The following is a 222,880-nucleotide window of genomic DNA, read 5'->3' as shown; positions in this document are numbered from 1 at the left end:
TCGGGTTCGTCCAGCACCTCGGCGATGAGGCGCTCGCTGCGGCCGTCGCCGTAGACGTCGGCGGTGTCGAGGAAGTCGATCCCGGCGTCGAGGGCGGCCCGGACCGCCTCGCGACCCTCCTCGTCGGAGACGTCGCCCCAGTCGGCGCCGATGTTCCACGTACCGAGGCCGACTTCCGTCACGTCCCATCCTGTCGTGCCGAGTGCTCGTCGGTCCATGGACACGGGTACGGGCGATCCCCACTTGAAGACCGCCCCATTCGAGTTCGGCCGCGGAGCGCTCCGCCGTGTCCCCTACTGCCCCGACACCTTCCCGGCGTCGGCCCGGAGGCGCTGGACCACCGAGGGATGGCCGCGGACGACCAGTTCGACCGTCTCGGGACCGTACTCGACGAACTCGACGGTCGTCCGGTCGTACGCCCGCGAGACGACGCCCATCGCGTCGTCGCAGTTGGGCAGCGTCAGTTCGGCGCGCTCGGTGGGCAACCGGTCGGCGACCGCTGCGAGGACCCGGTCGAGGTTCGTCCCCTCGCGGACGCTGACGGGGATCGGTTCGGGCGCGAGGTCCGCGACCGCTTCCCGGCGCTCGGCCAGCGCCGCGTCGTCGAGCAGGTCGACCTTGTTCAGCGCGGTGACGACTCTCCCCTCGTCGACGCCCTGCGCGTCGAACACGTCGAGGGCGACCCGCACCTTCTCGCGCAGTTCGGCCGGGGGGTCGCTGGCGTCGGCGACCAGCACCACCGCGTCGGCCGCCGCGGCGTCCGAGAGCGTCTCGCTGAACGACTCGACCAGCCAGTGGGGCAGGTCAGCGACGAACCCGACGGTGTCGGTGCACAGCACCGGCCGGCCGTCGATAGTCGCCCGCCGTGTCGTCGTCTCCAGCGTCTCGAACAGCCGGTCCGCGACGGTCGCCGTCTCCGTCGCGGCGTCTGGGTGCGGTCCGTCGCGCTCGCGCCGGTCTTCGGTTTTGTCGGCGCTCTCGTGCGCAGCGCCGAATTCCAGGTCGTCGGCGAGCCGGTGCAACAGCGTCGACTTCCCGGCGTTGGTGTACCCGGCGAACGTCACGAGGTCGAACCCCTGCTCGCGGCGCTCGGCGCGGTGCTGTTCGGCGGGGCTGGGCAGGTCCGCCAGCTTCCGTTCGAGGTCCGCGATCCGGTTCATCACCCCGTCGATCGGCGTGCCCTTCTCGACCCGCTTGTTCAGGCCCCCGACGTCAGAGCGCTCTCGCAGCCGCGGCAGGTCGTACTGCAGCCGGGCGAGTTCGACCTGGAGTTGCGCCCGCCGCGTCGTCGCCTGGTCGGCGAAGATGGCGAGCACGAGCCGGTAGCGGTCGAACACCTCGGTACCCTCCGGGAGCGCCTCCCGGAGGTCGGTCGTCTGTCTGGGCGTCAACTCGCCGTCGACGGCGACGAGCGAGGCCCCCGTCGCGGCGACCCGGTCCGCGAGTTCGTCGACTTTGCCCGCGCCGAAGTACGTCCCCGGGTCCTCGGCGCGGACCTGCGTCACCTCGTCGCGCACGTCGTAGCCGGCGGCGTCGGCGAGCGCCCGGATCTCCCGGGTCTCGACCGGGGGTTCGTCGGCTCGGCCGGCGACGACGGCACCGCCTGCCCCCGTCCGCGCGTTCGTAGTCGTCCGTTCCGTCGCTGATTCTGGGTCGTGCTGTCGTGACATGTGTCTCTGGGTGGGAGTGCGATCGGCGAACGGTACGACAGCGTCCGAGAGCGCGCAAGCGCGGCAGAGTCCGGTTCGAACGATAGCCGCGGGGATCTCGGACGAGCGAACGCGCCGGTCCGGTCACTGGCGGAGCGTCAGATCACGCTTGCGGGGCGACGGACCGGTTCAGAAGGGGTAGCTGAGCTCCATCGCCGTATCCAGTCGATCGGCCGCATTCGTCAAGAGCGTTGCCGTGGGTTGGGAACTGTTCGCACACCCTGCTCAGAAGTCGCCGAGGGTCGCCTGGTTCGCCTTCAGGGACTGGGCGGGGTAGCCGAGTTCGGTCGCGGCGTAGTTCGCGAACTCGTCGGCGAAGCCGTGCTGGGTGTACACCTGCTCGGGGTCGACCGCCTCGACGACCGAGGCGAGTTCGTCGAAGTCGCAGTGGTCGGAGAGGACGAACCCCTCGTCGTAGCCGCGCCGGTAGACGAACGAGTCGTCGACGGCCCACCCGGAGAATCCCGCCGTGACGGCGTCGCGGGCCTCGACCAGCGACTCGACCCAGGGACTCCGTGGCGATCCCGAGCAGACGAGCGCGTCGCCCGCGCCCAACTCCGTGTCGGACCCGTAGCGCTGTCCGGGGAACGTCACGTCGCGGTAGGCTTCGATCACCTCGCTACAGTCGGCGATGGCGTCGGTGACGAACACCCGCTCGCGCGGCGAGTCGGCGAGGATGCGCTGGAGTTTCTGCGCGCGGCCGAGCGCGTAGCCGAACAGCAGGACGGGTCGGTCCATCGTCTCCGCCAGCCACGACTGGACCGCGGCCACCGACTCCTCCGTGGGCGGCAACCGGTACTCGGGCGTGCCGTAGGTCGTCTCCAGGACCAGGACGTCGGCGTCGACGGGGTCGAAGCCGTCGAGGTGAAACCGGTCGCGCGTCGAGCAGTCGCCGGTGTAGAGGTAGCGACGGCCGGTGTCGGGGTCGGTGAGCCGCATCGCGCGCGACCCGGCGACGTGACCGGCCGGGAACAGTTCGACCGCAGGGTGGTCGACGGCCGTCGGGTCCGCGCCGCTCCGTCGGGTCGCGATCAGTGCTGCCGTCAGGTCGGAGGCGACGATCTCCGAGGCTCTGGCGTGGTGGTCGCCGTGGGCGTGGCTGACGAGCGTGGTGTCGCCCGCGCCGCTCCCGTCGAGGACGAACCGCTCGCCGTCGGCGAACGTGATCTCGATCCCGTCGCCCAGCCGAACCCTCCGCGTCACGGCCGCTCGTTGGGTCCACGTCCGAATATACGTGTCGTCGAGCCGGCGCCGAGCCCCCTACCCGCCGCTCGCCACCCCTTCGAGGGACGTTTAGATTCACCGCCGATCAGCCGCCGATCCCACCGTCGTCCGGCGATCGGTTTCACTTTCACTTCCGGTCCGGGGTAGGCTGGCGTTTTACCCCTTCGCACCCCTCTGTCTCTGGCGATGACAGAACCTGTCGACGTTCCGATCCTCGATCCGGGTCTGACGCTGTTGCGCTGCCCCGGGCCGCGCTCGACGGCGATCCATCGTCTCGCACTGGCGACACTCACCGACACCGCGGGCGTGGCCTACTGGGTCGACGCCCGCAACGTCGCCTCGACGTATACGCTGTACGACCTCGCAGACAGTCCGCGTCGGCTCCGGCGGCTCCGGATCGCGCGGGCGTTCACCGCCTACCAGCACCACGCGCTCGGCCGCCGCGTCGTCGAGCGCGTCGACGGGCGGACGAGCCTGCTCGTCGCGCCGAACGTCGCCTCGCTGTACCGCGACGACGACGTGCCCCGCTACCAGCGCGAGCGCCTGCTCGACAGCACCGTCCGGACGTTCGCTGCGCTGGCCGACGCCCGCGAGATCCCGACGCTCCTCAGCGTCCCCGCCGAACGCGAGCCCGGTCCCGCGGCCGAGCACGCCGACCGGGTGATCCGGTGCGAAGAGACGAAGATGGGCCATCGCTTCGAGGGGCCGGGCGTCGAGACGACCGTCTACTGGGACGAGGGGTACTGGCAGACGACCATCCCCTACTGGGTCGACCTGCTCGGCGTCGCGGCCGAGCCGTCCGGACCGGCAGTCGATCCGACCGGGCCCGGTTCGCCGGACCCGGTCGAACAGGCGACGCTCGCCGCGGCGGCGGTCGGAGCCGCCGGAGCCCCCGGAGGTGCGGACTGATGGGCCGGACCAACCCCACGTATCGCGACTTCCTCCGCCGACTGGAAGACGACTGGCGCCCCTTCCGCCGGGGACTGCGCCGGCGGTACCAGGACGACTTCGACCGGCTGTTCGAGCGAGCGCGCGGCCACGCCGACGCCGCGGGCTACGCCAACGGGACCGACCCCGAGTTCGCCTTCCTGCTGTCGGTCCTGCTCGCCCAGGAGCGCGAACTCCGGGAACTGCGCGCGGAGATCGGCGGGAACGAGACCGAGGCCGGGGACCTGAACGAGAGCGGCGGCGGGAACGGCGGATCCGCACCGGCACGGTCCGGACGCGACTGATGCCCCTGCTCACCCCCGAGTTCCGGTCGGACGGGTCGGTCCGCGAGTGGCACGCGACCGCTGGCGGGGTCGAGACGCGGACGAACGACGACTACGCGCCGTCGCTGTACGTCGAGGCGCCCGATCCCGTCCGGACCGATCTCGCGGGAATCCTCGCGGACGACCCCAAAGTCGTCGCGACGGGGACCGAGCGCCGCAAGGTCGCGCTCGACGCCGACGACCGGAAGCCGGTCCTGCGGGTCGACCTCGCCCGCGTCGACGAGGTGCGGACGCTCGCCCACGAGATCCTGTCCCAGCACGCGATCGACTACGCGCCCGGGACGGTCGGGCTCTACGACGTGGACCTGGCGCCGGGGTTCCGCTACTGCGTGGACACCGACACGTCGCCCGTCCCCGACCGGGAGCTGCGCCGCCTCGACCTCTCGATCCCCGAACGGGCGCTCGCCGAGGACGACCTGACCGCGCTCCACGTCGACGGCGAGCGGATCGTTGATGCGCGGACTGCTGGTGCAGTGGCCAGCGGTGCGGACGCTCCCCGGCAGGCGATCGACCGGGCCGTCCTCGACACCCTGCAGGAACGACTCGACGCCGTCGATCCGGACGTGCTGGTCTGTTCGACCGCGGGGCTGATCCCCCGGTGTCACGACCGGGCCGCGGAGGTCGGCCTCGACGACTTCCGAATGGGACGCGCCGACGGGTACGAGCGCCTCGCCGGCGCGAGCACGTACGAGAGCTACGGCCAGGTGGGCCACTCGCCGGCCCGCTACGCGGTCCCCGGCCGGGCCGTCGTCGACCGCTCGGACACCTTCCTGTTCGGGAAGTGCGGCCTGCCGGGGCTGCTCGACCTCGTCGGGCGCTCGTGGCGACCGCTCCAGGAGACGGCGAGGGGGTCTATCGGCACGATCCTCACGTCCATCGAGATCCGCGAGGCGCGCGAGCGGGACGTGCTCGCGCCGTGGAACAAGTGGGAGCCGGAGGCGTTCAAACCGGTCCGGACGCTCCACGACGCCGACCGCGGCGGGTTCACGTTCGCGCCCGAGCCGGGCCGCTACGAGGACGTGGTCGAGGTCGACTTCGCCTCGCTGTACCCGAACATCATGGTCGAATACAACGTCAGCCCGGAGACCGTGAACTGCGACTGCTGCGAGGGCGCCGACGTGCCCGGGCTCGGCTACACCGTCTGCGAGGAGCGGGGCTTCCTCGCCGACGTGCTCGGCGACCTCGTGGACGACCGCGCCCGGTTCAAGGCGGAGCTGGCCGAGCTACGGGACCGAACGGACGACGACGCGCTGGCGGCCGCGAGCGGCGACTACCAGGCGACCCACGCCGAACCCGACGGCGACTCGCCTATCGCCGAGCGCGTCGCCGCCCTGGAGGGGCGGATAGACGCGCTGAAGTGGGTACTCGTCTCCTGCTTCGGCTACCAGGGCTACCGGAACGCCAAGTTCGGTCGCATCGAGTGTCACGAGGCCATCAACGCCTACGCCCGCGAGATCCTACTGGACGCCAAGGAGCGCCTGGAGGCGGGCGGCTGGCGCATCGTCCACGGGATCGTCGACAGCCTGTGGGTGCAGCGGGAGGCCGACCGAAGGGAGGCCTCGGACGGAGCGAGCGGCGAAGCCGCGAGCCGCGAGGACCCCGAACCCATCGAGGCGGTCGCGGCCGACGTCTCCGAGACCGCCGACATCTCTCTCGAAGTGGAGGCGCGCTTCGACTGGGTGGCGTTCGTGCCGATGCGCGACTCGCAGGCGGGAGCGTTGACCAAATACTTCGGCAGGATCGCCGGCGCCGATCCGGCGAGCGACGACGCGTTCAAGTTCCGGGGGATCGAGACCCGCCAGCGCTCGACGGCGCCGTTCGTCGCCGACGTACAGCGCGATCTGGTCGGAGCCCTCGATCGCACGCGGGACCCCGAGGCGGTCTGCGACCGCCTCGCTCGCGCGCTCGGCCGACTGGAGCGCGGGGCGGTCGACCCCGACGACCTGCTGATCACCCAGCGGGTCTCGAAGTCGGTCGAGTCGTACAGCCAGCGCACGCGCGCCGTCGCGGCGCTGGAGCGCGCGGCCGAACTCGGCCTGGAGCGCCCGCCGGGGACGAGCGTCCAGTACGTCGTCGTCGCGGACGATAGCGAGGTGCGACCGAAGGGAGCACCTCGGACCAGTGAGCGGCGACTGACGGGAGCCGCGAGCCGCGACGGCCCGGGACGCGTGCGGCTCGCCTGCGAGGGCCCGAGCGACTACGACGTCGACTTCTACCGCGAACGGCTCGTCCGCGCGGCCGAGAGCGTCCTCTCGCCGCTCGGCTGGGACCGCGGGCGGATCCGGCAGTACCTCCGGGACGGGCGCGACCTCACGCTGTCGGCCTTCGACTGAAGACCGGGGACGACCCGGTCGGGTCACGACTCTCCGATCGCTCCCAGCAGTCGTGCTACATCTGCGGTCCGTCCCTCGCGGGATCGTGTCGGTGAGCCGGAATCGTTCGACGTATAACGACCTCCAGCCAACAGAAAACTGAGCATCTCTATAATGGATTCGACGCGCCGCCGGTTTCTCGCGCTTGCGTCGACGGCTGCGGTCGGGAGCGCCGGGTGTGTTTCACTCCCGAATTCGGGTGAGGGGGCACCGACGGAGACGGCCATTGGACCGGATCACGTCCGATGGACAGTCGAGACCGACGGCCGGATAATGTCGTCAGCGACACTCAGTGACGGGACACTCTTTTTCGGCAGCAACGACAATTACCTTCGCTCTGTCGACGCCGCAAGTGGCTCGGTGAATTGGAAGTTCGAGACCGGCCACGAGATAGGTTCCGGCACCTTCGTCTCAAACGACACCGTCTACGTTGGCAGTCGGGACAACTCGCTGTACGCGGTGGGCGTCGACGGGACTGAGCGGTGGACGTTTCCGACGCAGGGATCAATCTATTCAACTCCGAACGTAGTCAATGGTAGCGTGTTTTTCGGCAGCTGGGATGGGTCTGTCCATTCGCTCGGTGCGACATCGGGAACCCAACAGTGGGCGTTCCAGGCCGAAGAGCGCGCGAATGGCGGGCCATCGGTGTTCGACGGCACTGTCTACATCGGTAGTGGAGACGCTTCGCTCTACGCGTTGGACGCTGAGAGCGGAGCGAAACGCTGGGCGTTCGAGACCGGAGACACAGTCAACGTCGGGCCCGCCCTCGCGGATGGCCGCCTCTACGTCGCTTCGAAAGACGATTTCCTCTACGCGGTCGACCCGACTGACGGGACCGAACTGTGGTCGTTCGATACCGGCCAACCGATCAATTCCCGGCCAGCGGTCGTCGATGGGACCGTCTATCTGGGCAACTGGTACGAACGAGTGTACGCCATCGATGGGGAGACGGGCGAGCAGATCTGGCGAAACGAGGACCCGACCGGGACCATCAACTGTGACCCAATCGTCGTCGACGGAAGGGTCTACATCGGCGACCGATGGGGCTATCTGTTCTGTCTCGACGCCGAAACCGGCGAGCAGATCTGGCGCTTCAAAAGCGGCAATGCGGTGCAATCGAACCCGATCATCACCGACGACACGATCTACTTCGGGAGTAACGACGGAACGTACTACGCGCTCGAACGCCCGGAGTGAGAGTCGACACCGGTTTCGTGTACTCGAGAGACCGCCGATCCAGAGCTTCCCGGACAGACGCCCGGGGTCGGAGTAGCGTTCGACGCCGACTACTTTCACGGCCGATCGACCACTTCCGATCGCAGGACCCGACGGGGATATCGGCCGTGAGACCACTTTCACTTCCGCCGCGGGGACGCGGCTAACGGCTTTTGTACCGGGGTTGCTGGTCGGAGGTGTGACGGTGAGCGAATATGCGATCGACGGTTCGGAACCCGACCGCGGAGGATCGGGACCGGAGGAATCGGACGGGGACGAGTCGCCGCGGAGGCGGCGCTGGACGACCATCGTCCTCGAGGAGCATCCGGGAGGCTGGCGCGCGACACAGACCGGGGTCGCCGCGGAGGGCCACGGCGAGACAGCGGCCGACGCCGCCGCGGCGTACTGCCGGCGGATCGCCGAGACGGGCGATCGGGACGCGGGCGGTCGCGGCCGCGATGGCACCGCGGTCGCCGGAGGTGGTCGAGGTGACTGACGCGCGTCGACCCGGGACGCGAGTCGTGTACCGGTGCCACGGTTGCGGGTTCGAGTTCGGCGTCGGGAGCGCGGGCGCGACGCCGTGCCCGCGCTGTGGCTGCATCGGCGATCACGAACCGACGGGCACACTCGCGGGGGCGACGGATGGTGGCCCCTGAGGAACTGCGGGACCTGCTCTCGGACCCGTACCGCGTGGCGTGCCCGGAGGGCCACACGGCGCTGAATCCCGCCGAACGGGCGCCCAGCGCCTACTGCCGGACCTGTCGCCAGTCCTATCCCGCGGACGAACTGGTCGACAGACGGCGGGACCCCGACCCCTGCAAACCTCACCGCAGGGCGAAGGACTAAGTATGCGTGTGACTAACATGCAGGTGGAGCCATACGGGGCTCCCGACGTGAACCAGCGTCGTGAACTCCCGGAACATTGGCACCGTGCACGAATCAGCGGGCGACTGCGACGGGCCCTGGCCACCCCGTCGCGCCTCGAGGTTTTATGGGACGACGTTTCGAGCGACGGCGTTTCGCCTCTCGCAGGCGGGGTCTCGACGGGTGACCGCAGGAGTCGGTCGCGGTCACGAGTCGGTTGATGGCCGTCGCGGACCGAGGCGTTCCGGCGAGGATGTCGATACTCACCGCCGAATCAGCTTCGGGTACCACTCCGTCAGAACGGACTTTCACTCGCGCTCGTCGGGCAGTAACTCTATTGTGGAGGACCGGAAAGACGACCCGTGAACAGACGCTGGGGCGGTCGCGGGATCTCGGAGCAGACGCTCCTGATCCTCATGGCCGCGGCCGCGGTGTTGCTGGCGATGTCGGTCGTCACGTCCCTGTCGGGCGGGGCCGCGAGCGCGGACGCCGACCGACCGCGGGCGAGTTTCGTCTTCGAGACGAACGGGACGGACGTGCTCGTCACCCACTACGGCGGCGACCGGCTCAACGGCTCGCACGTCTCCCTCGAGTCCGAACGACGGGGCACGCTCGGCACCTTCGCGGGGACGGACGGCGAGGCGTGCGCGACGCCGGTCTCGAACGTGACCCGCGGCGCGTCGTGTCTCGTCCCCGACGCGGCCTACGAGCAACTCTACGTGGTCTGGAACGGGACCGACGGGGACCGACTCATCCTCGACCGCTACCCCGCGGCACCGACCCCGAGTCCGACGCCCACGGCGACGCCGACGACGACGGCAACGCCGACCGCGACGCCGGCCACGACGGCGGCGCCGACGGCCACAGTGGGGCCGAACGGCACCGCATTCCCGACAGGAACGCCGGACGACGGGACGGGGACACCCGCCCCGAACGGCACCGCTGCTCCGACCGGCACTCCGACAGGTGGGACCGAAACGGGCGGGACCACGACTGCAACTCCCGCGGGCACGCCGACGGAGACGCCGGCTCCCGTGGACACGCCGACGGAAACGCCGACGAGCGCGGACACCCCCACGGCGACGCCGACGGGCGAATGATCACACGAGCGGAGGCGAGCAGCTACCGGCGTCGCGCCGAGGGGTTCTTGACGGCCCGAGCTAGAGGGGTGAACGAGCAGATGGACGCGACCGAGCGCGCGCGCCGGCCGCGGCGGCGAGATCCGGCGACGGGGGGCCGTCCGTGAGCGGCGACCTCGGGAGCCTCGGGAGCGCGCCGACGCCCGATCAGGTGGTCTGTCACGTCGACATGGATTGCTTCTACGCCGCCTGCGAGCGGCTGCGCGAGCCGGCGCTCCGCGGGCAGCCGCTCGTCGTCGGCATGGGCTACGAGTCCGAGGAACCCCACGGGGCCGTCGCCACCGCGAGCTACGAGGCCCGCGAGTTCGGCGTCGAGAGCGCGATGGCGATCTCCGAGGCGCTGGAGCGCCTGCCCCGGAAGGTCGAGGCCGCGAAAGACCCCGACCTCGACGTCGAGGAAGCGGGCTTCTACCGGCCGGTCGACCTGGACTACTACAACGAGGTCGCGGCGGACGTGAAGGCGATCCTCAACGAGAGCGCCGACGTGGTCCGCGAGGTCAGCATCGACGAGGCGTACCTCGACGTGACCGACCGGGTCGCGTGGGACGGCGAAGCGGCCGAAGCAGCGAACGTCCAGAGCGTCACCGAATTCGCCCGGGAACTGAAAGCGCGTATCCACGAGGAGGTGGGCGTCGTCGCGAGCGTGGGCGTCGCGCCGACGATGAGCGCGGCGAAGATCGCGAGCGACTACGACAAACCCGAGGGGCTCGTGGTCGTCGAACCCGGCGGGGTGCGGGACTTCCTCGCGCCGATGGACGTCGCGGAGATCCACAACGTCGGGCCGGTCACCGCCCGCGAACTGCGCGAGATGGGCATCGAGACGGCTGGCGACCTGGCGGCGTCGGACCCCGACCGCGTCCGCGACCGGTTCGGCGAGCGCGGGCTGGAGGTCCGGCGGTTCGCCCGCGGCGAGGACCCGCGCGAGGTGACGCCCGTCGGCGAGCCCAAGAGCCTCTCGCGGGAGTCCGCGTTCACCGACCCGACCGAGGACGTCGCGGAGAAACGGGAGAAGGTGCGCGCGCTCGCCGCCGACGTGGCAGAGCGCGCCCAGCGGGAGGGCGCCCTATACCGCACCATCGGGATCAAGGTCGTCACGCCGCCGTTCGACGTGAACACGCGCGCCGAGTCGCTCCCCGGCCCCGTCGAGGACGCCGACCTCCTGGAGTCGACGGCGCTCGATCTGTTAGCGGAGTTCGACGACGACCGCGTCCGCAAACTCGGCGTCCGCGTCTCGAACCTCTCCTTCACCGAGGGCGACCAGGCGAGTCTCGGAGGGTTCGACGCGCAGGCGGATCAGCCGGACCAGACGGGAGACGAGGGGCGGACCGACCAGGCGGACCAGACGAGAGAGGGAGACCAGACGGGGCAGCCGAATCGGACGAACCGGACAGAACGGACAGGCCAGTTGGACCTGACGGAGGTGGCGACCAGCGAAACGGACGGGGACGGAACCGCCGACGAGTCGACGCCGAGCGACGGCGAGGACTCCGACGGCGGGACCGACGAGGGACCGTCGGACGAGTCCGGGGGGCCATCGACGGACGTCGACGGACAGCTATCGCTCGAAGAGTACGAGTGACGGCGCCGCCGCACGGCCGGATCCGACGCGGTGATCTCACCTCGGAAGCACGCCCGACGGGAGCCGTTCGCGACGCGAGTCCGGGGGATCTTTGTACGGGAGCGTTCAACCGAGTCGCATGCGACTCGCCCGCTTGCAGACGCCCGAGGGCGTCGTCGAGGGTCGGTACGAGGACGGCGTGATCATCGCCGACGACGGCGAGTACGTCGTCGGCCGCGACGGCGACCTCACCTACCCCTGCTCGCCCTCGGCGCTGTACTGCGTCGGACGGAACTTCGCCGAGACGCTCGACCAGATGGACTACGAACGCCCGGAGGAACCGGACTTCTTCATCAAGCCGCCGGCGGCGCTTGTCGGTCCCGAGGACCCGATCCGCTACCCCGAGTGGACCGAGGAACTGACCTACGCGGGCGAACTCGTCGCGGTCATCGACGAGCGGTGCCGCGACGTGTCGCCCGAAGAGGTCCCCGACGTCGTCCGCGGGTACACGATCATGAACGACGTCGACGCGCTCGACCAGCAGGGCCGGACGGCCCGGAAGGCCTTCGACACGTCCGGGCCGCTCGGCCCGTGGATCGAGACCGACGTCGACCCGACCGGACTGGACGTGGAGACGTTCGTCGGCGGCGAACAACGGCAGGACGCCAACACCGAACTGATGCTGTTCGATCCCTACGAGATCGTCTCTTATCTCTCTCGCCGGTTCACGTTCCGGCCCGGTGACGCCATCGCGTTCGGGAGCCCCGCGAATCCGGGCACCGTCGAACCGGGTGACACCGTCGAGATAACCTACGAGGGCGTCGGGACGCTCCGGAACACGGTGGTCGAGGGAGCCGGCGGTGTCGCCGGAAGCGACGGAGGCTGACGACCCCGTTCGACCGCCGGTCGAGAGACGGGCGCTCCACTTCCGCGATCATCGAAATAAAGGCGATCGGCGGGGAACGAACGGGCAGTGAACGCGAACGACAGAGCGATCACCGCGCTCGTGATGCTCGCCCACGGGGCGGTCCACACCTACGAGATGGCGGTGCCGCTGTTCGTCGTCGTCTGGCTCACCGAGTTCGAGACCATCGCGCTCGGCGTCGCGCAGTTCGACGTGACGACGGCGACGGTCGGCGTGATCGTCACGCTCGGCTACGGCCTGTTCGGTCTCGGCGCGCTGCCGGGTGGCGTGCTCGTCGACCGGCTCGGCTCCAGGCGGCTCATCAGCGCCTGTCTGTTCGGGATGGGACTCTCCTACATACTGCTCGGCCTGGCGTCGAGCATGGTCGTCGTCGCGCTGGCGCTGGTCCTGTGGGGCGCGAGCGCCAGCGTCTACCACCCGGCCGGGCTCTCGCTCATCAGCAAGGGCGTCTCCGAGCGCGGGACCGGCCTCGCCTACCACGGCATCGCCGGCAACGTCGGCATCGGCCTCGGCCCCCTGCTGGCGGCTATTCTACTACTCTTCGTCGAGTGGCGCACGGTCGCGCTCGTCCTCGGCGCGCCCGCGCTGCTCGCCGCGGTGTACGCCTCACAGGCGAACTTCGACGAGACGGCGGCCGTCGACGCCGATGAGACCGCCGCCGACGCCGATGAGGCCGCCGCGGACGGCGGGAGCGCCGGCGAGTCGAAGGCGGACAGCGGCGTCGACTCGCTGGGCGAGTTCCTCGCGGAGTCCCGGCGGCTGTTCGCCGGGAGCTTCGTGCTGGTGTTCGTCGTGGTGATGTGCTCGGGGCTGTACTACCGCGGCGTCCTGACCTTCCTCCCCGAACTCCTGCGGGGGCTGCCCGGCTTCGAGCCCATCCCGGTCGCGGCGCTCCTCCCGCCGGGCGTCAGTTCGGCCCTGGGCGTCGAGGCCGGCGGCGGACAGACGCTCAACCCGCAGGACTACTTCTACTCCGGGCTCCTGCTGGTCGGCGTCCTCGGCCAGTACGCCGGCGGGAAGCTGACCGACCGCGTCCCCGTCGAGTACGGCATCGCCGGCGCGTTCGGCGGGCTGGCCGTCCTCGCGCTGCTGTTCGTCCCCGTCTCGAACGCAGGGGTCGTCCCGCTGATGGCGCTCGGGGCCGTCCTCGGCGTCCTCCTGTTCGTCGTCCAGCCGATGTACCAGGCCACCGTCGCCGAGTACACGCCGTCGGGAACGCGCGGACTCTCCTACGGGTTCACCTACCTCGGCGTGTTCGGCGTCGGCGCGCTCGGCGGGACTCTCGCCGGCGGGATCCTCGCGTTCGCCGACGTGACCGCGCTGTTTCTCGCTCTCGCCGTGATCGCGGGCGTCGCCTCGGCGACCGGCCTGGTCCTCGCCCGGCGACGGGGCCGCGACTGACCGGCAGTCACTCCAGTTTCGCTTCGAGGACTTTCGACACGCCGAGCACGGGGTCCCAGACGGGCCCGAACGGCGGGGCGTAGCCGAAGTCGAGGGCCCCGACCTCGTCGACGGTCATCCCGGCGGTGACGGCGGTGGCGACCGAGTTGATCCGGTGGGCGGTCCCTTCCTCGGCGACCATGTTCGCGCCCAGGAAGCGCCCGGACTCCGCGTCGGCCGTCGCGTGGACGACCATCCGCGACCAGCCCGGGTAGTAGTGAGCGCGCGTGATAGACGTGATGAGCGCCGAGACTGGGTCGAATCCGGCTGCGCGGGCCTCGTCGTGGTCGACGATCCCGGACCTGGCGACCTGCAGGTCGAACGCTTTCATCACGAGCGTCCTGACGACGCCGCCGACGGCTGCCGGCTGCCCGGCGACCGTCCGCCCGACCGCCCGCCCAGCGCGGTTGGCTGCGAGCGCGAAGGGCCACAGGATGGGGTCGCCGGTGAGCAGCTCGCGCTTCTCGGCGCAGTCGCCGGCAGCGAAGACGTCCGGCGCGCTCGTCCGACCGTACTCGTCGGTCGCCACAGCGCCGGTCGGCCCGAGTTCGATGCTCGCGTCCTCGGCGAGTTCGACCTCCGGGTCGACGCCGACGTCGACCGCCACCGCGTCGACCGCCACCCTGTCGTCCGCAGTCTCGACCATGGTGATCGTCCCGTCGCTGCCACGGAACCGCTCGACCGGACTGTCCAGGTGGAGCTCGACGCCGCCCTCCGCGAGGTGGTCTTCGACCATCTCGGCGATGTCCGCCCCGAACGACCGGAGCACCCGCGGCCCCGAGTCGAACAGGTGGACCTCGAGGTCGCGGGCGAGGAATGCCTCCGCGAGTTCGATGCCGATCTTGTTCGCGCCGACGACGGCGACGACCTCCGGGTCCGCCTCGTCGAGGTGCGACCGGAGCTCCCGCGCACTGGTCGAGCCGATCCCGCGGGCCGGGCGCTCCTCGTGGTGGGCCACGTAGTTCCTGAGCGCGCGCCCGGCCTCCAGGCTCCGGATCGGGAAAATGCCATCCAGGTCCACCCCCGGAACGTCGGGGAGCCGCGCCTGCCCGCCGGTCGCGAGCAGCAGTTCGTCGTACGATTCGCGGTAGTGACCGTCGTCGGTCTCGACGGTGACCTCGCGGGCGTCGGGATCGACCGCCGTCACCTCGTGATTGCGCCGGAGGTCGATCCCCCGCTCCTCGACGAACCGGCGCGGTTCCATGACCACGAGGTCCTCGAGTTTCGCGATCTCCCCTTTCACGTAGTACGGCAGCCCGCAGGCGCCGAACGAGACCCAGTTACTCCGCTCGAACACGATCACGTCGGTCTCGGGCGCGTCCCGCTTCGCCTTGCTTGCTGCACTCATCCCCGCGGCGTCGCCGCCGACGACCAGAAACTGATCCCCCATACTGGCAGCACGGCTGCCAGACGTTTAGTTGGTCAGACCGGACCGGTCGGCGGGGCCAGGCCGGCGGCTCCGACCGCGCCGCGCGCCCCTCGTCAGTCGACGCCGTTTTCCAGGTTGTCCAGGAGTTTGCCGACGAACAGTCCCATGCGCGGGGACAGGTCGCCGTTCTCGGGCGTCTCGGTCGGGTGGGCGGCCATCGTCTCGACGAAGCGCTCGCCGAAGGTCATCGTGTGCATCATGTCGACGACGTCGACGGTGAGCCCGGCGTCGCTGGTGTCCATCTCTGGGTGGCGCTCGGTCTCGGCGGCGGAGTAGCTGATCGTCCACGACGGGCCGCCGACGGCGTCGAGCACCGTCTCCAGCGGCCCGATCTCCAGCGGTCCGTCCGGTGCGCCGACGTACACCGTCCCCTCCTCGACGGTCGTCTCGTAGCGCGTCACGGTCCCATCCACTCCATCGGTCGCGACCACTCTACTCCACGTTCGCGCCCCGCAGTTAAATCGCTTGACCATCGAACACGTCACTCCCGCTCGCAGCGGTCGGGCGACTCCCCGTCCTCCCAGAACTCCCAGAACGTCGGCGCGTGGAGGACGACGAAGATCTCGTCCAGCGTCGTCCCGTCGACCCGCGGGGTGACGGTCTCGGCGTCGTCCCCGCTCCCGACGGTGAAGTTCGCCGGCTCGGTTTCGGTCGCGACGACGGTGTCGTTCGCCGCGTCGACCGTCGTGTTCATCGGGACGTAGAACTGGACGGTGTCGTTGAACGCGAAGACTCGCAGTTCCGACTCGGTGCCGTTGCCGGGGATCTCGGCGGGGTCGTAGCCCATCTCGACGGTCGCGTCGTCGATCTGTCCTCCGGTCACGACGCGGACGAACGGCGACGCGCTCGCGCAGTCGAGTACCGGGCTCGTCGTCCAGAACTCCCCGGTCGCGTTCAGGACGTTCGTGAAGTCGAAGGCCGACTCGGGCCCCGTCGCGGTCACGCGGACGCCGAGGTCCGCGTCTTCGAGAACGCGCGTCGCGAGCGGGTCTGACGTGGCGGTCGCCGTCTCCGTCGGCGTCGCGGTCGGAGTCGGCGATGGCGTCGGTGTGGGTGTCGGCGTCGGCGTCGGTGTGGGTGTCGGCGTCGGTGTGGGTGTCGGTGAGGGCGAGGGCGTTGCCGAGGCGGTCGGCGTCGGCGTCGGTGTGGGTGTCGGCGTCGGTGTGGGTGTCGGTGAGGGCGAGGGCGTTGCCGAGGCGGTCGGCGTCTCCGTCGGTGTGGCCGAAGGCGTGGCTGCTGGCGTCGGCGTCGCGGTACCGGCACCGCCGAGCCCGCCGAAGCAGCCGGCGAGGAGGGCGACGAGCGCGACGGCCGCGGTCGGGAGGGCGCGCGGAACTGTCATCGAGCGACGAGGCTCGCGGCGGGCGAAAAAAGGCTGCGGTCGCGGGGGCGTCAGACGGAGGTCTGACGGGGGCTTATGGCTCCGCCGCGGCTGTCGATCCGTAATGGCAGAGACAGAGTCGATCACCGTCGCGGACGTCAGCGACGGACCCTGTGGGAGCGGCGAGCCGGGTCGGTCGGTCGACCTGCCCGTCGTCGAGTTGCTGACCGGTCGCGGCTTCATCACCGGCAAGTCCGGATCGGGCAAGTCCAACACGGCGAGCGTCGTCGTCGAGAAGCTGCTGGACAACGGCTTCGGCATGCTCATCGTCGACATCGACGGCGAGTACTACGGCCTCAAGGAGGAGTACGAGATCCTCCACGCCGGCGCCGACGACGAGTGCGACATCCAGATCACCGTCGAACACGCCGAGAAGATCGCTTCCCTCGCCCTCGAACAGAACGTCCCCATCATCCTCGACGTCTCCTCGTTCCTCGACGAGGAGGAGGCCGCGGAACTTCTGACTGAAGTCTCGAAGCGTCTCTTCGCGAAGGCCAAGAAGCTCAAACAGCCCTTCCTGATGCTCGTCGAGGAGTGCCACGAGTGGATCCCGCAGAAGGGCAGCGTCGGCGAGTGCGGCAAGATGCTGATTAAAATCAGCAAGCGCGGCCGCAAGCACGGCCTGGGCATCGTCGGCATCAGCCAGCGCCCCGCCGACGTGAAGAAGGACTTCATCACTCAGTGCGACTGGCTCGTCTGGCACCGGCTCACCTGGAACAACGACACCAAGGTCGTCAGCCGGGTGCTCGACCGCGAGTACGCCGAGGCGGTCGAGGACCTGGACGACGGCGAGGCGTTCATGATGAACGACTGGGCCGAGGCGATCCAGCGCGTCCAGTTCCACCGCAAACAGACCTTCGACGCCGGCGCGACGCCCGGCCTCGACGACTTCGAGCGCCCGGACCTGAAGTCCGTCAGCGACGACCTCGTCTCCGAACTCGCGGAGATCAGCGAGGAGAAAGAGCAGACCGAGGACCGCATCGCCGAACTCCGCGACCAGCTCGACGAGAAGAACTCCCGCATCGCGGAACTCGAAGCGGAACTGCAGGACGCCCGCGACATGCAGCGGATGGCCGACCAGTTCACGCAGGCGCTGGTCGACCACGTCAAGGGCGCAAACCCCGGCCGAACCGAACAGCAACGGATGCGCGAGCAGCGCGCGGCCGCGACGGGCGACCAGGCCTCGTTCGACGAAGCCGCGCGCTGGGGCGACGGCCCGTCGGGCCGCGAGGAGGACCGCCCGCTCCCCGACGAGACCGCCCGCGAGGACGACGGCTACGAGCAGAACGCGATGACCTGGAACGGCGACGGTGCAGCAGCGAACGGCGACGACGCATCGGCGAAGGCGAACGGCAGCGCCGGAGACGCCGGCGGCGCCGGGATGTTCGACATGGCCGGCGCGTTCGGCGACGACGCCGGTGGGAACGCGGCTGCAGCGGCCGCGGACGCGGCGACCGACGGCGGGGTCGTCGACGGGACAACCGAGTCGGGCGGCGCGAGCGACACGGCGGCGATGACGCGCGGGTTCGACGCCGTCGAGGGGAACCCGCTCGGCGACCGCGCGACCGACGCGTTCGAGGCGGGGACGACCGCGACCGTCGACGCCGAATCGGTCGAGGACGCGGCCGCGTTCGCCCGCGAACTCGCGAACGACCTCGCGGATCTCGGCCCGGAGACGCGCCAGATGCTCCGGTACTACCGCGACCACGGCCCCGGCACGCCGATGGACGCGCTGTTCGCCGCCGGTGGGTCCGAGGACCGCACGGCCGCCTACGCGCGCAACCGGCGACTGCGCGTCCGCGGCCTCGTCGAACACGTCGGCCGCGGTCGCTACGACTACCGCGTCCCCGAACTCCTCGCCGAGCGCACCGACCGCGACGACGTCGCTCCCTTCGTCGAACAGGTCGAGAGCGTCCTCGAAAACCGAGAATCCGACGCGTAGAACGGCGCGGAACGACGCCGGACCGGGGGCCGCGAGTTCGGCCGGTTCACTCTTTTCGGCGGCTGCAGACCGTAACGGCGGACGCCACTTTCGGTAGTTGACACCACTCGTCGCGGAATCCGTTCGCTGGCCCCGCTCCGACCGGGGGCGGACCCCGGTCCGACCGGTGGCCGAGTCAGATCTCGGGCAGTCGAAGCCCGGCGGCGACCATCGCGAGCGCGCCGACGGCGAGCACGGCGAGACCGGGGAGGAAGGATCCGGTCAGATCGCGGAGCCCGCCGACCAGGAACGGGCCGAAGAAGCCGCCGAGTTCGCCGACGGCGAAGACCAGGCTCACGGCCGTCGCGGTCAGCGCCGGCCCGATGTCCTCGATCTCGGTCGGGATAGCACGCACGAGCGGGGAGACGCCGCCCACGCCGCTCCCGGCGACGAGCGCGGCCGCGCCGGCGCCGACTGCCTCCCCGACGAAGACGAGCGCGACGACGCCGACGACGGCGGCGAGCCCGCAGGCGACGACCCCCTCGCGCCTGCGGCCGAGCCGGTCCGAGATCGGCGGCACGGCGATGGTCCCGACGGCCTGGCCGACGACGAACAGCGTGGCGACGGTCGCGGCGGTCTCGGGCGCGACGCCACGCGACCCGGCCAGCGTGGGGAGCCAGCCCTGTAAGCTGTGGCCGAGCAGGAGGTACGCGGTGCCGACGACGACGAGCAGCCGCATGACCCGGTGTGAGAACACCTGTCGCACGTCGCTCCGGAGGGAGGCGACCGAGAAGGCGCTCTCGCCCCCGTCGCCGTAGGGCGTCCCGTGTCGGCGAGCGTGCCAGAGGGCGACGGGGACCCAGACGGCCAGGAAGGCGAGCGCCGCGGCGGCGAGCGCGCGGAAGGTCGGGCGCCACCCGCCGAGCGCCGGGCCGAGGATCGCCCGACCGACGCTGTAGGCCGCGGCCGTCCCGGCGTAGGAGCCGAGGATGTACACCGTCGACATCGTCCCCAGCAGGCGCGAGGGGAAGACGCTCGCGACGAGTTTCGGCAGGCCGAACGTGATCCCGGTGGCACCGACGGCGAAGAGGACGGTCGTGGCGAGCATCCCCGCGAAGCCGACGGTGGCCGAGCGGAGCAACTGCGCGACGCCGAAGATGCCGACGGCGAGGGCGATCCCGCGGCGCGCGCCGATGCGGTCGAGGACGAGTCCAGAGAGCAGGGACAGCGGGACGTACGTGAGCGGGACGGCGCCGACGAGCGCCCCTGCCTGGGTGTCCGACAGGCCGAGTCCGTCGGCGATTGGGTCGAGGAAGGCCGCGAGCGCGAACCAGTTCGCCATCAGGAGGAGGTAGCTGACCGCGCCGAGCACGACGAGCAGGTAGGAACTGGTCGGGACGGCATCGGCGGCGCCCGTTCCGCCCGCGGCCGCGGCGTCCGAACCGGCAGTCGCCGCGCTGTCCGCGTCGCTTCCGGACTCGCGGCCGTCGTCGGCGACCATGGACCGGCTAGCGCCGGACGGGCCTATATAGGCACCGTCACCGGTCGCCAGCTGTCAGACGCCCCAGGGGTAGGTGTCGGGGGCCTCGCGGGGGTCGCTGCGAGTCGCGAGCGGGTGGAGCGCCCGGCTCTCCTCGACGTGGAGGAACGAGTCGTAACGCTCGGGCAGGACCGTGGGGACGTAGTTGCCGAGTTCGCGCTCGGGGTGGTAGACGACGCCGATGGCGCGGTGGCCGCGTTCGGGTTCGAGCCCCGACGCGTCGGCGTCGTCGAACACGAGCGCCGCGTCGCCGACGCCGGCGCGGTGGAACACGTCGCCGTAACTGGCGTTCGTCGCGGCCGGGACCTCCATCCGCTCGGGCGTCGCGCCCCAGGACCGCCCGGCGATCACGCTCCCGCGGTGGGTGCCCATGCCGACGAGGTGCACGTCGTCGCCGTGGCGCTCGCGGGCGAGTTGCCCGACGTTGACCTCCCCGCGGTCGGCCATGTCGGTCGCTCGCGCGTCGCCGACGTGGGTGTTGTGCGCCCACACGACGGCCACCCCTTCGGTGTCGTCGCGGTCGCACAGGCGGTCGAGCGTGTCGGTCATGTGTCGGTCGCGGACGTTCCACGACGCCGAACCGCCCTTCGCCAGCTCCCGGTAGTAGCGCTCGGCGTTCTTCGCCACGAACGCGTTCTGGACGGCGTCGAAGGCCGACTCGTCGACCGCGTCGACCCCCGTCTCGGGCCGCGGGAGCTCGTCGACCAGGTCGGTCAACACCGAGACCACTTCGTCCTCGCAGTCCTCGGGCGCGATCCGCGTCGAACGGGCGTACTCCCGCGCGTCCTCGCCGTAGGGCTCGAAGCAGTGGTATGCGTCGCGGGCCCGGTCGGCGAGTTCCGGGTCGAGGTCGTCGAGGTAGTCGACGACCGCGGCCATCGACTCGTAGAGGCTGTAGACGTCGAGGCCGTAGAAGCCGACCCGGTCTTCGGGCGGGCGTTCGGCGTTGTACTCGCGGAGCCAGCCGAGGAACTCCAGCACCTCCCAGTTGGCCCACATCCAGGTCGGCCACCGGTCGAACCCCTCTAGCACCGTTTGGGTGTCCTCGGGGGTGTCGGGATCGCATCGAACGTGACGGTTGACGGCGAAGCAGGTGGTCCAGTCCCCCTCGACGCCGACGAAGGCCACGTCCGTCTCGCGGATCAGTTCGGCCGTCAACTCAGCGCGCCGGCGATAGAACTCGCTGGTCCCGTGGGACGCCTCGCCGATCAGGACGTACGAGGCGTCCCCTGCCGTCTCGACGATCCGGTCGAGTCCCTCCTCGAGAGGGCGGGCGGTCCGTTCGACCGCCTCGACCGCCGCGTCGAGCCCCTCCGTCCGCTGCGGAGCGCGGTTGCGTGGGGACATCGTCGACCGGTAGTCGAGTCACGGTCAAGAGCGGTCGCCCGGCGACTGCAACCTCAGCCTCGGCGACGCCCGCCGCGCGCCGCTGCAGCGTCGCTAGCGGCGACCGCACGGGGCCCCGGCGCGATCACGTGGTCTCCAGGAAGCGAGCGGTCCCGTGCTGCTCGACGGTGATGCGGTACCCCTCGTAACTGAACGTGACCCCCATCCGGCGTCGGGGTCGGGCGGCGTCGAGAGGCCGTGGCCGCGGGCGCCTCCGCGTCGGTGTCGAACGTTCGTCGCGTGACGTCAGTATCTCGTTCGTCCGACATCGAGCGATCGTTCGACGGCGACCAGTTCGTCGGTGCCTACTGGGACGACAGACCCGCAAGTACCCCGCAGTGAACCGCCAGCGGGGGCTTATTCGTCTTCGGACCCGAACGTGTTCATGAGTGTCATCGGCGAGTTCACCGTCCCGGCGGAGTCGTTCGTTCTGGAACCGGCGCTCTCGTCGGTTCCGGAGATCTCGGTCGAGGCGGACCGCAACGCGACTCACGGGCCGCGTCAGGTACTCCCCTTCCTGTGGGCGACCGGCGGCGACTTCGAGGCGTTCGCCGACGCGCTCGAAGCAGACCCGTCCGTCGAGAGCGTCTCGGTCGCGGAGCGCGCGGACGAGGCTGTCATGTACCGGCTCAGGTGGTGCGACTCGTTCAGGGAACTCGTCCACGACATGATCGACCACGAGGCGGCCATCGTCGAGGCGACGGCCAGCGAGGACCGCTGGACGCTGCGGCTGCGGTTCGGCGAGGAATCGATGGTGTCGTCGTTCCAGGAGTACTTCGACGAGACGGGCCGTCACTTCGAGGTCCGCTCGCTCTGGCACCCCACCGGCCCGCGACAGCGCGAGTTCGACCTCACCAGCGACCAGTACGAGGCCCTCACGACCGCGGCCCGCGAGGGGTACTTCGACGTCCCGCGGCGGGTCTCCGCCACGGATCTGGGCGACCGCCTCGGGATCTCGGCGAACGCGGCCTCACAGCGGGTTCGACGCGGGTCCGCGGCGCTCGTCCGGAACACGTTGCTGATCGACGGCCTGGACGGATCCGACGGCCGTACATAAACGCCGTTACAGTCGAAGGTGATCGCTGATTGGGATCGGAGGCGACGTTCGAACCGAGATGACTGACTCAGATATCTGCGACGTCGCCGCCGCGGAACCGTTCGACGCCGACACCGATCGCGTCTTCGGCGCGCTCTCGGACCCCGACCGCCGTTTCGTCCTCGCGTGGCTCGCCGAACGCGACGACCGGGCCGCGCTGGCCGACCTCGCGACCGAACTCGCTGCGTGGAAGCAGGGAGGCGACGCGGACCAGATCCCGGATTCCGCGGTGGAATCGGCCCACGCGAAGCTCTATCACGTTCACGTACCGAAACTCGCCGACGCGGGCCTCGCGTCCCACGACCGCGACAGCGGTGCCGTCGCGCTGGCAGAGAACGAGGCGGTGCTTCGCGAACACGTCGAACTCCCCGCGCTCGACGCGTGAGGGCGATCCCGGAGGGGTGGGACGAGGGATATTCCGCGAGGGTGCGACGAGGGCTATTCCGCGACCGGGGCGACGAGGTCTTCGAGTGCGGCCCTCGGGTCGTCGGCTTTAGCGACCCCGCTAGCCAGCAGGACGCCCGAGGCGCCCAGCTCGCGCGCGGCGTCGAGGTCGTCGCCCGTCGAGATGCCGGCGCCGCAGAACACGTCGACCGAGTCGTCCACCGCCGCGGCCGCCTCGACGGCGTCGGTGACGATATCGGGGTCGGCCTTGCTGACCGGCGTCCCCGTCCCGATGAGTTCCGGCGGTTCGACGGCGACGGCGTCGGGACCGAGCGCGGCCGCGGCACCGACCTGTTCGGGGTTGTTCGCGCAGACGACCGTCTCCAGGTCGGCGCGCTCGGCGGCGTCGAGGCCCGCGTCGATGTCGGCGAGTTTGCGCCGGGCCTCGGAGTGGTTCAGGAGCGTGCCGGTCGCGCCGGCGTCGGCCACCGCCTCGGCGAGCGTGCTGCCGGTGTGGCTGCCGTGTTCGACGGGGCTGACGTGCTGTGCCCACGTCTCGACGCCGGTGTCGGCGACGGCCGAGAGGTGGGCGGCCTGCGGGGCGACGGCGACGCGGACGCCGCTGGACTCGCTCACGTCGCGGGCCGCCTCGGCGACGGCGACCGGATCGCACGGGTACGCTTTCAGATTGACCAGGACGAACATACCCGGGAGGCGAACCCGGACGGAGAAATAGGTTGTGAGTCCGGCGAGACTGGCGGCCCGAGGGACCGGATCGGTGGACGAGCGGTCGGACTGGCAGGCCCGGCCGGCGAGGGTGAGAGTTAAGACGGTCACCTCGTAACATACGTCCGTTGTGACACAGGGGACCGCCAAGCGAGGAACGGTGCTGGTCGTCGAAGACGAGACTCACCTCGCAGAACTGTACACGGAGTACCTCGACGGCGAGTACGACGTGCGGACCGCCTACGGCGGCGTCGAGGCGCTGGAGATGCTCTCTTCTGACCTCGACGTCGTCCTGCTGGACCGGCGGATGCCGATCGTCTCCGGCAACGAGGTTCTCGCAGCGATCGAAGAGCGGGCCCTCCAGTGCCGGGTCGCCATGGTCACCGCCGTCGACCCCGACTTCGACATCATCGAAATGGGCTGTGACGACTACGTCGTCAAGCCGGTGACTCGCGACGACCTCAAAGCGGTCGTCGACCGACTGATGAAGCTCTCGGAGTACAACGACCGCATGCGGGAGCTCACCTCCAAGCGGCTCAAGCGGAACGTCCTCGAGGTCGAGAAGACCGAATCGGAACTCGCCGAGAGCGACCTGTTCCGTCGCCTCCAGCGCGAGATCGCCGAGATGGAAGACGACGTCCAGGGCATCGCCGAGGAGCTCGGCACCGACTACGTGACCAGAAAGCAGTAACAGTAGACGCGACCCGGCACCACCGCGGTCTCCCTCTCCACTCGAATCCGCCCGTTCTCCGGACCGGTTCGCCGCAGGGGACGATTCGCTTCAGCAGCCTGGCCGTCTCAGGAGTCCTTCCGTTCGACCACGTCGCCGAGCGTGTACTCGCCGGTCGAGTCGCCGCCCGACCACTCGGACTCGTCGGCCGTGCCGCCGGCCGAGAGGTCGACGTCGAGCGCGCTCTCGAGTTTGCGCTGGACCTCGTCGCTCGGCAGGGTGTCGCCGCGCTCGATCTTCCGGATGAGGCTCGCCTTCTCGTTGAGCTTGCGCGCCAGCTCCTCCTGGCTCAGGCCGGCGGACTCGCGCGCCGAGCGGACGGTCTCGTCGTAATCCTGCGCGAGTTCGTCCATCTCGTCGAACATGTCCCGTCGCTGGCGCGAGGACCCACCCGAACTCGACGACGATGACGACGAGCTCCCGGAAGAGTCCGACGAAGACGAGGACGTGGAGTACTTCGTCGACGCGCCGGAGGAGGACTGCTGTTTCACCTCGGTCCCGAAGTCCGTGCACTCGTCGCAGACGTCGAGCTCCGCCCCCTCGATCTTGACGCGGTTGGGGGAACTCGTCTCCTTCCCGCACATCTCACACTGAACCATGATCCACCCTTACCGGCGACTGTTCATAAAGTATACGCCAGCGACGGGCCGAGCGCCGCCGCGACCCCGCCGCGACCCCGCCGCCGCTACCCGAAACCTGTGCTTCCGCGACACCCGTCTTTTTGCTGCCCTCGCACGTACGTACACCCATGGAGACCAGACCGCTCGGCGACACCGGCCAGGAGAGCTCCGTCCTCACCTTCGGCGCCATCGCGCTCGACTTCCTCGAACAGGACGAGGCGGACGAACTGACCGAAGAAGTGCTCGACCGCGGCGTCAACCACGTCGACGTGGCGCCCCAGTACGGCACGGCGGAGGTCAAGCTCGCACCGACGCTCGCCGACCGCCGCGACGAGGTGTTCCTCGGCTGCAAGACGCTCGAACGCGGCTACGAGGGCGCCTGGGAGAAACTGGAGGAATCGCTCGACCGACTCGGGACCGACCACATCGACCTCTACCAGTTCCACGGCGTCACCGAACGGGAGGAGATCGACGAGATCACCGCCGACGACGGCGCCCTGAAGGCCTACCGCGAGGCCCAGGAGCAAGGGATCGTCGACCACATCGGCGTCACGAGCCACGGCCACCCCGACGTGATCCGCGAGGCCGTCGAGCGCATCCCGGACGTGGCGACCGCGATGTTCCCGGTCAACGCGACCGTCGCCGCGAAGGACGACGACGCCCACGACTATCTGAACCTCGCGAGTGAACTGGAATCGCAGGGGATCGGCGTCATCTCGATCAAGACCTTCGCCAAGCAGCCCTGGCCCGACGACCTCGCCGAGGACGAGCGACCGTACAACACCTGGTACGAACCCTACGACGACCCGGACGAACTGGACCGGTGTCTCCGGTACACCCTCTCGCAGGACGTGACGACGCTGGCCAACGCGGGCGACCCGCGCCTCGTCGGTCCCATCCTCGACGCCGCCGAGTCGTTCGAACCCATGAGCGCCGACGAACAGGCGACTATCGTCGACGAACGCCGCGCCGAGGAGTCGCCGGTCCCCGCCGACCTGAGCTGACCGGGTCGTCGACCGCGATAGCCCCTCCGATCGCACCCCCATTCTATTCGACCTCGCTCGATCTATTCAGCCCATTTTGATTACTCGACTACCGATTTGTCGGACACGTTCGGCCCGGAACGGGTGATTCTGTCCGGATCCGCGCGATCCGGATCGCGGGGTATTTCATTCGCCACCTATATTCCTCGGTTATGGACCGACGACGTTTCGTCAAGGCGGCGGGTGCCGGAGTGGCCGGCCTCCTCGCGGGGTGTAGCGCCGAACCGACCGGCGACGGCGACGCGACCGACGGATCGACCGATTCGACCGGGACGGACGGCGGCACTGTGGCCGGCTCCGCGTCCGGGGGGACGCCGGTCCTCCGCGTGGGGACGTACCCCTCGTTCGTCGACGCGCCGAGTTCGAGCCCGGGGCCGTGGCTCAAAGAGCAGTTCGAGGCCGAACACGACGCCGAGCTGAAGTGGTTCCCGCCGGAGAGCAACATGGACTACTTCCTCCAGCGGCGCCAGCAGAACGTCACCATCGACACCGACCTCTTCCTCGGCCTGACGCCGGAGAACCTCGTCAAGGCCGACCGCGAGACCGGCGACGGCGAGTCGCTGTTCACCAGCGTCGACACGTCCGCGCTCTCGAACGTGGGTCACGTCGTCGACGACTACCGCTTCGACCCCCAGGAGCGCGCCATCCCGGTCGGCGCCTCCTACATCAGCCTCGTCTACAACCAGCACGCGCTGGACGAGCGGGGCGTCGGCGCGCCAGAGACGTTCGACGACCTCGCCAGCGACCCGTACGAGAACGGGCTGCTCGTCCCGAACCCGCAGAACAGCGAGACCGGCCTGGAGTTCCTCTTCTGGACGGTCGACCACTTCGGCGAGGACGGCTACCTCGACTACTGGAGCGACCTGATGGACAACGGCACGCAGATCCTCAAAGACTGGGGGACCGCCTACGACGCCTACTCGAACGACGAGGCGCCGATAGTCGTCTCCTTCTCGACGGACCAGGTGTACGCCGACCGCTACGACCAGGACATGGCGCGCCACCAGGTCGGCTTCCCGAACGGCGAGGGCTACGCCTACCTCGAAGGCGTCGCACCCTTTTCCGGCACCGACAGGATGGGCCTGGCGACGGAGTTCGTCGACTTCGTACTCCAGCCGGACGTCCAGGCCGAGATCGCCCAGCGCAACGTCGCGCTCCCGGCGGTCGACAACGCGGACCTCCCGCAGGACTTCGACGACCTCGTCCACGAACCGGAGACCATCGTCAGCTTCGGATACGACGAGCTGATGGGCAACGTCGAGCCGTGGCTGAACGACTGGTCCGAGCAGATCGCCAGCAACTGAGCCGATGAGCGCCGGCCGAGTCGCTGAGCGCGTCGGCGTCCCCGTCCTCGCAGTGGTGACGCTGGTGCTCCTCGGACTCGTCTTCTTCTACCCGGTCGGGATCGTCCTCGTCGAGGCCGTCCGGGTCGACGGGATCTACTCGCTGGCGACGTTCACCGACGTCCTCGCCGACGAGTTCTACTTCGGCGTGTTCACGCGGGTCTTCTCCGACCCCGCGGTCCTCGTGCGCTCGTTCCCGGACTACCGGCTCGGCCTGTTCGGCTTCACCGCGTACCAGGCGATCCTCTCGACGATCGCCAGCGTCTTGCTCGGGCTCCCCGGCGCGTACGTCCTCGCGCGGTTCGAGTTTCCGGGCCGTCGGACGATCCGCTCGCTGACCGCGCTCCCGTTCGTGATGCCGACCATTCTGGTCGCTATCGGGTTCGTCGCCACCTTCGGGAAGAACGGCGTGCTCAACGTCGCACTGAGGAGCGTCGGACTCCCCGTCCTGAACCTGCGCGGCACGCTGGCGATCATCGTCCTCGCCCACGCGTTCTACGACGCGCCGCTGATCGCCCGGATCACGGCCGCCGCCTGGGAGGGCGTCGACGCGGAGATGACCGAGACCGCTCGCTCGCTGGGCGCCTCGCCGCTCCGCGCGTTCCGCGACGTGATCGTCCCGCAACTGCTCCCGGCCATCCTGACGGGCGCGCTGCTCACCTTCATCTTCTCGTTCATGTCGTTCGCCATCGTCCTCGCGCTCGGCGGGCTCAGCCTCGCGACGGTGGAGGTGTGGGTGTACCACCGGATCAGCCAGCTCGACTACGGGACGGCCTCGACGCTGGCGGTCCTGGAGATGTTCCTCTCACTCGCTCTCACCTACGCCTACCTCCGCTACGAGGCCCGCCAGCGCGCCGCGAGCGCGGCCCGTCCGCCCGAGCGGATGGATCTGTTCGGCTCGATCACGAAGAGCCGGCTGTTCGCGTGGGGGTACGCCCTCGTCGCCGTCGTCGTCTTCGTCGTCCCTATCGTCAGCCTCGTCGTCGCGAGCGTCACCGGTCCCGAGGGGTTCACGCTGCGCAACTACCGCTTCCTGATCGAACGGCAGGCCACCGCCTACGAGTTCCAGGTCAAGCCGCTGACCGCCGTCACGAACTCGCTGGTGTTCGGCGGCGGCACGCTCCTTGTCGCCGTGCCGATGGGCGTGTTCCTGGCGGTCGTCAGCACGCGGAACTTCCGCGGCCGGAAGCTGATCGACACGCTCGCGATGGCCCCGTTCGCCGTCAGCGGCGTCGTCGTCGGCCTCGGGCTCCTCCGCGGGTTCGTCTTCGGCACCGAGGCGTTCGGCTACCGCTTCACCATCGCCGGCCCGATCGCCATCGTCGCCGCCCACGCCGTCGGCGCCTACCCCTTCGTCACCCGGAACGTCGCGCCCGCGCTCGCCGGGATCGACGACTCCATCGTCGAGTCGGCGCGCTCGCTCGGCGCCTCGCGGGCCCGCGTCATGCTCGACATCGAACTGCCGCTGGTCGTGCCGGCCATCCTCGCGGGGATGGCCTTCGCGTTCGCCATCAGCGTCGGCGAGTTCGATTCGACGGTTATACTGGCCACCGGCGGAACCGGTTACACCATGCCAGTGGCGATCGAGCGGTTCATCGGCCGGCGTCTCGGGCCCGCGACGGCGATGGGCGTGGTCCTGCTCGTCGTGACGGGCGTCAGCTTCGTGATCATCGACCGCCTCGGCGAGGGGAGTGGTTTCGGTGGGTAGGCTCGAACTCGACGACGTCCGGAAGGAGTTCGCCGGCACCGTCGCGCTCGACGGCGTCTCGCTGGACATCGCCGAGGGCGAGTTCTTCACGCTCGTCGGCCCCTCCGGGTGCGGCAAGACGACGACCCTCCGTACGATCGCTGGCCTCGAAACCCCGACGAGCGGCACCGTCAGCTTCGGAGGCGTGGACGTGTCCGGCGTCCCCACCGAGGACCGGGACGTGGGCATCGTCTTCCAGAACTACGCCCTCTTCCCGCACATGAGCGTCCGCGAGAACGTCGCCTACGGCCTCAAGTTCGCCGACCCGCCGGACGGCACGTCCGTCGACGAGCGCGTGACCGAACTCCTCGACCTCGTGGACCTCTCGGGAATGGGCGACCGCGAGCCGGACCAGCTCTCCGGCGGACAGCAACAGCGCGTCGCCCTCGCCAGGGCGCTCGCGCCCGCACCGGAGATCCTCCTGCTCGACGAGCCCATGTCGGCGCTCGACGCTCGCCTCCGGGAGACGCTTCGCCGCCAGGTCAAGCGGATCCAGGCCGAACTCGACGTGACGACCGTGTACGTCACCCACGACCAGGAGGAGGCGCTCGCTATCTCCGACAGACTCGCCGTGATGGCCGACGGCCGCGTCGAGCAGGTCGGCACGCCGCGGGAGGTGTACGAGCGGCCCGCGACGGAGTTCGTCGCCTCGTTCGTCGGGGAGAACAACCTCTTCCGCGGCGAGGTCGTCGAGCGGAACGGCACGGCGACCACCGTCGCCGTGAACGGAACCGAGTTCTCGGTCGAAGACGGCGACCTCGCGACCGACGACCTCACTTTCTGCGTCCGCCCGGAGGACCTGGTCGTCGACGCCGACGACAACCGCTTCGAGGTCACCGTCGACACCGCAGAGTTCCTCGGCGAGACCACGCGCTACTACGCCGACTGGGGCGACCGGACCGTGGTCTTTCGGACGCCAGACCCCCACGACGACGAGTTCCTGACGCTCGGCTTCGATCCCGCCGACGCGCGGGTGTTGTGACGCCCAGTGCGTGCTCGTCCCCGACCTGCCCAGTGCGTGCTCGTCCCCGACCGGCCGCCGCCGAGCCCGATTTCTTCGTCCAATACCGAGTGAATTAACCGACGAATACTCCTGTACCACCGTATGATAACGCTCGCTTCGGACTTCCCCAGCCCGTACCCCGCGGCGATGCGCGGCGTGATCTGCTCGCGCACCGACGCGCGGATCGAGGACATCGCCCACGACTTCCCCCGCCAGGACGTGCGCGCGGCGGCCTTCTGGCTTCGCGAGGTACTCCCGTACTTCCCGCCCGCCACCCACTGCGTCGTCGTCGACCCCGGCGTGGGGACCGACCGGGCCGCGATCGTCGTCGAGGCCGGCGACCACCAGATCGTCGCGCCTGACAACGGCGTCGCGATCCCGGTCGCCCGGGAACTCGCCAGTGAGAGCGGCCCTGCCGAGGACTTCACGGTCTGGGACGTCGACTACGCCGACGACGAGACCGCGAGCAACACGTTCCACGGGCGGGACGTGTTCGCCCCGGCTGCCGCCGACATCCACGACGCCGGCTCGGTCGGAGATATCGACCGCTGCACCCGGACCGACGAGTGGGTCGACCTGCGGTTCCCCACGCCCGAAGTCGGCGAGTCGTCTGCCCGCGGCGAGGTACTCGTCGTCGACGGGTTCGGGAACGTCATCACGAACGTCCCTGGAGACACCGTGGCCGACCGCGAGAGTGTCCGCGTCGGCGGCGAGTCCGTCCCGGTTCGGGACGCCTACGCGGCGCTCGACGTCGGCGAGCGGCTCGTCACCGTGGGCAGCCACGGCAACGTCGAGTTCGCGGTGAACCAGGGTCGCGGCGACGACGCCTTCGGTCTCGACGTCGGCGACGACGTGGTGATCGAGTGGTGACAGCCGCCGCTACCGGCCACTTGTGCGGATGAAGTAAAAACCGGGGCCGCAGTCCGCGCTCGGCGGCCCGGTCAGTCCACGAACTCCCGGAGGTTCGCCAGGTTCTCCGCGCCCACGCCGGCGACTGCGAGCAACTCGTCGTCGCTCGCGGCGCGCACGTCACGCTCGGTGACGTAGCCCGCCGTCCGCAGTTTCCCGGCGGTCGTCGGACCGATGCCGGCGACCTCTTCGAACGGAACCTCGGTCTCGCGGTCGGCGTCGCTCTCGTCGTCGTCGGCCTCGTCGCCGTCGTCGCTCTCCGCGCTGGAGAGGATGTCCAGCGCGTCGCGGAGCGCGTCGGCCTTGTGCCTGGCTTTCCGGCCGTCTTCGCGCTCGTAAGCGGCGAGTCGCTCGCGGAGCCGGTCGTACTGGCCGGCGTCGCTCGGCATCTCCGCACCGGGACGCGGCCGGTAGCGCGTGCCGAGTTCGGAATCGAACGTGTCGCGGCGGACGAGCGTCGTGTTCCCCGCTTCGTCGCGGAGGAGGACGACCTGCTCGTCGGTGTAGATGACCTGCCGCAACTCGGCGGTCCGCTGGTCTTCGAGGACGAGTCCGATCTGCGTGTCGATCCTGCTGTGTCTCGATGGATCGAGATTTGCGTTTGACATAGTCGGGTTCGGAACCGTGCCTGGTTGTTTCGCGACGGCACGTACCCCGTATGGAACCCCACGCTCTCCGGCGGTTTGGGCCTGTCGTTTCGACGGTGTTCAGTGCAGGGAACCGGGTCATCACGACGACTGCGTACCGATCTGGGACGCTGCCGAGAACGGTGTGCTGAATACAGCGGACGCGTTCGACAGCGGGCGGGAAGCCGACGCATATCCCGGCAGGAGCGAACCGTCATTTTATGCACGTCCTTCGTGTAGTTTCCACATGATCTCGCGAATTCTCGTTCCGATGGACGGCTCGGAGATGGCCCAGCGCGCGCTCGAGTACGCCCTCGAAAACCACCCTGACGCGGAGATTACCGTCTTGCACGTCGCGGGCGAACCGTCGCCATGGGGGGCAGCAGCCACGGCGATCGCTCTGGAGGACGACCCCGAAGCGGCCGCCGAGGAGCGCGCGGCGGAGGTATTCGACGCCGCCCGGGAACTCGCCTCCGAGTACGACGCCGAGATCGCCACCGAGGTTCAACTGGGGCATCCGGCGCGGGCGATTCTGAACAGAGCTGACGACTTCGACGCGGTCGTCGTCGGGAGCCACGGTGGCTCGCTGGCCGATCGACTGGTCGTCGGGAACGTCGCCCAGAAAGTGTTCCGCCAGTCACCCGTCCCCGTAATCGTCGCCCGGTGAGTGGCGGCGGCCGAGGCCGAGAGACAGCGCTATCTCGGACACGCCGGCTCCCGGGACGGCGATCAGTCTTCCCCTTATCCGTCCCACCTCGGTACAGTATCCGTCGCCTCGTTTTCGGTGCTGGATACGCGTGCTGTATACGGAAGGCACCGTGAAAATCCGGTCCACTTTGCCTCCCGAGCGTCGCGTTCGGTCCCTGTTTCGAGCAGGGCTATCATTTCGGAACCGGTTCCGAACAGGGCGATACTTCGGTGCGAGTGGAGCGAGTGGAGCAAGGGGCCCCGAACGGTCACGCCCCACTCAGAGCGCCTTCATCGCGTAGTAGAATCGCTGGAGCGCGGTGAAGTGACCGACGACGGCGAAGAAGACGAGCAGCCAGCCGACGACGGTCAGCCCGGAGAACGACTGCGTGACGAACCCGGCGACGACGCCGACGCCGACGACCAGGGCCAGGCGGTCGGCGCGGCCGACGAGGCCGCCGTACACGCGGTCGAGGCCGACCGCCTGCGCCTGCGTACCGAGGTAGGACGTCATCAGCACGCCGGTCACGGCGGCGAGTCCGATGGCGTAGGCTTCCAGCCCGGCGGCGAGGCCGGCGATGATGACGATGTCGGCGTAGCGGTCGATGACGTGGTCGAGGAGGTCGCCCGCGGCGCTCCCGGTGCCGGTCTCGCGGGCGAGTTCGCCGTCGACGAGGTCGAGCCAGCCGTTGAGCGCGACGGCGACGGCGCCGCCGACGTACAGCAGCGGGTCGCGGCGGGGGGCGAGCGCGAACGCGGCCGCGCCGACGACCGCGAGGACGAGCGCGATGACGCTCACGCCGTTGGGCGTCAGGCCGACCCGCTTGGCGAGGCTCACCGACGGCGCGAGGACGCCTTTCACCGCGGGGCGAAACCGATCGAGGGTCATCCTGTGGAGGTAGTCATAGATAGTCGACGAACGAAACTGTACCGGCCTGGGGCTCGCGCTCGCCGGCGACGACCTCTCCGATCGCCGCGGCGGTCTCGTCCGGGTCGAGGTCCGTCGCGTCGATCTCGTAGACCGAATCCTCGCCGTGGCGCTCGACCGCTTCCGCGAGGATCACGTCCAGCGCCTCCGACTCGGCGTTCTCCTCGGCCTTCGCCGCGGGTTCGCCGCGGTCGGTGAGCCGCTGTTCCAGCTCTTCGGGGTGACAGCGCAGGACGACGACCCTGTCCGCATCGAAGTGGTGGGCGAGGTGGGACTCGAAGAGCACGTCGTCGCGGTCGGCGAGGTAGTCGGCGAGGGCGTCGAGATCGGCGACGGCGGAGTCGCGCTCCTCGTCGTGCTCGACGACGAAGTCCTCCTCGTGGATCACGTCGTTGAGGTGGATCACGTCGAGATCAACAGCGGGGCCGTCGGCGTCGGCCGCGAGCAGTTCGACGGCCGTCGTCTTGCCCGTTCCCGGCGTGCCGGTGACGGCGACGCGCATCAGGCGACCCCCGTGGTCGTCGCGTGCGCCGTACCCGCGGCGCTCGCCATCGCCATCAGGCCGAGACCTCCGCGACGACCTCGTTGACGGTCTCGACGGCGCGCCGCGTCTGTTCTCTCGTCCCGCAGGTGATCCGGATGCACTCGGGCAGGCCGAAACTGGAGCAGTCCCGGACGATGACGCCCCGGCGCTGGGCGGCGTCGGCGACGGCGCTCGCGTCGCCCACCTCGACGAGGACGAAGTTGCCCCCGCTCTCCCAGGTCTCCGCGTCCAGGTTCTCGTGCATGTACTCGCGGGCCCACTTCGCGGTCTCGACCGTCTTCTCGACGTGTTCGTCGTCGTCGAGTGCGGCGAGGCCGGCCCGGCAGGTCAGTTCGGTCACGCTGAAGGGCGTGTTCACGCGGGCGTACGCGTCGGCCCACGTCTCCGGCGTGACGGCGTAGCCGAGTCGCATCCCGGCGAGGCCGTAGGCCTTCGAGAACGTCCGGACGACCGCCACGTCGTCGCGTTCCTCGACCAGATCGACGGCCGACGGCGAGTCCGAGAAGTGGATGTACGCCTCGTCGTAGACGACGAGCGTCTGGTCGTCGGTCTCCTCGGCGACCGTCCGCACGTCGTCGAGGGCCATCTCCGAGCCCGTCGGGTTGTGCGGGCTGGTGACGTAGACGATGCGGTGGCCGTCGTAGGCGTCGAGCACCGTCTCCGGCGTCTGCGCGAAGTCGTCGTCCTTCTCCAGACGGTACTCGTCGACCTCGCCGTGGTGGTAGCGGGCCGACATCGGGTAGTAGGCGAAGCCGGGTTTCGGGACGAGGACGCGCTGGCCAGGGTCGATGAACGCGCGAGCGAGGTAGTCGAGCGCGGTGTCGCCGCTCGGCGTCAGCCAGATCTGCTCGTCGTCGACCCCGTGGCGCTCGGCGATCTTCGCCGTGAGGTCGGTGTGGGAGGTCTTCGGGTAGCTGGCGACGCGGTCGGCGTGCTCGCGGACGGCGTCGACCGCCTTCGGGCTGGCGCCGAAGGGGTTCTCGTTCGAGGAGAGTTTGACGAGGTCGTCCGGGTCGAGCCCCAGCTCGCGGGCGACCTCCTCTATCCCTCTCCCGGCGCGGTAGACGGCGTGGGCGGAGAGGTCCCGTGGTTCCATACCCGTGGCAAACGCGCCGCGGGCCTTAAGCGTGCTCACACGCCGTGAACCGTTCACAGGACGCGAGGACCGCCCACGGAGTCGACCGCGCCGGCATCCGCCACGCACGGGCCGTTCCGACCCGAAGTGGGTACGTTCAAGGTGGTCGCGTCCTCGCGGTCGCACATGTCAGCACTGGACTTCGCGATGTACGTGCTCCACCTCCTGTTCGGCGGGGTGTGGGCCGGTAGCGTGATCTTCGTGACGCTCGGCGTGTGGCCGACGGCCCGCGACGGCACCGCGAACGCGAGACCGCTCCGGTTCGTCGTCGAGCGATTGCGGTGGATCTCTCGGGCGAGCGCGCTCGTCCTCTTCGCCTCGGGCGGCCACATGGCTGGGCAGCTCTACACCGTGGAGTCGCTGACCGGGAGTTCCGGGGGTCACCTCGTGTTGACGATGGTCGCGCTGTGGCTCGCGCTCGCCGGCCTCGTCGAGGTCGGGTCGAGCAAGCTCGCGGACGGCTTCGACCGCAAGAAGGTTCGCCAGCCCGCCCGCGAGGCCCGACCGTTCTTCCTCGCCGCGTCTGTCGTCGCCGGCCTGCTCCTCGTCGTCGCCGGCCTGCTCGCTGGCGGCTTCGCCTGACGCGAAGTCCCCTTCTCAGAGGTCTTCGTCCACGTGGTCTGCCGCCTTCAGCGCCAGCGCCGCGATGGTGAGCGTCGGGTTCATCGCGCCACCGGTGACGAAGACGCTCGACGACGCGACCGAGAGGTTCTCTACGTCGTGGGTCCGTAGTCGCGGATTCACGACGCTCGACTCGGGATCCGTTCCCATCCGCGTCGTCCCCATGTGGTGAGCGGCCGGGCCGGTATTGTCGGGCCCCACGGTCCACTCGACGTCGGCGCCCACCGCGTCCATGACGCGCTGTTGGATCTCGTTCGCCCTGGCGAGGGTGCGCCGCGTCCGGTCGTCGAGCGACCACTGGACGTCCGGGACGGGGTTTCCGTGGTCGTCGGTCGTCGACGGATCGAGCGCGATCCGGTTCGATTTCCGGGGCGACTGCCCGACGAGCCCGCCCATCGCGACGTGCGTCCCGTACTCCGCGCGCAGGGTGTCGAGCAGGTCGTCGCCCCACTCGTCGGAGGTGAGCGCCCGTTCCACGGGCGAGGGGCCGGCGTAGTTGAGGAACTCCAGTTTCATCGGGCCGACGCCGTCGAAGTCGTTGTCGTAGAACTGGTGGGACTCGCTCGTGATGAAGCCGACGTGGTTCTGCCGCGTGGGTTCGTCGAGCGTCCCGCCGACGCCGGCAAACAGGTGCTCCATGAAGTACCGGCCGACGACCCCGCTGGCGTTGGCGAGACCGTCGGGATGGTCGTCCGACTTCGAGAGGAGCAGGAGACGCGGGATCTCGACCCCGCCCGCCGCGAGGACGAACTGCCGCGCTTCCTGGCGGTGTTCCGTGCCGTCGGGCGTCGCGTAGACGGCGGCCGCGACGCGCTCGCCGCTCCCGTCGGTTTCCAGGCGCTGGACGGGCACGCGGTCGACGACGCGCGCCCCGGCGTCTTCGGCGGCCGCGACCGTATGGTCGGCGCTGTACTTCGCGCCCGACGGACAAACGGGGTCGCAGGTGCCGTAGCCGACGCACTCGCCGCGGCCGTCGTAGGCCTCCGAGTTGCGCGCGTTCGGGACCGAGTGCATGGCGATCCCGACTTCCTCGCAGGCCTCGGCGAACAGCGAGTCGCTGTAAGACGGAGCGAAGGCGGGCATGGGATGGGGCTCCTCGCGCGGTGGCGCGAATGGATTGTCCGACGCTCCAGCGACACCAATGACGGACTCCGCGTCGGCGTAGTAGGGCCGCAGGTCCGCGTAGTCGATCGGCCAGTCGGCACCGACCCCGTCGCGCGAGCGCCGCTCGAAGTCCGACTCGTGGAGGCGCATCACCATCCCCTGCCAGTGGAGCGTCGACCCGCCGACGCCCTTCACCCGCATCGCGTTCAGCGGGTAGAACCGTTCGCCGCTCGCGCTGAACCCGTCGCGGTCGTCGCCCATCTCCCAGACCGAGTGCGGACCGTGGGCGGGCCTGATCGCCCGTTCCATCCGTTCGCGACGGCTCTCGAAGTCGAATCGCGGTCCCGCTTCGAGGACGACGACATCGTGACCGCGGCCGGCGAGGCGGTTGGCCACCAGCGCGCCCGCCGGTCCCGCGCCGACGACGCAGACGTCGACCCGATCGCTCGGCGTCCGGTCTCGCTCGCCTCCCGGAGAGTCGGCCGTGCTCACGGTGACCCCCCTTCGGCTCCGCCGCGGCGACCGCTGTCCCCTGGGATCCACCGTTCGCTTCCGACCCACCGCTCGACCATTGCGCCGGAGTTAGGCGAGCCTAAACTTATCGCTTGTCATGGCCGTTGGCGGTGTGTGCGAACGACCGGCGGTGCGGAGTGTTTAATCGTCCGCGGCGGGTAGTGAGAGTGCGTGCCTTTAGTCCCCGCCCGAGCGTACCCGGATGGGAGCGATGACAGTGCGGCGAACCCGGGCACGCGACACACGAGTGGCGCCGCAAGCGCCGACCCGCCGAACGGCTGACGCCGTCTCGGCATCCGGTGGCGCTACCGCGCCACCCGCCTCAGCGGGCTTCGCCCGCTTCGGCAACTGGAGGCGCCTGATGGCGCCTCCCGCCTCGACGGCTCGCGCCGTCTCGGCAATCGGTCGCCCTACCGGGCGACCCGCCCGGCACGAGGGTTTCCCGGCTGACCCGGCACGCCGCCAGGGATGATGTCGGTCGTTAGTGTTCCGGGCGATATCTCTCACTCGGAGAGTCTCGTCTCGACCGATTCCACCACGGCAGAGCGGGGCCCACGAAGTGACCTACCGTTAAGGGACCCCCTGACAAACCCCGTAGCAATGGCAGTGGCCGCCGAGACAGTCGCCATCGCGCTCGTCTCTCTCCTCGGTGCAGCCGGCGCCGCCGTCGTCACATTCCGACACTACGAACCGCCGCCGCGGGAGGACGGAGAAGCGACGCCCGAACCGTACTTCGAGGCGGCGGCGTTTTTCGTCCTGACTACAGCCTTCTTCGCGTTCCTGGGTTATGTCATCGCCTTCGCCGGGAACCTGGCCAGCCCGTACGGGCGCATCGCCACGCTGCTGCTCACTCCGATCGGGTTCTATTCGGCGTACGCGACGTACACGGGGCGGATCGCCGACGAAGCGGACAGAGCGGGCGGGCTGATGGGCGTGATAAGCGCGCTCGTCCTCGGCGTCTACCCCGTCACCTTCGACGTGATATCGCTGCTCTGAGAGTCAGATCAACGCGAGGACGGCGGCGGTCGTGTTCTGCGGGTCGGGCAGCTGGTCGCTGAAGGCGATGACGACGTACAGCAGCGAGAACAGCGTCGCGTTGTAGATCCCGTGGATGAGCGCCGGCACGACGATGTTGTCCGTCAGTTCGTAGGCCGCGCCGAAGACGAGAGCGGGGCCGACGAGGACCCCGAGCGCGACGATGTTTCCGGTTGCGGACCCGCCGGTGAGGGCGAACCAGTGGAGGCCGGCGAAGACGGCGCTCGGGATGAGGACCCCGATCACGGGGCCGAACACCTCGCGGATACGGCCCTGCACGACGCCGCGGAAGAGCAGTTCCTCGCCGGGACCGATGATCAGGATCGAGGCGGGGATGAGGATCAGGAGGATGCTGGGGTTCTCCATCCCCATCTGTGCGGCCTGGTTGGTGCCGGTGTCGACCTGGAGTACCGTGAGGACGAACGACCCGGCGAACGCGGCGAGGAGCGCGAGGACGTATCCGCCGACGACGATGGCGACCTGGCGGAGGTCCGGGACGTCCACGTCGATGTCGAACGGGCCCGGTACCTCTTCGAACCCGAGGACCGCGCGTATCTTCGGTCCGACGACGGGTCTGAGTTTGAGATAGGCGTAGGCGACCCCGGCACAGCCGACCCCCTGGACGAAGATGAGGCTGAGGACGATCTGCGCGGTGTCGGGAAGGTCGATGCTGAGGCCGACGACCAGCACGCCGAACGCGACGGCGGTCAGGACGAATCCGAAGAGCAACCCACCGGCACCGAGCCCGATGGCGGACACCACCGCGACGACCGTCCGCAGCGGTGACCGTGCACTCGTTGACATGCCCGCCGATTAGCCCGTCTGGGTGAAAAGCCGTTCCCTCGACCCCGACTGCGTTGGCGACCTCGTCCCAGTCCCCGACGGCGTCGTCAGGCCCCAGACGAAATATAAGGACCTTACAGCTTTCACGGGGACGTAATACCTCGTTCAGGGCAAGGTATATGTGAACGACCCACACACGTAAGCGTACGATGGTAGAATGTGACCACTGCGGCGACGACGTGTTCCACGTATGGAGGCGGCGCGAACGGACGGAGACGATGACCCACCGGACGGTCGTCTGGGTCTGCCGGAACTGTCACCCGGAACTGGGAGCGACCGGCCGGACCGAGTCGTCGGCGACCCGCGCGGTCGCGGACGGGGGCCGACGGAGGACCGGATAGGTCGACGACCGATTCGAGCGACGGCGAGTGAGTACGTTTCGCGCTCGGGACCGCGAATATTTCCTTTTAAACCGGTAGGAAAGTACTTGTAGGATAGGCCGGAAGAACCAGTCGATACGGGACTGGGGTGCATGAACACGACGTTCTACGGCGTCCTTGGGGTGGGTCCCGACGCCGGTGACGACGCGATCCGGGCGGCCTACCGCGAGCGCGTCAAAGACCACCACCCGGACGTGAGCGCCGCGCCCGACGCGGCCGACCAGTTCAAGCGACTCACCGCAGCGAAGGAAGTACTCCTCGATCCGAAAGAACGAAGCCGATACGACAGACTCGGTCACGACTCGTACGTCGACGCCCACGGCGACGCGTCGCTCTGGGCGGTCGACGAACCATCGACCGGGACGGACTCGACGGCAGCCACGACGTCGTCGACGCGGCCCCCGTCCGAGTCGACGTCGCGATCCGAGTCCGGGCGCGCTCGGCGGGCGTCACAGTCCCGGACCGAACGCGGTCGTAGGACGTCCCGGTCCGGGTCGGACGCCGACGACGAATCGGTGGGTTCCAGTGGCACGTCACGCGGTTCTCGGACTCGAAGGGGGACTCGCAGGTCGACGCGCTCCTCGTCCTCGGCGACGTCCCGGGGCAATGCCAGTCGGGGCGCGGACTCTCGTGCGGGGAGGTCCGCGGGAACGGCAAGTTCGGACGCCGCGACCGGGCGAACCGCGGACGAGTCGGGCACCGATTCGACAGACGCGACGGTGAACGGGTCGGCGACGGGGTCAGGCAGTACGACAGCTCCGGAGGGATCGGCTTCACCGGGGTCAGCCGCTGCGAGTTCGGCCTCGTCGGGGTCGGTCTCGGAGGCGAGGAAGGAGGCGTCGGCGAACTCGTCGAAGTCGGACGCCGCTTCGGGAGGCAGGTCTCGGTCGTCGGCGCGACGCAGTCGAACTCGGTGGGCGTCGGCCACGGACGAGCGGTCGGGTCGGAGCGCGTCGACGGCGACGGCCGGGTCGTACGCTCGAAGCAGTTTCTGGGACGCGACCGACAACGAGGTCTCGGGTACGGCACGGTCAGACCCGCTCTCCGAACGCGTCGTCGGCGTCCTGCGGACGTTGGGCGCCTGGATGCTCGTGCACCTGCTCTTTCTCGCGCTGGCGGTCGGGACCGGCTGGTACGTCTACGCTGTCGTGCTGTCCCCGGGGCAGCGATCGCTCCCGTTACTGTTCGTCGTCCTCGGCGAAGTCGGCCTGGCGGTAGTTCTGTCGTCGTTGCACGTACTCTCTCGCGTGTATAGATAACGCGGACTGGGCTGCCGTGCGGTCACTCGCAGCTTCAAATGAGTTTTTGTCTCTTGGGAAAAGCCATTAAGCTAGGCCCACTCAGGACGCACAATGGGTCGTCTGCTGCCGTTCAAGTCGGAACCTACCCGGACGCCTGACGAACCCCGCGTCCTCGACCTCGACGACGAGGCGACCGAGGATGCACTCGCCGCGCTCTCGTCGGACACCGCGCGACAGATCCTCGGAACGCTGTACGAGGAGCCGAAGACGCCACCGGAGATCCGCGACGAGGTCGGGACCTCGCTGCAGAACGTCCACTACCACGTCGAGCGACTGGAAGACGCCGAACTGATCAAGTCCGCGGGTGAGGGGTACTCGGAGAAGGGCACGGAGATGACGATTTACGCGCCGGCCAGCGAGGCGCTCGTCCTCTTCGCGGGCCGCGAACACGACCGCTCGCGACTGAAGACGGCGCTGACGCGTCTCCTCGGCGCCGTCGGCCTGCTCGCGGTCGCGAGTCTCGTGGTGCGACGGCTGTTCGGCGAGACGGGAGGTCGACTCGGCACGTACGATATCTCCGTCGGAATGGGATCGAGCGGGGACAGCGGCGAACCGCAGTCGAGAGGTGACGGGGGTGACGGCGGTGCCGGCGGGAGTGACGGTGCAGACGGGGGAGGCGGCGGCGTCGGTGACGGCGGCGACGGCGCGGACGCCGGAGACGGTGCGGAGGAGTTGACGGAGACGCCGACCCCGGAAGACGACGTCGGCATCTTCGGTGGCGTGGAGACCGGTACCGACGCCGCCGGTGCGACCCCGACGTCAGAGCCCACGCTCACGGCCACACAGGAGCCGACGGTTGCACCCTCCGCGTCACCCACACCTGCCGGAACGCCCTCGCCCACACCCGCCGGCACGGCGTCACCGACGCCCGCTGGGACGCCGGCACCCACGCCCGCCGGCACGCCCTCCCCGACCGCGACGGCCCCTCCCACGGACTCGCCGACCCCGACGCCGGCGCCGGAAGCGATGGACACGCCGACGGCCACCGAACCCCCGTCGCCCACGCCGGACCCGACCGGCATGGAGTCGGGGACCGCGAGCCCCGCGACGGACCCGAACCTCTCGGCGCAGACGGTCGACGCTGCTCGGCAGGTCTCGGAGGGCGGCGACGGCTTCCTCGCCGATCCCGCGGTCGCGTTCTTCCTCGGCGGGCTCTTCATGATCCTCGTCGTCACCGTCTGGTGGTACTACCAGGGCTGACGGCGTCGCTTCGTCGGCCGACCTTTCGTCGACTGCCTTCGTCTCCAGAGAACCGGTCTCGATAGCAAGTCGTATGGGTCAGTCGCGGCAACGGAGACGCATGAACGTGCGAAGTGTGGACGCGCTGGGCCCCGACGACAGGGCCGCGCTGTTCGATCGCGACGCGGGCGTGGACGCGGTCCGCGACGACGCCCGCGACATCGTCGACCGCGTCAGGACGGAGGGCGACGTTGCCCTCCGGGACCTCTCGCGGGAGATCGACGGCGTCGAGGTCGGCAATATCGACGTGACCGACCAGGTCGAACGCGCTCACGAGGCGATCGACGACGACGTCCGCCGAGCCATCGAGGACGCCGCGGCGAACGTCCGGGCGTTCCACGAGCGCCAGCTACCCGAGGACTGGACCGAGGACTTCGGCGGCCGCGAACTCGGCCGGCGGTTTCGCCCGCTGGAGACGGTCGGCGTCTACGCGCCGGGCGGGACGGCCGCGTACCCGTCCAGCGTCCTGATGGGCGTCATTCCGGCCGTCGTCGCCGGCGTCGAACACGTCGCGGTCGCCACGCCGCCCGCGGAGGAACTCGATCCCGTCACGCTGGCGGCCATCGACGTGGCCGGCGCCGGCGCCGTCTACCAGGTCGGCGGGGCCCAGGCCATCGCCGCGCTCGCCTACGGGACCGAGACGATCGACGCCGTCCAGAAGGTCGTCGGCCCGGGCAACCAGTGGGTCACCGCGGCCAAGGCCGCGGTCCGCGGCGACGTGGAGATCGACTTTCTCGCCGGCCCGAGCGAGGTGCTCGTCGTCGCCGACGAGACCGCGGACCCGTCGCTCGTCGCCGCCGACCTCGTCGCCCAGGCCGAACACGGCGAGACGAGTTCGGTCGTCGCCGTCACCGACGACGAGGAGACCGCCGAGGCCGTTGCGGCCGCCGTCGACGACCACGCCAGCGGCCGCGACCGCGAGGAGACGATCCGCGCCGCCCTCGCCGGCGACGCCAGCGGCGTCTTCCTCGCGCGCTCGATGAGCGAGGCGGTGCTGTTCGCCGAGGAGTACGCCCCCGAGCACCTCTCGATCCAGGCCGAGGACGCCGACTCGCTGCTCGACCGCATCCCGAGCGCCGGGAGCGCGTTCCTCGGTCCCTATAGCCCGGTCGCGGCCGGCGACTACGCGACGGGGACCAACCACGTCCTCCCGACGAACGGCAAGGCGAAGGTCACCGGCGGGCTCTCGGTCGACACGTTCCTCCGGTCGACGACGGTCCAGCGCCTGCCCCGGGAGGCGCTCGAAGACCTTCGGGAGACGGTCACGACGCTCGCCGACGCGGAGGGGCTGGAAGCACACGCCCACAGCGTCGACGCGCGCTTCGAGGACGAAGACGCTGAGTGACGAGACGAGGTGGAGCGGCGGAATGCGAGCCGAGGTGGAGCGGCGGAATGCGAGCCGAGGTGGAGCGGCGGAATGCGAGCCGAGGTGGAGCGGCGGAATGCGAGACGAGGCGGCGTCGCGGGTTCCCGGGCCCACCGCGGGCCGTCAGGTCTTTCTGCGATACCCTCGTTCGGTCGGGCATGACAGCAGACGTGCTCTACCGACCGGCGCACATGGCCGACGTCGGCGGCATCCAGCGAGTCGCACGGGAATCCTGGCACGCCGCCTACGACGACATCCTCGGCGAAGAGACGGTCGACGAAGTGCTCGACGAGTGGTACGTCGACGACGCCATCGAATCCGGCATCGACCACGACGCCCAGGACTTCTTCGTCGCCGTCGTGGACGACGAGATCGTCGGGTACATCCACGTCGGCCCGCACCCGCCGCGCCGGGTCCACCAGGTGTACCGCCTCTACGTCGACCCCGACCACTGGCGGCAGGGCATCGCGCGGAACCTCCTCGCCGAAGCCGAACAGGCGCTGTACGACCGCGACGTCGGCGCCTACGAGGCCGAGGTGCTCACCGAGAACGACCGTGGACTCGCCTTCTACCGCTCGACGGGCTTCGAGCAGGTCGACGAACGCGAGACCGACCTCATGGGCACCACGGCGACCGAGTACATCGTCCGCAAGCGACTCTGAAGTCCCCCAGCTGCTGTAGCGACCGCGGGTGGGCGGTGACGGCACACCAGCGAGTCGCCGGCGAGTCGGGGGTACGACGCCGGTGATCATCGGACGTGCGGGGCGACGACTCTCCCTGCCAACAGGGTTAACACGTTCGGCGAAGAATTCACGTGTATGAGTTCCACGACGGACGACGGTCCCGAGCCGGGCGGCGAGGAGATCGAGGTGACGGAGGCGGCCGCCGAGGAGGCGCTCTCGCTCCTCGAAGACGAGGACATGGACACCGACGTGGCCGGCCTCCGCCTGTTCGTCCAGCAGGGCGGCTGTGCGGGGCTCTCCTACGGGATGCGCTTCGAGTACGAGCCCGACGATGACGACACGGTCTACGAGCACCACGGGCTCAGGGTGATCGTCGACCCGGCGAGCAACAACTACGTGGAAGGCTCGGTGCTGGACTTCGAGGGCGGGCTCCAGGGCGAGGGGTTCCACGTCGAGAACCCCAACGTCGTCAGCGAGTGCGGCTGCGGCGAGAGCTTTCGGACCTGATCGCCGCGCTCGAACTCCGTCAGTCTTCCAGCTCGAACGCCACCTCGACTTCCGCCTGGTACTCCCTGTTCTCGACGCTCGCGATCTCGACGCCCATATCCTCGACTTCCACCCAGTAGACGTTCTGGAGCGTCTCCTCGGCGCGCTCGACGGCGTCGTCGACGGCCTTGTCGAAGCTCTCTGTACTGGTCCCGATCAGCGTGATCTTCTTGAATACCATCGCACCTCGATCCTACGGCGGCCGCCTACAAAAGAGTCCGCCGGCTGACAGGGCCGAGCGCCCGCGAGCGCAGTCCACGACCGCCGGTCCCGGGCGGTGCCCTCAGGCTGCGCGGCGCCCTAGCCGATCCTCGATGTAGTTGCTCACGCCGTTGAGGTGGGCGGTGCCCCAGATCGAGACGACGACCGCGCCGAGCGTGTTGAACACGAGGTCCATCAGCGAGTCGGTGAGGCCGTACTGGGTCAGCACGGTCCCGGTCCCCATCAGCGCGGCGCCCTCGGCGAGCGCGAACTCGATAATCTCCCAGAAGACGCCGTACGCGAGGACGAACATGAGGATGAAGACGAAGATGAACCTGGGCGGCAGGTAGATCTCCTCGGAGTGCTCGTCGAGGGCGCGGACGGTCGCGTAGCCGACACCGGCGACGACCGACGAGGACAGCGCGTGCGTCATGTGGTCCCACCACCAGATGCTCTTGTAGAAACTGGTCTCGCCCGGGGGGAACCCGATAGTGCCAAAGGCGTGGAGGAAGACGGCGGAGGTGATCCACAGCGTGAGCCCCGCGTCCAGCGGGACGTCGTAGTCGCGCTCCAGAACGGGGACGATCTGGGCGATAGCGAGCGCGACGCCCGCGTTGACGATGACGGGGATCTCCCAGGCGTAGACGCCATAGAGGAGGACGCCGAACATGATCAGCTCCATCACCCAGGTGAGCTGTCGCTGCCGTCGCTCGTCGATGCCGAGCCGATCGCGGAGTCTCATGCGACCTCCTCCTCGAATCGCGTCCCGGGGGTCATCCGGCGGTGGATGTAGCCCTCGAACACCAGTCCCGCCAGGAGGCCGGCGATACCCGAAGCCACGAACTCCACCATGAGTTCGTGTTCGATCGCCTCTCGGTCGACGACGCCGTCGACCCCGGGCGCGAGCAGGAGTTCGGTCCCGAGGTACAGGTCCGACGCCCAGCGGCCGAGCGCCCAGAGACCCGCCGCCGCGAGCGTCGTGACGACGACGAACAGCACGGCGAAGCCGACGCTCATCTCGACGGGCGTGAACAGGTGGAGGTTGACGGCGACGAGCAGCGCCAGCGCGGCGATCGAGAGGTACGTCGCGACGGTGCTCGTGACTTGAAACCGCGCGACCGCCCGACCGACCACCGGGAGCCCCGCGAGGAGCACCATCTCCCAGGGGGGCATCGCCCGCGGCGAGCGGATGGCCGCCGCGGGGAGGACGACGACGGCGCCGACCACGACGGCGAACGCCGCCCACAGGTAGTCACCGGTCACCGCGCTCTCGACGGTGACCAACCCGAACGCCCCGACCAGGACCCACGCGATCCCGGCGTTGATCCGGGTGTCCGTCAGTAGTTCACCGAGGTTCCCTTGCGCCATCTCTACTCCCTCCCATTCGACTCCACCAATGAAACGCTGGCGGCTGCCCCCACTCGGATCTGGCAGAAATATAACCGATAGCCGGCCGCTCAGGCCGACCCGCGGTGACTGGCGACTTCGTAGTCGCCGTCCTCGTCGACGCCCATTATCGCCCACTCGTAGTCCGGATCCGCCGCTTCGAGCTGGCCTTTGAGTTCCGCTACGTCGTCTGCCCACGCGACGAAACACCGGTACTCGCCCGAATCCGGCGTCTCGTCGAACTCCTCCGTCGGTGTGACGTGGACGGCCCGCCACTTCCGTTCGGCGAGATACTCTCCCCCGCGGTCGGTCACCGTGTATCCGAGGTCTGCGAAAATCGACCGGGCCTTCTCGTCGAGGTGCTTGGTAACAGCCCTCATTCGTCCGTATATACCACGGCCCACCCAATAAGTGTTCCTACGCTTCACGTTCCGTTGCGACGAACGTTCCCAGAAACGTGCGGTATCCGTCGCCTACCGGGCGTTCTCCCGCTCAGCGGTCCGAACGTCCCGGGTCCGACAGCGACTGCTCCGCCTGTCGTCCGGCCCTACTCGTGGGCGGCGTCCCACTCGTCGGGCTTCTTGAAGTTGCCGCAGTCGGTGCACTTGATCCGTCCCATCGAGTCCATGGCCGTCCGGAACGACTCGCAGTTCCCGCAGTAGTATCCCCACCGGCGCTCCCTGTCGGCGGTCCGGTAGACGACGAAGAAGGGGCCGTCGGACCCGCGCTCGGCGTCCGCGGTGTCGACGTACAGCGTCTCCTCGTCGGGGCCGGTCTTCGTCTCCATGCGTGGCGTATCGGGAAGCGAACCCTAAATCCTTCCGTCGTGGTACCGAAGCGGATTTGGCCGCGCGGGGACTGTTCCGAGACAGATGTCGCCTCGGGTCCTCCACTACTCCGACCTCGAGAACGCCTACGATACGCCCGACCGGATCGCGCGCGTCGCTGGACTCCTCGCCGACAGGCGCGCCCCGGACGCGCTCCTCGCCGGCTCCGGCGACAACACCGGACCGGGCGTCCTCTCGCTCGTGGCGGACGGCCACCAGTCCCTCGACTTCTTCGACGCGGTCGACCCGCACGTCGAGACGGTCGGCAACCACGACTTCGACCACGGTTTCGACGCGCTCGAATCGATCGTCGAGGGCTCCCCCCAGCAGTGGGTCCTCGCGAACGTCCGCCTCGACGGCGAGCGGTTCGGCGCCGCGGCGGGCGTCGACCCCGTCACGACCGTCCCGGTCGACGGCGCGACGGTCGGCGTCGTCGGCGTCCTCGACCCCGCGACACCGGACATGACGCCCGGCACCGACGCCCTCGACTTCGCCGACCCCGTCGAAACCGTCGAGGAGTGGGCCCCGCGCCTGCGCGAGCGCGGCGCGGACCACGTGATCGCACTCGCCCACACGACCGACGACGACGCGCGATCGATCGCGAGCGAGACCGGCGTCGACGCGGTCCTGGCCGGTCACTCACACCACCAGCACGCCGGCGTCGTCGACGGCACGCCGCTGACCAGACCCGGCGCGACCGGCCAGTACGTCTACGAGGTCGACCTCGAATCGGGCGACGTGATTCTCCACGAACCCCAGGAGGCGGACCCGGCCCCCGACGTCGAGTCCGCGCTGCGCGACCGCATCGCGACGGAGGGGCTCGACGAGGTGGTCGCCCACGTCGACACTCCGCTCTCCCGCGACCGGGAGCGCCGACTCGGCGGCGAGTGGAGACTGGGGAACTTCGTGGCCGACGCCTACCGGTGGAAGACCGGCGCGGACGTCGGGCTCCAGAACGGCGGCGGGATCCGCGAGGGGCCGCCCCTGTCGGGAGCGGTGACCGTCGCGGACCTGGTGAGTGTGAGCCCGTTCGAGGAGCCGGTCGCCGTCGCGTCGGTCACGGGCACCGAACTTCGTTCGGTCGTCCGGGAGGCCGACGGCCGCCACGTCGACGGGCTCAAAGACTACTGGTACGGCCACGTCAGCGGGATGCGCGTCGCCGCCGAAAACGGTGGATACGTGCCCTACGTCGACGGTGACGCCGTCGATCCGGCCGATCGGTACACCGTCGCCGTCCCGAACTACATCCTGATCACCGACCTCGAGTTCCCGACGCTCACGGAAGACCACGCGGTCGAACACGACGACCTGCAGTACGAGGTCGTGGTCGACTACGCCCGCGAATGCGGCATCGATGCGCCCCTCGACGGCCGGATCCCCGACGCCGCGGCACGAGAGTGATCCGACCGGGGTCGCCGGCGTCCTGTGTTCGATGGTGTCCCACTGATATCCCGTGCCCGGAAACCCGTCCGCTGCTACCCCGTGTTCGGGCACGGGTTCCGTCCACCCGGCAGGTCGACTCCGGGTTCGTCCCCGTCCTGTTGCGAGTGCAATAGAAAAATTGACGCGGGGCGACCGAGAACTCCCCGAGAATGACGCAGGTCGTCGTCCCAGTCCGCTATCCGCTCTCCGACCACTCGGAGGCCACGCTCGCCCGGTCGATCGAGATAGCCGACGAGAGAGACGCCCAGTTGACGGTGATCCACGTCAACCAGTACCAGGACAATCACCAGACCACCCGTCGCGATCTGAAAGACGCCGTCGAGGAGGCGTTCGGTCCGCAGCGGGACACGCGGTACGTCGTCCGCCGCGGGCTGCTCGTCGAGGAGACGCTACTGGACGAGATCGTCGCCGAAGACGCCGACATCGTGGTGATCGGCAAGAAACAGGCCGGTCGCTGGCGACGGATGATCCGGCGGCTCGTCGACGACCCCGACGTGGAGACGTTCCTCCGGGACGAACTCGACTGCGACGTCGTCACCGCCGAACGCTGACCGCGGTCGCTCGTCGCTCCGATCCCGTTCTCAGGGCAGTTCGTCCTCGTCTGGTTCCGTTCCACCGTCGACCGCCGACTCCCCGTCGGGGACCCGTGGGTCCGCTCTCGCGGCGTCGCCGTCCGGATTCCGGTCGCCGACGGCGACCTGCATCTCGCCGCTGGTCTCGTCGAAGACGTGGTGCTGGTGCGGGTAGGCGATCACGACGTCCTCGTCGGCGATGGCCTCGGCGAAGGCCGTCTGGATCTTCGAGCGGACGCGCAGCAGCCAGTACGGCTCCTCGATCCAGTAGCGGAGCCGGAGGTTGATCCCGTGGTCGGCGAAGTTGTCGATGTAACACGTCGGCTTCGCGGGATACCGGGCCGCGCCCACGCGGATCTGCGGGCCGCCGCTCACCACGCCGTCGACCTCCCGGGCCGCCTGTTCGAGGAGTTCCCTGGCTCTGGGCACGTCGCTCTCGTAGGTGACCAGGACGTCCAGCGCCTGTCGCGTTCGGGTGTCCTCGGCGGAGTAGTTGACCACGTCGCGCTCGCGCATCGCGCCGTTCGGAATCACCAGGAAGGTGTTGTCGAGCGTGAATATCTTCGTGTACCGCAGCGTGATGTCCTCGACGAAGCCACGCTGGTCCCGTTCGGCGAGTTCGATCATGTCGCCGATCTCGTAGGGCTGGTCGGCCAGCAGGAACACGCCGCTGATGATGCTGCCGACGATGGGCGCGAGGATGACACCCACCACCGCCGAGAACACGGCGACGGAGAGCGTCAGGTCGCTGAGACTGTAGTCGTAGATGCCCATGATCGTCAGCGTCGCGAAGATGAAGACGACCAGTCTGATCCCGCGGAGCGCGGTCCGCGTGAGGCTCGGCCGCCGGAACCGTCGAGCGATGCGCCGTCCGAGCAACTGGATGAGCAGCTGCGAGACGGCGTAGGCGAGAACGATGATGACGACTACCTGGAAGAGCTGGATCACCGGCGTCGGCAGCCCGTTGACGAACGTCCGGACGCCCGGCGGGACCCACCCCGGCCCCGAAGGGGTGCCCCCGGCCGTCGCGGTCCCGGTCGCGCCGTCGCCGCCGGGCGTCGCTGTCTGACTCGTCAGCGCGGCGAGCGCCCGCAGCCAAGCGACCATGCCCACAGCACCATCGCACCCGGCAAAAGGGTTGTGTCCCCGGATCGTCCGCCGATACCCCGGATCACCGGAACCGCCGACCACAGCGGTTGACCGACCGGTTGCAGCGGTGGGTCGCCCCCGACCCGCGGATAGACTTCGCGGCGGACTGTCGGCGAGCGGCGGACTGTCGGCGAGCGGCGGGCCGCGAAAAACCACTTGTGGTCGGTGGCCCTATGATGGGTATGGAAACGCCAGCGACTGCCGACCCCAGCTTCGACGTGCAGGAGACCGGCGAGACGGACGCGGACGTGTTGCTCGCCGGCTTCTCAGAGTTCGGCCTGGCGGGGCTGACCGCCGTCGACTACCTGGTTAAACAGCTCGAACTGACACCGCACGGGCACGTGACGACCCCCGACCTGCCGACCATCACGCCGTTCGACGACGGCTCGCCCCGTCACCCGATCCGGTTGTTCTCCGCGGACGAAGTCAACTTCGCCGTCCTCGTGAGCGAACTGTTCGTCCCGACATCGGCCGCACGTTCGTTCAGCGACGCACTCCTCGACTGGACCGCGGCCGCTGACATCGCCGAGACAGTCGTCCTCTCGGGTGTGCAGATGGCCCACACGGAGACGGAGCACCGGACGTACTTCGTCGCGACCGACGACTACCGCGAGGCCCGCCTGAGTGCGGAGCCGGTGCCGCCGATGGCGAGCGGCTTCACCGACGGCGTGAAGGCCAGTCTACTGGCCCGCGGCATCGACTCGCCCCTCCGGGCGTGTGTCTACGCGACGCCGGCCCATCCGCAGGCACCCGACGCGGAGGCGGCGCTCAGGCTCGTCGAGACCGTCGACGACGTATACGACCTCGGTGTCGACACCGAGCCGATGAAATCGTTCGCGGCCGACGTCCAGCAGTACTACGAGGACCTGGCCTCCCGCATCGAACAGGCCCGCGACGAACAACAGCCCGAGGACAGGATGTACATGTAGCGCACTTCAGCGCCGCCCCGGAGCGGGCGTCCGTCCGCGCCCACTCAGTACTCGTGGACCCGTTCGTCGGTGATCGCGGCGTCGAGGAGTCGCGTCGGGGTCGCGTCGTAAGCGGGGTTCTCGACCGCGAAGCCGTCGGCGGGCTCGCGGATGACCTCGCTGGCCTGCCGGTTCTCGTTCTCGAAGGCGAAGCCGCCGGTGACCATCTTCGCCTCGGCACCGACGACGCGAACGGGGACGCCCGCGTCGCTCGCCGTCGCGGCGAGGGGGTACGTGCCGACGCGGTTGTACAGCGTGTCCTCGACGATGCAGTCCATCCCGACGACGACCTGGTCGACCTCCGGGAGGAAGTGCCCGGCGGCGCCGTCGACGATGAGATGGGCGTCGATTCCGTCCATGCCTGCCAGCGTGCGCACCATCTTCCGCCCGAGGTAGCGGGGGCGCGCCTCGGTGCAGTAGACTTCCAGCGACGCGCCGTCGTCGACCGTCCGTTCGATGGCCTCCATGACGGTCGACGAGTAGTCGTGCGTGAGGATCGTCCGGCCGTCCCGGAGGTACTCGACCGCACGCTCGGCCGCGCGTTCCTTGGCGGACTCGATGCGGGCGACGACGGATTCGACGACGTCGTGCGTCCGCTCTTTGGCGGCCGCGACGGAGTCGGCCTCGGCGTCCTCGACCGTCGAGACGATCTCGCGCTGGGTCGTCTGGAGCGACGCGTGCGACGGGTTCGCCCGCCGGAGCGCGTGGCTGTTGCGCTCCAGCGTCCGGACGTACTCCTCGACGGTCGGATACTCGCGCTCGGTCAGCGCGAGCAGTGCCTCGGCCGCCTTCACCGCGACGACGGACGAACTGTGCGTCTGCATGTCCGCGATCTCCTCGACCGTCCCGTCTATCATACTGGATACGTCGCCACTCGCTCTCAAAGGCTTTCCCCCTCCCGGCACCCGGTTTCGCGCCACCGGCGTCCGATCGCTCTCCACCACCCCGGTCCCGATCGCGTCGTCCAGCGGCCGACCGGGCGCGTCCGGACGGTCTATCGAATCTGATACTCTCGCCGAAGCTGGTTTAGGGGGTGCTCGTCGTACTTCGACGCACACGATGGCCGAAGACGGCGCCACCGCTGGGTTCGAGCACGAGGGGTTGGGAGGGAGGACAGGCCGCCCGGACGGCCCGGACCGGCGGTCGGGGGGGTGCCCGCGACGGGCCGACGGGCCGACCGACGAACCGGTCGAACGAGCCGTCTCGGAGTTCACCGGCGTCGCCATCCTGGTCGCCATCACGCTGCTCGTCACGGGATCGGTCGGGCTCTTCGTCCTCGTCGACCCCGGATCGGACGAGCGGGGCCCGAACGCGAACTTCACCTTCCAGTACATCGACCAGTCGTCGGTCCTCATCGTCACGCACGACCGCGGCGACTCCTTCGATGCAGGGAACCTGTCGATCCGGAGCCGGGGCACCACGGTCACGTGGGCAGCGCTGGCCAACACGGAGAACACGACCGTCGTCGCGCCCGGATCGACCGTGCAACTCAGCCGACGGAACGCATTCGGTGAACGAGTCTCCTCGGGAGGCAAGGCGGTCGTCCTCTACAGACCGCCGGTCGGCAACGAGACCGTCCTCGAGAAGTGGGAAGGGAGCGGCTGATCGGATCCGACCGGCGTCGAGGCCCGTCCGTTCCTATCCCTTGATGTTACAGACGGGGAACGTGCGAGCGACGCGGTCGCCGATACCGAGCGCGTCGGAGACGCGGACGACTTCGTCGACGTCCTTGTAGACGCCCGGCGCCTCCTCCGCGACTGTCGCGCCGCTCTGGGCCTTGACGTAGACGTGACTCTGCTCGCGCAAGTCGTCCTGCACGTCGCCGCCCCAGAACTCCTGTTTGGCTTGAGTCCGGCTCATGAGTCGCCCCGCGCCGTGGGCCGTCGAGCCGAACGTCTCCGAGAGCGACTGCTCGCCCCCGCGCAGCACGTAACTGCCCGCGCCCATGCTCCCGGGGATGATGATGGGTTGGCCCACGTCCTGGTAGGCGGACGGTACCTCCGGCCGACCGGCGGGGAACGCGCGCGTGGCGCCCTTCCGGTGGACGAACAGTTCTCGCTCTTCCCCGTCTTCCACTTCGTGGGTCTCCCGCTTCGCGATGTTGTGGGCCACGTCGTAGAGGAGGTCCATCTCCATGTCCGTGTGCGAGCGGTCGAAGACGTCCTCGAACACCTCCCGGGTGCGGTGCATGATGAGCTGGCGGTTCACCCAGGCGAAGTTGATGGCGGCGCACATCGCGCCGTAGTAGTCCTCGGCGAGCTGTGAGCCCGCCGGCGCTGCGGCGAGTTCCTTGTCCGGTAACTGCTCCAGCAGTCCGGCGTGGGCCTGCTCGATGTCGCGCAGGTAGTCCGTACAGACCTGGTGGCCCAGCCCCCGGGAGCCGCAGTGGATGAGCACGACTACCTGGTCCTCCGAGAGGCCGAAGCGGTCGGCCACGTCGTCGCGGTAGACGTCGGTGACGCGCTGGACTTCGAGGAAGTGGTTCCCGCTACCGAGGCTCCCGATCTGGTTCTTCCCGCGGTCCTTGGCCTTCTGTGAGACCCGGCCCGGGTCGGCGTCGCGGCGGACGCCCTCGTCCTCGCAGTGTTCCAGGTCGGCGGGCACCGCGAAGCCCTCCTCCAGCGCCCACTCCATCCCGCGTTCGAGGATGGCGTCAACGTCCGCCTTCGTCCCTTCGTAGACGCCGCCGCCGCCGAGGCCCGACGGGACGGCCTCGAACAGGGAGTCGACGAGTTCCTCCTCGCGGCCCTCCAGGTCCGCGTAGGTGAGGTTCGTCGTCATCATCCGAACGCCGCAGTTGATGTCGTACCCCACGGCTCCGGGCGAGATACAGCCGTCTTCGGCGTCGATTCCCGCGACGCCACCGACGGGGAAGCCGTACCCCTGGTGGCCGTCGGGCATGCAGACGGCGTACTTCCGGACGCCGGGCAGGTGCGTCGCGTTCTTCAGCTGCTGGAGCGTCTTGTCCTCGCTGATCTCGTCGAGGAGGTCCTCGCTGGCGAGGACGCGCGCCGGCCGGTTCATCCCGCCTTCCTGGGGGATCTCCCAGACGTAGTCCCTGACCTTCTCCAGGGTGATGCCGTCCGCGTCGTAGGTGGTCATGCGCGTAACTCCGCCGCGGGCGCCGGAATAGGTTTCGCTGTCAGGGCGGTGGTAGGGGTCGAGACATCGAGAACTCCGACCGGTGGCGGGTCAGTCCGCGGCGGGCGACGGATCGTCCCGGGCCCGTTCGCTGTCCCGCGTCGCCTCCAGCCACGCGTCGAGCGAGAGCGGGCCGCCGCCGAGCGTGAAGACGGCCGAGATCATGCCGAACAGCGTGATGTGGGCGAGCACGGGGTCGTCGGGAAGGCCGAACAGCGTCATGACGAGCATCGTGAACGCGACGGCGGCCGCCCCGCGGGTGTAGTAGCCCGCGACCAGCAGCAGGCCGACGCCGATCTCTGTGAGACCGGCACCGAGTACCCAGAGTCCGGGGTCGACGGGCACGACGCTAGTGAGGTCGTACTTGTGGACCACCTGGACCGCGCGGGACGGGTTGGCGAGTTTCTCGACGAGCCCGAGGTAAGCGAAGGCGGCCCCGATACCCACTCTGAGGACGGTCGCGACGTAGCGCCGGTAGGGGTCGATCCGCTCTGCGAAGCGCACGGCGACGCCGTGGACCGGGTCGACACGGCCATAATAGGTCCCGGAGGTGCCTGCGACTACGCCGAGCAAGTGGTCGGCGCTGGGGCGACCGCTACCCACGAGGACGATCGCGAGGAACCCGGGGACGTACTCGATCGCCAGCACGAGTTCGGGGTTGAACGCGAACGCCGCGAGATACGTGGCGAGGCCGACGGCGGCCACCGCTCGCGTCGCCAGCCCGAACAGGAGGAGGAACCCGAGTCCGACCTGGAGCACTCGGGCTTCGACGGGGACCGCCGGGCTGAAGAAGTACCCCGCGAATCCGGCGCCGACGAGCGGCAGCCCGAGACTCAGCCGCAGCATCCACGGGACGTACTCCCGGTAGGACGCCAGCGCGCTCTGCAACGCCTCGACGTCGGGCACCGTCGGCCGCACCACGAGCAGCCCGGTCAGGAGGGCGACCACGCCGACCGTCCCACCGACGACGAGTGCGAGGTTCAGCGGCTCTGAAAGCACTTCGACGGCGAACTCGACCGCGTCCCGCGCCGCCGTCGGCGGGTCGGTGACGTAGTCGACGTGTGCGCTCGCCCGCCCGGCGAGCGCCGCGAGTGCGACCGCCCAGAACCCCACACTCAGCGCCATCCGCCGACCCGTCGTTGACATACACCCACTTAGTGGCCCGTCGGGGATAAAGTCACAGAACACGCGCTGACGACAGCGGCCCGCGCCGCCTCACACGTCGAAGACGACGTAGGCGTGCCAGCCGTCGGCGGTCTCCGAGAGGTCCATCTCGGAGTAGGTGACGGCTTTCAGGTCCCGCGCCTCGACGCGGTCGAACCCGATGCCGCGGGCCGACCCCTCCACGCGCCACTCGCCGTCTGCCTCCTCGACGGTCGCCTCGTTGTCGACCGGGAGGACGCCGCGCACGTCTCGCTCGTAGATGAGTTCGTCCAGATAGTCGAACAGCAGCGCCTCGCGGCTCTCGGCCGCGACGGAGAACGCGAAGCGGTCGCCGCCGGCGTCGGGGATCTCGTCGCACATCGCGGCCGCCATCCCGTCGGCGACGGCGCCGAAGACGGCGTCGAGCGAGTCGCCGGTCGCCTCGACCGCCACGTCGGCCGTGTGGTCGCGCAGGTCGAAGCTCACGCGTCACCTCCAGCCGACGTCTCGTCGCGCTCCTCGTCGATCCCGCTGCCGTCCGGCGAGTCGCCGACGCCGCTCGACTGGTCGCCGTCGTCGGGTCGGCTACCGACGGTGCTCTCCGCGCCGTCCGCGGTCTCGAACTGGTCGAGCATGTAGTGGCGGACCTCTTCCTCGTCCTCCACCTCGGACTCGTCCAGATCGGGGTGGATCGCGGCGAACTCCCGGTAGGCCTGCTCGCGGATGTCGCCGGCGGCTCTGCCGGTGAAGTCGCTCAGGTCGCCGACGGTCTGGGTGCCCCACGTGCCGAGATCGTGCATCCCGTCGCGGGCCTGCTCGCGGATGGTTTCGAGGCCCGCGAGTTCTCCCTCCCGGTCGGCCCCGCCGGAGTCGCCGGTCGCGACGCCGCTGGTGACGATGGAGCGGATCCCCTCTTCGACGGTGAGGTCGACGTCGTACACGCGCTCGGTCGAGACGTGGACGACGTACCCGCCCATCACCGGGTTCGGGGCCAGCGGCATGAACAGCGTCGTCATGTCCTCGTGACCGGTCGTGTCGGCGAGGGTCGGCGGCGACTCCGCGGTGACGAACGCCAGCGAGTACGACCCCGACGTGGGGAACTCGACGAGTTTCACCTCCCGGAAGCTCTCGGCGTCGTTCGACAGCAGCAGTTCGGTCATCTCGTTGAAGCTCGTGTACAGAGAGCCGATACCGGGGATCCGCGCCATCGCGGTGTCGAACACCCGTTCGAGCTGGTTACCCGAACGGGTCTCGGCGACGAGCCCGAGGACGAACACCATCACCACGAACGTCGCGATGGCGAGGAGCTTCATCGTCAGCTCGTCGACGTCCTGCCCGATCCCGAACCCCTCGTTGATGACGAGCACCACGGGGGTGATGGCCTGCAGGATGAAGTTGATGACGAAGACGAGGATCATGACCGTGATGATGAGCGGGATCGTCAGCGCGGCGCCGGAGATGAGGACCTGTCGGACCTTCCCCCCGAGCGTCGGTCCGGACTCGCCCGAGGCAGGAGCGGATGACAGCAAAACCATACGAACGAGTCAGTTGGGTCGGCCGAAAGTCTTTCGGGGCTGGTACGTCGTCGCGAGTCCCTGCTGCCGATGGAATTATGGTGACTAGCCCGCTACTGAACGGATAGTGAGCGTCAACGTCGAGCGACGAGTCGTCGATCCGGGGGACGCCGACTACGTCGAGCAGGCCTGGCAACTCAAAGAACGCATCCGCGCGGAGAACGGCGTACTCCGTCAGCGACGCGGCTTCTTCGAGAACGCCTACAGGCGCTCGACCGTCTACCTCTTCGTCGACAGAGCCGACCGCGGCACCCTCGTCGGGTTCGCCGCCGTCCGTCGCGACGGTTACATCCTCTTTCTCGCGGTCGACGAATCGTATCAGGGCGAAGGGTTCGGCGAGGCCCTCGTGGCCCGCGTCGCCGAGGATTACAGTTCCGTGACCTGTCACGCGCGGACGACCAACCGCGACGCGATCCGGTTCTACCAGCACATCGGCTTCTCCATCGAGCGCCGCATCGACAACTACTACGAGGACGGTGGCGACGCCTACTACCTCAAACTCGGCGAGGAAGAGGGGCTCGCGGACAGGTTGTCGAAACTACTGGGTGGATAGGGAGGCGCGAGCGTTTCGAGCGCCTCGGAAAAGCGAACGCGGCCAGTTCTGATCGGCGGCTTCCGACGTGCGCGGCGACCGATGAGCGCAAACGCTTTAGCGCCCCGTTCGAAATCGGGTAGCCGTGCAGGAACAGACGCGGGCGTACCTCCGGGGGCGCTTCGGCGACCACTACCGCCGGACGGAGTTCACGCCGCCGCCGGACGCCAACGAGCGCGAGTGGGGCTACATCCCGTGGACAGAAGGCCCCGGCGAGACGATGGTCCGCCACCGCTCGCTGCTCGACGTGGGGTCGCTCGAGGACTTCCTCGCCCGCGAGCGCCCGAAACACGTCTACTTCTCGGCCGGCCGCTACGAGAGCCCGGGCGCGAGTTCGATGGGCGAGAAGACCTGGCGCTCCTCGGACCTGATCTTCGACCTCGACGCCGACCACCTCCCCTCGGTGACCCTCGGCGAGGACAGCTACGCCGAGATGCTCGAAAAGTGCAAGGACGCGCTGTTCCGGCTGCTCGACTTCCTCGACTCCGATTTCGGGTTCGAGGACACGACCGTCGTGTTCTCGGGCGGCCGAGGCTACCACGTCCACGTCCGCGACGACCTCGTGCAGGAACTGGGCAGCGACGCGCGCCGCGAGATCGTCGACTACGTGCGCGGGATCGGCCTCGACCCGGATCTACTGACCCACCAGGAGATGCGGGGGACGTCGCTGAGTCGCGTCCTGGAAACCGAAGGCGGGTGGGGTCGCCGCGTCCACGAGCATCTCCTCGAGTTCGTGGACGGGGTCCTCGCGATGGAGGAGGACGACGCGAAAGCGCGGCTGCAGGAGATGGACGGTATCGGCGAGGGCCGCGCCAACACCATCTACGGCGCGCTCGAGAGCAACGCCGAGATGCTCCGGGCTGGCAACGTCGAACTCGGCGGTGTCGGGCTCCGGACGCTGCTCGACGCGTTCGTCACGGAGGTCGTCGAACAGCAGAACGCCCCCATCGACGAACCGGTGACGACCGACGTGAACAGGCTGATCCGACTGCCCGGGAGCCTCCACGGCGGGAGCGCGCTCGCGGTCCAGCGACTCACTCGCGACGAACTGGAAGCGTTCGACCCGCTGGTCGACGCCGTCCCGGAGACGTTCGTCGGCCACGAGATCAACGTGCAGGTGACGGACCCGGGAACCGTCGAGTTGAAGGGCGATAGTTTTAATCTCCAGGCGGGTGAGGTTTCCGTTCCGGAGTACCTGGGCGCGTTCCTGATGGCCAGAGGACGCGCCGAGAAGGCACCAGAATGATCGACGAGGACGAACAGCGATGATGGACCTGGACGAACTGCGCTCGGTACAGAGTCGCGAGCGCCAGACCGACAGCCTGCAGCAGCTACGGGAGTCGTTCTACCAGGACGCCGGCGAGTTCATCCAGCAGCTCCATCGAGAGCGCGAGCGGGCCGCCGACGAGGCAGAGGACCCGTGGGACGCCCCCGAGGTCACCCGCCTGAGCGACGACATCGACACTGCCGAGCAGACCGTGGAGGCCATCTACGAGCGCCGCGTCGGCAAGATCGTCAAGATGGCGTCGCTGGCCGCCGCGGACATGCCCACCGAGGACGAGGGCCTCACCGCGGAGGAGCAGACGCTGTTCGAGACGCTCGTCGACGCGATCGAGCGCAACCGTGCCAACGTGGAGGCCGTCATCGACGGCGAGAACCCCGCCGAGGCAGTCGCCGACGCGGGACCGGATTCGGCGACCGACGCGGACCCGAGCCACGGCGGCCCGTCCGGCGCGGAGCGAGACTCGGACGGAACCGACGTTCCGACCGACGGGGCAGCCGCGGACGCATCCAGACCAACACCGCCGGAGTCACCCGCGGACCTGGCCGAAAGCGGTCCAGCGGCCGAATCGGGCGTCGACGCGGCCGACCTGATGGGCGGCGACGGACCCGAGGAAACCCAGGCCGAAGCGGACGCCGGGGACGAATCCTCGACGGCCCCGTCAACTCCCCCGGCGGAGCAGGGGGCCGACCGACCGACTCCGCCCGACGAGGGCTACGGCGAGTCCGACCCGTCGGCTGGCGATTCCGACGGCCGATCCGAATCGGACGGTGCGGACGGAGAGAGCGCGACGGAAGAGACGCCGGCGGTCGACCGCACGACGGTCCGGATCACGACCGACGTGGGCGAGATATTCGGCGTGGACCAGCGCGCCTACGACCTCTCGACCGACGACGTCGTGCAACTCCCGGAAGCGAACGCGGGGCCGCTCGTCGAGCGCGACGCCGCCGAGCGACTCGACTGAAGACTGCTCTCACGGTAGTACGAGACTCCCAGTAGCGGCGCCGTTCAGCGCGTCGGGTCCGGTCGCGACCCGAGCGTGAGTTCGACGGTCTGTTCCTCGCCGTCGCGGAGGACGGTCACGTCGATGGTGTCGCCGGGGCTGGTCTCCAGCGCGAGGAAGCTCGCGAGCGCCTCGCGGGTCGGGATCGGCGTGCCGTCCATCGCGACGACGACGTCGCCGCCGGTCGGGACCGACTGGCCGTCTATCGTGGTCTCGCCGCTGTTACCCCGGAGGACGCCATCGGAGGGGCTGCCCTCGCGGACGATGGCGATGTAGACACCGACGCGGTCGTCGACGCCGTTGGCCTGGGCGATCAGCGGCCCGGCGGTCTGGAGGCGCACGCCCATGTAGGAGTGTTCGTACTCGCCGTCTTCGAGCAGGGCGGGGACCACCCGGCGAACGAGCGGCGCGGAGATGGCGAAGCCGATGTTGTCGCCGCCGCCGGAGTTGACGACGCCCGTCACGTCGCCCGCCAGGGTGACGAGGGGGCCGCCGGAGTTACCGGGGTTGACCGGCGCGTCCGTCTGGATGGCGTCGGGGATCGAGAAGTCGTTCGGCGCGGGCAGCGTCCGGTTCACGCCGCTGACGATGCCGGCCGACACCGACCCCGAGTAGCCGAACGGGTTGCCGATGGCGATCACTTCGGTACCGATCTCCGGGTCGGACTTCCGGAGTCCGAGGGGAGTCGCGCTCTCCGGCAGTTCCGGGACCGACAGGACGGCCAGATCGCTGTACACGTCGGCGCCCTCGACCGTGGCGTCGAGCCAGCCGCCGTCGCTGAAGCGGAGGTAGACGTCCTCCGCGCCGGCGACGACGTGCTGGTTCGTGACGACGTGGCCGTCGCTGTAGACGAAGCCGGTGCCGCTCGCTGGGTTCGGCGCAGTCGTGTACACCTGAATCTGTGCGATCGAGTCGATCGTCGAGCGGTACACGTCGGCGTATCCGCCGTCGGACGACTGGTCGAACTGTTCGAAATCGCCGGCCGCGCCGTCGTCGCTGGGCGGCACCTGCGTACTCGGATCGACGGGAGTGGTGTCGGCACCGCCATCGGCGTCGCCGTCGCCGCCGAACAGGGAGCCGGAACAGCCGGCGGTCCCGGCCGCGAGCGCCGTCCCGCACGCTGCGAGAAAGCGGCGCCGCGACGAGTCGGGGGTGTCCATAGCGAGTCGTAGGCGACCAGACGGAAAAATCCGCGGACCGGACTCGCGACCCCGCCGCCGTCCGGCGCCCCTCGGTACCGGTTGACGTGCAAATCCAGAGAGTCTCTCCCCCTAAGGGGGGTTTTTGGGCGTCAATGGACAAGCGGAGTCGACCGAATGGCACGTCCAGACCCCCACGGCAGTTTCGACGAGATACGCGAAGAAGTCGACGGCCACCCGATGTTGAGCCTCTTCAAGTACGCCGTTCCGTACTGGGCACCGCTCGCCCTCGGCGTCGTCTCGACGATGATCAACCGCGTCGCGCGGCTGTTCCCCGCGCTGCTCATCGCCGCGGCCATCGACCTCGCGGTCAACCCCTCGGGGACCGCGAACAGCGTCCTCTCGGCGATCAACCTCGTCCCCTCGGAGCCGGTGGCGCTCGACGACAGGCAGGCGCGCCTCGACATGCTGTACTACCTCGGGGCGCTCGCGGGCGGCGCGTACGTCGTCCAGTCGATCAGCCACTTCGGGTCGCGCTACTTCTTCCAGACGACGGCCCAGCGCATCCAGCACGACCTCCGGCTGGACACGTACGACCACATGCAGCGCCTCTCGCTCGACTTCTTCAACAACCACCAGACCGGCGGGATGATGTCGATCCTCAACAGCGACATCAACCGGCTGGAAGACTTCTTCAACGCCGAGATCCGGGAGATCACCCGCGCGGTCATGATCTTCGGGCTCGTCGGCGGGTGGATGATCTACACGGCGCCGCGGCTCGGTCTGCTCGTGCTCGTCCCCGTCCCGATCATCGCGCTGATCACGGCGAAGTTCATCATGTGGATCGAGCCGAAGTACAAGCGGATCCGCGAGCTCGTCGCGCGGATGAACACGCGCCTGTCGAACAACCTCGGCGGAGCCGCCATCGTCAAGTCCTTCGACCGCTACGACGTCGAGCGCGACCGCGTCGCCGAGCAGTCCGGCGGCTACCGCGACGAGAAGATCGGCGCGATCACCGTCCGGAAGGCCTTCTTCGCCTCGCTGCGCCTGCTCGTCGGCGCGATGTTCGTGACGATCCTCGTCCTCGGGGGGACCGACGCCGTCACCGCAGGGGGCCTGACTGCGGGGACGTTCGTCACGTTCTTCATGTTCCTCCGCTACCTCGACGGGCCGATGACCCGCATCGGGAAGACCGCGAACAACTACCAGAAGGCCAAATCCAGCGCCGAGCGCGTGTTCGGCGTCCTCGGCTACACCGCCGACGTAACGGACGCCGCGGACGGCCACGCGCCCGACGACGTCGAGGGACGGGTCGGCTTCGAGGACGTCGACTTCAGCTACTCCGAGGGCGGCGACCAGATCCTCGACGGCGTCGACCTCGACGTCGAAGCGGGCGAGACGGTCGGCTTCGCCGGCACCAGCGGGTCCGGCAAGTCGACGCTCCTGAAACTCCCGCCGCGGTTCTACGACGTGGACGACGGGGCAGTAACCATCGACGGGACGGACGTGCGCGAGTACGACCTGCAGACGCTGCGCAACCGGATCGGCGTCGTCGAACAGGACCCCTACATGTTCTCGGGGACGATCCGCGAAAACATCGCGTACGGCGACGACGAGCTGTTCCGGTCGGTACTGGAACACTACGACAACGTTCCCGACCACGTGAACGAGCAGGTGGTCGAAGCCGCGAAGGCGGCGGGCGCCCACTCGTTCATCACCGACCTGCCGGACGGGTACGACACGATGGTCGGCGAACGCGGCGTGAAGCTCTCGGGCGGCCAGCGCCAGCGCGTCTCCATCGCCCGCACGCTCCTGAACGATCCGGACGTCATCGTCCTCGACGAGGCCACCTCCGACGTCGACACCGAGACCGAGCAACTCATCCAGCGCAACCTGGAGACGCTGACGGCCGACCGGACGGCGTTCATCATCGCACACCGCCTCTCGACCATCCAGGACGCCGACCGCATCGTCGTCATGGACGAGGGCGAGGTCATCGAGACCGGGAGCCACGACGACCTCGTCGACCACGGCGGCGCCTACGCCGGCCTGTGGGCCTCCCAGACCGACGAGGGCGCCGCCGCGGGCGTCGCCGGTGCCGACGACTGACGGCCGCTTCCGGGCCGCCGACCCGCTTCTCGTCGCTTCAGATCACGCCTCGGCCGGACCGTCGCCGCGACGCTCGCCGACGCGACGGAACAGCATCCCCTCGAACAGGAGTTCGACGGACTCGTCCGCAGTGAAGAACTCCGCGTCCGTCGTGCTTTCGACGCAGTCGACGTCGGTGAATCGACAGCAGTGGGACGCCAGATCCGTGGGGAGCAGTCGGATCTCGAACCCCTCGACTTCGCCGCCGAACTCGACGTCTAGGTGGGCGCCGTCTTCCGTCACCGTCGCCCGGTGGTTACCGCTCGGGGTCTCGTAGCGGCCGGTCAGGGCGCGAACGCGCCGCTCGATGGACCGGACCGGGTCGACCGAATCGGGATCGTGCCCGGCCGCGAATGCGAGGGCGTCCCGGGCTGGGCCCCCAGGGTCGGCGACTCCGTTACACGCGATCGCGATCCCGATGCCCTCGTCTTCGAGAAAGCCAATATAGGCGCCCGAAGCGCCCGTGTTCCCGCTGTGACCGACCAGCGCGTCGGTCCCGAACGGTCGGATCTCCCACCCGTAGCCGTAGGCGTACTCGGTCCCGTCGATGAGTCGCTTGCGGGGGGCCGCCGGATTGCGCATCCGGCGGATCAGGTCTTCGTCGAACGGAGATCCGTCCCCGAGGTGCGTCTGCAGGAATCGAGCGAGGTCCGTGACGCTCGCGATCAGCCCGCCGGGTCCCCGCAACACGTCGCTTGACAGAACGGGGTTGTCGGACACCGGTGCCTCGCGGAACTCGCCGTCTTCGGTGACGTAGGGGCTCATCACGTCCGCAGACGGGTCTCCCAGCACCGAACTGTCGGACGTCGTCCCATCCATCCCGAGCGGGTCGAACACCTCGCGCTCGACGAACGACGCGAAGTCCGTCCCGGACACTGACTCGACGAGGTGAGCCAGCACGGCGTATCCGGAGTTGTAGTACAAGAAACGGTCGCCGTCGGTTCGCCGCCGGTCGAGCGTCCCGTCGACGAACGCGCGGAAGTTGTCCCAGCCGTCGAGGTCCCCGGCCGCGAACGCGAGGTCGTCGTTCGGCATCCCCGACGTGTGCGAGAGCAGTTCGGCGACGGTGATCGGGTCTCCGGGAGCGCCCTCGAAGTACGACAGGTACGCGGAGACCGGGTCCGCTACGTCGATCCGGTCGCGGTCGGCGAGAGTGAGGACAGCCAGCGCGGTCACCGGCTTGGAGACGGAGCCGACGGCGTAGCGGGTGTCCGCGGTCGCGGGCGCGCTCGGGTCGAGCGTCCGTTCGCCGAATCCGCTCGCGGCGAGGACCTCCGACCCGTCGGTCAGCGCGACGCTCGCGCCCGGGCAGTCCGCGTCGTCGAACCACGATTCGACGCGGGCGAGCGCCGCTTCGACGCGGTCGGCGGATGGTCCGGTATCGCCGCGATTCGCAGAGGGGCTGTCGGGAGCCATCGTCCGTTGCTGTCGGCTGGGCGACGTATATCGGTTGGTGGTTCCGGCTGCTCGGAGTGGTCGCCGCTCGTCGGGGGATCCCGTCCGCGCGGGGTAAAGTACAACACCGAGTTCCCCAAAGGGAAGGGCATGGCTCCGAAGGTCGCGACGGACGGGTCCGGACGGCCGGACTGGCGACGCCCCGCGCTCCGCGTCGGCCTGGAGGTCGCACTCGTCTCGCTCGTCGCGACGTACCTCTCGATCCACCTCTCTTCGCCGCTGCTCGTCGCGCTCGTCGTCGTCGTGGCCATCGTGGGGGCGGTCGCCCTCCTCTTCCGGGAACTCGACCGCCAGGCCTACGCCTGGGTCCGGTACGCGAGCAATCGCGCGCAGGAGAACCAGAAGAAGCGACGGCGCGAGCGGGAGAAGCGGCGAAAACAGCAGCGCGCGGCACAGCAGCGCCAACAGCGGGCCGACGGGGAATCCGACGGGTAGCGGGAGCGGCGTTCGAGCGGCCGCTCTCCGTCGGTGTTCAGCGGACGATCGTCACGAACGCGGTGAGCAGTATTCCCTGCACGCCGATCCCGGTGAGGAGGAACCCGAGCGGGACCAGACGGGAGCCAGTCGAGTCGCCGGCCCGCCGGCGCGCGTCGGCGTCCAGGACCACTCCCATCTCCGAGGCGCTACTCACGATACTCACGCCCGACTCCACCCACCCGAGGACGAGGCAGCCGGGGCTCAGGCAGACGAGCGCGAGTAGGATCGTCAGATCGACGAAGTCCTCGCCGCTGGCTCCGCCTAGCCAGAGTGCGCCGTAGAGAACGAACGTCACGATGCCAGCCGTGCGGACCCCCCAGAGATACGCACAGCGGCGCACGCTATCGGTCACGTCGCGAGAATCGACAGCGAGGCGACAAAAACATACCGGTGGCGTCCGCGCTGTCACGGGGATCGGTGTCGCACTTCCGGTGGTCGTAGCATTAAGTGTGTTTGCCTCCTATCACGAGCCGAACCATGGAACTGACCTGGCACGGCCACTCGACGTGGCACGTAACGGTGGGGAGTACCGAACTGCTGATCGACCCGTTCTTCGAGAACCCGAAGACGGACACAGACCCGGAGGAGATCGACCCGGACTACGTCCTGCTCACGCACGGGCACGCGGACCACATCGGTGACGTGGACCGCTACGAGGAGAACACGCTGATCGCGTCGCCCGAAGTCGTCGAGTACTGCCGCGACCAGTACGGCGACTTCGGCGCCGTCGGCGGGATGGGGATGAACCTGGGCGGCACCGTCGAGGTCGGCGACGCGTTCGTCACGATGCACCGCGCCGACCACACCAACGGCATGGATACCACCTACGGCACCTCGGGCGGCATGCCCGCCGGTTTCGTCATCTCCGACACCAAGCCGACGCAGGTCTCCGACGAGGAGAGCGAGACGTTCTACCACGCCGGCGACACCGGCCTCATGACCGAGATGCGCGACGTGATCGGCCCGTTCCTGGAGCCTGACGCCGCGGCGCTCCCGGTCGGCGACCACTTCACGATGGGGCCGATGCAGGCCGCCATCGCGACCGACTGGCTCGACGTCGACCACGTCTTCCCGATGCACTACGACACGTTCCCGCCGATCGAGGTCGACACCCGGGACTTCGTCAACGAAGTGGCCGGGACCGGCAGCGACGCCCAGGTCCACGTCCTCGACGGCGACGAGACGTTCGACCTCACCGAGGGCTACTGAGTCGGCCCTCGCGGGGTCGTCTCACCCGTCCGCGGAGGCTGTATGGCCGAACATTATCGGTTAGGTATTCTTTAGGAGGGTGGGTTCGATGTCCCGAGTGCAATGTCCGATATCGAAGTCACCAGCGTCTGTGAGGAAGGGTACACGGTAGAAAACGAGATCGACGGCGAGTGGTCGCTCGTCGTCGACGCGCTGTCAGAGGACGGCCCCTCGGCCAATCAGGTCCTCGTCGCCGACTACCCCTCGTGTTACGTCCCCGCGTTCCGCGTGGCCGCCCAGCAGACCGGCTACGACGACGTCGGCCGCATCGAGGTCGAGGCCGAGGGCGATCTCGACGAGGACGACGATCTCGTGTCGATGTCCTGGACGCTCAAGGTCGAGGAGTCACTCGGCGACGACGGGCAGGAGATCGTCGAACTCGGCGAGGAGATCTGTCACGTTCACTCCGCGCTCCGGGAGGAACTCCACGCGGACATCACGCTCGAAGACGACGCGTTCTAGAAGCGGCGAGCGGTCACGCCGCGACTTCTTCTTCGTCGCTCTCGTCGCTGCCGTGGACGCGCTCGACGACGTCGTTGACGATGACGATGTCGCCGACCGCCTGCACCCAGCGGTAGGGGACGATGATGCCCCGGGAGGCGCTCACTTCCGGGTCGAACAGTTCGCCGTTGATCTGGTGAAGCGCCAGCCCGGTCACCTGCTGGACGTCGAGGTCGAGCCGCAGATCCTCGACCTCGCCCACGAACACGCCGTTTTTGGTGTAGACTTCCCGCCCCACGAGCGTCGTGATCTCCTGCGGCGCCGTCTCGGGATTCATATGCCGTAACTCGGCTGGCGGGGTCTTAAAATCTTGTTCTGTGTCTGACGCCGTCGGCTGATCGCCGTCTGTCGGCCGTCGTTCGTGCGTCCGACGGGCACGACGGCGAGCAGATTAAACGGTGGGAGGCCGTAGTCGCGACCGATGAGTGACGCGAGCGACGACGCGACCGAGGAGGAACTGGAGCGAATCCGCGAGCGGAAGAAAGAGCGACTCAGATCCGAGGGCCTGGAGGGCGGTTCCGGAGCGGCGGACGCCGGTTCCGGCGCGGCCGGCGACACCCCAGACGAACCGGTCCACGTCGAGGACGGGGGCCACTTCGAGGAGGTCGTCGCCGACGGCGTCGTCCTCGTCGACTTCTACGCGGACTGGTGTGGCCCGTGCAAGATGCTCGAACCGATCGTCGACGACATCGCGGCGACGACCGACGCGACCGTCGCGAAAGTCGACGTCGACGCCCACCAGGGACTGGCCCGCGAGTACGGCGTCCAGGGCGTCCCGACGATGTTCCTGTTCGTCGACGGCGAGGCGGCCGAACGCCTCGTCGGCGTCCAGGACGAGGGTTCGCTGCGCGACCTGATCGCCCAGCACGTCTGAAGGTCCAGCCAGCACGTCTGAAGATCCAGCCGGCACGTCCGTGACGGGACGACCCGGAGGCCGCGTCCGTCAGTCGTCGGCCAGCGCGGCGCCAGTGTCGATTGGGTCCTCGATGTCGCCGGTGACCGACTCCAGCAGGTCGGTCACGGTGACCATCCCCACCACCTCGCCGTCCTCGATGACGAGCGCGAGCTCCTGATTCTCGGCCTGGAACTGGTCGATGGCGTCGCTGACGTCGGCGTCGGGGGACACGGTCACCGGAGGTGCCGCCAGCTCGGCGAAGTCGACGTCGCCGTCCCCGGCCAGCTCTTGGCGGTTCCGCATGAGGACTGGCAGGTAGACGATCCCGCGGAAGTCGGTCAGGTCGTCGCCGACGAGCGGGTATCTGGTGTGCGGGTGGTCCTCGATCCGACGGAAGTTCTCGGCCGCGTCGACCTCCGTCGACAGCGCGACGACGTCGTCAGTCGGTACCATGACGTCGCGGACGGGCTGCTCGCCTATCTGGAGGGCGTTCATCACCTCTTCGCGGCGCTCCTCGGAGAGGTCGCCCTCCTCGAGGACCGAGCCGAGTTTGTTCCGCAGGTCGGCGCGGGACTCGATGACGTCTTCCTCGGTTTCGAGCCACGCCCCCGTCATCTCGATGCCGAACAGGCGCAGCGTCTGCTTCGCGACCCAGTCGCCGAGGCGGATCAGCGGCGAGATCGCCCAGTTGAACCAGTAGAGGGGCGTCGCGCCGTACTTGCAGACCATCCGCGAGCGCTCGACGCCCAGGTACGTCGGCGTCTGCTCGCCGTGGGTGAGGTGGACGAGGTTGATGATGAGGAAGGCGACGATAGCGCCCGAGCCGATCGAGGCGAAGACCGTGTTCGCGAACAGCGGCTCGAAGATGGCCGCCAGCGCCGGCTCCGCGACGATCCCGACGGCGATGCTCGACGCCGTGATGCCGACCTGGCAGGTCGTGAGGTAGATCTCCAGGTTCTGGGTCATCTCCCAGGCCCGTTCCAGCGCGCCGCCGCCGTCGCCGACGAACTCCGACTCCGAGAACTGTCGGGCGCGCGTCAGGGCGAACTCGATGGCGACGAAAAACCCGTTGGTCAGAATGAGCGTTCCCCCGGCGAGCAGTCGTATCCCGACCTCGAGTCCGTTCATTCCGGTTCGAATTCGTATTCGATCGGGAAAGAGCCAGCGAAATCAGTGAAGCCGCAGATATACGGCTTCAGGGCGGGTTTCGAACGGATATTTTCGCCCTCAGCACCCCGGGCACGGACCACACGGCGGACCGCCCGTCGCCTGAAAGGTTATGCCATTGGCTCGCATGGCCACTGCCATGCCTTCGACGCTGGTCCATCTCGCGTTCGGCGGGCTGATCGCCGCCGCGCTACTGGGCTCGGTCTTCGACCGGCGCGCTCTTCTCGTCGTCCTCGCCGTGACCGCCGCCCCCGATCTCGACTCCTTTATCGCGCTCGTCTCCGTCGCCGGCCACCGCACCGTTCTGCACACGTACCTCGTCCCCATCGTCGCGAGCACGGTGCTGTACGCCGACACGCGGATTCGCGATCGGTCGTTCGTTCGGGACCGCTGGGGTGCGCGCGGGATCCGGATCGCCTGGGTCAGCGTCGTCGCTCTCGTCTTCGCGGGGATCGGTCTGGACTTCGTCGACCACGGCGTCAACCCGCTGTGGCCGCTGCACGACCAGTTCTACGTCCTCGACGGCCGCTTCGAGATCTCCGACCAGCGGGGGATCGTCCAGTCCTACGTCGACCTGAGCCCCGACACCGAGCAGACCGGCCCGCGGAGCCGCGGCTCCTCCCAGGAGGTCAACATCTCCACGGGCGTCGACCCCAACCCGGGTGGCGTCGGCGGCGGGCCCGATCCGGACACGGTCGAGAATCCCGAGCGCATGTTCCCGGTCGTGCGCCACGGCTGGCAGCTCGCGATCCTGGTCAGCGGGACCGTCGTGACCGGCGCTCGTCTGTGGATGGACGACGTCGACGAGAACTGAATTGCGCCGGGACGGCGCTGGTGACGCCGAACGGTTAGAGGTCGTCCGGGAGCCCCTCGCCGGCGGCGTCGACGGCGATGACGTCGTCGACGGCCCGGCGCGCGCTGGCGGTGTCTTTGAGGCCGGTCCCGGTGGCGACGACGACGACGCGCTCGCCGGGAGCGATCGTCCCACGCTCGCGGGCCGTCCGGACGCCGGCGACCGCTGCCGCGCTCGCGGGCTCGGCGAAGACGCCCTCGCACTCGCCGAGGAGGCGCTGGGCGTCCAGTATCTCTCCGTCAGAGACGACGACCGCGTCGCCGCCGCTCTCCCGGAGCGCGCGACAGGCCTTGCCCGCGTTGTGCGGGACGCCGACGTCGATGCTGTCGGCGGTCGTCTCCCCGTCGTCGTCGACGGGGCGACGGGCTGATTCGCCGTCGCGGTCACCGACGTCTCCGTCGGATTCGGTGACGAACCGGTCGTAGATGGCGGTCGCGCCCTCGGCCTGGACGCCGAGCAGGCGCGGCGTCTCGTCGAGGAATCCGAGGCGTTCGAACTCCCGGAGGCCCTTCCAGGCGCCGGCGAGCGAGCAGCCGTTGCCCATCGGCATGGCGACCCAGTCGGCGTCGGGGGCCTGCTCGGCGAGTTCGAACCCCAGCGTTCGCTTGCCCTCGACCGCGTAGGGGTTCATCGCAGCGTTGCGGTTGTACCAGCCGCGTTCGGCCGAAACCTCGCGACAGAGTTCGTATGCGTCGGCGTAAGTGCCGTCGACGCCCAGCACGGTCGCGCCGTAGAGGCGGGGCTGGACGGCCTTGGCCTCGGGGAGGTCGGCGGGGACGAAGATCCGACAGTCCAGGTCGGCGCGGGCGGCGTACCCCGCGAGGGAAGCGGCAGCGTTGCCGGTCGAGGCGCAGGCGACCACGTCGTGGCCTTGCTGGCGCGCGCGCGAGACGACGACTGCGCTCCCGCGGTCCTTGTTCGAACCGGTCGGATTGCCCGTCTCGTCTTTCACGAGGGCGTCGACTCCCAGGGCGTCGCCGAGAGCGGGGGCGTCGAGGAGGGCCGTCCCGCCAGCGCCGAGTCTGACGGGGTCGCCGTCGACCGGCAGGAGCGGTTCGTAGGTCCACAGGTCCTCCGTCGGACCGTCGAGCGCGGCGGCCACGCTGTCGCGGACGGCGTCGTAGTCGTAGCGCACGTCGAGGATGCCGGCGACGCCGTCGTGTGCGGGGCAGGTGTACTCGACGTCGTCGGGGGCGTAGCGCCGACCGCAGCGTTCGCAGGCCAGGGCCTCGACCGGAGTCATCTGTTCGTTCGCTTCCCAGTCGGTCCGACCGTCACAAATGCCTTCTGGGTTTCCGGTGGGCAACCCTGACCGACCCGCAGCCAGTCTGCAAACGACGTTATCCCGGTGAGCGCGCAACCTCGCCCGTGAGCCTCTTCGCCGAGTTCCAGATCGCCTCGACGGACTTCGCGCTGTCCGCGACGCTCGAACGCCTGCCCGACCTGGTCGTCGAGATCGACCGCGTCGCCGCCACCGACGAACTGCTGACGCCGTACTTCTGGGTGTCCGAGGCCGACCTGGACGTCTTCGAGTCGGTCGCCAGCGAGGACCCCACCGTGGTCGACCTCCGGCGACTGGACGACTTCGAGTCGGCCTCGCTCTACCGGGCCACCTGGACCGGAGACGTCGAAACCGTCGTCTACGCCTACACGCAGGGCGGGGCGACTATCCTCGAAGCCAAGGGCCAGGACGGCGTCTGGGACGTCAAGATCCGCTTCGACGACCGCGGCCCGTTCGACGAGTTCAGGGCGTTCACCGACGACCACGACATCTCCTATCGCCTCGAACAGCTCTACGAGACGTCCCGTCCGCGGACCGGGAGCCGATACGGGCTCTCCGAGAAGCAACACGAGGCACTGAACACCGCCTGGGCGATGGGCTACTTCGAGGAGCCGCGGGAGACGACACTCGACGCGGTCGCGGAGGAGCTCGACATCACCCGGCAGTCGCTCTCGCAGCGACTGCGACGGGGCCACCACGCGCTGGTCGCCAACACGATCCGGGTGACGCCGCTCGACGAGGAGAAGGCGTCGCTCCCCCCGACCGGTGACTGATAAACCCCTGCCGTGCGCAGTACGAAGGCCTACCCGGATGGCGACACACGTCCCTGTATGGAAACGCATCCGGCCGACGAGCGGACCTCGGTAACGGACGCCTTCGGGTTGCTCGGGCACCGGTATCGCCGGCACGCGGTCCGGACGCTCGACGAACACCGGTGCGAACTCGCGCTGGCGGACCTGGCCGACGAGGCCGCGCGCCGGGAGTACGACGACGACCTGACCGCCATCGCCTCCGAGAACGTCAGGGAGCTGTATCTCTCCCTCTACCACACGCACGTCCCGAAACTCGTCGAGGGGAACGCCGTCTCCTACGATCAGGACGCGGACATCGTCGCCCCGCGGGACCGCATCGAGTCGCTCGCGCGGGTCCTCGACGCGGTCGAGTAAGTCGGGCTCGCTCACGAGCGAATGGGAAGACCACCGCGGCGTGGATTCCGCGGCGACAGGCCGGTCCGACTGCGGGAGGGGACTCCGCCGCGGGCGCGCTTCCCCGTGATTGATGTACCCCGTCACCGACAGCGGTGGTATGAACGAGGGGCTGCGCGTGCGCGAGCGGATCGGCGTCGCCGACGCTGTCACGCTCGCGAACGCCGTCGTCGGCTTCGTCGCCGGCGTCGTCGCGCTGTCGGACCCCGCGCTCGCCGCGCGACTCGTCCTGCTGGCCGCCATCGCCGACGCGCTCGACGGCATCGCCGCCAGGCAGTTCGGTGGTACCGAGGTCGGCCCGCTGCTCGACTCCGTGACGGACGTGGTCTCCTTCGGCGCGACGCCCGCCCTCCTCGTGTACGGCATCGCGGCAGCGGAGTGGGGCTGGCTCGGCGACGGGTTCGCCGCGGCGCCCACCGGTCAGGCGGTCGCCGCGCTCGCGGCCGGCTCGCTGTTCGTCGTCTTCTCGATCCTCCGGACCGCCCTGTACAGCCAGTTCGTCGGCGAGGGCGAGAACCGGCCGGGCATCCAGAACACGCTCGGCGCGACCATCCTCGCCGCCGCGTACCTTGCCGGGTTGACCTGGGTCCCGGGCCTGCTCGCCGTCGCCGCCCTGCTCTCCGTCGCGATGGTCGCGCCGGTCCCGTACCCGAAGCTCCGCGCCCAGGACGCGGGCGTCCTCGGGGTCGTCCAGACCGCCGCCATCGTCGCGCCGCTCGCCTTCGGCCGCGTGCTGCCCCGCTTCCTGCTGGTCGCCGCGCTCGCGTACATGCTGCTGGCGCCCCGGTTCTACTGGGGCGAGTAGAGAGACTCGCGCTCAGGGGTGAGCAGCCCGTGTGACCGCGTCGGCTCCAAACGTCGGTCACCCGAAGTTTTTTCGGCCAGTCAACCGACGACTCGAACGTGGTTTACGAGACAGGTAATCGCACGATAGACGACGCGGTAGAGCGGGTACTGGCGGGCGAGCGACTCGACCGCCGGGACGGGCTAGCGCTGATCGCCCAGCCGGTCGAAGCGCTCGCCGCGGCGGCCGACGCGGTCCGCGCGCACTTCGGCGACGGGACGGTCGACGCCTGTTCGATCGTCAACGCGAAGGCCGGCGACTGCGCCGAGGACTGCGGCTTCTGCGCCCAGTCGGTCCACTTCGACACGGGCATCGAGACCTACGGGTTCCTCGACCCCGAGTCGATCCTCGAATCGGCCAGGCGGGCCGAACGCGACGGCGCCCAGCGCTTCGGCATCGTCGTGGCCGAGAAGGGCGTCTCGAAGGAACGCCGCCCCGGGGAGTGGGAGGAGGTCCTCCGCGCCATCAGACTGGTCCGCGACGAGACCGACGTGGAGGTCGACGCCTCACTGGGCATCCTCACCGAGGAGGAGGCCCGGATACTCGCCGACGAGGGGATCAACCACTACAATCACAACATCGAGACCTCGCCGAACTTCTTCCCCGAGATCGTCGACTCTCACTCGTTCGACGACCGGGTTGAGACGCTCGAAGTCGCCAAGGAGGCGGGAATGGACCTGTGCGCCGGCGTCATCCTCGGGATGGGCGAGAGCCCGACCGACCGGGTCGACGCGGCCGTTGCGTTGCAGGACATCGGCGTTTCCTCGCTACCGGTGAACATCCTCAACCCCGTCGCGGGGACGCCGTTGGGTGAGCAATTCGACGACGGTGCCCAGATCACGACTGAGGAGATAATCCAGACCATCGCCGTCTACCGGCTGCTCCACCCCGAGGCGCGGGTGCGCCTGACCGGCGGTCGGGAGGCGAACCTCGCCGAGGACGAGCAGCACCTGCCGTTCGAGGCGGGCGCCGACGGCATGCTCACCGGCGACTACCTGACGACCGAGGGCCAGTCCGCCGCCGACGACATCGAGATCGTCGAGCGCGCCGGGCTGGAACCGAATCGGGACGCGAACGACTTCGACCCCGATGCGGTGAAGGCGCGCGCGACCGACCGACGGGAGGTCGCGGACGGAGCGAGCGGCGATAGCGCGGAACGGAGTTCCGCGGACCGTTCGAGCGAGCTTCGCTCGCGAGAAGAAGCCGCGAGCCGCGACCGGGAGGGAGCGACGGCCGACGACGAGACGGACACCGCCGCGGGCAGCGCGACCAGCAACGTTTCGGACTGACGACGCAGCGACGACACTCACACTATGGACGACGTGACATTCGCGGTACTCGGCACCGGTGGCATCGGCAGACGAACACTCGACGTCTCCCGACACAAGGAGGGGCTCACCCCGGTCGCGGCCTGCGACCGCGATGGCGTCGCGATCGATCACGGCGCCCTGGAATCGCGGCGCGATTCCAGCGGCTCGTCGGGCGCGCGGAGCGCGTCCGACGGTGGGTTGGACGTGGCAGAACTCCTCGACGCGACCGAGGGTAACGTCGCGTCGGGACCGGAAGAATCGGTGGACGGTACCACGCCAGCGACGCCCACTGACGACTACGCCTCGGACGGCGGTCTCGCGAGCAGCGCGAGTGAGACCTCGTCGGACCCTCGGTCCGACGGCGGTGCAGCCGCGGTCGAGGGCTCCACCGCCAGCGACGGGGTGAAACAGACCGGCGAGGGCGCCGGTATCGTCGCCAGCGAGCAGGGCGAACCGACGGCGACGCCCATCGACGACGTGATCGCCGAGAGCGAGGCGATCGACGCGGTCCTGCTCGCGCTCCCGAACCTCGAACACGACTTCATCCCGCGGATCGCCGAGCGCTTCGCCGACGCCGGCTACGAGGGCGTCCTCGTCGACGTGCTCAAGCGCTCGCGCGTCATCGGGATGCTCGACGACCGCGCGGAGGCCCTGGAGGAGAGCGGTATCACCTTCGTCTGCGGTGCGGGCGCGACGCCGGGCTTTCTCACCGGCGCGGCGGCGCTCGCCGCCCAGTCGTTCGTCGAGGTCGAGGAGGTCGAGATATGGTGGGGCGTCGGCCTCAAATCGGGCTACGAGGACAACCGTGGAACCGTCCGCGAGGACATCGCGCACCTCGACGGCTACGACGTCGAGACCGCCCGCGAGATGAGTGACGAGGAGATAGAGGCGCTGGTCGACGAACACGACGGCGTGCTGGAGTTCCGCGACATGGAACACGCGGACGACGTGCTGCTGGAGCGAGCGGGCATCTGCGACGCCGCGGACGTGACGGTCGGCGGCGTCCTCGACGTGCGCTCCGACGAGAAGCCGACGACGACGACAGTCCGCGTGACCGGTCGCACCTTCGACGGCGAGCGCGGGACGAACACGTTCCAGCTGGACGACGCGACGAGCATGGAAGCCAACGTCAACGGGCCGGCGCTGGGCTACCTGAAAGCCGCCGTCCTCCGCAACCGCGCGGGCGACTACGGCGTCTACGGCCCCGCCGAGGTCATGCCGCGCTTCTGAGTGTCGCTTCCCGGTTCTCCCGACCTGTCTGGACGATAGCCGTCGACCCGCCCCGACGAGGAGCGTGCGCGCAGTCTCCGCTTCGGACTCGCGCACAGCGGGGCCAGTTCGAGAGCCGGTGAGTGCCGGCGTCACCGTACCGTTGAATTCGGATCGCGGGCCCGTGGAGTGACTTGCAAACCCAAGCTACAGGCTCTACTGCGGAATGACCGAAGGGCGAACGCAGTCGACGTACCGGAACGGCGCGGTCTATCGCGGACACACAGGAGATCTCACCATGGCTCACTTCCCGCATCACCACGGTCAGGACCGATACGAACGAGAGCGAGCACAGCAGGACCGACGAAACCAGCAGCGCGACGACCGCCAGGGCATCCAGCAGGGACGGGACCTGACTGGTCAGCGAAGCGGTCGTCAGACAGGCGGGCAGCGAGACCATCGTCAGCAACGCAGAGGAGGGGATCAGGGCGGCCTCACCGAGACGATCAGAGACGTCGTCCCCGGTATGGGGAGCGACCGGCACCAGCGAGGCGGCCAGCAGCACCGTCAGCAGGGACAACACCACCAGCAGCAAGGACAGCACCACCAGCAGCAAGGACAGCACCACCAGCAGCAAGGACAGCACCACCAGCAGGGCCATCATGGGAGCCAACAGCATCAGCACGGCCAGCAGCGACACCCTGGCCAACAGCATCACCAGGGCCAACAACACCACCAGGCCCAACAGCAGCACCACCAGAGCCAGCAGCATCAACAGGGGCAACACCACCAGGGCGCTCGTCAGGGCCATCGACACCAGCAAGGGCAACACCGGTCTCGCGACCCCGGAGAGTTCGGCGAGCGCGACCGGCAGCACGTCGGCCAGCAGGGAGGCAGGCGAGAGAGCCAGCGGCGCGGTCGAGACGACCAGGGCGGCCTCTCCGAGATGGTCAGGGACATCGCACCCGGCATGAGCGGCGACCAGCAGACCGGAGGACAGCAACGCCAGCGCCAGTCGCATGGTTCGAGCGGGTTCGGTGGCAGCCAGTGGGAGGGCGTCGGCCAGCAGATCGGAGACCAGCGACACAGCGACCAGGGCCGACACCAGGGCGACCAGAGCCGACACCAGGGAGACCAGCAATGGAGCAGAGAACACGGTCAGCGACTGCAACACCGGCGGAGCCGTCGGAGTCACGAGCGGCAGTCCGACGACCGAGATCGGCACTGGGGATAAGAACCCACCACGACGAGTAGACCGGCGACGGAATCGAAGTAGCGATCGACGACTGGGGCCGCTGGCTCCCCGCGGATTCGGTGCCGACGGGTCGACCGTCGAGAGACGGACCGTGCTTATACGAGCGGCGCGACGTATGGCGTGCATGGTCGAACTGGCGCCGTTCGAGGAGTACTGCGAGTTCGGCGGGGACCGGGTCTACCTGCTGGTGGCCGTCGCCAGGACGAAGGAGAACGAGGACGCGACGGGCGACGGCCCCGCGATGCGGCGGGTCGTCGAGCGCGAGGCGGACCTGGCCCCGACGGCGGCGGAACTGGCCCACGCGGCGAGCCGGTTCGACGAGACGTATCGGCTCTATCTCACCGTGAACGCCAGAGACGCGCTCGGCGCCACGTTCGCGCTCCGGCGGTCGATGGACGACTGGATCGAGGCCCGGATCCACGGCGACGAGGGCGTCCGCGACAAGTTCAAGCGAGTCGACGACGCGTTCCTGTCGACGCTCCAGTCCGACGGCTGCCGCGACGAGACGAACTTTCTCTTCGACCTCGACGACGCGAGCGCCGCGGAACGCGACCGACTGGTGACGCGGCTCGAATCGCACACGACCGTCTCGCTGGTCCGAGAGACGCCGAACGGCTACCACGTCGTCACCGAGCCGTTCGACTACAATCGACTGGAGACGGACGTCGAGTACGAACTGAAGACCGACGGGCTGGTGTTCGTCTCGTATCTGGGGGAGTGACGCCCGGGCGAACCGAACGTTCGCTGGAACCGAAAGGACGAGGGGCCGCCCGCGAGCGAGGACAGGTATGACCGACCGCGGGTTCGACCTCGATGCGCGGTTGCGCGAACGCGAGCGGGATGGGCTTCGACGGGACCGCAGACCGGCGGAGTCCGTGGGGGCGCGGGCCAGGTTCGCCGACGATCCGGGCGGCGGCGCGCCCGACTACGGCGACGAGGCGCTCGTGTTCGCGTCCAACGACTACCTCGGACTGACCGGCGACCGCCGGGTCCAGCGCGCGGCCGAACTCGCCGCCCGCTCGGTGGGCACCGGCGCCGGCGCCTCGCGACTCGTGACCGGCGACACGGGGATCCACCGTGCGCTCGAACGCGACCTGGCCGACTGCAAGGGGGTCGAGCGCGCGCTCGTCTTCTCCTCGGGCTACGCCGCGAACGTCGGGACCATCGACGCGCTCGCGCCGGACGTCGTCTTCTCCGACGAACTCAACCACGCGAGCATCGTCGACGGCTGTCGGATCGGCGCCGACGAGACCGTCGTCTACGACCACGCCGACCCCGACGACCTGCGCGCGAAGATGGCCCAGCGAGCGGCCGGATCGCTCGACAGCGGGACCGAGGAGGACTGGCTCGTCGTCACGGACACCGTGTTCTCGATGGACGGCGACGTGGCGCCCCTCGAAGCGCTCTGCGACGTCGCCGACGAGTTCGGCGCGTGGGTGATGGTCGACGAGGCGCACGCGACCGGGCTGTTCGGTGACGGCGGCGGAATCGTCCAACGCGAGGGACTGATCGACCGGGTCGACGTCCAACTCGGGACGCTCTCGAAGGCGCTGGCGAGCCAGGGTGGCTACGTCGCCGGCGACGAGACGCTGGTCGAGTACCTGCTCAACGCCGCGCGGTCGTTCCTGTTCTCGACGGGACTGGCGCCGCCCGCCGTCGGCGTGGCGCGCGAATCGCTCCGGATCGCCCGCGAGACCGACCGGGCCGACCGTTTGTGGGAGATAGTCGAGACGCTGCGCGGGGGCCTGGAAGCGATGGGCTACGAAGTGCCGGGCGAGACGCAGATCCTCCCGGTCCTCGTCGGCGACCGCGGTGACGCGCTCGCGCTGGAGGAGCGTCTCGCCGAGGACGGAATCGTCGCGCCGGCGATCCGCCCTCCGACCGTCCCCGAGGGCACGGCCCGGATCCGGGTCGCGCCGACGGCGACGCACACCGCCGCGGAGGTCGACCGCTGTCTGGAGGCGTTCGAGTCGGCCGGTCGGGAGGTAGGGCTGCTGTGACGGACTCGAATCCAGACCCGTGCCCGGACAGGGGCCCGGGCGACGCCGACCTGTCGGCGGACGCCGTGACCGACTTCGCCGTGGTCGGGACCGACACGGGCGTCGGCAAGACCGTGGTGACCGCGGGACTGGTCGGGTGGCTTCGCGAATCGGGCGTCCAGGCCCGGGCGATCAAACCGGTCCAGACCGGCTATCCCCCGGACGACGACGCCGGGTTCGTCGCGGAGGCCTGCGGTAGCGACGACGCCGCGACATGTCTCGAACGGCTCGCGCCGCCACTGGCGCCCGCAGTCGCCGCTGCTCGCGAGGAGGTGGATCTCTCGTACGCGAGCGTCCGCGAGGGGTGTGAGCGAGCACTCGCCGAGGCGTCGGTCGGCGTCGTCGAGGGGATCGGTGGACTGCGCGTCCCGCTGGCCGGGGACGCGGAGGTCGTCGACCTGATCGCCGACCTGGAGATTCCCGTCCTGGTCGTCGCACGCTCCGGACTGGGAACGCTGAACCACTCCGCGCTCGCGGTCGAAGCGCTCGAACGTCGAGACTGTCCCGTTCACGGTGTCGTCCTCAACGAGTACGAGGGCGAGTCCGTCGCCGAACGGACCAATCCCGAGACGCTGCGAGAGATGACGGACTGCCCGGTGTGGACGCTCCCGCCGCTGTCTCTCGAGGACCCGTCGGTGGCGATCGACGGCGTCCGCACACACCTGCCGAACGGCGCCGTTCCGGGCGACTGACGCGCTACCGGCGGGCGACAGCCTGGGTAGGGGTAATAAAGGGAACGGTGGGGCGTGGGCCCCGGTGTGTGACACTACGGAGCCAACAGGCTCCACGCGAAACAGCGCACTCCGCGTAATAAGTGGAGCGTATCGTTCTAGACCGAGACGAGCGTCGTGAAGTGGTAAGGCGGCGTTATCGACAGTTGAAAATCGGTAGGTACCTCGTAATCACGGGACGAAAGCAGTGTTTCAACTGCGCGCGGCCTCGCCGTTAATCGTCGCCTTCGAAGAGGCCCGCGAGGTCGGCGTGGTTCGAGAGGAGTTCGACCATGCGGTCGACGGTCTCGGCGTCGCGCGTGCGACCCGTGCTCAGTTCGTCCTCGATGCGGTCGACGGTGACCTTCGTGTCGGACTGGACGAGCAGGATCGGCACGTCCGCCTCGGCGGCCTTGCCGAGGATGGCTCCCGACGGCCTGAGCCCGCCCGTGAGGACGATCGTTTCGATACCGGGCGCTTCGAGCGCGGCGGCCTGGATCTCCGAGCGGTCGCCCCCGGTGACCATCGCCGCGTTACGCATGCGACGGAAGTGACGGAGCGCGGCGTCGCTGCCCATCGCACCGACGGCGAAGCGCTCGACGAACCCGTCCGTCGAGGCCTCGGGGTTGAGCACGTCCGCACCGAGCGAGTCCGCCAGGTCGGCGACGGTGATTCCGGCAAGTTCCTGGACGCGCGGGACGATCCCCAGCACCGGGATGTCGCGGGTCTCGAGGAACGGGACGACGTCGGTGTTCAGCGACTCGAAGTTCCCGTCGGCGACGGCGTTGAACAGGACGCCGGCGAGGTTGCCCTCGAACTGCCGCGCGGCCGCGAGCACTCCGTCGACGTCGGCGGGGTTCGCGTAGCCGCCGACGAGGAGCGTCCGCGCGTCGAGCAGTTCGGCCACGTCGGGGTCGGTCAGGCCGACGATGCCGCCCGTCTCCAGGCGGCCGCCGCCTTCGACGACGACGAGGTCGTACTGGTCGGCGAGGGCGTCGAAGTGTTCGCGGACGCGCTCGCGGACCTCGCCGTCGCGGTCGCCGCGGATCGCCTCCTCGATGAACGCGGGCGAGTAGACGACCGGTTCGAGCTCCGCGAGGTCGTGGTCGAGACCCAGGATCTCCCGGGCGAGGATCGGGTCCTCGTCGCGGGTCTTCCCGACGGGGCTCTTCAGCCGAGTCCCCTTCGGCTTGAAGTAGCCGACGTCGAGGCCCTCCTCCTGGGCGAGTTTCGCGACGGCGATCGCGATAGCTGTCTTGCCGGTGCCTTCTCCGGTGGACGTGACGAAAATGGGTTTCATAGTTCCTCCTGGTCGATGGTGAGTCGCACGTCGACGGCCTGGACGCCGTCGGCGGTGGCGACGAGCGGGTTGATGTCTAGCTCGACGATGGCGGGGAAGTCGGTGACCAGCTGCGAGAGACGCTGGATCGTCTCGACGACCGCCGCCTCGTCGACCGGATCACGGCCGCGAGCCCCGCGCAACAGCGGCGCGGCGTCGATCTCGTTCAGCATGTCCCTGGCCGAGGGTTCGCTGACGGGGGCGACCCGGACGGTCGTGTCCTCCAGCACCTCGACGAAGATGCCGCCGAGGCCGAAGAGGACGAGCGGGCCGAACTGCGGGTCGCGGTTCATCCCGGCGATGGTCTCGACGGCGCCGTCCATGTCGAGCATCTCCTGGACCTGCACGCCGAGGATGGTCGCGTCCGGCTGGTAGTTGCGCGCACGGGTCACCAGGTCCTCGTACGTGTCCCCGACCTCCTCGGGCGGGACGCCGACCGCGACGCCGCCGATGTCGGACTTGTGCAGGATGTCCGGGCTGACGATCTTCATCACGACCTCGCCGCCGTCGCCCACGCGTTCAGCGACGTCGACCGCCTTCGAGCGGCTGTCGACGATCTCGGCGGCGGGGGTCGGGATGCCGTAGGCGTCGAGCAGCCCCATCGCCTCGACGCCGAGGCGGTTGGTGTCGCGCCGGCCGGCCGATTCGAGGATCTCGCGGGCCGCCTCCCGGTCCACGTCGAAGGTCTCCGGCTCGGCGTACTCGCGGCGGCTGATCTCGCGGTACTCCCTGAGCGCGTCGAGACTGCGCACGGCGCGGGCCGGGTCGAAGTACGTCGGGATGCCCCCCGCCGAGAGGGTGTCGTTGGCCGCGCGCGTCGAGGAGCCTCCCATCAGCGTCGCGGCGACCGGCATCTCGTACTCGTCCTGCAGGTCGACGACGGCCTCGGCCAGCGCCTCGTAGGAGAGCGTGGCCGTCGGACAGGCGACCACGACGGCGGCGCCGACGTTCGGGTCCGCCAGCGCGACGTCGAGCGCCTCCTCGAAGCGCTCGACGGGTGCGTCGCCGATGATGTCCACCGGGTTGTAGACGTTCGCCTCCTGGGGCAGCGCCTCCTGGAACGCCTCGATCGTCTCGTCGGTGAACGACGCCAGCGAGAGGCCGGAGTCGCCGACGGCGTCCGTCGTCATCACGCCTGGGCCCCCGGCGTTCGTGACGATGGCCACGCCGTCGCGCTCGGGCAGCGGCTGGCCCGCGAGGATGCTCCCGAAGTCGAACAGGTCCTGGACGGTTTCGACGCGGAGGACGCCGGCCTGGTCGAGCGCCGCCTCGTAGGCCGCTTCCGACCCCGCGATGGCGCCGGTGTGGGAGGCGGCGGCCGAGGCGCCAGCCTCGGTGCGGCCCGACTTGACGACGACGATGGGCGTGTCGGCCGACACCTCGCGGGCCGACTCGACGAACGACCGGCCGTCGACCACGTCTTCGAGGTAGCCGAGGATGACGTCGGTGTCGGGGTCGTCGCCCCACTCGGCGACGAAGTCGCTTTCGTCGAGAACGGCCTTGTTACCCAGCGAGACGACGTTGTGGAAGCCGAGGTTGCGGTCGTTGGCCCAGTCGACGACGGCCGTGACGAACGCCCCCGACTGGCTCATGAACGATATCGAGCCGGGTCGAGCGCTCTCGGGACCGAACGTGGCGTTCATGCCGACGTCCGTGTTCATGATCCCGAGGCTGTTGGGGCCGACGAGGTTGAGGTCGAACTCCCCGGCGAGTTCGCGGAGTTCGCGTTCGCGTGAAGCGCCCTCGCTCCCCGACTCGCCGAAGCCCGCGGTGATGACGACGACGTCGCGGACGCCCGCCTCGCCGGCCTCCCGGATGGCGTCGATGACGATCGAGGGCGGCACGACGACGACGGCCACGTCGACGTCGGGGACGTCGACGACGCTGTCGTACGATTCCAGGCCCAGCACCTCGTCTTTCGTGGGGTTGACGGCGACCACGTCCCCCTCGAAGTCGGCGAGGAGGTTCGCCGTGATCGCGCGACCGACGGACCCCTCGCGGTCGGTCGCGCCCACGACCGCGATACGGTCGGGTTCGAACAACGTTGCTAACTGACCCATCTACTCCCGACTTCGGGTCGTGTCCGTTTATAAACTGTCCCCGTTCTCAGATCGCAGGAAGGAACCGGGTCGCGGGCCCGATCGACGGTCTCGGTGGGGCCCGTCCGTCACGCGTCGGCGACGACGGCGGGCGTCGCGTCGGCGAGTGCCTCGATCTGGTCGGGATCGATCGGGAAGACGGCCTCCGGCGTGCCCGCCGCGGCCCAGACCGTCTCGAACTCGCGGAGTCGTTCGTCGAGGTAGACCGGAACTCTCGTCTCGTGACAGAACGGTGGCACGCCACCGATCGCCCAGCCCAGCGTCGCTTTCACCTCGTCGGCGTCGGCCATGCGGACGTCGTCGGGGGAGACGCCGCGCAGGGCGGCCAGTCGCGCCTCGCTCACCCTGTGGGCGCCGCTGGTCACGACGACCACCAGTTCGTCCGCGACCATCGCGATGGAACTGGCGATCTGGGCCACGTCGCAGCCGATCGCCTCGGCGGCGTCCGCGGCGGTCTTCGTCCCTTCCGGGAACTCGTGGATCTCGACGTCGACGCCCCGGTCGGCTGCGCGCCGTGCGAATTCCTCCGCCCGCGGATGCATGGGGTCGCCTACGGTGCGGGATTATAAATGCACTGGCACCGTCGTTCCGGCCGAATGACCAGGGACGAACTGGCGGCGTTCGACGACGCGGTCCTCGCCGCCGCGGCCGACGAACACGGCGTCTCTACCGCCCGACTCACGGATCTCGTTCGGACACACCAGTCGAACGTCCGGGACCTCCCGGGCGTTGAGGACATCGTCTACGAGTGGCGCAACTACTTCCACCAGGATCCACTGGTCGGCCGGAGCGAGGCGGCGTACTACCTGGCGCTGCCAGCCCACGTCTGGGAGGAGTTCGTGGAGGACCTGGGGATCGAAGGCCCCGAGCGCGCCGCGCTCCTCGCGGTGCACGACCGACAGGCCCGGGCGGCGGAGCCCGAAGCGGGCGTCGAGGAGGCCAGACTCGACGGTGACGCCGCCCTCGTGTTGACCCGACCGTGACCGGCGCCCGACTCGCATCCCGAACCGGTTCGGTCGCGATCCGATCCGCACCCGCGTAACTGAGGTTGATCGAATAGAAAACAACTTTTGGCCATCCAAAAATATTCTTTCCGAGTGCCAATCTTTAAGGGGTGAGCGGACGAAGTACTGGCTGTAATGAGCACCCAGAAGCACGTCCTGCAAGAGTTCGGTACGGTCGAGGAGAACGCGCTGCGTCTCGAACAGGGGAAGGCCGAGCAGATCATCGACGCGCTGAACACGGACCTGGCGGACACGTACATGCTGTACCACCAGCTGCGGAAACACCACTGGAACGTGGAGGGCGCGGAGTTCCGCGACCTGCACCTGTTCCTCGGTGAGGCGGCAGAGCACGCCGAGGCGGCCGCCGACGAGATCGCCGAGCGCCTGCAGGCGCTGGGCGGGACGCCGGTCTCGAACCCGGTCAACCAGGCCGAGATGGCGACCGTCGAGTTCGAGGACGACGACGTCTACGACATCCGTACGTCGCTGGCGAACGACCTCGACATGTACGGCGACGTCATCGAGTCCCAGCGCGAGCACATCGAACTCGCGACGGACCTGGGCGACCACGCGTCGGCGGAGATTCTCCGCGAGATCCTCGTCCAGACCGAAGAGGACGCCCACCACGTCGAACACTACCTCGAAGAGGACACGCTGGTCACCGACGCCGCTATCGAGAAGTAACCAGCCGGCGCGCTATTCTCGGACGTCGACGGTGAGGTCCGTCGCGATCCACCCGTCGCCGTTGTCCGATTCGGTGAACACAGTTTTCGTCTCCGTGGTCGAATACGCGGAGATGTCGGGACAGTCCACCGCGGGGCGTTCGTCCGACGCTTCCGACGGCCGCTGGGCGTCCGCCGACTCGTCCGTTGCTTCCATACCTGGGTTTAGGTGAACCTAAAGAAATAAGGGTTGCGGTCGGTCTCGGTATTTGACGACGCCGTCGGCCGACTCGCAGCAGGCACTTCCCGGAAGACCGGACCGGTGTCCGGAGGATTGAGTAGGGGGGTCACCAAGGTCTGTCCATGGAACCCCTCTCCGTCGGACTCGTCGGCTGTGGCAACATCAGCGAGCGGTATCTCACTGCAGACGAGACGTTCGACGCGTTCGATCTCGTCGCCTGCGCGGACCTCGACGAAGACCTCGCGCGGGCGACGGCCGACGAACACGGCATCGAGGCGTTGCCCGTCGACGAGTTACTCGCCGACGAGTCGGTCGAGGCGGTCGTCAACCTGACGCCGCCGCACGCCCACGCGCAGGTCATCACCGACGCCCTCGAAGCGGGCAACCACGTCTACACCGAGAAGCCGTTCGCGACCACGGTCGAGGACGCCGAGGACGTCGTCGCGACCGCGGCAGCGGAGAACCTGCTGGTCGGGTCCGCACCCGACACGTTCCTCGGCGCGGGCCTCCAGACCGCTCGACGGGTCATCGACGAGGGACGCATCGGCGAGCCAGTCGGCGCGACTGCCCACTGGACATCGCCAGGCCACGAGCGCTGGCACCCGAACCCGGACCTGTACTACCAGGAAGGCGGTGGGCCGCTGTTCGACATGGGGCCGTACTACGTCACCGCGCTCGTCTTCCTGCTCGGCAGCGCGACGCGCGTCGCCGGCTCGGTCTCGCGGCCGCACGATACCCGGACCATCGGCAGCGAACCGCGGGCGGGCGAGGAGATCGACGTCGAGGTGCCGACCCACGAGGCCGGCATCGTCGACTTCGCCGACGGGGCGACGGCGAACCTGCTGATGAGCTTCGACGTCGAGGCCTCGACGCTCCCGTCGCCGGCCTTCGAGATCTACGGGACCGAGGCCACGCTCGCGCTCCCGGACCCGAACCACTTCGAGGGACCGGTCCGGATCCGGAGCGACGGCGACGACGAGTGGGAGACCGTCCCGCTCACGCACGACTACACGGCGGGCCGCGGCGCGGGCGTCGCCGATCTCGCGTACGCCGTCCGCGGCGACTGGGACCATCGCACCAGCGGCGACCTGGCCTCGCACGTCCTCGAGATCATGTCGGCGGTCCGGTGGTCGTCGACCGAAAGCGCCTTCCAAAGGGTCGACTCCGACCCCGGTCGTCCCGCCCCGCTCCCCGCGTCGTTCCCCGACGTGGACCTGTAAGGCTCGAATCGGGCCGCCCGCGTGGCCGGTCCGTGGTTGACCGCCCCGATCGAGTAGTGACGTTTTTTCCGTCGGCGCTCGAAGGACGGGACATGGCCGACGACGACTCCGGCGAGGACCTCTCGCGGCTGGTGGCCGACCTCGTCCGGACCCTCCGCGAACTCGAAGCGGAACTGGAGCCGCCCAGCCCCGAGGACGGCCCGCGCCTGCCGACCCCGCGGGACCTGCGCAGGCTCACGAGCGAGGTCGCGATCCCGGGCCTCATCCTCGTGCTCGAAACGAACATCCGCGCGCTCAGGCTCCTCCAGCGCGCGCTCCGGATGGCGGAGGGCGCCGACCGGGCACAGGAGGGAACCGAACAGGTCCGCGAGCGCGCTCGTGCCGCGAGCGAGACCACGCTCTCCCGGCTCGACGACGCGCTCGTCGAGCTACAGGACGCCGTCGAGGGGCGACCGACGAACGACGAAGCCGCCGATCTGCTCGACGACGCCCGCGAACTGCGCGCCGAAATTCAAGAGCGAATCCGCGAGAGCACTCGACGGTCGACCAGTGAGGACGAGGGGGCGGCCGGAAGCGACGGAACCTCCGACTCACCTGACGGGACGAGCCCGGGCGTCGACGAGACGGACGAAAACGGTGGAGTCGGCGAGAACGACGAGAGCGCCGCGGAGGAACCGGGTGCGGCCGTCGACGTCGATGCCGAACTCGAGTCGATCAAGCGCGAGCTCGGTGACCTGCCCGGGACCGGCGACGGAGCGGACTCGGCGTCGGGGCCCGCCTCACCGTCGGGCGATGGTGATAGCGAACCCGACCAGACCGATGCGCAGGGGAGCGAACCCGCAGCCCCCGGGCCGGCCGATAGCGACGGCGGGAGCGCTGGCGACGACGGAGGGGACGACGGCAGCAACGCTGAGGAGGATGGTGGCGGGACGGAAGCCGACAGCGGATCGGCGGACGGCGACGGAACGACGGACGGCAGTGGACCGACGGACGGCAGCGGACCGACGGACGGCAGCGAACGCGGCGACGACGGCCGCTAGCACAGGTCCAGCTGGGATTTTTGCGGACATTCGACCCGTTCTGGTGGTTGCGGACGTGGCGTGCCGCGAGACGCACGCGCGTCCGCCGGGAGGTCGGTGTCCGACACACATACGCGATAAAATATAATGATTTATTATGCTCCGCGGCGTGCGTGTGGATACCCATGACGCCGACCGAGCGGAACGGGGGACGGTACGCCGCGCTGTACGTCAGGGAGACGCTCCCAGCGCCGGCCGCGCGACAGCGCTCGCGCCTCCGCGGGAGGCTCCGACGCCTCGAGGCCGAGGGCAGCATCGACGGATTCGACGTGTTCGACTGCCCCAAACGCATCCGCTGTGAGAACCCGACCGCGGTAGGCGCGCGCGACCGGTATCTGGCGTTCACGGAGTGGGCACGCCGGAACGAAGTGTCCCTGCGCCCGTCGTTCCAGACGCGCGAGTGCTACGCGATGGACACCGGAGAGAAGGGGGACTGGCTGGTCTTCCCAGCCCTCTCGCTCGCCGTCTACGACGACGGTGACCTCGTAGCCGTCTACCCGCACGCCGACGACGGGGGATACCGCTCGGTCGCGGATGGGTTGTCCGCACTCGCCGGGACTGACGGAAGCGAGTCGGTCGGGGACCCGGGTCCCGCACCCGTCACCACCGCCGACTGAATCAAATCTGTTTGCAGCCCCTGGTCGGGTCCCGGCCGACTCGTTCCGTCGCCCCGACCCCGGCTGATCGACCGGCCCGTCGCCGGTCCGGACGCGTCTCGACATTGCCGGTGCATCCGACGCGACCCGCTCCGCGAAAAGACAGTGGTCGTCCGCTACGCGGGCTCGAACCGGTAGCCGTCCCACTCCTGGCTCTCGGGGACCTTGATGCCGACCTCGGGGTCCCGCAGTTGCTCGGCGTAGACCGGTTCGACCGCGTCCCCGGTCTCGACCTCCTCGATCGTGACCTGCCCGATGGCGCGGACGTACTCGTCGGCGACGTCCTCCCCGGAGAGGTCGAACTCGACGATGGCGAGCGTGTTCGGCTCGCGGACGCCCGGCGGCGTCTTCGTGCTGTGGGTCCAGGTGACCACTTCGCCGGTGCGATCGCTCAGGTCGATCGTCTCGGTCTGTTTCTCGCCGCACTCCGGACACAGCGTGTGGCCGGGGTACGTGACGTGCCCGTTCTCGCAGACGTAGGCGTCGAACGACATTATCGTGCCTCCATGATGGTGGTGATGACGCAGTTCCCGAACCCGCCGACGTTGCAGGCGAGCCCCGTGTCCGCCTCGACCTGCCGCGGGCCGGCCTCGCCGACGAGTTGCTTGTATATCTCGTAGCCCTGTGCGACGCCGCTCGCGCCGAGCGGGTGGCCCTTCGACTTCAGGCCGCCGGAGGTGTTGATCGGCAGTTCGCCGTCCTTCTCGGTGCGGCCCTCGTCCATCTGCTTCCAGGCCTCGCCGTGCTCCGCGAAGCCACAGCCCTCCATCTGGAGGAACTCGAGGATGGTGAACATGTCGTGCAGTTCCGCCACGTCGACGTCTTCGGGGCCGAGTCCGGCCATCTCGTAGGCCTGGTCGCTGGAGTCGACGACGCCGCCCATGACGGTCGGGTCATCGCGCTCGTGGACGACGTGAGTGTCCGTCGCTCCGGCGACTCCCGAGATGACAGCGTAGTCGTCGGTGATCTCCTGGGCCTTCTCCTCGGTGGTGAAGATCATCCCCGCACTCCCGTCCGTGATGGGACAGAAGTCGTACAGTCGCAGCGGGTCGGCGACCATCGGACTCTCCAGGGCGGTCTCGACGTCGATCTCCTTCTGGAACTGGGCGTGCGGGTTGTCGACGCCGTTCTTGTGGTTCTTGACCGCGACCTTCGCGAGCGACTCGCGGGGCGCGTCGAACCGTTCGAGGTAGTGTCGGGCGGTCATACCCGCGAACGAGGGCAGGGTGAGGCCGTGTTTGTACTCGACGGGGTGGGTGATCGAGGCGATGATGTCGGTGGCCTCGGCCGTCGAGCAGTGGGTCATCTTCTCGCCGCCGACCAGGAGCGTCATGTCGCTCGCGCCGGAGGCGACCGACTGCCAGGCCTCGTAGATGCCGGCCCCGCCCGACGAGGAGGTCTGGTCGACGCGCTCGCTGTAGGCGGGCATGAGTCCCAGGTCGTGGGCGAGGGCGTTCATGATCCCGCCCTGGCCCTCGAACTCGCCGCTGGCCATGTTCGAGACGTAGAGGTGCTCCACGTCGTCCGGTTCGATCCCGGCGTCTTCGAGCGCGGCCTCGCCCGCCTGGGCGATGAGCTCGCGTATCCAGGCGTCGCGCTGACCGAACTTCGTCATCGACGCACCGATCACTGCGACTGTCATGTGCGAAGCGTGGAAGGGGTGGAATGTGGGTGTTACGGTGGATCCACCCAGGAGCGCGTCAGTAGAACGAGCGGCTCCGCTCAGTAGAACGAGCGCGCGGCGGCCTTCCACTCCTCGCCGCGTCGCACCTCTTTCGGCCAGCGGCTCCGCCCGCGCGCTTTCATCCGGCTGGCCAGCTTCCACGCGTCGACCCGTTCGGGTCCGTCGTCAGCAGCGGCCGTCGCGGCGGCCGCGACCTGTCGGTCGTGCAGGTGGGCGCCGACCGCCGAGGCGATCGCCGCCGCCTCCGTCTCGTCCGCGTCGGCCGGGATCGACACCGATACTTCGGAGTCGTCGAGCGCGACCGTCACTGTCTCGCTTCTCTCGGTCGACTCGTCCGACGCCTCCGTACCGCCGTCTGAGCGTTCGGCTTCTGCCATTATAGTGGGATGTTGCCGTGGTCTTTGGGCGGGCTGTCCTCGCGCTTGCGTTCCAGCATCTCAAGGTCCCGGATGAGCCGCTTGCGCGTGTCTTTCGGTTCGATCACGTCGTCGAGGTAGCCCCGCTTGGCCGGGCCGTAGGGGTGGGCGAACTCCTCGCGGAACTCGTCCATCAGCTCCTGGCGCCGGGCGTCGGTGTCTTCGGCCTGCTGTAGCTCCTTCCGGTAGAGGATGTTCACCGCGCCGCGCGGGCCGAGCACCGCCATCTCCGAGGCGGGCCACGCGTAGTTCACGTCCGACCCGAGGAACTTCGAGGACATGACGATGTAGGCGCCGCCGTAGGCCTTCCGGACCACCACGGAGAGCAGCGGGACAGTCGCTTCCGCGTAGGCGTAGATGAGTTTCGCCCCACGGCGGATGATGCCGTTGTGTTCCTGGTCGGTCCCCGGCATGAACCCGGGCACGTCGACCAGCGAGACGATGGGCACGTTGAACGAGTCGCACGTCCGGATGAACCGCGCGGCCTTCTCGGATGCGTCGATGTCGAGCGTGCCGGCGCTGACGCGGGGCTGGTTGGCGACGATGCCGACCACTCGACCGTCCATTCGCGCGTACCCGACGACCACGTTCCGGGCCCAGTTCTTGTGGACCTCGAAAAAGGAGTCCTCGTCGACCACGCGGTCGATCACCTGCGTCATGTCGTAGGGCTTGCGCGGCGCCTCCGGCACGATGTCTGTGATGCCGTCGAGTTCCCGGTCGGGGTCGTCCCACGACGCCACCCGCGGCGGGTCCTCCATGTTGTTCTGCGGGAGATACGAGAGCAGGCGTCGAATGTTGTCCAGCGCCTCCTCCTCGTCCGAACAGGCGAAGTGCGCGACGCCGGACTTCGTGGAGTGGCTGCCCGCGCCGCCGAGTTCCTCCTTGGACACCTGCTCGCCGGTGACCGTCTCGATGACGTCCGGGCCCGTGATGAACATGTGCGAGGTGTCCTGGACCATGAACGTGAAGTCGGTCAGCGCCGGCGAGTAGGTCGCGCCGCCCGCGCAGGGGCCCATGATCGCCGAGATCTGGGGGATCATCCCGGAGGCCTTCGTGTTGCGCTCGAAGATCTTCGCGAACCCCACGAGCGAGTCGACGCCCTCCTGGATGCGCGCGCCGCCGGAGTCGTTGAGGCCGACGACCGGGACGCCGGCGTCGGTGGCCCGGTCCATCACCTTGCAGATCTTCTCGGCGACGACCTCGCCGACCGATCCTCCGAGGACGGTGAAGTCGTGGGCGAAGACGAACACCTTCCGGCCGTTCACGTCGCCGTAGCCGGTGACGACCGCGTCGCCGGGGAACTCCTTCTCGTCCATCCCGAAGGAGGTCGCCCGGTGCTCGACGAAGGCGTCGATCTCGGTGAACGTACCGTCGTCGAGTAGGTACTCCACGCGCTCGTGGGCCGTCATCTTCCCGCGGGCGTGCTGGCGTTCGATGCGTTCCTCGCCACCGCCACGGCGGGACTCCTCTCGGCGCCGCTGGAGTTCTTCGAGCGGCGACTCCTCGTCGGTCGGGTCGCCCGCCCCCGGCGCAGCGTCGTCGGCGTCCGCCGCTCCCTCGTCGGTCTCTTCGCTGCTCATCTCACCACTCCATGCCGCCGTTGACGCCGATGACCTGGCCCGTCATGTAACTCGACTCCTCGCTGGCGACGAACGAGACGATCCCGCAGATGTCCTGCACGGTCGCGAAGCGATTGAGCGGGATGTCCCGCAGGATCTTCTCCTGGACGCGCTCGGGGACCTCCTCGAGCATGTCGGTCGCGACGAATCCCGGCGCGACGCAGTTCGCCGTCGATCCGGTCGAGGCCATCTCCAGCGCGAGCGTCCGCGTGAACCCGAACAGCCCCGACTTCGTCGTCGCGTAGTTGGCCTGCCCGTAGTTGCCCTGCTGGCCGACGACCGAGGAGATGTTGATGAGTCGGCCGTGGCGTGACGCCTTGATGTCGTCGAAGAACGTCTTCGTGCAGTTGTAGACGCCGCCGAGGTTGACGTCGATGACCGCCTCCCAGTCGTCGCGGCTCATGTTCTCGAACTTCTTGTCGACGGTGATCCCCGCGTTGTTGACGAGCACGTCGATCGGACCGAGCGCGTCGCGGATCTCCTCGCCCATCGCCTGCACGTCGTCGAAATCGGACACGTCCGCCTGTGCGGCGACGGCCGTCCCGCCGTCGTCCTCGATGGACTCGACGACTGCCTGGGCCTCCGCCGCCGACGAGCGATAGTTGACTACCACGTCGGCGCCGCGGTCGGCGAGGTCCACCGCGATACCCTTCCCGATACCCCGGGAACTCCCCGTCACGAGACACGTCTGGTCTTCCAGATTCATGGGGAACACCCCCCGTCGCGTCTGTGCGTTCTCATGTCCTACAGTGGCCCCCGGAAACGGGTTAATAGTTCTCCTTGATTGGTTTACATAAGATCCGGATCCTCTCCCGCGGTCGAAACGACCAGATGCGCACAGGACTGCCGAAAGAACCTCTTTTCTCGGCGATTCGGGATTACGTTGCACATCCCGAACACGTTCAGATACCCTCGTAGGCAATATCGCGCGAGCCACGGCCGGACCCCCGTCGAGGCGTCCGACAACGACAGCTTCTTTAGGGCGACCTAAACACGTACGAGTACGAGACCGATGACACGGGACATCTGCGTGGTGGTGCCGACGATACGTGAATACGAGTGCGTGCGGGCCTACGCCGAGAACGCCCGCGAGCACGGGTTCGACCTCGACCGACTGCAGGTCGTGCTCGTCACAGAGGACTTCTGCGAGACCGAGGCGATGCAGGACATGCTCGACGACGAGGGGCTCTCCGGCGAGGTGTTCGACGGGGCCCGCCGCGAGCAGTGGTATCGCGACCACGGCGTCGCGGAGTACGAACACGTCGTCCCGGCGGCGAGCCACGCGGAGACGAGTTTCGGCCTGCTGTACATGTGGGCGGGCGACTTCGAGTACGGGTTCTTCATCGACGACGACACGCTCCCCCACGACGACGTCGACTTCTTCGGTCGTCATCTGGAAAATCTCGCGTTCGAGGGTGAGATCACCGAGGTCTCCTCGGACGAGCGCTGGGTGAACGTCCTCTACCAGAACGTCGAGGAGCACGACCTCTACCCGCGCGGCTACCCCTACAGCGCGATGGACGAGACCGTCGAAACGACCACGACGCAGGTCGACGACGTGGTCGCCTCGCAGGGCCTGTGGACGAACGTGCCCGACCTCGACGCCGTGCGCATCCTCATGGACGGCGACCTGCAGGGGCAGGCCCAGACCCGACTCACGGCCGACGACTACGGCGAGGACTTCGTCGCCGCCGGGGGGAACTACCTCACCGTGTGCTCGATGAACCTCGCCTTCCGCCGCGAGGTGATCCCCGCGTTCTACCAGTTACCGATGGACGACAACGAGTGGGCGGTCGGCCGTTTCGACGACATCTGGAGCGGGGTCTTCCTCAAGCGCGCCTGCGACGTGCTCGGCGCGCAGGTCTACAACGGTGCGCCGCTGTGTGAGCACAACAAGGCCCCGCGCTCGACGTTCGGCGACCTCAACAACGAGGTCCCCGGCCTGGAACTCAACGAGCACGTCTGGGAGGTCGCCGACGCGGTCGGCGGCGACGCGGACTCCTTCGCCGGCGTCTTCGAGGCCATCGCCACCGCTCTCGCCGACGGCGAGTTCGACTACGAGAACGCGGAGTTCCTGAACTTCGTCGGCGAGTACATGCACGACTGGCTGGCCTGCCTGGACGAACTCGACGCCCCGCAGGCCGAACAGGGCGTCGCCGCGACCGACGACTGAGAGAGCGATACCGGGAGGTTTTTGTTTCTTTAGGGAAGCCTAAAAGACATGACGGAGTACGCGCGGTACGGTCGGCGTCGCCTGTTGAAGACTCTCGCGGCCGGGACTGCCGTCGGCGTCGCCGGGTGTTCGAACGCCCCGGGTACGGGGACGGATTCGGGCGACGGAGACGGGACGGGCGGTCAGACCGACGACGGGAGCGGGTCCGGGGACGTCGACGTCCCGTCGCTCACGGAGTTCCGCGGCTCGGGGACGCTCGCCTCCGGGCGACCCGCGCCCGAGGGCACGTCGATCCAGGACCTTCCCGACCTGTCCGGCGAACTGAACCTCTACATCGGCGGCGGCGAGGGCGGTATCTACTACCAGTTCGTCGAGATGCTCCAGGAGATCTACCCCGAGTTCACGGTCTTCTCCTCGGACGCGGGGTCGGCCTCGCTGGCCCAGACCATCGTCGACGAGGTCGACGCCGGGTCGCCCCAGGCCGACGTCTTCTGGTCTATCGACGCGAGTTCGCTCGGCTACGTCGCCAACGAGGGCGCCTACGACCCGCTCCCCGACGAGACGGTCGACCCCGTCCCGTCGGGCTTCCGCGGGTCCGACAACGCCTGGGTCGGCGTCGCCGGCCGCGCGCGCAGCGTCCCGTACAACACCGACGAACTGAGCGCGAGCGACGTCCCCTCCAAGGTCGCGGAGTTCCCGAGCACGGACGCGCTCCAGGACTCGATGGGGTGGGCGCCGACGTACGGCGCCTTCAAGTCGTTCGTCACGGCGATGCGCCTCACCGAGGGCGCGGACGCGACGCGACAGTGGCTGACGGACATGCAGGACGCCGGCATCGAGCGCTTCGGCAACGAGTACGTCGTCTCCCAGCAGGTCGCCGACGGCGCCGTCGACGCCGGGTTCGCGAACCACTACTACGCGATGCGCGTCAAGAACCAGCGGCCCGACGCCCCGATCGACCTGGCGTTCACCGAGGGCGACGCGGGCGCGCTCGTCAACGTCGCGGGTGCCCTGGCCGTCAAGGGGACCGAGAAGCAGGACCTCGTCTCGAACTTCGTCCGCCACCTGCTGTCGGCGGAGGCCCAGGAGTTCTTCGCGACGGTGAGTTTCGCGTACCCGATGATCCCCGGCGTCCAGCCGGTCGGCGGCCTGCCGACCGTCGACGAGCTCAGCCCGCCCGACATCGACCTGGCGGAACTGGCCGACCTCGAACCGACGCTCCAGTTGATGCGGGACGCGGGCGTCCTGTAGATGAGCGGCAGCGAGCGCGGCGGTACCCGGATCGAACGGCTCACCGGACGGGGCGGCGGCCTCGTCGACAGCGGGTACGCCGCGCTCGCGATGGGGCTCGTCGTCGCGCTCCTGGTCCCGCTCGGGTGGCTCCTCGTCGACGCCGCGGGGCTCGGCTGGCGCGCGCTCGAACTCACGCTCGACTCGAAGACGCTCGCCGTCCTCGGCCGCAGCGTCGCGCTCGTGACCGTCGTGACGGGCGCCAGCGTCCTCGTGGGCGTGCCGCTGGCGCTCCTCACCGTGCAGGCATCGATCCCGTTCAGGCGCTTCTGGACGGTGCTGGTCGCGCTCCCGCTCGCCGTCCCGAGCTACCTCGGCGCGTTCGCCGCCATCTCCGCGTCCGGCCCGTCGGGTCCGCTCTCCGAGGCGCTCGCTCCCCTCGGCGTCACCGTCCCCGCGGTGGAGGGCTTCGCCGGCGCGGCGGCCGTGCTGACGCTGTACACGTACCCCTACGTCTTCCTCACGACGCGGGCGTCGCTGCTCTCGCTGGACGCGTCGCTGGTCGAGGCCGCGCGGACGCTCAACTGCGGCCGCCTGGAGGCGTTCCGCCGGGTGACGCTCCCGCAGATACTCCCCGGAGTCGCCGCCGGGGCGCTGCTGGTCGCCCTGTACGCGCTGGCGGACTTCGGGACGCCGAACTTCATGAACCTCGAAGTGTTCACGCAGTTCATCTACAGCCGCCACAACGCCCACATGGGCGGCTACGCGGCCCTGCTCTCGCTGCAGTTGCTCGCGGTAACGGGCGTCATCCTGGCCGCGGAGTCGTGGATCGGCGCCGACGACTCTGGCGCGTACGCCAGTCGGGGCAACCGCGGCGCCGCGGAACTCGACCTGGGACCGTGGCGTTACCCCGCGATGGTCCTGCCGATCCTGGTCGCCGTCTTCGCACTCGTGCTTCCGATCGGTATCTTCGCGCTGTGGCTGGTCCGCGGCGGGCCCGGTTACGAGTTCGCCCAGCTGAGTTTCTCGTGGTCCTACGGCTGGAACTCGGTGTACGTCTCCCTGCTCGCGGCGGGTGCGTCAGTCCTAGTGGCGCTCCCCATCGCGCTCCGCTCCGCGACGGTCGATTCGCGGCTGTCGTCGCTGACCGCCCGGGTGCCCTACGTCGGCTACGCGACGCCCGGCATCGTGCTGGCCATCGCGCTCGTGAGCTTCAGTCTCGACGCGGTGCCCGCGCTGTACAAGACCATTCCGCTGCTCGTGTTCGCCTACGTCGTCCGCTTCATGCCCCAGGCCGTCGGGTCCATCCGGACCTCGACGATGCAGGTCGACGGGCGACTCATCGAAGCCGCCCGGACGCTCGGGCGGTCCCGCACGGAGGCGTTCCGGGCCGTCACGCTGCCGCTCATCGTCCCCGGCATCGTGACGGGCGCCGCGCTGGTCTTCCTCACGTCGATGAAGGAGCTGCCGGCGACGTTGCTGCTCCGGCCGCTGGGCTTCGACACGCTGGTGACGTTCATCTGGCGTGCCGAAGAAGCGGGCATGTACGGACAGGCCGCGATCCCGGCGTTCGTGCTGGTGCTCGTCTCCGCGCTCTCGATGGCTGTGCTTTTGGCTCAGGAAGACAACGGGTAGGATAGAGACCCCGACGATGATCGAACACACCGTTCCCTCGGCGGCGAACGAACGCGTCCGCGGCGAGCGCGAGCCCGGCGAGTCCGTGCTCGAACTCGACGGCGTGACGCGCTCGTTCGGCCCCGAGCGGGCGGTCGACGACCTCTCGCTGTCGGTCTACGAAGGGGAACTGCTCACCCTGCTCGGCCCCTCTGGTTGTGGCAAGACCACGACGCTCAGACTGCTGGCCGGGCTCGACCGGCCGGACGAGGGGGTCATCCGCGTCGACGACGAGACCGTCGCCGGCCCGGACCGCTTCGTCGCGCCGGACGACCGCGACGTGGGGCTCGTCTTCCAGTCGTTCGCCCTCTTCCCGCACCTCACCGTCGCGGAGAACGTCGCCTTCGGCATCGAGCACTGGCCGGCCGATGAGAGCGAGGAACGGGTCACCGAACTCCTCGACCTCGTGAGCCTCGGGGAGTACGGCGACCACAGCCCCGACGACCTCTCGGGTGGCCAGCGCCAGCGAGTCGCGCTCGCGCGCTCGCTCGCGCCCGAACCGGACGTGCTCCTGCTCGACGAGCCGTTCTCGAACCTCGACGTGAGCCTCCGGACGGAGATGCGCGAGGAGGTTCGCAACATCATCAAGGAGACCGGCGTCACGGCCGTCTCGGTCACGCACGACCAGGAAGAGGCCCTCTCTATCAGCGACCGCGTCGCCGTGATCCACGACGGGAGCGTCGAGCAGGTCGGTCGGCCCGAGGTCGTCTTCGAACAGCCCGAGTCCCGCTTCGTCGCGGAGTTCCTCGGCCAGGCGGGCTTCGTCTCGGGCGAACTCGCCGCCGGCGCGGTCGAGACCGACCTCGGGACGCTCCCGGCCGACGTGATCGAGGGCCTCGGCCCCGAGTACGACGGCGCGACCATCGACGTGATGGTCCGCCCGGACGACCTCGTGGCGACGCCCGCCGACGAGGGGGCGGGAGAGGGCAACGGCGAGATCGTCCACCGGCAGTACACCGGCCCGTCGTTCGTCTACCAGGTCGGACTCGACGGCGGCGACGTGGTGTACTGCGAGCACAACCACGCGGACAACCTCGCGCTCGACCAGCGCGTCAGGGTCGACCTCCGCGTCGACCACCCGCTCGCCTGGTTCCCCGCCGAGTGAGATGCGCCGGCGAACCGCGACCGTCGGCACGGCCGCGATCGCCCTGCTGGGCGCCCTCGTCGTGTGGCTCGTCGCGAACCGTCTGTTCCCGTATCACTCGCTGAACCACGACGAGGCCGTCTACCTCCAGCAGGCCGCGATGCTCCTCGACGGGCGGCTGTTCCTGCGCCCGCCCGTCGGGGAGGTGTTCCGTCCCTGGTTCTTCGTCGGGAGCGAGAACGGCCTCTACCCCAAGTACGCGCCCGTCCCCGCGGCGATGTTCGCGCTCGGGAAACTGGCCGGCGGCTATCGCCTCGCGCTCGCCGCCGTCGCCGCGGGGAGCCTCGCCCTGGTCGCGGGCGTCGTCCGCGAGGCCTTCGACAGACGGGCGGCGCTCGTCGCCGCCCTGTTCGTCCTCGCGTCGCCGCTGTTCGTCCTCGACTCCTCGGTGTTCCTGCCGTACGCGCCGACGACGCTCCTGAACCTCGCGTTCGCCTACTGCTACCTCCGCGCCGACCGCACCGGTGACCGGCGATGGGCCGCGGCAGCCGGCGCGGCCGTCGGACTGGCGTTCTTCGCACGCCCGTTCACCGCCGTCCTGTTCGCGTCGCCGTTCGTCGGCCACGCGCTCTGGACGCTGCGGCGCGACTTCGGCGAGACCCTCCCGCGTCAGGCGACCACGGCGGCGCTCGGCCTCGTCGGCGTCGCGGCCGCCCTGGGGTACAACGCCGTCGTGACGGGGTCGCCGCTCGTGTTCCCCTACGAGGCGTTCGCCCCGCTTGACGGCCTCGGCTTCGGCGAACGACGCATCCTCGACCACGGGGTCGACTACACGCCCGCCCTCGCGCTCCGCGCGAACGGCCGGGTCCTCTGGCTGTTCTTCGGCGAGTGGATCGCCGGCGGCCTCGTCGGTGCGGCGCTGGCGGCCGGCGGTCTCGCGGTCGCGGTCCGGCGCGGGCTCACCGCGCGCCAGGCGAGCGTCGCGGGCGTCTTCCTGACGGTTCCGGCCGGCAACGTCTACTTCTGGGGCAACTTCAACGTGCTCGGCGACCTCGACCGCGCCGGCGACGGCCTGGTCGCCGCGCTCGGCCCGTACTACCACTTCGACCTGCTCCTCCCGACGGCGACCTTCGCCGCGGTCGGCCTCGTCGCGCTCGCCGCGGCGGTCCGCGACGCTCTCGTCGACAGACCCGACCTCGACGCGCGCGCCGCCCGGGTCGGGTTCGTCGCCGTCCTCGTCGTCAGTGCGGGCGTCGTCGGCGTCGTCACCGCCGCCGACATCCAGGAACGGGTCGAGCGCAACGCGGCGGTGACCGAGACGTACGAGACCGCCTACGAACCGTTCGACGGCGGGCCACCCGCGAACTCGCTCGTCTTCGTGCCCGACCCCTACGGCGACTGGCTCAACCACCCGTTCCAGTCCCTGCGGAACGACCCGGGGTACGACGGGCGGGCCGTCTACGCCGTCGGCGACCGACCGTTCGAGACAGCCGACGCGTTCCCCAACCGGACGCTGTATCGGTACGTTTACCGCGGCCCCTGGGCGCCGTTCGACGGGTCGCCGCGGGCCGCGCGACTCCAGCGGGTCGCGGGCGTCTCCGGTTCGGGCGTCGCGATGAACGCGACGGTCGGCGTCCCCCGGAGCGCGGAAAGCGTCACGCTCAGGCTCGGGACCGACGACGGGAGCGTCTACCACGTCGCGAACCGGACGAACGACGCCGCGCGGTTCGGACTCCGCCTGACCGACGGCGCCGTCCGACTCTCCGGCACGGACGGCCGGTCGATCGAAACGCTGGCCGTCTCGGGCCGAGAGACGGTTCAGCTGAGCGCGTTCGTCGACTACGGCCCCGGCGGGAGTTTCACCTACCGCTTCGACCTGCCCGTCGAGGCGTCGGACGGGCAGGTCCGCGCGCTCACACCGCGGATCGAACTCTGCCGGGGTGTCCGATCCTGTGGCGGCGAGGCGGCGTACGTCCAGGAGACGGCCCCCGACGGCGTCTTCGTCGAGACGAACCTGACCGCGACCGACCACGACCGCTGAAAGCACCATGACCGATTCCGACTCCACGAAACTGTCGCGACGGGACGCACTGGCCGCGCTCGCAGCCGTCGGCGTGACCGGCGGCGGCGCGCTCGCGCTCTCGGCCGCGGACGGTGACGGCGGCGACTCCGAGACAGTCGACGACGGGCAGGACGAGAGCGACTCACCACCGTACGGCCCGCTCACCGCCGACGATCTCGCGGCCCTCACGGCGGCCGCGGAGACGGTGTATCCGAGCGAGGTCGACGGGATCGAGTCGTTCGTCGAGGCGTTCGTCCGGGGACGAGCGAACGCACAGCCAGGCCACGCGAGCGGGATCGCGGAGGCCGTCGGTTACCTGTCGGCGTGGACCGACTCGTGGCTCGACGAATCGTTCGCGTCGCTCGACCCGGCCGAACGCGCGGAGGCGCTCGACCGGATGGGCGTCCGCGAGGCGGACCCGGACCCGGACGGGTCGGACGCGGCGCGCGTCCGCTACTACGTCGTCAACGAGTTGCTCTTCGCGCTGTACTCGTCGCCGACGGGCGGCGAACTGGTGGGGATCGAGAACCCGCACGGCCACCCCGGCGGGACGGAGAGCTATCGGCGCGGACCGCCCGGGCGAGAATAGCGGACTCCAGCCGGAGAATAGCGGACTCCAGCCGGAGAATCGCGGACTCCAGAGGGAGAATAGCGGACTCCAGAGGGAGAATCGCGGACGCCCAGAACGAGAATACCGGGAGGACTACCGTCGGCGCTCTTCGAGACAGACCTTCACGATAGACTTCGCGATAGCGGCACCGCCGGAGAAGGGGTCGAGCTTCGTCTCGCCTTCGCGCTCGTCGTAGTCGATCTGTCGCTCGCGCACGTCGTAGCCGCGCATGAGCGGGCGGATGAGCAGTTCGGCGGAGAGGCCGGTGTTCTCCGTCCACGCGATGTCCCGGATCACCTCGCGACGGTAGGCGCGCATCCCCGTGGTCGTGTCGCGGACGCGTCGGCCCATCAGGGCGCTGGCGAGCAGCGCGAACGCGCGGTTGCCCTGGCGGTTGAGCGTCGGCATGGCGTCGGCGCCGGGCGTGATGCGGTCGCCGCTGACCACGTCGGCGCCGTCGTTGATCGCCGCGAGGAACTCCGGCAGCGCGTCCATCGGGTAGGTGTCGTCGCAGTCCGTCGTGACGACGACGGGCCGGTCGGCGGCGAGGACGGCCGCACGGACGGCGACGCCGTACCCCTGCGGTTCCTGCTCGATGACGCGCGCACCGTGCTCGCGCGCGATATCGGGCGTTCGGTCGGCCGAGCCGTCGACGCAGACGACGTTCGCGCGCCCGTCCGTCACCCGCTCGACGTCCTCCAGGACCGTCCCGATGGCTTCCGCTTCGTTGTACGTCCCCATCACGACGGTCAGATCGTCGAACGTGTACTCGCTCGCAGTCTCGGCCGCGGCCGACTCGGAGGCGCTGGCGGAGCGACCGTTTGTTCCGTCCCTCCTCTCGTCGCTCTGCTTACCGCGCTGGCCTCCCGATCCGTCCGACCCGTCCCGCCGTAACTGACTCATTGCTCGCCTCTCTCTGCTCGACCCTCTTGAGTTTTTAGGTTCGCCAAAAACATCGGCGTGCGGTCAGGTCGGCGAGCGACTCGACGCGGTCACTCGAGGTGTTCGGCGACGAACTCCTCGTTCGGAACGGCCTGATCCCAGTAGTGTTCGAAGAGGTCCCGGCCCCACTCGATGGCTCGTTCGTCCTCGGCGAGCACCTCCGTGCGGGAGTCGTACTGGCCGTCGATGGTCGGGAGCGAGAGCATGACCTCGTTGTCCGTGACGCCGACGCCGACGGGCACGTCCAGGACGCGGACGGGCGTCTCCTCCCACTGGCGGGCGTCTTCGGGCGTCTCGATGCGGTCGAGCGCCTCCAGCGCGACGGTGGTGTCGACGACCAGTCGCGCGTCGGACGAGTCGGGCATCACCGCCTCGTACTCGGCCTGGTAGATCGGCGTCACGATGTCGACGTTCGTGCCCGCCCGTTCGACGCGGTCGCACACCTCCCGGACGATGGCGTGGGGGTCGGTGTCCGTGGCGCGAAACACCTCCGCGTCGGCGAGCTCGGTCAGTCGGAGTCGGAACCGACGTGGGAGCGCGGAGACGTCGTGGGTCCGCCAGTAGTCCTCCCCGAGGAGGCGACAGAGGGCCGCTTGCTGTTCGAGGAGGTCGGCGACGATCTGTCCGCTCCCGGTCGCCGCCCAGCCGTCGTCGAGGGACCTGACCAGTCCCTTCCGTTTGAGGTCGCCGGCGGCGTTGTAGACCGCGGACTCGCTCGCCTCGATCGATTCGATCAGCGCCTCCATCGGCCGTGGTTCGGCGACGACCGAAGTGAGCAGGTCCGTCCGTACCGAGGAACTCAACACGTACCCGACGATCTTCTCCGTGTTCACTGTCTCATCCTCCCGATCGACGCCCGAACTCCAGCGGCTCTCCCACTCATTATCGGATTCCATATGTATTGGAGTTACTTCGTTCTTCTGGAACGTTATCTGCCGGCTGGAATACTGCACGAATGAAAAGTTCAAGATTTATACCGTTGCGGGCCCGAGGACAGGATGCGGTTCGATGGGGGATGCAGGGTCCCTGCTGGCCTACTCGACCTTGAGGGGGGAGAGCGGCCCACCTGGCGATCACCCGTCACCTCTTTCGAAACGCGTTCTCTCTTCGGATCGGTTCACGAAAACTCGGATCTCTGGAACGGCGAGCGGTCAGTCCACCGGTTCCGGCGGCGAATCGCGGCCGATGCGGATCTCGAAGGACTCGATGTCCTCGAAGGCGGCGACCTGCCCACCGACGGTGACGCGCCCTTCGTCGGTCTGGACGACGAGTGAGGCTTCCTCGAGGCTCGGCGTGAGGTTCGCTTCCGTGACCTTCCCGGAGACGACGATCTCCTCGCCGGTCAGTACGTCCCGCCCCTCGATAGTGGCGTAGAACTCGCCTTCCAGCGCCACCACGTCGGCGATCGCCCGCCGGATGGTCCCGTAGCGGCGTGGGAAGTTCAGTTCCTCGCCGTTCTCGGTGACGGTCTCGGCCGTCGTCCACAGGACCGTGTTCATGAACATCGAGACGAGAAACCCCAGTTCCGAGCGGTCGAAGATGACGCCGTAGCGGTCGGTGTCACCCTTGAGGCTCTCGCGGGTGGCGTAGATCGAGTAGCGGCCGTCGGCGACGGCGATGACCGGCGTCGTCACGCCGCGGCGCTTCTTGACGGTGCTCGCGAGCGAGTCGTAGTCGTACTCGTCGGTGCCGGGGACTTCTGCCGCCGGCGAGAGCAGGATCTCGATCGCGACTCCCTCGTCGTGCTGGCGCCGCAGCTGGCTCTCGAAGCGGTCGAGCAGTTCGGGCGTCAGCGACAGCATCAGCTCGTAGTCGGCCGAGTCGATCACCTCGGAGAGATACCGGAGGATCGTCGGCCGCGACTTGACGAGCGAGACGGCCTCGGTCCCGCGGGCCGGCTCCGTGTACTGCTGTTCGAGGCCGTCGACGAGCGTGTCCAGCGACTCCTGGAGGTCGTCGAACGCCTCCGCCGGGTCGAGCGCGAGCACCTTCATCGGCCGCGACTCCTGGAGCTCGACGAGTCCGATGTCGCTGAGACTCCTGACCGTGTCGTAGACGCGGGGTTGGGGGATGTCCGTGTAGTTCGATATCTCCGAGGCGGTCACCTGGCCGTGTTCGAGGATCGTGAGGTACGCCTTCGCCTCGTACTCCCCGAAGTTGAACCGCTCCGAGACGGCTTCGAGGGAGTCGAGGAGGTCGTCACCAGCCATGTCGGTTGCACGTTCCGCGAGCCACTAAATCAGTCTGTCCCTTCGGACGATGTCGCCCCACACCCCTCGATCGACAGTCTCGCCGTGTTCCGGCCCATCCTCGGCAGTAAAGAGCGCATAACGGGCGATTTCGCCGCTGAACGGCGGTTCGGTTCTACCGCGGGACCGTCACAGCGTGTCGAACTCTACGACCGCCTTTATCTGGTCGTGACCGTACTCGAAGGCCGGGGCGACGTCGTCGGGCGTCGCGACCGTCGTCACGAGGTCGTCGAGCAGCCACTCGGGGAGTTCGCCCAGCGCGTCGATCGCCCCCTCGAAGTGCTTGACGTGCGAGTTGACCGTCCCGACCAGCGCCTTGTTGTGCAGGACGAGTTCGTTGTGGATCCGCCCGCCGTCGATCTCGAACTCCCAGGAGTCCGGGATGCCGAGCAGCGCGCCGACGCCGTTGGGCGCGAGCGCCTCGACCGTCTCGAAGGCGTGTGGGGCGTACCCCGTCGCCTCGTAGACGAAGTCCACCGCCTCGAAGTCCGCGGGGACGGACTCCAGCGGCGTCTCCGTCGAATTGACGTACGTGGCCCCGATCTCCTCGATGATGTCGACCGTCGGGTCCGGTCGCTCGCGCCGGCCGAGGCAGTACGTCCGCTCGAAGTCGTGCTCGGTGAACGAGCGGTCGCTCTCGACCCCGAACTCCAGCATCGCGAGTGTGATCAGCCCCAGCGATCGGTTTCCCAGCACCAGCGCGGACTCGGGCGACCACTCGAACGCCGACCGCGAGGCGTAGGCGTGTTCGAGCGCCTTCTCGGTGATGCTGACCGGTTCCGCGAAGAAGCCGAACTCCCACATGTCCGCGGGGAACGGGACCAGGTACTCGGGGGGACTGGTGACGTACTCCGCCATGTAGCCGTGGTCGCCGACGATCCCGCGCTCGACGTACTCGCCGTCGGGCGCCATGTCCGGTTCGCCGCGCTCGAAGTACTCGTTCGTCCCGCTGGCGGGCGGCCGCCTGACCGTCGGAACGACGACGTCGCCCTCGTCGAGGTCGGTGCCGTTCGCGTCTTCGACGACCGCCACGGCCTCGTGGCCGAGCACCATGTGGTCCTCGCCTTCGGGGAAGCCCCCGTGCGAACCGCCGATGACCTCGTGGTCCGTCCCGTCGACGCCCACCCGAAGCGTCCGCAACAGCGCCTCGCCCTCGGACGGCTCGGGTCTCGGCTTCTCGATCACCGCGGGACCCTCCGAGCCCCGCTCGACTGCGATTGCTTTCATCAGTTGGTCGAAAAATGTACTCTGTTCCGAGTTAAGTCTTTCTGCAACGGGACGCGAGCGCCGACGTATCGGATCGCGGTCCACCGGGGAGAGCGGCCGAGCCCCGCGCTATTCGTCCGCGGGGAACGGGACGTCGGCGCAAGTAAAACGGAGTGGAGAACGGGCGGTCCGCGTCGTCAGTCCTCGACGGCGACCGCTTCGCCGGTCTCGCTGGAGCGGTAGATGGCGTCGAGGACGCGCTGGACGGTCAGGCCCTGGTCGACGGTGTTGCGTTCCGGTTCCTCGCCGACCGCCGAGTGTTCGAGGAAGTAGGTCTGCTCCGCGGCGTGGGGGTCGCTGTTGGCGGTCTCGATCTGGGACTCGATCATGTGGCCGGCGCCGTCGGTGCCGGACTCGTGGAAGGTGACGCCCTCGCCCGGTCGGAACGTGGCGCCGGACTCGGTCCCGCGGATGACGTACTCCTGCTTTTTCGGTCGATTGACGGCCCAGGCGACCTCCAGCGAGATGGTCCGGTCGTCGGCGCAGCGGATCAGCGCCGTCGCCGAATCGTCGACGTTGAATCCCTCGGAGCCCTGGTCCTCGCCCCACATCTGGATGTAGGTGTAGTCGTCGCGGCCGCCGAACTGCGAGCGCGTGACGCCGCTGACCTCTTCGACCTCGGGGTAGCCCAGCAGGTACAGCGAGAGGTCGACCGCGTGGACGCCGATGTCGATGAGCGCGCCGCCGCCGGCGACTTCCTTGCTCGTGAACCACGAACCGCGGCCGGGGACGCCGCGTCGCCGGATGTAGTTCGCCTCGACGTGGCTCAGTTTGCCGAACCGGCCCTTCTCGCGGTAGCCGTTGATTACCTCGACCCGGTTATCGAAGCGGGTGTGGAAGCCGACCATACAGAACCCGTCGGCCTCGTGAGCGGCCTCGGTGATGCGTTCGGCCGCCTCGAGCGTGCTGGCGAGGGGCTTCTCGACGAGCACGTCCAGGCCGTCCTCGAGCGCGTCGACGACGTACTGCTCGTGAAACTTGTTGGGCGTCGTGACAGCCACGGCGTCGACCTCCTCGTAGAGGTCGTGGTGGTTCTCGTACGTTTGCACGCCGAACTCGTCGGCGAAGGAGGCGCGAGCGCCTTCAGCGATGTCGACGCCGCCGACGAGGTTGGCGCCCTGGTCGACGAACCGCTCCGCGTGGTGGTGTCCGATGTTGCCCAGTCCGACGATGCCGAGTCTGACAGATGAGATATCGACCATGATGATGACTCCGTGAAGTTCTACGGAAACGTACGTACGGACTACCGTAAATATCCCGCCATACGTTGCTCGAAATTTCGCTTGCGGTGAACGTTCGGTCCCGGGCGGCGAGGTGGCCCGGCGGTCACTCCACGGTGACGAGTCTGTTCAGCGCGTAGACGGTCCGGAGGACGTCGCCGGCGTCGCCCGCCGGGAAGACGAGGCCGTCCGTCGACCGGACGTGGTCGAGGACCACCGACGACGCGTGCTCCGGCGCGGCGGCGATGCCCGCGCCCTCCTCGTCGATCCACTCCATCACCCGAAGGTCGCTCTTGCTGTCGCCCAGCACCAGCGCGAAGGGGTCGTCGATCCCCAGTACCTCGAAGGCCGCGTCGACCCCGACCGGTTTGTTGAGTTCGCGGCTGACCACCTCCGCCGCGTCGGCCTCGTAGTACGCCACGTCGACGCGGTCGAGGAACGACGACACCGCGTCGGGCACCGCGACGTCGTCGGGCGCCTCGCCCCGCTCGTCGAGCACCGCCCGGATCTCGGGGTCGCGCGCCGCGTAGAAGGCGCGGGTCCACTCGCCCGCCCCAGCGCCGACGATACCACCGTCGTCGCTCTCGCGGTCGTCCGCGGTGGATTCGGCGCCGTTCACGCCGTCGAGGTAGTCCGCGACGGCGACGCCGAGCAGGTCGAGCAGGTAGACCAGCGCCTCGTCGACCACTTCGCCCGCGTCCGCGCTCCCGGTCTCGAAGTTCGGCTTCAGCGTGACGTTGAACTCGTTGCCCTGGAGGTGACAGCCCCGGGCGACGGCCTCGGGCGCGTCCGTGAGGACGCGCTGGCGGAGTCGCTCGAACACCGACCGGACTTCCTCGTCGAGGTCCTCGTAGAGCAGTCGCTTCGTCTCGGGCCCGTGGCCGGGCGTGAACACGCCGGTCCCGCTCTCGTAGACGACGCTCACCTCGCCGGAGTTGACGACGGCGTTGCCCAGCCCCTGGCTGAGAAAGCCCTTGACGTTCTCCAGGGTCTGGCCCGTGCAGACGACGATCGGCACGCCGGCCTCGTGGAACTCGGTCAGGAGGTGCAGCGTCTCGCGGGGGATCTCGTTGTCCGTCGTCCCCGCCGACCGGAGCGTCTCGTCGACGTCGAGGACGAGGGCGTTCACCGGCCGGCCGTACTTGGTCGCCAGGTCGAGGCCGGTGAAGGCCTGGTCGCGCGTCGCGTGAGCGGCGACGGCCGCGTACGTCTCGCCCGTGCCCGGGAACGCGTCGCGGATCTCCCCACTGAGGGCCGCGAGTTCGTCGCTGGCGTCTTCCCAGTAGGTGAGCGCGACTCGCGAGTCCAGCGGCGGGAAGAGGTCGACGAACGCCTGATGGGCCCGCAGCGTGTCGGTATCGAACTCGTCGTAGAGGCGGTAGAGCTGGTCGTATCGTTCCATTGCTGGAGGATAGTGTGGGGGACCGTTGTGTAGGTTGGGATCGGCCGATCCCCGACGCTCGCCCTGCTACAGCACGAACCGAACGTGTGATCGCGGAGCCGTACCGCGGAATTTATGGGTACCGCTGCGGGTGTGTCACGTCGCGGCGAGAACCCACAACGGGTAACACCCCCGCGTGCGAAAGCACACGTAAGACGCATGAAGAACATCGACGATCTCATCGACAGCGCGGCCGAACTGGCCGAGCGGGGCCTCTCGAAAGGGGAGATCGCCGACGAGCTGAACGTCTCGAAAGAGACCGCTTCCTGGCTCGTCTCCCGCAGCGGCGCGACGACCACGACGACCAGCCAGAAGTCCCACAGCCCGCACGACATCCACGTCGACTGGAGCGCCATCGGTCGGGACAGCGCCCGACTCACCTACGTCGGACGCGCCGTCGCCGACCTGCTCTCCAAGCAGGGCGACGAGGTCGACCTGACCATCGGGATCGAGAAGGCCGGCGCCCCCATCGCGACGACGGTCGCTCGGGAACTGGACACCGACCTGGGGACGTACGCGCCGAGCAAGCACCAGTGGGACGACGGCGAGACCGAGGACCTCGCCGGGTCGTTCTCGCGGAACTTCTCCCAGATCCGCGACCGCGAGTGCTACGTGGTCGACGACACCATCACCAGCGGCACGACCATGACCGAGACGGTCGAGGCGATCCGCGAACAGGGCGGCGAGCCCGTCGCGTGTGCCGTCCTCACGGACAAGCGCGGCGTCGAAGACATCGAGGGCGTCCCCGTCTACTCGCTCGTCCAGGTGCTCCGGGTCGGACAGTCGAAGTAACCGGTCCCGAACGTGGACCCGTCGGAGCGCCGGCCGGCCCGTTCGGTGGTATCGTCGCGCAGTGAGGCCGATTTGGCTTCTCTCGCTCCGTCCGCGAGCGACTGCAGGTCGGAGCGCTCGGCGATGCGAAAACGCGAAGAAGCGTCTGCGTCGGCGTGTGCGCCCGCTCAGCGCTCGATGTCTTCCCAGTGAGTAGACGTGATGTGGGCACCGGGTTCGTCGGGCGCGCTCAGGGTCAGTTCGTCGTCGCTCCACTGGACGACGAGTTCCGGCCGGTCGTCGGTGGGCCCGTCGCGGTCGGCGTCGTCGGTCCGGGCTCGGACGAGGTCGTCGGTCACTGCACGGCCGTCCCCCTCGAGTACTTCTTCGGTCAGTCCGACGCACTGGACCGACCGCGACCGGTCTGTCCGCACCGGGAAGTTCGAACGCTCCGTGGGTTCGATCCCGTCGTAGTCGTCTGCCCGATCGGTCACGGAGGGAAGCCGGGCGCTAATTGACCGTCCGAACGACCGGAGACGATTCACCACCCGACCCAACAACGAAGGGGACGCCGTTCCCCGGTCGGCGTCCGCGACGCTCCGACCCTCCCTGTCGGACCCGTCGAGGGGGGACTGGCTCATACGCCCACTTGGGGCGGGACGGTAAAAATCATTGTGCCAACGTGTACCAATCGCATGGTACTACCGGTTTCCCGTCAGGTCATTTCGGTGGATCCGAGCGCGGGTTTCCGCGTCAGTCGCCGGCCGCCGGGACGTGTTCGGGCGCCGGCTCGACGTGGTAGAGACCGAGAAACGCCACCGCGGCGACCGCGATGAACGCGCTGGCCGTGAAGAAGGCCGCGAACACCGAAGTAGCGTCCCAGAGTGCGCCGACAGAGACGGGGCCCGCGACCTGACCGACCTTCCACGCGATGGAGCGCAGCGAGAGGCTCCCCGCGACGGCGTCGAAGTGCTCGCCCTCTTCGACGAACAGCGCCATGCTCGCGGGCAGTCGGAGGCTGTCGGCGATCCCGCAGATGGCGAAGGCGCCGAACAGCGGGAAGAAGGCGGGCGGAAGCGTCGTCGAGAGTCCCCCGACCGCGACGGTCATCGGCGCGAACCAGCCGACGGCGTACTCCGCGAAGGGGATGACGGCCGCCCCGACCGCGTACAGCACCGCGCCGACGAACACGAACAGGTGCTTGTGGCCGAGGCTGTCGGTGTACGACCCGACCATCCCCTGGGTCAGCGACTTCGTGAGTTTCCCGCCCGCGAGGATACCGCCGACGAGGACCGGATTCATCCCGAACCGGGTCCGCGCGTAGATGGGGAGAAACAGGATCACGGCCATCTTCCCGAAGCTCAGTCCGAAGCGGAACACGACGAGCGCGCGGATCGCCGAGCGCCCCAGCAGCATCCGGAGCGTCTCCACGCCGGTCGCCTCCTCGGGGTCCGACTGCCCGCCGGGGTCGTCTCGCAGGAAGACGTAGACGCCGACCGCGGCCAGTAGCGTCACGCCGCTGAGGACGCTGTACGTGAGCGTGAATCCGCTCGTCGCGAGCAAGATTCCGCCGACCAGGTCGCCCGCGAGACTGGAGAACGCGCCGACCTGGTTGTACGTTCCGAGCCACTGGCCGCGCTCGTCGTCCGGACTGATCTCCCCGACCACGGTCGACCCGGTGATCCACAGCAGGCTCGCGCTGAACCCCTGGAGCACGCGCATCAGGACGACGTGGTTCACCGTCTCGACCATCGCGAACCCGACGAAGACGCCCACGTTCAGGACGAGGCCGACGAGCAGGTACCGCTTCGCGTTCCCCGTGTCGATCGCCCGCCCCAGCGGCAGCACGATGATCAACTGGACGAGCGCGAACGCCGTCCCGAACAGCCCTTCCACGGTCCCGGAAGTCGCGAAGATGTCCGCGTACAGGGCCAGCGCGATCGCGATCGTCGAGTAGGCCTGCGAGCGCGCGAACGCGGTGCCCGCGAGGGCCAGAAACTCCGCGTCCCGGAGCAATCGCAGCGATCCGCCGGAGTCACTGCTCACTGGATCGGCCTTCGACTACAGAGAATAAGGCGTTTCGTCCGCGGCGGTCCCTTCCGGCTGTCGGCCGTCCAGCTTCCGACTGTCGGTCGTCAAGCTTCCGGCTGTCCGTCGTCCCGCCGAACGGCCCGCCGGTCGGTCGTCCGGCAGGGCCCCGAACCGTCCTACAGTTCGATCCGCTCGACGATGTTGTCGCCGCCGTCGGTCGAGTTGACCGCGACGATGCGGACGTGCTCTTCGAGCCCCGACCCGTTGAGCTTGGCCTTGAGTAGCTCGTCGACCTGGTAGACGCCCGCGGCGTTGTGCATCTCGATTTCGACGAGCACCGCCGCGTCGTCGCCCGCCGCGAGCGTCACCGACTCGATGGCCTGGCTCGACACCGTGTTGATCCCGCGACCGCCCCGCTCGTAGGGGTATCGCGACCGGCCGTGCTCCATGTCGAGCCCGTCGGCCAGCCTGACGATGCCAGCCTCCGTGGTCAGCGGCGTCTCCGGCGTGTGGTGACAGAGGATCGCGTGCAGGACTTCCCCCTTCACCCGGACGGCGTCGGCGGTGCCGTAGAACTCCGGGAGGATGCGGTCGAGCAGGTCGGCCGCCAGCGGGATGGAGTAGTAGGGGTGTTCGTCCCGATGGACGACGTGGCCGATGTCGTGCAGCGTCGCCGCGAGCCCGACGATCACGGGTTCGTCGGCGGGTTCGAGTCCCTGGTCGGACGCGCCGTTGAACTCGACCTCGCCGGCGTGGAGGAGTTCGTACAGTGTCAGCGCGCGGTCGCGGACGATGCTGACGTGTTTCGCCCCGTGGTCGTTGTACCGCATGCGCGCCACCGGGTTGACGTTCTGCGCGTCGAGATACGTCTGGACCTCCTCGTCGTCGTCGAGAAACGCGAGCACCTCGTTGAGGCGCTCGTCGGGGAACTCGTGCTCGGCGTCCGGGTCGTACGACTGGTCACTCATGGCAGTACAGTCCGCCCGCTGACGCAAAAACCCCGCGCCCACCGGATTGCAGCGCGCGACGACGCCCTCGTTCCCTCCGGTCACGAGAGCGCTTCGACCGCCTCGTACACCTCGTCGTAGTCCGGTTCGATACCGGGGTCGTCCGAGACCCAGGCGTACTGGACCTGCCTGTCGCCGTCGATCACGAGCACGGCCCGTTTCGCCACGTCGTCGACACCCATCGACGCGAAGTCCATGCTCAGGCCGTAGGTGTCGACGATCCGCCGGTTCGTATCGCTAATCAGCCCGTACGTCAGGCCGGTGTCCTCCCGGAAGGCGTTGAGGGCGAACGGCGTGTCGATGCTGACCCCGTAGATCGTCGCACCGGCGTCGGCGAATTCGTCGAGGCGGTCCTCGAAGGTCTCCATCTCGTGCGTGCAGACGCTCGTGAACGCGCCCGGGAAGAAGGCGAGGACGAGCGGCGCTTCGTCCAGTCGCTCCGAGAGGGCGAACTCGGCCACGGCCCCGTTAGCCAGCGGTGCTGTGAAATCCGGCGCGGTGTCTCCGACAGTGACCATACAGGGGGCTCGGACCCTCCCGGAAAGGGCCTTGCGTCACCGGACGACCCGTCCGGATCCGGGACGGGCGAAAGATTGATGAGAGCGGTTCTACCCCATGATAGACAGCAAAAAGGTTATAATCGGGACCGAGTAACCGTCGGGTAGAGATGTTGCAAGAAGCACTCATCCCCCTGTTCCCGGTCGGGGGTATGCCGGGCGGGACGGAGCTGATCGTCATCCTGCTCATCGCCGTGTTGCTGTTCGGCGCGAACAAGATCCCGAAGCTCGCGCGGTCCACCGGTCAGGCCATGGGCGAGTTCCAGAAGGGTCGCGAGCAGGTCGAACAGGAGCTCGAAGAGATGAAAGAGGGCGCGACCATCGACGACGAGGGCAACATCGTCGACGAGGACGGCGAGATCCTCAAGACCGAGGCCGAGCGCGAGGCCGACGCGGAGTCGACGACGTCTTCCACCGAATCGGCAGCGTCCAGCGAATAACGGTCCGCTCTCTTCCCCCTCTTTTCATCAGCCGCCGAGCAACAGCAAGGGTTTTTCTCCCCGCGTTCGGTGCCTCCGGTAGGGCGTGTGGCCTAGGGGACAGGGCGAGGGGTTCCTAACCCCTCGATCGCGGGTTCGAATCCCGCCACGCCCGCTATCGTGTCGAGCGACAGCGAGACCGATAGCGATGCGTGCGGGATTCTAATCAGGGAAGACACGCGCAGCGAAGCGAGCATGTCTGACCGCGGTTCGAATCCCGCCACGCCCGCTTCGCAGTTCCTCACGTCCGTTCGGAACACGCTCGCGTGCGTGGCGTAGTTCGCAAACGCTTCGCGTTTGCTCACTCCCGCCACGCCCGTTCTGCGAGGAGTGGACGCGCCGAGCGAACGGGCACGGGATTCGAATCACGCGAGACGAGCGTAGCGAGTCTCGCACCGGGTTCGAATCCCGGAAGACGCCCCGGGGCGTCTTCCGACCCTCGCGAAACCGGGGGTTTCGCTCACTACCGCCACGCCCGTGGAAACAGAATTCCGGCGGGTGACAAGGGTCTGGGTCGTGATTTGGCCCCAAGATGGTCGTCTTGATTTCGTTCAGTCGGCGAACACCGTCTAGCGGTTCTTCGGATTCGCGCGCTTCGAGAGCCGAACGCTGTGGCCGTAATCAATCGGTCATTGATCCACCGCATGTCGAGGGGACCAGCTGAACTCCTATAGGCACACTCGTGCTCAGACACCGCACCGCGAACAATCGGGCTGGGCTGTCGTCATCGTTTGGCTTCGAGGAAAGATTAAACCGCGTCTCAGTCGCTCGACGAGCCCTTGTGAACCCACACTCAGTGGTCACCTCACTTCCGTTATTGGTTCGAGATGCGCCGTGGATCATGGCGGTTCCAACTCGACCTACTGCTGTTCTGTTAGGTAACGGATGACCACTACATGGCACGAATTCAACTGAATGAATCGACGAAGTCGCCCACTACCTGATTGAACCGGTCGGGTTCTTCGAGGGTGAGACAGTGTCCGCTCTCCTCAAACAGTTCGAACGACGCTTCTGGGACGCTCTCCGCAACGTCTCTGACTGCCGGAACGCTCCGCCATTTCTCGTCGGCACCGGCACACACTAGCATCGGGACATCAACATCGGGGAGAACATCCCGGTAATCCCGCATGGTCGCATCTAGGATGATCGCGCTTTTGATAGCCGGAGGGCATTTCGATTCCTCGTCAAATATCGTACGTCTGAGTGACGCCGACGGTGGCTCTTTCAGGAGCTGATCGATAGCGCTCTCGATGAACTCCAGATGGTCCGTTTGGATGCCGACATGGATCTCACGGAGTCGCTCCGGGTCGTAGGTCCCATGGTCGCTGTCGTCCCATCGAAACGGCGCCGCCTCCATATCGACGTCCACGAGCGCCCTGATCCCGTCTGTCTCGAACTGCTCGACGTATTCCCACGACACGAGGGCACCCATCGACCACCCGACGAGGACAACGTCATCGAGTTCCCGCCGTTCCAGAAAGGTACGGACATCACGAGCATACTGCGGGAGCGTGTGGCCCGCCTCGGTTTTTTCCGACCGGCCATGGCCACGGAAATCCACTGCTATTGTTCGATATGTGTCGGACAGGTCTGCGAGCTGTGGGCCGAAATATCTGAGCCCGGCCCAGGCCCCATGGAGGAAGACGATTGGGTGTCCTTCCCCGCGGTCCTCGTAGTAGAGGTCTGCCCCATTACACTGGACAACGGGCATAATACTGGAGGTTCGCTCAGTACCGTATTATAACTAGGCTGCCACGGAATACACTGCATGGCTCAGTTGAGCCGTTGAGAGTGCTCGGTGCCCTTGGATATGTCATGGACGCAGATTCTGCGCGTAATCCAAAGTACAAGAGCGTGCGCTTTCAGAAATAGAGCTCGGTTAGTCAGACACATTCATTCTCGCGATCAGGGCATCGAAACGAGTACCGGAGTTCATTACCGAGGGCCTGCAAACGAGACTGTGGCACCACTCAGGACAGGGCGTTGCCCACTCGGCCCTCGTGGTCTCCCAGTTCTCGGCAGCACATTCCAGTTCGGAACGGTTCGGGCAGGAGTCGAAATCGCCGGTCGGTTACTCGTTTATCTCCGGTTCGCTGCCAGTCAACGCGGCGTCGCGATAGTAGGGCCTATAGCCGAGCATCCGTCCCACCGGCGCGAGGACTGCGAACAACGGCTTCTGTCTCCATTGCGGCGGGCCGACCAACCGAAAGACATCCCAGTATTGCTGTAGAATGACGGCCGTCTGGAGCAGGTTCGGGACGCCGGCAGCGTTGACCTTCCCTACTGCCGCGAGTCCGGCCGTCGTCTCAAGGACCATCTCGAAGTTGCCTGCTGGGCGGAGCTCTATCGTCGCCCGGACTTGTTCGTCGCTCCCGTTCCAGTACCGGTGGGGTCGTCCGGGTGGAACTGTCGCCAATTCGCCTTCTTCGAAGATCCATTCCTCGCTGTCGACTTCCAGGTTACGCCTCCCGTCATCGATCTCGAAGGTCTCCGACTGTTTCGGGTGGATGTGTAGCGGTGGGCCCTGTGCGTGCTGGGATTCGACAATCTCTATTAGCACGTATTCGCCGCCTGTATCGGCACTTCGTTCGAGGAACGTCATCCGCGATCCGTAACCGGGTTCTCGCCGGTGTCGACCCCTCCTGATTTGTCGATCGAAATAGAGGAGTTCACGTACTGGTGGTGGCGTCAGATCTGACCGATCACGTCTGAGCGGAGATCCCCCCGGGGGGAGAGAGAATGCCGAGTTGATGGAGCATACCGAGCGTATCGGGATGTAACCAACGCTCGGCGACTTTTCCGCCCTCGATCCGTGTGAAGACCATATTCTGGATTTCGAAGGACTCGTTCGTCGGTTCCATGCCCATGAAATCCCCTTCGTGGGTTCCCCGCAACGTCACCCGCATGGCGACCGTATCACCTTCGGTGACGGCATCCTCGACGGTCGCACTGAAATCTGGGAACGCCTCCAACCATCGTCTGAGCGACTCTCTGATCTCCTCGGTACCACGGGCCTCTTGGCCGAACGGGGCATGTTCGACCGCATCCTCGGTGAACACTTCCTCGACGAGATCGAGATTATCTTCTGTTACGATGCTCTCGGGGACGCGTCTGGCGATGCGTTCGTTTTCCGTGGTTGGGTCAGCCATTGGAATGTCCTCACGTAGGGGACAACCAATTGAGCAAAATGTATTGTTGCCAGTTACCGATGAACACACAAGGTTGTCAATTAAATCGTCTCGGGCCCTCACCATATAGTAAGTAGAAGATTCAATGCTGCTACGTCGGAAGAAAGCCCTGCCGCGATAGATGACCGAATTCACACGTCTGAATTCGACCGTCTATTGCCCGAAAGGGCGGTCCGTTCAGTCGCTGAGCGAACGCCCGCCACGCCCGTGGAACCGGAAATCCGCCGGGTGACAGGGTCTACATAGCGGTCTGGCCCCAGTAAGACCTTCTGGATTTCGTTCGGTCGCTGTATGCGATCCAGACCGTCCTTCGGATTCGCGTGTGTAGAGAGCCGCCGCCATGTCTGTATTCAATCGGCAATTGGTTAGATCGTTGTCGTCTCTCACGTACCAAAATAGCGCCATTCACCCCAATACTCGGGTCGGATCAACGCATCGGAACGCATGCGACATCGACTGTAATCCACTACCCCGTAATTTGTTACCACACACCACGTATTGCTACGTATGACCACCGAGAGTGGGGCGGTTCCCCCCGACGCACTGGAAGATATCGCGTACCTCTCGCGGTCGCCGAATCGGGTCAGAATACTCGATGCGCTCACGGACGGGCCGTATACACGGCGGGAACTGGAAGCGTTCACCGAGGCCTCGCGGACGACGCTGGACCGCATCGTGAACGAACTGGAAGAGCGCGGGTGGGCCGAGCGGACGATAGACGGTGACTACGTAGCGACGCCGATCGGGGACCATCTCGTGGACCAGTTCATGCCGTTCGTCGATTCAATTGTCGCTATCCGACGGCTCGACGAAGCGGTCGCGTGGATACCGACTGACGACTGGCCAATCGGTCTGCATCATTTCAGAGACGCGTCCGTCCGATGGCCGGCACAGGACGACCCGATGGAGACAATCGACTATTTCATCGATCTGATGCAAAACACGACCGAGTTCCGGGTGTTGACGAACTTGGCCGCTCCAGCACCGCTCGCCACGGCGATGCGGGACCGTGTCGTCGCCGAGCGATTGACGGTAGAGTGCGTCGTCTCTGCCGAGATCGTCGAGTACATGCGGGCGCGGCCGGACCGGCAGACGCGGTGGCGGGAGATGATCGAGGGCGGAGCCAGCTTGTTCCGGTACGAGGGGGTCGTACCGTGTAACATGTATATTTTCGACGACACCGTGCTGATCAAGAAGGGTGGTGCCGAACCGATCGAGGAGGGCTACGGCGTCCCCATCCAGAGCGAGAACGAGACAGTCCTGTCCTGGGCCCACGACCTGATGGATCAGTGCCGGGAGGCGGCTATCCCCGTCGATGCAGAGGCTTTCACCGAGGGGTCAACGCTGTCGGAAACGAGCTCCAACACCAAGTGATATCGTTTCAACTTCGAACTGTGGATCCCTATACTCCCGTTTCACGCCGTGTGTATTTGCCTATCGCGTAATGGGATAGTGGCCGCCGTCCCAGTGTCCGCTGGGTATCCATGATCCCTGAACGATTGCGACTTCGGAACGTCCCAGGTGGGGGACCTTCGCGACCGAATACAGAGAGGCACTCGGTGCTTTCGGCAAACGACGTCCTTGCACCACGGAACGACCACATGGGAGGAGTCCGGTCACAGCCGAGAGCGACACAGAGACTGCCAGCAAGTCAGAGGAGGCAGTCCCGATGACGCTCGCGACCGTTCCGCGATACGAACCGGACCGGCTGTCCGTCGTCGACGACCACGCAGTCGTCGTTGGGGGAAGCATGGCCGGTCTCTTCGCCGCCCGTGTACTCGCGGACAGGTTCGAGGAGGTCACTGTCGTCGAACGCGATCCGCTGCCCGACGAGCCGGTACCGCGTGATGGAGTCCCGCAGGCCCATCATCCCCATGCGCTGCTAGAAGCCGGTCGTGCAACGATGGAGGACCTGTTCCCGGGTTACGGAGAGGATCTTCTCTCGGCCGGTGGCTTGCTGACCGATGCGGCGACCGATGTAGCGTTCTACGACGAGGGGGGCTTCCTCGCTGACGGTCCGAAACGGATCCCGCAGTACATCGCTACCCGACCACTGTTCGAATACGTCGCTCGACGACAGCTCACCGATCTCGATGGTGTTCACGTACGGGCTGGCTGCCGGTGTCTGGACTACCTCGTAGACGATACCGCTACGGCTGTAGACGGGGTAGCAGTACTGGATCGGAATTCGGCGCGAGAGGAGCTACCCGCCGAACTGGTAGTCGACGCCAGTGGACGGGCGAGTCGAACCCCATCCTGGTTAGCGGATAACGGTTACACACCCCCGCCCGTCGACGAGGTAGAGATCGACGTTGTCTACAGCAGTCTCGCTGTTCAGCGTCCGCCAGAGGATCGGCGCACCATCTTCGCTCCGGCCTCGCACCCGCGGACCCGCGGAGGCGTGGCCCTTCCTGTCGAGGGCGACCGCTGGCTCGTGAACGTCCACGGTATGCACGGCGACCATCCCCCGGCGGACGCAACAGAGTTCAGAGAGTTCGCGTCGAACCTTCCGATCCCACACATAGAACGGATCCTCGAACGACATCGATGGGTTTCAGAGGAAATCGAGCGCTATCCGTTCCCATCGAATCGCCGTTGCTACTACGAGGACTTGGATAGGTTCCCCGATGGCCTGCTGGTTCTCGGTGATGCTATTGCGAGTTTTAATCCGATCTACGGACAAGGGATGTCCGTCGCGGCGCTCGAATCACTCGTACTTCATCACACACTTGCCTCAACTGGCAGCGAGGACCTCGCGTTTCGATTCTTCGACCGGGCTTCGGAAGTGGTCGACATCGCGTGGACGATGGCGGTCGGCGCTGATCTCCAGTTCTCGGCGACCACGGGTCGCAGGCCTCGCGGTTCAGAACTCTTCGCCCGGTACCTGTCCCGTCTCACCCGCAAAGCCCACACCGACGGGGAGCTACGAGATGCTCTCTACCGGGTGATTATGATGGAAACCCATCCATCTGCGCTCCTTCGTCCAGGTGTCGCATGGCGAGTGCTGAAACCGAGCTTTGGGAGCATAACTTCGGATGCTCGCATCCCGGTCGAGGCCGATAAAAACGCCGCAGAGCGATGAGTGCTGAGCGAAGACAGAACCCAATTCACACCCCTGAATTCGATTTCCTCGCGTCCGAAAAGAAGATCCGTTCGGTAGCTGAACCAAATCCCGCCGCGTCCGTGGAAACGGAAATCTCAACGAGGACGTATTCGCGCCCTGTATCGCCACTTCGTTCGAGGAACGCCATCCGAGGTCTGTAACCGGGTTCTCGACGGTATCGATCCCCCCTGATTTGTTGTTCGAATTCGAGGAGTTCACGTACTGGCGGTGGCGTCAGGTCTGGCCGATCACGTCTGAGCGGGCGTCCCACCGGGAGGAGAGATGATGCCAGGTTGATGGGGTAGATACGGAGGCAGTTCTTAGTAGCTGGTCGGTGTGGGGCCGTCTATGTGGGGTGACCGGATACACTCGGGTATCGGGATAGCGGTCTGTCTCTCGGCTTCTGCGCTCGCGCTCGCAGTCGCGCCAGCATTCATGCCCGAGGGATACTCCTGGGTCACCCACACGACCAGTCAGTCGGCTGCCCAAGGTGTTGAAGCAGCGTGGATCGCCCGACTCGGGTTTCTCTCGTTCGGCCTCGGCGTCATCTGGGTAACGGCAGAGCGACGGGTTGCCTGGCGGCGCTGGGCGAGTGTCTTCCACGCCGGGTTCGGCGCCTTCATGGTCGCAACGGCGGTGTTCTCGACGCGGTCGTGGGATGCGGCGATGCCGTACAATCCAGTCGAGGACGCCATTCACTCGGCGACCGCTACACTCGTGGGATTCTGTTTCGCATTCGGAGTGTTGGCCCTCCTACTACGACGACGGAAGGAACAGTTTGCCGTTCGATGGTTCGACCTGTTCGCCCTGAGCGCGACAGTCGCGTTACCGGCAGCGATGACACTACTGCCCCAGTTCGCCGGTGTCTTCCAGCGACTCATGTTCCTCGTGGCCTACGTCTGGTACCTGCGAGAGGACTACCTGCTTTCGAGTCACTCCGACCGCCACGCGAGGCCGTAACGGAGTGAGTCTTCCGGTGAGCTCAGCGACCCGTGAGCGAGTGCACAGCGGGGTTTCGACGCTCGCTGTCAGCGCCGGTCGCGTTCAGTCGACTTCCCACCACACTAATCCAACCAGAGACAACGACGCAGTTCACACCCGACGGGTCACCTGAAGTCCTCTCGACAACAGTGGCCGTACGTAGCGCCGTGCTGAAGCTCTCGAAATCGACCTTCGAACACAGCAGAGCGAGCCGGCACCCCGGCTCACATATCCGGGCCACGTTGGGACCGGAGGGGCACTCGTGCCCCGAATTTAACCTCGACTGCGGCACCGGGAACACGCGCCGATAGTGTGGCGGCGCAAGGGGAGGTGCGGACTCACGGTCGTTCGGCGAGGAAGGTCTCCAGCGGCCAGCGAGGCGTGTGATCCTGTTCCGATTGGGGATACCCGAGACGAAAGAGGTGTTGTGGCGACGCGTCGTGCCGGTTGAGCAGCGACGTCAGTTCCGCGCGCATCTCGGGGCGTTCCAGGATCTGGCTCATCGGGTGGACCGCGACGCCGTTGCTGGCCGCAGCCAAGGCCACGCGCTCGAAGACCTGCCCGGCCCTGATGCGTGCCGACGGGTCGTCCGAGTCAGTCACGAGCAGACCGACGGCCGGCGCGCTCTGGATCAACTTTGAGTTCTTTTTGGCTTCGCTGTCCCCGATATCCAGGTGGCTGACGACCGCCTGCCCGATCCGTGCCTTGAGCCACGAATCACCGAGCGCACCGATCCCGATCCAGTACCCTAACTCTTTGCGATACTGCGAGTTATCCATCTGGAGGCGGTCGGCCTCGGCCTGTAACTCTGCGACCGAGGACTTCGGCTCTGGCTCGTCGACCATCACGAGTGTCACGTCGTCCTCCAGCACGCAGTTTCGTAGTTCGTCCCGGACGGGGTCACCGAGTGGCGCGTCCCGGAAGAGGTGATGGTTCGTGACTCGCTCGGTGATCGCGTCGAACAACGCTGGGGGACGATCTGACGACGGCTCACTGTCGGGCTGAAGGGTGACGACGACTGGCGCGGTATCTTGGTGATACGCGACATCGAAATCGAGGTCGAACCGTTCGGCGGCGATACAGAGATTCTCGACGGCACACCCGAGACTGACGTACAACTCTCGCCTGTCGTGGTCAGCCACGTCCAGCCAGCGGTCTTCGACCGCGTGGACTTCGATCTGTCCGCCGTCGACGACGAACTCCCAGGGCTGGGAATTGTGGCTCGATGGGGCGAGAATCGCGTACCGGAGGAGGAACCGCGCACGCTCCGGGAGTGACGCGTCGGCTGGAAAACTCCCGTCGTCGATGCTCCAGACCTCGTGTGTCAGGTCGGAGGACGCCATGCCAAGATATTACACGCCTACGTCATTGAGACTACCGCTGCGAGTCAACGGGCCCAGATGCCAGATGTCGACCGGTACCGTTCCCGTGCGGGTGGTCCGACCTGTATCTAGCGCCGTTCGAGGACTGGAATGATACCCGACAGCATCCCCACCGGTACATTGGCAGACACACTCGGCAGCAGATCCCATTCTGGTGTGTCGAACAAGCACCGAGCGGCGACGGATGGCGGTCAGTCCCATCGACGTAGGGATTCGAGTCAGGGGAGACGCACGCAACGAAGGGCGCGCGTCTGACACTCAAATTACGTCCGCTCGTGGATCCGCATCAACACGGGATCCCGCGGTCGTGCGGTGATCGTCGCCACGAGGTCGAGCGACGGATCCGACACCAGTTCGAGGTGGTACCGCTGGAGCAGCGTGGCGAGGACGACCTTCGCCTCCAGCATCGCGAAGCGGTCGCCGACGCAGCGGCGCGGCCCGGCGGAGAACGGGAAGTAGGCCAGCCGCGGCAACGACTGCTCCATCTCGTCGGTCCAGCGGTCGGGCCGGAACGCCATCGGATCGTCGTAGAGGTCGGGATCGCGGTGGACTGTCCACTGGTTGATCGAGAGCGTCGAGCCCTCGGGGATCGTGTAGCCCGCTATCTCGTCGCGACCGGCAGCCTCGCGGACGATGGCCGGCACCGGCGGGTAGAGCCGCATCGATTCCTTCACCACCTTCTCCAGGTAGGGGAGGTCGCGAACGTCCTCGACGGTCGGGGGTTCGCCTCCCAGATGCTCGTCGAGTTCCGCGAGGAGTCGGTCCTCGACGGTCGGGTGCTGCGCGAGCAGGAAGGTGGTGAACGTGAGCGCCAGCGCGGTGGTCTCGTGGCCGGCGAGCAGGAGCGTCATCACCTCGTCGCGGATCTGCTCGCGGGACATCCCCTCGCCCGACTCGTCTTCGACGGCGAGCATCCGAGAGACGACGTCGTCGCCGGGGTTGCGGGCGCGCTCGTCGACGATCCGGTAGACGACCGCTTCGAGGTCGTCGATGGCGCGCTGGAGGCGGATCTTGCCCGGCGTCGGGACGTCCACGGGGAGCATGTCGGCGCTGAACCCCTCCTGGTAGTCCATCACGACCTGCAGGGAGGAAGCGACGGTCTCCACGTCGCGGCCCACGTCGACGCCGAACAGCGCGTCCGCGACGATTTCGAGGGTGAGCTCCATCATGTCCTCGTTCACGTCGCGGACGGCGCCGTCGCGCCACTGCGCGGCCGTCTGCTCGCTGCGTTCGACCATCGTCTCGGCGTACTCGGCGATGCGGTCGGGCTCGAACGCGGGACCGATGAGGTGGCGCTGGCGCCGCCAGAACTCCCCTTCGCTGTTGAGCAGTCCGTTACCGAGGACGGGGCCGAGCGACTCCTGGAACAGTTCGCCCTTGACGTAGTTCCCGTTGTTGTGGACGAGGACGTGTTCGATGCCCTCGGGACTGTTCACCTGGTAGAAGGGGGTTCCGAGCACCTCGTAGTACGCGAGGTCGCCGTACTCGCGGGCACAGCGCTCTCTGAAGGCGTACTCGTCACGCACGAACTCGAAGAGGCTGCCGACCACCGGGCGACCGCTCGGCCCCGGCGGACGGACGACCGACTCCGTCGCGGATGCGTTCTCCATGGTCGTGATACGGACGCGACAGGAATAACCGCTCGGGCGCTCGGGTCGCGTCACGACCGACGATCGGCGTCCGTGCCGACCGACGATCGGTGTCCGTGCCGACCGACGATCAGCGTCCCTGCCGACCGATCACTCGCCCTGGAACTCCGGGTCGCGGTCCTCCCGAAACGCGCGGCGGCCTTCCTCGAAGTCCCCGGTCGTGGTGAGGAAGCCGAAGCCCTGACTCTCCATCGCCATCCCGGCCGCGAGACTGGTATCCTCGGCGTTGTTGAGGACCGACTTCGCGACCTTCAGCGCCACTGGCGGCCCGTCGGCGAGGTCGTCGACGTAGGACTCGACAGTCTCCTCGAACGCTTCCGGCGGGACGGCGCGGTTGATCAGTCCCCAGTCGGCGGCGCGCTCGGCGTCGATGCGGTGACCGCGGAAGACGAGTTCCTTCGCGCGCGCCTCGCCGACGAGGCGGACGAGCCGCTGCGTCCCGCCGCCGCCCGGGAGCAGACCGAGATTGATCTCGGGGAAGCCGAACTCGGCGTCGGTCGACGCGACGCGCATGTCACAGGCCAGCGCGAGTTCGTGCCCGCCGCCGAGGCAGTACCCCCGGATCGCGGCCAGCGTCGGGCGTGGGTACTCGGCGACGACGTCGTACAGCGGCGTCACGTCGATGGCTTCGGCGGGCGTCCGATCGGAGATACTATCGACGTCGGCGCCGGCGCTGAAGGCCGTCTCGCCGGCGCCCGTGACGGTCACGCAGCTGACGACGTCGTCGTCGACGCGGTCCAGGAGGGAGGTGATCTCCTCGCGGACCGCGTCGTCGATGGCGTTGAGGCTCTCCGGGCGGTCGATCGTGATCGCGAGTCGACCGCGGTCGTCGATGCTGCAAGCGATCGCTTCGCACTCGCCGTCGATGTCGGCGACGCTCATGCCTCGACTGCGCACGGTGGCGACAAGTAGCCACCGCCGGTCCGCGATCCACCCGTGACCAGCGCTTCAGGGACCGTCTCCGGAAGACCCGCTCGCACTGTTCCAGTACCCGTCTCCCCGTTCTCGGTACCCAGCCCAGAGGGGACGAACTGTCTGCGACGTATCTGTGTTCTAGAGCTTCTTCTCGGCGTCCTCGGCGAGCTCCTTCATGCGCTTGCCGACGCGGCCGGCGTCGGAGAACTCGTCTTCGCTCATGGCAGTGGCGAGGGCGTTGCCGAGGACGAAGACGGCGTGTTTGTGCTCGCTTTTGGACTTGTGGACGTCGTCGGGCGTGACGTCGAGCTCCTCGTAGGGGTCGAACAGCGTCGAGTCCACGTCTTCGAGGTCGGCGAAGTAGTCCTTGATCATCACCATCTGCGCGTGTAGCTCCAGCAGTTCGTCCTTGTGCATGCGGTCCAGTACGGTAACCGCCGGTTTAAGAATTGTCCGTCAGTGGGTCACACAGGAGTTGCGCGCGCTCAGAAGACGTACTCGTCTTCGTGGCCCATCATCCCGTCGTCCTCGTACCCCGCGTCCTCGTCGTCGTCCATCGGTCCGCTCGTCTTGTATGCCTTCAATCCCGTCGAGAGCAGGTCCTCGATGGCTTCCTCCCGGTTGAGGAACTCACCCTGCTCGACGAGCTGGGTGATGCGCATTTCGAGGTGTTCGGGGATCGTGAGATCAACCTTGGGCATCGGATCGGTCGATTCTTCGGTGAGGGGGTATTTAACTCTGGCGGGGGTTCAGTCTCGGCCCGACAGGCCCCCATCGTGCGGTTTTTGCGTCTTCAGTTCGTTAAGTGGCCCCTATCTCGGACGGTCGATCGCCGCCGGAGTCGAGCGGCCGGACTACGCACCGGTGCGCCGGCGGGGCGGCGAGGCGACCGGTCCCCGGGCGAAGTAGTTAGGCTGAAAGGCATACGGTGCTAAGCGCCTGGAGATGGAACCTCTGCGTGGTGACGAGTCGTCGGTCGACCCCGGCGAGACGACCATCGCGACGCGCGGCCGCGAGGTGGGCCCCGTGCCGGTCGGGGCCGTCCTGCGTGAACTCCCCCGGCCGACGGTCGCCTGGTCGGAGGCCGGCCAGCAGGTCGCCGCCGGAGGGTCGGCGGCGACCATCGCGGCCGACGGCGCCGGCCGATTCGAGACGGTCCGGCGCGCGGGCGAGGCGCTGTTCGCGGGCCGAACCGTCGCGTCTGACCTGCCGCGCGTCGCGCGACCACGCCTGTTCGGCGGCTTCGCCTTCCACGAGGACGACAAGGACAACGGTCAGTCCCCGTGGTCGGGCTTCCCGGACGCGCAGTTCGTCCTCCCCGCCGTCCAGGTCGTCTCGGACGCCGATGGGTCGACCTGGATCGTGACGACCGCGACCGGCCCGTCCGCGGCCTCGACCGCCGACGCGCGACTCGACGAGTGGACAGACCGCGTCGCCTCGCTGGACGACGAACTGCCGACCGACGGCCCCGGGATCGAGCGACGGACGTACACGCCCGACGACGCCGGTTGGCGACGGCAGGTCGAAGCCGCCGTCGAACGGATCGAGCGCGGAACGCTCCGCAAGGTCGTCCTCGCCCAGGCGCTGACGGTCGACCTGCGCGACGAACTGTCGGTCCCGGCGGTGTACGCCCGCCTCTCCGAGACGTATCCCGACTGTTTCCGCTTTCTCGTGGCGCCCGAGGGCGGCGGCCAGTTCTTCGGCGCGACGCCCGAGCGACTGGTCACGCGGGACGGACGGACGGTCACGACCGAGGCGCTCGCCGGATCGACCGGCCGGGGGGACACCCCGGAAGAGGACGAGTGGCTCGCGCGCGAACTGCAGGAGAGCGCGAAGGACAGCCACGAACACGAACTCGTCGTCGAAGCGATCAAGTCGCAACTCGACCCGTTCGCTACCTCGATCTCGACGGGCGACCGCACGGTGCGTCGACTGGCGACCGTCCAGCACCTCCAGACCCCGGTAACCGCGGAACTCGCGGAGGACGACCACGTCCTCTCGCTGGTCGAGGCGTTGCACCCGACGCCAGCGGTCGGCGGCCTCCCGCCGGACGAGGCTCTAGAGACGATCACGGAGACCGAGGCGTTCGAGCGGGGCTGGTACGCCTCGCCGGTCGGCTGGTTCGACGCCGAGGGCGACGGGACCTTCGCGGTCGCGATCCGCTCGGCGGTCGCGACCGGCCGACAGGCCACGCTGTTCGCCGGCAACGGCATCGTCGGCGACAGCGACCCCGACCGCGAGTGGGACGAGGTACAATTGAAGTACCGTCCGGTCCTCGACGCGCTCGAATGACCGGACGCCGCCAGCGGGTGACTGTGCTATGACCGCTCCGAACCGGGTGACGCCCGCGTGACCGCACCGAACCGCGCGACGCTGTGGGGCCGAACGCTCGTCGACGAACTCGCCGCGAGCGGCGTCACCGCCGCCTGCATCTCGCCGGGGAGCCGCTCGACGCCGCTGACGGTCGCGTTCGCGGAACACCCGGACGTGGAGACGTACTCCGTCCTCGACGAGCGCTCGGCCGCGTTCTTCGCGCTCGGCCGCGGCCGACGCACGGGCGAGGCGACGGCCCTGGTCTGTACGTCGGGGACCGCCGCCGCGAACTATCATCCGGCGGTCGTCGAAGCGTCCCAGTCCAGGGTTCCGCTGCTCGTCCTGACGGCCGACCGGCCGGCCGAACTCTCGGACAGCGGCGCCAACCAGACCGTCGACCAGACGAAACTCTACGGCGACGCCGTCCGCTGGTACCGCGAACTCCCCGAACCCGCCCCCGAAGCGCGCCGGCTCCGCTCGCTCAGGGTCGCCGCCGACCGCGCCGTCGCGAAGACGACCGGCGCGGACCCCGGGCCGGTCCACCTCAACGTCCCCGTCGCCAAACCGCTCGAACCCGTCGAGCGGCCGGACGACGTCCCCGACTCGCTCCCCGAAACCGCACCGCTCGGGAGCGATGGTCGGGACGGTCCGTTCGTCAGGACGGCGGGCGGGACGCTCACGCCGGACGACCGGACCATCGACGACCTCGCGGCCGCCGCCGAATCGGCGGAACGCGGACTGGTCGTCGCCGGGCCGTCGAATCCCGGCGTCTGCGACCCGGTAGCTATCGACGCGCTCCTCGACGCGACGGGCTGGCCGCTGCTCGCGGACCCGCTGTCGGGGCTCCGATACGGATCGCTCGTCGAGGAACACGCCGTCTGCGGCGGCTACGACTCGTATCTCGACGCCGAGGGCTGGCCCGATCCAGAACTCGTCGTCCGCGTCGGGGCTTCGCCCACGTCCAAAGTTCTGCGGACCTACCTGGCGGACGCGGACGCCCGGCAGGTCGTCGTCGATCCCGCGGGAGACTGGCCCGAGGCCGAGTTCACGGCCACCGACTACGTCGAGGCCGACCCCTCGGCGGTTGGCTCGGCGCTCGCCGACCGACTGGACGCCGAAGCGGGCTCCGGAGCGGTCGCCTCCGGCTGGCGCGACCGCTTCGAGCGGGCGGAGGCGACACACTGGGAGGTCGTCGACGCGGGCCCCTACGAGCGGTTCTTCGAGGGGGCGATCCTCGCCGAAACGGTGGCCGGAGCGCCGGACCCGGCGACGGTGTACGTGTCGAACAGCATGCCGGTCCGTGACTGCGATCGATTCGGACGCCCGCGACCGGCCGATCTGACCGTGCTGGGCAACCGCGGCGCCAGCGGCATCGACGGGATCACCAGTTCCGCGCTCGGCGCCGGCAGTGCGACGGACGACCCGCTGGTGCTCGTGACCGGCGACCTCGCCTACTACCACGACATGAACGGCCTGCTCTCGGTCGCGCGCTGCGGCGTCGACGCGACGATCGTCCTGATCAACAACGACGGCGGCGGCATCTTCCACCTCCTCCCCATCGAGTCGTTCGACCCGCCGTTCACCGACCAGTTCAAGACGCCTCACGGACTCGACTTCGAGCCCACGGGCGACCTCTACGGACTGGAGTTCCGGCGCGTCGCGGACGCGGACGGCTTCGCGGAGGCCTATCGCGACTCGCTCGCGCGCGACGGCACGCAGGTCATCGAAGTGCGCGTCGACGGCGAAGCCAGCCACCGATTCCGGGAGACGCTCCACCAGCGGGTATGCGAGCGCGTCGCACCGGATAGCTGACCGAGTTTCTCGTCACACCGTCCGTCACGGTCGCACCAGCGAGTACGTCAACACCGAGAGACCCAGCGGAACCCACGTCGTGACGAGGCCGACGACGCCGAAGATGGAGAACAGGCTCACGTCCGGGAACGCGAGCAGCGCGAGCGGCACGAGGACGCTCCAGAGGCCGAAGATGGCGATCGCGGCCTCCGGGATCGAGAGGAGGTACGCGAACGTCAGAAGCGTGCAAACGGCGATTGCCAGCCGGGCGGCCAGCGGAAACGGCGGGTAGAGCGTGCTCCCGACGAAAAAGGGGTAGAGGAAGAAAATCGACCCGAGCAGGACGAGCGACTGGTCGGTCGGAAACAGCCGGCTGGGACTGAGCCGCCGCCGCCCTTCCGACCCCTGGCGGACGGCCCACGCGCCGGTCGACTCCCAGGCGTTCCACGACCAGTCGACGTTCGGGCCGTCGGTCGATCCGGCCGCGGCCTGCCGCTGGGCCGACGGTGAGCCGTTCCCGCTCACGGTGCCACCGGACTGCCACGTCGGCCCCGTGGAGTCGCCGCGTGACCGCGTCGTCCCGTCGCCGGGTGTTCGAGTTGTGCCGGTTCCGGCCCCCGCCGCGGTTGGGTCGGACTGCGCCGGTCCGCCACTGGCGTCAGCCGCTCCGCTGGTCGCTCCCCCACCACCGTTCGTCGCCCGTCCCGCTCCCGTATCCCCGGTCCGATTCCCCTGGCCGTGACTGGATCCGTCTCCCGACCGGCGCCCGTTCCGGTGTGACGCCCGCCGACGGCCGGACCGCCGACCGCGCTGCTGCGATCCGCGCCACGTACTCCCCTCCGACGAGCGGTCCGTCTCCCCCGAGCGCCACCTCCTCCCGCCCGCAGTCGACTCGCTCCAGCGGCCCGCCGAACCCGGATCGTCCGGCTCCGACTCGCCCGAACCCCGCTCATCTTCCGGGTCCGATTCCCGACTGGTCCTCGAGTTCCGGCCCGTCCCCGTCGAACCGCCCCTCGTTCGCGGGTTCGCACTCGCCCCGCTGGGTCCGCCGCTCGTGTAGGTCTCGTGGCCCAGGCGGTCGTATCGGGCGCGCTCGTCCTCGTCGGTGAGCACTCGTTTGGCCTTGTTGAGTCGCTTCGTGCGCTCGCCCGCGTCCACGTCGTCACTCACGTCCGGGTGGACCCGCTTGATGGCCTCGCGGTAGGCCGTCTCGATCTCCTCGGTGGTCGCGTCGTCGGCCACGCCGAGGAGGTCGTAGAACGTCTCTGTCATGGCGAACGCTGGTGAATTACTCCGACTTCGGAAGCCGATACTAAAACGCCTGCGGCCGAGTATCGGAGGCGATAGCCGCCGCCGTCACGCACTTCCGACGGCTCGTTCGTCGCCTCTCGGACCGGAAGACCGAGGTACCCCCCGCGTCAGTTCACTCACATGTCACGCCAGACCGTCTCCAGCGGAACGGAGTGGGAGTCACACGTCGGGTACTCGCGCGCAGTCGCCGTCGACGGGCAGGTCCACGTCTCCGGGACGACGCCCGTCGACGGCGAGGGCGAGGTCGTCGGCGACGGTCCGTACGAACAGACCGTCGCGGCGCTGGAAATCGTCGAGGGAGCGCTGGAGGGCGCGGGAGCGTCCATCTCTGCCGTCGTTCGTACGCGCATGTACGTGACCGACATCGACGACTACGAGGCAGTCGGCCGGGCTCACGGCGAGGTGTTCGCGGACGTTCGCCCCGCCTCTACGATGGTCGAGGTGAGTCGACTCGTGGACGAGGACTTCTGCGTCGAGATAGAGGCGACGGCCGTGATCTCGGAGTGACGCCGCTGCTCGCCAGAGTGACGTCGCTGCTCGTCCGAGGGTCCCCGACCCCCTCCGTCGGGTGATCGACTGAGGAATCTTTTTGCGCGGTCCGACCCGAGCACCGGCCATGGTTTCCGAGATCTTCGATCCCGACCGGTGGGAGCCGGTCGACGCGTTCGACTTCCGCGATATCACCTACCACCGCGGGACCGACGTCGACGCCGTCCGCATCGCCTTCGACCGGCCCGACGTCCGGAACGCCTTCCGCCCCGGTACCGTCGACGAGCTCTACACCGCGCTCGACCACGCAAAGCGCCAGTCCGACGTCGGCTGCGTGCTCCTGACCGGCAACGGCCCCTCGTCGAAAGACGGCGGCTGGGCCTTCTGCGCCGGCGGCGACCAGTCCGTGCGCGGAGACGACGGCTACGAGTACCGGGGCGAAGACGCCGACCGGACGGACGCCGCAGAGGCCGGTCGTCTCCACATCCTCGAAGTTCAGCGCCTCATCCGGCACATCCCCAAGCCCGTCGTCTGCGTCGTCCCCGGCTGGGCGGTCGGCGGCGGCCACTCCCTGCACGTCGTCTGCGATCTCACCCTCGCCAGCGACGAGCACGCGAAGTTCCTCCAGACCGACCCCGACGTCGCTTCCTTCGACGCCGGCTTCGGCTCGGCCTACCTCGCCCGCCAGGTCGGCCAGAAGAAGGCCCGCGAGATCTTCTTCCTCGGCAAGACTTACGACGCCGACGAGGCCGCCGACATGGGCATGGTCAACGAGGCCGTCCCCCACGAGGACCTCGAAGACACCGCCCTCGACTGGGCCGACCGCATCACCAGCAAATCCCCGATGGCCATCCGCATGCTCAAGTACGGGTTCAACATGGCCGACGACGGCATGGTCGGCCAGCAGGTCTTCGCCGGCGAGGCCACCCGTCTCGGCTACATGACCGACGAAGCCAAGGAGGGCCGGGACGCCTTCAACGAGGGCCGCGAGCCCGACTTCGACGACTACGACTGGTTTTACTAGAAACCATCTTTTTCGTCGGGGGGTCGCCTACGGCGACCCCCCGACCAAAAACATGGGTGAAAAAGGCCGGAATCTCGCTTCGCTCGATTCCGGTGAACCGGCGCCTTCGGCGCCGGATGCTCAGTACAGCCTACAGACTGACCGATTGCGGTAGCTCCCGCTGTCGCGAGTTTTATCTCGCGACAGTAGCCGTGCGAGGGGCGAGTAGCGAGGGATCGAAGGTCCCTCTGACCATGCGAACGGCGCCGAAGGCGCCGTGAGCAGAGAGCACAACGAAGCGAGCACCACAGTCGGCTGGGGAGGTGTGAGGCGCAGTGCTGTGCAGTTGCTGTCCTGGCGGACTGAAAGGACGAGGCGGGCTCGCGTTCATGTAGTCGACTGAGTTGGCATTATCCGAGCGCAGTCGTTCGAAAGACGGCTCCGCCGTCTTTCGTGATGACGAGAGAGCTTCGCTCTCTCGGACCACGAGGATATCCGACTCAGCGACCGAGAGCGCGCCGAGGGCTTTCAACGCTCAGTGTATCCTGCGGTCACTCCAACTCGCCTTCATTCCACAACCAAGCACACAGAAACGACCGCTCGACAAGCACGCATACTGCACAGTTACTCCCCGGTGACTAGAACGGACGAAGCCGACGTAATTCGACAAATCCCTCTCTCCATCCGATATCGAATCCCGGGGTCGGCGCCGTAACGTTCTCCCATCTCGCGGCCGAACATAGCGCATGTCCCAGCCTGTCGAGCGACGCCTCGGGTATCGCGTCCGCAGCGCGGTCGGCCCCTGGCTCGACCGGGCGGTCCGATCGGTGGTGCCGGAGACGTATCGCGTGTATCCCAGCGCATACGCGGGGACGTTCGAGAATCCGATCGAGGACCTGGAGTCGCGACTCTCGGAGTACGGGTTCCGCTGGAATCCGGTGAGTATGTACCACTACACGCAGCTCGGCAACCAGACGAACGGGAGCTGGGTCTACCGGGAATCGCCGTTGGCGGACCGACAACTCCACGCCGTCCTCGTCAGGCAGGAATCTGACCGAATAGACGTGTACGCACACGAGGAGTTCAACTGGCGCCGGCACCCGCTGAAACACCTCCAGGACGCTGGTATCGACCGCGACCGAGGATCGAAGCGGATGCGCCGGGTCCTCGACGAACTGGACGCCGAATACGTCGAGGAGTCGTACGTCCGTCGGAAGGCGAGTCACCTGCTGCGGCGGCTGCGTCGGCGACCCGCCGGCGGGGACCGCTGCTAATCCCGGGACATCCCTTACCGGCGTGGAGGCACAACTATCGACCGGAGGGAGTTCGGTTCAATGCCAGACTTGCCCGACTTCCCGACGCCCGACGGCGATGACGAGAAGGCACCGGATCGACAGAGTATCATCGACAGGATTCTCGGTGACGGCGACCCGACGCCGGGTTGACCGCGACCGCTCTCACCGGCGTCGGACCGTCGCCTCGCAGGGAGTTTCCCTCGCGCCGACCGCGGCGGATGCCAACTTTGACACTCGGCGGGGCCGGACTGGCGGGTATGTCGACCGCAGACGCGCAGGTCTCGAAGACGCGCGCCTGGCTGATGGCGGCCCGGCCGCAGACCCTTCCGGCGGGCTCGGCGCCGGTGATCGTCGGCGCGGGGCTAGCCGTCCACGCCGGCGTGTTCGCGCCACTCCCCTGGCTCGCGGCGCTCGTCGGCGCCCTGCTCATCCAGGTGGGGACCAACTTCGCGAACGACTACTACGACGCGATGAAGGGCGCCGACACCGACGAGCGCGAGGGGTTCACCCGCGTGACCGCCGGCGGTATCATCCCGCCCGAACAGGTCAAGTGGGCGATGATCGCCACCTACGGCCTGGCCGTCGTCGTTGGCACGTACCTCGTCGCTATCGGCGGCGTCCCGATCCTCCTCGTCGGCCTCTCCGCCATCGCCGCCGGTGTCCTCTACACCGGGGGACCGGCTCCCTACGGCTACCGCGGCCTCGGCGACCTGTTCGTCTTCGTCTACTTCGGCGTCGTCGCCGTGACCGGGACGTACTACGTCCAGGCGGTGACCGAGGCCGATGTCGGACTGTTCCCGATGGCGATCCCCGACGGAACGCTCCCGCTCGCGGCCGTCGTCGCGAGTCTCCCCGCGGCCGGCCTCTCGACCGCGATCCTCGTCGTCAACAACGTCCGCGACAGGGAGACCGACGCCGCCGCGGGCAAGCGGACGCTCGCCGTGATGCTGGGCTACACGTGGAGCCGCGTCGAGTTCCTCGCGCTCGTCGGGATGGCCTACGTCGTCCCCGTCGTCTTCGCGCTCGACCCCGAGTACGGGCCCTGGGCGCTCGCCCCGCTCGCCTCGCTTCCCCTCGCGGCGAGCGTGAGCAGGACCGTCCTCGAACGCACCGACGGTGAGGCACTCAATCCGGCGCTCGAACGGGTCGGACAGACGCTGTTCGCCCACTCGATCCTGTTCGCCGCCGGCCTCGCCGCACCCGCACTGCTATGAGCGACGACCGGTCCGCGTCGACCCGGTCGTTCTCCCTCCCGCTCGAATCGCCGCTCTCGACCGCCTCCGGGGACGTCGACGAGCGATCGGGGTTCCTCGTCCGTTACGACCACCGCGGCGAGACAGGGATCGGCGAAGCGACGCCCTTGCCGGGGTGGACCGAGTCGCTCGCCGACTGCGAGGCCGCACTCGACCGCGCGCTCGCCGCCGGCGCGGACGGCGACCACAGCGCCGCCCTGCTCGAACTCGACGCGAAGGAGGTGCGCGCCGCACGCCACGGCTTCGCGACCGCGCTGCTGGACGCCGACGCGCGCGCCGACGGACTCCCGCTCTATCGCTGGTTCGACGACTCGCGGACCGTCCACCGCGTTCCCGTCAACGCGACCGTGGGCGACGCCGACCGCGAACCGACGGTCGAACGGGCCGTCGAGGCCGTCGAACGAGGGTTCGACTGTCTGAAGCTCAAGGTCGGCGCGCGGTCCGTCGACGCCGATATCGAACGAGTCCGCGCGGTCCGCGAGGCGGTCGGCGACGACGTGGCGCTCAGACTGGACGCCAACGGCGCATGGTCGCGCAACGAGGCCGAACGTGCCATCGACGCCCTCGCTCCCGTTGGCGTAGCGTACGTCGAACAGCCGTTGCCGGCGGACGACCTGTCCGGTCTCGGGGCCCTGCGGGAGCGGAGCGACGGCGTCGATATCGCCCTCGACGAGACGCTCGCCGAGCGCTCGATGGCCGAGGTGTTCGACGCCGACGCGGCGGACGTCGTCGTCCTGAAACCGATGGTGCTGGGCGGGCCCGGCACCGCGCACACCCTCGCGATGCGGGCCCGCGATGAGGGGATCGAACCCGTCGTGACGACGACCGTCGACGCGGTCGTCGCGCGCACCGCCGCCGTTCACGTCGCCGCCGCGATCCCGGACGTGGCTCCCTGCGGACTCGCGACTGGCGAACTGCTCGCCGAGGACCTCGCACCCGACCCGGCACCGGTGTCGGACGGATCGATCGCCGTCCCGCAGGAACCGGGCGTCGGTATCGATGCGTCCGAGGTGGGACTGTGAGGCTCCCCGCATCCAACGAGTGGCCGGTCGACGACCCGGTGCTCGACCCTTCGGGAGACCTCCTCTGCGAACGCGCGGCGTCGACACCCGACGCGACGGCCGTAGTGGACGCCGACAGCGACTCCGAGTGGACCTATCGCGAGTTCGACGAGTGGGTGTCCGCCAGGGCCGCCCGACTCCACGACCAGTTCGACGTCGCGGACGGCGACTCGGTCGAGGACGCGCGCGGTCGCGTCGGACTCCTGTTCGGGACCCGCGTCGCGTTCGCCAACTGCTACTTCGCGACCGGTCGACTCGGCGCGAGCGCGGTCCCGCTGAACGTCGAACTCCCTGTAGAGCGACTCCGTTCGCAGGCGTCACGGGCAGACATCGACGCGCTCGTCTGCGCCAGGTCCACCGAGTCGCTGGCGACGGAGGTGGCGCCGTCGGACGTCCCGATCGCTTCGGTCGACGAACCGGAGTCGGACGCCGTCGCCGCGCTCAAGTGTACCGGGGCAGACGCCCGCGAACCCGTCGAGACGCCGCTCGACGGCGAGCGCGTGGTCATGTTCACCTCGGGCACGTCGGGCGACCCGAAGGGCGTGCGACTCACTCGCCGGAACCTCGTCGCCAGCGCCGTCGGGTCGGCCCACCGACTGGGCGTCGACCCCGACGACCGCTGGCTGGTCTGTCTCCCAATGTACCACATGGGCGGGCTGGCGCCGCTCGTCCGGTCGACGCTGTACGGGACGACGACGGTCGTCCAGCGAGAGTTCGACGCCGACGCGACGGCGGGCGTTCTCGACGAATTCGACATCTCGGGGGTATCGCTCGTCCCGACGATGCTCACGCGCCTGCTCGACGACGGATGGTCGCCATCTGATTCGCTCCGGTTCGTCCTGCTCGGCGGCGCGCCGGCCTCCCGCGACCTGATCGAGCGCTGCGCAGACCGCGGCGTACCTGCCTACCCGACCTACGGAATGACCGAGACGGCGTCGCAGGTGGCGACCGCGACGCCCGAGGAGGCCCGCTCGCATCCCGACACAGTCGGTCGGCCGTTACGGAACACGACCGTGACCGTCCTCGACAGTGGAGGCGAGGGTGAAGCCACCGCGGAGCCGAGCGAACCGGGCGAACTCGTGGTCGACGGGCCGACCGTGACGCCCGGGTACCTCGACGACGAGCAGACCGCGGCCGCGTTCGGCGACTGCGGCTTCCACACCGGCGACCTGGGGCACGCCGACGAAGACGGGCGCCTCTGGATCGTCGGGCGCGTCGACGACGCCATCGTCACCGGGGGCGAGAACGTCCACCCAGCCCGCGTCGCCGACGCGCTCCGCGAGGTCGACGGCGTCGAGGACGCAGCAGTGGTCGGGATCCCCGACGAGGAGTGGGGCGAGCGCGTCGCCGCGCTGGTCGTCCCCACTGGCGACGCGACCGCCGTGACGGACTCGACCGGGACGACCGAACTCACCGCGGACCGAATTCGTGACGCCGCTCGCGATAGACTGGCGGCCTTCGCCGTTCCGAAGACCGTCGCCTTCGCCGACGAACTGCCGCGGACGCACTCCGGGACCGTCGACCGCGACGCCGTCCGGGAGCGACTCGCCGCTGCGCGGACCGACTGAGTCGCGGCGGCCGGCCACGGGCCGCTCCGACACCGCCGCGACGTTTAATCCCGTTCCGTGCCTACCCCGAGTCGTGTGCACGCTCGTCTTCGCCTGGCAAGTCTTCACCGACGCCCCGGTCGTCGCTGCGGCCAACCGCGACGAGATGCGCGATAGACCCTCGACGCCCCCCGCGCTGGTCGACGAGTCGCCGCGCGTCCTCGCGCCGCGCGACGAGGAAGCCGGCGGCACCTGGATCGGCTACAACGAGCACGGCGTCTTCGTCGCGATCACTAACCGATGGACTGGCGCCGAGGACGAGGGCGCAGCCGAGCGCTCGCGCGGCCTGCTCGTCCGCGACGCGCTCCGTCAGTCCACCGCCGAGGAGGCCGCCCGACTGGTCGAGCGCGAACTCGACGACCGCCGGTACGACGGCTTCAACCTCGTCATCGCCGACGCGAACGCGGCGCTGTTCGTGGAGTGGGACGGCGACAGCCGCCGCGTGCAGAACTTCGACCCCGGCGTCCACGTCGTCGTGAACGTCGGCGCGGACGGCGACTACGTGATCCCCGAGGCCCGCGCGGAGGCGGGCGAGGCCCAGGCCCACAACGCCGGGAATGTGGCTGCGGTGCTCCAGGTCGAACCCGGAGAGACCAGTACGGCGTGGCTCGACCGCGCGGCGGACGTGATCTCGGACCACGAGTACGGCGTCTGTATCCATCGGGACCACTTCGGGACGCGGTCGTCGTCGCTCGTCGAGATCGGTCGCGAGGGGTCGCGCTACCGGTACGCCGACGGGCCGCCGTGTGAGACGGATTACCGAACGGTCGACAGCCAAATTTAAACGGCCCAAACACGGACGGTACTGGTATGGCCGCTGCCGAAGCCGACCTCAACGAGGACGAGCGAGCGGGACTGGAACTCATCCGCGAGACGGGTGGCATCCACCAGAGCGACTTCTGGAAGGAACTGGACGTCGGGTCCCGCAAGGGCAGCCGGATCGCCGACTCGCTGGCGGACCAGGACCTCATCCAGCGCGAGGAGACGGTCTACAACGGCCACAACACCTACTATCTGGAGCCGGCGGCCCGCGACCTGGACTTCTCGCTTCTGATGGCCGGCGACATGCTCTCCCCGTTCGTCGGCGACGACGAGGTCAACGCCCACAGCGACACCTTCTCGCAGTTCGTGATGAAACTCGCCTACGAGGAGTAGCGCTCGCGAGTCGCCCGACTTCGCCGCCGGTTCTTCTCGCCCGAACGGATCACCCGATCGCCCAACAGCCATGCATGGCCCCGACTGGTGGCGGGACGGACGCGTCGTCGTCCGTCCGTTCGGTCACCGCCACGACGCCCCGATCGTCGCCCGGATCGGCGACCGCGACCTGTTCCTCGGGAACGTCCACGCGGCCGATCCGGACCGACACGACCGGTCGTTCGATCGCGTGCTATCCGCGACGCGCGAGCCGCAGCCGCTGACCACCCACCACCGGCCGCTCGTCGACGGCCCCGAGGCGGACTGGCCTCCTTTCGAGGCGGCCGCCGACGCGGCCTGTCGACTCCTCGGTGAGAGGTCGCTGCTGATCCACTGCTCGCACGGCGTCTCCCGGAGCGCGACGCTCGCGGCCGTCGCCCTGGCTGTCGCTGACGAGCGGCCGTTCCGGGAGGCACTGTCGGTCGTTCAGTCGGCGCGACCGCCAGCACAGCCGCATCCGGCGCTTCACGAGCTGGCGGTCGTCTATCTGGCGGAGAAGAGAGGCTGAACTATCCGTTCAGTCTTCGAGCGCGTCGGCGATCCGGTCGAGGGTGCGTCGCACGTCGTGGACCTCGTCGCGGAGCTTCCGGACTTCGCGGGTGAGTTCCTCGTCGCCGGTGGACTCTTCCCCGCGGCCGCCGGGACCGCCGCCCATGCCGGGCGGGCCGCCCGGGCCGCCGCCGCCCATCATGCCGCCCATCATCTGCGCGAACGGGTTGCCGCCGCCGCCACCGCCCATGCCGGGCGGGCCGCCGCCGCCCATCATCTCTTCCATGCGCTCCTCGCGGCTCATGCCCTCGCCGTCGTCGTCGCCCTCTTCGGCGCGCTGCTGGCGGATCTCCTCGACGCGCTCGCGGAAGGACTTGGACTCGCCCTCACTCTGGTCCTCGTCCCCGTCGGGAGCCTCGTCGGTCGCCTCCTCGGTGGGTGCGTCGTTCTCCTCGGAAGTATCGTCTGCCATGGTCTCGCTTTGCCGCGGCGTCCCAAAAGGGTTGTCGTACTCAGGCGATGCGGCGCACCAGCACCGAGATGCCGGCCACCGACGCGACGAGCACGAGCAGGTTGAACACCGCCTGGAACACCGGCACGAAGTCCGGGCTGAACCACACCCGGATCGCCTCCGACGCGGCGAAGTAGAACCTGAACGTCGCCACCAGCGCCAGCAGACACAGGATCCCGAACGCTGCCCACTCCACGTACGTCCCGATATCTCGGCCGCCGTCGCGGTCGACGTCGCGTTCCGAACCACGGTCGCGCTCGCCGGCCGCACTCGTCGCCGCGGCGTCCCAGTTCCCGCCGTCGCTCGCGGAGGAGAGCCCTGCCGGCCGCTCGGTGGCCTCGTCCGGTCGGTCCGCCGATTCCGGCGCGTCCCGGTCGGTGCTGGGATCGTCGGTGTCGGTTCCATCGGTCCTTGGCTGGTCGTTCGCGGTCTCGTCGTCGCGGGTAGTGTCGGTCATGCGTGCCTCCGTGCTGCGATCGCTGCCAGTCCGACGAGCGCGGCGAGCGCCCCTATCGCACCGAATCCGGGGCCGCCGCTGCTCTGGGTCGGCATCGGGGTATCGAAGCCGTCGTCGTCGCCGCGGTCGGGCGTCTGTTCGAAGTCGCCGGCCTGGAAGTCGACTTCCTCGCGCGTCTCGTTTTTCGGCGCCGGTCGCGACGGGTCGAGTTTCGCCGGGGCCGTCGCGGTCCCGACGATGACGCCGTCTTTCAGCAGGATGCCGTCGAGGTAGTAGTTGTAGTTCGACGGCACGGTCAGCTCGGCCGTCTCCGTGACGGTCCTGCCCGGCCGGATGTTGCCGATCGAGACCGTCTCGCGGTCGGCGATGACGTTCGACTCGACCTGCCGCGCCATCACGACCAGTTCCAGTCCGGCGGCGGGGTCGTCACCGCGGTTAGTGAGGTACGTACCGGTCCGGAGCGTCGTCCGGTTCCCGTCCTCGCCGGCGATGTCGTAGGTGATCACCGGGAGACTCCCCTCGCCTGTGCCGAAGCGGTGGAAGTCGACGCCCGTCCGGGCGTAATCGGGCGTGAGCGAGTCGACGCCGCTGACGTCCGTGCTCCCGATGTCGATGCGACGGCCGTCCTCGTAGAGGCGGATGGAGAGACGGTAGCCACCCTGTCTGTCGACGGTGACGTTCATCCGCGTGCGGACTTCGCGGTCGCCCTCGATGGTGCCGAGGTTCTTGCGCACCGTCGTCGCCACGAGTCCGGTGTCCGTGTCGACGGCCTGCACCTCGACGGTGACGTTGTCCGCGTCGCCGCCGCGGTGGTCCATCCGGACGTCCAGCGACAGCTCGGCGCGTTCGCCACCGATCTCGCCGGCCGCGACGCGGGGTTCCTGGAGGGACAGCCTGCTCGGTCGGACGTCCTCGTCGGTCCGCTCGGCGAGCGCGCCGGGCGCCAGCGCGACGACGCCGACGGCGGCCGCGACGAGCAGCAGGGCGAGGACGCCGAGCCACGCTTCTCGATTCACGTTCCCCAGCGCGCTTCGACCCGGTAAATGTCTTGTGTGCGACACCTGGGTCGGAAGGCGGCGACCCGCGGGGCCGAGCTTACCCGAACGCGCCGAGGCTCGACTGCAGGTTCCGGTCGCTCTCCCCCGATTCGAGGTCGTAGCCGACCAGGTCGCGCATGTCGACGGCGTAGGTGCTCCCCCCGTTGTCGAGTAACAGCACCCTACCTTGCGAACCCCTGACAGTCCCGGAGGCGAGCGTCTCCGACACCGGTCGGTCGGCGAGGTCCACGCCGTAGTCGAAGTCGAACGTCTCGATCGGCTCGAAGTCGGCGAGGAGGTCGGTCCAGGCGGCTTCGTCGACTGACTCGTGGAGCCCGCGGACCTTCGTCGGGACGCGTACCCGGTCGCCGATCTCGGTCGCGATCTCGGCCTCGATCTGCCGGGCGACGCGGCCGTCGGCGACCGTCCGGAGGTGGGCGGCGCGGTCCGCGCCCTGCTCGCGGAGCCGGGTGTCGAGGCGCCAGGAGCGCGTGACGCCCACCTTGAACGTCTCCGGTGCGAACGCGGCGAGGTAGATGGCGTGTTCCTCGCGGCACGATTCGAGCGGGAGCGAACACTCGCCGGTACAGCGAGCACAGGGCCACCGGGACGTGTGGCGGTCGCAGTACGGGGCGTCGGCGGCGGGGCAGGGCGTGTGCGCCCCGTCGTCGATCACGCCGGCGCAGTGGCGCTCGCCGAGCGAGTAGGTTAGTTTTGTTCCGCGCGCCAGCGACTCGGCCGAGACGGCACCGTCCCGCGCGATCAGCAGCGCTGGCGGCCCGTCGACGCCCGTCTCGTACCCCACGACTTGCACGCTCGCGGGTTGGCGGTGGCCGGATATAGGCGTGGCGCTCGCCGCCTCCCCCCTACGATCCCCGCCCGGTCAGCCGATTTCGGATCTGTGACCCAGCCGAACAGTGGGGCGGCTTTATCAATCGGGGACTCCACGGATCGCGATAGAGGATACCATGGCGGACCTACAGCTCACCAGTCCGGCGTTCGAAGACGGCGCCCGGATCCCCGAGAAGTACGGGTACACGGCGGACAACGTCAATCCTCCGCTGGAGATCGCGAACGCGCCGTCGAGCACAGAGTCGTTCCTGATCGTGGTCGACGACCCCGACGCGCGCGAACCGGCCGGGAAGATCTGGGACCACTGGGTCGTCTGGAACGTCGACGGCGACACCGAGTCGATCCCCGAGGACTGGGACCTGGAGGCCGACGGCGCCGTCGCCGGCGAGAACGACTACGGCGAGGCCGGCTGGGGCGGGCCGAACCCGCCGGACAGAGAGCACACGTACCGATTCCTGCTGTACGCGCTGGACGACCGACTCGACCTCTCCCGGGACGCGACGAAAGACGACGCCTACGACGCCGCCGAGGGCAACGTCGTCGACAAGGCGCAACTCGAAGGCACGTACGAACCCTGACCCCGATCGGGCACGGGACGATCACACGGACAGCGGCGGCTCACTCGGCGAGCAGTTCCCGCGTCGCACGCCTGACAGCGTCGTCGCTGGACCCCTCAGGCTCCCACCCGAGCGCGGAGAGTTTCTCGATAGAGAGACGCATCCGCGGCACGTCGCCGACCCACCCGCGGTCGCCGCCGGTGAACTCGTACTTCGGATCGAGCCCCATCTCGTCGCTGACGATGTCTGCGATCGCCGTCACAGAGGTGGTCGTCCGCGTGCCCAGGTTGTAGACGTTGAAGTCGTCCGTCGCGTGCTCGACGACGTGGCACATCGCGTCGACGCAGTCCTCGACGTGCATGTAGGACTTCTCCTGGCGACCGTCGCCGAGGATGGTCAGCGAGGTGGGGCCGTCTTCGAGTTTGTCGATGAAGTCGGGGATGACGGCCCCGAGTTGCAGTCGCGGCCCGACGATGTTGGCGAAGCGGTACACCCAGACGGTGAAGTCGTGGCTGTGGGCGTACACGGAGAGGAGGCTCTCCTCGCCGAGTTTACTCGCCCCGTAGATGCTGATGGGTTCGAGCGGCGCGTAGTCTTCCGGCGTGGGTCGCGGGGCCTCGCCGTACACCGTCGAGGAGGAGGTGAACGCGATGTTCTCGACGCCGACCTCGTCCATCCGTTCGATGACCGTCTCGGTGAGGCGATTGTTGAAGCGGTACTGGTCGACGTCGTCGGCGGCGGCGTTTTTGTTCGCGGCGAAGTGGAAGACGCCGTCGACGTCTTCGGTGATCGCCTCCGCGGCGACGTCCGGGTCGGTGAGGTCGCCCTCGACCACCTCGACGCCGTCGGGGAGCCACGCGCGCTCGCCGTTGGAGAAGTCGTCGACCGCCACGACCTCGTTGTCGTCGACCAGCCGGGCGCAGAGGTGCGAGCCGACGAAGCCCGCCCCGCCGGTGACGACCAGCCGCTTGCCGGAGAGATCCATAGGTCAACGTCGTCCACCGCCGACATGTGCGTTCCGGTAACTACTGGGTCGCCGAACCGGGGGCCTCCGATCGCGACTCGGCCCGTCGTCGTCCGAACGTGTTACCGACAGGGGTAATAACCGATGGTGACTACCGCCGACACATGCAGGATTCGGGGAGACCCAGCGGAAGCAGACGGCGTTTCCTCGCCGGCGCGGCGGCGGGCATCGCCGCTGGCCTGGCGGGCTGTGGCAGCCTCGTGTCGAGACCGGGCAGCGGCGGAACGGCGACGGCGCGGGACGTCTCACTCTCAGCGCCGACGCTGGGGGACGAGGACGCGCCGGTGACCGTCGGGGTCTACAAGGACTTCGCCTGTCCGGCGTGTCGCCAGTTCAACGCCCAGGTCAAGCCGAACGTCGTGAGCGAGTACGTCGAGGAGGGCGTCGTGCGGTACGAGCACTACGACTTCCCGCTGGACATGCACGAACCGGACTCGTACACGGCCGCGAACGCCGCGCGAGCGGTGCAGGACGCGGCGGACGACGAGACGTTCTTCGCGTTCGCCGACCGGATCTTCGACAACCAGTCGGACCTCGGGCCGGGAACGTACGCCGACCTGGCCGACGCGGAGAGCGTCGACGGCGATGCAGTCCGGTCGGCGGCCGAGGGCCGGACCTACCGGAACGTCGTCGAGGAGGACAAGCAGCGGGGGATCGACGAGGGCGTTCGCGGGACGCCGACCGTCGTCGTCGACGGGACCATGCTGGACGGGTTCGACTGGGGGACGGTCCGGTCCGCCGTCGAAAGCGCGCGCCCGGACGGCTCCTGATCGGTCGCGGACGGAGATTTCCTTCGGAAGGCTCCTAAACGGGGCTCGCGTAGCCGCGGAGCATGAACGACGAACCCGAAGTCGCCGTCCTGCGCCTGGGACACCGGCCGGGCCGCGACGACCGGATGACGACACACGTCGGGCTCACCGCGCGGGCGCTCGGCGCCGACCGCGTCGTCTTCGGCCCCGAGGCGTCCTCGCCCGCCGACACCGTGCGGGATATCACCGACCGCTTCGGCGGCCCGTTCGACGTGGAGGTCACCGACTCGCCGAAGGCCGCCATCCGCGACTGGGAGGGCGTAGTCGTCCACCTCACGATGTACGGCCTGCCGGTCCAGGACGTGCAGGGCGACCTCCGGGAGGCGCTCGACGACCGGACGCCCGTCCTGTTCGTCGTCGGCGCCGAGAAGGTGCCCTTCGACGTGTACGAGCGGGCAGACTACAACGTCGCCGTCACGAACCAGCCCCACTCGGAAGTGGCGTCGCTGGCGGTCACGCTCGACCGGCTGTTCGACGGGCGCGAACTCGACCGCGAGTGGGAGGACGCCGACCGAACGGTCGTGCCGAAGGAGACCGGCAAGCAGGTCGAAGACACGAGCGGCGAGCGGTAGGGCGCTGTCGGGAACCGACCCGTTCGACAGCGGACGGGATAGGCCGTGTGAACCCGCCGAATTCGCCGTGGCGCGGAAGCCAACGACGGCAGGCGGCGGCCACGTGGTCCGGTGCTTTTAAACGCCTCACGCACTGAGAACACCGTAATGGCGTTTGACGACCTTCTGGAGGACCCCGTTATTCAGAAGTACTTACACGAGCTGGTCGGCCCGAAAGGGATGCCGGTGGCGGCGGCGCCGCCGGACGGCGAGGTGACCGACGAGGAGCTCGCCGAGGAGCTCGGGCTGGAGCTCAACGACGTGCGCCGGGCTCTCTTCATCCTCTACGAGAACGACCTGGCGAGCTACCGTCGCCTGCGCGACGAGGACTCGGGGTGGCTCACGTACCTGTGGACCTTCGAGTACGAGAAGATCCCCGAGCAGCTCGAATCGGAGATGCACCGGCTGCTGGAGGCTCTCGAAGAGCGCGAGGACTACGAGAAAGACAACGAGTTCTACCTCTGTGAGACCTGCGGCATCCGCTTCGAGTTCGGCGAGGCCATGGAGTTCGGCTTCGAGTGCCCCGAGTGCGGCAACCCGGTCGAGGCGATGGAGAACACGCGGCTCGTCGACGCGATGGAGACGCGTATCGAGGAGCTGCGGGACGAACTGAACGTCGAGCACGGAACCGAGGTCTGATGGTCGTACTCGCAACCAAGGTCTACGTCGAGGGGGACGCCCGCGAGCGCTCGCTCGACTCGCTGCGGTCGCTCGTCGACAACGACGTCGGCGACCTCGACGTGTCGTTCTCGGTCGGCCTGCGCGACGACGAGTTCCCGACCGTCACCGTCGAGGGGGACGACGAGACGGTCGCGCGCAACGTCCTCGCCGAGGAGTGGGGCGAGCTGACGCCCCAGTTCGAGCCCGGCGAGGAGTACGTCGGCACGCTGGACGCCTGGGACGACGACGGGTTCGTCCTCGACGTGGGCTTCGGCAACGAGGTCCGCATCCCGACCGACGAGATCGGGCTCGGACAGGGGACGCCCGAGCAGATCCGGACGCGGTTCGGCCTCGTCCAGCACCTCCCGATGCGGTTCGTCGCCGGCGACCCCGCGGAGGACGAACCGGCGCGGCTCGCCGACGCCGAGCGCGACCGCCTCTACGAGTGGACGCGCGGGAGCGGTCGGGTGAACGTCAACTCGGCGACGCGAGCGGAGGCGCGCGCGACGGTCAACCGCGCGGGCCACGCCCAGGACATCGTCACCGTCGAGCGCCTCGGGCTACTCGAACAGAGTATCGTCTGCGGCGAGGAGACCGACCCGCCCGGACTCCTCGCGAGCATCGGGCAGTACATGCCCTCCGAACTCCTCTGCGTCGTTCCATGAGGCGCCGGCTGGTTCCCGCCCTCGCGTTGCTCGCCCTGCTGGTCGTCATGGCCGGCTGTAGCTCGCCCTTCGGCGGCGGCGGGCCCGACGACACCGAACTCAACCGCAACGCCAGCTACGACTGGAACACCAACGCGACGACGACGTACAACGTCACGAAGGGCCAGTTTACCGGCATCATCACCGTCGAGAACGACTCGCACATCGAACTCTACCAGCGCGACGAACTCGGGACGGAGGAGCCGTTACGGATCGCGGCGCTGCGCTTCCGGTTCCCGAACGGCACCGTCGTCGCGCCGGCCAACCGGTCGAACCTCGGCGTCGAGCACGGACAGTCGCGAGCGAACGTGACGCTCCCGCAGGCCGGCGGACAGGTTGCGTTCACGGCAGAGCGCCCCAACGCCAAGCGGTTCGCGACGCCGATGTTCCTCGACTCCCCGCACTCGGTCGAGGTGACGCTGCCGCCCCAGGCACGCGTCGGCGTGCCGCTCCTCTCGAAGGTGTCGCCGGGCGACTACACGACGCCGCCAGTGGACGAGGAGACGAACCGGATGACGGTGCGGTGGGAGCGCGCGGAGCGCGGCCCGATACTGGTCAGGTACTACCTCGCGCGGGACCTGCTGCTGTTCGGTGGGATCGGGGGTGTCCTGACGCTGGTCGGGATCGGCGGCGCGCTGTACTACCTGCGGCAGATCCGGGTCCTCGAACGCAGGCGCGAGGAGATCGGACTCGACGTGGAGACCGAAACCGACGAGTTCGACGACGACGACCCGCCGCCCGGGATGCGCTGACGGCGGCGGCGGTGCCGACGTTGACGCGCCGAAGGTAGTGTCGGCCGGCGGCCAGAAGCGGGCGACCTTTTACGGGTACGGTTCCTACGGCGGGTATGCGCGTTGCCATCGTCACGGTCGGCGACGAGTTGCTCGTCGGCGACACGGTGAACACCAACGCCGCCTGGCTGGGGGAGCGACTGCACGAGCGCGGCGTCGACGTCGAGCGGGTCACGACGCTGCCCGACCGGGTGGCCGACATCGCCCGCGTCGTCAACGAGTACCGCGCCGAGTACGACGCGGTGCTCGTCACCGGCGGCGTCGGCCCGACCCACGACGACCTGACCATGGACGGCGTCGCCGCCGCGTTCGGTCGCGAAGTCGTCGAGAGCCAGGAGGTGCTAGACTGGCTGGAGGCAGCGGGGGGCTACGCGGCCTCCGAGCTCGCCGAGGGGACCGCCGACATCCCGCGCGGCGCTCGACTGCTCGAAAACCCGGAAGGCGTCGCACCGGGCTGTGAGATCGGGAACGTCTACGTCCTCCCGGGCGTGCCCACGGAGATGAAGGCCATGTTCGAGACGGTCGCCGACGACTTCGCGGGGGAGATCCAGCACGTCGCGACGGTCGTCGCGGACGAACCCGAGAGCGCGCTGCTCGACCGCATCGCCGACTTGCGGGAGGCCTTCGACGTGACTGTCGGGAGCTACCCCGGGGACTCCGTCCGCGTGAAGATCCAGGGCGAAAAAGGGGAAGTCGAGGACGCCGCCGCGTGGCTTCGTGAGCGAGTCGAGGCGCCAGAACCGGAGTGAGTCGGTCGCGCTACCGGTAGAGGACCTTCCACCAGATCGCCGCCAGGGCCAGTCCGCCGAGCAGTATCACGTACCCCGCGACGTTGATGAGCCCGGTCTGCACGCCTTCCTGCAGTGGGATGTACATGGCCGAGGGTTTCGCGCCGTCCGATGTAAAACCGCCCGATTTCCGCCGCGACCGCCGACGCGACGGGCCGATGCGGGTCGCTTTTGACCGGTCCACCCCTATCGCGGCCAATGCGACGGATCGGCGTTGTCGTGAACCCGATCGCCGGCATGGGCGGGCGCGTCGGGCTGAAGGGGACCGACGGGAAAGTCGACGAGGCGCGCGACCGCGGCGCCGAGCCGCACGCCCCCGAGCGGGCCCGGGCGGCACTGGACGCGCTGGCCGAGGCCGACCCGGACGTGGAACTCCTCGTCTACGGCGGCGTCATGGGCGAAGACGCCGCCCGCGACGCGGGGTTCGACCCCGTCGTCGTCGGTGAACCGGAGGGCGAGCGATCGGGGACAGGGGAGACCACGGCGGCTGAAGCGCGCGCGGCCGAGACCAGCGCCGCTGACACGCGCGCGGCGGTCCGGGCGTTCGTCGACCGCGACGTGGACCTGATCCTGTTCGTCGGCGGCGACGGCACGGCGGTGGACGTGGCCGAGACGCTGGACGACTTCGACAGCGAGATCCCGATCCTCGGCGTGCCGGCGGGCGTGAAGATCTACTCCTCCGTGTTCGCGGTGCGCCCGCGCGAGGCGGGGATCGTCGCGGCGACGTTCACGGACGTGGAGACCGGCGAGGTCAACGACGTGGACGAGGACGCCTATCGCGCCCAGGAAGTGTCGACGGAGTTGCGAGCCATCGCGAAGACGCCGGTCGCCGAAGAGCGCCAGGCGAGCAAGCAGACCGGCGGCGGGACCGTCGAGACGCTCGCCGAGGGCGTCGCAGAGGAGGTCCAGTCCGGCGTGACCTACGTCCTCGGCCCGGGCGGGACCGTGGGCGCGATCAAGGCGAACCTCGGCTTCGAGGGGACGCCGCTCGGCGTCGACGTCTACCGGGACGGCGAGGTGATCGTCCGCGACGGCGGGGCGTCCGCCATCGAATCGGCACTGGGCGACCGGAACGTGGTCGTCGTCTCGCCCATCGGCGGGCAGGGCTTCGTCTTCGGCCGCGGCAACCAGCAGATCTCCCCCGCCGTGATCCGCCGGTCAGAGGTCGAGATCGTCGCGACCCGTGCGAAACTTGACGGGCTAGACGTCCTCCGCGTCGACACGGGAGATCCCGACCTCGACGAGAATCTCCGCGGCTGGCACCGCGTCCGGGTGGGCCGATACGAGCGACGACTCGTCAAGATCGAGTGACCGCACCGAGACCCGACCGCGTTCTTCGCCGATCGTCGGACCGCACAGCCGCGAGTGTGTCACTCCGTCAGCGGGAGGGGCGGGAAATTCTGGACGCACGTCCAAGAAGTGTAATAGTATTCGACGGCATATTATACCGTGTATGGATACAATTAAGGTCACGAGAAGATAAGGAAGGGTATGGAAACACGGAAAGTCCAGCGGCTGGGTCCGTCGACGCTGGCGATGACCTTGCCTGCGAAGTGGGCCAAAGAGCACAACGTCGAGAAGGGCGACGAGGTCTCGCTGCGGATGGGCGGCAAGGGCACGCTCACCGTCATGCCCGAGTCGGTCCAGGGCGAGGAGTCCGAGGCTATCATCCACGCCGAGAACCTCAACGCCGACGCGCTGGAGCGTGCCATCCTCTCGCAGTACGTGCTCGGCCGGCGCATCATCCACGTCGACGCCGGCGAGAACGGTACCCTGGAGAGTTCGCACATCAACGCCGTCTACAACGCCGAGACCCAGTTGATGGGCCTCGGCGTCGTCGAGGAGACGCCCGAGCGCATCGCCATCCGCTGCTCGGTCGACCCCGAGGACTTCACGCTCGACAACCTGCTCGAACGGCTGGAGAGCACGGGCTCGACGATGCGGAACGAGGCCGTCAAAGCGCTCGCCCACGGCAACCCGGACCTCGCCCAGCGGGCCCTGAACCGGGAGCGACAGGCCAACAAGATCTTCGTCCTGCTCCTGCGACTGATCTTCACCTCCTACCAGAACCCGAACCTCGCGCGCGCCGTCGGCCTGAACGACGGGTTCCCGCTCATCGGCTACCGCTCGATCGCGAAGAACCTGGAACTCACCGCCGACAACGCCGAGGACATCGCGGAGATCGCCCTGGAGACCGACGGTCACTCGCTGAACGTCGACTCGTCGACGATGCGGCGCATCCGGGAGTTCACCGACCAGGTCAACGAGATCACCGAGCGAGCCGTCGAGGCGGCCGTCGAGCGCGACTACGACATCGCCATCGAGGTCCGCGAGATGTTCGCCGAGGTGGGCGACCGCGAGGCCGAGATCCTGTCGGACCTCGACGAGATGTCCAACGAGGACGTCCTCCAGGTCCGCGAAGTGCTCGTGAGCCTCCAGCAGACCGCCCAGTACGCGGTCCGCAACGCGGAGATCGCGACGAACCTCGCGCTCAACGAGGAGTCCGAGCACACGACGATCCAGTCCGACTCGACCGACGACTGAGATCGAGCCGTCGGTCCGGACCGGCGCGGACCGGATCCGTGACGTCGATCTCTCGGGGCCCGTCCGGATCCCGGTGAATTAAGTACTGAGTGACGGAATACTCGCGTATGACTGAGGCAGCCGCTGGGTCTGACATGAGCATCGGGCTGGGACTGTCGTTCGCAGTCCTCGCGGTCGTCGGCGCCGTCGGGATGCTGGTGGCGTACCACGACCAGATCGTCGCGGGGTGGAGTTTCGCACTGGCGATGACCGCCGGCGTGCTCTCCATCGCGGGCATCCACCTCTACGGCCATCGGAACGCGTAAGGAATTGTTAAGGGCGTTCGAGACCTACGCGCAGCCATGAGCGAACTCGGCGAGGAGGACAGAGAGATTCTGGATTACCTGCGCGACAGCGTCTCGCGCGGGCAGAGTTATTTCAGAGCCAAGAACATCGCGGACCACATCGGCCTCTCCTCCAAGCAGGTCGGTGCGCGATTGCCGAAACTCGACGAGGAGTCCGACGAAGTCGAGATCGAAAAGTGGGGACGCGCGCGGTCGACGACGTGGCGTGTCACGCTCAGTTAACTGGCTTTTTAGGTGACGCAGTCCGAAGTGGGGCCATGACTGTCCGGGTGGAGCGGTCGTTCGAGTTACCGGTCGACCGCGAACGCGTCTGGGAGTTCATCGCCGATCCCGGGAAACGCGCCAGCGCGATCAGCGTCGTCTCCGACTACACCGTCCACGACGACGGGAGCGCGACCTGGCACCTCCGCCTCCCGATCCCCGTGGTCGACCGTACCATCGCCATCGAGACCGAGGACGAGGAGCGGCGCGCCCCCGAGTACGTCCGCTTCGTCGGCCGCTCGAAGGTGATGAACGTCGTCGGCGAGCACGAACTCACGGAGACCGAGACGGGGACGCGGGTCACGAACCGGTTCGTCGTCGACGGCTCGCTGCCCGGCGTCGAGCGCTTCTTCAAGCGGAACCTCGACGGCGAACTCGACAACCTCGAAGCCGCCCTCGTCGACGACCTCGAGGTCGAAGTGTGAGACTCGCGCTGGCGCAACTCCGGATCGAGCCCGGAGCGGTCGAAGACAACGTCGAGCGCGCCCGCTCGGCGGTCGCCGACGCGGCCGCGGCCGGCGCGGACCTCGTCGCGCTCCCGGAGATATTCAACGTCGGCTACTTCGCGTTCGACCTCTACGAGCGCCGTGCCGAGAGCGTCACGGGGCCGACCGTGTCCGCGCTCGCCGAGAGCGCGCGCGAGCACGGCGTCGGCGTCCTCGCCGGGAGCATCGTCGAAGACCTGGCGGCCTCCCAGGAGGCGGGCGTGGAGACGCCCGCGTCCGAGGGGTTCGCGAACGCCTCGGTCTTCCTGGACCGCGACGGCGAGCGCCGCGCCGTCTACCGGAAACACCACCTCTTCGGGTACGGCTCGGCCGAACAGGAACTGCTGGTTCCCGGGAAGTCGCTGCCGACCGTCCCGTTCGACGACCACGTCGTCGGGATGACGACCTGCTACGACCTGCGGTTCCCGTCGCTGTATCGCGAACTCGCCGACGCGGGCGCGACGCTCGTGCTCGTCCCCAGCGCGTGGCCGTACCCCCGCGTCGAGCACTGGCGGCTGTTCCCGCGGACTCGCGCCGTCGAGAACCTCTGTTACGTCGGCGCGGTGAACGGCGTCGGAACGTTCGACGACTCGACCCTGCTGGGCCGTTCTGCGGTGTACGACCCCTGGGGGACGCCACTCGCGAGCACCGGCGACGAGTCCGCGCTCGTGACCGCCGAGGTCGACCGCGACCGCGTCGACGACGTCCGGAACGATTTCCCCGCGCTCGACGACCGACGTCGATAGCTCAAGCGCGTCTTTGATCCCACGGTATCCATTTACATGCGCCGGCGGATCGACCCAGTATGGTTCGGAAATCAGCGTTGCTCGTCGTCGTGCTCGTCGTTCTGGCGGGCTGTTCGGGAATGGGCGGGAACGACGGCGGCGACGGCGCCGCCGACCTCCAGGCTGACCAGGGCGACGGTGCGGGCGGCGGCGGCAGTGACGGCGGCGATGGCGGAAGCGGCGGTGGCGGCGACGGCAGCGGCGAGCCAGCAAACGAACAGTTCAGTGCCGACGACGCTGGGGGCGACGCAGGCGCGGCCGCCAGCGTCGACCGCGCGCTCATCAAGACCGGTTCGGTGACGGTCGAGGTCGAGAACTACTCCGCGGCCGAGGGGGCGGTCGAGTCCCGCGCGGTCGACCTCGGCGGTTACGTGTCGTCGTCCGATACGACGCTCCACCGCACCGACAACGACACCTGGCGGACGGGGTACGTCGAGGTCCGCGTCCCCTCGGCGAACTTCACGGCGATGTTCGACGCCTCGCGCGGCCAGGGGACAGTGCTGTCGGCCGACTCCAACACGAAGGACGTGACCGACCAGCTGGTCGACCTGAACGCCCGGCTTGAGAACCTGCGAGCCCAGCGCGACCGTCTCCGCTCGCTGTACGAATCGGCGAACACGACCGAGGAACTGCTACACGTCCAGGAGCGGCTCTCCTCGGTCCAGGGAGAGATCGAACGCCTCGAAGCCAAGAAGCGCTCGCTCCGGGACCAGGTCGCTTTCTCGACGCTCAGAGTCGAGTTGCGTGAGCCGGAACCCGAGCCCGAATCCCCTCCGACGGGAGAACGAACGCCGTTCCACGAACAGTCGCCCGTCGCCGTGTTCCTCAGTTCAGTCGCGAACGTCGTCCGGTTCGCCCGCACCGCGTTCATCGCGGGCGTCGCCGTGCTCCCGTGGGCCCTGGGACTCGGCTTGCCAGCCCTCCTCGTCGTCGGAGCCAGTCGCCGGTTCGGTGGCTCCGTTCGACTCCCAGTCGTCGGCGACCGCACTGATTCAGCGGCGCTCCCGTCGCGGGAGGACGTGACCGAAGACGTTCAGCCGGCCGGTGAGCCTGACTCCGAGACGGATCAGTCTGCCGACGAATCAGAGGAGGACGCGGAGCCCTCCGACGGGTCGGCGACTAGTCAGGACGAGGGAGCCGACCACGAACCCGACGACGCCTGACGGCGACGGGGCTTCGTTGGGACTCGGCACTGTCACCGGCGTTTCGTATCACCTCTCGGTCACTTCTCACCGCCGCCTCTCAGACACGAAGTTTATACCGATGGCCCCGTAACTGATACTTGCCGGCGAGACGCTTTTCACGTCGTACCCGGCACTACAACCGCGCTCGGCCAGGCCACGTCGACCCGGCCGCGGCGCCTGTCCGGACAGGCCGTCCGCGGCCCGCCTCCTCGTCCTCAGCCCGTCTCCTCTCGCTTTCCGCGTTCGAGTAGCGTCGTCCGTACGTACGGGGGTTGTATCCGAGTTCGAATCGGCCGCTCGACAGACAGTCCTGACCACCGTGGACAACTGGCGACGAAAGCCCTCGGTGCGCTCGCTCACGGGTCGCTCCGCTCCCCGTTCGCATTCGAGGCCTCCCTTCGTCTGCTCACGGGCGGCGAAGCCGCCCGTTCGCACGGTATGAGGGACCTTCGGTCCCTCACTAGTCGCCCTCGCACTCGGGGTCGCTGACCGGGATATCCGCTTGGTTCGCGGCTTCGCCGCTCACCTATCCGAGACGTTCGCTTCGCTCACGTCTCGCGTTGCTCGAACAACCGCACCGCGCCGCACTCGCGCGGATAGTGGCCCGCTCAGACGACTAAACTGGACGCGAGCCGGGAGGTCGGCGAAGCCGCCCTCCACGTTCCGTGGCGGCGAAGCCGCCACGCGCGCCTCGCCCTTTCAGTCCGCCAGGGACAGCACCGTACCACGACCACACCGCACAGCACTGCGGACAGCCACACGCCTCCCCAACCGATTGCGTTGCTCGTCGTGGTCCGAGAGAGCAAAGCTCTCTCGTCATCTGCTCACGGGCGGCCTCGCCGCCCGTTCGCAGGTTCGTGGGACTCTCCGAGTCCCACGCTCATCACGAAAGAGCGCAAAGCGCTCTTTCGAACGACTTCGCTCCTGCGCTACTCATCCCTCGCACGGTGCCATCGCGCGACGAGACGCGCGACAGGCGCGCCAGAACGACTGATCGATCGGCAGCAGAAACGGGGTGGTCAGTCCTCGTCGGTCTTGATGTCGGCGGAGAGGCCCTGGGCCATCTGGATGTCCTTCGAGTTGTTGAGCGTCCACGCGGTCCGCTCGGTGACGGCCTCGATCACCTCGCGGGCGCTCGGGGAGCCCTTGCCGGATTTCTTCACGCCACCGAAGGGGAGCTGGACCTCGGCGCCGATGGAGGGCAGGTTCCCGTAGGCCAGGCCCACCTCGGCCTCGTCCCGGTAGTAGTTGATCTCGCGGTAGTCCTCGGAGATGACGGCGCCGGCGAGGCCGTACTGGGTGTCGTTGTGGATCTCGACGGCGCGCTCGATGCCGCCGGAATACTCGATGAGCGCGACGTGCGGGCCGAAGACCTCCTCGTGGATGCAGCGCAGGTCGGGGTCGTACTCGACCTCGTAGACGAACGGACCGACCCAGTAGCCGTTCTCGAAGCTGCCGCTTCGCTCACTGTCCGCGGCTGAAGCCGCGCTGTCTTCGTGACCATCTGGGATCTCCTCGTCGTCGAGCTCCTCCCGGTCGACGAGAACGTTCGCGCCTTCCTGACGGGCCAGGTCGTTGTACTGGTGGAACTTCTCGATCTGCGCGTCGTTTACGACCGGGCCCATGAACGTGTCTTCGTCGAGCGGGTCGCCGACAGCCACGTCCTCCGCGAGATCGACGAACTGCTCTTTGAACTCGTCGTAGACCTCCTCGTGGACGATGAGGCGCTCGCTGGAGACGCAGCGCTGGCCCGTGGTCTTGAACGAGGACATGATCGCCGAGTGCAGTGCGATGTCCAGGTCGGCGTTCTCGGTGATCACGATGGCGTTCTTCCCACCCATCTCCAGGGCGGCGTCGCGGCCGGCGACCCCGCCGAGTTTCTCGTCGATCTTGTGGCCGACCTCGGCGGACCCGGTGAAGAGGATGGTGCTGACGCGCTCGTCCTCGACGATGGCGTTGCCGGCGTCGCCGAAGCCCTGGACGACGTTGAACACGCCGTCGGGCACGCCCGCGTCGACCATCATCTCGGCGACGGTATGGCCGCACCAGGGCGTCTGCTCGGCGGGCTTCCAGACGACGGTGTTTCCCTCGACGAGCGCGACGGCCATGTGCCAGAACGGGATGGCCACCGGGAAGTTCCAGGGCGTGATACAACCGACGACGCCGCGGGGTTTCCGGCGCATGTACGCATCCTTGGCGGCGATTTCCGAGGGGACCACGTCCCCGTGGGGGTGTCGCGCGTTGCCCGCTGCCCACTCGACCATGTGGGCCGCTTCCACCACGTCGGCGCGGCCCTCGCTGATCTCCTTGCCGCACTCCCGCGTGACGATCTCGCCCAGTTCGTCCGTCCGGTCCCGCAGTTCGTGGTAGACGTCCCAGAGCACCTCCGCCCTGTCGATGTAGGACATCCCGCGCCACTCGTCGTAGGCGTCCTCGGCCGCGGAGACCGCGAGCTCGACGTCCGCGGGCGTCCCGCGGTGGAACTCGCCGAGGGTCTCGCCTGTCGCGGGATTCTGGCTCTCGAACGTCTCCTCGCTCTCGCCCGCCGTCCACTCGCCGTCGACGTAGTGCCGGTAGGGATCCGCTTGCTGGTCGCTCATTGTTCCGGTAAATATTGCACCGGCGACGTGAAAAAGCCACCCGTCGGGGTGGTTCGATCCCATCGGACGCTTGCGGTTTCGAGCGGAGAGCGTCGGCGCCTCCGTTCGCTACGACGCGGCTTCGATCCGTTCGAGCGCCGCCTCGAAGTCGTCCGTCCCGATGACGACGTCGTCGGCCCGCTCGTTGGCTTCGTCCGGATCGACGCCGGCAGCTACCTCGCTGATGGCCCGCATCGACGCCGCGCGGACGAGCGACTCGATCTGGGCACCGGAGAGCCCCCCGGTTTCGGCCGCGAGTTCGTCCAGGTCCACGTCGTCGGCGAGTGGTTTGCCCTCGGTGTGAACCGCCAGGATCGCCCGCCGACCGTGCTCGTCGGGGTTCGGGACCTCGACGTGCTGTTCGAGCCGGCCCGGCCGCAAGAGCGCGCTGTCGAGCATGTCCCGGCGGTTCGTGGCCGCGATCACGACGATGTTCGGGTTCTCGGCGGCGGTGTCGAGCTCTGTGAGGAGTTGCGAGACGACTCGCTCGGTCACCTCGCTGCCGTCCATCCGACCGCCCGCGATGCCGTCTATCTCGTCGAAGAAGACGATGGCCGGCGCGGTCTGTCGGGCGCGGTCGAACACCTCGCGGACCGCCTTCTCGCTCTCGCCGACGTACCGATCCATCAGCTCCGGCCCCGCGACGCGGATGAAGTTGACGCCGCTCTCGCCGGCGACTGCGCGGGCCAGCAACGTCTTGCCCGTACCGGGCGGCCCGTAGAGCAACACGCCCGAGGGCGGGTCGGTGTTCGTCGCCGTGAACAGCGGGCCGTACTCCAGCGGCCACTCGACGGCCTGTTCGAGCGTCGACTTCGCCTCGGCCAGCCCGCCCACGTCCTCGAAGGTGACCGTCGGCGACTCGGCGACGTACTCGCGCATCGCCGAGGGCTCGACCGCCCGCATCGCCGCCTCGAAGTCCTCGCGCGTGACCTGCGGGTCGTCCCGCGTCCGCCGCAGCGCGTGCATCGCCGCTTCCGTGGTCAGCGTGTGGAGGTCGGCACCGACGAACCCGTGCGTGCGCGACGCGACTCTGTTGAGGTCCACGTCGTCGCCGAGCGGCATCCCGCGGGTGTGGACGTCCAGGATTTCGCGGCGGCCAGTCTCGTCGGGCACGCCGATCTCGATCTCCCGGTCGAAGCGCCCGCCCCGCCGGAGCGCGGGGTCGATGCTGTCGACGCGGTTCGTGGCGCCGATGACGATGACCTGCCCGCGCGCTTCGAGGCCGTCGAGCAGCGTCAGCAACTGCGCGACGACGCGGTTCTCCATGTCGGAGTCCTCGTCGCGTTCGCCCGCGATCGCGTCGATCTCGTCGATGAAGACGATGGCGGGGGCGTTCTCCTCGGCGCGCGCGAACGCCTCGCGCAGGCGCTCTTCGCTCTCGCCCTTGTACTTCGAGACGACCTCCGGCCCGGAGATCACGTCGAAGTACGCGTCGACCTCGTTGGCGACGGCCCGGGCGATGAGCGTCTTCCCCGTCCCGGGCGGCCCGTGCAGCAACACGCCCCGCGGCGGCGAGATACCGAGGCGAGTGAACAGGTCGGGCTCGGACAGTGGGAGTTCGATCATCTCCCGGACCTGGTCGAGTTCGCCGTCGAGGCCGCCGATGTCCTCGTAGGAGACGCCCGTCCGGGAGGCCGACTCGTCGGGCGTCGATCCGGCCCCCGACTCCGCCGTCGCCGACCCGGCGGATCCATCCGCGCCGCCGCTCGTGCCGGCAGCGCCCGCTCCGGTCCCGCTGGACTGACTCGCCGTACCGCCGCCGCCGCTCCCGGTCGTCTCACCGCGAATCGGCGGTAACACGGTGATGTCCGTCTCGTCGGTGACGCGCACCGCACCGGCGGGGTCGGTCCCCGAGACGGCGAACGCGCCGACGCCGTCGATGTGGACCTGCTCGCCCTCGCGGAGCGGCCGGTCGAGCAGCGCCCGTCGGACGGCCGACTCCTGCTGTTTGTCGTCCAGTCCGACCGTCTGCGCGAGTCGGACGGTGAGGCTGTCGGCCTCGCGGACCGAGGTCTGTTCGACGGTGACCGTGTCACCGATGTTCACCCCGGCGTTGGCGCGCGTGTCGGCGTCGATGCGGATGTACGCGCCGTCGCCGCTCTCCGGCCAGGCCTTCGCGACCGTCGCTCGCTCGCCCTGGATGACGAGCGGGTCGCCACTCAGCACCCCGAGTTCCGACCGGACGCGCTCTGGGACTCTCGCTATCCCGCGGCCGGCGTCCCGTTTGTTCGCACCCTCGACGGAGACCTCGATGACGTCGCCGCTTCCCATATCCGTCCTATCGGGCCGACGCTCTTTATGCTTCCTCAACCACTTTTTTCTCTCGGGGGTCCCTCGCGCTGCTCGCGACGCCCGAGCCAAAAAGGCCGGACGCTCACTGCGTTCGCGTCCGGTGATCCCACGAGTGAGCACCGCGAACGACCGCGGGTTCCTCAGCGCTTCGCCTGGCGGCGAATCGCGCTCACTCCGTTCACGCGAACGCTCACTGCAGCGGAACGAGGTACCACGCCAGTCGGCGACGTATCCACCTGTCGAGAGTGGCGTGCTGAATACAGAGAATCTATTCAGCACGTCTCCTTCTATCAATCGCTGATGTCGCTTCTATCACAACGAGTTAAGGTGGTATCTGTTGGCACGTAACGCTTCGTCCACCCCGTTCGTACTAGTATTGATGCCTGGTATCACTGGTCAGGGGACAACCGCTCTCTCGGCCGAAATTCAACCACGCATTGGGGGAAATCCATGGCTACAGAAACCCGAGCTGACTCGACTCAGATCGACGAACAGAAACTGAACGAACTAGTGGAGACGTCGCTCGTCGACCTCGGTGCGACAGTTCACGCCTCGCTGGCCATCATCGGCGACGAACTCGGCCTCTACGCGGCACTCGACGACGCCGGGCCGCTCACGTCCGCCGAACTGGCCGATGAAACGGACACCGCAGAGCGCTACGTCCGCGAATGGCTGCGTTCACAGGCCGCCGGGGGATACGTGACCTACGACACCGAGACCGACCGATACGATCTCACCCCCGAACAGGCGTACGTGTTGGCCAACGAGGAGAGTCCGGTATTCATGCCGGGGGCGTTCCAGTTGGTCGCATCGGCGGCCCAGATCGAACCCGATCTCCGGGAAGCGTTTCGGACGGGGGAGGGCATCGGCTGGCACGAACACGACGACGACGTATTTCACGGTACGGAACGCTTCTTCGGGCCGTCTTACGGGGCGTACCTGATCGACTGGATCGAATCGCTCGATGGGGTCGACGAGAAGCTGAAAGCGGGCGGCCGGATCGCCGACGTCGGCTGTGGGCACGGCGCCCCGACGATCCGCATGGCGGAGGCGTACCCCAACTCGACGTTCGTCGGCATCGACTACCACCAGGAGTCGGTCGAGGTGGCGCGCGAGCGGGCGGAAACTACGGGTGTCGCCGACCGCGTCGACTTCGAGGTGGCGACCGCGTCAGCGTACGACGGGACCGACTACGACCTCGTGACGATGTTCAACTGCTTCCACGACATGGGCGATCCAGTCGGGGTGGCGGCCCACGTCCGGGAGACCCTCTCGGACGCCGGGACGTGGATGATCGTCGAGCCCTACGCCGAGGACCGGGTCGAAGACAACCTCACACCGTTCGGCCGCCTCGCGTATTCGATTTCGACAGTGGCCTGTACGCCGAACTCGCTCGATCAGGAGGTCGGTTACGGGCTCGGCGCCCAGGCGGGAGAGCAACGCACCCGCGACGTAGTCACCGAAGGCGGGTTTACTCAGTTCCGCCGGGCAGCTGAGACACCGACCAGTCTGGTCTTCGAAGCGAAGCCGTAACCTCACGCTCGATCGATTTTTTCGACCACCCCGGTCGTCTCTATGCTATGCGAGTTCAAACGCGCCGTTCCGCTCCCCGCCATCGCGTCGTTCGCGACGCTCCTCGCAGATTCCGTACCGGGGCGAACGGGACCGCCGGACGTGCCGAATAAGCGACCGCTATTCAGCCCAACACAGCAGGCCCGAACACGCTCCGACAGACCTCTCGGTGGTCACTTCGAACTCGCGACCGACCGTCGGGCAGACCGGAGAAACGCCTTTACCGGTTGCCGACGCACACCCTACCATGGTCGTGACTACCGAGCGCGACGAGATGACCTGGTACAAGTGCGAGGCCTGCGGGTTGATGTTCGACGACCAGTCCGACGCGCGACAGCACGAGGAGAACTGCGACGCCGAGGAACCGTCGTACATCCAGTGAGGGGGCCGGCGGACCGAGGGGAGGGAGACTGACCGAACCAGGCGGCCACTACGCGTTCTCGACGATCTCGTAACTGCGCTCGCCCATCTCGTCCTCGGCGAAGACGAACACGCGCCCGTCGACCACCGACAGGTCCGCCTCCACTTCGACGCGGTGGGCCTCGGCGCGAGCGCTCACTCCCTGGAACAGCGTCTCCTCCGCGCCGTCGTCGATCATGACGCGACCGACGCCCGTCTCTTCGAGGATGTCGTCGTGCGTGTTCAGGTCGTTGATGTACAGCATGATGCCCTGGGTCTCCGTCTGGTCGGTGACCAGCACGTGGACGTCCTTGCCCGGGCCGGCGCGGACGCTGTCCTCGACCGCCGTCGGCACGCCGCGGTAGAAGACCTCGCGGCCGTCGTGGTACTCGACGGCGACGCCGTCCTCGGTCAGTTCGACCCCCAGCGTGTCCGGCGGCACGTCGTTGCGTGCGCTCATACCCGACAGTTCCCGCCAGCGCCCCAAAAGCGTCGCGTTCCCCGCTTACCAGCGGAACGCCGGTCGTCCGGGGTGGCCCGCGTCCGGTGCGGTCGCTTGCCGGATTTCCGGCGAGTCCGCTCACGTCTGTCCGCTCCCTCGCCGACTTCCCGTTCTCTTCGTTCACGGGAATCCCACAGACGTATATACCGCCCGGGAAGACAGACGCACGATGGAAGGACAGGCAGTCGCCCCCGCGGCGGGGACGGTGCTGAACGCGCTCGCTACCGGCACGGGATCGGCGTTCGCCATCGACGAGTACACGACTGCGACCGTGGAACTCGACCCCGAGGCGGACGCCGTCACCGGTCGCGTCGCAGAGGACCCCGACGCCGACACAGCACTGATCGAGAGATGCGTCGCCGCCGTCACCGACCGCTTCGGCGACGGCGAGGGCGGCCACGTCCGCACCGAGAGCGACGTGCCGATGGCGTCGGGCCTCAAGAGTTCGAGCGCCGCCGCGAACGCGACCGTGCTGGCGACGCTCGACGCGCTCGACGCCGCCGACGACGTCTCCCGCGAGGACGCCTGCCGCATCGGCGTGCAGGCCGCCCGCGACGCCGGGGTGACGGTCACCGGCGCGTTCGACGACGCCAGCGCGAGCATGCTCGGCGGCGTCACCGTCACCGACAACACCGCCGACGAACTCCTCGCCCGCGAGGAGCGCGACTGGGCGGTGTTGGTCTGGACGCCACCGGAGCGCTCCTTCTCCGCGGACGCCGACGTCGACCGCTGCGAGCGGGTCGCGCAGATGGCCGACCTCGTTGCTGAACTCGCCCTCGACGGTGACTTCGGGCGGGCGATGACGGTCAACGGGCTGGCGTTTTGCGCCGCGCTCGACTTCCCGACGGACCCCGTCGTCGAGGCGATGCCCGTCGTCGAGGGCGTCTCGCTGTCCGGCACGGGGCCGAGTTTCACCGCCGTCGGCGACCGGGAGGCGCTGGAGACGCTGCGCGAGCAGTGGGACGAACGGGAGGGGCGGACCTGGCTGACGACGACCCAAACGGAGGGCACACGAATCACATGAGCGACGACGAATCCACCCAGTACGCCGAGGAGATGAGCCTGGACGAACTGCGCGAGGAGATCCGGACGATCGACCGCGAGATCGTCGAGTTGATCGCCCAGCGGACCTACGTCGCCGACACCATCGCGCAGGTCAAAGACGAGCGCGACCTGCCGACGACCGACGAGGACCAGGAACAGGCCGTCATGGACCGCGCCGGCGAGAACGCCGAGCAGTTCGACGTCGACTCCAACCTCGTCAAGGCCATCTTCCGCCTGCTCATCGAGTTGAACAAGGTCGAACAGCGCGAGAGTCGGTAATCGAAATCGGGTCCTTCAAGTCTTCTACTGTAGTTCAGGCAACTAATTCTTCTTCCGGCAGTTGCTCTTTCGTTCGTCGATCGACGATCGATACCATAGAAATCTTTCAGCAGACAGGAGTCGCGTACAGCAAACGGGAACTGTATCCTCCACTCAGTTCTACTCGTTTACAGAAATCAGAAGTCAAAATAGGTGAGATATCAGGTTGGACTTGGGGCCGTTATCGTTACCTCGAGATCGATACCCAGGTCGTCCCCAGAGATCGGCCCGTTGTCGACGATGTTCTGCGGTTCCATGTCTGGATGACCGATGTCGCCGTCTACTCCCGTCCCGAGGAGTGCACCGGTCATCGGAAGCGGTGGACGACCAGGAGCCCGCACGACATCGCCGGGATCGTCTCCGACGACGATTCGCATGCCCATCCCACCCCATTCGTGCGGGGCACAGAACAGGTCGTACACGCCTTCCTCCTCGAAGCGATAGAGCCAGAACCCGTGGTGCTCGTTGACCGTCGACGAGAACGCCGGAACGCCGTCAGGGACGCGTTGCTGGCGCTCTTGACCAGGGTGGTACGCCGTCGCCGTGTGTTCCGGCGTGTTGAAATCGAATTCGACTATCGCCCCCGTATCCACGTGGAGTCCAACGGGAGCGAAGTGGAACGCACCGAACTCGACCGTTAGAGCTGGGAGATTCGAATCGTCGATCTTGTCCTCGTCGACGTGGAGTTCGACCGTCTCGTCCGGCTCCAACCTGTTCGGAATCTCGTCGTCACTCGTCCCTGAATAGCCAAAGTGGGGGTGGATAGTCGGTGGACGGGCAGTATCGGCCTCATCCCGCTCGTTTGGCGGTTCCGAGGCACTCTCTTTCGCCGTAGCAACGTCTCCGAATATCGGGAGCGCCGCGCCGAGCCCGGTCGCTCTGAGGACGGTTCTGCGTCGGCAAATCGGTTGACTGTTCGACGCGTCTGGTTTCTCCTTTCGTTGGTCTGATGATCGTGCCATTGTCGATTTCGAATCGTATTACTGGAAGTCACTGGTGTTCTCTGCGGTGTCGGTCAGTCAGGCAGCCGGTATCCCAACACACGTCCGAGGACGGCCAGGGCCCTGAAGGCCCAATGCGGCGGGCTCACCGCGTAGATATCCTCCTCGTGTTCCGTCGTCAGCATCGCTAACAGCAGGATGTCGTTGAATCCCTCCGGAGGCAACGACACTCCCCGCTCGGTGACGAGCCGATGGAACCTCCGAAAGAACTCCTCGTGCTGTAGCGCGGGCTGGTGGACGTTGATGACCTCGACGGGCGTCTTGTTCCTGAACGTATGCGGCGTCCCTGGCGGGACGGTGTGTTCCTCACCAGCCGAGACGTCCATCCACTCCCCGTCCACGTACACTTCCAGCACACCTGAAACCACTTCGTAGCGCTCTTCGGCGTGTGGATGGGTGTGGACGAACGGCCCGTCTTCGGGGACGGTTTCGATGTCGAATCTCATTTCCAACAGTTCGCCGTCCGTATCCGCTGTCGATCGCGTGATCTCCCAGTAACCCGGGAAACCGCCCCAATCGAGGATTCGGTCCTGCTCGCCGCTATCTACTGTCGTCGTAGCGTTGCCCTCGCCAACACCCTCGCTGTTCGGCATTGATTTCCTTGTCATGGTCCGTGGTCACCTCCTGTAGCGTCCGTTCCGCCGCTCGATATCGCCCCGGGCGCTCCAGGTGACGGACGCCATCTGCTGGATTCCGCCCGAGACGAGCAGCTAATGCTATCGGCGGGATCGGGTTTATTTGTTAGGAGAATAATATTTCTCTGAGCGAACGAGACGTATCCGGGTCACGAAACAACGGCGTCAGTCCAGGGTTCTCGGTCGAACTCGACGATATTCATCTCGTCGTCCAACGTGAGAGTGAACGCCGTCGTCTCGACCTCGATACGAAGTGATACGCGGAGGGGCTCCGTCGAAACGTCCGTCTCGACGTTGTTCTGAAGCAGTTCGATAGCCTCGTCGACCGCAGGTGAGTCGAGATCTAGCTCGGGATCGCCCGTCAGTTCGGTCGCAAGGACGAGACCAGTCGCAAACATCTCGACCGGTAAGCGCTTGGCGAACCCGCAGGTGCGACACCTCATTTCTGCCCAGACCGGAAACGGTGTTCTACAGGTGTCGCAGGGCTGACCATCCTCCACTTCGTGCGCGTCACAGACCGTCACCGACGACGAGATCTGGCCCGCACACTCACGACAGATACCGTACATCAGATAGGTTATGTCCAGACCACACCGATAGAGTCCGGTTGCGAGCGCTTGCTCGGAGTCACGGGTCGTCAGACCCGCTGCTGGATAGCTCGTGAGGAAGAGCGTCCCAGTCGGCGCCTGGTCACCGAACAATCCGTAGCACTCAGTACACCTGACTCGGAGCCATTGATCCTCGTAGGTGACTACAACAGCTGCCCCGCATAACGGGCAGCCCTCATCGAGCTTCTGGGAGAACTCGAGGCTTCCCGCTCCGGAAACGGCTATCACCGTTCTGGCGATCTGTTTACCCGCACTGCTCAGCCGGTATCCGTCGTCAGTTCGTCGGACGAAATGGGGAGAGAGTTTCGAAAGGTGGTAGTTGAACTTCCCGTTATCGTCGATGTCGATCTCGGATTGCAACTCGGAGTACGACACCGTCTCGACGGCGTCAGAGCCGTCGTCGTATTCGTGGGCGGCACCTGCCCGCCAGAGCACGCGGATGATGTCTAGCCGTATTTCGTTCCCCAGAGCGGCGAAGGCCTCGTCTGGGGAAAGCCGGTCGAGTTCGAGATCGGGAGTGAATCGAGTTTGACCCATGCTAACGATACGCACTCCAATTCATAAAACTCACCTCCAGACAGTCCATGGGTGGCTGAGAAAATAGTAAAGTGCTCACCGTGTATTCACCACTACTTCAGCGGTGTCTTCCCGGCTGTAAGATATCGATGATACTTCATCATTGGTGGCGTTCGTTTGTTTATATGCTCCCCCATTCTAAGCCCCTAATAACTTGTTTTCGACGCCCTGACTACTTCAGAATTGGTTTATTGCACCGGATTACGTTATGGATCTCAGCTACCTGAACAGGGTCGAGCAGCGCGAGAGCAGATAGCTTCCAACGCGGCTCGGTCGAGTGAGCTCGAGAGGAACCTGTTACTGTCTGGTAGTAGACGCGACGGTCTCACTTCCTCAGTACCGGTACTGAACGCACCGGGCGGAACGGCGACCAGCAAGTGTTCGAGAACGGGAAGTCCCTGCCCTGCGGCCGTCCGTTCGGCCAGCGTATCCAGGTGGTCGCTGGCCCCGTCTTCACGGCGTTCGACGACCTCGCCACGAACCGAGAGATACCGATACGGGGTCTCCAGGTCGCGATTGCCAGCGTGACGCGCGGGCCGTTGCGGACGTTCTCGTCTTTGCGATCGTTCTTGATTGGGTTCACCAGGACGTGCTCGCCGTCAGAATCGACCCAGCGTGGTGCGACGTGTGGTGATCCGTCGGGTAGCAGCGTTGGGACGAACGCGAACGACCGTTTCTCGAAGAGATCCTGGTACTCCGCCGGGATGGGCGCTAACTCGCCTCTCGGCTGGCCACTATCGTGAGTCGATCAACCAGCCCAAAATTGGACCGACGATCCCCGCACCGACGACGATACCGAGAAGCAGGTCGTCGAGAAACAGCCCGATGGCTACCCCGAACGCGGTTCCGACGAGTAGGCCGGCTCCCCAGTTCCCTCCCTTCGAGACCATGTAGTCCATCTGTCCGGAACCGGGATAAATACCTACGACCGAATCGACGGCGTCGCGACCGGCGTCATCGTGACCGATGCACCCTGTCCGTCCCGTCGTCGCAGCAATGTCCCATCGACGGCGAGGTTCGACGAGGCTTCACCACCGACGACGCGCCCTCGTCTGGACGTGGTTCGGCCGGACGGCGGCCGCGGTCACGGCTGTTCGACTCCGTTCTGCCAGCTCCGTCCGCGTCTAAACCCGACGGGGCGGTCACGTCAGTCGTCGGTCGCTGGCGGCCAGTCCCACGCGTCGGCGGTCACGGTGCCGAGGAGCATTCGTCGTCGCTCATCCATGTCGTCGAGTGCGGCGTCGAACGCCTCGTCGGTGACCGTCGGGACGTCCGCGTCGCGGAGGCGGTCGAGGTCGGGCGGTGGCGGCGACTCGTCGGCGGGCTCGATGAACGCAGTGCCGAGCGTGTCGACGTACCCCTCCACGCTCGAGCGTGCACTCTTGACCAGTGCCGCGTTCGGTCCGCGGTCCGCGGGGACGCCGTACCGCAGTATCGTCAACGCCTCGTCGAAGACGGCGACGGCCATCGGGAAGGAATCCTCCGCGTTCTCACTGTGATAGTAGTGGAGGATCGGATACGCCTTGTGCTGTTTGGCGAGGCGGTCGATGTCGGAACTGAGCGTGTTCAAGAGGAGGTCGAGATTCCGGAAGTCCTCACCGTCCCACCCGCTGCGGACGAACCGCTCGCTCCGGTCGCCCTGGCCGGTGATCTTCGAGGCGTACGTCCGCTTGTCGACGACGGCGCCGAGCACCGAGAGGACGTAGGAGACGGCCATCGTGACGAACAGCATCCCGCTCGCGGTCGTGAGCGAGGTCGCGCCCTGCCAGACGCCGTCCGTGGGGGTGAAGTCTCCGTTCCCCATCGTGAACACCGTATAGGCGACGAAGTAGCTGCGCTCGGCCCAGCTGATCGGGCCGCTGTCGCGGGTGTCGACGAGAGCGGGGTCGCCTCCCGCGAAGACGAGCGTCCAGCCTCCCCAGAGGAGTCCGACCCACGTCACGAGCGAGAGACAGAGGATCAGCGGGCCGGCGACGCTGAGCGACCGGGAGCCCTGGCTCCCGACGCGCCGGAGCCCGCGCCACACGCCGCTCGTGAGCCGGGAAGAGAGGGGACCGGCTCCCCCGTCGGCCCAGAGCGTCGTCCACAGGAGGTCGACGGTCACTACGACGAGAACCAGGATCCCGACGACGGCGTACGCGACCGTCATTTCGCCCCCCGTTCCGGCGAACCGACGGCTCGCTGCCGGCACTTGGTATCGGTCACGACTCGCCGTTGGAGCGGCAGCCAGTAGAGCGTTTTCCGCGGTCCGCGTCGACCCTCGCCGCAGACGGAGAACGACGGGGTGCTCCGTGGACGGGCCGCGATCGAGTCAGTACTCCCAGAGTCGGTCGATACGAGATTCGACCTCGGGGTGGGACTCCCGGAGCGCGTCGACGCTCCGTTCGCCGTCGACGTTGATCACGTGGACCTCGCCGCGGTCGCCGCCGTACACGTCCTGGAAGTCGTAGACGACGCCGACCACGTCGACGCGTTCCGGGACGTCTTCGCTGCCGACCAGCGACTCGACCTGTCTGTCGACGTTGTACTCGACGAGCCGGTTGACGGCCGTCTCCTCGTCGAGACCGTCGGGTAGCGCCTCGACGCCGGGTTCGAGATGTGGTTTCAGGAGGGCGAGGCAGTGCTCGATCCCCGGCGGTTCGGACAGGTCGTCCGTCAGCGCCTGGTACGTCGCCGTCACGGCGCCGCAGCCGGTGTGACCGACGACGACGGCCGTCTCGGTGCCCGTGTGTGCGATGGGGTAGAGCACGTCGCCCGAGACGACCTCGCCGGACTCGGTCCGCTGGACGACGCGGTTGCCGATGTTGCCCGCGGTGAACACGCGGCCGGGTTCGTCGTTGCCCCAGATGTGGTCCTGGAGGACCCGCGAGTCCGAACAGCAGACGGTGACCGCCGCGGGATGCTGTGCGTCCTGCACGTCGTCGAACCGGTCGGCGAACGCGTCCGCGTGTTCGGCGTTGCCGTCGAGCAACTCGAGTACGGTCTCGTTCATACGGGGTTGCTCAAAGGCCATGGAGTTGACTCCTTCGCTCGAGCCGAAACTCGCACCGGACGCCGTACGCAGGTGGATGCGGTCACCCGCCGCTCTCGAAGGCCGCGGGCACGCGGTCTATCACGTCCGTCGCGACCATTCCGGAACCGTACTCGTCGGCCGCGAGTTCGCCCGCACGACCGACTATCCACGGGCCGAGCCGGGCGGCGTCGACGGGTTCGAGGCCCTGGCCGAGCAGGGACCCCACGACGCCGGCCAGCGTATCGCCCGTCCCGGCGACGGTCATCGCGGGAGTGCCCTCGTCGTTGACGTAGCGGTCGTCGCCGTCGAAGATCACGTCTTCGGCGCCTTTGGAGACGACGACGGCGCCCGTCGCCCGGACGAACTCGTCGAGCGAGCCGTGCTCGTCCTCGATCCGCTCGACCTCGGCGCCGTCTGGTGTGAGGACCATCCCCTCGAAATCGGCTCCCAGCGCCGGTCCGATCGCTGTCGCGTCGACCACCGTCGGAACGTCGACCCCGTCGACGACCTGCCTGATCGCCTCCGGGTTGGGGGTCTCGAGCCCGGGCCCGACGACGAGCGCGTCGCTCCACTCGGCGACGGTGAGCACTTTGCCGACGGAGTCGGGGGTGAGGACGTCGCCGGTGAACCGGTTCGTGAGGAGGTTCGGGGAAAAGCCCGCGACCACCTCGATGGCGACCTCCGAGGTCAGGACCTTCGCCACGTCCGACCCCGTTCTGAGCGCGGCGAGCCCGGCGAGCGCCGGTGGGCCCGCGAACTCGATGCTCCCTCCGACGATACCGAGGCGGCCGTTGTCCCCCTTCTCGGAGTGCGGGCCGCTGTCGAGTTTCGAGAGGAGTTCCTCCATGCGAGCGAATGGGTGCGCGGCCTCAACAGTGCTCGGCCGGCATTCGAGGGCCCGAGCGGCGGGGACGTCGTGCGGACCGCGCGAGTGGCGGGCGGTCAGCGGTTCGCGTCGAACCACTCGGCGGCGAAGTCGACGAGCGCGGGCTGGCTGACGAGTCGCGCGTCGGCGTCGCCGACCGTTCCCCGTTCGAAGGCCTCCCCTCGTTCGGCCTCGAAGGCGGTGCCGACGTCCGCGAAGTCGGAGGTGTCGGTCGCCAGGTCGTCGTACTCGACGCGGACCACTTCGCCGTCCTCGACGACCGGCGCATCGTTCCTGACCGTGTTCTTGGGGAATTCGGCGCGGTACTCGGCGAGGTGGAGCGACGTGTTCGTGTCGTAGCCCGTCCCGAGCATCAGGACGTTCCCGTCGCGTTCGTAGACGCGCGCGAGCGGTGAGTGTTCGCCCAGCCCGTAGTCGTAGTGGTGGTCGGCGACGACCGCCTCGGCGTCTGCGCCCCACGCCGCGAACGAGAACGTCGGGTGGCGGCTCCTGACGGCGTCAGGGTAGGCGCGAAAACACTCCGGGATCGAACCCACGGACCTGGAGGGGGTGCTCTCGGGCCGGAACGGCGGTCGTGCGTCCCGGATCGTCTCGACCCAGGCGTCGGGGACCGGCGGATTCGACCAGAGTTGTGGGTCCGTGTACTGGCCGGTGTGCGTCGGAACGACGAGCGTGCCTCGCTCGGTCACCGCCTCCCGGAGCGCGTCGACGACCGCCTGCGCGTCGCCACAGACCCAGCCGAGTGCGCTCAGCGAGGAGTGGACCAGCAGCGTGTCGCCGGCGGCGACGCCGAGGTCGCGGAGGTCGTCGAGCATCGTCGACACCGTGACGGGCTCGTCGACCCGGTCGACGGCGGCGTGTTCTCCCATGGCCCGCCTTCGGGGACCGAGAATTTGAGTGTTGTGCGACGGGCGGGAGCGGGAGGAGCCGGAGACCCGCCGCGGTCAGCCGACCGTCCCGACGGTCACGTTCCCGTTGGTGCCCGACGCCGTGGCGTTCGCGACGAACGAACGGTCGCCGGCGAAGACCGTGACCGTCTGGGCGTCGACGCGGACGAGGCGGTAGGCCGTCTCGTCGCTCTCGGGTCGCTCGGCCCGCCAGCGGTCGAACGCGTCGGCGAACTCGTCGGCCTCGCCGGCGTCGTCCCATCGCAGCGCCCAGGCGAACCCGTGTCGGCTCCGGTTGTCGGCGTGGCGCACGTGGGCGACGTGGTCGCTCCCCCACCCCGCCGCGGCCGCCGACGCGATCGAGCGATTCAGTTCCGCGCGGAGCATCGTCCGGACGACGACCTCGCCCCGGGTGTCGTAGTGGCGCGAGACGTCCGCCCAGTCATCGCTCGCGTTCACCGCGATGGAGAGGTTCCGTTCGGGTTCCTCCGCTGGCGTGTAGCCGTGGATCAGCTGTTCGGTGGTCACGGGGGTCGGCGTCGACTGGTCGTAGAGCCAGGAGACGTTTCGCGGGCTCTCCACGTGCGAGGCGATGTACCGGGCACCGTAGAGGTACCGGGCGCGGAACAGCCGCCGGCCGGCCGGGCCCCGCTCGTACTGTTCGCGGAGTTCCTGGGTCTGGTTCCACGAGGTGTTCATGTACCGCTCGACGTACGCGTCGGTGATGTAGACGGAGGCGCCCTCGACGAGGCCCGCGGCGACCTGCTGGGAGTCGGTGTCGTCGACGAACCCGCCGAAGCCGCTGGTGTCGGCCACGTCGCTGTGGAACTGCATCCAGTGGACGAACTCGTGGGCCAGCAGCGTCTTGACCTGCCGTTCGCTGGCGTTCTTCGGCATCACGACGATCCGGTCGGGGCTGGCCTGGCCGTGGTAGACGCTCGTGTTCACGAACTCGGAGCCGTACCCGAACGCGTCGTAGAACGGGTCGGCCGCGAGCTGGTCGTTGTAGCGTTCGAGTCCGGGCATCTCGTCGCGGACGTACACCGTCGGTGGCTCCACGTCCGTCCCGAGCAGTTCCTGGACGTCGGCGTACACGGCGTCCTCGTCGACGGAGAGGTTGCCGCCGCGGACGGCGACGTCCGGCTCCTCAGGAGCATTCGGCGTCGGGGTGGGCGTCGCGGTCGGTGTCGGCGATCGTGTCGGCGTCGGCGACTGTGTCGGCGTCGGGTTCTGCGTCGACGTCGCTGTCGGGATGGCTGTCGGCGTCTCCGCTGGCGTCGGCGAATCAGTCGGTGTACCCGTCGCCGTCGAATCCCCCGGGTCGGCCGTCGAGTCGCCGGGCGTCGCTGTCGGTTGCGCGGTCGATGCGTCGGTCGCTGCCGGCGTCGCCGTGTCCTGTCCGCCGAGGAGGCTACCGCAGCCGGCGAGCAGGAGGAGGGCGACGACGCCGAGGGTGGCGGCGGTCTGTCTCATTGTCGGGGCCGCTGGAGGGCGGTTCGATCGGAATGTCATTCGTCGAGAACGTATACGTTACGATCGACCGTGCGACTGGCGCCGCGTGGATCCGTCAGGCGGCGTCTCTGAACGCCTCGGCCAGCGCGTCGAGTTCCTCGTGGTGTTCGGTGGTGTGGGGGGCCGTCAGCGGCGAGACGCTCACGTCGCCGTCGACGACCGCCCGGCGGTCGCTCCCCTCGGGGTCGGGGATGTCGCCCTCGGCCATCCGTTCCCAGATGCGGTCGTGCAACTGTATCGCGCCCTCGTCGCGAGTCGCGGTCATCTGGTAGACGTCCGACGGGACGGTGACCTGCATTCCGGCGGGTCCCCACTCCGCGACCGGCGCGTTGACGTTGAGGTAGTCGGCGTCCTCGAACACGCCCGTCCCCGGCGTGCGCTCGACGAGAAACTCCGTCGCGCGCGCCGCTTCCGCGTAGCTCTCGGGGTCCACCTGCACGTCCTCGTAGGCCGCGTCGTCGCGGACGGGGATGTACATCGAGACGGAGATCGCGGGCACGTCGAAGAACGTTGCCTCGACGGCGGCCGAGACGGTGCCCGACCGGCCCAGGACGTACGACCCGAGGTTCGCGCCCTGGTTGCAGCCGGCGACGACGATGTCCGTGTCGGGGGCGAGCGACCCCAGGCCGGCGACCGTGCAGTCCGCGGGCGTCCCCTCGATGGCGTAGCCGAGGTCGTGCTCGCGCACGGTCACGTCGTGGGAGAGCGACCGTCCCACGGCGCTCTGGTCCACCGCCGGTGCGACGACCGTCACGTCGCCGACGTCGGTGAGCGTGTCGTAGAGCGCGCGCAGGCCGGCGCTCTCGATCCCGTCGTCGTTGGTCAGGAGGATCGACGGCTCGTCCATACACTCCGTGGGGAGGGGCGTCGCAAAAGCCCTGCGCTCGGGGAGACGCTGGCGATCAGTTGCCGAATCGGCCCGCCGTCAGACCGGCACCCGGTCGACCACGGTTTCGCCGTCGACGACGAGGTTGTACGCCTCCTCGTCGTCGTTCCAGAGGACGAGGACGTTCTCGAACGAGAGCACGTCGCCGTAGTCGGCCGCGCGCAGGTCGGCGTTGAGCGTGGACTCCTCGGTCAGGACCGCGAAGTGGTCGACCTGCTGGCTGCCGTCGCCGATCCGGAACAGGTCGTTGCCCCCCTCGGAGAGGTCGTGGCTGAGCTTCGCCGCGTAGTAGTTCAGCCGGTCGGTGACGTGGTCGTCGCTGTCGGCGAGTCTCGCCACGCGCGAGTCGTCCGGCGTGAAGTCCACGCGCCGGCGACCGTCGCGCCGGAGGAACGTGTAGGCGTACTGGACGTCGACGTTGACGAACTCGCCGTCCCGGCGCTCGGGCCCGTCGAGCCCCGATTCGCCCGGCTCGCCCTCGTCGAGGCGGCGCTGGAAGGCCGGGACCTCCACGTCGGGCTTCACGTCGAACGACCAGCAGTCGTCTGCGGGCGTCACGCCCGGCCAGAGCCGGACCGTCGGGCCGTAGATCGCGAGCGGTCCGCGGTCGGCGACCGCGCGTTCGACTTCGCGGAGACCGAGCGCGGTGTTGCGGTCCGCCGGTGCCAGTCCGACGACGGCGCCGTCGGGGGCGAGCGCGTCGGCGTACCGCCGGACGACCGATTCGGGGTCGTCGAGTTCGCTCAGCACGTTCGAGAAGAGGATCAGGTCGAATCCCGTCGGCGGGCTTCCGTCTTCGTCCTCGTCACTGCCCCCGTTCCCATTCGCTCCCTCGCTCGTCTCCGCCCCGACCCACGCTCCGGGGTCGAACGACTCGGCCGTCTCGCGGTGGACCGTCGCGTGGAAGTTCCTCCCCGATCCGTCGAGCATCGCCTCCAGCACGTCCGCGGCGTCGCTCGGTTCGACCGCGTGGTAGTCCACGAGCGCGTCCTCCGGGACCAGGTCGTGCAGCCCCAGTGCGGGCCCGCCCACGCCCGCGCCCACGTCGAGGACGCGGAGTCGCTTCGGCACGAGCCCGTCGCGGGCCAGTTCCGCGAGGACGTACTGGACGACGGCGTAGTAGTCCGGCAAGTGGTAGACGGCGTACGCGAGCGCGGTCTCGGCGTCGTAGGCCACGTCGCGCTGGTGGTAGTAGTCGTCCTTGATCGCGCGGATCCGCTCGCGCAGTCGGTCGCCGGAGTCGCCGTCGGGCCAGCCGGCGCCGTAGCGCTCGACGAGCATGTCTTCCAGCACGCGACCGTACTCGACGGGGAACGCCTCCACGCCGTGGAAATCCGTCGAGAGCGGCCCCTCGTCGACCGGTTCGAACGTGCCGTCGGCGCGCTCGACGAGGCCGAGGGCGACGGCGGACTCGCGGAGCACCTGTTTCACCGCCGTCGGGTGGGGCTGGCCGTCGACGTACTCGTGGATCTCGTCGGGGTCGATCGGCCTGACCTTTCGCAGGTACTTCGCGTTCGAGCGCACCTGTTCGCGTTGCTCGGCGTTCATCACGACTCCCCGTCGGATGCACGCGTATCTTCGAGCGCGGGCGCCCTTTCCTGGCCCGCTTGTCGGTACAGTTCCTCGAAGCGTTCGCGGTCGGCGTCGGCGATCGCGCGGGCCGAGTCGGCGACGCTCTCCGCGCCGTCGAAGACGGCCTGGATGTCGGCGTAGACGCCCGGGTCGTTGCCGGTCACCGTCTCCAGCACGTCGAACAGCACGGCCGAGACGGGCGTCTGGAACTCGTCGGGGACCGGTTCGGCCGCGAGGCCGAAGGCGAGGACGGCGGCGTGGGCGCGGGCCTGCACCGTCTCCATCGCGCGATCGTGCTCTCGTGCGGTCGTCTCGAAGCAGTCGTTGCCGGCGTCCGCGAGCGCCGCCCGGATCTCGTCGGTGACCGGTCCCGGCGCGTCGGCGACGACCGCGACGTTCCCCGGGGCGTTCGCGGCGGCGAACAGCGGGTGAAAGCTCACCCGTTCGAGGTCCGGGCCCGCCGCCGCCATCGCGTCGATCGCTCGTCGCATGACGCCGGTCACGTCCACGAGCGCGCGGTCGGCGCGGTCGGCGTAGCGCTCGACCGCCGACTCGACGGCCGGTATCGGCACGGCGACCGCGACCACGTCGAAGGTCTCGTCTGTATCGGTCGGGACCGCTCGGGCCGAGACCACCTCGAAGGAGTCGGCGGCGTCGCGGGCGACGCTCGGGTCGGCGTCGGTGAAGGCGATGGCCGGGGGGTCGGGCGTCCCGTCGGCGAGCGTGCGGGCGAACCACCGCCCCATCTCGCCGGCGCCGACCACGAGCAGGTTCATGCGGCGAGGCTACTGTGCCGGCTTCCAAAAGCCGTTCGGTCACCCGTCTCCGCGGTGGGTCCGACGGTGTGTCACGCCTTCCCGTTCTGAAAACGCTTATCAGTCGGCCGGGAGATGTCCGACCCATGAGACGCGTCCGCTTTCGCGATTCTGCCGGCAACGTGCGCGGGGGTCGGTGGACCACTAGAGACGGGGAGGACGTCGTGACCGCCGCCGCGGGTCCGTACGGACGCATCGCGTTCGGCGACGAGACGTTCGATCCGGAGGAAGTCGACATCCTCGCCCCCTGCGAGCCGACCAAGATCATCTGCGTCGGTCGAAACTACGCCGACCACGCCGACGAGCGCGACGAGGAGGTCCCCGACAGGCCGCTCCTGTTCATCAAGACGCCCAACACCGTCGCCACCCACGGCAGCACGGTCACGCTCCCGGCGGGCAAGGAGCGCGTCGAGTACGAGGCCGAACTCGGCGTCGTCATCGGCGAGCAGTGCCGCAACGTCGACGCTGTCAACGCCGGGGACGTCATCGCCGGCTACACCTGCTTCAACGACCTCTCCAATCGCGACGACCAGGACGTCGAGCAGAACTGGGTCCGCGGCAAGGCCTTCGACAACGCCGCGCCCATCGGCCCTGTCATCGCCACGCCGGAACACCTCGCCGACGACGCCACCGTCGAGGCCCGCGTCAACGGCGAGGTCCGCCAGTCGGAGTCCATCGACAAGATGATCTTCTCGATCCCGGAACTCATCGAGGAGATAACGACCTACATGACCCTCGAACCCGGCGACGTTATCGCCACCGGGACCCCGGAAGGCGTCGGCCCGCTCGCGGACGGCGACGAGGTGGAGATAGAGATCGACGACGTGGGAACGTTGCGGCACTCGGTCCGGTTCCCCGACGCGTAGTCGGAACGGTCTTCTCCGCGCCAGTTCGTCGCTAAACGGAGTACTCGTCCTGCCGGATCTGTACGTACTTGCCGTCGCGAAAGCCCCGCTTGGTCCACTTGTAGTCGGCGACGATCTTCAGCGCCGTCGTGCCCGACCGCAGGGCGCCGGCCCAATCGTACCCGCCGCGGTTTTTCATCGTCCGGGTCGCCGCGAACACGCGGTCCCAGTCGGCCGGTTCCCACCCGCGGACGACCTCCGCGAACGCGACGTTCCGCAGGATCTCCTCGCCGATGGCCTGCTTCCACTCCCCGTTGTACCGAAGCAACTGGTCGTTCGCGGCGAGTCGACCGGCTATCTCACCGGTCCGGACCGCCACGTGGTCGCCGCCCTCGTGGAACGCCGACGTCGTGCCCATCGCGCCGCCGACGACGGCGATCCCCGCGCTCGTCGGCGAGTCGATCGGTCGCGTCGAGGAGATGGGATACGCCTCGGTGCCGCCCGACTTCCCGCGGTCCTCGACGAGCGGGAAGTCGTCCAGGTCGTAGCCGGGGTACTCCCGTTCGAGCAGTCGCCGCAGGTAGACCGCGCCCGCCGGGATGCGTTCGTCGTCGGGGTCGAGGAGCGCGTAGTCCTCTGGGTTCGCCACGTCCTCCAGGTCGAGGTCCATCGGCATCGTCAGGCCGACGCGAGCGACGTTGTCGTCGTTCGGGAAGATCCACGGATAGGCGGTGTGCCCGGGGATGACGCCCCACCAGAACTTGATGTGGGCGGGGTCGAACAGCTCCTCGGGGATGCGGCGGTGTTCCTGGTAGGCGATGTGGTTGGCCCGTTTCGGCCCGAGGTACTCCGAGACGCTCCGTCCCCCGGGCAGGAACTGGTCGAGCACGCCGGTCGTGACCGTCCGCTGGGGGCCGTCGGCGAGGATCAGGTAGTCCGCGCCGACCTCGTCTCCGTCCGCGAGGGACAGGGTGTGGCGAGGGTCGCCCGACAGGTCGGTCTCGACGCCGTTGACGCTCGTGCCGACGCGGTACCGGCCGCCGGCCTCCTCGGCGCGGTCGCGGAGCCAGTCGTCGAACTTCGCGCGGTGGAAGGCGAACCCGAAGTTGTCGTACGAGGCGTCGATACCGGTCTCTTCGAGCGTGACCGACTCTGTCGGGCCGATGAACTCGGCGCCGTCGAGGACGCTCAGGATGACGTCGTCGGGAATCTCCTCGGCGGAGATGCCCATGATGTCGACCCAGTAATCGAGCATGCCGGCAGCGTCGGTGGAGTCGGGGCCGATCCGGTCGCGGTCGGCCCGGGGGACCCCTTTCTCCACGACGAGGGCGTCGGCGCCCTCGCGGGCGGCCGCCCACGCCGCGGAGGTGCCGGCGGGACCCCCGCCCACGATCGCTACGTCTACGCGGTCCATACGCCTACCCCTGCCTCGATGGAGTATAAATCCCCCTTTCATTCTTCCGCGTCTCGGACGGACGGACGCGCTCGGCGGGTGGAACGGACGAACGATCAGCCCTATCAGTGCGGTGGTCCAACCCCCGCCGATGCCAGACCTGATGGAGACGTATCTGGAGAATCGGTGGATGGTCCAGCCGAACCACGCCAACTCCCTGGGGACCACCCACGGCGGGAACGTGCTCAAGTGGATGGACGAAGTGGGCGCGATGTCCGCCATGCGGTTCGCCGGCCGCGACTGCGTCACCGCGCGGATGGACCAGGTCGACTTCAAACAGCCCATCCCCGTCGGCGAGACCGCCCTCGTCGAGGCCTACGTCTACGAGACCGGTCGATCCAGCGTCCGCGTCCGCCTCCGCGTCTTCCGCGAGGACCCCCGCTCCGGCGAGCGCGAACTCACCACCGAATCGTACTCCGTCTACGTCGCCATCGACGACGACCGCGAGCCCGTCCCCGTCCCGGAACTCACCGTCGACAGCGAGGAGGGCCGACGGCTCCAGGAGGAAGCACGCAACGGCGACGACAAGGAGTCCACGGCGTAACGGATCCACTCCGGGGCGAGTGCGCCCACTGTGTGCGTGGACTTTTCCCCCGACCCGGCGTATTCCGCTCCATGACGCTGGACGTCGACCCGCCCGAGCCCCCGGAACTGGAGACCATCGACCCGAACGAGTACGACGACGCGCAGGTCGTCGACGACACCGACTACCGGCGCGACGAGATCGAGGACTACCTCCGCGACGGCGCGTGGGAGCAGGCGTTCGAGGAGTGGGCCGAGCGGACCGACATGGACGATGCCACCTTCGAGATCGTCGCCGACCTCGACCTGCTGGAACGGTTCGACTTCTTCTGGGACTCCTACGCCGAACGCGTCGGTTACCACGCGCCCGGCCTGCCCGAGGACTGGAAACACCGGGACATCCACCCGGACCTCGACTCGTGGGGCACCGTCTCCGCGATCAACGCGGGGCTGACCGAACTCGGCCAGGAGGTCTGCGACGTGCTGAAAGACGAGTACATCGAGTGGGAGACCGAGTACGAGGCGCCTGACGACCTCCCGGACTTCGAATAGGCGAGTTCGACGTCGGAGATCTCTTCACTCTCGCGGGACGGCCACGTTTCGCATCCGCCCGCCACACTCCGGACAGGAACCGATCGACCCGTCGGTCGTCACTCTGTGCAGGCAGTCGGTGCACTCGTAGCGCGATCGCTCCGCTGTGTACGGATCTTCACTGAACATGCGATAAACTTTGACACACGTCAGCAAAAGCGTTCCTTCAAGGAAATACTAGGTGTATAACGCTAGTAAATCAGTTCGAACGTCCACTCTCGATCACCGGTCGAACTCGCCCGTGAATCGGTGTTCGTCGAGGACGTGTCCGTCGAGCGCGGATTCGAGTTCGCCGCGGCCCGCACCCGCCCCGAGTTCCAGGGTCGTATCGACGGCGTAGGAGGTGAACCGGTAGGTATGAGCGCCGTCGTCGGCCGGCGGGAGCGGGCCGCGATAGCCGATCTCGCCGAAGTCGTTGGTTCCCTGCCGCGCGCCGTCGAGCGCGTCGACTGTCTCCGTCTTCGGGATCCCCTCCGGCAGCTCCGTCGCGTCCCCGGGGACGTTCCAGATCAGCCAGTGGAGGTACTCGTTCGCGTCGGGGTCGTCGACCACGAGGGCGAGCGTCTCCGCGCTCGACGGAGCGGATTCGATCCGCAGTGGCGGTGACAGGTCCTCGCCGACACCGGTGTACTTCTCGGGGATCGTTCCACCGGTCTCGAACGCCGTCGGCGAGACGACGAGCGGCTCGCCCCGCACGTCTCTGCCGTCCGTCGCGGGCGGCGTCTCGGATTCGCCGACCGTCCCCGAGGGCGTCCCGGACCCGCTGTCGGCCGGGGAAGGCGCCGCTTCTGCCTCGTCGGTCGGGGAGCCCGCGTGCTCGTCGGTGGCCGTCTGTTCGTCGGGGTTCGACGGACAGCCCGCGAGGAGGCCGATTCCGGTCGCGAACACGAACCGACGTCTGGAGACCATGGTGAACGATACGATCGGTCGTCTTTTCAGCGTGGGGGTCCCCGGCCCGACGACGAGTAGGGGAAATTAATTACCCCCCGTGACAGAGACTGGTGTATGACAACGATCGTCCCCCCGAAAGAGCGAGTCTGCGAACGCTGCGGTCGAGCCGACGTCTGGGACGACGAGACCGGCAGCTGGACCGTCGCGACCGACGAGGACGGCGAGCGGCGCACCGGCGACGCGTTCTGTCTCCACGAGTGGGACATCAACGGCACGTACAACCCCCTCGAAGAAGGCGCCTGAATCGAGCGCGACACTGGTGAATATTCGACGGTTCCTTCAGAATTTGCGAATAGCCAGTCAACGTTTCCGGTCCCAATCCCCCACGTAATTCCCTCGTGACGGGCCCGGCAGATCCGTTCGTGAAAATATGGGGAATATACCTTTGTAGTTTGATTGTAAGCAGACAGTATGAACCGACGACAGTTCCTCGCGACATCGGTTTCTGCAGCAGCACTTGGCCTCGCCGGCTGCGGGAGTGATGACACGCGGACGGTCGGCGGCGGCGACGATGGCGACGATACTACACCGTCGCGCACGCCGACTCCGACGCAGACGCCTTCCGATTCGGGCGACGGAGGGCCCACACCCACAGAAACGGAGGCTCCCACAGAGACTCCGACGAACACCCCAACCGAGACGCCGAGCCCGACGCCATCGCCGACTCCGGCCGGGGAGCCAAACGTCCAGATCGTGGATTCTGAACTGGTCGTCGATGAGGGGGAGTACTCGACGGAGACCTACGTCGCCGCGACCCTGGAGAATCAAGGCGACGCGCCGTCGGGACAGATTACTCTGACTGCGGAGTGGTACGACTCTAACGGCGACTTTCTCGACAACGACAACAAGTATCTCCCGATACTTCGTGCCGGAGAAACGTGGGAAGCACGAGTACACGCGCTGACCGACGACGAGGACATCGACGACTACGAACTGTCCGGAGAGTACGATCCTTCCCCGGCGAAGCCCCCAGAAGACGTCGAGATCGTCGAAACCGACCACGAGGCCAGTAACGACGGGAGCGTCGTCGTCACAGGGCGCGTCGAGAACAACACGGGCGACGAGATCAGTTATCTCGAAGCGGAAGCACTGTTGTACGATGACTCGGGAGTCGTCCTCGACGGCGATTGGACAAATCAGTCGGGAATTCCGGAGGGTGAAACCTGGCGCTTCGAGATCGAGTGGTTCCAGTTCGACCGGGCTGACCGAGTCGCCGACCACGACGTGATACTGACGACGAGCTTCTGAACAACAGTCGGTCCGAGGGTGGCGCGATTGGTCGAGACCCGGGCGTCACGACTCAGAGCAGACTCAGCACTGCGTCTGATCCCACTGGTGAGGAGGTTCACAGACGCCTTTCTCCCTGTGACCGAGAGCTAAATCGATCGCGGTCAGCAGGGATAGATTTTGACGTTCTTGACGTGTAACTCGTCGGCGAGCGTCCAGATGTCGAGTTCCCACTTGGTTTTTCCTTCGGTATTCCCGGTGTCGGACCGCGGGACGCCGACGGGACAGTACAACGTCTCCCAGGTGTGATCGACGGTGAAACTCGTCTCGGCTCGCGGGAAGCCGTCGAACGAGTCGGCGCGGACGGACACGCCGGCCGACCCCAGCGGGGCACGCGCGTCGAACTGGACCATCATCGTCGTGAAATGCGGGTTGAGCTGCACGTCCCGGGTCCGCAGACCGCCCCAGCGCTCTTCACCGTTCATCGCGCCGATCGCCCAGTACGGGTCGTCGTCGAAGTTCTCGACGGCGGCATCGTTCCCGAACGGGAGCCAGAAACTGTCACCGAAGTCTTCGAACTTCGGTGAGGACTCCTGGACGATGTCGCCCTCCGGCAGGGTCCACGGGATGAGCAGTCCACCAGTGGAGGAAGCGACGTGCAGGTTGCCCGCGTCCCGCTGTTCGACGACGTAATCGAAGATCTCCTCGAGCCGCGACCAGTCGTCTACCTTGTGGCTGTGGAAGAACAGCCGCAGACGGCCCTTCGGCCGTTTGGTCAGCCGGTCGATCGTCTCCTTCGCTTCGGCCGCCGTGGCCTGGTCGCTCCGTTCGATGATTGTCGAACTCTGTCCGTGCTTGGCCGTCGTCGCGGTCGCGGAGTAATGGTTGCCAGCGGTCGCCCACCCGTGACCCGACGCGGCGAACAGCGACCGGACCGTATAAAACTGCGCTTCGTCGTACTCGCCGAGGTTCAACCCCCGACCCTGTCTCGGCTGGAGGTGGGCCACCGGGAACCCTTTCGCCTCGAGGTCGCGCTTTTGCTCGCGGGCGATCCGCAACAGGTCCTCCATCGTCTCGACGCCGTCGCTGTTGTCACTCGGCTCGGTCAGGCGACCGCCCTCGTCGATGCCGCCGCTCCCGGTGTAGAGGCCGACTTCGCAGCCGTGTAACAGCATCTCCTTGAGCTGGTCGGTCGTGATGAGTTTCTCGGCGTCGTCTTTCTCGAGTCGTCCCGGCGTCGCGCCCATCATCCAGGGGAGTCCCCGCTCGCGCATCCGCGGGTACAGCTCTTCGTACTCCTCGATGTGGCTGCCCTCGCTGTGGATCATGACGACCGGCGTGTCGCGAGTCGGATACGTGGCGACGTGTTCGGGCATCTCCACCGGCCAGCTCGGCGGGGCCGGGTTCGCCACGCGTCCGGCCAGGCGCTCGTCGAGCGTGCGGCCGTGGACGTACCCCTTGCTGGAGTGGACCTGACCGGCCTTGACGACGTCGACGTCCCGCGTCGCCGAGGTCCACGAGTCGCCGTCGCCGTCGTACACCGCGCCGGTGTCCGTCGCGATGAACGTGGCGGCCTCGTGGGGCGTGTACCTACCGAGGTTCGCTTCCTCGTCTCTCACGACGAGTCGCTCCTCGATCGTCTGCATGTCGGGCGAGTGCGTCCAGTCGGTCTCGCCTGGCTCGTACTTCCGGAGGTCGTGGTTCGGCGTGCGTTCAACCACGTCGGGTCACCCAGACGGACTCCCGTACGCTGGCGCTCCGTATCCTGCATCGCCGTCGGGTCGGCCAGCCCCTGTCGTTCCGGAAGATTCAGTGCTGTTCGTCGGCCCCGGGCTCGTGGACGCGGTGACCTCGCTCGTTCCGGACCGGGTATCTCCCGGCGAGGTGGCCCCGTATCCGATCGCTCGGATGCGTCTGTCGGCCCGCGCACCGACTGTCCCGCGGCGTCGTCGCTCCGACGCTCCGATCGGAACGCCGACTGCTATCGTGATCAAGTCGCGGCGTGATAGTTGCAATAGTCACACCCATCGAACCACTACCCCGGAGAGACGTTAGTTATTCGTGACATTACCGCAGTAGTACAGTCTGGTTACTCCCACTTTTCGGGTGGAGTCCCGGGACCGACCCGCGTCGACGAACCCCGCAGACCGATCCGACCGGCTCTCACAGCAGGTCCGCGAGCATTCCCACCGGCGGCTCGATCCAGAGTCTGCGTGGATTGTCCCCCCAATCGAATCTCGGATTTCCGCTCTTCAGTCCGTTCAACGGAGCGTCCTCACCGCTCCGAGCGGTCGCTCACGCTCGCCCCCGACGACGTCGCAGGAAGCCAGGGCGGGGATTTGAACCCCGGGAGTCTCGATTACAAGTCGAGTGCTTGAACCACCCAAGCTCCCCTGGCGCAGGTAGGGATTACTCCCCCTCCTTTGAGTGGTTATCGCTTTCCAGCGGTTTCTCCAGTTGTACTCGGTGGGTCTCGTAGCCGTGCCGGCGGTAGAACCGTCGTGCTTCGAGGTTGTCCGCCATCGCCTCCAGGACGACCGTCTCCGCGCCCAGGTCGTCGAGCCGTCGCTCGGCCGTCGCCAGCAACTCCCCGCCGAGCCCCTCGTTTCGGTAGTCCGGGCGGACGAAGAGGTTCTCGACGACGCCCTGGGTCACGTCCATCTCGTAGCTGCCGCGATCGAGGGTGAACATGACGAACCCGACGACGACGTCGTCCTCGCTGGCGACGACGAGCCGGTCGGTCACCGCGTGGCGCGTCAACTCGTCGGCGACGACGCTCCGGTTTCGCTCGGCCAGGACGTGCGAATCGTACTGGGTCTGCTCCTCGGCGAGGTCGACCCAGAGGTCGGTGACGGCCTCGGCCTGCGCTACCGTCGCGAACTGGATCTCCATCGGGGACTCGAACATCACCACCGACGGACAAATCTCTTCGGCCGGAAGGGTGGAGAGTTTTATCCCTTCGGGGTTTCGATTGTGATAGAGGGACACGGTATGTTCACCCATAACACGACAGATCGTCGGGGTTCGATGGAGACAGCGCGGGTGACGGGGGCCAAATCGACGTTGGGGTCGCGGCACCGACAACAGGCCGCTAGAGCGCGGTGTCGCGGATTCTATGGACCACACCAGCCTCCGTGCGTGCCGAATCCACCGCGACCGCCGTCGTCGCCCTGCCGATCACCGCCCGCGAGAACTCGTGACCGCTCGGGACGCGTCGCCGACGCGTCTGGTCCGACCGGCGTGCTGACAGCGAATCATGTCGACGAGTGAGCGAGTCGCAGACTGGCCGGCCGCGGTCGTGGAGCGACCGAAGACGGCGCTGTTCGGCGGTCTGCTCGCCTTGCTGGCGCTCGATCTCCTCTTCAAGCTGGTCGGGTTCGAACTGACCGTCGGCGCGACGAAGCTCCTCGGTGGAAGTCTCGCTATCGGACGGCTGATCACGCTCGTCTGGAACGGCATCGTGGTCGGCCTGGGCATCGGACTGGCCGGCATCGGCCTCTCGATGACCTACAGCATCCTGAGCTTCGCGAACTTCGCGCACGGCGACTACATCACGAGCGGCGCGTTCGCCGGCTGGGGGGTCGCTCTCCTCGTCGCCGGCTTCGGGAGCGGTCTTCTAGAGGGGAATTTCCTCTACCTCGCGACGGTCGGCTTCGGACCGCGGGGACCGAGTGCGGCCGACCTCTCGATCAGCGTCCTCCAGACGCCCCTCGCCGTCTTCGGAGGGCTGATCGTCGCCGTGCTGGCGACCGTCGCGCTCTCGCTGGTGCTCGACCGACTCGTCTTCAAACCGATGCGGGATCAGAGTGGGATCGCGATCCTGATCGCCAGCATCGGCGTCGCGCTGGCGCTCCGCTACGTCGTCGTCTTCGTCTTCGGCCCGCGCAACCGTGGGCTGACCGCCGGCAGCGCCAAACTCGTCTTCGCCAGCGTCGACGGGAAACTCGCGATGGCCGCGAAGCGCTCGACGATCATCCTCGCGCAGGGCGGGGACGTACCCGCGGACGCCTTCTACACCGAACTCCCGGTCGTCGACCTCGGAAGCTACTCCGCCGAGTTGCTGACGGTCACCAGCGCCGAGGTGACGCTCGTCGTCACGTCGGTCGTACTGATGTACGCGCTGCACGTCGCGCTCCAGCGGACGAAACTCGGCAAGGCGATGCGCGCGATGGCCGACAACGAGGACCTGGCTCGCGTCACCGGGATCCCGACCGAGCGTGTCGTCCGCGCGACCTGGATCATCGGCGGCGGGCTCGCCGGCGCGTCGGGCTACCTCCTCGCGCTCGAACGCGGCACGCTCGCCTACAACCTGGGCTGGCTGCTCCTGCTTCTCATCTTCGCGGCGGTCATCCTCGGCGGGATCGGCTCTATCTACGGCGCGATCATCGGCGGCGTGCTCATCGGACTCACCAACTCCGTCTCGCTCGTCTGGATCCCGTCGTCGTTCTCGACGGCCGCCGCGTTCGCTATCATGATCCTCGTGCTCGTGATCCGCCCGGACGGCCTCTTCGGGGGGGTGACGACCGCATGAGCGGCGCGGACGACGGAGATCGCCCGGGTGGGTCCGGCGCTCTCGAGCGACTCGCAGACGAGATACACGAAGGCGACGCCGGGCTGATCGCGCTCGTCATGCTCGGTCTCTACGGGCTGTTCACGATCTTCGCGATTCTCGGCCCCTCGCAGGGGGTCGGGGGCGTCGTCGCGGCGCTTCAGGCGGTCACGTTCTGGGCGGCGCTGTACGCGATGCTCGTCCTGGCCCTCAACCTCCACTGGGGGTACACCGGCCTGTTCAACATCGGCGTCGCGGGCTTCATGGCCGTCGGCGTCTACACGTTCGCGGCGCTGACGGCGCCGACGGGCGGCAGTCCGCCGGGGCTCGGCCTGCCGCTGTGGGTCGGCGTCGTCGGCGGGATGGCGATGGCCGCGATCGCCGGTGCGGTCGTCTCGCTCCCGGCGCTAAGACTCCGCGCCGACTACCTCGCCATCGTCACCGTCGCGTTCTCGGAGATCGTCCGGCTCTCGTTCCTCTCGACGACGATGCAGGAGTTCACCCTGTTCGACGGGCTCGACTTCCGGATCCTCGGCGTCGAGATCCTCCCCGACGTGGCGCTCGGTACCGGCGCGGGTCGTGGGATCAACATACCGATCAACCCGACGATACCCGTCAAGGCGCTGTTCTACACGAACCCGGGGAACCCCGCGAGTGGCGGCCGGACGGCCTTCGGGGAGGCTGTGCTGTCTGCGTTCAGGTCGGCAGGGGTCAGGGAACCCATCGTCGTCTCGCTGGCCTACACGCTGGTGCTCATCGGCTTCGTCGCCCTCTTTTACTGGCTGCTCAGGCGCATCGGGAACTCCCCGTTCGGGCGCGTGCTCAAGGCCATCCGCGAGGACGAACTCGTGGCGAACTCGCTGGGCAAGGACACGCGGCGGTTCAAGATCACCGTGTTCATGGTCGGCTGCGCGCTGATGGGGCTCGGCGGGATCCTCTGGGAGACCCAGAAGGGCTTCACCGACCCCACGTCGACCACGTTTCGACCGATACAGACGTTCTACATCTTCATCGCGCTCATCATCGGCGGCGCTGGTTCGAACACCGGGAGCGTCGTCGGCGGTGCGCTGTTCGCCGGCCTCCTCTTCCAGGGGCCGCTGTACGTGAGCCGCATCCTCTCGAAGTTCATCGCGACGGGCGACGCGCCCGGCACGTTCGGAGGGGCGGTCGCTCCCATCGCTTCGCTGAACCTCTCGCCGTTCCTGGCGTACACCCTGCAGAACATCTCGACGCTCAGGTTCGTTCTCGTCGGCGTCGTGTTGATCGTGTTGATGCACCGCAGACCCACTGGACTGCTCGGTCACCGCAAGGAAGTCGCGTCGAGCATCGACCTCTCGAAGCGCGAGGGCCCGAGCGGGACGAACGCGAGACCGGCCGCGGCCGACGGAGGTGGCCGCGATGACTGACGACGGGACGACCGTCGAGGGCGCGGGCGATCACCGCGAAGCGGCGGAGACACCGACGGCCGACGCCTCGGCGGCCGAACCCCGGGAACCCACCGAGGAGACGACCGACCGCTCGTCCGACGGTGAGTCGGCGTCGCTGGTCGTCGAAGACCTCCGGAAGTCCTTCGGGGGGATCCACGCCGTCGACGGGGCGTCGTTCTCGGTCGAACGCGGGACGCTGACGGGGCTCATCGGCCCGAACGGCGCCGGCAAGTCGACGACGTTTAACCTGATCACCGGCGTCCACGAGCCCGACAGCGGGCGCGTGACCTTCGAGGGACGTGACCTCACCGGGATGCGGACGCACGCGATCGCGAACGCCGGGCTCGTGCGGACGTTCCAGATCGCGCGCGAACTGGAGGAGATGACCGTCCTCGAGAACCTGATGCTCGCACCCCGGAACCAGTCGGGGGAGAAACTCGTGAACGCGATCACGCCGGGGCTGCGCGGTCGCGTCCGCGAGGAAGAGCGCCAGCTTCGCGAGCGCGTCTGGGAGACGCTGGAACTGTTCGAGATCGACCACCTCGCCGAGGAGCACGCGGGCAACCTGAGCGGCGGCCAGCGCAAGCTCCTCGAACTCGCGCGGGCGCTGTTGCTCGACCCGTCGATGATGCTTCTCGACGAGCCGTTCGCCGGCGTCAACCCGACGCTGGAGGAGAAGCTGCTGGACCGCGTCCACGATCTGCGCGACGAGGGGCTGACCTTCCTGCTCGTCGAACACGACATGGACCTCATCATGGAACACTGTGAACACGTCATCGTCATGCATCAGGGGCAGGTACTCGCCGAGGGGCCACCGGCCGCCATCCGGTCGAACGAGCAGGTCATCGACGCCTACCTGGGGGAGGACATATGAGCGACGCTGGCGATCCCGCTGTGGAGCGAGCGGATGAACCGACCGCGACCGACGCCGCGGACGCGACACCCGTCGACGATCCGCTGCTCTCGGTCCGGGACCTCGACGCCGGCTACGGCGACCTGCAGATCCTGACGGACGTGGATCTGGCGGTCGCCGACGGCGAGTACGTCACCATCGTCGGCCCCAACGGCGCGGGCAAGTCGACGGTGATGCGGTCGGTCTTCGGTCTCACCCGCATCTTCGGCGGGTCGATCCACTTCGCCGGCGAGGAGATCACTGGCGCCGCGCCCGACTCGATGGTTCACTACGGCCTGGGGTACGTCCCGCAGAACGAGAACGTCTTCGCGGGGCTGACGGTCCGCGAGAACCTGGAGATGGGCGCGTACATCCTCGAGGAGTTCCCCGACGAGCGTCTCGTGGACGTGTACGACCGCTTCCCGATCCTCGAAGAACGCGAGGACCAGCGCGCCGGCACGCTCTCGGGCGGCCAACAGCAGATGCTCGCGATGGGTCGGGCGCTGATGCTCGACCCCGACCTCCTCCTGCTGGACGAGCCCTCGGCGGGGCTCGCGCCCGACCTCGTCGAAGACCTGTTCGACCGGATCGACGCGATCAACGACGCGGGCACGGCGATTCTGATGGTCGAACAGAACGCGAAGGAGGCGCTCCGCCGGTGTGATCGGGGGTACGTCCTCGTCCAGGGGGAGAACCGCTTCGTCGACTCCGGCGACGCGTTGCTCGCCGACGAGGACGTTCGCCAGCAGTTCCTCGGCGGGTGAGTTCACCCACGCGGTTGGACCCAAAAAGACGCCGTCGGTGCCGCGACGGCCTCTGGCGATCACTCGGCGTACTCGATGTCCTCGATGACCTCGAACCCGCCTTCCTGGTAGCGGTAGAACTGGTAGGTCGCGGCACCGATGTCGCCGTCGTCGTTGAACTGGATGTTGCTGGAAGCCCCCTGGTAGTTGATCTCGGTGCCGTCGGTGGCCATCGTCAGCCCCTCCGCGAGGTTCTCGGCGGTGACCGTTTCGCCGCCCTCGTTGGCGACGTTGACCATATGGTCACGGATCGCCTCTCCGTTGTTCTCCCCGGCCGCGGCGTTCGCGAGCGCGAGGACGGCGACGGCGTCGAACGACTGGGCCGTGAACGGACTCTCGGACGGGTCGCTGTCGAACTCGTCCTGGTAGAGCGAGTCGAACGCGTCGCGGCCCGGGCCGGTCGAACTCGGGGCCGTCCCCCACACGTTGCGCATCGAGTTGCCGACGTTCCCCGGCAGATCGCCGCTCTGGAGCCCGTCGGGGACGATGATGTCGCAGAAGTCCTGCGAGTAGTCGCCGTAGAAGTCCCGGAAGATCTGCACGCCGCTCTCCGGGTAGCCGACGATCATCAGCAGGTCGGGCTGGTCCTGCAGCGCGGAACTGAGCTGGGAGGTGTACGACCCCTGGCCCGGCTCGAAGCTGACCTCGTTCTGGACGGTGCCGCCCGCGTCCTCCCAGGCGGAGACGTACTCCGCCGCGAGCCCCTGCCCGTAGTCGTTGTTCAGCGCCAGCGTCGCCGTCGACTCGGCCTCCAGCCGCTCCCGGCCCACCGTCGTCATCACGGAGGCCTGGAGCCCGTCGCCCGGTGTCGTCCGCCAGAGGTAGCCGTTGTCCTCGAGGGTAGAGAGCTGCGGTGACGTGCTCGCGGGCGAACACTGGACGACGCCGTTGGGAACGAGGACGTTGTTCGCGGTCTGTATCGTCACCGTCGACGACAGCGCGCCGGCGACCATCGGGTAATCGGCGCTGACCAGCGCTTCCGCGCTGGAGATCCCCGTGTTCGGGTCCGTCGCCGTGTCCTCGAACTGGTAGTCGATCGTAAACGCGTCGCTCTCCTCGTCCATGTGGGTGGCCGCGAGCTCCGCGGCCTGCCGGATCGGCGGCCCGAGTTCGGAGAGGCCGCCGGTGACTCCCATCAGGATCCCCACCTTGATCGTCCGCGACGCCGAGTCCCCGTCGCCGCCGGCCGTTGTCCCCGTCCCGCCGTCCGACTCGGGCGTTTCGGTCGGCGTGTCTTCCGACCCGCCGTCCTCGCCGTTGCCGTCACCGCCGTCGGCGTCGGTCGGCGTGTCCTCCCCTGCCTGCGCGCACCCCGCCAGACCGGCGGCACCGGCGACGCCGAGCCCTTTCAGTATCTTCCGTCGTCGTATCTTGCGAGACATCTCACCTCGTTCGTTAACAAGGACCAAATATAAAGCTGTCCCACAACCTGTCACGTCTCGATCCCAATAGGTAACGCCTGACGTGACGGGAGAACGGTCGAACGCCCGCCGCTACCGAACCAGCCGACCGGGGCCGGATGCAATTACCAGGGACGTTTCATGTAATGGGAGCTTACCCGCTGGTGCGGTGCGACCGGGGCGCGGCGTCGGCGGTTCAGGAGGCGGACCGTCTAGATATCCCGACAGTCCGCACAGAGCAGCTGTCCGTTGAACGGCGAGAGGTCCCGCGAGAGCGAACCGCAGGCCTCGCAGAGCGACTGGTCGGTGAACCGCCCTTCTCCACCCGGTTCGGTCGCGGCCGCACCGCGCCCGGCGGAGACGCCCGCGACGGCGCGCTCGCGGCCGCCCGAAGTGGGGCCGTCCGCCGTCGGTGCGAACGGCGACGCGGTCATCAGGTCGTGTTCCGAGAGGACGCCGAGGAGTTCCGAACCGTCGGAGACGAGCACGCGCTGGGTCGACAGCGCGGACATCTCGTCGGCCGCCTCCGCGATGGTCATCCCCGGCGCGACGGTCGGTATCGAGTCTGTCATCGCCTCCGAGACGTCGGCGGACTCCCCCTCCGCCCTGACGAACGCCTCCAGCGCGTCCCGCTCGGTCACGACGCCGACCGGGTCGGCCCCCCGCATCACGACCGCGCTGTCGGCTTCCTCGTCGAGCATCAACTCGGCGGTCTCCCGGAGGTCGTCCGACTCGCTGACGCCGACGAACTCGCGGTCCATCACCTCCTGGACGCTCACGTCTCGTTCCATGTGGGGACCTTTCGCACACTGCGTCTAAAAGCTACCTGCACCACCCTTAAGACGCCGGATGGCGTAGATCCAGAGTCACAGACCGACTGTCAGCTACTGCTCCGAACGGTCCTCAGGCGGGCGGTTCGGCGTCGGTCGCTGACCGGTCGACGTGGACGACCTCGCCGGTCGCCCGACACTCTTCGAGCGCGTGTTTGGCGGCCATCCCGGCGTCCTGGGCGACGGCCCCGCGGCCGACCCCGACCTGGAGTTCGACGTCGACTGCCTCGTGCACGTGTGCGACGGCGTCACGGTAGTCCTCGGGGTCCATCGCCGAGCAGACCGCGATGATGTTGTCGCCGCCGACGAAAAACGACAGCGAGTCGTACGCCTCGCGCATGTACCGCATCAGCTCGGCGTAGCCCTGTTCGATCTGGATGAAGGTGTCGAACTCGTTGAGTTCGTCCGTGTACTTGCCCGTGGCGTCGACCACGTCGAAGTGCGCGATCTGCAGGTCGTCGTCGGACCGGAACTCCGCCTCGATGGCGCGGCCGCGGAGGATCTCCCGGCGGGACTTGTCCTGGGCGCTCCCGGCTTCCTGAAGCTGTTCGGTGGCGGTCCCGAGCGCCTCGGCCGGCGTCGTTCCGGTCGCGACGCTCAGGCTCATCGTCACCGGGTACCGGTTGCCGACTGACTCCTGGATGAGGGCGTGGTCGTCGACTGTCAGGCCGTTCGTCACGGCGATCATGTTGTCGAAGCGGGAGAAGAACACGTACCCGCCCCTGTTGCCGATCAGTTGCGAGAGGTCGGCGTACAGGCGGGACTGGAGCGTCTGGAGGTCGACTTCCCGGCGCGGTTCGGGCGTGACTGTCCAGGGCCCGTAGTTGTCGATCTGGACGTGCGTAACCTGCGTGTTCGTCACAGTACCGGCTCGTTAGATAGCTGCCTGTATTGTTCTTTCCGTTCCCGATAGCGGGCGTGGGCCCGTCGGGTCACCCGCCACTTTCGGCGTCGGGATCCCTCCGAGACTCCGAATCGGGGGCTGTCTCGTCGGCGGCGTCGGTCTCGCCGTCGTCCGCCAGCAGCCGCTCGTCGTCGGTGGCGAGTTCGACGGTGCCGACGAGCGAGTCGTAGGTGACGACGCCGGTCGCCGTGAGTTTGGGCAGGTGCTGCTGGAAGAAGTCCCGACGGACGGCGTCCGCGGCGTCCGCCGGCACCTCGTCGACCGGTTCGTCTCGTTCCGTTGCCGCGACGTGGCGGGCCAGGTCGGAGATCGGGAGGGCCCGTTCGCACTCGGCGAGTCGGGTCAGTGCCTGGCGGCGACGGTCGTCCGCCCGCAGATCTGCGATCACAGACTGCGGTAGCTCAGACCGCTCGTCGCGCTCCGCCTCTCCCCCGACCGTCACGAGTCGTCCCCTCCCCGGGCCCCTCGCTTGCACTCGATTTCGGTCATCGTTCCCGAACTACGGGTCGGCAGCTTTTGTATGTGTCGCGGTACCACACGTCACTGGTCCTCCGCGGCGGCTCGGTCCGGCGAGGCCGAGCGGTTCGGTGCGTGTCACCGCACCCCGTTGCGGTACCTCTTTGGGACGTCCGGGCGACTCCGTCAGTATGCAAGTCGTCCTCTTGACCGCCGGGGAGGGTACCCGGATGCGGCCGCTGACGGAGTCGCTGCCCAAGCCGATGCTGCCGGTCGCGGACAGGCCGCTGGTCGCCCACGGTGCAGACGCCGCCGTCGACGCCGGCGCGTCCGAACTGATCCTCGTCGTCGGCTACGAGGCCGAGGCGGTCAGGGAGTACTTCGGCGGGGAGTACCGCGGCGTCCCCGTCGAGTACGCCGTCCAGGAGGAACAGCTGGGGACGGCCCACGCCGTCGAGTGCGCGAGCGGGTACCTCGACGGCCCCTTCGTCGTCCTCAACGGCGACGACCTCTACGACCGCGCGAGCGTCGACGCGCTGCTTTCGGCCGAGGGCCCCGCCGTGGGCACCTACCGGGTCGACGACCCCACGAGCTACGGCGTGTTCCAGGTCGAGGACGGCGTCGTCACCGGCATCGTCGAGAAGCCAACCGACCCGCCGACGGACCTGGTGAACGTCGGCGCTTACCGCTTCCCCGCGGAAGCGCGCGAGTGGCTCGACGTTCCGCTCAGCGAACGAGGCGAACACGAGATCACCGACGTGCTCTCGAAGGTGATCGCCGAGCGCTCCGTCGCTACCGTCGAGGTCGAGCGCTGGCTCGGTTGCGGCCGCCCGTGGGAACTGCTCGAAGCCAACGAGTGGAAGCTCGGCGACCTCGACCGCAACGTGCGCGGCGACGTCCACGACAGCGCCGACCTGCGCGGGCCAGTCGTCGTCGAGGAGGGCGCGGCGGTCGACGCGGGCGTCGTGGTCGAGGGCCCGGCGCTCATCCGCTCGGGCGCCGAGGTGGGGCCGAACGCGTACGTCCGCGGCGCGACGCTCCTCGCGGAGGACACCCACGTCGGCAACGGCGTCGAGATCAAAAACAGCGTGGTCATGGCGGGGACCCACGTCCCGCACCTCTCGTACGTCGGCGACAGCGTCCTCGGCCGCGACGTCAACTTCGGGGCCGGCACGAAGGTCGCGAACCTCCGCCACGACGGCGAGTCCGTCCGGTTCACCGTGAAAGGCGACCGCGTGTCGACCGGCCGCCGGAAGTTCGGCGTCGTCGCGGGCGACGGCGCGAAGACCGGCATCAACACCAGTCTCAACCCCGGCGTGCGACTCTCCTCCGGTGCGACCACGAAGCCCGGCGAGTCGGTGACGAGAGACCGCTAACCGCCCGATTCCGTGGCCGACGCACTCGGGACAGTCGGGGCGGAACTGCGCCCCGGCCTCCGACCGCTGTGCCCTCGCGTTCGATGTATGCGATTAAGTGGGTCGATGTCCTCGACTGTGACAAGATGGTGGATCCGACTTCCGATCTGAACGAGGACGTGGCCGAGGACGATGCGCCGACGTGCGCCGTCTGTGGCGACGCGCTGGTCCAGAACCCCGACCACAGGGTGATAACCCGCGTAACGGACGGCGAGGTCGAAACGACGCACTTCTGCAGCGAAGCCCATCGCGACGAGTGGACCGGTTGACCGGGCGGGGAACCGGACCGCGACGCGTCGGACAGTTTCTCGTCGCGCTACTTCGACAGTACTCTCCCTTCGATTGCCGTCTCGCGTCGTCCACGAGCAGATGAGGAGGCGGCGCCGATCGTGGACGCCGAATAGGGCGACACCGGCCGTGGACACTGAGTGGGACGTGACCGCTCACTGGCGATCCGCTATCGGATTGCCCCCGACTGGACAGTCCGTCATCGCCGTGGGCCTGGATCGTCGCGATCGACGACGCATTCACTCGTAGGACCTGTCAATCCCGCTACGTCGCCGGAATCGGTGATGCGGAACAGACCGTACGCGCGCTCCACTCGTTCCGTAGAGTCGAACGGCGTAGAACCGATTCCTCCACACTTTAGTACAGCCCAGCAGTAGCCGGCGGCATGGGACGCGATTATCGGGATCTGCACGATCCGAACGCGGAGTACACGATGCGGGAACTGTCGGCGGAGACGATGGGCGCCACGGCCAAGCGGGGTGGCGGCCGCGACGTCGAGATCACCGACGTCCAGTGCACCATGGTCGACGGGAACTTCCCGTGGACGCTCGTCCGCATCTACACCGACGCCGGCATCGTGGGGACCGGCGAGGCATACTGGGGCGCGGGCATCCCGGAGCTGATCGAGCGGATGACGCCGTTCCTCATCGGTGAAAACCCGCTGGACATCGACCGGCTGTACGAGCACCTGGTCCAGAAGATGTCCGGCGAGGGCTCGGTCGAGGGCGTGACGGTGTCCGCCATCTCCGGCATCGACGTCGCGCTGCACGACCTGGCGGGCAAGATCATCGAGGTCCCCGCCTACCAGCTACTGGGTGGCAAGTACCGCGACGAGATGCGCGTCTACTGTGACTGCCACACCGAAGAGGAGGCGGACCCCGACGCCTGCGCCGACGAGGCCGAGCGCGTCGTCGAGGATCTGGGCTACGACGCCCTGAAGTTCGATCTGGACGTCCCCAGCGGGTTCGAGAAGGACCGCGCCAACCGCCATCTCCGGCCGGGCGAGATCCGCCACAAGGCCGAGATCGTCGAGAAGGTCACCGAGCGCGTCAAGGACCGCGCCGACGTGGCCTTCGACTGTCACTGGACGTTCTCCGCGAACTCCGCCGAGCGCCTGGCCGAGGCCATCGAGGACTACGACGTGTGGTGGCTCGAAGACCCCGTCCCGCCGGAGAACCTCGAAGTCCAGGAGAAGGTGACCGACTCGACGACCACGCCGATCACCGTCGGCGAGAACCGCTACCGCGTCACCGAGCACCGCCGCCTCCTCGAGGAGCAGGCGGTCGACATCATCGCGCCCGACATGCCCAAGATCGGCGGCATGCGCGAGACGAAGAAGATCGCCGACGTGGCCAACCAGTACTACGTGCCCGTCGCGATGCACAACGTCTCCTCGCCGGTCGGCACCGTCGCGAGCGCCCACGTCGGCACCGCCATCCCGAACTCGCTGGCCGTCGAGTACCACTCCTACGAGCTCGACTGGTGGGAAGACCTGGTCGAAGAGGACAACCTCATCGACGACGGCTACATGACCGTCCCCGAGGAGCACGGTCTCGGCGTCACCCTCGACCTCGACACCGTCGAGGAACACATGGTCTCCGGCGAGACGCTGTTCGACGCGGCTCCCTGAGCCGCGTCGAACCGGCGACGCGAAGCGTCGACTCGTTCGACGAAGCGTAAAGGACCGCAAAAACGCCGTTTTTTGGTCGTCTTCAGCCGAGGAAGAACCGGATCAGCACGTCGTGGCCGGGAGCCGCGTCGTCGGGCACCTCGTCGAACCACTCCAGGTCCGGTCGCTCGGCGATGCTTTCGGGCCCCGGCGGGGTGCCGTCAGCACTGCCGGCCGGTGGCCCGGCGTCGGTTCCGTCGGAGTCGCCCGGCGCGACGCCCGGGGGCGTGTTGCCAGCGGGCCCCACTCCGCTGCCCTCCATGCCCGGGAGCAGAGAGGCGCCGAACGCGACGCTGTAGCCGACGATGCTCTCGTCGCCGTTCTCCGTGCGCGTCTCGGTGCGGACGACGAGTTCGGGGGCCTCGACGTCGACCGGGACGCCGATCGCCTCCTCGCTCCAGCGGTCGGCCGCGATCGCCCAGTCCTCGTCCACGCCGACGGGACCGTTCGGCAGCGTCCAGCCCTCGATGTACTCCGAGTCGATCAGGAGGAGGTGTCCGTCGTGGCTGGTCAATCCGACGACGACGAGCCCGCTCTGGCTCTCGGCGCCCTCCGCGACCGTCTCGAACTCCGCGTCGTCGACGACGCGCGATTGTTCGCGGAACTCGACGCCGGGGACGTCACGGAGCGCCTCCGGATCCCTGATGCCTGCCATGGAGTGACAGTGGTGGGTGGCGTGATTAAAGCTTGGCGGGAAGCGGGGAGGGGCTGGGGCGGCGACCCTCGACCGCGTCGTCGCCACCGAAACGCTCAGGGCGGTCCGGGTCGCGCTTGCTCGCATGCGAACCATCGACGAAGTCCACGTCGTGCCGCTCGGCTACGAGCACGACCGGATCCTCCGGCCGGTCCGCAAGCACGACGCGGACGTGGTCTACCTCCTCGCTCCCGACGGCGAGCACACCCCGCTGACCCCCTACCAGGAGGCGCTCGTCGAGGAACTCGGCGCCGACGGTCGGACCATCCGGTTCCGCGAGACGAACCTGAGCGACCTCTACGACGTACTCGCGGTCGTGACGACGGTCGCGGCAGACCACCAGACCGACGTCGTCCGCGTGAACGTCTCCAGCGGCGGGAAACTCGCCGCCATCGGGAGCGCCATCGCCTGCATGGCGACCGACGCGACCGCCTACTACGTCCACGTCGAGGAACACGTCCCCGACCTCGAATCCACCCCGCGCACGCGGGGGATGAGCGACGACGAAGTGCTCCCCTCCTACCCCATCGAAGCCGTCTCGCGCGACCAGGTGGCGATACTCGATTACCTCTCGAAGACCAACGACGAGACCTACACTGCGAAGAAATCTGACCTCATCGACTTCGCAGAGTCAGAGCGGCTCTCGTTCATCGCGGACGCCGACCCCGCCAACGACAAGGCGAAGTTCGCCCTGCTGAACGCCAACATCGTCGACCCGCTCGTCGACGACGGCTACGTCGAGGTCGAACGCGTCGGCCGGCAGAAACAGATTCGCCTGACCGAGACCGGCGAGAACGTCCTCCACGCCTTCCGCCACAAGATCTGAGCGCGCTCGTTCGCGCCCTCACAGCGTCGTTTCACGCACTGAACGGACTGTTCTCCCAGGACGGTCATTCTGGTACGTATAGTATGAATAGTATCGATACATTAGATAGTACCTCGATAGAGATTACGAACCCCCTGCCCGTAGCAAGAAGTGCGCGCAGTGCGGTGGGTCGGACGGTGCATCGGTGGCCCTGTCAGGTCCCCTCCGACGCTTCGGCCCTCCACCCGTCCGCTGCCGGACTGCGTCGCTGGTGTATCGCGAGCGAATGGATCACAGCCTCTGACACGCGGAGCGACCGTCGAGCGGTCGCTTCGCTTCTCCGACGAGCACTCGAAGAACGACGGGCACTCGAAAAACGGCGAGCGCTCGAAGAATAGCGGGAACTCGAAGAACGGTGAGCGAGACGTTCGCTACAGCTCGACGCGTTCGCCCGACTCGGCCGCCTCGTAGACGGCGTCGATGGCGCGCTGGTCGACGAGGCCGTGTTCGCCGTCGCCTGGGATCGGCGTGTCCGTGAGGATGTGGTCGCCGAAGTACTCCAGGGAGCGTCTGGTCTCGTGGATCTGGTCGAACTCGGTGGTGACGGTAGTGTCGCCCCGCGTGACCGTCAGGACGCGCTCGCCGGCGAGGAAGGCGTCTTCGAGCAGCAGTTCTCCCTCGGTCCCGACGACGCGGAGACTGCTGGCGAACTGGGCGTTCTGGCTGGCGGTACAGGACGCGAGGACGCCGTCGGGGAACTCGACGGTGAACGATGCGCGCTCGTCGGGCACCTCGTCGAAGGCCTCGTGGCCGGACCAGGTCGCCCCCGAGACGGCGACGGGGTCCTCGTCGAGGACGAACCGCGAGGTGTTGATGGAGTAGACGCCGAGGTCGGTGACGGACGTGCCCGCGCCGGCCAGGTCGGGGTTGAGCCGCCACTGGTCGTAGTCGTCGTTGATCTCCAGGAGCCGCTGGGACATGTTGCCGTGGACGAGCGCCACGTCGCCGATGAACCCGTCGGCGATGAGCTGGCGCATCATCCGCACGGCGGGCTGGACGTGCATCCGGTACTCGACGCCGAGGGTCACGTCGCTCGCGGCCTCGACGAGCTTCTCGGCCCGTTCGGCGTTGGACTCGAGGGGCTTCTCGCAGAGGATGTCCTTCCCGAACTCGGCGGCCGCCTCGACGTACGGCAGGTGGAGCGCGTTCGGGGTGCCCACGTAAACGGCGTCGTAGGCGTCGCTCGCCTCGCCGTCCGTGAACTCGTCGTAGGTGAGCGCGTGCTCGATGGAGTCGTGCTGGTCGGCCACGCGCTGGGCCTTCTCCGTCGTCGAACTCACGACCGTCGTCGTCTCCAGCGTGTCGTAGTCGTTCGTTGCGGGGATGGCGTGGTCCAGCGTCCACCAGCCGAGACCGACCATCGCGAACCGGACGGTCCCCTCGTCGGGTTGCGGCCAGTCGGGCGTCGTGAACTCGTCGAAGTACTCGCGCAGATCCATAGACGTGTGACTGGACGCGACCGGCATAAGTGATGCGAAGGATGCCGAAATTCCACCACAGGAGCCGTCAGATTCGGCATGGCCGGACGATCGACCTGCGCGTTCGAAACAGGCCCCGCGTCGCACTCGCGGCCGTTTGCGAGTCGTAGTCGGGGGTGGTCACGGGTCGTAATCGGAGCCGATCGCAGGCCTCGGTCGAGGCGGGCTACGGGTCGTAGCCCGGACCCGTGATCGTCCGCGGTCGGGAGACGGGCTCGGCGTTCCGGTCGTCGGTCTCGCCGGCCCATTCGAGCACCGTCGCGGCCCACGTGTACCCGGTCCCGGCGGCGAGATACAGGACCACGTCGCCCCGGCCGAGCCAGTCCCGCGAGCGGGCCTCGGCGGTCGCGAGCGCCTGGTCGACGCTCTGGACGTGGCCGTACTCGTCCAGGTAGTAGTGCCCGCGCTCGCCCAGTTCCAGTTCGTCGCAGAGGTGGGCGTGGAACGACCGCTTCATGTGAGTGATGGCGGCGAAGTCCAGGTCCTCGCGGTCGTACCCCGAGCGGTCGAGCGCGGTGTCGGCGACGTCGAGGAAGTTCGGCAGGCTCACCTCGGCCAGACGGGCTTTCATCGACTCGTGGTCGGGCACGCGCAGGGCGTGCATGCCCGCGTCGACTGTCTCCCGGGAGGCCGGATACCGCGTCCCGCCCGCGGGCATCACCACGTCGCGGGAGAAGCTGCCCTCGGTGACCGCCGCGCTCTCGCGGACGGTGGCGAGCGCGCGTTCGGGCGCGTCGCGTTCGAGGACGAGCGCCGACGCGCCGCTGCCGAAGTTGAAGGTGAAGGAGGTGTCGGGGTCGCCGTAGTCGACGAGGTCCTCCTCGCGGCTGGCCGCGACAAGAAGCATCCTGTCGGGTGCGTCCGCTTCGAGTTGCGCCTTGGCTTCCCGAATCGCGACCGGTGCGCCCGCACAGAGCGCGTAGCTCTCCGAGGCGTAGGCGTCGGTGGCGCCGATCCGGTCGGCCACGTCGGCAGCGAGGCTCCAGACGACGTGGTCTTTGTACTCGCTGCCGTGATAGCGGACCGCGTCGAGGTCGGCGGGGTCGCAGCCGGCGTCGGCGAGCGCGGCCTCCGCGGCCGCGACGCACATGTCGCTGGGCTGGTCGTCGCCGTCCCGGCAGACGTGCTTCCGGCGCACGCCCATCTTCTCGACGACGACGTCTCTCGGGATGCCGCTGCGCTCGGCGACGTCCGCGCCGCCGATGGTCTCGTCGGGGAGGGACGTCCCGACGCCTGTGAGGTGGACGGTCATCGCTCACCCCACAGTTTCGCCGGCAGTCGTTCGGCGACTGGGCCGCCGAGCGCGTCCCTGACCGTCCCGAGGAGTCCGTTCGGGACGTAGAGGACGAACAGCACGAACACGATGCCGACGTAGAGACTGGCGTGACCGTTCAGCGCGGCGCCGATGAACCCCTCGACGGTGAGGCCGCCGGGGATCTCCGTCGTCAGCAACCCCTGGCTGAGCGTCTGTCGGAGGTACGGGAGCAGGCCGCCGCCCTGGCCGGTGTTCGAGAGGAACTCGCGGACGCCGTGGTCGAAGAGGTGGCCGTACAGCGGGCCGGCGAGCGTGCCGAACCCGCCGATGATGCTCGCCAGCAGGGCGTCGCCGGTCACCAGGAAGTAAAAGGAGTTCTCGGGCGTGACCGAGCGCTTGAACCCGGCGAACAGCGCGCCGGCGACGCCCCCGAAGAAGGCGCTCATCACGAACGCCCCGAGCTTGTAGCGGAACGTGTCGTAGCCGATCGCCTCGGCGCGCTCCTCGTTCTCCCGGATGGCGACCATCACGCGGCCGAACGGGGAGTGGACGACCCGCTGCATCGCGAAGTACGAGACGAGCACGACCAGCCCGACCATGTAGAACGAGACGGTGTAGGTGCCCAGCGTGTGGCCGAGCAACTCCAGCGTGTCGCCGGAGAACGTCCCGATCGCGAGGGTCAACTGGTCGACGAACGGGATCCCGATCTCGAAGCCCTCGGGGTGGGCCGACCCGACGGCGGGGCCGTCGCGCGGGTTACTCGCCACGTAGTCCCAGCCGCGGACGAAGACGTAGAGGACCTGGGCGAACCCGAGCGTGATCATCGCGAAGTAGACGCCCGTCAGCCTGAACGAGAGCAGGCCGATGACGACCGCGAGCCCGGCAGCGAGGACGCCCGCGAGGACGAGCGACACCATGAACGGCGTGCCCGTGGGGAGGAGCGGGACCTTGCCGTTCGCGATCAGGATGACGACGTAGGCGCCGGTGCCGTAGAAGGCGGCGTGGCCGAACGAGAGGTAGCCGGTGTACCCGCTGACGAAGTCGAACGACATCGCGAACAGCGCGAAGTACAGCACCGCGACCATCGAGTCCATCCGCGGCAGGACGGCGACCGCGAGGTTCGCGACTGGCGAGTTCGTCAGCAGGTGGTAGACGCCGGGGTAGGCGACGAGCGCGAGGATCACCAGCAGGTGGACCTGCTGGCTGCGCAGGCGGTCGAGGGGCCAGCCGACCTCGCGGTCGCCGACCCAGCGCGTGACGGAGCTAATGGCCGCCCACCTCCTCGACGCCGTACAGGCCCTGTGGCTTGACGACGAGCATGCCGACGAGGATGAGGAACACGGTCATCTGGGGCAGCCAGGTCCACGTGACGACGACGTTCTGGAACCACCAGGTCGTCGTGGCGTCGGCCATCCCGACGACGAGCGCGCCCGCGACGGTGCCGCGGAACGTGCCGAGACCTCCGATGATGACCACGACGAACGCCGGCAGGAGCGCCTCCGCGGCGAGCGGCACGCTCGCGCCCCAGACGGGGTCCCACATCAACAGCGCGCCGGCCACGCCGGCGATCCCGGCGCCGAGGGCGAACACGACCGTGAAGACGCGGCGCACGTCGATGCCCAGCGCTTCGGCCATCTCGGTGTCCTCACTACCGGCGCGGATATAGAGGCCGTAGCGCGTCCGCGTCAGGAAGGCCCAGATCGCGGCGACGGTGGCGATCCCGAGCAGGATCTCGAAGACGGCCAGCCCGCGTATCGAGAGCGGCCCGAGCGACTGCTCGGTCGCGAGGAAGCCCGGCTTGGTGCCGAGCGCGCCCTGCCACTCCGAGAGGGGCTGGAGCCCGTAGAACTGGACGACGATCCTGACGACCTCTTCGAGCACGAGCGTCAGCCCGAACGTGAGCAGGATCTGGTAGATCGGCGGCCGGTCGTACAGCTTCCGGATGAGGCCGACCTCCATGACGCCGCCGAGCAGCACGAGCGCGCCGAAGACGACGGCGAGCGCGCCGAAGAAGTACGCCAGGCGGGTCCACTGGCCCGTCGCGCTCCCGACGAGGACGACCATGACGACGCCGGCGAGGTACGCGCCGATCATCGTCAGCGACCCGTGCGCGAAGTTGAGCACGCCCATCAGGCCGAAGATGAGCGTGAGTCCGCTCGCGATCATCACGTAGATGGCCGACTTCGCCAGTCCTTCCACGAGCACGCTCGCGAGGTTGGAGGGCCGGAGGAACTGGCCGAGGCCGTCCGCGAACCCGGTCTGGAGCGGGACCGTCGCGAGTTCAGCCGCGAGAGCGGGGTCGATCATGCCGAGAGGTACCTCCTGAGCCGTTCGTCGTCGGCCGAGACCTCGTCGGTGTCGCCGTCGTCGACGACGCGGCCCTTGTCCAGGACGTAGAAGCGGTCGGCCAGATCCAGCGCCAGCGGGAGGTTCTGTTCGACGAGGAGCAGCGTCGTCTCGCGGGCGGCGTCGTTCAGGGCCTGAGCCACGTCGGTGACGATCTGCGGGGCCAGCCCCTCGCTCGGCTCGTCCACGAGGAGGAGGTCGTTCTCGCCGACGAGGCCGCGCGCGAGCGCGAGCATCTGCTGTTGGCCGCCCGAGAGGGTGCCAGCGTCCTGGTCGCGGCGCTCGTCGAGGATCGGGAAGGTGTCGTAGACGGTCGCCAGCGCTCGGCCCGCGTCGGCGCCGTCCGGGACGGCGACGCGGACGTTCTCGGCGACGGTGAGCTGCGAGAAGATCCGCCGGTCCTCGGGGATCCACCCGACCCCCCGCTCGGCGACCTCGTGCGTCCCGAGGCCGACGAGTTGCTCGCCGCGGTACTCGACGCTGCCCGCGCGGGGCGGCGTCAACTGGAGGACCGACCGCAGGGTGGTCGTCTTGCCGACGCCGTTGCGGCCGACGAGCGCGACGACCTCGCCTTCCTCGACGGAGAGCGTGACGCCTTCGAGGACGTGGCTCTCGCCGTAGTACGTCTCGACGCCGTCGAGTTCGAGCAGCGTCACGCGATCCCTCCCGGCCCCTCGTCGTGGTCCGTTCCTCGGTCGCTGGAGTCCGCTCGTCGGCTGTCGGCGTCCGTCCGCCGGTCCTCCAGGTCGCCCGGTTCGTACCCGCCGAGATACGCTTCCTGGACGGCGGGGTCCTCGCGGACGGCGCTCGGCTCGTCGTCGGCGATGACCCGCCCCTGGTTGAGGACGACCACCCGGTCGGAGACCTCCATCACGATGTCCATGTTGTGCTCGACCAGGAGGACCGCGTGGTCTTCGGCCACGTCCTCGATGAGCGCGACGATGTCGTCGACGCTCTCCGAGGAGACGCCGGCGTTGGGCTCGTCGAGCAGAAGCACGTCGGGGTCGCCCGCGAGCGCGACGGCGACCTCCAGCTGGCGACTCGCGCCGTGGCTGAGGTTCTGCGCGAGGTCGTCGGCGCGATCCGCGAGGCCGACGCGGTCGAGCACCGCTCGGGCCTCGGCGACGTACTCGTCGAAGTCGTCGACGTTCCGCCAGAAGGTCGCGGCGTCGTCGCCGTGGGCCTGCGCGGCCACGCGGACGTTCTCCAGCACCGAGAGCGTCGGGAAGACGTTCGTGATCTGGTACGAGCGGTGGACGCCCATCGCCGCCGTCTCGTCGGGCGACGCGTCGGTCACGTCGACCCACTCGCTGTCGCCCTCGCGCTCGCGCCGCAGTTCGATCGACCCGTGGGTGGGTTCGAGCACGCCGGTCAGGAGGTCGAAGAACGTAGTCTTGCCGGCCCCGTTGGGCCCGATGAGCGAGCACAGTTCCCCGCCGAGTTCGAAGTCGACGTCGTCGACCGCGGTCAGCCCACCGAACTGTTTCGTGAGGCCTGTCGTCCGCAGCATGCTCACAGCGAACAGTTCATGTCCGGGCTGTCGGCCGGGATCGTCGCGTCCTCGCCCGAGATCCGGGCTTTCGGCTCCCCGGGCTGGATGTCGGCGGCCCAGCTGTCGGCCCACTCCTCGCGCGTCGGGATCGGGTCGGCGACGGTCATCTCCGACCGGGCCTGGTTGTTGTACTCCTGGAACGTGTAGGCGCCGTCGCCTTTCGGCGTGTCGGTGACGGTCATGCCCTTGAGCGCGCCCGCGATGTCCTCACCCGTGGTCGAGCCCGACGCCTGCACGCCCTGGTGGATGGCCGACGCGGCGGTGAACGTCCCAGAGGTGAACAGGTCGGGGACCGCACCGTAGGTGTCGGTGTACGTCTCGACGAACGCGTCGTTGATCTCGTTGTCGTACTGGTTCCAGTGGTAGCGCGTGGTGAACGGCCCCAGCTTGGCGCTGCGGATCTTCTCCTCCGTGAGCGGCTCCCCGAGGACGTTCTTCATGGTGTTCGCGACGACGGCGTTGGTGATCCGGGTCGCGAACCCGCCGAACGCACGGTAGGAGTAGTCGCCCGAGAGGAACGAACTGAAGAGGTTCGGGAGGGTCGCGACGGTGAACCCGCCGACGATCCCCTCCGCGCCCGCCTCCTCTGCGTTGTCGAGTAGACCGTCCCACTCGGCGTACCCGCGCTCGACGAAGCGTTCGCCGACGATCTCGACGCCCTCGTCTTCGAGGACCGTCCGGTAGTTGTTGACGACGGCCCGCCCGAAACTGTAGTCGGCGCCGAACAGGAACACCTTCGACACGTCCGTCTCGTTGGCGACGTAGCGGCCGCCCGAACGGGCGTCCATGGCCGTGTTCTCGCTGGCCCGGTACACGAGATCGCTACAGCTCTCGCCGTCCGACGTGATAGCCGCCGACGCGGCCGGCCCGGCCATGTACGGGACCTGCGCCTGGTTGACGACCTGCCCGATCACCCGCTGGGCGGCGCTGGAAGACGAACAGCCGAAGAGCATGTCGACGTCGTCCTCGCGGACGAGCGACGTGGCCGCCGACTGCGCGCCGTCTGCCGTAAAGCCCGTGTCGCGGACGAGCAACCGATAGTCCACGTCGCCGACGGACACCGTGGTCTCGCCGGTCCCTACGTCCGCCGGCGGAGCCTCGCCGGCCTTGTAGGCGAGCCCGGAGAGGAAGCCCCAGACGCTCTGTTGGCCGTAGTACGACAGGTCGCCCGACATCGGCTGGAGCACGCCGATGGTCAGTTCGCCCGATACGTCGTTCGTCGTGGCCGTCGATGTCCCGTTCATCGTGGGTTCGTCCGTCTCCGTCGCGTCCATCCCGCCGTCGCCGTCGCCGTCCCCGGTCCCACCGTTTCCACCGGTGTCACCGTCGCCGGCGTCGGTCGGTGTCCCGTCACCTTCGGCACAGCCGGCCAGCGCCGCGACGCCGGCCACGCCCAGCGACTTCAGTGCCCGCCTCCGCGTGATATGCTCTCGCATGATACCAGTTTCTACCGCTCTAGCGGCCATAGCAACCCGGGTTTACATGTTAACGACCGCGTTCGGGACGGGGAACGGAGCGGTGCGGACGGTCGGCAACGGACGTCAGTCGGCGGGAAAATGCGGTGTCGACCGTGCGACCCCGAGGACAGTGCTCATTCCAGTTCGTCGAGCGCGTCCACCACGCGCTGGATCATCTTGCGCTGTCCCCGGCGGAGGTTCTTCGAGACGGCCGGCTTGGACACGTCGAACTCCTCCGCGAGGGTGCCGAGGGTGGCGTCGCGGGGGGACTCGAAGTAGCCCGAGGAGACGGCGGTCTCCAGCGTCTCGCGTTCGGTCTCCGAGAGGTCCTCGCAGCCCTCGATGAGCGTCATGGCCGCCCCGGCGTTCTGCACGAGGTCCTGCATGTCCGGGAGAGCGGCGTTCGTCCGCTCGACCACGTCGAACTCGTTGTCGCGTTCGAGTTCGGCGAGCGTGTCGTCGGCTTGGCGCGGGCGGTCGAAGCCGACGTGCCACACCTCGCTCCCGCCCTCGATGTAGAACGGGCCGGTGATGTAGCCGTCGTTGCGCCGGATCGTCCGCATCGCTTCGGTCTCGTCGATGACCGTCTTGATGTGGGCGACGTCGTCGCGCCGGCTCAGGAGCGTGTAGTCGTGCATGTTGCCGTGCTCCCGGAGCGCGTCGAGCCCCTGGGACAGCTGTCCGCGGTCGCCGCCCTCCACCACCATCCGCGTCTCCAGTTCCCGCCGGGACGTGTCGAAGTCCCAGTGGATGGCGGAGAACGCCACCCCGTGGTCCGCCGTCGTGTCGATGAACGGACAGTCGTACTGCTCCATGTCCATGGAGATATCTATCATGCGCGGGACACCCTGTTGTCGTACGGACTTCCTTAATGAACTTAAATTATTCTACCTTCGAAGGCAACCTCGGCTGTAGGAGCGTCCTATCGCGCGACCACGGTCGGATCGGCCCGCCGTCCGCCGGGTGCACGGCGCCGGTCTTCGCTCACTCGCCGAACTCGGCCTCGACGGCGTCGCGGTCGATCTTCGACGGGCCGCTCGTCGGGAGTTCGTCCACGAACGCGATCCGTCTGGGGTGTTTGAACCGGGCGAGCGTCCCGTCGAGGAACTCGCGGAGTTCGTCGACCGGCAGCGGGTCGTCGGCCCGGTCACCGGCTCGCTCCGCACCCGGCGCGAGTTCGACCACGGCCTTGCCGACCTGGCCCCACTGGTCGTCGGGGACGGGGACGACGACGACGTCGGCGACGACCGGGTGGTCGGCGACGGCGTCCTCGACTTCCGCGGGGTAGACGTTCTCGCCGCCGCTGACGAACAGGTTCTTCTTGCGCCCTTCGATGGAGACGTAGCCCTGCTCGTCGACGCGGGCGAGATCGCCCGTCGACACCCAGTCGCCGAACGTCTCGGCGGTCTCCGCGGGCGCACGCCAGTATCGGTCGGCGGCGTGCGGCGAGCGGAGCTGCAGTTCGCCGATATCGCCCTGGGGAACCTCCACGCCGTCGTCGTCGACGACGCGAGCGTCGACGTGGACGTTCGCGACGCCGACGGTGTGGGCCTTCTCCCGGGGCCAGCCGTCGGGCATCGCGAAGTTGTTGGGGCCGCACTCGGTGAGGCCGTAGCCCTGCGAGAGGTCGACGCCACGGTCCCACCACGCCTCCATGACGGACTGGCGACAGGGGCCGCCGCCGGACTTGACGAACCGGAGCGACGACAGGTCCGTCCCGTCCCAGCGCTCGTGTTCGACCATCATCCGGAGGACCGCGGGCACGGCGACGAGAACGCTCGCCGACCGGTCCTCGACGATGCCGAGGATCTGGCCGGGGTCGAACTCGCGGTCGATCACGACCTGCCCGCCCATGTGGAACAGGGGGACGGTGAGGACGTTCCACCCGCCGGTGTGGAACATCGGGAACACCATCGGCGTCACGTCGTCGTCGCGCAGTCCCCACGCCGTGATCGTGTTCACCGAGTTCCAGACGATCGCCTCGTGAGAGACGACCGTCTCCTTTGGCGTCCCCGTGGACCCGCCGGTGTGCAGGAACAGGTGCGGGTCGCCGGGCGCGACTGTCGGCCCGTCGAACTCGCCGCCGTCCTCGGGAAGCGCCGACGCGTAGGTCTTCCACGTCGATTCGCCGTCCACGGGCAGCGACAGGATCGGACAGTCGCCGGCCCCCGTGTCTTCTGCGGTCGCTTCGGAGACCAGATCGGCGAAGGGCTCCTCGACGACCAGCAGTTCGGGGTCGACGGCGGCGAGCAACTCGGCCAGTTCCGGCGGGGCCAGCCGGTGGGACAGCGGCGCGAGGAGGCCGCCAGTCTTCCCCGTGGCGAAGAAGAGATCGACGTACTCGGGCCGGTTCCGGGAGACGACGGCGACGCGGCCGCCGGCGCGCCCGGTCACGGCTCCGTCGTCTCCCTCGTCTCCTCCGGTCGTCTCCTCGTCACCTCCGATTGTCTCCTCGTCACCCCCGTCGAGCGAGACCCCGTGGTCGGCGAGCAATCGAGCACAGCGATTCGCCCGCCGGTCCAGTTCGGCGTAGGTGTACTCCGTCCCGGTGGCGGCGTCAACGAGTCCGACCCGGTCGGGCGAGAGCGCCGCCCGTTTGGCGCTCCACGCGCCGACCCACTCCTGGGCGCCCCTACGCATCGCTGAAGAACTCCCGGAGTTGGTCGTTCACGCGCTCGGGTCGTTCGATGAAAAAGAGGTGTGAGCCACCCTCGATTTCGGCGTACGTCGCCCCGGGGATCAGCTCCGCGAGGAGACGGCCGTTCTCGACCGGAAGGACGTGGTCGTCGGCCCCGTGGAGGACGAGCGTCGGGAGGGCGAGGTCGTCGAGTCGATGACTCTCGTCGAACTCGGCGGCGGCCGCGCTCTGCCACTCGTAGGCCCGATCGGAGGGGTCCGTGTCGAGCCGCCAGTCGACGATGCGGTCTATCACCTCCGGCTCGCGCTCCCAGAACTCGTCGGTGAACGCAGGCCGCATCTTGTGGCGGATGGTCTCGGCCGGGCCGTACTCCTCGGGGACGTTCAGCATCCTGGCCCGCGTCTCCTCCGGGATCGGGACGGCGTCGTCGCCACCGGGCGTCGTACAGAGCAGGGCGAGCGACTCGACGCGGTCGTACTCCAGGGCGTACTCCTGTGCGATCATCCCGCCGAGACTGGCCCCGACGAGGTGCGTGCGCTCGACGCCGGCGTCGTCGAGCACGGCGTCGAGGTCTTCCGCCATATCGGCGACGGTGTAGGGACCCTCGGGCTCGTCGGAGTCCCCTGTCCCCCGGTTGTCCCAGACGAGCGTGCGGTACTCGTCGAACGCCTCCCGTTGCCAGCCCCACATCCACGTTCCGTAGCTCAACCCCTCGACGAACGTCACGACCGGCGCGTCCTCGGGCCCATCGAACTCGTAGGCCAGTCGCGCGCCGTCGTTCATCGCGTAGGCCATGTGACAGACGTCGAACCCATCGCCCTTCAAGCCGGACGTTCACGTGTGAACCCCGGCTACTTCCCGGACGGCGCCGCCGTCACGGCCCACCGGTTCGAGAGACGGGAACTTCGACGTCGATCCGTTCGGCACTCCGGAACACGTCGAAACCGAATTCGACTATCGTCGAGTAAGGGAGGCGTTCGAGCCGGTGGGGTCGCCGGATCCAACATGCACGTCCCTGATGATTCTCGAAATCCGCTACAATTATACGAGTGGGCCTGACACGCACTGTTATGGATTTGCATGCCAGAGAGGTGAACCAGGACGTACGGGAGTTAGGGGAGCTCCTGGGAGAGATCATCAAGGGACAGAGTTCCGAATCTGCGTTCGACATCGTGGAACAGATTCGGACGGCGGCCGTCGCCTATCGGCGTGGGGAGGCGGCGGACCGTGCGGTCATCCACGAGACGCTCGACGGGCTCTCCGCGGAGGAACAGGACGTCGTCGCGCGGGCGTTCACGACCTACTTCGAACTCATCAACCTCGCGGAGGAGCGCCAGCGCGTCCGCGAGATCCGCGAGGGGAGTCAGGACGGGACGCTCGAAGACAGCGTTCGCGACGCGGTCGAGGAACTCGCCGAGCGCGACCTGAGCGCCGAGACGGTCGAACAGGTGCTAGAGGACGTGCTCATCCAGCCGACGTTCACGGCCCACCCGACGGAGGCCCGTCGCAAGACCGTGAAGGCGAAGCTCCGGTCTGTCTCCGAGCACCTGGAGACGCTCGACGAGGTGCGCCTCACCAGCGACGAGCAGGCGGACGTCGAACGCGACCTGGAGGCCGAGGTCACGAGCCTCTGGCAGACGCCGCAGGTCCGCGACCGGCGGCCGGAGGTGACCGACGAGGCGCTCAACGTCCAGTGGTACCTCGAGAACGTCCTCTTCGTCGTCATCAGCGAGGTGTACGACGCGCTCGAACGCGCCGTCGACGAGGAGTTCGACGGCGAGGTGGACGTCCCGAAGCTCTACGAGTTCCGCTCGTGGGCCGGCAGCGACCGCGACGGCAACCCGTTCGTCACCCCCGAGGTCACCGAGGAGACGCTCGACCGCCAGCAGTCGGTCGCGCTCCCGCTCTACCGCGACCGCCTGAAGGCCCTCTCGGGCATCCTCAGTCAGGACGCCCGCCAGATCGACACCGGTGAGCGCTTCGACGAGCGACTGGAGGCCCACCGCGAGCGCCTCCCCGGCGTCGCGAGCGAGGCCGAAGAGCGCTACCCGAACGAGCCCTACCGCCAGATGCTCAAGCTGATGCGCGAGAGCGTCCTGCGGGTCAACGACGTGCGCTCGGGCGGCTACGAGGAAGAGTCGGAGCTCCTCACCGACATCGAGACGATCGCCGAGAGCCTGCGCGCCAACGGCGCCGAGGTGATAGCCGAGTCCCAGGTCGACCCGCTGTACCGGACGGTCGACACCTTCGGGTTCAACCTCGCCAGCCTCGACCTGCGCGACCACCGCGCGAACCACACCAACGCCATCGCCGAGGCCGTCGACCGCGAGGGGATCGACTACGAGGCCATGTCCGAGGACGAGCGTGTCGACTTCCTCACCGAGGCCATCCTGCAGGACGAGCCCGTGATCGACGTCGAGGACCGCCAGGGGTACTCAGACGACGCCGAGCGCGTCCTCCGCCTGTTCGCCGAGACCGCCGAGTGGCAGCGCGACTACGGCGTCGACGCGATCGACACCTACGCCATCAGCTGGTGCGAGGAGCCCTCGCACGTCCTCGAAGTCCTGTTCCTCGCCGATCAGGCGGGCATCGTCGACCTGCCGGGCTACTGCGGGCTCGACGTCGTACCGCTGCTCGAATCGAAGTACGCCCTCGACGGCGCACGCCGCATCATGGGCACGCTGTTCGAGAACGAGGCCTACGAGCAGGCGCTCGACGCCCGGAACGGCGTCCAGGAGATCATGCTCGGCTACTCCGACTCCAACAAGGAGAACGGCTTCCTCGCGGCGAACTGGAGCCTCTTCCGCAACCAGCGCCGACTCGCCGCGATCACTGACGACTACGACGTGGAGATGCGGCTGTTCCACGGCCGCGGCGGCTCCATCTCCCGCGGCGGCGGCCCGATGAACGACGCGATGCTCGCCCTGCCGAACGAGACGGTCTCGGGGCAGATCAAGTTCACCGAGCAGGGCGAGACCATCTCCGAGAAGTACGCGAACCGGTCGATAGCCGAGCGCAACCTCGAACAGATGCTCAACGCACAGATCCGCGCGCGTCACAACGCGATGGAAGCGCCCGTCGAGGAGGTCCCCGATGAGTGGACCGAGGCGATGGAGACGGCCGCCGAGGCCGCCCGCGAGGAGTACCTCGACCTGCTGGAGACCGACGGCTTCGTCGAGTTCTTCGAGACGGCGACGCCGATCACCGTCATCGAGAACCTGAACCTGGGTTCGCGTCCGGCCTCCCGGTCCGAGGACCGCAGCGTCGACGACCTGCGCGCCATCCCGTGGGTGTTCTCGTGGACGCAGGCCCGCTGTATCCTCCCGGGGTGGTATTCCCTGGCGACCGGGATCGAGACGTATCTCGACTCCGGGGGCGATATGGAGACCCTGCAGGAGATGTACGAGGAGTGGCTGTTCTTCCAGACGACGCTCGACAACGCGGCCCTCGCGCTCGCGCGCTCGGAGATGGAGATCGCCGAGCAGTACGCCGACCTCGCGCCCGAGGACCTGCGCGACGAACTGTTCCCGCGCATCCGCGAGGAGTACGAGAGCGCCGTCGACGCGATCAAGGAGATAACCGGCCGCGACAGCCTCCTGCGCCGCGAGTGGCTCGAAGAGAACCTCGCGCGGCGCAACCCCTACGTCGACCCGCTGAACCTCCTGCAGGTGCGACTGCTCTCGCAGTCCCACCTCACCGAGGAGGAGAGCCGCACGCTCCGCCTGACGGTGCAAGGTATCGCCGCCGGGATGAAAAACACCGGGTAAGCGGGGCCTATCGCCGCGATCGCGCCGATTTCAGAATTGACCGCCGAAAACGGCTTCACGCGAGCGGTCGAACGACTGACGCATGGCGCTGGAAACAGTTCTGCTCGCAGTCGGGCCGGACGACGACGACCGCGTCGAGACGCTGGCGGACACCGTCCGGGACGTGGCGGGACCGGCGGGCGCGACGGTCGTCCTCGGGCACGTGTTCACGGACGAGGAGTTCGCCGACTACACCGACCGGATGGACTTCGACGAGGGCGGCGACCCGGACAGCATCGCCCGTCGCCACCGGAACGTCAAGCGGTTCCGGGACCTGTTCGACGGGTCGGGCCTCGACCTCGAAGTCCGTAGCGCCGTCGGCCCCCACGGCGAGGCGATCGTCGAACTGGCCGAGGAGGTCGGCGCCGACATGGTGTTCGTCGGCGGTCGCAAGCGTCGACCCACCGGCAAGGCCGTGTTCGGCTCGACGGCCCAGACCGTCCTGCTCGAAGCGCCCTGCCCGGTGACGTTCGTCCGGAGCGGCTGAGTGCCGAAGGACGGGCGCCTCACCGTATCACTCTCCAGTTTCGGGGTCGGCCAGACCGGCGACTGGCACCCGCGATGTCACAACGGATTCGAGGCGGTCACTCCGAGACGAGGGCGGCTTCGAGCACTTCGAGCGGGTGGCGGATCTCGTAGCCGGTGCCGTGTTCCATCTGCATCGCGCAGGTCGGACACTCGGTCATGCCCGTCTCGCCCGCGGCGCCTTCCATGTGCTCGAACATCTCCTCGCCGATGGCCATCGACTTCTCGTACTTCTCTTCCTTCCAGCCGTAGGTGCCGGAGATGCCCGAACAGGAGTCGCCGACGTCCTCGACGTCGACGCCGTCGAGGTCGCGGAACAGCTCCACGGCCTGGCGGTCGAGCCCCTGATTACGGGCGTGACAGGGCGCGTGGTAGGCGAACTCCTCGGCGAGTTCCCCGGCCACGTCGGCCTCCGCGACGGCGCCAGAGAGGTCCTCGTGGACGCGCAGGTACTCGACGGCCTCGTAAGTGTGGGCGGCGACGTCGGCGGTCCCCTCGAAGTCGAACAGCTCGGGGTACTCCTGTCGCAGGGACATCGAGCACGACGTACAGGAACAGATGGCGTCGTAGCCCTGATCGACCAGGTCCGAGAGCGAGGAGACGTTCACCTCTGCGTCCCGGCGAGCGTCGTCGAGCATCCCGTTGGCGAACATGGGCGTGCCCGAACAGCCCTGCTCGGGGACGACGATCTCGTAGCCGAAGTGCTCGAACAGGGAGACCAAAGCCTTGCCCACCTCCGGGGTGTTGTAGTTGGCGTAACAGCCGTGGAAGTACGCGACCTTCTTGTCCGCGTCGGGGTCCTCGCCCAGCCGTTCGCGGCGGGCGCGAGCGCGCTCTCTGGACCCAGCCGCGGCGCCCTCCGCGGCCCACCACTCGCGGAACGTCTCCGTCGCGAACGCGGGGAACTCACGCTCGCTGGTGACGCCCAACGCCTTCTCCATGACCCAGCGGGCCGGTCCGAAATTCATCGCGACGTTCGCGAGCCGGGGGACCTTGCTCGCGAAGAAGGCCGAGGTGCGGTAGTTCGCGAGGATCCGGTTGCGCCAGTACTCGACGGAGAGCTTGTCCATCTGCTCGTCGACGTAGCGCCCGCGCGTCGTATTGTGCATCTGCGAGAGCGGAACGCCCGACGGACAGGCGTCGTCGCAGCGCATGCAGTTCGAACAGTCCAGCACCGAGTCGTCGACCTCGAAGTCCTCGTCGGTCTGGGTGAGCCGCCACTGCTCGGGCCCCTGGAACTTCGGTCCGGGGAAGTCGTCGTCGACCTCCGCGACCGGGCAACTCGTATCGCACGAGGAGCACTTGTAACAGGAGTCGGCGCCGGGCCGGAGGTCGAACTCCTCGGCGTCGCCGAAGACGTCGACCGTTTCGTGTCCGTCGTTCGCGTTCGGTTCCGCTGGCTCGAATTCGCTAGTGTGTTCCGTGTCGCTCATCGTGGTCTCGTCGGCGTAGTCGGCCGTACCGGCGTCTGCGTCGCTCGCGCCACCGCGTTCGGTATCGCTCATCGCACCGCCTCCGCGGCGGCGGTCCCGGCCGCGTGCCCGGTCGCGATGGAGACCCCGCTGCCCGATTTCTCCGCTGCGAAGTCGTACCCTCCGAGCACCGACCCCGCCGCGCGCAAGTTCTCGAACTCGACCGACCCCTCGTCGTCGAGCGGTCGGAGCGTCCCGTCGGTCCGGACGCCGAAGTGTGCGAAGTCGTGGTCGCCGAAGGCGTCCCGGTCGAACCACTCGTAGCGGTCTGCGGCGTGGGGGACGTGACAGTCGAAAATCGGCTCTCGGACCCCCTCGCGGTCGGAGCCGATGCCCTTGCCGACCAGACCGCCCGTCGCGAGGACGAACTGCTCGGCCGTGAAGGGGATCCGCGCGCCGTTGCGGTCGATGGACACCTGTTCGACCCGACTCTCGCCGTCGTAGTCGACGACTGGGTTGCCGGTCTCCATGCTGACTCCCGCGTCGTCGAGCGCCGCGTAGAGGTCGTCTTCGAGGCGCAGTCCCGGTAGCGACGGCGGCCCCATCGGCACCTCGAAGACGGGTACGCCGAGCGCGCGTTCGAGGGATTCGCGGACTGCCGCGGGATCGTCGTCGCCGAGCACTGCCGGGAACCCGACTCGCTCGGCCCCGTCGAGGTGCGGTTCGACCGCGGCCGCGAGCGCACTCCGGACGTTGCGGGGACGGCCACCGACCGGGACCTCGCTGTCCTCGTCGAGCAGTTTCGCGTACCGGGTCACCTTCGCGTCGGCGTTCAGGTCGCCGGGGAACTCGATGCTCGCCCCGAGCACGTCGAAGGGCACGCCGGCGTTCCGCAGGTGGGCGGCCGCGTGCGGCGCGTCGAAGTCGACGAGCGACCGGAACCCGACCAGCAAGGCGTCGCGGTCGTCGCTCGCCAGACCGGCGGCGGCGCCCGACGGGTAGCGCGCGGTGGGTTTGACCGTCCCTCCGTGCGTCGGCAACAGGGCGTTCCGGTCGGTGTGGGCGCCGCGGTAGCGGTCGGCTACCTCGTCGAACAGCGCCATGGCCGCACGGACGCCGTCGACGCCGACGGCGCTGTAGGGGTGTTCGTCGGGGAGCGCGGGGATCGCCTCGTACGGGTCGGCGACGGGTCCATCGCCCTCGGGGGTGTACCCCTGCAGGTCGACGAGCCCCGACGCCTGCGCGAGCGTGCTCTGCTTGTACGAGAGCAGGCGGACGTCCGCGCCCTCGCGCGCGGCGGAGAGCGCGGCGAAGGCGCCGGCGAGGCCGCCGCCGATCACCGCGACCTCCGATTCAATCGCCATCCGGCCCTCCGTCCGTCGCGACGCCGGAGTCCGGCGCGGCGTCGACGCCCTCGACGGCGCCCCGGCCGTCGTCGAACGCGCCGAAGTCGACGGGTTCCTCGCGGTCGGCCGGGTCGCGGTCGCGGTTCTGCGTGGTCGCGTGCAGCGCGTAGTTGAGCATGGCCTGCGAGAGCTGTTCGCCCCAGAGGGCGTGGCGCTGGCCCTTCCAGCGCTCCTGCAGGAGTTCGTCCCACGCCTCCCGGACGGTCGGCTCGTCGTAGCTGTCCTCCAGTTCGCCCGCGAGCCGGTGTACGCAGAAGCCGCCCTGGCAGTTGCCCATCGAGGCGCGGGTCCGGATGCGCACGGCGTTCAGATCCGACCCCGACTGCTCGATGGCGTCCTGGACCTCCGCGCGGGTGACCGCCTCGCACCCGCAGATCGTCGGGTTCGGGCCGTCGGTGTCGAGGACTTCCTCGGCGCGCGAGCCGAGGCGCTCGACGCTCCGGCGGCCGATCGGCGACGTGAGGCCGAACTCGTCCATGTAGTCCCGGAGGACCGAGAAGTCCTCGCTGCCGGGCAGCGGGACGACGTCGGTCCGGCAGGCCGCGTCGACGCCGAAGCGGTCGCAGACGTGGTCGGTGATCTGCTCGGCCATCATCCGATAGGTGGTGAACTTCCCGCCGACGATGCTGGTCATCCCCGGCAGGTCGTCGCGCTCGTCGTGGTCGAGCAGGAAGAAATCGCGCGTGATGTCCGTCGGGTCCTCGCTGCCGACGTCCGGAGGTTCGTACAGCGGGCGCACGCCCCAGAACGAGCGGATGGTGCGCGCCGATTCGAGCATCGGGATCAGCTCGGAGAGCGTCTCGATCATCATGTCGACCTCCCACTGCTCCTCGGGGTAGTCCTCGGGGTCCTCGACCTCGACGTCGGTGGTCCCGAGGATCGCCGTGGTCTCGTGGGGGACCACGATGTCGGCGTCGCCTTTCGGCCGGCAGCGGTTGATCACGGTGTCGACCTGCCGGACGTTCATGATCGTCATCACCCCCTTCGAGGGGCGCACTTCGATGTCGACGCCGGCCATGTCGCCGATCCGGCCGGCCCACGCGCCTGTCGCGTTGACGACGTGGTCGGCGCGGATCTCCTCGCGGCCGCCTTCCGTGCCGTGGACACGGGTCCCCGGGCCGGAGCTGTGTTCGACTTCGAGGCCGACGATCTCCCCGTCTTCCACGAGGAGGTCGGTGACCGTCGAGTGCGTCTCGATGCGGGCGCCGTGGTTCATCGCGCTGGCCGCGTTGGCGACGACGAGTCGGAACGGGTCGACGGCGCCGTCGGGGACCGATATCGCCTTCTCGACGTCCGCCGCGAGGTGGGGTTCCCTGGCGCGCGCTTCGGCGCCCGAGATCACCTCGGCGGGGATCCCGCAGGCCTCGCAGCCCGCGAGCTTCTCCTGGAAGTACTCCTCGGCGTCTTCCGGTCGCTTGACGAACATCCCGCCGGTCAGTTCGACGCAGTGACTCGCGACGTCCCGGAGGACGCGGTTCTCCTCGATGCATTCGGTCGCGCTGGCCTGGTCCGAGACCGCGTAACGGCCGCCGCTGTGGAGCAGCCCGTGCATCCGCCCGGTCGTCCCGTGCGTGAGATTTCCCTGTTCGACGAGCGTGACGTCGAAGCCGCGCATCGCGAGGTCGCGCGCGACGCCCGTCCCCGTCGAACCGCCCCCGATGACCGCGATGTGGGGTGTCGATGCCATCTGTCACCCTGCCCGTTGGCGGGCCATGCACTTTACTTCACCGACGCCCCGATAGCGGTGGTAAATTCACTGATCGTCAGTGAAGGCGGACCCATACGCGAGGGGTCGCGATGGTCGATGCGAAATGTCTAACAAGCTAGCAATGGTGGCGGTCGTGCGGAGCCGGTCGCGTAGAGAGACGTTATTGCCAGCGTAAGGCGATACTAACCCGCTTCTGCGATCGGTTGTAGAACCGCCTCTGTCCGGATCTGTCCCGCGATGGGGTCGCGGGCGCGGAGAGGGTCGACCGGGAGCGAGCAACTGTCGGCAACATTTATAATGATTCACTATATTGTTTACCAGTAAGGCGGAACCTAAGATAAATAGGCCGCCAGACGGAGACCAGGAACATGTCAGACACGTACATCGGCGCGATCGACCAGGGGACGACCGGCACTCGCTTCATGGTGTTCGACCACGGTGGGCAGGTCGTCGCGAACGCATACGAACAGCACGAACAGATCTATCCGAACCCGGGGTGGGTGGAACACGACCCCGTCGAGATCTGGGAGAACACGAAGGACGTCGTCACGCGCGGACTCGACGAGGCCGACCTCGACGCGACGCAACTGGAAGCGCTCGGGATCACGAACCAGCGCGAGACGACGGTCGTGTGGGACGCGGAGACCGGCAAGCCGATCCACAACGCCCTCGTCTGGCAGGACCGCCGGACCACCGACCGGGTGGAGGAACTCGAGGAGGCGGACAAGGTCGAGTGGATCCGCGAGAAGACCGGGCTCGAGGCCGACGCGTACTTCGCGGCCACGAAGGTCGAGTGGATCCTCGACAACGCCGAACCGCTGAAGCTCCAGAGCTCCCGCGGCGAGGACATCCGCAACCGGGCGGAACAGGGTGAACTCATGATGGGCACCATCGACACGTGGCTCATCTACAACCTCACCGGCAACCACATCACCGACGTCACCAACGCCTCGCGGACGATGCTGTACGACATCGAGAACCTCTCCTGGGACCCCGAACTCCTCGAGGAGTTCGACGTGCCCGAGTCGATGCTCCCCGAGGTCCGCCCCTCCTCGGACGAGGAGACCTACGGGTCGACCGACCCGGACGGCTTCCTCGGCGCCGAGGTCCCCGTCGCCGGCGCGCTCGGCGACCAGCAGGCGGCGCTGTTCGGCCAGACCTGCTTCGACGAGGGGGACGCCAAGAACACCTACGGAACCGGCTCGTTCTATCTCATGAACACCGGCACCGAGGCCGTCTCCTCCGAGCACGGCCTGCTGACGACCATCGGCTTCCAGATGTCCGGTGAGCCGGTCCAGTACGCCCTCGAGGGCGCGATCTTCATCACCGGCGCCGCCATCGAGTGGCTCGAGGACGTCGACCTGATCAACAACGCCGCCCAGACCGCGGAACTGGCGCGCTCGGTCGACTCCACCGACGGGGTGTACATGGTCCCGGCGTTCACGGGCCTCGGCGCGCCGCACTGGAACGGACGCGCACGGGGGACCCTCGTCGGGATGACCCGCGGGACGCGGAAGGAACACATCGTCCGGGCGACGCTCGAATCCATCGCCTACCAGACCCGCGACGTGGCAGAGGCCATGGAGGCCGACTCCGGCGTCGAGACCACGACCCTCCGCGTCGACGGGGGCGCGGTCAAGAACAACTTCCTCTGCCAGTTGCAGTCCGACATCATCCAGACGGAGATCGTCCGCCCGCAGGTCGACGAGACGACCGCGCTCGGGTCGGCGTACGCCGCCGGGCTGGCGGTCGGCTACTGGGACACGGTGGACGAACTCCGCTCCAACTGGCAGGTCGACCGCGAGTTCGAGCCCGAGATGGACGGGAGCGAGGCCGACCGGATGTACAGCCGGTGGGACGACGCGGTCGAGCGCTCGCTCGACTGGGCCAAGGAGGAGTGACCGATGTACGAGACCGTCCTGCAGATACCGGTTCTCGGGATGGAGGTCGAACAGTTCCTCCTGTTACTGATCACCGCGCTCGCGGGCGGAGCGTTCGGCGCCGCTATCGGCGCGCTGCCGGCGTTCATCTTCACCGGGTTCCTCGTCTTCCTCGGCGAGGGGATCGCGATCCTCCAGCGCGAGGTCGGCGCGGCCGGCGGCATCGAGGGCCAACTCGCCGCCGACGTGACGGGCGTCATCGGGTTCGGCGTCGTCACCGGTCCGCACATCGCCTTCGCCGGCGGCGTCGCCGCCACGGCCTACGCCGGGAAGAAGTACCCGGAGATGGAGCCGGAGGGGTGGGACTACCACTTCGGGAAGAACATCCTGTACGCCTTCGGCACGAAGCCCGACATCCTCGCCGTCGGCGCCGTCTTCGGCGCGCTCGGCTGGCTCATCACCGAGATCGGGTACGCCGTCGTCGTCGTCGGCGGGACCGCGCTCTCCGACTTCATCGCGGTGTCGGTCTTCGCGACCGCGTTCATCGCGCGGGCCGTGTTCGGCTACCCGATCGTCGGGAAGTCTCGCGGCGACAGCATTCTCGACATGTCGCCGTTCGAGCGCGAGGAGCCGCGCATGGCGGCCGACGGCGGAGAGGTCCCCCCGGAACACGAGGGCCGACTGGCGACCGAACCGTGGCTCCCCCACCAGTACAAGTGGTCCGGGGTCACGGCGATCGGCCTCGTCGGCGGCATCCTCGGCGGGTACATCTACATCGCGACCGAGAGCATCTTCCTCGGCTACGCCATCTCGGCGATGAGCCTGCTGTTCCTCAACCTCGGCGTCGAGAAGATCCCTGTCACCCACCACATCACCCTCATCGGAGCCGTCGGGGCAGTGGTCTTCCTGCCGGCAACGGGACCCGTGATCGCGCTCCTCGCGGCCGGCGTGTTCGGCGCGTTCAGCGGGCTCCTGGGCGAGGTGACCCAGCGGATGTTCTACGCACACTCGGGTACGCACGTCGACCCGCCCGCGATGGCCATCGCGATCGCGATGACCGTCGTCGCGGTGCTGGCGATACTCGGGATCCTCCCCAACGCGGGGTACCTCTGATCGACACGTGACGGGTCCCGATCCGCAACTCGGCGTCGAACCCGTCTGACCTATCGCGGTCCATTTATATTCCATGATGGACCTCGTTCACAACAGAACTCCCTGGAACGCTCATGGACATAGACGCGAGAATCAAACGCCGGCAGCGCCGCTCCGAGGGCCCGCGGCTGGTCGAGGACTACGAGTCGCTCTCGCCCGTCTCACACGTCGACGAGCCCTCCGACCGCGGACCGATACTCGAACGGTTGCTCGACCACCTCGACCCGGTCTTCGACGGGCAGTTACCGCCCAACGCGTACGTCTCCGGCCCGTTCGGGTCCGGGAAGTCCGCGGTCGTGACAGCCCTGTTCGCCCACCTGGACCAGCTGTCGACCGAGACACGGTCTGTCATCCACACGAGTACGCGGGCGGCCACGCCCACGACGCCCGCGTTCGTCTACGTCGACATGCGAGAGACCACGAGCGAGTTCGCCTTCTACCACGGCGTCCTCGACGCGCTCGTCGACGAGTCCGTCCCCGACCACGGGATCAGTACCGACGAACTCAGCGACCGCCTCCACGAGGTCCTCGGCCGCTCCCGCACCGGCGTCGTCGTCGCCGTCGACCACGTCTGCGAGCCCGAGGGCACCGACGCCGCGGCCCTCGTCGACCTGTTCGCCGGGCTGCCGAGCAACGTCAGCTGGCTCGCGATCGGTCGGATCCCGCCGGAGGAGATCCCACTGACGGAGTACACGGCGACCGAGATCCGCGTCGACCGCTACCGGCGCGAGATGCTCGTCGACCTGCTGATGACCAGGGCCTCGCTCGGGCTCACCCGGCAGGCCCTCGACCACGAGCAGGCCCGTCGGATCGCCGACTGGGCGGACGGGAACGCCCACGACGCGATGGCGGCGCTGTTCGTCGCCGCCGACCGCGCGAGCCGGGCCGACCGGACCCGCATCACCGAGTCGGAGGTGAGCGCCGCGATAGACGAGTTCCCCCGGTCGTCGGTCTCGCTGGGCCGCGTCCTCGCGCTTCCGGCGAACAAGCAACTCGTCCTCCGCAAGCTCGTCGCGCTCGATCCCGACGAGCGCGCGTCGGTCACCGCGACGACCGAAGCGATCAGTGCCGACCCCTCGGTCGACCTCTCCGCGGGGACCGTCAAGCGCTACCTCTACGAGATGGCAGAGGTCGGCGTCGTCGAACGCGTCCAGTCGGAGGTCACTAACGAGAAGGGCCGACCGCCGAGCCGCGTCGAACTGCGGTTCCCGCCGACGGCGTTCAGCCGGCTGTCCGAACTCGAGGAGTGAGCGACGGCCGTCCAGGTCGGCGGTCGTGCCACCCGTCGACTGCGCCGATCGGCGGTCCATCGGCCGTCGACTGCGCCGATCGGCGGTCGTGCCACCCGTCGACTGCGCCGATCGGCGGTCGTGCCACCCGTCGACTGCGCCGATCGGCGGCCCATCGGCCGTCGACTGCACCGATCGGCGGCCCATCGGCCGTCGACTGCACCGATCGGCGGCCCGTCAGTCGCCGACTGTGCCAGTCTGCGGCCGCATCTGTCGTGGACGGAGAGCTCCGTCACGTCGAAAGCGTATCCTACTAAAGCCCGCTAGCTCGATCGCACGCGCGACCGGTCGCCGGTCCCCGCGGTGAGGGCGCTGGCGAGCGCGCCCTTCACGACGACGTCGTCGCCCAGCGTCGTGAGCTGCAGGTCGGGGACGTTCCCGAACACGACGTCGTCGAGGCGCTCTCTGACCGGATCGAGGATCCGATCGGGGTTGTTGAGCGTGACGGCGCCGCCGACGTAGATGACCAGCGGCGCGTAGGCGTCGATCATGTTCGCGATGGCGATGACGTTCCACTGCGTGACCTGGTCGAGGACGTATTCGGCGAACTCGTCCCCCTCGTTCGCGTGGGCGAACACGTCCGCGGAGGAGAAGTCGGCGCTCTCCAGGGGCATCGACGTCTCGACGGGGTCCTCGTCGTGGAGTCGCTGGGCGTAGCGGAAGATGTTGTTGCCCGAGCAGTAGGCCTCCCAGTGGCCGTCGATGCCGCACCCGCAGGTCATGAAACCGTTCGGGTCGACAGTCATGTGGCCCACTTCGCCGGCGTTGCCGTCCCAGCCCTGGACGACGTTGCCGTCGACGCAGACGCCGGCGCCGATACCGCTGGAGATGGTGAGGTAGATCATGTCGTCGGGGTTGCGGTCGGAGTAGAAGCGCTCGCCGATGACGCCGGCGGTGGTGTCGTTGTGGAGGTAGACGTCGTCGCTGTCGACGAGTTCGCCGATCGGACCGGTCAGCGGGATGCGGTCGATCGAGTCCGGGAGGTTCGCGGGGTTGTCGATCACCCCTTCGGCGAGGTCGAGCGGGCCGATGGATCCGACGCCGACCGCGACGATTCGCGTCGGGTCGACGCCGGCCTCCTCGCACGCCCCCCGGAGCGCGTCGAGGACCGCCTCGGTGACCGCGATGCCGTTCGGTCCCTGCGGCGTCCCGGTGCGACGCGAGGCGAGGACGCGCCCCGACTCGTCGCCGACGACGGCGCGGATGTTGGTCGCGCCGAGGTCGACTCCTGCGTAGGTGGCCATTGTAATCGGTGAGTCGTCCCATCGCTACTTAACTGCACATATTCACCCGCCCGCGAGTTCCCGTTTCGATGCGACCCACCTGCCCGCCGGTATCTGTCTCGATGCGGCCCGCCCCCTGCGGCCCGCCCTCTGCGGCCGATCACGCCTCGTCGCGGACGAAGCGGTCGGCAAGTTCGAGGTCGAGTTCCTCGACTCCGTCGAGCACCAGCTCGGCAATCCGGCGCGCCCCCCGTTCGCTGAAGTGGGTGTCGTCTGCCACGCCCTCGGGGTAGTTGGGGTGTTCGCCCGCGGCCAGGTGGTTGTAGAGGGACTTCGACGCGTCCGGTCCCAGATCGCGGAGGAGCGCCCGGCTCCGCTCGTCGGCGTCGATCAGCGGCACGTCGCGCGCCTGCGCCACGTCCCGGGTCAGGTCCGCGTACTCCCGATGGGTGTCCTCCAGTCGCCCGTCCTCGTCGAAGTGCCGGCGCGCGATGGACGTCAGAAGTACCGGTTTCGCGCCGTGCTCGCGCGTCTCTCCGACGAACGTCTCGAGGTTGGCGACGAACGCGTCCGGAGGCGTGTACTGCTCTTTCGAGGGTACCTCGTCGTTGTGCCCGAACTGGACGAACACGTAGTCGTCCGTGGACAGGTCGTCCACCACGGGGTCCCAGCGCCCCTCCTCGAGAAAGGTGCTGGTGCTGCGACCGTTGCGGGCGTGGTTCTCCACCGTCACCGACTCGTCGACGCGTTCGGCGAACGGCGTCCCCCAGCCCGTTTCGGGGCGTTCGTCCGGGTCCTTCTCGGCCATCGTGGAGTCCCCGATCAGGTAAACGGTGACTGTCGACATTTCCGTGTTACTGGTCGAGGCGAGACATATGTGCATCGATACCGCGCGAGAGAAGCGACGACCGCGAGGGGACTCACCCGCTCGAACGGGGGGCAACGTCGGTCAGCGGGCTTCCAGCGAACTGTCTCCCCGACTTACAGCGATTCGCGTTCCGTCTCGCGCTCGCGCGCCCGGCTCTGGATGGCTTCGTCGTAGACGATGCCCCGCTCGGCGTCCAGGGTCACGACCGTCCCCGAACCGACGTCGCGCCCGATCGAGGCGTTGGAGATCATCGGGAGTTCGAGCTCCCGGGCGACGATCGCGGCGTAGCTCGTCATGCCCCCGTGTCGGTCGATGACGCCGGCCAGTTTCTCAACGTCGCCGCCGAACTCGCCGTCGAAGTCCTCCGGCACGGCGAGGATCGCCCCCTCGGGCACGTCGGTGAGGTCACCGCTCTCGGTCCAGTGGAGTTCGCCAGACACGAGCCCTTCGACCACGGACCGCCCGGAGGCGATCGTCTCCGATGCCACGTGGACTTTGAGCATGTTCGCCGTGTTCACGCCCTCGAGTTCGGTCATCATCCCTGAGAGGACGACCACCGTGTCGCCGCTCTCGGCCGCGCCGGTGTCCAGCGCCGACTGGACGGCGTTGTTGATGACCGCGTCCGCGCCGTCTGCCGTGTACGGCGAGCTCTTCGGGATGATCCCCCACGACAGCGCGAGTCGCCGCCGAATGTCCTCGCTCGGCGTCGAGGCGACGATGGGGATCGACGGCCGGAACTTGGCGGCCTTGAGCGCCGTGTACCCCGATTCGCTGGCCGCGACGATCGCGTTCGCGTCGATGTCCCGCGCGAGGAACCGGGCGGACCGAGCGAGCGCGTCGGTCCGCGTCTCGTCGGCCGGCGGCACGCGCTGCTCGCGGTTCTCGGCGTACTCCGGCGACTCCTCCACGTCGCGGACGATCCGGTTCATCGTGTCGACGACCCGGACGGGGTGGTCCCCGATGGCCGTCTCGCCCGAGAGCATGACCGCGTCCGTCCCGTCGAGGACGGCGTTGGCCACGTCCGAGGCCTCCGCGCGCGTGGGCCGACGCGCGTGTACCATCGAGTCGAGCATCTCCGTCGCCGTGATCACCGGCACGCCCTCCTCGTGACACCGCCGGATGGTCCGCTTCTGGATCATCGGGACATCCTCCAGCGGGCACTCCACACCGAGGTCGCCGCGCGCGACCATCACGCCGTAGGCGGCGTCGATGATCCCGCCGAGGTTCTCGACGGCGACTTCGCGCTCGATCTTCGCGATGATCGGGATGTCGGCGCCGAGTTCGTCGAGCGCGCCGCTGATCTCGTAGACGTCCTCGCCGTCGCGGACGAAACTCGCCGCGACGAAGTCCACCTCTTTCTCCGCGGCCACTTTCAGTTCCTCGCGGTCCTGGTCGGTGATGACGGGCAGCCCAAGTTCGACGCCGGGGACGTTGACCCCTTTCCGGGCACCGAGGTCGCCGCCGTTCTCGACGCTCGCGGTGACGACTCCCTCCGAGACGGACTCGACGGTCGTCTCGATGCGCCCGTCGTCGAGCAGGACCCTGTCGCCCGGTTCCACGGCGGAGATGTCGTGCGAGACGCCGATCTCCTCGGGCGTCGCCTCCTCGCCCTCGACGAATCGGACGGTCGACCCGCCTTCGAGCGTGATCTCCTCGCGGATCGGTGCGGTCCGGACTTCCGGCCCCGGCAGGTCGAGCATCGCCGCGACCGGCCTGTCGATGCGCCTGTCGACCGAGCGGATCCGGTCGACGAGTTCCCGGCGGTGTTCTGACGTGCCGTGGCTCGCGTTCATCCGCGCGACCGACATCCCCGCCCGGGCCAGGTTCTCGATCGCCTCTTCGGTCTCGCTGGACGGACCGAGCGTGCAGACTATCTTCGCGCTACGCATCTCAGATCGATACCTCCAGCAACGAGAGCGTTCGGTTCATGTGAACAGGTTCCGCCGGCAGGGATAAAAGTTCACTCCCATCTCTCCCCGGAAGGCGACGCCGTCCTCCGTATCCGTCTCTCGCTCGGCGGGTCTGGCAATAGAACGGACTCGCTCGTGAACGGTCTGCCCGAGCATCCGACCTCGGTCCCGACGGAAATCCCGTTGGGGCCGACAGCAGATAGCCAGGTCTATGTTGTCGAGGAAGACGACGAGTCCGAGGACGGTGCGT

Annotated in this window: 221 protein-coding genes, 2 tRNA genes and 2 pseudogenes (1 of these 225 running past the window's edge); 114 read left to right on the top strand and 111 right to left on the bottom strand. The window is 68.2% G+C overall.

Annotated elements, in window-relative coordinates:
• The 3 genes from ACMGFE_RS08570 to ACMGFE_RS08560 form a co-directional block, all read right to left on the bottom strand.
• Window positions 1–218 carry the 5' end (the start) of an aldo/keto reductase gene (locus ACMGFE_RS08570; protein ID WP_436924717.1) on the bottom strand. 775 nt of this gene lie to the left of the window's left edge, so 218 of the gene's 993 nt are visible here — the first part of the coding sequence; it begins with the start codon at window positions 216–218; its stop codon lies beyond the left edge, outside the window.
• Window positions 219–293: 75 nt separating this feature from the next.
• Entirely contained in the window at window positions 294–1,670 is a 1,377-nt protein-coding gene (hflX, locus tag ACMGFE_RS08565) for a GTPase HflX (RefSeq protein WP_436924716.1), read from the bottom strand.
• 264 nt (window positions 1,671–1,934) lie between these two features.
• On the bottom strand, window positions 1,935–2,912 hold the full coding sequence (locus tag ACMGFE_RS08560; protein ID WP_436924714.1) for an mRNA 3'-end processing factor: 978 nt from the start codon (window positions 2,910–2,912) through the stop codon (window positions 1,935–1,937).
• Between the two features lie 207 nt (window positions 2,913–3,119).
• On the opposite strand from ACMGFE_RS08560, the gene ACMGFE_RS08555 reads away from it, so the two are divergent.
• From ACMGFE_RS08555 to ACMGFE_RS08505, 11 genes and pseudogenes are all read left to right on the top strand, one after another.
• Entirely contained in the window at window positions 3,120–3,842 is a 723-nt protein-coding gene (locus ACMGFE_RS08555; protein WP_436924713.1) for a hypothetical protein, read from the top strand.
• Entirely contained in the window at window positions 3,842–4,165 is a 324-nt protein-coding gene (locus tag ACMGFE_RS08550; protein ID WP_436924712.1) for a DUF8156 family protein, read from the top strand. The genes ACMGFE_RS08555 and ACMGFE_RS08550 overlap by 1 nt, the downstream gene beginning before the upstream one ends.
• Complete coding sequence (locus ACMGFE_RS08545; protein WP_436924710.1) at window positions 4,165–6,537, top strand: DNA polymerase domain-containing protein; 2,373 nt, start codon at window positions 4,165–4,167, stop codon at window positions 6,535–6,537. The genes ACMGFE_RS08550 and ACMGFE_RS08545 overlap by 1 nt, the downstream gene beginning before the upstream one ends.
• Before the next feature lie 153 nt (window positions 6,538–6,690).
• A pseudogene (locus ACMGFE_RS08540) lies at window positions 6,691–7,185 on the top strand (outer membrane protein assembly factor BamB family protein); the annotation flags it as partial.
• 36 nt (window positions 7,186–7,221) lie between these two features.
• On the top strand, window positions 7,222–7,773 hold the full coding sequence (locus ACMGFE_RS08535) for a PQQ-binding-like beta-propeller repeat protein (RefSeq protein WP_436925166.1): 552 nt from the start codon (window positions 7,222–7,224) through the stop codon (window positions 7,771–7,773).
• A gap of 223 nt (window positions 7,774–7,996) precedes the next feature.
• Window positions 7,997–8,287: a hypothetical protein gene (locus tag ACMGFE_RS08530; RefSeq protein WP_436924709.1), complete on the top strand. Its 291-nt coding sequence runs from the start codon at window positions 7,997–7,999 to the stop codon at window positions 8,285–8,287.
• A gap of 146 nt (window positions 8,288–8,433) precedes the next feature.
• Entirely contained in the window at window positions 8,434–8,637 is a 204-nt protein-coding gene (locus ACMGFE_RS08525) for a hypothetical protein (RefSeq protein ID WP_436924707.1), read from the top strand.
• A 380-nt stretch (window positions 8,638–9,017) separates the two neighbouring features.
• Entirely contained in the window at window positions 9,018–9,755 is a 738-nt protein-coding gene (locus tag ACMGFE_RS08520) for a hypothetical protein (RefSeq protein WP_436924705.1), read from the top strand.
• 208 nt (window positions 9,756–9,963) lie between these two features.
• A complete protein-coding gene (locus ACMGFE_RS08515) occupies window positions 9,964–11,373 on the top strand; it encodes a DNA polymerase Y family protein (protein ID WP_436925165.1) in 1,410 nt (469 codons plus the stop codon).
• A gap of 118 nt (window positions 11,374–11,491) precedes the next feature.
• Window positions 11,492–12,238, top strand: coding sequence for a fumarylacetoacetate hydrolase family protein (locus ACMGFE_RS08510; RefSeq protein WP_436924704.1), 747 nt, complete (start codon window positions 11,492–11,494; stop codon window positions 12,236–12,238).
• Window positions 12,239–12,361: 123 nt separating this feature from the next.
• Complete coding sequence (locus ACMGFE_RS08505) at window positions 12,362–13,678, top strand: MFS transporter (RefSeq protein WP_436925164.1); 1,317 nt, start codon at window positions 12,362–12,364, stop codon at window positions 13,676–13,678.
• A 7-nt stretch (window positions 13,679–13,685) separates the two neighbouring features.
• Here the strand turns inward: ACMGFE_RS08505 and ACMGFE_RS08500 are convergent, their stop codons facing one another.
• The 3 genes from ACMGFE_RS08500 to ACMGFE_RS08490 form a co-directional block, all read right to left on the bottom strand.
• Window positions 13,686–15,107 carry an FAD-dependent oxidoreductase gene (locus tag ACMGFE_RS08500; protein ID WP_436924702.1) on the bottom strand — a complete coding sequence of 474 codons (1,422 nt, stop codon included), beginning with the start codon at window positions 15,105–15,107 and terminating at the stop codon, window positions 13,686–13,688.
• A 92-nt stretch (window positions 15,108–15,199) separates the two neighbouring features.
• A complete protein-coding gene (locus ACMGFE_RS08495; RefSeq protein WP_436924700.1) occupies window positions 15,200–15,577 on the bottom strand; it encodes a hypothetical protein in 378 nt (125 codons plus the stop codon).
• 50 nt (window positions 15,578–15,627) lie between these two features.
• Entirely contained in the window at window positions 15,628–16,488 is an 861-nt protein-coding gene (locus ACMGFE_RS08490; protein WP_436924698.1) for a hypothetical protein, read from the bottom strand.
• Between the two features lie 103 nt (window positions 16,489–16,591).
• Here ACMGFE_RS08490 and ACMGFE_RS08485 point away from each other — a divergent pair, with 103 nt between their 5' ends.
• Window positions 16,592–18,469, top strand: a complete 1,878-nt coding sequence (locus ACMGFE_RS08485; RefSeq protein WP_436924696.1) for a helicase HerA domain-containing protein — start codon at window positions 16,592–16,594, stop codon at window positions 18,467–18,469.
• Between the two features lie 175 nt (window positions 18,470–18,644).
• On the opposite strand, the gene ACMGFE_RS08480 is transcribed toward ACMGFE_RS08485, so the two are convergent.
• The gene (locus ACMGFE_RS08480; protein ID WP_436924694.1) at window positions 18,645–19,949 is read right to left on the bottom strand and encodes an MFS transporter; all 1,305 of its coding nucleotides are present in this window, start codon (window positions 19,947–19,949) and stop codon (window positions 18,645–18,647) included.
• A gap of 54 nt (window positions 19,950–20,003) precedes the next feature.
• Window positions 20,004–21,335 (bottom strand): erythromycin esterase family protein, encoded by a 1,332-nt coding sequence (locus tag ACMGFE_RS08475; protein ID WP_436924693.1) that lies wholly within the window; start codon window positions 21,333–21,335, stop codon window positions 20,004–20,006.
• 424 nt (window positions 21,336–21,759) lie between these two features.
• Between ACMGFE_RS08475 and ACMGFE_RS08470 the strand changes: the two genes are divergently transcribed.
• On the top strand, window positions 21,760–22,431 hold the full coding sequence (locus ACMGFE_RS08470; protein WP_436924691.1) for a helix-turn-helix domain-containing protein: 672 nt from the start codon (window positions 21,760–21,762) through the stop codon (window positions 22,429–22,431).
• 58 nt (window positions 22,432–22,489) lie between these two features.
• A complete protein-coding gene (locus tag ACMGFE_RS08465) occupies window positions 22,490–22,855 on the top strand; it encodes a DUF7344 domain-containing protein (RefSeq protein WP_436924689.1) in 366 nt (121 codons plus the stop codon).
• Window positions 22,856–22,908: 53 nt separating this feature from the next.
• Here the strand turns inward: ACMGFE_RS08465 and tpiA are convergent, their stop codons facing one another.
• Entirely contained in the window at window positions 22,909–23,559 is a 651-nt protein-coding gene (tpiA, locus tag ACMGFE_RS08460) for a triose-phosphate isomerase (protein ID WP_436924688.1), read from the bottom strand.
• Window positions 23,560–23,710: 151 nt separating this feature from the next.
• Between tpiA and ACMGFE_RS08455 the strand changes: the two genes are divergently transcribed.
• The gene (locus tag ACMGFE_RS08455; RefSeq protein ID WP_436924687.1) at window positions 23,711–24,271 is read left to right on the top strand and encodes a response regulator; all 561 of its coding nucleotides are present in this window, start codon (window positions 23,711–23,713) and stop codon (window positions 24,269–24,271) included.
• A 107-nt stretch (window positions 24,272–24,378) separates the two neighbouring features.
• On the opposite strand, the gene ACMGFE_RS08450 is transcribed toward ACMGFE_RS08455, so the two are convergent.
• Window positions 24,379–24,909, bottom strand: coding sequence for a multiprotein bridging factor aMBF1 (locus tag ACMGFE_RS08450; RefSeq protein WP_436924685.1), 531 nt, complete (start codon window positions 24,907–24,909; stop codon window positions 24,379–24,381).
• A 149-nt stretch (window positions 24,910–25,058) separates the two neighbouring features.
• Between ACMGFE_RS08450 and ACMGFE_RS08445 the strand changes: the two genes are divergently transcribed.
• From ACMGFE_RS08445 to ACMGFE_RS08425, 5 genes are all read left to right on the top strand, one after another.
• On the top strand, window positions 25,059–25,934 hold the full coding sequence (locus tag ACMGFE_RS08445) for an aldo/keto reductase (protein WP_436924684.1): 876 nt from the start codon (window positions 25,059–25,061) through the stop codon (window positions 25,932–25,934).
• 191 nt (window positions 25,935–26,125) lie between these two features.
• A complete protein-coding gene (locus tag ACMGFE_RS08440) occupies window positions 26,126–27,277 on the top strand; it encodes a thiamine ABC transporter substrate-binding protein (protein WP_436924683.1) in 1,152 nt (383 codons plus the stop codon).
• 4 nt (window positions 27,278–27,281) lie between these two features.
• Window positions 27,282–29,024 (top strand): ABC transporter permease, encoded by a 1,743-nt coding sequence (locus tag ACMGFE_RS08435; RefSeq protein WP_436924681.1) that lies wholly within the window; start codon window positions 27,282–27,284, stop codon window positions 29,022–29,024.
• Entirely contained in the window at window positions 29,017–30,045 is a 1,029-nt protein-coding gene (locus ACMGFE_RS08430; protein ID WP_436924680.1) for an ABC transporter ATP-binding protein, read from the top strand. The genes ACMGFE_RS08435 and ACMGFE_RS08430 overlap by 8 nt, the downstream gene beginning before the upstream one ends.
• A gap of 123 nt (window positions 30,046–30,168) precedes the next feature.
• Window positions 30,169–30,936, top strand: coding sequence for an SAM hydrolase/SAM-dependent halogenase family protein (locus tag ACMGFE_RS08425; protein ID WP_436924678.1), 768 nt, complete (start codon window positions 30,169–30,171; stop codon window positions 30,934–30,936).
• Between the two features lie 71 nt (window positions 30,937–31,007).
• Here the strand turns inward: ACMGFE_RS08425 and ACMGFE_RS08420 are convergent, their stop codons facing one another.
• Window positions 31,008–31,583 carry a helix-hairpin-helix domain-containing protein gene (locus ACMGFE_RS08420; protein WP_436924676.1) on the bottom strand — a complete coding sequence of 192 codons (576 nt, stop codon included), beginning with the start codon at window positions 31,581–31,583 and terminating at the stop codon, window positions 31,008–31,010.
• Between the two features lie 265 nt (window positions 31,584–31,848).
• Here ACMGFE_RS08420 and ACMGFE_RS08415 point away from each other — a divergent pair, with 265 nt between their 5' ends.
• Window positions 31,849–32,268: a universal stress protein gene (locus ACMGFE_RS08415; RefSeq protein WP_436924675.1), complete on the top strand. Its 420-nt coding sequence runs from the start codon at window positions 31,849–31,851 to the stop codon at window positions 32,266–32,268.
• A 300-nt stretch (window positions 32,269–32,568) separates the two neighbouring features.
• Here the strand turns inward: ACMGFE_RS08415 and ACMGFE_RS08410 are convergent, their stop codons facing one another.
• From ACMGFE_RS08410 to hisC, 3 genes are read right to left on the bottom strand one after another with little or no spacing between them, the layout of a single operon-like run.
• Window positions 32,569–33,177 carry a CDP-alcohol phosphatidyltransferase family protein gene (locus ACMGFE_RS08410; RefSeq protein WP_436924674.1) on the bottom strand — a complete coding sequence of 203 codons (609 nt, stop codon included), beginning with the start codon at window positions 33,175–33,177 and terminating at the stop codon, window positions 32,569–32,571.
• Between the two features lie 13 nt (window positions 33,178–33,190).
• A complete protein-coding gene (locus ACMGFE_RS08405; RefSeq protein WP_436924673.1) occupies window positions 33,191–33,718 on the bottom strand; it encodes an adenylate kinase family protein in 528 nt (175 codons plus the stop codon).
• Window positions 33,719–33,773: 55 nt separating this feature from the next.
• Window positions 33,774–34,856 carry a histidinol-phosphate transaminase gene (gene hisC, locus ACMGFE_RS08400; protein ID WP_436924672.1) on the bottom strand — a complete coding sequence of 361 codons (1,083 nt, stop codon included), beginning with the start codon at window positions 34,854–34,856 and terminating at the stop codon, window positions 33,774–33,776.
• Between the two features lie 165 nt (window positions 34,857–35,021).
• Between hisC and ACMGFE_RS08395 the strand changes: the two genes are divergently transcribed.
• A complete protein-coding gene (locus ACMGFE_RS08395; RefSeq protein ID WP_436924671.1) occupies window positions 35,022–35,477 on the top strand; it encodes a CopD family protein in 456 nt (151 codons plus the stop codon).
• 15 nt (window positions 35,478–35,492) lie between these two features.
• Here ACMGFE_RS08395 and ACMGFE_RS08390 read toward each other — a convergent pair whose 3' ends face one another.
• A complete protein-coding gene (locus tag ACMGFE_RS08390) occupies window positions 35,493–37,112 on the bottom strand; it encodes a GMC family oxidoreductase (protein ID WP_436924670.1) in 1,620 nt (539 codons plus the stop codon).
• 621 nt (window positions 37,113–37,733) lie between these two features.
• Here ACMGFE_RS08390 and ACMGFE_RS08385 point away from each other — a divergent pair.
• The gene (locus ACMGFE_RS08385; RefSeq protein WP_436924668.1) at window positions 37,734–38,129 is read left to right on the top strand and encodes a hypothetical protein; all 396 of its coding nucleotides are present in this window, start codon (window positions 37,734–37,736) and stop codon (window positions 38,127–38,129) included.
• Between the two features lie 3 nt (window positions 38,130–38,132).
• Here the strand turns inward: ACMGFE_RS08385 and ACMGFE_RS08380 are convergent, their stop codons facing one another.
• Window positions 38,133–38,972 carry a CPBP family intramembrane glutamic endopeptidase gene (locus ACMGFE_RS08380; protein ID WP_436924667.1) on the bottom strand — a complete coding sequence of 280 codons (840 nt, stop codon included), beginning with the start codon at window positions 38,970–38,972 and terminating at the stop codon, window positions 38,133–38,135.
• Window positions 38,973–39,160: 188 nt separating this feature from the next.
• Here ACMGFE_RS08380 and ACMGFE_RS08375 point away from each other — a divergent pair, with 188 nt between their 5' ends.
• Both ACMGFE_RS08375 and ACMGFE_RS08370 read left to right on the top strand, forming a co-directional pair.
• Window positions 39,161–39,352, top strand: coding sequence for a hypothetical protein (locus ACMGFE_RS08375; protein WP_436924666.1), 192 nt, complete (start codon window positions 39,161–39,163; stop codon window positions 39,350–39,352).
• A gap of 131 nt (window positions 39,353–39,483) precedes the next feature.
• Window positions 39,484–39,666, top strand: a pseudogene (locus tag ACMGFE_RS08370) (DnaJ domain-containing protein); the annotation flags it as partial.
• A 20-nt stretch (window positions 39,667–39,686) separates the two neighbouring features.
• Here the strand turns inward: ACMGFE_RS08370 and ACMGFE_RS08365 are convergent.
• Window positions 39,687–40,400, bottom strand: coding sequence for a hypothetical protein (locus ACMGFE_RS08365; protein WP_436925177.1), 714 nt, complete (start codon window positions 40,398–40,400; stop codon window positions 39,687–39,689).
• 343 nt (window positions 40,401–40,743) lie between these two features.
• Between ACMGFE_RS08365 and ACMGFE_RS08360 the strand changes: the two genes are divergently transcribed.
• From ACMGFE_RS08360 to ACMGFE_RS08345, 4 genes are all read left to right on the top strand, one after another.
• Window positions 40,744–41,892, top strand: coding sequence for an ArsR/SmtB family transcription factor (locus ACMGFE_RS08360; RefSeq protein ID WP_436924665.1), 1,149 nt, complete (start codon window positions 40,744–40,746; stop codon window positions 41,890–41,892).
• A gap of 100 nt (window positions 41,893–41,992) precedes the next feature.
• On the top strand, window positions 41,993–43,276 hold the full coding sequence (gene hisD / locus ACMGFE_RS08355) for a histidinol dehydrogenase (protein ID WP_436924664.1): 1,284 nt from the start codon (window positions 41,993–41,995) through the stop codon (window positions 43,274–43,276).
• A 179-nt stretch (window positions 43,277–43,455) separates the two neighbouring features.
• The gene (locus ACMGFE_RS08350; RefSeq protein WP_436924663.1) at window positions 43,456–43,959 is read left to right on the top strand and encodes a GNAT family N-acetyltransferase; all 504 of its coding nucleotides are present in this window, start codon (window positions 43,456–43,458) and stop codon (window positions 43,957–43,959) included.
• A gap of 156 nt (window positions 43,960–44,115) precedes the next feature.
• Entirely contained in the window at window positions 44,116–44,487 is a 372-nt protein-coding gene (locus ACMGFE_RS08345) for a HesB/IscA family protein (protein WP_436924662.1), read from the top strand.
• Between the two features lie 19 nt (window positions 44,488–44,506).
• Here ACMGFE_RS08345 and ACMGFE_RS08340 read toward each other — a convergent pair whose 3' ends face one another.
• From ACMGFE_RS08340 to ACMGFE_RS08320, 5 genes are all read right to left on the bottom strand, one after another.
• Window positions 44,507–44,707 carry a dodecin gene (locus tag ACMGFE_RS08340; protein WP_436924660.1) on the bottom strand — a complete coding sequence of 67 codons (201 nt, stop codon included), beginning with the start codon at window positions 44,705–44,707 and terminating at the stop codon, window positions 44,507–44,509.
• Window positions 44,708–44,809: 102 nt separating this feature from the next.
• Window positions 44,810–45,469 (bottom strand): DUF2238 domain-containing protein, encoded by a 660-nt coding sequence (locus ACMGFE_RS08335; RefSeq protein WP_436924659.1) that lies wholly within the window; start codon window positions 45,467–45,469, stop codon window positions 44,810–44,812.
• Complete coding sequence (locus tag ACMGFE_RS08330; protein ID WP_436924658.1) at window positions 45,466–46,095, bottom strand: hypothetical protein; 630 nt, start codon at window positions 46,093–46,095, stop codon at window positions 45,466–45,468. The genes ACMGFE_RS08335 and ACMGFE_RS08330 overlap by 4 nt, the downstream gene beginning before the upstream one ends.
• 89 nt (window positions 46,096–46,184) lie before the next feature.
• Window positions 46,185–46,493 (bottom strand): DUF7116 family protein, encoded by a 309-nt coding sequence (locus ACMGFE_RS08325; RefSeq protein WP_436924657.1) that lies wholly within the window; start codon window positions 46,491–46,493, stop codon window positions 46,185–46,187.
• Between the two features lie 167 nt (window positions 46,494–46,660).
• Entirely contained in the window at window positions 46,661–46,900 is a 240-nt protein-coding gene (locus tag ACMGFE_RS08320) for a DUF5816 domain-containing protein (protein ID WP_436924655.1), read from the bottom strand.
• Between the two features lie 85 nt (window positions 46,901–46,985).
• Between ACMGFE_RS08320 and ACMGFE_RS08315 the strand changes: the two genes are divergently transcribed.
• Together ACMGFE_RS08315 and ACMGFE_RS08310 are read left to right on the top strand one after the other, a co-directional pair.
• Window positions 46,986–48,341 (top strand): bifunctional metallophosphatase/5'-nucleotidase, encoded by a 1,356-nt coding sequence (locus tag ACMGFE_RS08315; RefSeq protein WP_436924654.1) that lies wholly within the window; start codon window positions 46,986–46,988, stop codon window positions 48,339–48,341.
• A gap of 191 nt (window positions 48,342–48,532) precedes the next feature.
• A complete protein-coding gene (locus ACMGFE_RS08310) occupies window positions 48,533–48,934 on the top strand; it encodes a universal stress protein (protein WP_436924653.1) in 402 nt (133 codons plus the stop codon).
• Between the two features lie 30 nt (window positions 48,935–48,964).
• On the opposite strand, the gene ACMGFE_RS08305 is transcribed toward ACMGFE_RS08310, so the two are convergent.
• A complete protein-coding gene (locus tag ACMGFE_RS08305) occupies window positions 48,965–50,062 on the bottom strand; it encodes a mechanosensitive ion channel family protein (RefSeq protein WP_436924652.1) in 1,098 nt (365 codons plus the stop codon).
• Window positions 50,063–50,286: 224 nt separating this feature from the next.
• Here ACMGFE_RS08305 and ACMGFE_RS08300 point away from each other — a divergent pair, with 224 nt between their 5' ends.
• Window positions 50,287–51,033, top strand: coding sequence for a proteasome assembly chaperone family protein (locus ACMGFE_RS08300; RefSeq protein WP_436924651.1), 747 nt, complete (start codon window positions 50,287–50,289; stop codon window positions 51,031–51,033).
• Window positions 51,034–51,077: 44 nt separating this feature from the next.
• On the opposite strand, the gene ACMGFE_RS08295 is transcribed toward ACMGFE_RS08300, so the two are convergent.
• Entirely contained in the window at window positions 51,078–51,929 is an 852-nt protein-coding gene (locus ACMGFE_RS08295; protein ID WP_436924650.1) for an eIF2B alpha/beta/delta subunit family protein, read from the bottom strand.
• A 202-nt stretch (window positions 51,930–52,131) separates the two neighbouring features.
• On the opposite strand from ACMGFE_RS08295, the gene ACMGFE_RS08290 reads away from it, so the two are divergent.
• On the top strand, window positions 52,132–52,677 hold the full coding sequence (locus ACMGFE_RS08290) for a type IV pilin domain-containing protein (protein WP_436924648.1): 546 nt from the start codon (window positions 52,132–52,134) through the stop codon (window positions 52,675–52,677).
• 33 nt (window positions 52,678–52,710) lie between these two features.
• Here ACMGFE_RS08290 and ACMGFE_RS08285 read toward each other — a convergent pair whose 3' ends face one another.
• From ACMGFE_RS08285 to ACMGFE_RS08270, 4 genes are all read right to left on the bottom strand, one after another.
• A complete protein-coding gene (locus ACMGFE_RS08285) occupies window positions 52,711–54,174 on the bottom strand; it encodes an RtcB family protein (RefSeq protein ID WP_436924646.1) in 1,464 nt (487 codons plus the stop codon).
• Window positions 54,175–54,264: 90 nt separating this feature from the next.
• On the bottom strand, window positions 54,265–55,359 hold the full coding sequence (locus tag ACMGFE_RS08280) for a DoxX family protein (RefSeq protein ID WP_436924645.1): 1,095 nt from the start codon (window positions 55,357–55,359) through the stop codon (window positions 54,265–54,267).
• Between the two features lie 69 nt (window positions 55,360–55,428).
• Window positions 55,429–55,842: an archease gene (locus ACMGFE_RS08275; RefSeq protein WP_436924644.1), complete on the bottom strand. Its 414-nt coding sequence runs from the start codon at window positions 55,840–55,842 to the stop codon at window positions 55,429–55,431.
• Window positions 55,839–56,891: a DUF502 domain-containing protein gene (locus ACMGFE_RS08270; RefSeq protein ID WP_436924643.1), complete on the bottom strand. Its 1,053-nt coding sequence runs from the start codon at window positions 56,889–56,891 to the stop codon at window positions 55,839–55,841. Before ACMGFE_RS08270 ends, ACMGFE_RS08275 begins: the two co-directional genes overlap by 4 nt.
• A 106-nt stretch (window positions 56,892–56,997) precedes the next feature.
• Here ACMGFE_RS08270 and ACMGFE_RS08265 point away from each other — a divergent pair, with 106 nt between their 5' ends.
• The 3 genes from ACMGFE_RS08265 to ACMGFE_RS08255 all read left to right on the top strand — a co-directional run bounded on the left by ACMGFE_RS08265 (window position 56,998) and on the right by ACMGFE_RS08255 (window position 59,768).
• Complete coding sequence (locus ACMGFE_RS08265; RefSeq protein ID WP_436924642.1) at window positions 56,998–57,483, top strand: GNAT family N-acetyltransferase; 486 nt, start codon at window positions 56,998–57,000, stop codon at window positions 57,481–57,483.
• A 124-nt stretch (window positions 57,484–57,607) separates the two neighbouring features.
• Window positions 57,608–58,768, top strand: a complete 1,161-nt coding sequence (gene priS / locus ACMGFE_RS08260) for a DNA primase small subunit PriS (protein WP_436924640.1) — start codon at window positions 57,608–57,610, stop codon at window positions 58,766–58,768.
• A gap of 22 nt (window positions 58,769–58,790) precedes the next feature.
• Window positions 58,791–59,768: a hypothetical protein gene (locus tag ACMGFE_RS08255; RefSeq protein WP_436925163.1), complete on the top strand. Its 978-nt coding sequence runs from the start codon at window positions 58,791–58,793 to the stop codon at window positions 59,766–59,768.
• A 44-nt stretch (window positions 59,769–59,812) separates the two neighbouring features.
• On the opposite strand, the gene ACMGFE_RS08250 is transcribed toward ACMGFE_RS08255, so the two are convergent.
• Window positions 59,813–60,967, bottom strand: coding sequence for a S1C family serine protease (locus tag ACMGFE_RS08250; RefSeq protein WP_436924638.1), 1,155 nt, complete (start codon window positions 60,965–60,967; stop codon window positions 59,813–59,815).
• Window positions 60,968–61,123: 156 nt separating this feature from the next.
• Between ACMGFE_RS08250 and ACMGFE_RS08245 the strand changes: the two genes are divergently transcribed.
• A complete protein-coding gene (locus ACMGFE_RS08245; RefSeq protein ID WP_436924637.1) occupies window positions 61,124–63,055 on the top strand; it encodes an ABC transporter ATP-binding protein in 1,932 nt (643 codons plus the stop codon).
• 42 nt (window positions 63,056–63,097) lie between these two features.
• On the opposite strand, the gene ACMGFE_RS08240 is transcribed toward ACMGFE_RS08245, so the two are convergent.
• The gene (locus tag ACMGFE_RS08240) at window positions 63,098–64,510 is read right to left on the bottom strand and encodes a serine hydrolase domain-containing protein (RefSeq protein WP_436924636.1); all 1,413 of its coding nucleotides are present in this window, start codon (window positions 64,508–64,510) and stop codon (window positions 63,098–63,100) included.
• Window positions 64,511–64,639: 129 nt separating this feature from the next.
• Here ACMGFE_RS08240 and ACMGFE_RS08235 point away from each other — a divergent pair, with 129 nt between their 5' ends.
• Window positions 64,640–64,984: a hypothetical protein gene (locus ACMGFE_RS08235; protein ID WP_436924635.1), complete on the top strand. Its 345-nt coding sequence runs from the start codon at window positions 64,640–64,642 to the stop codon at window positions 64,982–64,984.
• A 37-nt stretch (window positions 64,985–65,021) separates the two neighbouring features.
• On the opposite strand, the gene ACMGFE_RS08230 is transcribed toward ACMGFE_RS08235, so the two are convergent.
• Window positions 65,022–65,378, bottom strand: coding sequence for a hypothetical protein (locus tag ACMGFE_RS08230; protein ID WP_436924634.1), 357 nt, complete (start codon window positions 65,376–65,378; stop codon window positions 65,022–65,024).
• A 125-nt stretch (window positions 65,379–65,503) separates the two neighbouring features.
• Between ACMGFE_RS08230 and ACMGFE_RS08225 the strand changes: the two genes are divergently transcribed.
• Both ACMGFE_RS08225 and ACMGFE_RS08220 read left to right on the top strand, forming a co-directional pair.
• Window positions 65,504–66,235 (top strand): metal-dependent hydrolase, encoded by a 732-nt coding sequence (locus ACMGFE_RS08225; RefSeq protein WP_436924632.1) that lies wholly within the window; start codon window positions 65,504–65,506, stop codon window positions 66,233–66,235.
• Between the two features lie 102 nt (window positions 66,236–66,337).
• Complete coding sequence (locus ACMGFE_RS08220; protein WP_436924631.1) at window positions 66,338–66,736, top strand: OsmC family protein; 399 nt, start codon at window positions 66,338–66,340, stop codon at window positions 66,734–66,736.
• A gap of 13 nt (window positions 66,737–66,749) precedes the next feature.
• On the opposite strand, the gene ACMGFE_RS08215 is transcribed toward ACMGFE_RS08220, so the two are convergent.
• On the bottom strand, window positions 66,750–67,052 hold the full coding sequence (locus ACMGFE_RS08215) for a PRC-barrel domain-containing protein (protein ID WP_436924630.1): 303 nt from the start codon (window positions 67,050–67,052) through the stop codon (window positions 66,750–66,752).
• Window positions 67,053–67,196: 144 nt separating this feature from the next.
• On the opposite strand from ACMGFE_RS08215, the gene trxA reads away from it, so the two are divergent.
• On the top strand, window positions 67,197–67,649 hold the full coding sequence (gene trxA, locus ACMGFE_RS08210; protein ID WP_436924629.1) for a thioredoxin: 453 nt from the start codon (window positions 67,197–67,199) through the stop codon (window positions 67,647–67,649).
• Window positions 67,650–67,718: 69 nt separating this feature from the next.
• Here trxA and ACMGFE_RS08205 read toward each other — a convergent pair whose 3' ends face one another.
• Window positions 67,719–68,798, bottom strand: a complete 1,080-nt coding sequence (locus ACMGFE_RS08205) for a hemolysin family protein (protein WP_436924628.1) — start codon at window positions 68,796–68,798, stop codon at window positions 67,719–67,721.
• 178 nt (window positions 68,799–68,976) lie between these two features.
• Between ACMGFE_RS08205 and ACMGFE_RS08200 the strand changes: the two genes are divergently transcribed.
• Complete coding sequence (locus ACMGFE_RS08200) at window positions 68,977–69,651, top strand: metal-dependent hydrolase (RefSeq protein ID WP_436924627.1); 675 nt, start codon at window positions 68,977–68,979, stop codon at window positions 69,649–69,651.
• 34 nt (window positions 69,652–69,685) lie between these two features.
• Here ACMGFE_RS08200 and thrC read toward each other — a convergent pair whose 3' ends face one another.
• A complete protein-coding gene (gene thrC / locus ACMGFE_RS08195; protein WP_436924626.1) occupies window positions 69,686–70,933 on the bottom strand; it encodes a threonine synthase in 1,248 nt (415 codons plus the stop codon).
• Between the two features lie 125 nt (window positions 70,934–71,058).
• On the opposite strand from thrC, the gene ACMGFE_RS08190 reads away from it, so the two are divergent.
• The 5 genes from ACMGFE_RS08190 (at window position 71,059) to ACMGFE_RS08170 (ending at window position 75,561) form a co-directional block, all read left to right on the top strand.
• Window positions 71,059–71,745 (top strand): helix-turn-helix domain-containing protein, encoded by a 687-nt coding sequence (locus ACMGFE_RS08190; protein ID WP_436924625.1) that lies wholly within the window; start codon window positions 71,059–71,061, stop codon window positions 71,743–71,745.
• Window positions 71,746–71,802: 57 nt separating this feature from the next.
• Entirely contained in the window at window positions 71,803–72,138 is a 336-nt protein-coding gene (locus ACMGFE_RS08185; protein ID WP_436924624.1) for a DUF7344 domain-containing protein, read from the top strand.
• A 139-nt stretch (window positions 72,139–72,277) separates the two neighbouring features.
• Window positions 72,278–72,982, top strand: coding sequence for a protein sorting system archaetidylserine synthase (locus tag ACMGFE_RS08180; protein ID WP_436924623.1), 705 nt, complete (start codon window positions 72,278–72,280; stop codon window positions 72,980–72,982).
• Between the two features lie 98 nt (window positions 72,983–73,080).
• Window positions 73,081–74,310, top strand: coding sequence for a biotin synthase BioB (gene bioB, locus ACMGFE_RS08175; protein ID WP_436924622.1), 1,230 nt, complete (start codon window positions 73,081–73,083; stop codon window positions 74,308–74,310).
• 24 nt (window positions 74,311–74,334) lie between these two features.
• A complete protein-coding gene (locus ACMGFE_RS08170) occupies window positions 74,335–75,561 on the top strand; it encodes a saccharopine dehydrogenase family protein (protein WP_436924621.1) in 1,227 nt (408 codons plus the stop codon).
• Here ACMGFE_RS08170 and ACMGFE_RS08165 read toward each other — a convergent pair.
• Complete coding sequence (locus ACMGFE_RS08165) at window positions 75,545–76,765, bottom strand: hypothetical protein (RefSeq protein WP_436924620.1); 1,221 nt, start codon at window positions 76,763–76,765, stop codon at window positions 75,545–75,547. The genes ACMGFE_RS08170 and ACMGFE_RS08165 overlap by 17 nt on opposite strands.
• A gap of 154 nt (window positions 76,766–76,919) precedes the next feature.
• On the opposite strand from ACMGFE_RS08165, the gene ACMGFE_RS08160 reads away from it, so the two are divergent.
• The 3 genes from ACMGFE_RS08160 (at window position 76,920) to bioD (ending at window position 79,526) form a co-directional block, all read left to right on the top strand.
• A complete protein-coding gene (locus ACMGFE_RS08160) occupies window positions 76,920–77,516 on the top strand; it encodes a hypothetical protein (protein ID WP_436924618.1) in 597 nt (198 codons plus the stop codon).
• 67 nt (window positions 77,517–77,583) lie between these two features.
• Window positions 77,584–78,795 (top strand): aminotransferase class I/II-fold pyridoxal phosphate-dependent enzyme, encoded by a 1,212-nt coding sequence (locus ACMGFE_RS08155; RefSeq protein ID WP_436924616.1) that lies wholly within the window; start codon window positions 77,584–77,586, stop codon window positions 78,793–78,795.
• Window positions 78,792–79,526: a dethiobiotin synthase gene (gene bioD / locus ACMGFE_RS08150; protein ID WP_436924615.1), complete on the top strand. Its 735-nt coding sequence runs from the start codon at window positions 78,792–78,794 to the stop codon at window positions 79,524–79,526. The genes ACMGFE_RS08155 and bioD overlap by 4 nt, the downstream gene beginning before the upstream one ends.
• 253 nt (window positions 79,527–79,779) lie before the next feature.
• Here bioD and ACMGFE_RS08145 read toward each other — a convergent pair whose 3' ends face one another.
• The 3 genes from ACMGFE_RS08145 to ACMGFE_RS08135 all read right to left on the bottom strand — a co-directional run bounded on the left by ACMGFE_RS08145 (window position 79,780) and on the right by ACMGFE_RS08135 (window position 83,524).
• Window positions 79,780–80,844, bottom strand: coding sequence for a phosphotransacetylase family protein (locus ACMGFE_RS08145; protein WP_436924613.1), 1,065 nt, complete (start codon window positions 80,842–80,844; stop codon window positions 79,780–79,782).
• Window positions 80,841–82,943 (bottom strand): acetate--CoA ligase family protein, encoded by a 2,103-nt coding sequence (locus ACMGFE_RS08140; RefSeq protein WP_436924612.1) that lies wholly within the window; start codon window positions 82,941–82,943, stop codon window positions 80,841–80,843. Before ACMGFE_RS08140 ends, ACMGFE_RS08145 begins: the two co-directional genes overlap by 4 nt.
• 107 nt (window positions 82,944–83,050) lie before the next feature.
• Complete coding sequence (locus tag ACMGFE_RS08135) at window positions 83,051–83,524, bottom strand: YbaK/EbsC family protein (RefSeq protein WP_436924611.1); 474 nt, start codon at window positions 83,522–83,524, stop codon at window positions 83,051–83,053.
• Between the two features lie 54 nt (window positions 83,525–83,578).
• Here ACMGFE_RS08135 and ACMGFE_RS08130 point away from each other — a divergent pair, with 54 nt between their 5' ends.
• Together ACMGFE_RS08130 and dpsA are read left to right on the top strand one after the other, a co-directional pair.
• A complete protein-coding gene (locus ACMGFE_RS08130) occupies window positions 83,579–83,965 on the top strand; it encodes a DUF8048 family protein (protein WP_436924610.1) in 387 nt (128 codons plus the stop codon).
• A gap of 156 nt (window positions 83,966–84,121) precedes the next feature.
• Window positions 84,122–84,670 carry a DNA starvation/stationary phase protection protein DpsA gene (dpsA, locus tag ACMGFE_RS08125; protein WP_436924608.1) on the top strand — a complete coding sequence of 183 codons (549 nt, stop codon included), beginning with the start codon at window positions 84,122–84,124 and terminating at the stop codon, window positions 84,668–84,670.
• 12 nt (window positions 84,671–84,682) lie between these two features.
• Here the strand turns inward: dpsA and ACMGFE_RS08120 are convergent, their stop codons facing one another.
• Entirely contained in the window at window positions 84,683–84,865 is a 183-nt protein-coding gene (locus tag ACMGFE_RS08120) for a hypothetical protein (protein ID WP_436924607.1), read from the bottom strand.
• 146 nt (window positions 84,866–85,011) lie between these two features.
• On the opposite strand from ACMGFE_RS08120, the gene ACMGFE_RS08115 reads away from it, so the two are divergent.
• The 3 genes from ACMGFE_RS08115 (at window position 85,012) to ACMGFE_RS08105 (ending at window position 87,805) form a co-directional block, all read left to right on the top strand.
• Entirely contained in the window at window positions 85,012–86,109 is a 1,098-nt protein-coding gene (locus ACMGFE_RS08115; RefSeq protein ID WP_436924605.1) for a Gfo/Idh/MocA family protein, read from the top strand.
• 92 nt (window positions 86,110–86,201) lie between these two features.
• Complete coding sequence (locus ACMGFE_RS08110) at window positions 86,202–87,149, top strand: DUF7547 family protein (protein WP_436924604.1); 948 nt, start codon at window positions 86,202–86,204, stop codon at window positions 87,147–87,149.
• Window positions 87,150–87,313: 164 nt separating this feature from the next.
• Complete coding sequence (locus ACMGFE_RS08105) at window positions 87,314–87,805, top strand: HTH domain-containing protein (protein WP_436924603.1); 492 nt, start codon at window positions 87,314–87,316, stop codon at window positions 87,803–87,805.
• A gap of 155 nt (window positions 87,806–87,960) precedes the next feature.
• Here the strand turns inward: ACMGFE_RS08105 and ACMGFE_RS08100 are convergent, their stop codons facing one another.
• The 5 genes from ACMGFE_RS08100 to ACMGFE_RS08080 form a co-directional block, all read right to left on the bottom strand.
• Complete coding sequence (locus ACMGFE_RS08100) at window positions 87,961–88,338, bottom strand: Zn-ribbon domain-containing OB-fold protein (protein WP_436924601.1); 378 nt, start codon at window positions 88,336–88,338, stop codon at window positions 87,961–87,963.
• Window positions 88,338–89,486, bottom strand: coding sequence for a thiolase family protein (locus tag ACMGFE_RS08095; protein ID WP_436924600.1), 1,149 nt, complete (start codon window positions 89,484–89,486; stop codon window positions 88,338–88,340). The genes ACMGFE_RS08100 and ACMGFE_RS08095 overlap by 1 nt, the downstream gene beginning before the upstream one ends.
• Window positions 89,487–89,566: 80 nt before the next feature.
• On the bottom strand, window positions 89,567–89,905 hold the full coding sequence (locus ACMGFE_RS08090) for a DUF8022 family protein (RefSeq protein WP_436924599.1): 339 nt from the start codon (window positions 89,903–89,905) through the stop codon (window positions 89,567–89,569).
• Window positions 89,905–91,524, bottom strand: coding sequence for an acyl-CoA carboxylase subunit beta (locus tag ACMGFE_RS08085; protein WP_436924597.1), 1,620 nt, complete (start codon window positions 91,522–91,524; stop codon window positions 89,905–89,907). Before ACMGFE_RS08085 ends, ACMGFE_RS08090 begins: the two co-directional genes overlap by 1 nt.
• A gap of 1 nt (window position 91,525) precedes the next feature.
• On the bottom strand, window positions 91,526–92,269 hold the full coding sequence (locus tag ACMGFE_RS08080; protein ID WP_436924595.1) for a beta-ketoacyl-ACP reductase: 744 nt from the start codon (window positions 92,267–92,269) through the stop codon (window positions 91,526–91,528).
• Window positions 92,270–92,575: 306 nt separating this feature from the next.
• Between ACMGFE_RS08080 and ACMGFE_RS08075 the strand changes: the two genes are divergently transcribed.
• From ACMGFE_RS08075 to ACMGFE_RS08050, 6 genes are read left to right on the top strand one after another with little or no spacing between them, the layout of a single operon-like run.
• On the top strand, window positions 92,576–93,736 hold the full coding sequence (locus tag ACMGFE_RS08075) for an alpha-1 4-glucan-protein synthase (RefSeq protein ID WP_436924594.1): 1,161 nt from the start codon (window positions 92,576–92,578) through the stop codon (window positions 93,734–93,736).
• A gap of 48 nt (window positions 93,737–93,784) precedes the next feature.
• On the top strand, window positions 93,785–94,987 hold the full coding sequence (locus ACMGFE_RS08070) for an extracellular solute-binding protein (protein ID WP_436924593.1): 1,203 nt from the start codon (window positions 93,785–93,787) through the stop codon (window positions 94,985–94,987).
• Window positions 94,988–96,601 carry an ABC transporter permease gene (locus ACMGFE_RS08065; RefSeq protein WP_436924591.1) on the top strand — a complete coding sequence of 538 codons (1,614 nt, stop codon included), beginning with the start codon at window positions 94,988–94,990 and terminating at the stop codon, window positions 96,599–96,601. It abuts the gene before it with no gap.
• A 16-nt stretch (window positions 96,602–96,617) separates the two neighbouring features.
• On the top strand, window positions 96,618–97,745 hold the full coding sequence (locus ACMGFE_RS08060) for an ABC transporter ATP-binding protein (protein WP_436924589.1): 1,128 nt from the start codon (window positions 96,618–96,620) through the stop codon (window positions 97,743–97,745).
• 1 nt (window position 97,746) lies between these two features.
• A complete protein-coding gene (locus ACMGFE_RS08055) occupies window positions 97,747–99,765 on the top strand; it encodes a DUF7846 domain-containing protein (RefSeq protein ID WP_436924588.1) in 2,019 nt (672 codons plus the stop codon).
• A gap of 7 nt (window positions 99,766–99,772) precedes the next feature.
• Window positions 99,773–100,375, top strand: coding sequence for a gluconate 2-dehydrogenase subunit 3 family protein (locus tag ACMGFE_RS08050; RefSeq protein WP_436924587.1), 603 nt, complete (start codon window positions 99,773–99,775; stop codon window positions 100,373–100,375).
• A 114-nt stretch (window positions 100,376–100,489) separates the two neighbouring features.
• On the opposite strand, the gene ACMGFE_RS08045 is transcribed toward ACMGFE_RS08050, so the two are convergent.
• The 6 genes from ACMGFE_RS08045 to ACMGFE_RS08020 form a co-directional block, all read right to left on the bottom strand.
• Window positions 100,490–101,299 carry a dolichyl-phosphate hexose transferase gene (locus ACMGFE_RS08045; RefSeq protein ID WP_495849297.1) on the bottom strand — a complete coding sequence of 270 codons (810 nt, stop codon included), beginning with the start codon at window positions 101,297–101,299 and terminating at the stop codon, window positions 100,490–100,492.
• A gap of 89 nt (window positions 101,300–101,388) precedes the next feature.
• The gene (locus tag ACMGFE_RS08040; RefSeq protein WP_436924586.1) at window positions 101,389–102,234 is read right to left on the bottom strand and encodes a helix-turn-helix transcriptional regulator; all 846 of its coding nucleotides are present in this window, start codon (window positions 102,232–102,234) and stop codon (window positions 101,389–101,391) included.
• A 255-nt stretch (window positions 102,235–102,489) separates the two neighbouring features.
• Window positions 102,490–103,548 carry an HTH-type sugar sensing transcriptional regulator TrmB gene (gene trmB, locus ACMGFE_RS08035; protein WP_436924585.1) on the bottom strand — a complete coding sequence of 353 codons (1,059 nt, stop codon included), beginning with the start codon at window positions 103,546–103,548 and terminating at the stop codon, window positions 102,490–102,492.
• 168 nt (window positions 103,549–103,716) lie between these two features.
• Window positions 103,717–104,814, bottom strand: coding sequence for a glucose 1-dehydrogenase (locus tag ACMGFE_RS08030; RefSeq protein WP_436924584.1), 1,098 nt, complete (start codon window positions 104,812–104,814; stop codon window positions 103,717–103,719).
• 176 nt (window positions 104,815–104,990) lie between these two features.
• Complete coding sequence (locus tag ACMGFE_RS08025) at window positions 104,991–106,055, bottom strand: Gfo/Idh/MocA family protein (protein ID WP_436924583.1); 1,065 nt, start codon at window positions 106,053–106,055, stop codon at window positions 104,991–104,993.
• 124 nt (window positions 106,056–106,179) lie between these two features.
• Window positions 106,180–107,475, bottom strand: coding sequence for an HAD family hydrolase (locus ACMGFE_RS08020; RefSeq protein ID WP_436924582.1), 1,296 nt, complete (start codon window positions 107,473–107,475; stop codon window positions 106,180–106,182).
• Window positions 107,476–107,673: 198 nt separating this feature from the next.
• On the opposite strand from ACMGFE_RS08020, the gene gfcR reads away from it, so the two are divergent.
• Entirely contained in the window at window positions 107,674–108,306 is a 633-nt protein-coding gene (gene gfcR, locus ACMGFE_RS08015) for a transcriptional regulator GfcR (protein WP_436924580.1), read from the top strand.
• Window positions 108,307–108,473: 167 nt separating this feature from the next.
• On the opposite strand, the gene ACMGFE_RS08010 is transcribed toward gfcR, so the two are convergent.
• From ACMGFE_RS08010 to ACMGFE_RS07995, 4 genes are all read right to left on the bottom strand, one after another.
• Window positions 108,474–108,926, bottom strand: a complete 453-nt coding sequence (locus ACMGFE_RS08010) for a hypothetical protein (RefSeq protein ID WP_436924578.1) — start codon at window positions 108,924–108,926, stop codon at window positions 108,474–108,476.
• A gap of 112 nt (window positions 108,927–109,038) precedes the next feature.
• Complete coding sequence (locus ACMGFE_RS08005; RefSeq protein ID WP_436924577.1) at window positions 109,039–110,331, bottom strand: MFS transporter; 1,293 nt, start codon at window positions 110,329–110,331, stop codon at window positions 109,039–109,041.
• A 161-nt stretch (window positions 110,332–110,492) separates the two neighbouring features.
• A complete protein-coding gene (locus ACMGFE_RS08000) occupies window positions 110,493–111,284 on the bottom strand; it encodes an HD domain-containing protein (RefSeq protein WP_436924576.1) in 792 nt (263 codons plus the stop codon).
• Window positions 111,285–111,364: 80 nt separating this feature from the next.
• The gene (locus ACMGFE_RS07995) at window positions 111,365–111,841 is read right to left on the bottom strand and encodes a redoxin domain-containing protein (RefSeq protein ID WP_436924575.1); all 477 of its coding nucleotides are present in this window, start codon (window positions 111,839–111,841) and stop codon (window positions 111,365–111,367) included.
• A 149-nt stretch (window positions 111,842–111,990) separates the two neighbouring features.
• Between ACMGFE_RS07995 and ACMGFE_RS07990 the strand changes: the two genes are divergently transcribed.
• A complete protein-coding gene (locus tag ACMGFE_RS07990; RefSeq protein WP_436924574.1) occupies window positions 111,991–112,320 on the top strand; it encodes a Sec-independent protein translocase subunit TatA/TatB in 330 nt (109 codons plus the stop codon).
• Between the two features lie 81 nt (window positions 112,321–112,401).
• Window positions 112,402–112,474 (top strand) — tRNA-Arg (locus ACMGFE_RS07985).
• Window positions 112,475–113,266: 792 nt separating this feature from the next.
• On the opposite strand, the gene ACMGFE_RS07980 is transcribed toward ACMGFE_RS07985, so the two are convergent.
• The 3 genes from ACMGFE_RS07980 to ACMGFE_RS07970 all read right to left on the bottom strand — a co-directional run bounded on the left by ACMGFE_RS07980 (window position 113,267) and on the right by ACMGFE_RS07970 (window position 115,508).
• Window positions 113,267–114,070 carry an alpha/beta fold hydrolase gene (locus tag ACMGFE_RS07980; RefSeq protein WP_436924573.1) on the bottom strand — a complete coding sequence of 268 codons (804 nt, stop codon included), beginning with the start codon at window positions 114,068–114,070 and terminating at the stop codon, window positions 113,267–113,269.
• 360 nt (window positions 114,071–114,430) lie between these two features.
• The gene (locus ACMGFE_RS07975) at window positions 114,431–114,961 is read right to left on the bottom strand and encodes a cupin domain-containing protein (RefSeq protein ID WP_436924572.1); all 531 of its coding nucleotides are present in this window, start codon (window positions 114,959–114,961) and stop codon (window positions 114,431–114,433) included.
• 100 nt (window positions 114,962–115,061) lie between these two features.
• The gene (locus ACMGFE_RS07970) at window positions 115,062–115,508 is read right to left on the bottom strand and encodes an ester cyclase (RefSeq protein ID WP_436924571.1); all 447 of its coding nucleotides are present in this window, start codon (window positions 115,506–115,508) and stop codon (window positions 115,062–115,064) included.
• A gap of 546 nt (window positions 115,509–116,054) precedes the next feature.
• Here ACMGFE_RS07970 and ACMGFE_RS07965 point away from each other — a divergent pair.
• The 3 genes from ACMGFE_RS07965 to ACMGFE_RS07955 all read left to right on the top strand — a co-directional run bounded on the left by ACMGFE_RS07965 (window position 116,055) and on the right by ACMGFE_RS07955 (window position 119,610).
• A complete protein-coding gene (locus ACMGFE_RS07965; protein WP_436924570.1) occupies window positions 116,055–116,921 on the top strand; it encodes a helix-turn-helix transcriptional regulator in 867 nt (288 codons plus the stop codon).
• 295 nt (window positions 116,922–117,216) lie between these two features.
• Complete coding sequence (locus tag ACMGFE_RS07960) at window positions 117,217–118,629, top strand: FAD-dependent oxidoreductase (RefSeq protein ID WP_436924569.1); 1,413 nt, start codon at window positions 117,217–117,219, stop codon at window positions 118,627–118,629.
• A gap of 369 nt (window positions 118,630–118,998) precedes the next feature.
• The gene (locus tag ACMGFE_RS07955; protein WP_436924568.1) at window positions 118,999–119,610 is read left to right on the top strand and encodes a DUF998 domain-containing protein; all 612 of its coding nucleotides are present in this window, start codon (window positions 118,999–119,001) and stop codon (window positions 119,608–119,610) included.
• Between the two features lie 359 nt (window positions 119,611–119,969).
• Here ACMGFE_RS07955 and ACMGFE_RS07950 read toward each other — a convergent pair whose 3' ends face one another.
• The 5 genes from ACMGFE_RS07950 to ACMGFE_RS07930 all read right to left on the bottom strand — a co-directional run bounded on the left by ACMGFE_RS07950 (window position 119,970) and on the right by ACMGFE_RS07930 (window position 124,278).
• Window positions 119,970–120,974 (bottom strand): Acg family FMN-binding oxidoreductase, encoded by a 1,005-nt coding sequence (locus ACMGFE_RS07950; RefSeq protein WP_436924567.1) that lies wholly within the window; start codon window positions 120,972–120,974, stop codon window positions 119,970–119,972.
• A 302-nt stretch (window positions 120,975–121,276) separates the two neighbouring features.
• Window positions 121,277–122,623: a cytochrome P450 gene (locus ACMGFE_RS07945; RefSeq protein ID WP_436924566.1), complete on the bottom strand. Its 1,347-nt coding sequence runs from the start codon at window positions 122,621–122,623 to the stop codon at window positions 121,277–121,279.
• Between the two features lie 129 nt (window positions 122,624–122,752).
• A complete protein-coding gene (locus tag ACMGFE_RS07940) occupies window positions 122,753–123,544 on the bottom strand; it encodes an enoyl-CoA hydratase/isomerase family protein (RefSeq protein WP_436924565.1) in 792 nt (263 codons plus the stop codon).
• A 171-nt stretch (window positions 123,545–123,715) separates the two neighbouring features.
• On the bottom strand, window positions 123,716–123,994 hold the full coding sequence (locus ACMGFE_RS07935; RefSeq protein WP_415381792.1) for a UPF0058 family protein: 279 nt from the start codon (window positions 123,992–123,994) through the stop codon (window positions 123,716–123,718).
• A gap of 68 nt (window positions 123,995–124,062) precedes the next feature.
• Complete coding sequence (locus ACMGFE_RS07930; protein WP_274323873.1) at window positions 124,063–124,278, bottom strand: ribbon-helix-helix domain-containing protein; 216 nt, start codon at window positions 124,276–124,278, stop codon at window positions 124,063–124,065.
• 244 nt (window positions 124,279–124,522) lie between these two features.
• Here ACMGFE_RS07930 and ACMGFE_RS07925 point away from each other — a divergent pair, with 244 nt between their 5' ends.
• Together ACMGFE_RS07925 and menD are read left to right on the top strand one after the other, a co-directional pair.
• Entirely contained in the window at window positions 124,523–125,869 is a 1,347-nt protein-coding gene (locus tag ACMGFE_RS07925; RefSeq protein WP_436924564.1) for an isochorismate synthase, read from the top strand.
• 57 nt (window positions 125,870–125,926) lie between these two features.
• Entirely contained in the window at window positions 125,927–127,702 is a 1,776-nt protein-coding gene (gene menD / locus ACMGFE_RS07920) for a 2-succinyl-5-enolpyruvyl-6-hydroxy-3-cyclohexene-1-carboxylic-acid synthase (protein WP_436924562.1), read from the top strand.
• Window positions 127,703–127,726: 24 nt separating this feature from the next.
• Here menD and ACMGFE_RS07915 read toward each other — a convergent pair whose 3' ends face one another.
• Window positions 127,727–128,953 (bottom strand): J domain-containing protein, encoded by a 1,227-nt coding sequence (locus ACMGFE_RS07915; protein WP_436924561.1) that lies wholly within the window; start codon window positions 128,951–128,953, stop codon window positions 127,727–127,729.
• Between the two features lie 159 nt (window positions 128,954–129,112).
• Here ACMGFE_RS07915 and ACMGFE_RS07910 point away from each other — a divergent pair, with 159 nt between their 5' ends.
• The 9 genes from ACMGFE_RS07910 to ACMGFE_RS07870 all read left to right on the top strand — a co-directional run bounded on the left by ACMGFE_RS07910 (window position 129,113) and on the right by ACMGFE_RS07870 (window position 137,402).
• Window positions 129,113–129,499, top strand: a complete 387-nt coding sequence (locus tag ACMGFE_RS07910) for a RidA family protein (RefSeq protein WP_436924559.1) — start codon at window positions 129,113–129,115, stop codon at window positions 129,497–129,499.
• 109 nt (window positions 129,500–129,608) lie between these two features.
• Window positions 129,609–130,505, top strand: a complete 897-nt coding sequence (locus ACMGFE_RS07905) for a 1,4-dihydroxy-2-naphthoyl-CoA synthase (RefSeq protein ID WP_436924558.1) — start codon at window positions 129,609–129,611, stop codon at window positions 130,503–130,505.
• A 725-nt stretch (window positions 130,506–131,230) separates the two neighbouring features.
• On the top strand, window positions 131,231–131,758 hold the full coding sequence (locus ACMGFE_RS07900) for a hypothetical protein (protein WP_436924556.1): 528 nt from the start codon (window positions 131,231–131,233) through the stop codon (window positions 131,756–131,758).
• Window positions 131,759–132,036: 278 nt separating this feature from the next.
• Window positions 132,037–132,993 (top strand): 1,4-dihydroxy-2-naphthoate polyprenyltransferase, encoded by a 957-nt coding sequence (locus tag ACMGFE_RS07895; RefSeq protein WP_436924555.1) that lies wholly within the window; start codon window positions 132,037–132,039, stop codon window positions 132,991–132,993.
• Entirely contained in the window at window positions 132,990–134,054 is a 1,065-nt protein-coding gene (menC, locus tag ACMGFE_RS07890; protein WP_436924554.1) for an o-succinylbenzoate synthase, read from the top strand. The genes ACMGFE_RS07895 and menC overlap by 4 nt, the downstream gene beginning before the upstream one ends.
• Window positions 134,051–135,661: a class I adenylate-forming enzyme family protein gene (locus ACMGFE_RS07885; protein WP_436924553.1), complete on the top strand. Its 1,611-nt coding sequence runs from the start codon at window positions 134,051–134,053 to the stop codon at window positions 135,659–135,661. The genes menC and ACMGFE_RS07885 overlap by 4 nt, the downstream gene beginning before the upstream one ends.
• A gap of 73 nt (window positions 135,662–135,734) precedes the next feature.
• Entirely contained in the window at window positions 135,735–136,484 is a 750-nt protein-coding gene (locus ACMGFE_RS07880; protein WP_436924551.1) for an NRDE family protein, read from the top strand.
• Between the two features lie 26 nt (window positions 136,485–136,510).
• A complete protein-coding gene (locus tag ACMGFE_RS07875) occupies window positions 136,511–136,855 on the top strand; it encodes a helix-turn-helix transcriptional regulator (protein ID WP_436924550.1) in 345 nt (114 codons plus the stop codon).
• Between the two features lie 70 nt (window positions 136,856–136,925).
• On the top strand, window positions 136,926–137,402 hold the full coding sequence (locus tag ACMGFE_RS07870; RefSeq protein ID WP_436924549.1) for a protein-tyrosine phosphatase family protein: 477 nt from the start codon (window positions 136,926–136,928) through the stop codon (window positions 137,400–137,402).
• A gap of 9 nt (window positions 137,403–137,411) precedes the next feature.
• Here the strand turns inward: ACMGFE_RS07870 and ACMGFE_RS07865 are convergent, their stop codons facing one another.
• From ACMGFE_RS07865 to ACMGFE_RS07850, 4 genes are all read right to left on the bottom strand, one after another.
• Complete coding sequence (locus tag ACMGFE_RS07865) at window positions 137,412–137,855, bottom strand: hypothetical protein (protein WP_436924548.1); 444 nt, start codon at window positions 137,853–137,855, stop codon at window positions 137,412–137,414.
• 40 nt (window positions 137,856–137,895) lie between these two features.
• Window positions 137,896–138,351, bottom strand: coding sequence for a DUF8060 family membrane protein (locus tag ACMGFE_RS07860; RefSeq protein ID WP_436924547.1), 456 nt, complete (start codon window positions 138,349–138,351; stop codon window positions 137,896–137,898).
• Window positions 138,348–139,367 (bottom strand): DUF7490 domain-containing protein, encoded by a 1,020-nt coding sequence (locus ACMGFE_RS07855; protein WP_436924546.1) that lies wholly within the window; start codon window positions 139,365–139,367, stop codon window positions 138,348–138,350. The genes ACMGFE_RS07860 and ACMGFE_RS07855 overlap by 4 nt, the downstream gene beginning before the upstream one ends.
• Window positions 139,368–139,446: 79 nt before the next feature.
• Window positions 139,447–140,202: a DUF2797 domain-containing protein gene (locus ACMGFE_RS07850; RefSeq protein ID WP_436924545.1), complete on the bottom strand. Its 756-nt coding sequence runs from the start codon at window positions 140,200–140,202 to the stop codon at window positions 139,447–139,449.
• 154 nt (window positions 140,203–140,356) lie between these two features.
• Between ACMGFE_RS07850 and ACMGFE_RS07845 the strand changes: the two genes are divergently transcribed.
• Window positions 140,357–140,818 carry a YbhB/YbcL family Raf kinase inhibitor-like protein gene (locus ACMGFE_RS07845; RefSeq protein ID WP_436924544.1) on the top strand — a complete coding sequence of 154 codons (462 nt, stop codon included), beginning with the start codon at window positions 140,357–140,359 and terminating at the stop codon, window positions 140,816–140,818.
• 40 nt (window positions 140,819–140,858) lie between these two features.
• Here the strand turns inward: ACMGFE_RS07845 and ACMGFE_RS07840 are convergent, their stop codons facing one another.
• Window positions 140,859–141,782: an NAD-dependent epimerase/dehydratase family protein gene (locus ACMGFE_RS07840; RefSeq protein ID WP_436924543.1), complete on the bottom strand. Its 924-nt coding sequence runs from the start codon at window positions 141,780–141,782 to the stop codon at window positions 140,859–140,861.
• A gap of 143 nt (window positions 141,783–141,925) precedes the next feature.
• Between ACMGFE_RS07840 and ACMGFE_RS07835 the strand changes: the two genes are divergently transcribed.
• The 13 genes from ACMGFE_RS07835 (at window position 141,926) to ACMGFE_RS07775 (ending at window position 151,766) form a co-directional block, all read left to right on the top strand.
• Entirely contained in the window at window positions 141,926–142,591 is a 666-nt protein-coding gene (locus ACMGFE_RS07835; protein WP_436924542.1) for a DsbA family protein, read from the top strand.
• A 62-nt stretch (window positions 142,592–142,653) separates the two neighbouring features.
• Window positions 142,654–143,202 (top strand): tRNA (cytidine(56)-2'-O)-methyltransferase, encoded by a 549-nt coding sequence (locus tag ACMGFE_RS07830; RefSeq protein ID WP_436924540.1) that lies wholly within the window; start codon window positions 142,654–142,656, stop codon window positions 143,200–143,202.
• A 147-nt stretch (window positions 143,203–143,349) separates the two neighbouring features.
• Window positions 143,350–143,880, top strand: coding sequence for a transcription factor E (tfe, locus tag ACMGFE_RS07825; RefSeq protein ID WP_436924539.1), 531 nt, complete (start codon window positions 143,350–143,352; stop codon window positions 143,878–143,880).
• Window positions 143,880–144,566 carry a DUF2110 family protein gene (locus ACMGFE_RS07820; RefSeq protein WP_436924538.1) on the top strand — a complete coding sequence of 229 codons (687 nt, stop codon included), beginning with the start codon at window positions 143,880–143,882 and terminating at the stop codon, window positions 144,564–144,566. Before tfe ends, ACMGFE_RS07820 begins: the two co-directional genes overlap by 1 nt.
• Entirely contained in the window at window positions 144,563–145,357 is a 795-nt protein-coding gene (locus ACMGFE_RS07815; protein ID WP_436924537.1) for a DUF5803 family protein, read from the top strand. Before ACMGFE_RS07820 ends, ACMGFE_RS07815 begins: the two co-directional genes overlap by 4 nt.
• Window positions 145,358–145,452: 95 nt before the next feature.
• Window positions 145,453–146,145 (top strand): competence/damage-inducible protein A, encoded by a 693-nt coding sequence (locus ACMGFE_RS07810; RefSeq protein WP_436924536.1) that lies wholly within the window; start codon window positions 145,453–145,455, stop codon window positions 146,143–146,145.
• Window positions 146,146–146,382: 237 nt separating this feature from the next.
• Window positions 146,383–147,495 (top strand): ATP-NAD kinase family protein, encoded by a 1,113-nt coding sequence (locus tag ACMGFE_RS07805; protein WP_436924534.1) that lies wholly within the window; start codon window positions 146,383–146,385, stop codon window positions 147,493–147,495.
• A gap of 180 nt (window positions 147,496–147,675) precedes the next feature.
• Complete coding sequence (locus tag ACMGFE_RS07800; RefSeq protein ID WP_436924533.1) at window positions 147,676–148,728, top strand: PhoU domain-containing protein; 1,053 nt, start codon at window positions 147,676–147,678, stop codon at window positions 148,726–148,728.
• A gap of 107 nt (window positions 148,729–148,835) precedes the next feature.
• A complete protein-coding gene (locus tag ACMGFE_RS07795; protein WP_436924532.1) occupies window positions 148,836–149,033 on the top strand; it encodes a DUF7525 family protein in 198 nt (65 codons plus the stop codon).
• Window positions 149,034–149,069: 36 nt separating this feature from the next.
• The gene (locus ACMGFE_RS07790) at window positions 149,070–149,294 is read left to right on the top strand and encodes a DUF7123 family protein (protein ID WP_274323849.1); all 225 of its coding nucleotides are present in this window, start codon (window positions 149,070–149,072) and stop codon (window positions 149,292–149,294) included.
• A gap of 35 nt (window positions 149,295–149,329) precedes the next feature.
• A complete protein-coding gene (locus tag ACMGFE_RS07785) occupies window positions 149,330–149,758 on the top strand; it encodes an SRPBCC family protein (RefSeq protein ID WP_436924531.1) in 429 nt (142 codons plus the stop codon).
• On the top strand, window positions 149,755–150,564 hold the full coding sequence (locus tag ACMGFE_RS07780; protein WP_436924530.1) for a nitrilase-related carbon-nitrogen hydrolase: 810 nt from the start codon (window positions 149,755–149,757) through the stop codon (window positions 150,562–150,564). The genes ACMGFE_RS07785 and ACMGFE_RS07780 overlap by 4 nt, the downstream gene beginning before the upstream one ends.
• 59 nt (window positions 150,565–150,623) lie before the next feature.
• Window positions 150,624–151,766 (top strand): DUF4349 domain-containing protein, encoded by a 1,143-nt coding sequence (locus tag ACMGFE_RS07775; RefSeq protein ID WP_436924528.1) that lies wholly within the window; start codon window positions 150,624–150,626, stop codon window positions 151,764–151,766.
• A 1,040-nt stretch (window positions 151,767–152,806) separates the two neighbouring features.
• Here the strand turns inward: ACMGFE_RS07775 and ACMGFE_RS07770 are convergent.
• Window positions 152,807–154,387: an aldehyde dehydrogenase family protein gene (locus ACMGFE_RS07770; RefSeq protein ID WP_436924527.1), complete on the bottom strand. Its 1,581-nt coding sequence runs from the start codon at window positions 154,385–154,387 to the stop codon at window positions 152,807–152,809.
• Window positions 154,388–154,495: 108 nt separating this feature from the next.
• On the bottom strand, window positions 154,496–156,697 hold the full coding sequence (locus ACMGFE_RS07765; RefSeq protein WP_436924525.1) for an AAA family ATPase: 2,202 nt from the start codon (window positions 156,695–156,697) through the stop codon (window positions 154,496–154,498).
• Window positions 156,698–157,168: 471 nt separating this feature from the next.
• On the opposite strand from ACMGFE_RS07765, the gene ACMGFE_RS07760 reads away from it, so the two are divergent.
• Window positions 157,169–158,251, top strand: a complete 1,083-nt coding sequence (locus ACMGFE_RS07760) for a class I SAM-dependent methyltransferase (protein ID WP_436924523.1) — start codon at window positions 157,169–157,171, stop codon at window positions 158,249–158,251.
• Window positions 158,252–158,537: 286 nt separating this feature from the next.
• Window positions 158,538–158,672: a DUF7128 family protein gene (locus ACMGFE_RS07755; RefSeq protein WP_268895806.1), complete on the top strand. Its 135-nt coding sequence runs from the start codon at window positions 158,538–158,540 to the stop codon at window positions 158,670–158,672.
• Window positions 158,673–158,720: 48 nt separating this feature from the next.
• Here the strand turns inward: ACMGFE_RS07755 and ACMGFE_RS07750 are convergent, their stop codons facing one another.
• A complete protein-coding gene (locus tag ACMGFE_RS07750; protein ID WP_436924522.1) occupies window positions 158,721–159,149 on the bottom strand; it encodes a DUF5796 family protein in 429 nt (142 codons plus the stop codon).
• Between the two features lie 211 nt (window positions 159,150–159,360).
• On the opposite strand from ACMGFE_RS07750, the gene ACMGFE_RS07745 reads away from it, so the two are divergent.
• Window positions 159,361–160,215 (top strand): shikimate kinase, encoded by an 855-nt coding sequence (locus ACMGFE_RS07745; RefSeq protein ID WP_436924521.1) that lies wholly within the window; start codon window positions 159,361–159,363, stop codon window positions 160,213–160,215.
• Window positions 160,212–160,514, top strand: a complete 303-nt coding sequence (locus ACMGFE_RS07740) for a chorismate mutase (RefSeq protein ID WP_382260925.1) — start codon at window positions 160,212–160,214, stop codon at window positions 160,512–160,514. Before ACMGFE_RS07745 ends, ACMGFE_RS07740 begins: the two co-directional genes overlap by 4 nt.
• A gap of 200 nt (window positions 160,515–160,714) precedes the next feature.
• On the opposite strand, the gene ACMGFE_RS07735 is transcribed toward ACMGFE_RS07740, so the two are convergent.
• The 13 genes from ACMGFE_RS07735 to ACMGFE_RS07675 form a co-directional block, all read right to left on the bottom strand.
• Window positions 160,715–161,515 (bottom strand): cupredoxin domain-containing protein, encoded by an 801-nt coding sequence (locus ACMGFE_RS07735; RefSeq protein ID WP_436924520.1) that lies wholly within the window; start codon window positions 161,513–161,515, stop codon window positions 160,715–160,717.
• A gap of 53 nt (window positions 161,516–161,568) precedes the next feature.
• Complete coding sequence (locus ACMGFE_RS07730; RefSeq protein ID WP_436924519.1) at window positions 161,569–162,162, bottom strand: cupin domain-containing protein; 594 nt, start codon at window positions 162,160–162,162, stop codon at window positions 161,569–161,571.
• Window positions 162,163–162,338: 176 nt separating this feature from the next.
• Window positions 162,339–163,334: a DUF7351 domain-containing protein gene (locus tag ACMGFE_RS07725; protein ID WP_436924518.1), complete on the bottom strand. Its 996-nt coding sequence runs from the start codon at window positions 163,332–163,334 to the stop codon at window positions 162,339–162,341.
• Window positions 163,335–163,698: 364 nt separating this feature from the next.
• Entirely contained in the window at window positions 163,699–164,079 is a 381-nt protein-coding gene (locus ACMGFE_RS07720) for a pyridoxamine 5'-phosphate oxidase family protein (RefSeq protein WP_436925161.1), read from the bottom strand.
• A 28-nt stretch (window positions 164,080–164,107) separates the two neighbouring features.
• Window positions 164,108–164,272: a hypothetical protein gene (locus ACMGFE_RS07715; protein WP_436924517.1), complete on the bottom strand. Its 165-nt coding sequence runs from the start codon at window positions 164,270–164,272 to the stop codon at window positions 164,108–164,110.
• 248 nt (window positions 164,273–164,520) lie between these two features.
• Window positions 164,521–165,522 carry an ion channel gene (locus ACMGFE_RS07710; protein ID WP_436924516.1) on the bottom strand — a complete coding sequence of 334 codons (1,002 nt, stop codon included), beginning with the start codon at window positions 165,520–165,522 and terminating at the stop codon, window positions 164,521–164,523.
• A gap of 162 nt (window positions 165,523–165,684) precedes the next feature.
• Window positions 165,685–166,365, bottom strand: a complete 681-nt coding sequence (locus ACMGFE_RS07705) for a carbonic anhydrase (protein ID WP_436924515.1) — start codon at window positions 166,363–166,365, stop codon at window positions 165,685–165,687.
• A gap of 82 nt (window positions 166,366–166,447) precedes the next feature.
• The gene (locus ACMGFE_RS07700; RefSeq protein ID WP_436924514.1) at window positions 166,448–167,233 is read right to left on the bottom strand and encodes an NAD(P)H-hydrate dehydratase; all 786 of its coding nucleotides are present in this window, start codon (window positions 167,231–167,233) and stop codon (window positions 166,448–166,450) included.
• A 95-nt stretch (window positions 167,234–167,328) separates the two neighbouring features.
• Window positions 167,329–168,141: an AAC(3) family N-acetyltransferase gene (locus ACMGFE_RS07695; RefSeq protein ID WP_436924513.1), complete on the bottom strand. Its 813-nt coding sequence runs from the start codon at window positions 168,139–168,141 to the stop codon at window positions 167,329–167,331.
• 75 nt (window positions 168,142–168,216) lie between these two features.
• Complete coding sequence (locus ACMGFE_RS07690; protein ID WP_436924511.1) at window positions 168,217–169,632, bottom strand: hypothetical protein; 1,416 nt, start codon at window positions 169,630–169,632, stop codon at window positions 168,217–168,219.
• 94 nt (window positions 169,633–169,726) lie between these two features.
• Window positions 169,727–170,518, bottom strand: a complete 792-nt coding sequence (gene surE / locus ACMGFE_RS07685; protein WP_436924510.1) for a 5'/3'-nucleotidase SurE — start codon at window positions 170,516–170,518, stop codon at window positions 169,727–169,729.
• A gap of 78 nt (window positions 170,519–170,596) precedes the next feature.
• The gene (locus ACMGFE_RS07680; protein ID WP_436924509.1) at window positions 170,597–172,105 is read right to left on the bottom strand and encodes a small ribosomal subunit Rsm22 family protein; all 1,509 of its coding nucleotides are present in this window, start codon (window positions 172,103–172,105) and stop codon (window positions 170,597–170,599) included.
• Window positions 172,105–172,905: a prephenate dehydrogenase/arogenate dehydrogenase family protein gene (locus ACMGFE_RS07675; protein WP_436924508.1), complete on the bottom strand. Its 801-nt coding sequence runs from the start codon at window positions 172,903–172,905 to the stop codon at window positions 172,105–172,107. Before ACMGFE_RS07675 ends, ACMGFE_RS07680 begins: the two co-directional genes overlap by 1 nt.
• A 125-nt stretch (window positions 172,906–173,030) precedes the next feature.
• On the opposite strand from ACMGFE_RS07675, the gene ACMGFE_RS07670 reads away from it, so the two are divergent.
• Complete coding sequence (locus ACMGFE_RS07670) at window positions 173,031–173,810, top strand: fumarylacetoacetate hydrolase family protein (protein ID WP_436924506.1); 780 nt, start codon at window positions 173,031–173,033, stop codon at window positions 173,808–173,810.
• 31 nt (window positions 173,811–173,841) lie between these two features.
• On the opposite strand, the gene ACMGFE_RS07665 is transcribed toward ACMGFE_RS07670, so the two are convergent.
• Window positions 173,842–175,203, bottom strand: a complete 1,362-nt coding sequence (locus ACMGFE_RS07665) for an NAD(P)/FAD-dependent oxidoreductase (protein ID WP_436924505.1) — start codon at window positions 175,201–175,203, stop codon at window positions 173,842–173,844.
• 130 nt (window positions 175,204–175,333) lie between these two features.
• On the opposite strand from ACMGFE_RS07665, the gene ACMGFE_RS07660 reads away from it, so the two are divergent.
• Window positions 175,334–175,786: an acyl-CoA thioesterase gene (locus ACMGFE_RS07660; protein WP_436924504.1), complete on the top strand. Its 453-nt coding sequence runs from the start codon at window positions 175,334–175,336 to the stop codon at window positions 175,784–175,786.
• Between the two features lie 71 nt (window positions 175,787–175,857).
• Complete coding sequence (locus ACMGFE_RS07655) at window positions 175,858–176,316, top strand: DUF7992 family protein (protein ID WP_436924502.1); 459 nt, start codon at window positions 175,858–175,860, stop codon at window positions 176,314–176,316.
• A gap of 24 nt (window positions 176,317–176,340) precedes the next feature.
• Here the strand turns inward: ACMGFE_RS07655 and ACMGFE_RS07650 are convergent, their stop codons facing one another.
• Both ACMGFE_RS07650 and ACMGFE_RS07645 read right to left on the bottom strand, forming a co-directional pair.
• Window positions 176,341–176,484, bottom strand: a complete 144-nt coding sequence (locus ACMGFE_RS07650) for a rubrerythrin-like domain-containing protein (protein ID WP_436924501.1) — start codon at window positions 176,482–176,484, stop codon at window positions 176,341–176,343.
• 93 nt (window positions 176,485–176,577) lie between these two features.
• On the bottom strand, window positions 176,578–177,264 hold the full coding sequence (locus tag ACMGFE_RS07645) for a YbhB/YbcL family Raf kinase inhibitor-like protein (protein ID WP_436924499.1): 687 nt from the start codon (window positions 177,262–177,264) through the stop codon (window positions 176,578–176,580).
• A gap of 96 nt (window positions 177,265–177,360) precedes the next feature.
• On the opposite strand from ACMGFE_RS07645, the gene ACMGFE_RS07640 reads away from it, so the two are divergent.
• The gene (locus ACMGFE_RS07640) at window positions 177,361–177,549 is read left to right on the top strand and encodes an HEWD family protein (RefSeq protein ID WP_436924498.1); all 189 of its coding nucleotides are present in this window, start codon (window positions 177,361–177,363) and stop codon (window positions 177,547–177,549) included.
• A 450-nt stretch (window positions 177,550–177,999) separates the two neighbouring features.
• On the top strand, window positions 178,000–178,554 hold the full coding sequence (locus ACMGFE_RS07635) for an FxLYD domain-containing protein (protein WP_436924497.1): 555 nt from the start codon (window positions 178,000–178,002) through the stop codon (window positions 178,552–178,554).
• A gap of 143 nt (window positions 178,555–178,697) precedes the next feature.
• On the opposite strand, the gene ACMGFE_RS07630 is transcribed toward ACMGFE_RS07635, so the two are convergent.
• From ACMGFE_RS07630 to ACMGFE_RS07620, 3 genes are all read right to left on the bottom strand, one after another.
• Entirely contained in the window at window positions 178,698–180,254 is a 1,557-nt protein-coding gene (locus ACMGFE_RS07630) for a polysaccharide deacetylase family protein (RefSeq protein WP_436924495.1), read from the bottom strand.
• 603 nt (window positions 180,255–180,857) lie between these two features.
• Window positions 180,858–180,931: transfer RNA gene (locus tag ACMGFE_RS07625), tRNA-Thr, on the bottom strand.
• 11 nt (window positions 180,932–180,942) lie between these two features.
• Window positions 180,943–181,425, bottom strand: coding sequence for a GNAT family N-acetyltransferase (locus ACMGFE_RS07620; protein ID WP_436924494.1), 483 nt, complete (start codon window positions 181,423–181,425; stop codon window positions 180,943–180,945).
• 364 nt (window positions 181,426–181,789) lie between these two features.
• On the opposite strand from ACMGFE_RS07620, the gene ACMGFE_RS07615 reads away from it, so the two are divergent.
• Genes ACMGFE_RS07615 through ACMGFE_RS07600 form a run of 4 tightly spaced genes read left to right on the top strand, consistent with a single transcriptional unit; the run spans window position 181,790 to window position 186,165 of the window.
• Window positions 181,790–183,064 (top strand): branched-chain amino acid ABC transporter permease, encoded by a 1,275-nt coding sequence (locus ACMGFE_RS07615; protein WP_436924493.1) that lies wholly within the window; start codon window positions 181,790–181,792, stop codon window positions 183,062–183,064.
• Window positions 183,061–184,488: a branched-chain amino acid ABC transporter permease gene (locus tag ACMGFE_RS07610; protein WP_436924492.1), complete on the top strand. Its 1,428-nt coding sequence runs from the start codon at window positions 183,061–183,063 to the stop codon at window positions 184,486–184,488. The genes ACMGFE_RS07615 and ACMGFE_RS07610 overlap by 4 nt, the downstream gene beginning before the upstream one ends.
• Window positions 184,481–185,383 (top strand): ABC transporter ATP-binding protein, encoded by a 903-nt coding sequence (locus ACMGFE_RS07605; RefSeq protein WP_436924491.1) that lies wholly within the window; start codon window positions 184,481–184,483, stop codon window positions 185,381–185,383. The genes ACMGFE_RS07610 and ACMGFE_RS07605 overlap by 8 nt, the downstream gene beginning before the upstream one ends.
• Window positions 185,380–186,165, top strand: a complete 786-nt coding sequence (locus ACMGFE_RS07600; protein WP_436924490.1) for an ABC transporter ATP-binding protein — start codon at window positions 185,380–185,382, stop codon at window positions 186,163–186,165. Before ACMGFE_RS07605 ends, ACMGFE_RS07600 begins: the two co-directional genes overlap by 4 nt.
• A gap of 59 nt (window positions 186,166–186,224) precedes the next feature.
• Here the strand turns inward: ACMGFE_RS07600 and ACMGFE_RS07595 are convergent, their stop codons facing one another.
• The 4 genes from ACMGFE_RS07595 to ACMGFE_RS07580 form a co-directional block, all read right to left on the bottom strand.
• Complete coding sequence (locus ACMGFE_RS07595; protein ID WP_436924488.1) at window positions 186,225–187,586, bottom strand: ABC transporter substrate-binding protein; 1,362 nt, start codon at window positions 187,584–187,586, stop codon at window positions 186,225–186,227.
• Window positions 187,587–187,816: 230 nt separating this feature from the next.
• Window positions 187,817–188,395 (bottom strand): CBS domain-containing protein, encoded by a 579-nt coding sequence (locus tag ACMGFE_RS07590; RefSeq protein WP_436924487.1) that lies wholly within the window; start codon window positions 188,393–188,395, stop codon window positions 187,817–187,819.
• 112 nt (window positions 188,396–188,507) lie between these two features.
• Entirely contained in the window at window positions 188,508–189,296 is a 789-nt protein-coding gene (locus ACMGFE_RS07585) for a GTP cyclohydrolase III (RefSeq protein ID WP_436924486.1), read from the bottom strand.
• Window positions 189,297–189,366: 70 nt separating this feature from the next.
• Window positions 189,367–189,780 carry a DUF7344 domain-containing protein gene (locus ACMGFE_RS07580; protein WP_436924485.1) on the bottom strand — a complete coding sequence of 138 codons (414 nt, stop codon included), beginning with the start codon at window positions 189,778–189,780 and terminating at the stop codon, window positions 189,367–189,369.
• Between the two features lie 205 nt (window positions 189,781–189,985).
• Between ACMGFE_RS07580 and glmU the strand changes: the two genes are divergently transcribed.
• From glmU to ACMGFE_RS07565, 3 genes are all read left to right on the top strand, one after another.
• The gene (gene glmU / locus ACMGFE_RS07575; RefSeq protein ID WP_436924484.1) at window positions 189,986–191,170 is read left to right on the top strand and encodes a bifunctional sugar-1-phosphate nucleotidylyltransferase/acetyltransferase; all 1,185 of its coding nucleotides are present in this window, start codon (window positions 189,986–189,988) and stop codon (window positions 191,168–191,170) included.
• Window positions 191,171–191,295: 125 nt separating this feature from the next.
• Window positions 191,296–191,478 (top strand): DUF7576 family protein, encoded by a 183-nt coding sequence (locus ACMGFE_RS07570; protein WP_436924483.1) that lies wholly within the window; start codon window positions 191,296–191,298, stop codon window positions 191,476–191,478.
• 404 nt (window positions 191,479–191,882) lie between these two features.
• A complete protein-coding gene (locus ACMGFE_RS07565; RefSeq protein ID WP_436924482.1) occupies window positions 191,883–193,127 on the top strand; it encodes a mandelate racemase/muconate lactonizing enzyme family protein in 1,245 nt (414 codons plus the stop codon).
• 82 nt (window positions 193,128–193,209) lie between these two features.
• Here the strand turns inward: ACMGFE_RS07565 and ACMGFE_RS07560 are convergent, their stop codons facing one another.
• A complete protein-coding gene (locus tag ACMGFE_RS07560; protein ID WP_436924481.1) occupies window positions 193,210–193,821 on the bottom strand; it encodes an NUDIX hydrolase in 612 nt (203 codons plus the stop codon).
• Between the two features lie 124 nt (window positions 193,822–193,945).
• On the opposite strand from ACMGFE_RS07560, the gene ACMGFE_RS07555 reads away from it, so the two are divergent.
• Window positions 193,946–194,686: an HFX_2341 family transcriptional regulator domain-containing protein gene (locus ACMGFE_RS07555; RefSeq protein ID WP_436924479.1), complete on the top strand. Its 741-nt coding sequence runs from the start codon at window positions 193,946–193,948 to the stop codon at window positions 194,684–194,686.
• Between the two features lie 410 nt (window positions 194,687–195,096).
• Here the strand turns inward: ACMGFE_RS07555 and gfo6 are convergent, their stop codons facing one another.
• The 10 genes from gfo6 to ACMGFE_RS07505 all read right to left on the bottom strand — a co-directional run bounded on the left by gfo6 (window position 195,097) and on the right by ACMGFE_RS07505 (window position 206,246).
• Window positions 195,097–196,164 carry a D-xylose 1-dehydrogenase Gfo6 gene (gene gfo6, locus ACMGFE_RS07550; protein WP_436924477.1) on the bottom strand — a complete coding sequence of 356 codons (1,068 nt, stop codon included), beginning with the start codon at window positions 196,162–196,164 and terminating at the stop codon, window positions 195,097–195,099.
• Between the two features lie 205 nt (window positions 196,165–196,369).
• A complete protein-coding gene (locus ACMGFE_RS07545) occupies window positions 196,370–197,455 on the bottom strand; it encodes a 3-oxoacyl-ACP synthase (protein ID WP_436924476.1) in 1,086 nt (361 codons plus the stop codon).
• Entirely contained in the window at window positions 197,452–198,552 is a 1,101-nt protein-coding gene (locus ACMGFE_RS07540; RefSeq protein WP_436925160.1) for a branched-chain amino acid ABC transporter permease, read from the bottom strand. Before ACMGFE_RS07540 ends, ACMGFE_RS07545 begins: the two co-directional genes overlap by 4 nt.
• Before the next feature lie 169 nt (window positions 198,553–198,721).
• The gene (locus ACMGFE_RS07535) at window positions 198,722–199,765 is read right to left on the bottom strand and encodes a branched-chain amino acid ABC transporter permease (protein ID WP_436924475.1); all 1,044 of its coding nucleotides are present in this window, start codon (window positions 199,763–199,765) and stop codon (window positions 198,722–198,724) included.
• Window positions 199,762–200,460, bottom strand: a complete 699-nt coding sequence (locus tag ACMGFE_RS07530; protein WP_436924474.1) for an ABC transporter ATP-binding protein — start codon at window positions 200,458–200,460, stop codon at window positions 199,762–199,764. The genes ACMGFE_RS07535 and ACMGFE_RS07530 overlap by 4 nt, the downstream gene beginning before the upstream one ends.
• Entirely contained in the window at window positions 200,457–201,314 is an 858-nt protein-coding gene (locus ACMGFE_RS07525) for an ABC transporter ATP-binding protein (RefSeq protein ID WP_436925159.1), read from the bottom strand. The genes ACMGFE_RS07530 and ACMGFE_RS07525 overlap by 4 nt, the downstream gene beginning before the upstream one ends.
• Before the next feature lie 2 nt (window positions 201,315–201,316).
• On the bottom strand, window positions 201,317–202,792 hold the full coding sequence (locus tag ACMGFE_RS07520) for an ABC transporter substrate-binding protein (RefSeq protein WP_436924473.1): 1,476 nt from the start codon (window positions 202,790–202,792) through the stop codon (window positions 201,317–201,319).
• A 155-nt stretch (window positions 202,793–202,947) separates the two neighbouring features.
• On the bottom strand, window positions 202,948–203,649 hold the full coding sequence (locus ACMGFE_RS07515; protein WP_436924472.1) for a helix-turn-helix domain-containing protein: 702 nt from the start codon (window positions 203,647–203,649) through the stop codon (window positions 202,948–202,950).
• 148 nt (window positions 203,650–203,797) lie between these two features.
• Window positions 203,798–205,453, bottom strand: a complete 1,656-nt coding sequence (locus tag ACMGFE_RS07510) for an AMP-binding protein (protein ID WP_436924471.1) — start codon at window positions 205,451–205,453, stop codon at window positions 203,798–203,800.
• Window positions 205,446–206,246, bottom strand: coding sequence for an alpha/beta fold hydrolase (locus tag ACMGFE_RS07505; protein ID WP_436924469.1), 801 nt, complete (start codon window positions 206,244–206,246; stop codon window positions 205,446–205,448). Before ACMGFE_RS07505 ends, ACMGFE_RS07510 begins: the two co-directional genes overlap by 8 nt.
• 275 nt (window positions 206,247–206,521) lie before the next feature.
• Here ACMGFE_RS07505 and ppc point away from each other — a divergent pair, with 275 nt between their 5' ends.
• Window positions 206,522–209,218 carry a phosphoenolpyruvate carboxylase gene (gene ppc, locus ACMGFE_RS07500; protein WP_436924468.1) on the top strand — a complete coding sequence of 899 codons (2,697 nt, stop codon included), beginning with the start codon at window positions 206,522–206,524 and terminating at the stop codon, window positions 209,216–209,218.
• A gap of 82 nt (window positions 209,219–209,300) precedes the next feature.
• Window positions 209,301–209,744: a universal stress protein gene (locus tag ACMGFE_RS07495; RefSeq protein WP_436924467.1), complete on the top strand. Its 444-nt coding sequence runs from the start codon at window positions 209,301–209,303 to the stop codon at window positions 209,742–209,744.
• A gap of 97 nt (window positions 209,745–209,841) precedes the next feature.
• Here ACMGFE_RS07495 and ACMGFE_RS07490 read toward each other — a convergent pair whose 3' ends face one another.
• The 3 genes from ACMGFE_RS07490 to glpA form a co-directional block, all read right to left on the bottom strand.
• Window positions 209,842–211,215 carry an anaerobic glycerol-3-phosphate dehydrogenase subunit C gene (locus ACMGFE_RS07490; RefSeq protein WP_436925158.1) on the bottom strand — a complete coding sequence of 458 codons (1,374 nt, stop codon included), beginning with the start codon at window positions 211,213–211,215 and terminating at the stop codon, window positions 209,842–209,844.
• A 68-nt stretch (window positions 211,216–211,283) separates the two neighbouring features.
• Entirely contained in the window at window positions 211,284–212,558 is a 1,275-nt protein-coding gene (glpB, locus tag ACMGFE_RS07485) for a glycerol-3-phosphate dehydrogenase subunit GlpB (RefSeq protein WP_436924466.1), read from the bottom strand.
• A complete protein-coding gene (gene glpA / locus ACMGFE_RS07480; RefSeq protein ID WP_436924464.1) occupies window positions 212,548–214,287 on the bottom strand; it encodes an anaerobic glycerol-3-phosphate dehydrogenase subunit GlpA in 1,740 nt (579 codons plus the stop codon). The genes glpB and glpA overlap by 11 nt, the downstream gene beginning before the upstream one ends.
• A 389-nt stretch (window positions 214,288–214,676) precedes the next feature.
• Between glpA and glpK the strand changes: the two genes are divergently transcribed.
• From glpK to ACMGFE_RS07465, 3 genes are all read left to right on the top strand, one after another.
• On the top strand, window positions 214,677–216,209 hold the full coding sequence (gene glpK / locus ACMGFE_RS07475) for a glycerol kinase GlpK (RefSeq protein WP_436924463.1): 1,533 nt from the start codon (window positions 214,677–214,679) through the stop codon (window positions 216,207–216,209).
• 3 nt (window positions 216,210–216,212) lie between these two features.
• A complete protein-coding gene (locus ACMGFE_RS07470; RefSeq protein WP_436924462.1) occupies window positions 216,213–217,301 on the top strand; it encodes a DUF7973 family transport facilitator in 1,089 nt (362 codons plus the stop codon).
• Between the two features lie 113 nt (window positions 217,302–217,414).
• Window positions 217,415–218,590 (top strand): Cdc6/Cdc18 family protein, encoded by a 1,176-nt coding sequence (locus ACMGFE_RS07465; RefSeq protein WP_436924461.1) that lies wholly within the window; start codon window positions 217,415–217,417, stop codon window positions 218,588–218,590.
• 302 nt (window positions 218,591–218,892) lie between these two features.
• Here ACMGFE_RS07465 and ACMGFE_RS07460 read toward each other — a convergent pair whose 3' ends face one another.
• The 3 genes from ACMGFE_RS07460 to pyk all read right to left on the bottom strand — a co-directional run bounded on the left by ACMGFE_RS07460 (window position 218,893) and on the right by pyk (window position 222,609).
• On the bottom strand, window positions 218,893–219,873 hold the full coding sequence (locus tag ACMGFE_RS07460; protein WP_436924460.1) for an ROK family protein: 981 nt from the start codon (window positions 219,871–219,873) through the stop codon (window positions 218,893–218,895).
• Between the two features lie 139 nt (window positions 219,874–220,012).
• Complete coding sequence (locus ACMGFE_RS07455; protein WP_436924458.1) at window positions 220,013–220,699, bottom strand: rhamnogalacturonan acetylesterase; 687 nt, start codon at window positions 220,697–220,699, stop codon at window positions 220,013–220,015.
• A 134-nt stretch (window positions 220,700–220,833) separates the two neighbouring features.
• Window positions 220,834–222,609 carry a pyruvate kinase gene (pyk, locus tag ACMGFE_RS07450; RefSeq protein ID WP_436924457.1) on the bottom strand — a complete coding sequence of 592 codons (1,776 nt, stop codon included), beginning with the start codon at window positions 222,607–222,609 and terminating at the stop codon, window positions 220,834–220,836.
• Window positions 222,610–222,880: the final 271 nt, after the last annotated feature.

The organism is Halosimplex amylolyticum (assembly GCF_051414035.1).
GTDB lineage: Archaea > Halobacteriota > Halobacteria > Halobacteriales > Haloarculaceae > Halosimplex > Halosimplex amylolyticum.
Note: the sequence above shows the minus strand (reverse complement) of the source record. Positions and strands in the feature narration are given on the sequence as shown.

Excerpts from the sequence above, each read along its gene's own strand:
- hflX (WP_436924716.1), bottom strand. The coding sequence starts at position 1,670 with ATGTCACGACAGCACGACCCAGAATCAGCGACGGAACGGACGACTACG.
- ACMGFE_RS08555 (WP_436924713.1), top strand. The coding sequence starts at position 3,120 with ATGACAGAACCTGTCGACGTTCCGATCCTCGATCCGGGTCTGACGCTG.
- ACMGFE_RS08550 (WP_436924712.1), top strand. The coding sequence starts at position 3,842 with ATGGGCCGGACCAACCCCACGTATCGCGACTTCCTCCGCCGACTGGAA.
- ACMGFE_RS08545 (WP_436924710.1), top strand. The coding sequence starts at position 4,165 with ATGCCCCTGCTCACCCCCGAGTTCCGGTCGGACGGGTCGGTCCGCGAG.
- ACMGFE_RS08525 (WP_436924707.1), top strand. The coding sequence starts at position 8,434 with ATGGTGGCCCCTGAGGAACTGCGGGACCTGCTCTCGGACCCGTACCGC.
- ACMGFE_RS08515 (WP_436925165.1), top strand. The coding sequence starts at position 9,964 with ATGGATTGCTTCTACGCCGCCTGCGAGCGGCTGCGCGAGCCGGCGCTC.
- ACMGFE_RS08510 (WP_436924704.1), top strand. The coding sequence starts at position 11,492 with ATGCGACTCGCCCGCTTGCAGACGCCCGAGGGCGTCGTCGAGGGTCGG.
- ACMGFE_RS08505 (WP_436925164.1), top strand. The coding sequence starts at position 12,362 with ATGCTCGCCCACGGGGCGGTCCACACCTACGAGATGGCGGTGCCGCTG.
- ACMGFE_RS08500 (WP_436924702.1), bottom strand. The coding sequence starts at position 15,107 with ATGGGGGATCAGTTTCTGGTCGTCGGCGGCGACGCCGCGGGGATGAGT.
- ACMGFE_RS08490 (WP_436924698.1), bottom strand. The coding sequence starts at position 16,488 with ATGACAGTTCCGCGCGCCCTCCCGACCGCGGCCGTCGCGCTCGTCGCC.
- ACMGFE_RS08485 (WP_436924696.1), top strand. The coding sequence starts at position 16,592 with ATGGCAGAGACAGAGTCGATCACCGTCGCGGACGTCAGCGACGGACCC.
- ACMGFE_RS08480 (WP_436924694.1), bottom strand. The coding sequence starts at position 19,949 with ATGGTCGCCGACGACGGCCGCGAGTCCGGAAGCGACGCGGACAGCGCG.
- ACMGFE_RS08475 (WP_436924693.1), bottom strand. The coding sequence starts at position 21,335 with ATGTCCCCACGCAACCGCGCTCCGCAGCGGACGGAGGGGCTCGACGCG.
- ACMGFE_RS08470 (WP_436924691.1), top strand. The coding sequence starts at position 21,760 with ATGAGTGTCATCGGCGAGTTCACCGTCCCGGCGGAGTCGTTCGTTCTG.
- ACMGFE_RS08465 (WP_436924689.1), top strand. The coding sequence starts at position 22,490 with ATGACTGACTCAGATATCTGCGACGTCGCCGCCGCGGAACCGTTCGAC.
- tpiA (WP_436924688.1), bottom strand. The coding sequence starts at position 23,559 with ATGTTCGTCCTGGTCAATCTGAAAGCGTACCCGTGCGATCCGGTCGCC.
- ACMGFE_RS08450 (WP_436924685.1), bottom strand. The coding sequence starts at position 24,909 with ATGGTTCAGTGTGAGATGTGCGGGAAGGAGACGAGTTCCCCCAACCGC.
- ACMGFE_RS08445 (WP_436924684.1), top strand. The coding sequence starts at position 25,059 with ATGGAGACCAGACCGCTCGGCGACACCGGCCAGGAGAGCTCCGTCCTC.
- ACMGFE_RS08440 (WP_436924683.1), top strand. The coding sequence starts at position 26,126 with ATGGACCGACGACGTTTCGTCAAGGCGGCGGGTGCCGGAGTGGCCGGC.
- ACMGFE_RS08435 (WP_436924681.1), top strand. The coding sequence starts at position 27,282 with ATGAGCGCCGGCCGAGTCGCTGAGCGCGTCGGCGTCCCCGTCCTCGCA.
- ACMGFE_RS08425 (WP_436924678.1), top strand. The coding sequence starts at position 30,169 with ATGATAACGCTCGCTTCGGACTTCCCCAGCCCGTACCCCGCGGCGATG.
- ACMGFE_RS08420 (WP_436924676.1), bottom strand. The coding sequence starts at position 31,583 with ATGTCAAACGCAAATCTCGATCCATCGAGACACAGCAGGATCGACACG.
- ACMGFE_RS08415 (WP_436924675.1), top strand. The coding sequence starts at position 31,849 with ATGATCTCGCGAATTCTCGTTCCGATGGACGGCTCGGAGATGGCCCAG.
- ACMGFE_RS08410 (WP_436924674.1), bottom strand. The coding sequence starts at position 33,177 with ATGACCCTCGATCGGTTTCGCCCCGCGGTGAAAGGCGTCCTCGCGCCG.
- ACMGFE_RS08405 (WP_436924673.1), bottom strand. The coding sequence starts at position 33,718 with ATGCGCGTCGCCGTCACCGGCACGCCGGGAACGGGCAAGACGACGGCC.
- hisC (WP_436924672.1), bottom strand. The coding sequence starts at position 34,856 with ATGGAACCACGGGACCTCTCCGCCCACGCCGTCTACCGCGCCGGGAGA.
- ACMGFE_RS08395 (WP_436924671.1), top strand. The coding sequence starts at position 35,022 with ATGTCAGCACTGGACTTCGCGATGTACGTGCTCCACCTCCTGTTCGGC.
- ACMGFE_RS08385 (WP_436924668.1), top strand. The coding sequence starts at position 37,734 with ATGGCAGTGGCCGCCGAGACAGTCGCCATCGCGCTCGTCTCTCTCCTC.
- ACMGFE_RS08380 (WP_436924667.1), bottom strand. The coding sequence starts at position 38,972 with ATGTCAACGAGTGCACGGTCACCGCTGCGGACGGTCGTCGCGGTGGTG.
- ACMGFE_RS08375 (WP_436924666.1), top strand. The coding sequence starts at position 39,161 with ATGGTAGAATGTGACCACTGCGGCGACGACGTGTTCCACGTATGGAGG.
- ACMGFE_RS08360 (WP_436924665.1), top strand. The coding sequence starts at position 40,744 with ATGGGTCGTCTGCTGCCGTTCAAGTCGGAACCTACCCGGACGCCTGAC.
- hisD (WP_436924664.1), top strand. The coding sequence starts at position 41,993 with ATGAACGTGCGAAGTGTGGACGCGCTGGGCCCCGACGACAGGGCCGCG.
- ACMGFE_RS08350 (WP_436924663.1), top strand. The coding sequence starts at position 43,456 with ATGACAGCAGACGTGCTCTACCGACCGGCGCACATGGCCGACGTCGGC.
- ACMGFE_RS08345 (WP_436924662.1), top strand. The coding sequence starts at position 44,116 with ATGAGTTCCACGACGGACGACGGTCCCGAGCCGGGCGGCGAGGAGATC.
- ACMGFE_RS08340 (WP_436924660.1), bottom strand. The coding sequence starts at position 44,707 with ATGGTATTCAAGAAGATCACGCTGATCGGGACCAGTACAGAGAGCTTC.
- ACMGFE_RS08335 (WP_436924659.1), bottom strand. The coding sequence starts at position 45,469 with ATGAGACTCCGCGATCGGCTCGGCATCGACGAGCGACGGCAGCGACAG.
- ACMGFE_RS08330 (WP_436924658.1), bottom strand. The coding sequence starts at position 46,095 with ATGGCGCAAGGGAACCTCGGTGAACTACTGACGGACACCCGGATCAAC.
- ACMGFE_RS08325 (WP_436924657.1), bottom strand. The coding sequence starts at position 46,493 with ATGAGGGCTGTTACCAAGCACCTCGACGAGAAGGCCCGGTCGATTTTC.
- ACMGFE_RS08320 (WP_436924655.1), bottom strand. The coding sequence starts at position 46,900 with ATGGAGACGAAGACCGGCCCCGACGAGGAGACGCTGTACGTCGACACC.
- ACMGFE_RS08315 (WP_436924654.1), top strand. The coding sequence starts at position 46,986 with ATGTCGCCTCGGGTCCTCCACTACTCCGACCTCGAGAACGCCTACGAT.
- ACMGFE_RS08310 (WP_436924653.1), top strand. The coding sequence starts at position 48,533 with ATGACGCAGGTCGTCGTCCCAGTCCGCTATCCGCTCTCCGACCACTCG.
- ACMGFE_RS08305 (WP_436924652.1), bottom strand. The coding sequence starts at position 50,062 with ATGGTCGCTTGGCTGCGGGCGCTCGCCGCGCTGACGAGTCAGACAGCG.
- ACMGFE_RS08300 (WP_436924651.1), top strand. The coding sequence starts at position 50,287 with ATGGAAACGCCAGCGACTGCCGACCCCAGCTTCGACGTGCAGGAGACC.
- ACMGFE_RS08295 (WP_436924650.1), bottom strand. The coding sequence starts at position 51,929 with ATGATAGACGGGACGGTCGAGGAGATCGCGGACATGCAGACGCACAGT.
- ACMGFE_RS08290 (WP_436924648.1), top strand. The coding sequence starts at position 52,132 with ATGGCCGAAGACGGCGCCACCGCTGGGTTCGAGCACGAGGGGTTGGGA.
- ACMGFE_RS08285 (WP_436924646.1), bottom strand. The coding sequence starts at position 54,174 with ATGACCACCTACGACGCGGACGGCATCACCCTGGAGAAGGTCAGGGAC.
- ACMGFE_RS08280 (WP_436924645.1), bottom strand. The coding sequence starts at position 55,359 with ATGTCAACGACGGGTCGGCGGATGGCGCTGAGTGTGGGGTTCTGGGCG.
- ACMGFE_RS08270 (WP_436924643.1), bottom strand. The coding sequence starts at position 56,891 with ATGGTTTTGCTGTCATCCGCTCCTGCCTCGGGCGAGTCCGGACCGACG.
- ACMGFE_RS08255 (WP_436925163.1), top strand. The coding sequence starts at position 58,791 with ATGGACCTGGACGAACTGCGCTCGGTACAGAGTCGCGAGCGCCAGACC.
- ACMGFE_RS08250 (WP_436924638.1), bottom strand. The coding sequence starts at position 60,967 with ATGGACACCCCCGACTCGTCGCGGCGCCGCTTTCTCGCAGCGTGCGGG.
- ACMGFE_RS08245 (WP_436924637.1), top strand. The coding sequence starts at position 61,124 with ATGGCACGTCCAGACCCCCACGGCAGTTTCGACGAGATACGCGAAGAA.
- ACMGFE_RS08240 (WP_436924636.1), bottom strand. The coding sequence starts at position 64,510 with ATGGCTCCCGACAGCCCCTCTGCGAATCGCGGCGATACCGGACCATCC.
- ACMGFE_RS08235 (WP_436924635.1), top strand. The coding sequence starts at position 64,640 with ATGGCTCCGAAGGTCGCGACGGACGGGTCCGGACGGCCGGACTGGCGA.
- ACMGFE_RS08225 (WP_436924632.1), top strand. The coding sequence starts at position 65,504 with ATGGAACTGACCTGGCACGGCCACTCGACGTGGCACGTAACGGTGGGG.
- ACMGFE_RS08220 (WP_436924631.1), top strand. The coding sequence starts at position 66,338 with ATGTCCGATATCGAAGTCACCAGCGTCTGTGAGGAAGGGTACACGGTA.
- ACMGFE_RS08215 (WP_436924630.1), bottom strand. The coding sequence starts at position 67,052 with ATGAATCCCGAGACGGCGCCGCAGGAGATCACGACGCTCGTGGGGCGG.
- trxA (WP_436924629.1), top strand. The coding sequence starts at position 67,197 with ATGAGTGACGCGAGCGACGACGCGACCGAGGAGGAACTGGAGCGAATC.
- ACMGFE_RS08205 (WP_436924628.1), bottom strand. The coding sequence starts at position 68,798 with ATGAACGGACTCGAGGTCGGGATACGACTGCTCGCCGGGGGAACGCTC.
- ACMGFE_RS08200 (WP_436924627.1), top strand. The coding sequence starts at position 68,977 with ATGCCTTCGACGCTGGTCCATCTCGCGTTCGGCGGGCTGATCGCCGCC.
- thrC (WP_436924626.1), bottom strand. The coding sequence starts at position 70,933 with ATGACTCCGGTCGAGGCCCTGGCCTGCGAACGCTGCGGTCGGCGCTAC.
- ACMGFE_RS08185 (WP_436924624.1), top strand. The coding sequence starts at position 71,803 with ATGGAAACGCATCCGGCCGACGAGCGGACCTCGGTAACGGACGCCTTC.
- ACMGFE_RS08180 (WP_436924623.1), top strand. The coding sequence starts at position 72,278 with ATGAACGAGGGGCTGCGCGTGCGCGAGCGGATCGGCGTCGCCGACGCT.
- ACMGFE_RS08170 (WP_436924621.1), top strand. The coding sequence starts at position 74,335 with ATGGACGACGTGACATTCGCGGTACTCGGCACCGGTGGCATCGGCAGA.
- ACMGFE_RS08160 (WP_436924618.1), top strand. The coding sequence starts at position 76,920 with ATGGTCGAACTGGCGCCGTTCGAGGAGTACTGCGAGTTCGGCGGGGAC.
- ACMGFE_RS08155 (WP_436924616.1), top strand. The coding sequence starts at position 77,584 with ATGACCGACCGCGGGTTCGACCTCGATGCGCGGTTGCGCGAACGCGAG.
- ACMGFE_RS08145 (WP_436924613.1), bottom strand. The coding sequence starts at position 80,844 with ATGAAACCCATTTTCGTCACGTCCACCGGAGAAGGCACCGGCAAGACA.
- ACMGFE_RS08140 (WP_436924612.1), bottom strand. The coding sequence starts at position 82,943 with ATGGGTCAGTTAGCAACGTTGTTCGAACCCGACCGTATCGCGGTCGTG.
- ACMGFE_RS08135 (WP_436924611.1), bottom strand. The coding sequence starts at position 83,524 with ATGCATCCGCGGGCGGAGGAATTCGCACGGCGCGCAGCCGACCGGGGC.
- ACMGFE_RS08130 (WP_436924610.1), top strand. The coding sequence starts at position 83,579 with ATGACCAGGGACGAACTGGCGGCGTTCGACGACGCGGTCCTCGCCGCC.
- dpsA (WP_436924608.1), top strand. The coding sequence starts at position 84,122 with ATGAGCACCCAGAAGCACGTCCTGCAAGAGTTCGGTACGGTCGAGGAG.
- ACMGFE_RS08120 (WP_436924607.1), bottom strand. The coding sequence starts at position 84,865 with ATGGAAGCAACGGACGAGTCGGCGGACGCCCAGCGGCCGTCGGAAGCG.
- ACMGFE_RS08115 (WP_436924605.1), top strand. The coding sequence starts at position 85,012 with ATGGAACCCCTCTCCGTCGGACTCGTCGGCTGTGGCAACATCAGCGAG.
- ACMGFE_RS08110 (WP_436924604.1), top strand. The coding sequence starts at position 86,202 with ATGGCCGACGACGACTCCGGCGAGGACCTCTCGCGGCTGGTGGCCGAC.
- ACMGFE_RS08105 (WP_436924603.1), top strand. The coding sequence starts at position 87,314 with ATGACGCCGACCGAGCGGAACGGGGGACGGTACGCCGCGCTGTACGTC.
- ACMGFE_RS08100 (WP_436924601.1), bottom strand. The coding sequence starts at position 88,338 with ATGTCGTTCGACGCCTACGTCTGCGAGAACGGGCACGTCACGTACCCC.
- ACMGFE_RS08095 (WP_436924600.1), bottom strand. The coding sequence starts at position 89,486 with ATGACAGTCGCAGTGATCGGTGCGTCGATGACGAAGTTCGGTCAGCGC.
- ACMGFE_RS08090 (WP_436924599.1), bottom strand. The coding sequence starts at position 89,905 with ATGGCAGAAGCCGAACGCTCAGACGGCGGTACGGAGGCGTCGGACGAG.
- ACMGFE_RS08085 (WP_436924597.1), bottom strand. The coding sequence starts at position 91,524 with ATGAGCAGCGAAGAGACCGACGAGGGAGCGGCGGACGCCGACGACGCT.
- ACMGFE_RS08080 (WP_436924595.1), bottom strand. The coding sequence starts at position 92,269 with ATGAATCTGGAAGACCAGACGTGTCTCGTGACGGGGAGTTCCCGGGGT.
- ACMGFE_RS08075 (WP_436924594.1), top strand. The coding sequence starts at position 92,576 with ATGACACGGGACATCTGCGTGGTGGTGCCGACGATACGTGAATACGAG.
- ACMGFE_RS08070 (WP_436924593.1), top strand. The coding sequence starts at position 93,785 with ATGACGGAGTACGCGCGGTACGGTCGGCGTCGCCTGTTGAAGACTCTC.
- ACMGFE_RS08065 (WP_436924591.1), top strand. The coding sequence starts at position 94,988 with ATGAGCGGCAGCGAGCGCGGCGGTACCCGGATCGAACGGCTCACCGGA.
- ACMGFE_RS08060 (WP_436924589.1), top strand. The coding sequence starts at position 96,618 with ATGATCGAACACACCGTTCCCTCGGCGGCGAACGAACGCGTCCGCGGC.
- ACMGFE_RS08055 (WP_436924588.1), top strand. The coding sequence starts at position 97,747 with ATGCGCCGGCGAACCGCGACCGTCGGCACGGCCGCGATCGCCCTGCTG.
- ACMGFE_RS08050 (WP_436924587.1), top strand. The coding sequence starts at position 99,773 with ATGACCGATTCCGACTCCACGAAACTGTCGCGACGGGACGCACTGGCC.
- ACMGFE_RS08045 (WP_495849297.1), bottom strand. The coding sequence starts at position 101,299 with ATGAGTCAGTTACGGCGGGACGGGTCGGACGGATCGGGAGGCCAGCGC.
- ACMGFE_RS08040 (WP_436924586.1), bottom strand. The coding sequence starts at position 102,234 with ATGGAATCCGATAATGAGTGGGAGAGCCGCTGGAGTTCGGGCGTCGAT.
- trmB (WP_436924585.1), bottom strand. The coding sequence starts at position 103,548 with ATGGCTGGTGACGACCTCCTCGACTCCCTCGAAGCCGTCTCGGAGCGG.
- ACMGFE_RS08030 (WP_436924584.1), bottom strand. The coding sequence starts at position 104,814 with ATGAAAGCAATCGCAGTCGAGCGGGGCTCGGAGGGTCCCGCGGTGATC.
- ACMGFE_RS08025 (WP_436924583.1), bottom strand. The coding sequence starts at position 106,055 with ATGGTCGATATCTCATCTGTCAGACTCGGCATCGTCGGACTGGGCAAC.
- ACMGFE_RS08020 (WP_436924582.1), bottom strand. The coding sequence starts at position 107,475 with ATGGAACGATACGACCAGCTCTACCGCCTCTACGACGAGTTCGATACC.
- gfcR (WP_436924580.1), top strand. The coding sequence starts at position 107,674 with ATGAAGAACATCGACGATCTCATCGACAGCGCGGCCGAACTGGCCGAG.
- ACMGFE_RS08010 (WP_436924578.1), bottom strand. The coding sequence starts at position 108,926 with ATGAGCCAGTCCCCCCTCGACGGGTCCGACAGGGAGGGTCGGAGCGTC.
- ACMGFE_RS08000 (WP_436924576.1), bottom strand. The coding sequence starts at position 111,284 with ATGAGTGACCAGTCGTACGACCCGGACGCCGAGCACGAGTTCCCCGAC.
- ACMGFE_RS07995 (WP_436924575.1), bottom strand. The coding sequence starts at position 111,841 with ATGGTCACTGTCGGAGACACCGCGCCGGATTTCACAGCACCGCTGGCT.
- ACMGFE_RS07990 (WP_436924574.1), top strand. The coding sequence starts at position 111,991 with ATGTTGCAAGAAGCACTCATCCCCCTGTTCCCGGTCGGGGGTATGCCG.
- ACMGFE_RS07980 (WP_436924573.1), bottom strand. The coding sequence starts at position 114,070 with ATGCCCGTTGTCCAGTGTAATGGGGCAGACCTCTACTACGAGGACCGC.
- ACMGFE_RS07975 (WP_436924572.1), bottom strand. The coding sequence starts at position 114,961 with ATGACGTTCCTCGAACGAAGTGCCGATACAGGCGGCGAATACGTGCTA.
- ACMGFE_RS07970 (WP_436924571.1), bottom strand. The coding sequence starts at position 115,508 with ATGGCTGACCCAACCACGGAAAACGAACGCATCGCCAGACGCGTCCCC.
- ACMGFE_RS07965 (WP_436924570.1), top strand. The coding sequence starts at position 116,055 with ATGACCACCGAGAGTGGGGCGGTTCCCCCCGACGCACTGGAAGATATC.
- ACMGFE_RS07960 (WP_436924569.1), top strand. The coding sequence starts at position 117,217 with ATGACGCTCGCGACCGTTCCGCGATACGAACCGGACCGGCTGTCCGTC.
- ACMGFE_RS07955 (WP_436924568.1), top strand. The coding sequence starts at position 118,999 with ATGTGGGGTGACCGGATACACTCGGGTATCGGGATAGCGGTCTGTCTC.
- ACMGFE_RS07950 (WP_436924567.1), bottom strand. The coding sequence starts at position 120,974 with ATGGCGTCCTCCGACCTGACACACGAGGTCTGGAGCATCGACGACGGG.
- ACMGFE_RS07945 (WP_436924566.1), bottom strand. The coding sequence starts at position 122,623 with ATGGAGAACGCATCCGCGACGGAGTCGGTCGTCCGTCCGCCGGGGCCG.
- ACMGFE_RS07940 (WP_436924565.1), bottom strand. The coding sequence starts at position 123,544 with ATGAGCGTCGCCGACATCGACGGCGAGTGCGAAGCGATCGCTTGCAGC.
- ACMGFE_RS07935 (WP_415381792.1), bottom strand. The coding sequence starts at position 123,994 with ATGCACAAGGACGAACTGCTGGAGCTACACGCGCAGATGGTGATGATC.
- ACMGFE_RS07930 (WP_274323873.1), bottom strand. The coding sequence starts at position 124,278 with ATGCCCAAGGTTGATCTCACGATCCCCGAACACCTCGAAATGCGCATC.
- ACMGFE_RS07925 (WP_436924564.1), top strand. The coding sequence starts at position 124,523 with ATGGAACCTCTGCGTGGTGACGAGTCGTCGGTCGACCCCGGCGAGACG.
- ACMGFE_RS07915 (WP_436924561.1), bottom strand. The coding sequence starts at position 128,953 with ATGACAGAGACGTTCTACGACCTCCTCGGCGTGGCCGACGACGCGACC.
- ACMGFE_RS07910 (WP_436924559.1), top strand. The coding sequence starts at position 129,113 with ATGTCACGCCAGACCGTCTCCAGCGGAACGGAGTGGGAGTCACACGTC.
- ACMGFE_RS07905 (WP_436924558.1), top strand. The coding sequence starts at position 129,609 with ATGGTTTCCGAGATCTTCGATCCCGACCGGTGGGAGCCGGTCGACGCG.
- ACMGFE_RS07900 (WP_436924556.1), top strand. The coding sequence starts at position 131,231 with ATGTCCCAGCCTGTCGAGCGACGCCTCGGGTATCGCGTCCGCAGCGCG.
- ACMGFE_RS07895 (WP_436924555.1), top strand. The coding sequence starts at position 132,037 with ATGTCGACCGCAGACGCGCAGGTCTCGAAGACGCGCGCCTGGCTGATG.
- menC (WP_436924554.1), top strand. The coding sequence starts at position 132,990 with ATGAGCGACGACCGGTCCGCGTCGACCCGGTCGTTCTCCCTCCCGCTC.
- ACMGFE_RS07875 (WP_436924550.1), top strand. The coding sequence starts at position 136,511 with ATGGCCGCTGCCGAAGCCGACCTCAACGAGGACGAGCGAGCGGGACTG.
- ACMGFE_RS07870 (WP_436924549.1), top strand. The coding sequence starts at position 136,926 with ATGCATGGCCCCGACTGGTGGCGGGACGGACGCGTCGTCGTCCGTCCG.
- ACMGFE_RS07865 (WP_436924548.1), bottom strand. The coding sequence starts at position 137,855 with ATGGCAGACGATACTTCCGAGGAGAACGACGCACCCACCGAGGAGGCG.
- ACMGFE_RS07860 (WP_436924547.1), bottom strand. The coding sequence starts at position 138,351 with ATGACCGACACTACCCGCGACGACGAGACCGCGAACGACCAGCCAAGG.
- ACMGFE_RS07845 (WP_436924544.1), top strand. The coding sequence starts at position 140,357 with ATGGCGGACCTACAGCTCACCAGTCCGGCGTTCGAAGACGGCGCCCGG.
- ACMGFE_RS07840 (WP_436924543.1), bottom strand. The coding sequence starts at position 141,782 with ATGGATCTCTCCGGCAAGCGGCTGGTCGTCACCGGCGGGGCGGGCTTC.
- ACMGFE_RS07835 (WP_436924542.1), top strand. The coding sequence starts at position 141,926 with ATGCAGGATTCGGGGAGACCCAGCGGAAGCAGACGGCGTTTCCTCGCC.
- ACMGFE_RS07830 (WP_436924540.1), top strand. The coding sequence starts at position 142,654 with ATGAACGACGAACCCGAAGTCGCCGTCCTGCGCCTGGGACACCGGCCG.
- tfe (WP_436924539.1), top strand. The coding sequence starts at position 143,350 with ATGGCGTTTGACGACCTTCTGGAGGACCCCGTTATTCAGAAGTACTTA.
- ACMGFE_RS07820 (WP_436924538.1), top strand. The coding sequence starts at position 143,880 with ATGGTCGTACTCGCAACCAAGGTCTACGTCGAGGGGGACGCCCGCGAG.
- ACMGFE_RS07815 (WP_436924537.1), top strand. The coding sequence starts at position 144,563 with ATGAGGCGCCGGCTGGTTCCCGCCCTCGCGTTGCTCGCCCTGCTGGTC.
- ACMGFE_RS07810 (WP_436924536.1), top strand. The coding sequence starts at position 145,453 with ATGCGCGTTGCCATCGTCACGGTCGGCGACGAGTTGCTCGTCGGCGAC.
- ACMGFE_RS07805 (WP_436924534.1), top strand. The coding sequence starts at position 146,383 with ATGCGACGGATCGGCGTTGTCGTGAACCCGATCGCCGGCATGGGCGGG.
- ACMGFE_RS07800 (WP_436924533.1), top strand. The coding sequence starts at position 147,676 with ATGGAAACACGGAAAGTCCAGCGGCTGGGTCCGTCGACGCTGGCGATG.
- ACMGFE_RS07795 (WP_436924532.1), top strand. The coding sequence starts at position 148,836 with ATGACTGAGGCAGCCGCTGGGTCTGACATGAGCATCGGGCTGGGACTG.
- ACMGFE_RS07790 (WP_274323849.1), top strand. The coding sequence starts at position 149,070 with ATGAGCGAACTCGGCGAGGAGGACAGAGAGATTCTGGATTACCTGCGC.
- ACMGFE_RS07785 (WP_436924531.1), top strand. The coding sequence starts at position 149,330 with ATGACTGTCCGGGTGGAGCGGTCGTTCGAGTTACCGGTCGACCGCGAA.
- ACMGFE_RS07775 (WP_436924528.1), top strand. The coding sequence starts at position 150,624 with ATGGTTCGGAAATCAGCGTTGCTCGTCGTCGTGCTCGTCGTTCTGGCG.
- ACMGFE_RS07770 (WP_436924527.1), bottom strand. The coding sequence starts at position 154,387 with ATGAGCGACCAGCAAGCGGATCCCTACCGGCACTACGTCGACGGCGAG.
- ACMGFE_RS07765 (WP_436924525.1), bottom strand. The coding sequence starts at position 156,697 with ATGGGAAGCGGCGACGTCATCGAGGTCTCCGTCGAGGGTGCGAACAAA.
- ACMGFE_RS07760 (WP_436924523.1), top strand. The coding sequence starts at position 157,169 with ATGGCTACAGAAACCCGAGCTGACTCGACTCAGATCGACGAACAGAAA.
- ACMGFE_RS07755 (WP_268895806.1), top strand. The coding sequence starts at position 158,538 with ATGGTCGTGACTACCGAGCGCGACGAGATGACCTGGTACAAGTGCGAG.
- ACMGFE_RS07750 (WP_436924522.1), bottom strand. The coding sequence starts at position 159,149 with ATGAGCGCACGCAACGACGTGCCGCCGGACACGCTGGGGGTCGAACTG.
- ACMGFE_RS07745 (WP_436924521.1), top strand. The coding sequence starts at position 159,361 with ATGGAAGGACAGGCAGTCGCCCCCGCGGCGGGGACGGTGCTGAACGCG.
- ACMGFE_RS07740 (WP_382260925.1), top strand. The coding sequence starts at position 160,212 with ATGAGCGACGACGAATCCACCCAGTACGCCGAGGAGATGAGCCTGGAC.
- ACMGFE_RS07735 (WP_436924520.1), bottom strand. The coding sequence starts at position 161,515 with ATGGCACGATCATCAGACCAACGAAAGGAGAAACCAGACGCGTCGAAC.
- ACMGFE_RS07730 (WP_436924519.1), bottom strand. The coding sequence starts at position 162,162 with ATGACAAGGAAATCAATGCCGAACAGCGAGGGTGTTGGCGAGGGCAAC.
- ACMGFE_RS07725 (WP_436924518.1), bottom strand. The coding sequence starts at position 163,334 with ATGGGTCAAACTCGATTCACTCCCGATCTCGAACTCGACCGGCTTTCC.
- ACMGFE_RS07715 (WP_436924517.1), bottom strand. The coding sequence starts at position 164,272 with ATGGACTACATGGTCTCGAAGGGAGGGAACTGGGGAGCCGGCCTACTC.
- ACMGFE_RS07710 (WP_436924516.1), bottom strand. The coding sequence starts at position 165,522 with ATGACGGTCGCGTACGCCGTCGTCGGGATCCTGGTTCTCGTCGTAGTG.
- ACMGFE_RS07705 (WP_436924515.1), bottom strand. The coding sequence starts at position 166,365 with ATGAACGAGACCGTACTCGAGTTGCTCGACGGCAACGCCGAACACGCG.
- ACMGFE_RS07700 (WP_436924514.1), bottom strand. The coding sequence starts at position 167,233 with ATGGAGGAACTCCTCTCGAAACTCGACAGCGGCCCGCACTCCGAGAAG.
- ACMGFE_RS07695 (WP_436924513.1), bottom strand. The coding sequence starts at position 168,141 with ATGGGAGAACACGCCGCCGTCGACCGGGTCGACGAGCCCGTCACGGTG.
- ACMGFE_RS07690 (WP_436924511.1), bottom strand. The coding sequence starts at position 169,632 with ATGAGACAGACCGCCGCCACCCTCGGCGTCGTCGCCCTCCTCCTGCTC.
- surE (WP_436924510.1), bottom strand. The coding sequence starts at position 170,518 with ATGGACGAGCCGTCGATCCTCCTGACCAACGACGACGGGATCGAGAGC.
- ACMGFE_RS07680 (WP_436924509.1), bottom strand. The coding sequence starts at position 172,105 with ATGAACGCCGAGCAACGCGAACAGGTGCGCTCGAACGCGAAGTACCTG.
- ACMGFE_RS07675 (WP_436924508.1), bottom strand. The coding sequence starts at position 172,905 with ATGAACCTGCTCGTGGTCGGCGCCGGCGAGATGGGGCGGTGGTTCGCC.
- ACMGFE_RS07670 (WP_436924506.1), top strand. The coding sequence starts at position 173,031 with ATGAGACGCGTCCGCTTTCGCGATTCTGCCGGCAACGTGCGCGGGGGT.
- ACMGFE_RS07665 (WP_436924505.1), bottom strand. The coding sequence starts at position 175,203 with ATGGACCGCGTAGACGTAGCGATCGTGGGCGGGGGTCCCGCCGGCACC.
- ACMGFE_RS07660 (WP_436924504.1), top strand. The coding sequence starts at position 175,334 with ATGCCAGACCTGATGGAGACGTATCTGGAGAATCGGTGGATGGTCCAG.
- ACMGFE_RS07655 (WP_436924502.1), top strand. The coding sequence starts at position 175,858 with ATGACGCTGGACGTCGACCCGCCCGAGCCCCCGGAACTGGAGACCATC.
- ACMGFE_RS07650 (WP_436924501.1), bottom strand. The coding sequence starts at position 176,484 with ATGTTCAGTGAAGATCCGTACACAGCGGAGCGATCGCGCTACGAGTGC.
- ACMGFE_RS07645 (WP_436924499.1), bottom strand. The coding sequence starts at position 177,264 with ATGGTCTCCAGACGTCGGTTCGTGTTCGCGACCGGAATCGGCCTCCTC.
- ACMGFE_RS07640 (WP_436924498.1), top strand. The coding sequence starts at position 177,361 with ATGACAACGATCGTCCCCCCGAAAGAGCGAGTCTGCGAACGCTGCGGT.
- ACMGFE_RS07620 (WP_436924494.1), bottom strand. The coding sequence starts at position 181,425 with ATGGAGATCCAGTTCGCGACGGTAGCGCAGGCCGAGGCCGTCACCGAC.
- ACMGFE_RS07615 (WP_436924493.1), top strand. The coding sequence starts at position 181,790 with ATGTCGACGAGTGAGCGAGTCGCAGACTGGCCGGCCGCGGTCGTGGAG.
- ACMGFE_RS07610 (WP_436924492.1), top strand. The coding sequence starts at position 183,061 with ATGAGCGGCGCGGACGACGGAGATCGCCCGGGTGGGTCCGGCGCTCTC.
- ACMGFE_RS07605 (WP_436924491.1), top strand. The coding sequence starts at position 184,481 with ATGACTGACGACGGGACGACCGTCGAGGGCGCGGGCGATCACCGCGAA.
- ACMGFE_RS07600 (WP_436924490.1), top strand. The coding sequence starts at position 185,380 with ATGAGCGACGCTGGCGATCCCGCTGTGGAGCGAGCGGATGAACCGACC.
- ACMGFE_RS07595 (WP_436924488.1), bottom strand. The coding sequence starts at position 187,586 with ATGTCTCGCAAGATACGACGACGGAAGATACTGAAAGGGCTCGGCGTC.
- ACMGFE_RS07590 (WP_436924487.1), bottom strand. The coding sequence starts at position 188,395 with ATGGAACGAGACGTGAGCGTCCAGGAGGTGATGGACCGCGAGTTCGTC.
- glmU (WP_436924484.1), top strand. The coding sequence starts at position 189,986 with ATGCAAGTCGTCCTCTTGACCGCCGGGGAGGGTACCCGGATGCGGCCG.
- ACMGFE_RS07570 (WP_436924483.1), top strand. The coding sequence starts at position 191,296 with ATGGTGGATCCGACTTCCGATCTGAACGAGGACGTGGCCGAGGACGAT.
- ACMGFE_RS07565 (WP_436924482.1), top strand. The coding sequence starts at position 191,883 with ATGGGACGCGATTATCGGGATCTGCACGATCCGAACGCGGAGTACACG.
- ACMGFE_RS07560 (WP_436924481.1), bottom strand. The coding sequence starts at position 193,821 with ATGGCAGGCATCAGGGATCCGGAGGCGCTCCGTGACGTCCCCGGCGTC.
- ACMGFE_RS07555 (WP_436924479.1), top strand. The coding sequence starts at position 193,946 with ATGCGAACCATCGACGAAGTCCACGTCGTGCCGCTCGGCTACGAGCAC.
- gfo6 (WP_436924477.1), bottom strand. The coding sequence starts at position 196,164 with ATGGATCTGCGCGAGTACTTCGACGAGTTCACGACGCCCGACTGGCCG.
- ACMGFE_RS07545 (WP_436924476.1), bottom strand. The coding sequence starts at position 197,455 with ATGACCGTCCACCTCACAGGCGTCGGGACGTCCCTCCCCGACGAGACC.
- ACMGFE_RS07540 (WP_436925160.1), bottom strand. The coding sequence starts at position 198,552 with ATGGACTCGATGGTCGCGGTGCTGTACTTCGCGCTGTTCGCGATGTCG.
- ACMGFE_RS07535 (WP_436924475.1), bottom strand. The coding sequence starts at position 199,765 with ATGATCGACCCCGCTCTCGCGGCTGAACTCGCGACGGTCCCGCTCCAG.
- ACMGFE_RS07525 (WP_436925159.1), bottom strand. The coding sequence starts at position 201,314 with ATGCTGCGGACGACAGGCCTCACGAAACAGTTCGGTGGGCTGACCGCG.
- ACMGFE_RS07520 (WP_436924473.1), bottom strand. The coding sequence starts at position 202,792 with ATGCGAGAGCATATCACGCGGAGGCGGGCACTGAAGTCGCTGGGCGTG.
- ACMGFE_RS07515 (WP_436924472.1), bottom strand. The coding sequence starts at position 203,649 with ATGATAGATATCTCCATGGACATGGAGCAGTACGACTGTCCGTTCATC.
- ACMGFE_RS07510 (WP_436924471.1), bottom strand. The coding sequence starts at position 205,453 with ATGCGTAGGGGCGCCCAGGAGTGGGTCGGCGCGTGGAGCGCCAAACGG.
- ACMGFE_RS07505 (WP_436924469.1), bottom strand. The coding sequence starts at position 206,246 with ATGGCCTACGCGATGAACGACGGCGCGCGACTGGCCTACGAGTTCGAT.
- ppc (WP_436924468.1), top strand. The coding sequence starts at position 206,522 with ATGGATTTGCATGCCAGAGAGGTGAACCAGGACGTACGGGAGTTAGGG.
- ACMGFE_RS07495 (WP_436924467.1), top strand. The coding sequence starts at position 209,301 with ATGGCGCTGGAAACAGTTCTGCTCGCAGTCGGGCCGGACGACGACGAC.
- ACMGFE_RS07490 (WP_436925158.1), bottom strand. The coding sequence starts at position 211,215 with ATGAGCGACACGGAACACACTAGCGAATTCGAGCCAGCGGAACCGAAC.
- glpB (WP_436924466.1), bottom strand. The coding sequence starts at position 212,558 with ATGGCGATTGAATCGGAGGTCGCGGTGATCGGCGGCGGCCTCGCCGGC.
- glpA (WP_436924464.1), bottom strand. The coding sequence starts at position 214,287 with ATGGCATCGACACCCCACATCGCGGTCATCGGGGGCGGTTCGACGGGG.
- glpK (WP_436924463.1), top strand. The coding sequence starts at position 214,677 with ATGTCAGACACGTACATCGGCGCGATCGACCAGGGGACGACCGGCACT.
- ACMGFE_RS07470 (WP_436924462.1), top strand. The coding sequence starts at position 216,213 with ATGTACGAGACCGTCCTGCAGATACCGGTTCTCGGGATGGAGGTCGAA.
- ACMGFE_RS07465 (WP_436924461.1), top strand. The coding sequence starts at position 217,415 with ATGGACATAGACGCGAGAATCAAACGCCGGCAGCGCCGCTCCGAGGGC.
- ACMGFE_RS07460 (WP_436924460.1), bottom strand. The coding sequence starts at position 219,873 with ATGGCCACCTACGCAGGAGTCGACCTCGGCGCGACCAACATCCGCGCC.
- ACMGFE_RS07455 (WP_436924458.1), bottom strand. The coding sequence starts at position 220,699 with ATGTCGACAGTCACCGTTTACCTGATCGGGGACTCCACGATGGCCGAG.
- pyk (WP_436924457.1), bottom strand. The coding sequence starts at position 222,609 with ATGCGTAGCGCGAAGATAGTCTGCACGCTCGGTCCGTCCAGCGAGACC.